211 protein-coding genes, 1 tRNA gene and 2 riboswitches (2 of these 214 only partly in view) are annotated in these 230,686 nt (G+C 51.3%); of the genes, 82 read left to right on the top strand and 130 right to left on the bottom strand.

All coding sequences use genetic code 11. The annotated features are described in order from the left end of the window. The 3 genes in view from hisA to hisIE are tightly spaced (each overlapping or abutting the next) and all read left to right on the top strand, a layout consistent with a single transcriptional unit that may run on beyond the window. Positions 1-707, top strand: partial view of a 1-(5-phosphoribosyl)-5-[(5-phosphoribosylamino)methylideneamino]imidazole-4-carboxamide isomerase gene (hisA, locus tag HV243_RS09325; RefSeq protein WP_046275331.1) — the 3' portion only. 31 nt of this gene lie to the left of the window's left edge; only the last 707 of its 738 coding nucleotides appear in the window; the start codon falls outside the window, past its left edge; the stop codon is at positions 705-707. Then, a complete protein-coding gene (hisF, locus tag HV243_RS09320; RefSeq protein ID WP_053389917.1) occupies positions 689-1,465 on the top strand; it encodes an imidazole glycerol phosphate synthase subunit HisF in 777 nt (258 codons plus the stop codon). Before hisA ends, hisF begins: the two co-directional genes overlap by 19 nt. Then, positions 1,459-2,070 (top strand): bifunctional phosphoribosyl-AMP cyclohydrolase/phosphoribosyl-ATP diphosphatase HisIE, encoded by a 612-nt coding sequence (gene hisIE / locus HV243_RS09315; protein WP_000956425.1) that lies wholly within the window; start codon positions 1,459-1,461, stop codon positions 2,068-2,070. Before hisF ends, hisIE begins: the two co-directional genes overlap by 7 nt. Before the next feature lie 58 nt (positions 2,071-2,128). On the opposite strand, the gene wzzB is transcribed toward hisIE, so the two are convergent. After that, a complete protein-coding gene (gene wzzB, locus HV243_RS09310; protein WP_046275330.1) occupies positions 2,129-3,112 on the bottom strand; it encodes an LPS O-antigen chain length determinant protein WzzB in 984 nt (327 codons plus the stop codon). 394 nt (positions 3,113-3,506) lie between these two features. Between wzzB and HV243_RS09305 the strand changes: the two genes are divergently transcribed. Continuing rightward, positions 3,507-4,511, top strand: a complete 1,005-nt coding sequence (locus HV243_RS09305; protein WP_053389918.1) for an NAD-dependent epimerase — start codon at positions 3,507-3,509, stop codon at positions 4,509-4,511. A 59-nt stretch (positions 4,512-4,570) separates the two neighbouring features. Here HV243_RS09305 and ugd read toward each other — a convergent pair whose 3' ends face one another. The 32 genes from ugd to HV243_RS09145 form a co-directional block, all read right to left on the bottom strand. Further along, entirely contained in the window at positions 4,571-5,737 is a 1,167-nt protein-coding gene (ugd, locus tag HV243_RS09300; protein ID WP_053389919.1) for a UDP-glucose 6-dehydrogenase, read from the bottom strand. 198 nt (positions 5,738-5,935) lie between these two features. Next, positions 5,936-7,342 (bottom strand): NADP-dependent phosphogluconate dehydrogenase, encoded by a 1,407-nt coding sequence (gene gndA, locus HV243_RS09295; RefSeq protein ID WP_035897610.1) that lies wholly within the window; start codon positions 7,340-7,342, stop codon positions 5,936-5,938. A 163-nt stretch (positions 7,343-7,505) separates the two neighbouring features. Beyond that, positions 7,506-8,186 carry a TcdA/TcdB catalytic glycosyltransferase domain-containing protein gene (locus HV243_RS09290; protein WP_053389920.1) on the bottom strand — a complete coding sequence of 227 codons (681 nt, stop codon included), beginning with the start codon at positions 8,184-8,186 and terminating at the stop codon, positions 7,506-7,508. Further along, positions 8,183-9,052: a glycosyltransferase family 2 protein gene (locus tag HV243_RS09285; protein WP_053389921.1), complete on the bottom strand. Its 870-nt coding sequence runs from the start codon at positions 9,050-9,052 to the stop codon at positions 8,183-8,185. Before HV243_RS09285 ends, HV243_RS09290 begins: the two co-directional genes overlap by 4 nt. Next, entirely contained in the window at positions 9,037-10,344 is a 1,308-nt protein-coding gene (locus tag HV243_RS09280) for a flippase (protein WP_131350949.1), read from the bottom strand. The genes HV243_RS09285 and HV243_RS09280 overlap by 16 nt, the downstream gene beginning before the upstream one ends. After that, the gene (locus HV243_RS09275; protein WP_046275999.1) at positions 10,344-11,576 is read right to left on the bottom strand and encodes an EpsG family protein; all 1,233 of its coding nucleotides are present in this window, start codon (positions 11,574-11,576) and stop codon (positions 10,344-10,346) included. The genes HV243_RS09280 and HV243_RS09275 overlap by 1 nt, the downstream gene beginning before the upstream one ends. Beyond that, the gene (locus HV243_RS09270) at positions 11,569-12,384 is read right to left on the bottom strand and encodes a hypothetical protein (protein WP_053390243.1); all 816 of its coding nucleotides are present in this window, start codon (positions 12,382-12,384) and stop codon (positions 11,569-11,571) included. Before HV243_RS09270 ends, HV243_RS09275 begins: the two co-directional genes overlap by 8 nt. Positions 12,385-12,447: 63 nt before the next feature. Further along, a complete protein-coding gene (locus tag HV243_RS09265; protein WP_181603983.1) occupies positions 12,448-13,188 on the bottom strand; it encodes a glycosyltransferase family 2 protein in 741 nt (246 codons plus the stop codon). A 23-nt stretch (positions 13,189-13,211) separates the two neighbouring features. Next, positions 13,212-14,309 (bottom strand): CDP-glycerol glycerophosphotransferase family protein, encoded by a 1,098-nt coding sequence (locus HV243_RS09260; protein ID WP_053388862.1) that lies wholly within the window; start codon positions 14,307-14,309, stop codon positions 13,212-13,214. 15 nt (positions 14,310-14,324) lie between these two features. After that, positions 14,325-14,717, bottom strand: a complete 393-nt coding sequence (locus HV243_RS09255; protein ID WP_046275979.1) for an adenylyltransferase/cytidyltransferase family protein — start codon at positions 14,715-14,717, stop codon at positions 14,325-14,327. Positions 14,718-15,014: 297 nt separating this feature from the next. Next, on the bottom strand, positions 15,015-15,905 hold the full coding sequence (galF, locus tag HV243_RS09250; protein ID WP_053388861.1) for a UTP--glucose-1-phosphate uridylyltransferase GalF: 891 nt from the start codon (positions 15,903-15,905) through the stop codon (positions 15,015-15,017). 236 nt (positions 15,906-16,141) lie between these two features. Further along, positions 16,142-17,137: an SDR family oxidoreductase gene (locus HV243_RS09245; protein WP_053388860.1), complete on the bottom strand. Its 996-nt coding sequence runs from the start codon at positions 17,135-17,137 to the stop codon at positions 16,142-16,144. 148 nt (positions 17,138-17,285) lie between these two features. Next, the gene (wcaM, locus tag HV243_RS09240) at positions 17,286-18,680 is read right to left on the bottom strand and encodes a colanic acid biosynthesis protein WcaM (protein WP_053388859.1); all 1,395 of its coding nucleotides are present in this window, start codon (positions 18,678-18,680) and stop codon (positions 17,286-17,288) included. An 11-nt stretch (positions 18,681-18,691) separates the two neighbouring features. Beyond that, complete coding sequence (gene wcaL / locus HV243_RS09235; protein WP_053388858.1) at positions 18,692-19,912, bottom strand: colanic acid biosynthesis glycosyltransferase WcaL; 1,221 nt, start codon at positions 19,910-19,912, stop codon at positions 18,692-18,694. Beyond that, complete coding sequence (wcaK, locus tag HV243_RS09230) at positions 19,909-21,189, bottom strand: colanic acid biosynthesis pyruvyl transferase WcaK (RefSeq protein WP_053388857.1); 1,281 nt, start codon at positions 21,187-21,189, stop codon at positions 19,909-19,911. The genes wcaL and wcaK overlap by 4 nt, the downstream gene beginning before the upstream one ends. Positions 21,190-21,212: 23 nt before the next feature. Continuing rightward, a complete protein-coding gene (wzxC, locus tag HV243_RS09225; protein WP_053388856.1) occupies positions 21,213-22,691 on the bottom strand; it encodes a colanic acid undecaprenyl disphosphate flippase WzxC in 1,479 nt (492 codons plus the stop codon). Between the two features lies 1 nt (position 22,692). Beyond that, positions 22,693-24,087 (bottom strand): undecaprenyl-phosphate glucose phosphotransferase, encoded by a 1,395-nt coding sequence (wcaJ, locus tag HV243_RS09220; protein WP_016156914.1) that lies wholly within the window; start codon positions 24,085-24,087, stop codon positions 22,693-22,695. A gap of 54 nt (positions 24,088-24,141) precedes the next feature. Further along, a complete protein-coding gene (gene cpsG, locus HV243_RS09215) occupies positions 24,142-25,512 on the bottom strand; it encodes a colanic acid biosynthesis phosphomannomutase CpsG (protein ID WP_019077130.1) in 1,371 nt (456 codons plus the stop codon). A 127-nt stretch (positions 25,513-25,639) separates the two neighbouring features. Beyond that, entirely contained in the window at positions 25,640-27,076 is a 1,437-nt protein-coding gene (gene cpsB, locus HV243_RS09210; protein WP_053388855.1) for a mannose-1-phosphate guanyltransferase, read from the bottom strand. After that, positions 27,076-28,302 carry a colanic acid biosynthesis fucosyltransferase WcaI gene (gene wcaI, locus HV243_RS09205; RefSeq protein WP_053388854.1) on the bottom strand — a complete coding sequence of 409 codons (1,227 nt, stop codon included), beginning with the start codon at positions 28,300-28,302 and terminating at the stop codon, positions 27,076-27,078. Before wcaI ends, cpsB begins: the two co-directional genes overlap by 1 nt. Then, on the bottom strand, positions 28,299-28,778 hold the full coding sequence (locus HV243_RS09200; RefSeq protein WP_047499639.1) for a GDP-mannose mannosyl hydrolase: 480 nt from the start codon (positions 28,776-28,778) through the stop codon (positions 28,299-28,301). Before HV243_RS09200 ends, wcaI begins: the two co-directional genes overlap by 4 nt. Before the next feature lie 2 nt (positions 28,779-28,780). Next, positions 28,781-29,746 carry a GDP-L-fucose synthase gene (locus HV243_RS09195; protein ID WP_016156919.1) on the bottom strand — a complete coding sequence of 322 codons (966 nt, stop codon included), beginning with the start codon at positions 29,744-29,746 and terminating at the stop codon, positions 28,781-28,783. 2 nt (positions 29,747-29,748) lie between these two features. Beyond that, positions 29,749-30,870: a GDP-mannose 4,6-dehydratase gene (gene gmd, locus HV243_RS09190; RefSeq protein WP_016156920.1), complete on the bottom strand. Its 1,122-nt coding sequence runs from the start codon at positions 30,868-30,870 to the stop codon at positions 29,749-29,751. 24 nt (positions 30,871-30,894) lie between these two features. Then, positions 30,895-31,449: a colanic acid biosynthesis acetyltransferase WcaF gene (gene wcaF / locus HV243_RS09185; protein WP_016153587.1), complete on the bottom strand. Its 555-nt coding sequence runs from the start codon at positions 31,447-31,449 to the stop codon at positions 30,895-30,897. A gap of 9 nt (positions 31,450-31,458) precedes the next feature. After that, entirely contained in the window at positions 31,459-32,205 is a 747-nt protein-coding gene (wcaE, locus tag HV243_RS09180) for a colanic acid biosynthesis glycosyltransferase WcaE (RefSeq protein ID WP_019077134.1), read from the bottom strand. Between the two features lie 5 nt (positions 32,206-32,210). Next, on the bottom strand, positions 32,211-33,428 hold the full coding sequence (gene wcaD / locus HV243_RS09175) for a colanic acid polymerase WcaD (RefSeq protein WP_053388853.1): 1,218 nt from the start codon (positions 33,426-33,428) through the stop codon (positions 32,211-32,213). Continuing rightward, positions 33,403-34,620 (bottom strand): colanic acid biosynthesis glycosyltransferase WcaC, encoded by a 1,218-nt coding sequence (gene wcaC / locus HV243_RS09170; RefSeq protein ID WP_053388852.1) that lies wholly within the window; start codon positions 34,618-34,620, stop codon positions 33,403-33,405. Before wcaC ends, wcaD begins: the two co-directional genes overlap by 26 nt. Beyond that, the gene (wcaB, locus tag HV243_RS09165) at positions 34,617-35,105 is read right to left on the bottom strand and encodes a colanic acid biosynthesis acetyltransferase WcaB (RefSeq protein WP_016156923.1); all 489 of its coding nucleotides are present in this window, start codon (positions 35,103-35,105) and stop codon (positions 34,617-34,619) included. Before wcaB ends, wcaC begins: the two co-directional genes overlap by 4 nt. Positions 35,106-35,107: 2 nt before the next feature. Beyond that, positions 35,108-35,950 (bottom strand): colanic acid biosynthesis glycosyltransferase WcaA, encoded by an 843-nt coding sequence (gene wcaA / locus HV243_RS09160; protein WP_016153592.1) that lies wholly within the window; start codon positions 35,948-35,950, stop codon positions 35,108-35,110. Between the two features lie 120 nt (positions 35,951-36,070). Then, positions 36,071-38,233 carry a tyrosine-protein kinase Wzc gene (wzc, locus tag HV243_RS09155; RefSeq protein ID WP_053388851.1) on the bottom strand — a complete coding sequence of 721 codons (2,163 nt, stop codon included), beginning with the start codon at positions 38,231-38,233 and terminating at the stop codon, positions 36,071-36,073. After that, entirely contained in the window at positions 38,230-38,679 is a 450-nt protein-coding gene (gene wzb / locus HV243_RS09150) for a low molecular weight protein-tyrosine-phosphatase Wzb (protein ID WP_016156925.1), read from the bottom strand. Before wzb ends, wzc begins: the two co-directional genes overlap by 4 nt. A 5-nt stretch (positions 38,680-38,684) precedes the next feature. Next, positions 38,685-39,824 (bottom strand): polysaccharide export protein, encoded by a 1,140-nt coding sequence (locus tag HV243_RS09145; RefSeq protein ID WP_047499630.1) that lies wholly within the window; start codon positions 39,822-39,824, stop codon positions 38,685-38,687. A 654-nt stretch (positions 39,825-40,478) separates the two neighbouring features. Here HV243_RS09145 and HV243_RS09140 point away from each other — a divergent pair. Continuing rightward, positions 40,479-42,062: a TerC family protein gene (locus HV243_RS09140; protein WP_019077138.1), complete on the top strand. Its 1,584-nt coding sequence runs from the start codon at positions 40,479-40,481 to the stop codon at positions 42,060-42,062. A 44-nt stretch (positions 42,063-42,106) separates the two neighbouring features. On the opposite strand, the gene asmA is transcribed toward HV243_RS09140, so the two are convergent. The 3 genes from asmA to udk all read right to left on the bottom strand — a co-directional run bounded on the left by asmA (position 42,107) and on the right by udk (position 45,297). Then, the gene (asmA, locus tag HV243_RS09135; protein WP_053388850.1) at positions 42,107-43,957 is read right to left on the bottom strand and encodes an outer membrane assembly protein AsmA; all 1,851 of its coding nucleotides are present in this window, start codon (positions 43,955-43,957) and stop codon (positions 42,107-42,109) included. A gap of 25 nt (positions 43,958-43,982) precedes the next feature. Further along, positions 43,983-44,564 carry a dCTP deaminase gene (dcd, locus tag HV243_RS09130; RefSeq protein ID WP_016153598.1) on the bottom strand — a complete coding sequence of 194 codons (582 nt, stop codon included), beginning with the start codon at positions 44,562-44,564 and terminating at the stop codon, positions 43,983-43,985. Between the two features lie 91 nt (positions 44,565-44,655). Then, complete coding sequence (gene udk, locus HV243_RS09125) at positions 44,656-45,297, bottom strand: uridine kinase (RefSeq protein WP_003036776.1); 642 nt, start codon at positions 45,295-45,297, stop codon at positions 44,656-44,658. Positions 45,298-45,612: 315 nt separating this feature from the next. On the opposite strand from udk, the gene HV243_RS09120 reads away from it, so the two are divergent. Further along, positions 45,613-48,942, top strand: a complete 3,330-nt coding sequence (locus HV243_RS09120; RefSeq protein WP_053388866.1) for a diguanylate cyclase — start codon at positions 45,613-45,615, stop codon at positions 48,940-48,942. On the opposite strand, the gene alkA is transcribed toward HV243_RS09120, so the two are convergent. Further along, positions 48,910-49,779, bottom strand: a complete 870-nt coding sequence (gene alkA / locus HV243_RS09115) for a DNA-3-methyladenine glycosylase 2 (protein WP_053388849.1) — start codon at positions 49,777-49,779, stop codon at positions 48,910-48,912. The two genes, HV243_RS09120 and alkA, sit on opposite strands and share 33 nt — an antisense overlap. Before the next feature lie 136 nt (positions 49,780-49,915). Between alkA and yegD the strand changes: the two genes are divergently transcribed. Next, on the top strand, positions 49,916-51,268 hold the full coding sequence (gene yegD / locus HV243_RS09110) for a molecular chaperone (RefSeq protein WP_053388848.1): 1,353 nt from the start codon (positions 49,916-49,918) through the stop codon (positions 51,266-51,268). 99 nt (positions 51,269-51,367) lie between these two features. Here the strand turns inward: yegD and HV243_RS09105 are convergent, their stop codons facing one another. Then, positions 51,368-51,427, bottom strand: a complete 60-nt coding sequence (locus tag HV243_RS09105; RefSeq protein ID WP_109017525.1) for a type I toxin-antitoxin system Ibs family toxin — start codon at positions 51,425-51,427, stop codon at positions 51,368-51,370. Between the two features lie 279 nt (positions 51,428-51,706). Between HV243_RS09105 and HV243_RS09100 the strand changes: the two genes are divergently transcribed. The 8 genes from HV243_RS09100 to yegQ all read left to right on the top strand — a co-directional run bounded on the left by HV243_RS09100 (position 51,707) and on the right by yegQ (position 64,677). Then, positions 51,707-52,954, top strand: a complete 1,248-nt coding sequence (locus HV243_RS09100; protein ID WP_053388847.1) for an MdtA/MuxA family multidrug efflux RND transporter periplasmic adaptor subunit — start codon at positions 51,707-51,709, stop codon at positions 52,952-52,954. Next, positions 52,954-56,076, top strand: coding sequence for an MdtB/MuxB family multidrug efflux RND transporter permease subunit (locus HV243_RS09095; RefSeq protein ID WP_053388846.1), 3,123 nt, complete (start codon positions 52,954-52,956; stop codon positions 56,074-56,076). Before HV243_RS09100 ends, HV243_RS09095 begins: the two co-directional genes overlap by 1 nt. Next, entirely contained in the window at positions 56,077-59,157 is a 3,081-nt protein-coding gene (mdtC, locus tag HV243_RS09090) for a multidrug efflux RND transporter permease subunit MdtC (RefSeq protein WP_016153604.1), read from the top strand. Continuing rightward, positions 59,154-60,566, top strand: coding sequence for an MFS transporter (locus tag HV243_RS09085; protein WP_016153605.1), 1,413 nt, complete (start codon positions 59,154-59,156; stop codon positions 60,564-60,566). Before mdtC ends, HV243_RS09085 begins: the two co-directional genes overlap by 4 nt. Next, positions 60,566-61,969, top strand: coding sequence for a two-component system sensor histidine kinase BaeS (baeS, locus tag HV243_RS09080; RefSeq protein ID WP_016153606.1), 1,404 nt, complete (start codon positions 60,566-60,568; stop codon positions 61,967-61,969). The genes HV243_RS09085 and baeS overlap by 1 nt, the downstream gene beginning before the upstream one ends. Beyond that, entirely contained in the window at positions 61,966-62,688 is a 723-nt protein-coding gene (gene baeR, locus HV243_RS09075) for a two-component system response regulator BaeR (RefSeq protein WP_019077149.1), read from the top strand. Before baeS ends, baeR begins: the two co-directional genes overlap by 4 nt. 135 nt (positions 62,689-62,823) lie before the next feature. Beyond that, on the top strand, positions 62,824-63,156 hold the full coding sequence (locus HV243_RS09070; RefSeq protein ID WP_016153608.1) for a YegP family protein: 333 nt from the start codon (positions 62,824-62,826) through the stop codon (positions 63,154-63,156). 159 nt (positions 63,157-63,315) lie between these two features. Continuing rightward, positions 63,316-64,677: a tRNA 5-hydroxyuridine modification protein YegQ gene (gene yegQ, locus HV243_RS09065; RefSeq protein WP_006683890.1), complete on the top strand. Its 1,362-nt coding sequence runs from the start codon at positions 63,316-63,318 to the stop codon at positions 64,675-64,677. Positions 64,678-64,947: 270 nt separating this feature from the next. Here yegQ and clpA read toward each other — a convergent pair whose 3' ends face one another. Further along, positions 64,948-67,224, bottom strand: coding sequence for an ATP-dependent Clp protease ATP-binding subunit ClpA (gene clpA / locus HV243_RS09060; RefSeq protein ID WP_016153651.1), 2,277 nt, complete (start codon positions 67,222-67,224; stop codon positions 64,948-64,950). Between the two features lie 30 nt (positions 67,225-67,254). Further along, positions 67,255-67,575 (bottom strand): ATP-dependent Clp protease adapter ClpS, encoded by a 321-nt coding sequence (gene clpS, locus HV243_RS09055; RefSeq protein WP_003036810.1) that lies wholly within the window; start codon positions 67,573-67,575, stop codon positions 67,255-67,257. 323 nt (positions 67,576-67,898) lie between these two features. Here clpS and cspD point away from each other — a divergent pair, with 323 nt between their 5' ends. Then, positions 67,899-68,123, top strand: a complete 225-nt coding sequence (gene cspD, locus HV243_RS09050) for a cold shock-like protein CspD (protein WP_003036813.1) — start codon at positions 67,899-67,901, stop codon at positions 68,121-68,123. Positions 68,124-68,197: 74 nt separating this feature from the next. Here cspD and macB read toward each other — a convergent pair whose 3' ends face one another. Next, positions 68,198-70,144: a macrolide ABC transporter ATP-binding protein/permease MacB gene (gene macB, locus HV243_RS09045; protein WP_053388845.1), complete on the bottom strand. Its 1,947-nt coding sequence runs from the start codon at positions 70,142-70,144 to the stop codon at positions 68,198-68,200. Further along, positions 70,141-71,256 carry a macrolide transporter subunit MacA gene (macA, locus tag HV243_RS09040; protein ID WP_016156938.1) on the bottom strand — a complete coding sequence of 372 codons (1,116 nt, stop codon included), beginning with the start codon at positions 71,254-71,256 and terminating at the stop codon, positions 70,141-70,143. Before macA ends, macB begins: the two co-directional genes overlap by 4 nt. A 160-nt stretch (positions 71,257-71,416) precedes the next feature. Here macA and HV243_RS09035 point away from each other — a divergent pair, with 160 nt between their 5' ends. After that, positions 71,417-72,364, top strand: coding sequence for a VirK/YbjX family protein (locus tag HV243_RS09035; RefSeq protein WP_053388844.1), 948 nt, complete (start codon positions 71,417-71,419; stop codon positions 72,362-72,364). Here the strand turns inward: HV243_RS09035 and HV243_RS09030 are convergent. Continuing rightward, the gene (locus HV243_RS09030) at positions 72,361-74,019 is read right to left on the bottom strand and encodes an ATP-dependent endonuclease (protein WP_016153655.1); all 1,659 of its coding nucleotides are present in this window, start codon (positions 74,017-74,019) and stop codon (positions 72,361-72,363) included. The genes HV243_RS09035 and HV243_RS09030 overlap by 4 nt on opposite strands. A 372-nt stretch (positions 74,020-74,391) precedes the next feature. Between HV243_RS09030 and aqpZ the strand changes: the two genes are divergently transcribed. The 5 genes from aqpZ (at position 74,392) to HV243_RS09005 (ending at position 80,734) form a co-directional block, all read left to right on the top strand. Then, on the top strand, positions 74,392-75,087 hold the full coding sequence (aqpZ, locus tag HV243_RS09025; RefSeq protein WP_003840208.1) for an aquaporin Z: 696 nt from the start codon (positions 74,392-74,394) through the stop codon (positions 75,085-75,087). A gap of 142 nt (positions 75,088-75,229) precedes the next feature. After that, positions 75,230-76,129, top strand: a complete 900-nt coding sequence (locus HV243_RS09020) for a lysine exporter LysO family protein (RefSeq protein ID WP_053388843.1) — start codon at positions 75,230-75,232, stop codon at positions 76,127-76,129. 155 nt (positions 76,130-76,284) lie between these two features. After that, the gene (gene hcp / locus HV243_RS09015) at positions 76,285-77,937 is read left to right on the top strand and encodes a hydroxylamine reductase (protein ID WP_016153657.1); all 1,653 of its coding nucleotides are present in this window, start codon (positions 76,285-76,287) and stop codon (positions 77,935-77,937) included. A 10-nt stretch (positions 77,938-77,947) separates the two neighbouring features. Beyond that, a complete protein-coding gene (gene hcr, locus HV243_RS09010) occupies positions 77,948-78,916 on the top strand; it encodes an NADH oxidoreductase (RefSeq protein ID WP_016153658.1) in 969 nt (322 codons plus the stop codon). Positions 78,917-79,117: 201 nt separating this feature from the next. After that, positions 79,118-80,734 (top strand): FAD-NAD(P)-binding protein, encoded by a 1,617-nt coding sequence (locus tag HV243_RS09005; protein ID WP_053388842.1) that lies wholly within the window; start codon positions 79,118-79,120, stop codon positions 80,732-80,734. A 72-nt stretch (positions 80,735-80,806) separates the two neighbouring features. Here HV243_RS09005 and HV243_RS09000 read toward each other — a convergent pair whose 3' ends face one another. After that, positions 80,807-81,241: a DoxX family membrane protein gene (locus HV243_RS09000; RefSeq protein WP_016156945.1), complete on the bottom strand. Its 435-nt coding sequence runs from the start codon at positions 81,239-81,241 to the stop codon at positions 80,807-80,809. A gap of 152 nt (positions 81,242-81,393) precedes the next feature. Here HV243_RS09000 and poxB point away from each other — a divergent pair, with 152 nt between their 5' ends. The 4 genes from poxB (at position 81,394) to HV243_RS08980 (ending at position 86,702) form a co-directional block, all read left to right on the top strand. Beyond that, complete coding sequence (poxB, locus tag HV243_RS08995; protein WP_049281964.1) at positions 81,394-83,112, top strand: ubiquinone-dependent pyruvate dehydrogenase; 1,719 nt, start codon at positions 81,394-81,396, stop codon at positions 83,110-83,112. Between the two features lie 36 nt (positions 83,113-83,148). Next, positions 83,149-84,150, top strand: coding sequence for a low-specificity L-threonine aldolase (gene ltaE, locus HV243_RS08990; RefSeq protein WP_016153662.1), 1,002 nt, complete (start codon positions 83,149-83,151; stop codon positions 84,148-84,150). 10 nt (positions 84,151-84,160) lie between these two features. Then, on the top strand, positions 84,161-85,594 hold the full coding sequence (locus HV243_RS08985) for an SDR family oxidoreductase (protein WP_053388865.1): 1,434 nt from the start codon (positions 84,161-84,163) through the stop codon (positions 85,592-85,594). Between the two features lie 94 nt (positions 85,595-85,688). After that, positions 85,689-86,702 (top strand): NAD(P)-dependent oxidoreductase, encoded by a 1,014-nt coding sequence (locus HV243_RS08980; RefSeq protein ID WP_016153664.1) that lies wholly within the window; start codon positions 85,689-85,691, stop codon positions 86,700-86,702. Here the strand turns inward: HV243_RS08980 and HV243_RS08975 are convergent. Next, on the bottom strand, positions 86,699-87,529 hold the full coding sequence (locus tag HV243_RS08975; protein ID WP_016156948.1) for an N-acetylmuramoyl-L-alanine amidase: 831 nt from the start codon (positions 87,527-87,529) through the stop codon (positions 86,699-86,701). The two genes, HV243_RS08980 and HV243_RS08975, sit on opposite strands and share 4 nt — an antisense overlap. Continuing rightward, positions 87,526-87,849 (bottom strand): heavy metal-binding domain-containing protein, encoded by a 324-nt coding sequence (locus HV243_RS08970; protein ID WP_001160725.1) that lies wholly within the window; start codon positions 87,847-87,849, stop codon positions 87,526-87,528. Before HV243_RS08970 ends, HV243_RS08975 begins: the two co-directional genes overlap by 4 nt. Positions 87,850-88,100: 251 nt before the next feature. On the opposite strand from HV243_RS08970, the gene HV243_RS08965 reads away from it, so the two are divergent. The 7 genes from HV243_RS08965 to yegS all read left to right on the top strand — a co-directional run bounded on the left by HV243_RS08965 (position 88,101) and on the right by yegS (position 93,718). Next, the gene (locus tag HV243_RS08965) at positions 88,101-88,616 is read left to right on the top strand and encodes a lipoprotein (RefSeq protein ID WP_053388841.1); all 516 of its coding nucleotides are present in this window, start codon (positions 88,101-88,103) and stop codon (positions 88,614-88,616) included. 225 nt (positions 88,617-88,841) lie between these two features. Further along, positions 88,842-89,570: an arginine ABC transporter ATP-binding protein ArtP gene (gene artP / locus HV243_RS08960; protein ID WP_016156950.1), complete on the top strand. Its 729-nt coding sequence runs from the start codon at positions 88,842-88,844 to the stop codon at positions 89,568-89,570. Positions 89,571-89,586: 16 nt separating this feature from the next. Then, on the top strand, positions 89,587-90,318 hold the full coding sequence (gene artI / locus HV243_RS08955; RefSeq protein WP_016156951.1) for an arginine ABC transporter substrate-binding protein ArtI: 732 nt from the start codon (positions 89,587-89,589) through the stop codon (positions 90,316-90,318). 6 nt (positions 90,319-90,324) lie between these two features. After that, complete coding sequence (gene artQ / locus HV243_RS08950) at positions 90,325-91,041, top strand: arginine ABC transporter permease ArtQ (protein ID WP_016153668.1); 717 nt, start codon at positions 90,325-90,327, stop codon at positions 91,039-91,041. Continuing rightward, on the top strand, positions 91,041-91,709 hold the full coding sequence (gene artM / locus HV243_RS08945) for an arginine ABC transporter permease ArtM (RefSeq protein WP_016153669.1): 669 nt from the start codon (positions 91,041-91,043) through the stop codon (positions 91,707-91,709). The genes artQ and artM overlap by 1 nt, the downstream gene beginning before the upstream one ends. 246 nt (positions 91,710-91,955) lie before the next feature. Further along, the gene (gene artJ / locus HV243_RS08940) at positions 91,956-92,687 is read left to right on the top strand and encodes an arginine ABC transporter substrate-binding protein ArtJ (RefSeq protein WP_053388840.1); all 732 of its coding nucleotides are present in this window, start codon (positions 91,956-91,958) and stop codon (positions 92,685-92,687) included. Positions 92,688-92,818: 131 nt separating this feature from the next. Continuing rightward, positions 92,819-93,718: a lipid kinase YegS gene (gene yegS, locus HV243_RS08935; RefSeq protein ID WP_046275436.1), complete on the top strand. Its 900-nt coding sequence runs from the start codon at positions 92,819-92,821 to the stop codon at positions 93,716-93,718. A gap of 22 nt (positions 93,719-93,740) precedes the next feature. On the opposite strand, the gene fbaB is transcribed toward yegS, so the two are convergent. Then, positions 93,741-94,793: a class I fructose-bisphosphate aldolase gene (fbaB, locus tag HV243_RS08930; RefSeq protein ID WP_016153672.1), complete on the bottom strand. Its 1,053-nt coding sequence runs from the start codon at positions 94,791-94,793 to the stop codon at positions 93,741-93,743. Between the two features lie 252 nt (positions 94,794-95,045). Here fbaB and HV243_RS08925 point away from each other — a divergent pair, with 252 nt between their 5' ends. The 3 genes from HV243_RS08925 to HV243_RS08915 are packed head-to-tail and all read left to right on the top strand — an operon-like array spanning position 95,046 to position 98,286. Continuing rightward, a complete protein-coding gene (locus HV243_RS08925; RefSeq protein WP_016153674.1) occupies positions 95,046-96,323 on the top strand; it encodes a nucleoside permease in 1,278 nt (425 codons plus the stop codon). After that, on the top strand, positions 96,320-97,324 hold the full coding sequence (locus HV243_RS08920; RefSeq protein ID WP_053388839.1) for an ADP-ribosylglycohydrolase family protein: 1,005 nt from the start codon (positions 96,320-96,322) through the stop codon (positions 97,322-97,324). The genes HV243_RS08925 and HV243_RS08920 overlap by 4 nt, the downstream gene beginning before the upstream one ends. Next, the gene (locus HV243_RS08915; protein ID WP_053388838.1) at positions 97,321-98,286 is read left to right on the top strand and encodes a PfkB family carbohydrate kinase; all 966 of its coding nucleotides are present in this window, start codon (positions 97,321-97,323) and stop codon (positions 98,284-98,286) included. The genes HV243_RS08920 and HV243_RS08915 overlap by 4 nt, the downstream gene beginning before the upstream one ends. Here the strand turns inward: HV243_RS08915 and HV243_RS08910 are convergent. The 4 genes from HV243_RS08910 to HV243_RS08895 form a co-directional block, all read right to left on the bottom strand. Further along, positions 98,260-99,006, bottom strand: coding sequence for a GntR family transcriptional regulator (locus tag HV243_RS08910; protein WP_053388837.1), 747 nt, complete (start codon positions 99,004-99,006; stop codon positions 98,260-98,262). The genes HV243_RS08915 and HV243_RS08910 overlap by 27 nt on opposite strands. 41 nt (positions 99,007-99,047) lie before the next feature. After that, positions 99,048-99,848, bottom strand: coding sequence for a bifunctional hydroxymethylpyrimidine kinase/phosphomethylpyrimidine kinase (thiD, locus tag HV243_RS08905; protein WP_016156956.1), 801 nt, complete (start codon positions 99,846-99,848; stop codon positions 99,048-99,050). Beyond that, positions 99,845-100,633 carry a hydroxyethylthiazole kinase gene (thiM, locus tag HV243_RS08900; protein ID WP_053388836.1) on the bottom strand — a complete coding sequence of 263 codons (789 nt, stop codon included), beginning with the start codon at positions 100,631-100,633 and terminating at the stop codon, positions 99,845-99,847. Before thiM ends, thiD begins: the two co-directional genes overlap by 4 nt. Positions 100,634-100,664: 31 nt before the next feature. After that, a riboswitch (TPP riboswitch) is annotated at positions 100,665-100,761 on the bottom strand. Further along, complete coding sequence (locus HV243_RS08895; RefSeq protein WP_148721883.1) at positions 100,754-101,050, bottom strand: hypothetical protein; 297 nt, start codon at positions 101,048-101,050, stop codon at positions 100,754-100,756. Its footprint overlaps the riboswitch before it by 8 nt. A gap of 76 nt (positions 101,051-101,126) precedes the next feature. Between HV243_RS08895 and HV243_RS08890 the strand changes: the two genes are divergently transcribed. Next, positions 101,127-101,378 carry a hypothetical protein gene (locus HV243_RS08890; RefSeq protein WP_071603011.1) on the top strand — a complete coding sequence of 84 codons (252 nt, stop codon included), beginning with the start codon at positions 101,127-101,129 and terminating at the stop codon, positions 101,376-101,378. A 22-nt stretch (positions 101,379-101,400) separates the two neighbouring features. On the opposite strand, the gene HV243_RS08885 is transcribed toward HV243_RS08890, so the two are convergent. The 11 genes from HV243_RS08885 to HV243_RS08835 form a co-directional block, all read right to left on the bottom strand. Further along, positions 101,401-101,859, bottom strand: coding sequence for a hypothetical protein (locus HV243_RS08885; RefSeq protein ID WP_064391707.1), 459 nt, complete (start codon positions 101,857-101,859; stop codon positions 101,401-101,403). Between the two features lie 65 nt (positions 101,860-101,924). Beyond that, positions 101,925-103,802 carry a hypothetical protein gene (locus HV243_RS08880; RefSeq protein ID WP_181603982.1) on the bottom strand — a complete coding sequence of 626 codons (1,878 nt, stop codon included), beginning with the start codon at positions 103,800-103,802 and terminating at the stop codon, positions 101,925-101,927. Further along, positions 103,802-103,996, bottom strand: a complete 195-nt coding sequence (locus tag HV243_RS08875) for a hypothetical protein (protein WP_074194250.1) — start codon at positions 103,994-103,996, stop codon at positions 103,802-103,804. The genes HV243_RS08880 and HV243_RS08875 overlap by 1 nt, the downstream gene beginning before the upstream one ends. Before the next feature lie 133 nt (positions 103,997-104,129). Continuing rightward, on the bottom strand, positions 104,130-105,167 hold the full coding sequence (locus tag HV243_RS08870) for a hypothetical protein (protein ID WP_064391703.1): 1,038 nt from the start codon (positions 105,165-105,167) through the stop codon (positions 104,130-104,132). Positions 105,168-105,185: 18 nt separating this feature from the next. Further along, positions 105,186-105,563, bottom strand: coding sequence for a hypothetical protein (locus tag HV243_RS08865; RefSeq protein WP_064391700.1), 378 nt, complete (start codon positions 105,561-105,563; stop codon positions 105,186-105,188). 3 nt (positions 105,564-105,566) lie between these two features. Continuing rightward, a complete protein-coding gene (locus HV243_RS08860; protein WP_136070823.1) occupies positions 105,567-105,791 on the bottom strand; it encodes a hypothetical protein in 225 nt (74 codons plus the stop codon). A gap of 672 nt (positions 105,792-106,463) precedes the next feature. After that, entirely contained in the window at positions 106,464-106,802 is a 339-nt protein-coding gene (locus HV243_RS08855; RefSeq protein WP_181603981.1) for a hypothetical protein, read from the bottom strand. After that, positions 106,795-107,184, bottom strand: coding sequence for a hypothetical protein (locus HV243_RS08850; RefSeq protein ID WP_064391696.1), 390 nt, complete (start codon positions 107,182-107,184; stop codon positions 106,795-106,797). The genes HV243_RS08855 and HV243_RS08850 overlap by 8 nt, the downstream gene beginning before the upstream one ends. Before the next feature lie 120 nt (positions 107,185-107,304). Beyond that, a complete protein-coding gene (locus HV243_RS08845) occupies positions 107,305-107,586 on the bottom strand; it encodes a hypothetical protein (protein ID WP_064391695.1) in 282 nt (93 codons plus the stop codon). A 12-nt stretch (positions 107,587-107,598) separates the two neighbouring features. Beyond that, a complete protein-coding gene (locus tag HV243_RS25515) occupies positions 107,599-108,192 on the bottom strand; it encodes a transcriptional regulator (protein ID WP_223822569.1) in 594 nt (197 codons plus the stop codon). Positions 108,193-108,250: 58 nt separating this feature from the next. Beyond that, positions 108,251-108,418 (bottom strand): hypothetical protein, encoded by a 168-nt coding sequence (locus HV243_RS08835; protein ID WP_168377428.1) that lies wholly within the window; start codon positions 108,416-108,418, stop codon positions 108,251-108,253. A gap of 1,908 nt (positions 108,419-110,326) precedes the next feature. Here HV243_RS08835 and HV243_RS08830 point away from each other — a divergent pair. Both HV243_RS08830 and HV243_RS08825 read left to right on the top strand, forming a co-directional pair. Further along, positions 110,327-110,899, top strand: a complete 573-nt coding sequence (locus HV243_RS08830) for a tyrosine-type recombinase/integrase (RefSeq protein WP_064391692.1) — start codon at positions 110,327-110,329, stop codon at positions 110,897-110,899. A gap of 10 nt (positions 110,900-110,909) precedes the next feature. After that, positions 110,910-111,059, top strand: coding sequence for a hypothetical protein (locus HV243_RS08825; protein WP_170974160.1), 150 nt, complete (start codon positions 110,910-110,912; stop codon positions 111,057-111,059). 62 nt (positions 111,060-111,121) lie between these two features. Here the strand turns inward: HV243_RS08825 and HV243_RS08820 are convergent, their stop codons facing one another. The 4 genes from HV243_RS08820 to HV243_RS08805 all read right to left on the bottom strand — a co-directional run bounded on the left by HV243_RS08820 (position 111,122) and on the right by HV243_RS08805 (position 114,603). Beyond that, entirely contained in the window at positions 111,122-111,541 is a 420-nt protein-coding gene (locus HV243_RS08820; RefSeq protein ID WP_064391691.1) for a hypothetical protein, read from the bottom strand. A gap of 3 nt (positions 111,542-111,544) precedes the next feature. Then, complete coding sequence (locus tag HV243_RS08815) at positions 111,545-112,147, bottom strand: hypothetical protein (protein WP_064391690.1); 603 nt, start codon at positions 112,145-112,147, stop codon at positions 111,545-111,547. A gap of 351 nt (positions 112,148-112,498) precedes the next feature. Continuing rightward, a complete protein-coding gene (locus tag HV243_RS08810; protein WP_150189106.1) occupies positions 112,499-113,218 on the bottom strand; it encodes a hypothetical protein in 720 nt (239 codons plus the stop codon). Positions 113,219-113,301: 83 nt separating this feature from the next. Continuing rightward, complete coding sequence (locus tag HV243_RS08805; RefSeq protein ID WP_150189107.1) at positions 113,302-114,603, bottom strand: tyrosine-type recombinase/integrase; 1,302 nt, start codon at positions 114,601-114,603, stop codon at positions 113,302-113,304. Between the two features lie 67 nt (positions 114,604-114,670). Next, positions 114,671-114,766: riboswitch (TPP riboswitch) on the bottom strand. Positions 114,767-114,987: 221 nt separating this feature from the next. On the opposite strand from HV243_RS08805, the gene HV243_RS08800 reads away from it, so the two are divergent. Beyond that, positions 114,988-115,320: an RcnB family protein gene (locus HV243_RS08800; RefSeq protein WP_019077205.1), complete on the top strand. Its 333-nt coding sequence runs from the start codon at positions 114,988-114,990 to the stop codon at positions 115,318-115,320. Positions 115,321-115,373: 53 nt separating this feature from the next. Here the strand turns inward: HV243_RS08800 and HV243_RS08795 are convergent, their stop codons facing one another. The 6 genes from HV243_RS08795 to apbC all read right to left on the bottom strand — a co-directional run bounded on the left by HV243_RS08795 (position 115,374) and on the right by apbC (position 122,080). Then, positions 115,374-116,357: a fimbrial protein gene (locus tag HV243_RS08795; RefSeq protein ID WP_053388835.1), complete on the bottom strand. Its 984-nt coding sequence runs from the start codon at positions 116,355-116,357 to the stop codon at positions 115,374-115,376. Between the two features lie 11 nt (positions 116,358-116,368). After that, positions 116,369-118,855, bottom strand: coding sequence for a fimbrial biogenesis outer membrane usher protein (locus HV243_RS08790; protein WP_053388834.1), 2,487 nt, complete (start codon positions 118,853-118,855; stop codon positions 116,369-116,371). Between the two features lie 13 nt (positions 118,856-118,868). Continuing rightward, positions 118,869-119,549 (bottom strand): fimbrial assembly chaperone, encoded by a 681-nt coding sequence (locus tag HV243_RS08785; RefSeq protein WP_053388833.1) that lies wholly within the window; start codon positions 119,547-119,549, stop codon positions 118,869-118,871. Positions 119,550-119,612: 63 nt separating this feature from the next. Beyond that, on the bottom strand, positions 119,613-120,152 hold the full coding sequence (gene yehD, locus HV243_RS08780) for a fimbrial protein YehD (protein WP_016156961.1): 540 nt from the start codon (positions 120,150-120,152) through the stop codon (positions 119,613-119,615). A gap of 272 nt (positions 120,153-120,424) precedes the next feature. Continuing rightward, positions 120,425-120,706, bottom strand: a complete 282-nt coding sequence (locus HV243_RS08775; protein ID WP_016156962.1) for a DUF2574 family protein — start codon at positions 120,704-120,706, stop codon at positions 120,425-120,427. A 264-nt stretch (positions 120,707-120,970) separates the two neighbouring features. Further along, entirely contained in the window at positions 120,971-122,080 is a 1,110-nt protein-coding gene (apbC, locus tag HV243_RS08770) for an iron-sulfur cluster carrier protein ApbC (RefSeq protein ID WP_016153686.1), read from the bottom strand. A 164-nt stretch (positions 122,081-122,244) separates the two neighbouring features. Here apbC and metG point away from each other — a divergent pair, with 164 nt between their 5' ends. Together metG and HV243_RS08760 are read left to right on the top strand one after the other, a co-directional pair. Then, positions 122,245-124,278, top strand: coding sequence for a methionine--tRNA ligase (gene metG, locus HV243_RS08765; RefSeq protein WP_016156963.1), 2,034 nt, complete (start codon positions 122,245-122,247; stop codon positions 124,276-124,278). Between the two features lie 207 nt (positions 124,279-124,485). Further along, positions 124,486-124,944 (top strand): YehR family lipoprotein, encoded by a 459-nt coding sequence (locus tag HV243_RS08760; RefSeq protein ID WP_047416218.1) that lies wholly within the window; start codon positions 124,486-124,488, stop codon positions 124,942-124,944. A 42-nt stretch (positions 124,945-124,986) separates the two neighbouring features. On the opposite strand, the gene HV243_RS08755 is transcribed toward HV243_RS08760, so the two are convergent. Genes HV243_RS08755 through HV243_RS08745 form a run of 3 tightly spaced genes read right to left on the bottom strand, consistent with a single transcriptional unit; the run spans position 124,987 to position 127,905 of the window. Further along, positions 124,987-125,457, bottom strand: coding sequence for a DUF1456 family protein (locus HV243_RS08755; protein ID WP_016153689.1), 471 nt, complete (start codon positions 125,455-125,457; stop codon positions 124,987-124,989). A gap of 46 nt (positions 125,458-125,503) precedes the next feature. Then, the gene (gene btsR / locus HV243_RS08750) at positions 125,504-126,223 is read right to left on the bottom strand and encodes a two-component system response regulator BtsR (RefSeq protein WP_016153690.1); all 720 of its coding nucleotides are present in this window, start codon (positions 126,221-126,223) and stop codon (positions 125,504-125,506) included. Next, a complete protein-coding gene (locus tag HV243_RS08745; RefSeq protein ID WP_016153691.1) occupies positions 126,220-127,905 on the bottom strand; it encodes a sensor histidine kinase in 1,686 nt (561 codons plus the stop codon). Before HV243_RS08745 ends, btsR begins: the two co-directional genes overlap by 4 nt. A 225-nt stretch (positions 127,906-128,130) precedes the next feature. On the opposite strand from HV243_RS08745, the gene mlrA reads away from it, so the two are divergent. Then, positions 128,131-128,862 carry an HTH-type transcriptional regulator MlrA gene (gene mlrA / locus HV243_RS08740; protein WP_053388832.1) on the top strand — a complete coding sequence of 244 codons (732 nt, stop codon included), beginning with the start codon at positions 128,131-128,133 and terminating at the stop codon, positions 128,860-128,862. A gap of 74 nt (positions 128,863-128,936) precedes the next feature. Further along, entirely contained in the window at positions 128,937-129,044 is a 108-nt protein-coding gene (locus tag HV243_RS08735) for a protein YohO (RefSeq protein WP_003027354.1), read from the top strand. Here the strand turns inward: HV243_RS08735 and HV243_RS08730 are convergent. The 5 genes from HV243_RS08730 to bglX all read right to left on the bottom strand — a co-directional run bounded on the left by HV243_RS08730 (position 129,025) and on the right by bglX (position 135,295). Next, entirely contained in the window at positions 129,025-129,756 is a 732-nt protein-coding gene (locus tag HV243_RS08730; protein WP_016156966.1) for an ABC transporter permease, read from the bottom strand. The genes HV243_RS08735 and HV243_RS08730 overlap by 20 nt on opposite strands. Continuing rightward, a complete protein-coding gene (locus tag HV243_RS08725) occupies positions 129,740-130,687 on the bottom strand; it encodes an ABC transporter ATP-binding protein (RefSeq protein ID WP_016153694.1) in 948 nt (315 codons plus the stop codon). Before HV243_RS08725 ends, HV243_RS08730 begins: the two co-directional genes overlap by 17 nt. Then, positions 130,680-131,846 (bottom strand): ABC transporter permease, encoded by a 1,167-nt coding sequence (locus HV243_RS08720; protein WP_053388863.1) that lies wholly within the window; start codon positions 131,844-131,846, stop codon positions 130,680-130,682. Before HV243_RS08720 ends, HV243_RS08725 begins: the two co-directional genes overlap by 8 nt. A 15-nt stretch (positions 131,847-131,861) precedes the next feature. Next, positions 131,862-132,779: an ABC transporter substrate-binding protein gene (locus tag HV243_RS08715; RefSeq protein ID WP_047500997.1), complete on the bottom strand. Its 918-nt coding sequence runs from the start codon at positions 132,777-132,779 to the stop codon at positions 131,862-131,864. Between the two features lie 218 nt (positions 132,780-132,997). Beyond that, the gene (gene bglX / locus HV243_RS08710; protein ID WP_049269040.1) at positions 132,998-135,295 is read right to left on the bottom strand and encodes a beta-glucosidase BglX; all 2,298 of its coding nucleotides are present in this window, start codon (positions 135,293-135,295) and stop codon (positions 132,998-133,000) included. Positions 135,296-135,527: 232 nt separating this feature from the next. Between bglX and dld the strand changes: the two genes are divergently transcribed. Then, positions 135,528-137,237, top strand: coding sequence for a D-lactate dehydrogenase (gene dld, locus HV243_RS08705; RefSeq protein ID WP_016153698.1), 1,710 nt, complete (start codon positions 135,528-135,530; stop codon positions 137,235-137,237). Positions 137,238-137,337: 100 nt separating this feature from the next. Here dld and pbpG read toward each other — a convergent pair whose 3' ends face one another. Together pbpG and HV243_RS08695 are read right to left on the bottom strand one after the other, a co-directional pair. Next, positions 137,338-138,285, bottom strand: coding sequence for a D-alanyl-D-alanine endopeptidase (gene pbpG, locus HV243_RS08700; RefSeq protein ID WP_016153699.1), 948 nt, complete (start codon positions 138,283-138,285; stop codon positions 137,338-137,340). 180 nt (positions 138,286-138,465) lie between these two features. Continuing rightward, entirely contained in the window at positions 138,466-139,053 is a 588-nt protein-coding gene (locus tag HV243_RS08695; RefSeq protein WP_016153700.1) for a Yip1 family protein, read from the bottom strand. Between the two features lie 164 nt (positions 139,054-139,217). Between HV243_RS08695 and HV243_RS08690 the strand changes: the two genes are divergently transcribed. Next, positions 139,218-139,790 (top strand): DedA family protein, encoded by a 573-nt coding sequence (locus HV243_RS08690; protein ID WP_016153701.1) that lies wholly within the window; start codon positions 139,218-139,220, stop codon positions 139,788-139,790. 24 nt (positions 139,791-139,814) lie between these two features. Here HV243_RS08690 and mdtQ read toward each other — a convergent pair whose 3' ends face one another. Further along, a complete protein-coding gene (gene mdtQ, locus HV243_RS08685; protein WP_053388831.1) occupies positions 139,815-141,254 on the bottom strand; it encodes a multidrug resistance outer membrane protein MdtQ in 1,440 nt (479 codons plus the stop codon). 169 nt (positions 141,255-141,423) lie between these two features. Between mdtQ and HV243_RS08680 the strand changes: the two genes are divergently transcribed. Beyond that, entirely contained in the window at positions 141,424-142,158 is a 735-nt protein-coding gene (locus HV243_RS08680) for a class I SAM-dependent methyltransferase (RefSeq protein ID WP_053388830.1), read from the top strand. 184 nt (positions 142,159-142,342) lie between these two features. Here the strand turns inward: HV243_RS08680 and dusC are convergent, their stop codons facing one another. The 6 genes from dusC to HV243_RS08650 form a co-directional block, all read right to left on the bottom strand. Further along, positions 142,343-143,293: a tRNA dihydrouridine(16) synthase DusC gene (gene dusC / locus HV243_RS08675; protein WP_019077218.1), complete on the bottom strand. Its 951-nt coding sequence runs from the start codon at positions 143,291-143,293 to the stop codon at positions 142,343-142,345. Between the two features lie 61 nt (positions 143,294-143,354). Then, positions 143,355-144,548: a 3-hydroxybenzoate 6-monooxygenase gene (locus HV243_RS08670; protein WP_053388829.1), complete on the bottom strand. Its 1,194-nt coding sequence runs from the start codon at positions 144,546-144,548 to the stop codon at positions 143,355-143,357. A 14-nt stretch (positions 144,549-144,562) separates the two neighbouring features. Beyond that, positions 144,563-145,207, bottom strand: coding sequence for a maleylacetoacetate isomerase (gene maiA / locus HV243_RS08665; protein ID WP_019077220.1), 645 nt, complete (start codon positions 145,205-145,207; stop codon positions 144,563-144,565). 8 nt (positions 145,208-145,215) lie between these two features. Further along, complete coding sequence (locus HV243_RS08660; RefSeq protein ID WP_016153707.1) at positions 145,216-145,917, bottom strand: fumarylacetoacetate hydrolase family protein; 702 nt, start codon at positions 145,915-145,917, stop codon at positions 145,216-145,218. Positions 145,918-145,932: 15 nt separating this feature from the next. After that, positions 145,933-146,970: a gentisate 1,2-dioxygenase gene (gene gtdA, locus HV243_RS08655; RefSeq protein ID WP_053388828.1), complete on the bottom strand. Its 1,038-nt coding sequence runs from the start codon at positions 146,968-146,970 to the stop codon at positions 145,933-145,935. Positions 146,971-146,981: 11 nt separating this feature from the next. Continuing rightward, positions 146,982-148,340: an aromatic acid/H+ symport family MFS transporter gene (locus HV243_RS08650; RefSeq protein WP_053388827.1), complete on the bottom strand. Its 1,359-nt coding sequence runs from the start codon at positions 148,338-148,340 to the stop codon at positions 146,982-146,984. Between the two features lie 126 nt (positions 148,341-148,466). Between HV243_RS08650 and HV243_RS08645 the strand changes: the two genes are divergently transcribed. The 8 genes from HV243_RS08645 to preA all read left to right on the top strand — a co-directional run bounded on the left by HV243_RS08645 (position 148,467) and on the right by preA (position 155,476). Continuing rightward, complete coding sequence (locus tag HV243_RS08645) at positions 148,467-149,375, top strand: LysR substrate-binding domain-containing protein (protein ID WP_016153710.1); 909 nt, start codon at positions 148,467-148,469, stop codon at positions 149,373-149,375. 131 nt (positions 149,376-149,506) lie between these two features. Continuing rightward, positions 149,507-149,905 (top strand): CidA/LrgA family protein, encoded by a 399-nt coding sequence (locus HV243_RS08640; RefSeq protein ID WP_016153711.1) that lies wholly within the window; start codon positions 149,507-149,509, stop codon positions 149,903-149,905. Continuing rightward, entirely contained in the window at positions 149,902-150,597 is a 696-nt protein-coding gene (locus tag HV243_RS08635; RefSeq protein WP_016153712.1) for a CidB/LrgB family autolysis modulator, read from the top strand. The genes HV243_RS08640 and HV243_RS08635 overlap by 4 nt, the downstream gene beginning before the upstream one ends. Before the next feature lie 148 nt (positions 150,598-150,745). Then, a complete protein-coding gene (cdd, locus tag HV243_RS08630) occupies positions 150,746-151,630 on the top strand; it encodes a cytidine deaminase (RefSeq protein WP_016153713.1) in 885 nt (294 codons plus the stop codon). Positions 151,631-151,811: 181 nt separating this feature from the next. Next, on the top strand, positions 151,812-152,531 hold the full coding sequence (gene sanA, locus HV243_RS08625; protein WP_016153714.1) for an outer membrane permeability protein SanA: 720 nt from the start codon (positions 151,812-151,814) through the stop codon (positions 152,529-152,531). 2 nt (positions 152,532-152,533) lie between these two features. Continuing rightward, positions 152,534-152,773, top strand: coding sequence for a DUF2542 family protein (locus HV243_RS08620; protein ID WP_016153715.1), 240 nt, complete (start codon positions 152,534-152,536; stop codon positions 152,771-152,773). 232 nt (positions 152,774-153,005) lie between these two features. After that, positions 153,006-154,247 carry an NAD(P)-dependent oxidoreductase gene (locus HV243_RS08615; RefSeq protein ID WP_053388826.1) on the top strand — a complete coding sequence of 414 codons (1,242 nt, stop codon included), beginning with the start codon at positions 153,006-153,008 and terminating at the stop codon, positions 154,245-154,247. Next, positions 154,241-155,476, top strand: coding sequence for an NAD-dependent dihydropyrimidine dehydrogenase subunit PreA (gene preA / locus HV243_RS08610; RefSeq protein WP_053388825.1), 1,236 nt, complete (start codon positions 154,241-154,243; stop codon positions 155,474-155,476). Before HV243_RS08615 ends, preA begins: the two co-directional genes overlap by 7 nt. A gap of 57 nt (positions 155,477-155,533) precedes the next feature. Here preA and mglC read toward each other — a convergent pair whose 3' ends face one another. The 6 genes from mglC to folE all read right to left on the bottom strand — a co-directional run bounded on the left by mglC (position 155,534) and on the right by folE (position 162,454). Next, positions 155,534-156,544 carry a galactose/methyl galactoside ABC transporter permease MglC gene (mglC, locus tag HV243_RS08605; RefSeq protein ID WP_003027393.1) on the bottom strand — a complete coding sequence of 337 codons (1,011 nt, stop codon included), beginning with the start codon at positions 156,542-156,544 and terminating at the stop codon, positions 155,534-155,536. A 15-nt stretch (positions 156,545-156,559) separates the two neighbouring features. After that, positions 156,560-158,080 (bottom strand): galactose/methyl galactoside ABC transporter ATP-binding protein MglA, encoded by a 1,521-nt coding sequence (gene mglA, locus HV243_RS08600; protein ID WP_016153718.1) that lies wholly within the window; start codon positions 158,078-158,080, stop codon positions 156,560-156,562. Positions 158,081-158,151: 71 nt separating this feature from the next. Further along, a complete protein-coding gene (mglB, locus tag HV243_RS08595) occupies positions 158,152-159,150 on the bottom strand; it encodes a galactose/glucose ABC transporter substrate-binding protein MglB (RefSeq protein WP_016153719.1) in 999 nt (332 codons plus the stop codon). Between the two features lie 293 nt (positions 159,151-159,443). Further along, complete coding sequence (galS, locus tag HV243_RS08590) at positions 159,444-160,469, bottom strand: HTH-type transcriptional regulator GalS (protein ID WP_016153720.1); 1,026 nt, start codon at positions 160,467-160,469, stop codon at positions 159,444-159,446. Positions 160,470-160,613: 144 nt separating this feature from the next. After that, complete coding sequence (gene yeiB, locus HV243_RS08585) at positions 160,614-161,771, bottom strand: DUF418 domain-containing protein YeiB (RefSeq protein ID WP_053388824.1); 1,158 nt, start codon at positions 161,769-161,771, stop codon at positions 160,614-160,616. Between the two features lie 14 nt (positions 161,772-161,785). After that, positions 161,786-162,454 (bottom strand): GTP cyclohydrolase I FolE, encoded by a 669-nt coding sequence (gene folE, locus HV243_RS08580; protein ID WP_003027410.1) that lies wholly within the window; start codon positions 162,452-162,454, stop codon positions 161,786-161,788. A 321-nt stretch (positions 162,455-162,775) separates the two neighbouring features. Between folE and fghA the strand changes: the two genes are divergently transcribed. Both fghA and HV243_RS08570 read left to right on the top strand, forming a co-directional pair. Further along, a complete protein-coding gene (gene fghA, locus HV243_RS08575) occupies positions 162,776-163,612 on the top strand; it encodes an S-formylglutathione hydrolase (RefSeq protein ID WP_047359174.1) in 837 nt (278 codons plus the stop codon). A gap of 348 nt (positions 163,613-163,960) precedes the next feature. After that, the gene (locus HV243_RS08570) at positions 163,961-165,946 is read left to right on the top strand and encodes a ligand-gated channel protein (protein WP_016156980.1); all 1,986 of its coding nucleotides are present in this window, start codon (positions 163,961-163,963) and stop codon (positions 165,944-165,946) included. Positions 165,947-166,011: 65 nt separating this feature from the next. On the opposite strand, the gene lysP is transcribed toward HV243_RS08570, so the two are convergent. Together lysP and yieE are read right to left on the bottom strand one after the other, a co-directional pair. Further along, positions 166,012-167,481, bottom strand: a complete 1,470-nt coding sequence (lysP, locus tag HV243_RS08565; RefSeq protein WP_016153724.1) for a lysine-specific permease — start codon at positions 167,479-167,481, stop codon at positions 166,012-166,014. A gap of 203 nt (positions 167,482-167,684) precedes the next feature. Then, on the bottom strand, positions 167,685-168,557 hold the full coding sequence (gene yieE / locus HV243_RS08560) for a DNA-binding transcriptional regulator YeiE (RefSeq protein WP_016153725.1): 873 nt from the start codon (positions 168,555-168,557) through the stop codon (positions 167,685-167,687). Positions 168,558-168,801: 244 nt separating this feature from the next. Between yieE and HV243_RS08555 the strand changes: the two genes are divergently transcribed. From HV243_RS08555 to HV243_RS08545, 3 genes are all read left to right on the top strand, one after another. Next, entirely contained in the window at positions 168,802-169,851 is a 1,050-nt protein-coding gene (locus HV243_RS08555; protein ID WP_016153726.1) for a YeiH family protein, read from the top strand. Between the two features lie 71 nt (positions 169,852-169,922). Continuing rightward, positions 169,923-170,780, top strand: a complete 858-nt coding sequence (gene nfo / locus HV243_RS08550) for a deoxyribonuclease IV (RefSeq protein ID WP_053388823.1) — start codon at positions 169,923-169,925, stop codon at positions 170,778-170,780. Between the two features lie 2 nt (positions 170,781-170,782). After that, on the top strand, positions 170,783-171,871 hold the full coding sequence (locus tag HV243_RS08545; RefSeq protein WP_019077230.1) for a sugar kinase: 1,089 nt from the start codon (positions 170,783-170,785) through the stop codon (positions 171,869-171,871). Between the two features lie 43 nt (positions 171,872-171,914). On the opposite strand, the gene HV243_RS08540 is transcribed toward HV243_RS08545, so the two are convergent. From HV243_RS08540 to hypT, 4 genes are all read right to left on the bottom strand, one after another. After that, positions 171,915-173,165 (bottom strand): NupC/NupG family nucleoside CNT transporter, encoded by a 1,251-nt coding sequence (locus tag HV243_RS08540; protein ID WP_003027431.1) that lies wholly within the window; start codon positions 173,163-173,165, stop codon positions 171,915-171,917. Between the two features lie 96 nt (positions 173,166-173,261). Further along, a complete protein-coding gene (locus HV243_RS08535) occupies positions 173,262-174,197 on the bottom strand; it encodes a pseudouridine-5'-phosphate glycosidase (protein WP_053388822.1) in 936 nt (311 codons plus the stop codon). Next, positions 174,185-175,126, bottom strand: a complete 942-nt coding sequence (locus HV243_RS08530; RefSeq protein WP_016153731.1) for a pseudouridine kinase — start codon at positions 175,124-175,126, stop codon at positions 174,185-174,187. The genes HV243_RS08535 and HV243_RS08530 overlap by 13 nt, the downstream gene beginning before the upstream one ends. Positions 175,127-175,429: 303 nt before the next feature. Beyond that, positions 175,430-176,341, bottom strand: coding sequence for a hypochlorite stress DNA-binding transcriptional regulator HypT (gene hypT, locus HV243_RS08525; RefSeq protein WP_019077233.1), 912 nt, complete (start codon positions 176,339-176,341; stop codon positions 175,430-175,432). A 353-nt stretch (positions 176,342-176,694) separates the two neighbouring features. On the opposite strand from hypT, the gene HV243_RS08520 reads away from it, so the two are divergent. Both HV243_RS08520 and HV243_RS08515 read left to right on the top strand, forming a co-directional pair. After that, positions 176,695-177,414 (top strand): amino acid racemase, encoded by a 720-nt coding sequence (locus HV243_RS08520; RefSeq protein WP_016153734.1) that lies wholly within the window; start codon positions 176,695-176,697, stop codon positions 177,412-177,414. A 76-nt stretch (positions 177,415-177,490) separates the two neighbouring features. After that, the gene (locus HV243_RS08515) at positions 177,491-178,789 is read left to right on the top strand and encodes an anaerobic C4-dicarboxylate transporter (protein ID WP_053390083.1); all 1,299 of its coding nucleotides are present in this window, start codon (positions 177,491-177,493) and stop codon (positions 178,787-178,789) included. A 78-nt stretch (positions 178,790-178,867) separates the two neighbouring features. Here the strand turns inward: HV243_RS08515 and fruA are convergent, their stop codons facing one another. From fruA to fruB, 3 genes are read right to left on the bottom strand one after another with little or no spacing between them, the layout of a single operon-like run. Then, positions 178,868-180,556 carry a PTS fructose transporter subunit IIBC gene (gene fruA, locus HV243_RS08510; protein ID WP_016153736.1) on the bottom strand — a complete coding sequence of 563 codons (1,689 nt, stop codon included), beginning with the start codon at positions 180,554-180,556 and terminating at the stop codon, positions 178,868-178,870. A gap of 16 nt (positions 180,557-180,572) precedes the next feature. Continuing rightward, positions 180,573-181,511, bottom strand: a complete 939-nt coding sequence (gene fruK, locus HV243_RS08505; protein ID WP_003834544.1) for a 1-phosphofructokinase — start codon at positions 181,509-181,511, stop codon at positions 180,573-180,575. Next, positions 181,511-182,641, bottom strand: coding sequence for a fused PTS fructose transporter subunit IIA/HPr protein (fruB, locus tag HV243_RS08500; RefSeq protein WP_016156988.1), 1,131 nt, complete (start codon positions 182,639-182,641; stop codon positions 181,511-181,513). Before fruB ends, fruK begins: the two co-directional genes overlap by 1 nt. A gap of 368 nt (positions 182,642-183,009) precedes the next feature. Between fruB and setB the strand changes: the two genes are divergently transcribed. Beyond that, complete coding sequence (setB, locus tag HV243_RS08495; protein ID WP_016153738.1) at positions 183,010-184,191, top strand: sugar efflux transporter SetB; 1,182 nt, start codon at positions 183,010-183,012, stop codon at positions 184,189-184,191. Here the strand turns inward: setB and HV243_RS08490 are convergent. Next, positions 184,188-184,442, bottom strand: a complete 255-nt coding sequence (locus tag HV243_RS08490; RefSeq protein ID WP_016153739.1) for a YkgJ family cysteine cluster protein — start codon at positions 184,440-184,442, stop codon at positions 184,188-184,190. The genes setB and HV243_RS08490 overlap by 4 nt on opposite strands. Positions 184,443-184,599: 157 nt before the next feature. On the opposite strand from HV243_RS08490, the gene yeiP reads away from it, so the two are divergent. Continuing rightward, entirely contained in the window at positions 184,600-185,172 is a 573-nt protein-coding gene (yeiP, locus tag HV243_RS08485) for an elongation factor P-like protein YeiP (protein ID WP_016153740.1), read from the top strand. Positions 185,173-185,228: 56 nt separating this feature from the next. Here the strand turns inward: yeiP and torD are convergent, their stop codons facing one another. From torD to torC, 3 genes are read right to left on the bottom strand one after another with little or no spacing between them, the layout of a single operon-like run. After that, on the bottom strand, positions 185,229-185,861 hold the full coding sequence (gene torD, locus HV243_RS08480; protein ID WP_047359182.1) for a molecular chaperone TorD: 633 nt from the start codon (positions 185,859-185,861) through the stop codon (positions 185,229-185,231). Continuing rightward, complete coding sequence (gene torA / locus HV243_RS08475; protein ID WP_053390084.1) at positions 185,851-188,349, bottom strand: trimethylamine-N-oxide reductase TorA; 2,499 nt, start codon at positions 188,347-188,349, stop codon at positions 185,851-185,853. Before torA ends, torD begins: the two co-directional genes overlap by 11 nt. Positions 188,350-188,352: 3 nt before the next feature. Then, a complete protein-coding gene (gene torC, locus HV243_RS08470) occupies positions 188,353-189,492 on the bottom strand; it encodes a pentaheme c-type cytochrome TorC (protein WP_053390085.1) in 1,140 nt (379 codons plus the stop codon). A gap of 165 nt (positions 189,493-189,657) precedes the next feature. On the opposite strand from torC, the gene HV243_RS08465 reads away from it, so the two are divergent. Beyond that, positions 189,658-191,130 (top strand): PLP-dependent aminotransferase family protein, encoded by a 1,473-nt coding sequence (locus HV243_RS08465; protein ID WP_053390086.1) that lies wholly within the window; start codon positions 189,658-189,660, stop codon positions 191,128-191,130. 45 nt (positions 191,131-191,175) lie between these two features. Here HV243_RS08465 and uxuA read toward each other — a convergent pair whose 3' ends face one another. Next, a complete protein-coding gene (gene uxuA, locus HV243_RS08460) occupies positions 191,176-192,366 on the bottom strand; it encodes a mannonate dehydratase (RefSeq protein WP_016156994.1) in 1,191 nt (396 codons plus the stop codon). A 202-nt stretch (positions 192,367-192,568) separates the two neighbouring features. On the opposite strand from uxuA, the gene HV243_RS08455 reads away from it, so the two are divergent. From HV243_RS08455 to yejF, 9 genes are all read left to right on the top strand, one after another. Then, positions 192,569-194,035 carry a fructuronate reductase gene (locus tag HV243_RS08455; protein WP_046275465.1) on the top strand — a complete coding sequence of 489 codons (1,467 nt, stop codon included), beginning with the start codon at positions 192,569-192,571 and terminating at the stop codon, positions 194,033-194,035. A gap of 119 nt (positions 194,036-194,154) precedes the next feature. Beyond that, on the top strand, positions 194,155-195,141 hold the full coding sequence (locus tag HV243_RS08450; RefSeq protein WP_016153747.1) for a GTP-binding protein: 987 nt from the start codon (positions 194,155-194,157) through the stop codon (positions 195,139-195,141). A 35-nt stretch (positions 195,142-195,176) separates the two neighbouring features. After that, entirely contained in the window at positions 195,177-195,890 is a 714-nt protein-coding gene (locus tag HV243_RS08445) for a phosphatase PAP2 family protein (protein ID WP_046275466.1), read from the top strand. A 413-nt stretch (positions 195,891-196,303) separates the two neighbouring features. After that, on the top strand, positions 196,304-196,873 hold the full coding sequence (gene mepS, locus HV243_RS08440; protein WP_003027474.1) for a bifunctional murein DD-endopeptidase/murein LD-carboxypeptidase: 570 nt from the start codon (positions 196,304-196,306) through the stop codon (positions 196,871-196,873). 172 nt (positions 196,874-197,045) lie between these two features. Further along, entirely contained in the window at positions 197,046-198,605 is a 1,560-nt protein-coding gene (locus HV243_RS08435) for a cyclic di-GMP phosphodiesterase (protein WP_046275467.1), read from the top strand. Positions 198,606-198,704: 99 nt separating this feature from the next. After that, positions 198,705-200,519 carry an extracellular solute-binding protein gene (locus tag HV243_RS08430; RefSeq protein WP_053389537.1) on the top strand — a complete coding sequence of 605 codons (1,815 nt, stop codon included), beginning with the start codon at positions 198,705-198,707 and terminating at the stop codon, positions 200,517-200,519. Next, positions 200,520-201,614, top strand: coding sequence for a microcin C ABC transporter permease YejB (locus HV243_RS08425; RefSeq protein WP_016153751.1), 1,095 nt, complete (start codon positions 200,520-200,522; stop codon positions 201,612-201,614). Beyond that, positions 201,614-202,639 (top strand): ABC transporter permease, encoded by a 1,026-nt coding sequence (locus HV243_RS08420; RefSeq protein WP_053389538.1) that lies wholly within the window; start codon positions 201,614-201,616, stop codon positions 202,637-202,639. The genes HV243_RS08425 and HV243_RS08420 overlap by 1 nt, the downstream gene beginning before the upstream one ends. Position 202,640: 1 nt before the next feature. After that, entirely contained in the window at positions 202,641-204,230 is a 1,590-nt protein-coding gene (yejF, locus tag HV243_RS08415) for a microcin C ABC transporter ATP-binding protein YejF (protein ID WP_053389539.1), read from the top strand. Between the two features lie 3 nt (positions 204,231-204,233). Here yejF and HV243_RS08410 read toward each other — a convergent pair whose 3' ends face one another. The 3 genes from HV243_RS08410 to rsuA all read right to left on the bottom strand — a co-directional run bounded on the left by HV243_RS08410 (position 204,234) and on the right by rsuA (position 206,825). Then, positions 204,234-204,578, bottom strand: a complete 345-nt coding sequence (locus HV243_RS08410) for a YejG family protein (RefSeq protein ID WP_029139605.1) — start codon at positions 204,576-204,578, stop codon at positions 204,234-204,236. A gap of 333 nt (positions 204,579-204,911) precedes the next feature. Beyond that, the gene (locus HV243_RS08405; protein WP_016153755.1) at positions 204,912-206,102 is read right to left on the bottom strand and encodes a Bcr/CflA family multidrug efflux MFS transporter; all 1,191 of its coding nucleotides are present in this window, start codon (positions 206,100-206,102) and stop codon (positions 204,912-204,914) included. Positions 206,103-206,117: 15 nt separating this feature from the next. Beyond that, positions 206,118-206,825, bottom strand: a complete 708-nt coding sequence (rsuA, locus tag HV243_RS08400; protein ID WP_047359190.1) for a 16S rRNA pseudouridine(516) synthase RsuA — start codon at positions 206,823-206,825, stop codon at positions 206,118-206,120. Between the two features lie 150 nt (positions 206,826-206,975). Here rsuA and HV243_RS08395 point away from each other — a divergent pair, with 150 nt between their 5' ends. Then, the gene (locus HV243_RS08395) at positions 206,976-208,736 is read left to right on the top strand and encodes a DEAD/DEAH box helicase (RefSeq protein WP_053389540.1); all 1,761 of its coding nucleotides are present in this window, start codon (positions 206,976-206,978) and stop codon (positions 208,734-208,736) included. Positions 208,737-208,860: 124 nt separating this feature from the next. After that, positions 208,861-209,145 (top strand): 50S ribosomal protein L25, encoded by a 285-nt coding sequence (gene rplY, locus HV243_RS08390; RefSeq protein WP_016153758.1) that lies wholly within the window; start codon positions 208,861-208,863, stop codon positions 209,143-209,145. A 121-nt stretch (positions 209,146-209,266) separates the two neighbouring features. Here rplY and yejK read toward each other — a convergent pair whose 3' ends face one another. Then, positions 209,267-210,274, bottom strand: a complete 1,008-nt coding sequence (gene yejK / locus HV243_RS08385; RefSeq protein WP_053389541.1) for a nucleoid-associated protein YejK — start codon at positions 210,272-210,274, stop codon at positions 209,267-209,269. Positions 210,275-210,408: 134 nt separating this feature from the next. On the opposite strand from yejK, the gene HV243_RS08380 reads away from it, so the two are divergent. The 4 genes from HV243_RS08380 to narP all read left to right on the top strand — a co-directional run bounded on the left by HV243_RS08380 (position 210,409) and on the right by narP (position 213,434). Then, a complete protein-coding gene (locus HV243_RS08380; RefSeq protein ID WP_003027506.1) occupies positions 210,409-210,636 on the top strand; it encodes a YejL family protein in 228 nt (75 codons plus the stop codon). Between the two features lie 31 nt (positions 210,637-210,667). Next, the gene (gene yejM / locus HV243_RS08375) at positions 210,668-212,428 is read left to right on the top strand and encodes an LPS biosynthesis-modulating metalloenzyme YejM (protein ID WP_053389543.1); all 1,761 of its coding nucleotides are present in this window, start codon (positions 210,668-210,670) and stop codon (positions 212,426-212,428) included. A 74-nt stretch (positions 212,429-212,502) separates the two neighbouring features. Beyond that, positions 212,503-212,579 (top strand) — tRNA-Pro (locus tag HV243_RS08370). Positions 212,580-212,786: 207 nt separating this feature from the next. Then, complete coding sequence (gene narP / locus HV243_RS08365; protein ID WP_016153764.1) at positions 212,787-213,434, top strand: nitrate/nitrite response regulator protein NarP; 648 nt, start codon at positions 212,787-212,789, stop codon at positions 213,432-213,434. A 59-nt stretch (positions 213,435-213,493) separates the two neighbouring features. On the opposite strand, the gene HV243_RS08360 is transcribed toward narP, so the two are convergent. The 15 genes from HV243_RS08360 to napF form a co-directional block, all read right to left on the bottom strand. Next, positions 213,494-214,543 carry a cytochrome c-type biogenesis protein CcmH gene (locus tag HV243_RS08360; RefSeq protein ID WP_016153765.1) on the bottom strand — a complete coding sequence of 350 codons (1,050 nt, stop codon included), beginning with the start codon at positions 214,541-214,543 and terminating at the stop codon, positions 213,494-213,496. Further along, positions 214,540-215,097, bottom strand: a complete 558-nt coding sequence (gene dsbE / locus HV243_RS08355) for a thiol:disulfide interchange protein DsbE (protein WP_003834613.1) — start codon at positions 215,095-215,097, stop codon at positions 214,540-214,542. The genes HV243_RS08360 and dsbE overlap by 4 nt, the downstream gene beginning before the upstream one ends. Continuing rightward, positions 215,094-217,049, bottom strand: coding sequence for a heme lyase CcmF/NrfE family subunit (locus HV243_RS08350; RefSeq protein ID WP_016153766.1), 1,956 nt, complete (start codon positions 217,047-217,049; stop codon positions 215,094-215,096). Before HV243_RS08350 ends, dsbE begins: the two co-directional genes overlap by 4 nt. Beyond that, on the bottom strand, positions 217,046-217,525 hold the full coding sequence (gene ccmE, locus HV243_RS08345; RefSeq protein ID WP_016153767.1) for a cytochrome c maturation protein CcmE: 480 nt from the start codon (positions 217,523-217,525) through the stop codon (positions 217,046-217,048). The genes HV243_RS08350 and ccmE overlap by 4 nt, the downstream gene beginning before the upstream one ends. Further along, positions 217,522-217,734 carry a heme exporter protein CcmD gene (ccmD, locus tag HV243_RS08340; RefSeq protein WP_016153768.1) on the bottom strand — a complete coding sequence of 71 codons (213 nt, stop codon included), beginning with the start codon at positions 217,732-217,734 and terminating at the stop codon, positions 217,522-217,524. The genes ccmE and ccmD overlap by 4 nt, the downstream gene beginning before the upstream one ends. Further along, positions 217,731-218,468: a heme ABC transporter permease gene (locus tag HV243_RS08335; RefSeq protein WP_016153769.1), complete on the bottom strand. Its 738-nt coding sequence runs from the start codon at positions 218,466-218,468 to the stop codon at positions 217,731-217,733. The genes ccmD and HV243_RS08335 overlap by 4 nt, the downstream gene beginning before the upstream one ends. Positions 218,469-218,544: 76 nt before the next feature. Continuing rightward, positions 218,545-219,204, bottom strand: coding sequence for a heme exporter protein CcmB (gene ccmB, locus HV243_RS08330; protein ID WP_003027542.1), 660 nt, complete (start codon positions 219,202-219,204; stop codon positions 218,545-218,547). Then, positions 219,201-219,821, bottom strand: coding sequence for a cytochrome c biogenesis heme-transporting ATPase CcmA (ccmA, locus tag HV243_RS08325; protein ID WP_016153771.1), 621 nt, complete (start codon positions 219,819-219,821; stop codon positions 219,201-219,203). Before ccmA ends, ccmB begins: the two co-directional genes overlap by 4 nt. A 20-nt stretch (positions 219,822-219,841) precedes the next feature. Then, positions 219,842-220,444 carry a cytochrome c-type protein NapC gene (gene napC, locus HV243_RS08320; RefSeq protein ID WP_003027548.1) on the bottom strand — a complete coding sequence of 201 codons (603 nt, stop codon included), beginning with the start codon at positions 220,442-220,444 and terminating at the stop codon, positions 219,842-219,844. Positions 220,445-220,453: 9 nt separating this feature from the next. Continuing rightward, complete coding sequence (napB, locus tag HV243_RS08315; protein WP_016153772.1) at positions 220,454-220,903, bottom strand: nitrate reductase cytochrome c-type subunit; 450 nt, start codon at positions 220,901-220,903, stop codon at positions 220,454-220,456. After that, complete coding sequence (gene napH, locus HV243_RS08310; protein WP_016153773.1) at positions 220,900-221,763, bottom strand: quinol dehydrogenase ferredoxin subunit NapH; 864 nt, start codon at positions 221,761-221,763, stop codon at positions 220,900-220,902. The genes napB and napH overlap by 4 nt, the downstream gene beginning before the upstream one ends. After that, positions 221,750-222,445, bottom strand: coding sequence for a ferredoxin-type protein NapG (napG, locus tag HV243_RS08305; RefSeq protein WP_016153774.1), 696 nt, complete (start codon positions 222,443-222,445; stop codon positions 221,750-221,752). The genes napH and napG overlap by 14 nt, the downstream gene beginning before the upstream one ends. Before the next feature lie 6 nt (positions 222,446-222,451). Next, on the bottom strand, positions 222,452-224,938 hold the full coding sequence (gene napA, locus HV243_RS08300) for a nitrate reductase catalytic subunit NapA (protein WP_016153775.1): 2,487 nt from the start codon (positions 224,936-224,938) through the stop codon (positions 222,452-222,454). Beyond that, a complete protein-coding gene (gene napD, locus HV243_RS08295) occupies positions 224,935-225,198 on the bottom strand; it encodes a chaperone NapD (protein ID WP_016153776.1) in 264 nt (87 codons plus the stop codon). Before napD ends, napA begins: the two co-directional genes overlap by 4 nt. Beyond that, positions 225,188-225,679: a ferredoxin-type protein NapF gene (napF, locus tag HV243_RS08290; protein WP_016157008.1), complete on the bottom strand. Its 492-nt coding sequence runs from the start codon at positions 225,677-225,679 to the stop codon at positions 225,188-225,190. The genes napD and napF overlap by 11 nt, the downstream gene beginning before the upstream one ends. A gap of 413 nt (positions 225,680-226,092) precedes the next feature. Here napF and eco point away from each other — a divergent pair, with 413 nt between their 5' ends. After that, the gene (eco, locus tag HV243_RS08285) at positions 226,093-226,590 is read left to right on the top strand and encodes a serine protease inhibitor ecotin (RefSeq protein WP_029139607.1); all 498 of its coding nucleotides are present in this window, start codon (positions 226,093-226,095) and stop codon (positions 226,588-226,590) included. 48 nt (positions 226,591-226,638) lie between these two features. Here eco and mqo read toward each other — a convergent pair whose 3' ends face one another. Continuing rightward, complete coding sequence (gene mqo / locus HV243_RS08280) at positions 226,639-228,300, bottom strand: malate dehydrogenase (quinone) (RefSeq protein ID WP_016153779.1); 1,662 nt, start codon at positions 228,298-228,300, stop codon at positions 226,639-226,641. Positions 228,301-228,577: 277 nt separating this feature from the next. On the opposite strand from mqo, the gene HV243_RS08275 reads away from it, so the two are divergent. Next, positions 228,578-229,825 (top strand): SulP family inorganic anion transporter, encoded by a 1,248-nt coding sequence (locus tag HV243_RS08275; RefSeq protein ID WP_053389545.1) that lies wholly within the window; start codon positions 228,578-228,580, stop codon positions 229,823-229,825. Here the strand turns inward: HV243_RS08275 and mgtE are convergent. Next, on the bottom strand, positions 229,788-230,686 hold the 3' portion of the coding sequence (mgtE, locus tag HV243_RS08270) for a magnesium transporter (RefSeq protein WP_016153782.1). Its footprint extends 538 nt past the window's final position; only the last 899 of its 1,437 coding nucleotides appear in the window; its start codon lies off the right edge, out of view; its stop codon occupies positions 229,788-229,790. The two genes, HV243_RS08275 and mgtE, sit on opposite strands and share 38 nt — an antisense overlap.

Genomic DNA, 230,686 nt, shown 5'->3' with positions numbered 1-230,686 from the left:
GCACGGTGGTGCGTCTTCATCAGGGCGATTACGCAACGCAACGTGATTATGGCAACGATCCTCTCCCCCGTTTACAGGATTACGCAGCTCAGGGTGCCGAGGTACTGCACCTGGTTGATTTAACTGGCGCGAAAGACCCGGCGCAGCGGCAGATCCCGCTGATTAAAACGCTGGTCGCTGGTGTCAATGTTCCGGTACAGGTTGGCGGTGGCGTGCGTACTGAAGCGGACGTTGCGGCGCTGCTTGACGCAGGCGTGGCGCGCGTGGTGGTAGGTTCGACGGCAGTAAAATCCCCCGAGGTAGTCAAGGGCTGGTTTGCCCGTTTTGGCGCCGACGCGCTGGTGCTGGCGCTGGACGTTCGTATTGACGAGCGCGGTAATAAACAGGTAGCGGTTAGCGGCTGGCAGGAAGATTCCGGGGTTTCTCTGGAAGAACTGGTTGAGACCTATTTACCCGTCGGCCTGAAGCACGTGCTGTGCACCGATATCTCCCGCGACGGCACGCTGGCTGGCTCAAACGTCGCGCTTTATGAAGAAGTGTGCGCCAAATATCCGCAGGTAGCATTCCAGTCATCTGGCGGCATTGGCGGGATCGAGGACGTAGCAGCCCTGCGTGGAACCGGCGTACGCGGCGTGATCGTCGGACGCGCCCTGCTGGAAGGTAAGTTCACCGTTGAGGAGGCCATTCAATGCTGGCAAAACGCATAATTCCTTGTCTGGACGTTCGTGATGGACAGGTGGTAAAAGGCGTCCAGTTTCGCAATCACGAGATTATTGGTGACATTGTCCCGCTGGCAAAACGCTATGCCGATGAAGGCGCAGATGAACTGGTGTTCTACGATATCACCGCCTCCAGCGATGGCCGCGTAGTGGATAAAAGCTGGGTATCTCGCGTGGCGGAAGTGATCGATATTCCGTTCTGCGTTGCCGGTGGCATTAAATCCATCGACGATGCGGCGCGCATCCTCTCCTTCGGGGCGGATAAAATCTCTATCAACTCCCCGGCGCTGGCCGAACCGGAGCTTATCACTCGTCTGGCTGACCGCTTTGGCGTGCAGTGTATCGTGGTAGGCATTGATACCTGGTATGACGCCGAAACCGGCAAATATCATGTTAATCAATATACCGGGGATGAAAGCCGTACCCGCGTCACGCAGTGGGAAACGCTGGACTGGGTGCAGGAAGTACAAAAACGCGGCGCAGGCGAAATCGTCCTGAACATGATGAACCAGGACGGCGTACGCAACGGCTACGATCTGGAACAGCTGATAAAAGTGCGCGACGTTTGCCACGTACCGCTGATTGCCTCCGGCGGCGCGGGCACCATGGAACACTTCCTTGAAGCCTTCCGGGATGCCGACGTTGACGGCGCGCTTGCCGCTTCCGTCTTTCACAAGCAAATTATTAATATTGGCGAATTAAAAGCGTACCTGGCAACACAGGGCGTGGAGATCAGGATATGTTAACGAAGCAACAATGCCGCGAGCTGGACTGGGAAAAAACCGACGGACTGATGCCAGTCATCGTGCAGCATGCGGTTTCCGGTGAGGTACTAATGCTGGGTTATATGAACCCGGAAGCACTGGATAAAACGCTTGAAAGCGGCAAAGTGACCTTTTTCTCGCGGACCAAACAGCGCCTGTGGACCAAGGGTGAAACCTCCGGTCACTTCCTGAACGTGGTGAGCATCGCGCCCGACTGCGACAACGACACCCTGCTGGTACTGGTTAACCCGATTGGCCCGACCTGCCATAAAGGCACCTCAAGCTGCTTTGGCGATGCCAGCCACCAGTGGCTGTTCCTGTATCAACTGGAGCAACTACTGGCCGAACGTAAAACCGCTGATCCGGCAAGCTCCTACACTGCGAAGCTGTATGCCAGCGGCACCAAACGCATTGCGCAAAAAGTGGGTGAAGAAGGCGTAGAGACCGCGCTGGCCGCAACCGTGAACGATCGTTTCGAACTGACCAATGAAGCCTCTGATCTGATGTATCACCTGCTGGTTCTGCTGCAGGATCAGGACCTCGACCTGACGACGGTGATTGAGAATTTACGCAAAAGACATCAGTAATCTGTAGACGTAAAAAAAACCGGGCGAGCCCGGTTTTTTTTGTTATTGAGATGAGCGCTTATTCGGCTTTGTCTTTATAGTTGCGCAGCGCATTTCGCCCCAGCACGATCCCGGCACCAATCATCCCGCCGAGCAGAACCGCCAACACCAAAGTTATTGATTTTTTGGGGCTATCACGACGAATCGGTAACGTTGGTTTCATCACATAGCGGTAGGAGTGCAGTTTTGCCTTTTCAAGATTTAACGCCTCAATATCCAGCAGGTTTTGCTTGGTCTGGTAGTAATTACCAGAGAAGATCAAGGGACGAGTCGCTTCGTGTTCAATCATTGATTTCAGTGCATCACTGCCCAGCAATAGCATACTGTCCTGCGTGACATCCTGAGTTTGCTGAATTTGTGGCTTAATTACCCCAGCCTGTTCTGCATAACGCAAAGCTTCCTGAATTTGCCTAATTCGCAGATCTTTTTGTTCCTGAGCAACCGCTTCCTGAGTTTTCAGAGAATCTTGCAGCGTAGCTGTTTGCAACTTGACATTATCAGCAAGATCAAGCTCCAGTTCTTTGGCAACCTTTTCATCTATTTGTTGAATATATTCAGCAAGTTGACGCTGAGCTTCTTCTGGGGAAGCACCAACATAAGAAACCGCTAACGGCAGTTGTTGGCCTTTTACAGACTGCTCAATCGACAGTTTTTCCGGTTTTTCCTGATTATCCAGCGTTTCCGCCAATGCAGAGAAAGAGGTACTGAAACGACCAATAACGTTTGTCTGAAGTTCAGTCACCTTAGGCGCGCTGGCACCATACAACACATTGAGTGCGTTGTTATACGTGGCAATCTGTCCAACATCCGGTTGAGTGATAATCGCTGTAGAGGTCCATTTCTCTTTAGCAACCGCTAAATAACCGACAGCACAGGCAATAGCAATAACGATAGCAACAATAATCGTCAATTTCCCACGCCACAGCTGCATCAATAAATCAATCAGATCAATCTGCTCCGGATCGTTACTGCGCCCGGATACGTTGTTATCACTCACAGACATAGATATCCTAAATGAGGAAAGACTAAAACTGGCATTAGTTTAGTCATAAATATGTTTAATGCCATAGGATTATTGATAAAAAAAACAGATTATTTAAGTGATTTTAATTGGTATTTTAATCACTACTGAAAAAAGAAGTGGTTTACTAAAAGTGTCAATACTCTGGGTTCCGACTCTGAGCAAAATATCGAACGAAAGGTTAAATAGTAGTCAACGGGCATGCCTAACGCTTCCGTACGTTAAATTCACTATGTGAATATATAATAGCTGACCAGTAAAAATGGCAAGCATGAAAAAAGATAACGATTAGCTTTTTTGTCATCTAACGGTATCATTCCATTTTTCGTCGCACCTACTGGTGCCTGGCTCCCCTTTAGCCAAAAGAGGAACGAACATGAAATACCTGGTTACGGGCGCCGCTGGTTTCATCGGCTTCCACGTTAGCAAACGCCTCCTTGAGGCAGGCCATCAAGTCGTCGGTATTGATAATCTGAACGATTACTACGACGTCAGTCTTAAACAGGCTCGTCTGGCGTTACTGGTACATCCCGGTTTCCATTTTCATAAGATTGATTTAGCCGACCGGGAAAGCATGGCTGAGCTCTTCATATCCGGGCATTTCGAACGTGTGATTCATCTTGCCGCCCAGGCTGGCGTACGTTATTCGCTCGAAAATCCACATGCCTACGCAGACTCAAATCTCACAGGTTTTCTGAACATACTGGAAGGGTGTCGCCATAATAAAATTCAACATTTACTCTATGCCTCCTCCAGTTCGGTTTACGGTCTGAATCGCAAAATGCCTTTCTCAACGGATGATTCCGTCGATCACCCCGTATCTCTGTATGCGGCAACCAAAAAAGCCAATGAACTGATGGCCCATACTTATTCCCATCTGTATGGATTGCCCACCACCGGGCTACGTTTCTTTACCGTGTACGGCCCTTGGGGTCGCCCGGATATGGCGCTGTTCAAGTTCACCAAAGCGATACTGGAACGAAAAAGTATTGACGTCTATAACTACGGCAAAATGAAGCGTGACTTTACCTATATTGATGATATCGCCGAAGCAATCATTCGCCTGCAGGATGTCATTCCGCAATCAGACGATCAGTGGACCGTTGAAACAGGAACACCAGCGGCCAGCATTGCGCCGTATCGGGTTTATAATATCGGTAATAGCTCACCAGTTGAGTTAATGGACTACATCCGAGCCCTTGAAGATGCACTGGGCATTGAAGCTACGAAAAATATGCTACCGCTACAGCCTGGCGATGTACTGGAAACCAGCGCAGATACTAAAGCACTGTATGATGTTATTGGTTTTAAACCTCAAACAACGGTTAAAGATGGGGTGAAGAACTTTGTTGACTGGTACCGTGATTTCTACAAAGAATAATTACTGATCGATTTAGAATAAAAAGGCCTTTAATAAGGCCTTTTTTGTGGGGAGGAGGATTAATCGCTACCGAACAGATCGCGTGTATACACTTTTTCTGCAACATCAGCCAACTCTGACGTCATACGATTAGAAATAATAATATCTGCTTCATTTTTGAACGCATTAAGATCACGAACTACCCGAGAGTGGAAAAATTCATCTTCCTCCATCACGGGCTCATAAATAATAACCGGTACGCCTTTAGCTTTAATGCGTTTCATGATTCCCTGAATAGAGGATGCCCTGAAATTATCAGAGCCACTTTTCATGATCAAACGATACACGCCGACCACCTTAGGCTTACGCGCAAGAATAGAATCTGCAATGAAGTCCTTACGCGTACGGTTCGCATCAACGATCGCGCCAATAATGTTATTCGGTACAGACGCGTAGTTAGCCAGCAACTGCTTAGTATCTTTCGGCAGACAGTAGCCACCATAGCCGAATGACGGATTATTGTAGTGATTACCGATACGCGGATCCAGACACACCCCTTCGATAATCTGGCGTGAGTTCAGACCAAGGCTTTCTGCATAGCTATCCAACTCATTAAAATAGGCCACGCGTAACGCCAGATAAGTATTAGCAAAAAGTTTGATGGCTTCTGCTTCAGTCGAGTCAGTAAACAGCGTTGGAATATCTTTCTTCACCGCACCTTCCTGCAGCAACGCAGCAAAGCGCTCCGCGCGCTCAGAACGTTCGCCAATAACAATACGCGACGGATGAAGGTTATCGTACAACGCACGGCCTTCACGCAGGAACTCCGGCGAGAAGAAGATATTGTCGGTACCCAACTGTTCTTTAATGGAGTTCGTAAAACCAACGGGGATGGTGGACTTAATGACCATTACCGCATTTGGATTAATTGCAACCACGTCGCGGATCACAGACTCGACGCTGGAGGTGTTGAAATAGTTGGTCTTCGGATCGTAGTCAGTTGGTGTCGCGATGATAACGTAGTCCGCGTCGCGGTAAGCATCATACTTATCGGTCGTTGCACGGAAATTTAGCTGCTTTGTCGCCAGGTACTCTTCGATTTCTTTATCAACAATCGGCGATTTTTTCTGATTCAGCATCTCGACTTTGGCCTGGACGATATCCAGAGCGACCACTTCATGGTGCTGGGCAATCAGAATACCGTTCGATAGACCTACGTAACCTGTTCCTGAGATAGTTATCTTCATTCGCTCTGTAACTTCTTCCGGTTAAACATTTGAGGGTGAACACACCGCCAGCATTATGGCGTATCGGCTCCGCATAACGTCAGTATATCGTGATTTGCTACAACACCGGCTATCAGACCTGACTGAATCCCATTTTTTGGCAATAAAAAAGCCCGGAGGAGCGCTCCGGGCCTGTATTTACAGTTGGGTTAAATCAGATTAATCCAGCCATTCAGTGTGGAACACACCTTCTTTATCGGTGCGTTTATACGTGTGCGCACCGAAGTAGTCACGCTGGGCCTGAATCAGGTTAGCCGGCAGCACCGCGGAACGGTAGCTGTCGTAGTACGCCACTGCAGCGGAGAAGGTCGGTACAGGAATACCGTTCTGCACAGCGTAAGCCACTACATCACGCAACGCTTGCTGATATTCATCAGCGATATTTTTGAAGTACGGGGCCAACAGCAGGTTCGCGATACCCTTGTTTTCAGCATAGGCGTCGGTGATTTTCTGCAGGAACTGTGCACGAATAATGCAGCCCGCGCGGAAGATCTTGGCGATTTCGCCGTAGTTCAGATCCCAGTTGTATTCATCAGACGCGGCACGCAGTTGAGAGAAGCCCTGCGCGTAGGAGACTATTTTGCCCAGGTACAGTGCGCGACGGACTTTCTCAACGAATTCTGCTTTATCCCCAGCCAGTTTAGCCTGCGGTCCGGAAAGCACTTTGGATGCCGCAACGCGCTGATCTTTCAGAGAAGATATATAGCGAGCGAATACGGATTCGGTGATCAGCGACAGTGGTTCCCCCAGATCCAGTGAACTCTGGCTGGTCCATTTTCCGGTACCTTTGTTCGCTGCTTCATCCAGGATCACATCAACCAGGTATTTACCCTCTTCATCTTTTTTGGTGAAGATATCTTTGGTGATGTCAATCAGGTAGCTGCTCAGCTCGCCTTCGTTCCACTCGGTGAAAGTAGTGGCCAGCTCTTCGTTAGACAGGTTCAGACCGCCTTTTAACAGAGAATAGGCTTCAGCAATCAGCTGCATGTCGCCGTATTCAATACCATTGTGCACCATTTTCACGTAATGACCCGCACCGTCAGCACCGATGTAGGTCACGCACGGTTCGCCATCTTCAGCAACAGCGGCGATTTTAGTTAAAATTGGTGCAACCAGCTCATACGCTTCTTTCTGGCCGCCAGGCATGATAGAAGGACCTTTCAAGGCACCCTCTTCACCGCCGGAAACACCAGTACCGATGAAGTTAAAGCCTTCGGCGGACAGTTCACGGTTACGACGGATAGTGTCCTGGAAGAAGGTGTTACCGCCATCAATGATGATGTCGCCTTTATCAAGATACGGCTTCAGGGAGTCAATAGCAGCATCAGTGCCTGCACCTGCTTTCACCATTAACAGGATACGACGTGGGGTTTCAAGAGACTCGACGAACTCCTTGACCGTGTAGTGAGGAACCAGTTTTTTACCTGGGTTCTCGGCAACAACTTCTTCAGTTTTTTCGCGGGAGCGGTTGAAGATGGAGACGGTATAACCACGGCTTTCGATGTTGAGCGCCAGGTTGCGCCCCATCACTGCCATACCGACGACGCCGATCTGTTGCTTAGACATTACATACTCCTGTCAGGTGTGGTCACCACACGACTTGTGTGCGGCTTGAATGTGGTTTAGATGTTAACTCATAAATTATATCGTCGGGTAGCAGAAGATGCACTTTAACTATAGCCATGCCATTGAAGATAATTATATGAAGTATTTTTGTTACCGCGAAAAACTATTTTATGTAATTTTTAATTTTTTTTATGATTCTCTCCGGCACTGAAAGCTTCCAGCTTTTAGCCCAGTGATGAATAGCATAGCAATCCTGAGTTATATAAATCAAAAGAAGTTGCTCACGTTTATTTTTACCGTAAGGATTAAATGGATAAAAATAATCCGCATTATAAATGGTTACATCTTTAACTGTGCTAAATGGCTGAGCTAAGTCACGCTCGATCCCCTGAGACATTAATAACTTCTTCAATAAAACAGGAATGGTAATAAGTCCCTTAGCCTCTGCCACATGATCTTTTAACTGTTCAAAGAGCCAAAAACCCGGTTCACAGCCCAATATTCCGCAACTGGGTGTTGCAATATCTTCTTCACCCAAGAAAGCAACGTTGTTAACCAATGGAGTTATGTCTTTAATAAGTTCCATATCAGTATCAAGGTAAATACCACCGAACCTTGCAAGTATTTGACAACGAATATAGTCAGTAGCAAAAGCATATTTCTTTTTTTTTAGCATTTCATCAACGTATTTATTCGTGCCAAAAACTTCAAAATATTTTTCTTCATCCCATAAATTAACTTCAAAACCTTTTGCATAAACTGACCATGTGCTCATGCAATCAGAATACATTTTAGGGAGAGGATTCCCTCCCAGCCAAATATAATGGATTATTTTAGGAATCAATTTTTCAATACCTTTAATAAGTTTTTCTTGAAAGAGGAAAACACTAACAACATTCTAAATATATAATATCTAATTAATGAAACCTTACTTTTAATAAAGTTTAAATTTTCACTATTCATCACCGGAGAAAAATGATATATCGCTTGCTTATAAATATTTAAATTGATATTTTTTAATAAAAGATTGGAAGTAACAAAAGCCAAGGTTCCCCGTTTGTTTTTCTTTAAAAGACTGTAGTAATTATGTGTCAAGCCATCTTCTAAATACTCACACAAATAAATAACTTTATTATTTGCAAGAAGATAATGTTCATCTAATATTTTATTCCAGCAATATGCTTCTGTTATAAATTTTTCATTATCAAAAATAGGGAATGGATTTTTTTTCAGCAAATCTCTCTTGAATACTAAAGCTTTATCTCCTTTTACCCCTGAAAAACATTTATAATCAAGGGTATTGCTTCTAAATTTTTCGCCAACAATATTACCAGAATCAGAAAAAGCTTTCAAATAAACCATTCCCGCACAGTACGGGTCAACTGCTTTTATAACATCATGCAATATTACAGAGATAGCATCTTGTGGAATAAAATCGTCACTATCAACAATATAAATCCAATCAAAACTTGCTTCTTTCACTCCTTTATTTACAGCTGAAGGTTTGCCTCCATTTTCTTTTTGGTGAAACTTTATAGTAAAGGGAGATGACAATTGAAATTCATGCATGACATCTTTAATATTATCCGTTGACCCATCATCTATTACGATCCATTCAAAATCATAGATATCTTGCTTGAGCAATGATTGAAATAAGTTGCCAATAAGAGTGGCTCTGTTGTACACAGGAGTGACTATTGAAACAGGCATTTTATTCTCGGATAGTTAGTAATAACTCGCCATGGTGTAAAAATATAGGCCAAGCTTTTTAGTTGCATGAAAAATAATGGCTTTGTTTTTTTTATGAAAAGGAAAAATACAAAGTTAGCTACGCAATAGGAGATCATCGATACAATAGCTGCACCAATCGCCCCATATATAGGAATAAAAATAATATTCAATATCACATTCAAAATCGCAGCTACCACAGTTTTATATATATCCAAATTAATCCAATTCTTGGCATATAACCATTTTGATGAGAACGTACCAAGGAATATAAATAAACTTGTCCATATATGAATAGACAGGATATGAGAGGATAGTAACATTCCCTCGCCATATAAAATTTTCATAATGAACGGTGCGAGAAAAGTTACAACGATTGATGCAATCACAGTTAACAAACTTACCGCACCACAAATCCATTCAAGAAACAGGAACGCGTCATTTTCATTTCTATTAGCCAGTTGAACAATTTTTGGGAAAAAAGCATTCCCTATGATCCCGGCACACATAAACCAAATCGCTGAAATACGCAACGCTGCGCTAAAAGCGCCAGTTTCATTCGTTCCAACCAGGTGCTCAAGAAGTAAAACATCACATTGCGCAAATAATGAAACACTTACAGTTGAGATAATTAATTTCATTCCTAATGAAAAATAAATCTTTACAGTATTTCTGTCTACCCCCCATTTACACCCTGGCTTAAACCAATAAAAATAAATGATTACACTCAATACTCCCTGAAATACATAGAAAAGTAGATAAGCATAAAAAACATACCACTCAAAATATATACACATCCATAAATAAATATATGATAAAGTAATGCTAAAAATAATAGTGAAAGCCCGATACTTTGACTCAACTAAGGCACTGTAATGAAAATAAATAACTTTAGAAAACAAGCTCAATAAATTCGATATCAGGATTATTGACAAAAAGAATATAGCATACTCCATATGTGAATACGCAAAATATACAATTGCAATCATCGACAACATGTAGGCTACAATGCCTAAAAATTGCAGAAAAAGGGCAGAGCCAATTTCATTACCAGCCTTGTTTGGATTCTCAACAATTCGTTTGACAACGATAACATCTATGCCCAATAAGAAAAAAGATAATAATAGTTGAGAAAGATTGGTTATTGTTGCCCACTCCCCCAACGTATCCAGTCCATATAATCTTTTTATTGCGGAAAAAAGTGAAAGCTGAAAAACAAGCATAAACACTCTATCACTTAATAGCCAAAAAAGATTACTAAGATATTTTTTCATTATTCGTTACCCTGATTTATATATTCAAGGCCATTGCTAAATGTGTGCATTAGGTAACTTATTATATTATACACATTTTCATTTAAAGGGCGCGACTCAAGGAATGTGTAAGAATTATTTCCTGCAGTAACATTAAGCATTAAGTACAGGAAAGGGATCAAGTTTATTCCTAACAATAAGCAACCGTAAAAATATTTTTGCTTAAATTTCATACCGGAATTAAACAAGTAATTTTTCAAAAAGAATGGATAAAGTGCAAATAAAATCATGCCTAATCTATTTGACAAGGCAGGGAAAGGTAAAAGTGTATAAAAAAGTACAACTTCTTTAATTAATAGGAATGAAATCAAGCGTTCCTTATTTCCTGACAGAAATCGTAACCGGCATATTATTAATAAATTAACGGTAGTAATTATTATGTAATTTACAGGTAATGTGCTGAATTTGTCATTTGAGGACACATCACTAAATCGCTGTAGAAGAAAATCGAAAAGCGGAGATAAAAAAAGAAATGAAGCTCCTAAAAATGAAAAAACAATAACAATCGGCAACGAAACCTTTTGCTTTCTAGTTAAACGATATGCAATATAGATGAGAATATTAATAGCAGCAGAAATATGAAAGAAAAAGCTAACCAGGAATAATGCCCATCGATATCTGGTCGTAGATTTTATTGCATAAAGAAAAATCAAGGTCGAGATAATCTGACGTAAAAAATATGAAGTAACTTCAATAAATCCCAAATTAAGGAAAAATAGGCCTAACAACATTACTCGGAATTTATTATCGATATCCTTTGTTATCGACGTCAACAACGCAACTATTAAGCAGTAACTTACTAACAATAAAGCCTGTTCATTAGCACCTGTAATATATCCAACAAATTTCATAAAAGCCAAGAACATAAATTCAAGACCTTTACCAAAACGCGGATAGTTGAAAACCTCGACACTTCCATCATATATGCCATTATAAATAGACATATATTCGGCAATATCACTAAACGGTTTCTGCGTTGCAAAAAAGACAATTATTGTTGTGGCAACAAATATCAGGGATAATCTTCGGGCCAGAGGACTTAAAAGTGGAGATAAGAAAACCAAAATTATTACAGATAATAGAGGGTAGTAAAATATTAATAAGGAAAAAAATGCACTTAAAATCACCGGAAGATATTGCGTCATCAAAATGTTTGGGATTTTATTACTCAATCCGCTTGTTCCTTTAAACATTTTTAAAGCACCCTCTTATGAGAATACACAACGCTCTAATTTTTGGTATTTTATTATCAATTTTTTTCTTTTCCAAGATGAACTTTTTAAACCAAAAAGCAGTCACAAAAAGAATTCCTGTGACATTCCCCAGGCATCGTTTAAATATAGCACCTCGAGCTGCTAATGTGTTCTCATCAGTATAAATTCTAATACCTGAACTTTCTAATGGATGTATAGTAACAGTAATTGGCAGAAATCGTATATGATGATTATGACTAAGGGCATCCGATAAGAATATCGGTTCTTCACCAGCAGAATAAACACTGCCCAAACCAAAGCGTTCATCAAACCTTATATTACTTTCTTTAACCAGAAAAATATTTATGCACATTTCAATTGAGGATACGCTAAAGACATCAAGCCTTTTGAGTTCATAACTTTCTGGTTTATATTTCTTACGAAGGTGATTTGCTTCATCACAGCTTTGAAACTGATAGTGAGATGAATGTTCTTCTTTAATCAGGTACTGGCTTAACAGTTCTAAACCATCATTTCTATAGTAAACATCGTCATCACTGATAATTAAATAGTCTATGCCCAACGTTATTGCTTTGTCTAAAAGAACATTCCGACTTTTACTTAAACCTCGTTCATTCTTGGTTATAATATATACATTTGATAGTTGCGTAAGCATTTTATCTATTTTTGTATCAAAATTATCCTGATGTGATATTATAACAACAACATTGGAGCTTATGTTTTTAACTTTGTCATAAAGATCATTTATACTCTTACCAACTGTCGAAATTCCAATTGCTAATTTCATGTTGCATCATTTCCCTGTTTATTTAGAAATTTATTATTTGAGTCACATCATTAACGGTAACATTCATACTCGTTTTGCAAGCCCTAAATAAACATAACAAAGGAAGTAATATATCGACTTTATTACAGGAAGATGTAACACCTTTCGGTAAATAGTCCACTGCCATGTCATTACGATTAATTTATTAGCCGAAACAGAATTTTTAGAAAGTCTATAGTATGCGAGATTCTCCTGAATACAATAAGCCTGCCTACTTTTTGCGAAGATCTCTAGCCACATGACATAATCTTCGTGGCCAATTGTTTTTTGATAAAACTTACCTAATTTCTTCGCATTATATATACCGGTAAGATTACCAATATAATTACTTTTTAACATATCATCGAAATTTATTATTTCCGGAGAAATTCGTTTGTTAACTACATTTGAAATATCATCTTTAAAGGTGGAGTAATTATTTGCAACAACATCCCAGCCTTTATTTAATATACTTAATTGCTTTTCAAGTTTTTGAGGGTGCCATAAATCATCGCTATCTAGAAAGCATATATATATTCCATTACATGCCTCTATCGCTTTATTTCTGGTTTCAGCCACCCCCATGTTAGCTTCATTCTCTAAATATGTGATTCTCTTGTCAGAAAATGACAAGATTATTTCCTTAGTGCGGTCTGTTGAGTAATCATTAACTATATATAATTTAAAGTCACTCTCACTTTGCATTAACACAGAATTGATACTTGCTGCGATAGTTTTCTCTGCATTATATGCAGGCATAATAATTGAAAAAATTTCATCTACCATTTCTAATTCCAACACTATGATATTTAAAGCTTGCAGATTGCAAATTTATTATAAATATTTTCTAGTGCCGAAGTATTGTCTCCACAATAAAATTTGTAATCGATATTTTTACATCTGCCATTACGTGATTCCAGCAGAGTATTTTTCAACATTTGAATATCACGAGGTTGCCCAGAATAAAAATGCTCTACATTAATATAAGCTTCTCGTTTATTAAAATAATCGATTAGATCTGGCACATAAAAAATACATGGTTTTTGCTGTGGGAAAAATTCAAAACACACACTAGAATAATCAGTTATCAAACAATCAAAACCTGATAATAACTTAACAATGTCTTCTGATTGCTCCAGGAGATAAATATTACCATTCACAGGAATTTCTTTTGTTTTGTTATATTTAATGTCTAAAGGATGCAATTTACAGAAAATCTCAATATTATTTTCCTTAAAGAACGCATGTTCACTGATAAAGCTATCAATAATCTCTGAGACTGTACTACTGCCATCTCTCCACGTTGGCATATACAACACTTTGTAGACAGAGCTGGTGCCAGCGGGATTTCCTTTATTTAAGGCATAATATTCGTATGATTTTGCAATAGATGGCGTGCCTAATTTTAGCACTCTTTGCGATGGCAAAGCCATCGACTGAGATAAATGTTTACCAAGCTCACTATCTGAAGTAACAAGATAATTATAAAATAAATTTATTCTAGCTTTGAGTATTTTTTTTAAAAGCACATTTATGAAACAATATTTGCTTTTTTGATAATCACCACGATAATCTAGCAAGATTTTTTTTATTGGTAATCCATGCCATAGCTGTACACGTTGATTAAGAAAAAAAAGAAAAGGAAGCCGACCAACGCCATGCGTGAGGAAAATATAACGTCCTTGGATCAATTTTAATAACGTAGAAAAATATGATTTTTTTAGATGATCATTAGTTATAAATAATACACATTCACCTTTCTTTTCAAAATATTCAAAAACATACCTAACATTGCCTACATAGCCAAGTGGAGAATAAAATATGTAATATTTTTTTGAAATCAAACGATTGAAAGGAAGTAGCACCATAAGAGTTATTAACTCTAGTATAATCCTGATATATTTCATTAATATTTCTCTTTCCTACCTTTTACTACATATCTCAATTATTTCTGTAGTAGAAACTGAAGGTGTCCTTGGTAAATAAATCACTTCACATGCAGGTTTAACCCAATCAAATCGCCCTTCCCAATCATCCCCCATCACCAAAATATCCGCATTATATCTTTTTATATATTCTAGTTTCAGTTCTAATGATTCTTCTATAAATACCTCATTGACCACTCTCAGTGAAGAGATAATTTTCACCCTTTCCTTTTCATTATAGACTGGATATCGTTGTTTTTTAGAGAAATTGAGTTCATCCGAAGATACACCCACAATAAGATAATCACCAAACTCCGCAGCTCTTTCTAAAATATTAATGTGGCCTATATGAAATATATCAAATGTCCCAAAAGTAATAACTTTCTTCATTTTTTAATCCTCTAAAATTGCTACACCACATTTAAACACGCTACCGCCCCAGGCTTAACAGCTACCCGTGCACTATTTGACAAATTATCCACGTCGCCAACTATTCCCTCAACAAAACGAGTGATTCAGGCGCTGTTACTTATCACTACAACAGTCTACCGATAACTTTCAAAGGTTATAACGCCCAAGATTACTGCATTTTCTCACGGGCAAAAACATAAAAGGTAGCATGCACTCCATAAATAGAAGATGTGGAGTACAAGGCTACCGCATTTCAATGAAATGATTAGGTAATACTTAGGAGAGCAAGGATTTGATGCTTTCCCTGAACTTCGCCCCTTCCTTCAAGTTCCGTAGCCCATACTTCACGAACGCCTGCATATAGCCCATTTTTTTACCGCAGTCGTAGCTGTCGCCCGTCATCAACATCGCATCGACAGATTGTTTTTTCGCCAGCTCAGCAATAGCATCCGTCAACTGAATACGCCCCCAGGCACCTGGCTGGGTATGCTCCAGTTCTGCCCAGATATCAGCAGAAAGCACGTAGCGCCCTACAGCCATCAGATCGGAATCCAGAGTCTGCGGCTGGTCTGGTTTTTCAATGAATTCAACAATACGGCTGACTTTGCCTTCATTATCTAAAGGCTCTTTGGTCTGAATAACAGAGTACTCAGACAGATCGCCTTCCATACGTTTAGCCAGCACCTGACTACGCCCTGTCTCATTAAAACGAGCAACCATGGCAGCCAGGTTGTAGCGCAGCGGATCTGCACTTGCAGTATCCAGAACGACGTCTGGTAATACCACAACAAACGGGTTATCCCCGATAATCGGGCGAGCACAAAGAATTGAATGACCCAGCCCCAGCAGCTGAGCCTGACGAACGTTCATGATAGTCACGCCAGGCGGACAGATCGACTGCACCTCAGCTAATAACTGGCGCTTAACACGCTGCTCAAGCAATGACTCGAGTTCATAAGAGGTGTCGAAATGGTTCTCAACCGCGTTCTTAGAAGCGTGAGTCACCAGAACGATTTCTTTGATACCTGCAGCTACAATTTCGTCGACAATGTATTGAATCATCGGCTTGTCAACGATCGGTAGCATCTCTTTCGGGATTGCCTTCGTGGCCGGCAACATGTGCATCCCAAGGCCCGCTACCGGGATAACTGCTTTCAAATTAGTCATTCTCTCTCCTACCTCATAACGGCTGATAAAGTATAGACTTTAGCCGTACGTTAGCCAGTATTGCTGGCTCCATCCTCAACACGAAATAACCGGGTTAAGGTCAACCGAATGCAAACACTACACTTTACCAGCACCGAGATGAACTCAGATTCCTCGGAAACGTACCGATAGAGTCGTATTTTTAACATTCCGAAAAGTCATAGTTAACTGAGCCCCTGATACTCTACAAACAACAATCACTCTGAGACAAATGTGATGTCATCTTTCTTATCGTGTAAAAATTCGTATTTTAAAGTGCGATCCAGTCCCTGGGACAATGTGTAAGGAGCGACAAAACCAGAGGAATGGACTTTTGTTGCATCAAACTGTGTTGTGGCACAGAACTTCTTCACGCGCACAGAGCTGACGGCATATTTTTTGCCTGTCACTTTTCCCAAAATATCAAAGCAATAGCCACCAAACATGCCCAAAGCGTAAGGTAAGTGCGCTGAGGGGATTTTTTTACTTAAGCTCTGTTCCACTTCAGTAACCAGTTGATTCATATTGAGATCAGGTTTATCAACGTAGTTATAAACCTCGTAACCAGCTGTCACATTTTTCAGTTTATACTTGATAAACTCAACAATATTCCCGACATAAGCCATTGATTTATAATTAGTACCAGCCCCAACCATCATAAATTTACCGCCCGCGATCTGCTTCAGCAGGTTATAAACGTTGCCGCGGTTGCGTTCGCCAAAGATAACCGTCGGGCGGATAATGGTCAGCGAACGTTCATTTGGAGCCTTAGCATGCCATTCACGAAGGACCTCTTCCGCTTGCCACTTACTTTTGCCGTAGTGGTTGAAGGGATCGTGAGGATGATTTTCATCAGGGTTGATCTTGTTCAGGCCATAAACCGCGACAGAACTGGTGAAAATGATGTTCTTTACATCATTTTTCTCCATAGCGGCCAATACATTGCGCGTCCCCTGAACATTCACATCATAGTAGAGTGAAGTAGGACTGACATCATCACGGTGTTCAGCCGCTAGCAACACTACTGTGTCATAGCCTGACAGCGCCTGATCCAGGGCTTGTTGGTCGCGAACATCGCCAATCTGCGTAATTTGTGGGTAGAAGTGGCTCTGTTGTTTATCAAGATTCTTGATTTCAAAATCTGTAATTGCCGTTTCCAGGAGTCTGGTACCCACGAATCCGGATGCACCGATGAGCAAAACTTTATCGTTCATAAATCACTTTGTCTGTTCGTAACACAAGAAACATATGATAAAGATGAGCGTCTCCCCTGAGTAGTCAATGCTGCCCAGCCCCAGCTTTAACAGTAATTGAGTGATTATAATCTTTTAGCCAATGATATCCAGTAAGATTATAGTGAGGTTATCCCCCACGTCCCGGGAGTCGAAAATTCACCGCTTCGACATTCACCACCTGATGGTTTACCCGGTCGATGTCAACTGAGCTTTGCCCGGTTTCGTTTACCGCATGGACATTCGCCAGCGAGAGTAATGTGTCCTGTTTTGCCATAAACTTGCCGCGCACATCCTGACGGAGATCGAAGTGCATCTTAAGTGCGGGTCCCGTTACAGATTGCTGCATCACTTTGATGTTACGTAAGAAAAGATGCTGCGGTTGGTTGTGTAACTCGAGCGTGGCACGCTTCATTTCTACATTGGTAATCGCCACAAATGAAGTCGCATTACCCGAGGAGATCTGAATACCGCGCAATTTGTATTCACGTTTCGTATTATCCAGATGGATATTATTTAACTTAAAGTTTTGTGGAATGGATAAATAACGCCCTTTGATTACGCCGTAACCAATGAGCATACCTGCACTATCCTCCATATTGATATTATCAATTACGAAATTATCACATCCGTAAATAGCGACCGTCGCATTATCAATGCCCGCTTTCTTACTATAATCCGGAGTGATATTTCGCGCGGTAATATTACGAATAATAAAGTGTTTGCCGTTCTCCACATGCACTAGCTGTCGACAGTCGCTACCGGTTATGTTCGCTACCACAAAGTTTTTTACCGCCAGTTCATCGGGATAGGTATTGTCATAGGTACTCCCCGCCAGACCGATGCCGATGCCCCAGTTCACGTTGCCGTTGGTACAGTTGATACGTTCAATGACATGGTCAGAAATGAGGATGTTGCTGTCATTTATCGCTACATTCCACTCGATAGCATCACCCTGTAAATCGCTAAAACGGCTGTTCGTGATCTTTACGCCGTCCATTCGATTATGAAAACCCTGACGCAAAATGCCATAGTTAGCGCGCGTGACGGTAATATCATCGATAGTCAGATTACGCATCAGCCTCGAGGTTTTACCGCCGATATAGATTTGCGTCACCGGACCGAAACCGCTCATGGCAATCCCTTTTATCACACAGTCCGACCCCCGCACATCGAGGGTAACGTTCCTCAGGCTCCCGCCCTGCTCGCCCATCACCTTGCATCCATCCTGCAGAACAAAGCGCCCACGGCCATTGCCACTTATTCGCCCTTGCAGGAATAGCGTTTTGCCTGGCGGGATAACGATGGCGGTATTGATATCCTTACATTCCAGCCCTGTTGGTACGACGACCGTTTGTCCTTCTTTGAACGCCTGCCTGAAAGAGGCCACCCAATCCTGTGGGTTGTAATCCTGAATGTTGACGCTGCCCGGTGATTCTAGCGCCCGAACAACGGGAGAATGCAGCACGACAAGCGCAGAGCCTGCCGTCAGAAAAGTACGGCGTGAGAGTTTTTTCTCTGACATACAACCTCGATTTACATCGTTTGCAGCAGACTGGCTAACTGTTTATTGATCGCTAACTGATTAAATTCAGTTGCAATTTTTTCTCGCGCGCACTGCACAATCGGCTGCACCTGCTCACTGTCGAGCAGGCTAAATGCCGCTAATCGCTCTGCCAGCGCCTGCGCATCGTTTTCCGGTGCCAGCCAGCCAGACTTGCCCGACTCGACCAGTTCAGGGATCCCACTATGGACGGTGGAAATCACCGGGATCCCCACTGCCATCGCCTCCATCAGCGCCACCGGGATCCCCTCCATATCGCCATCCCTTCCGGTGATCGACGGCAGCAAAAAGACATCCGCCTGCTCAAGCATTTCCTTCACCTGATGGCTGGGTTTAAAGCCAGGCATCTCAATCACATCATCAAGTTGATATTGCTCAATTAGCGTACGCAGACGACGCTCCCAGGGGCCAATGCCAAGGATGCGATAACGGAATGCAACGCCCTGCTCTTTCAACTGACGACAGGCTTCGATGGCGACGTGCAGTCCTTTTTTCTCAGTTAACCTGGCGACAGAGATAATCTCCAGCGGTGCGGCTGGCGATTTCAACTGGCGGGGCGTAAAGCGCGTCATATCGATTCCCATGCGCGAGACCGCGATTTTCTGCGGCGGGCACCCCATATTTTTTAAACGTCCGGCCCAGAGGTTGCTGATAGGTAACATCAAATCCCCACGTTCAAACAGTTGCTGATATTCAGGGGTGTAGTGGGCAAGCACATCCCGATGCGAAACATCAATGCCGTGAAATACCGTGGCGATTTTGCCGCGAATCATCCCAAGCTCACGCAGTTTGGCGGCCGTTACGCCTGCGGGTCCAAAATGAGCGATAAAGACATCCGCTTCAAACGCCCGCGGGTTCGCGCCACAAATGGCCGCCAAAATCAGATTGCGCGCCTCATCGCCATAGCGTGAAACATTCAGCGCTTTCCAGGTGGCTGCGTGGGTAATACCGCGCAGGGCCGCCACTGCCCTATACTTAAGCTTCGCCAGTTTGCTGTTCGGCTCATTCAGTAACCAGCACGTTTTTTCACCCAGACGGTAGGTATTAAATGAAGCATGGGTATTTTCAAGATCGCCCTTGTGCAACGCGACAATTTCCACGTCGTAGCCCATGTCGATAAATGCGGTAATCTGATTGAGTACAAAGGTCTCGGATGAGAGCGGAAATTTAAGCAGGAAAAAGCCAACCTTCATTTTTCCCCCTCAATACGCGTTAAAACCGATTGCACCATGTTCACCCCACGTTCACGCTCACGCTTAACCGCGTCGCCGAGACGTATGTTCAGCTCAGGTAGCTGTCCGAGAGCATCGGTGACCTTCCCTTCCAGGCTGCCATCGAGCAGATGGCGAATATCGACGGCCATCTCTGCTAACCCCAGTTGTTGCATGATCCCTGCCGATTTATGCTCATAATTAATGGCGATGGCTGGCGTCATAAAATTCATCGAGATGATGGCCGAGTGTAAACGAGTCCCCACAGTCAGATCGCATGCAGCCAAAATTTTCCCCATCTCCAGGTCGTTGAGTTCATCCATCACCACGTGATAACGGCCCGGGTCGTTAATATACTGGCGCAGGTTCAACGCCACCATGCGGTCATCTTTGTTGTAACTATCAATACCGGTACAGGTTGACAGCGCTATCACCTGGTAACCTTCATCAAGGATGCGGTTCACTACCCCGGCAAAGGCTTGCTCATAGGCCTGCTGCGTTGTCCCCAGACGCTTATCAAAAGGAGCCAGCTCACGCAGAGTAATGGCAACGGTCTTCTGTTTTGCCGCCATGTGTAACCAGTGCTGTACGGCATAATCAGGCTCATAATCCTCATCATGGTTGTTTACCAGCCAGGCGGTATCTACTCCGGTTTCGACTTTATCCGTGTTTATTGCACTGCGCTTCATCAGATCCAGACTGACGGATTCACGCAAAATCAATGCATTACAGTGTCCAAAAACGTAGTTCGCCAGTTGATTAAACTGTTCATCCTGGAATGGCCCCACGCTGTGGCCAATCATGTACAGCGGTTTTTTCGCCATAAACGTACACAGGGCATGTTCAAACTGCGGTACGCCATACAGATCGACAAAAAACGATCCGCCGACCTGGATAATGGCGTCGTAGCGCGACAGCAGACGAACAAAATCGGTAAACCCCTGGGCGATCGCGATATTGCGCAGATTACCGGAATCGGTGACACGCGAGAGCAGCACCTGATGCTGATAGCGACGACGCAGCACTTTCTTCACGCGTCCCATAACGCCCGCAGCATTATTGTGTTGCTTCATCTGCGAATACAGCGGATCGCCCATCACCGGGCGGTTCAGCAACCACGAAGAACTCACCGGATAACGGCTCATAACATCCACTTCAGTCTCAGGACGCAACGCGTTAATGGCATCCAGCAAACCGCGCAGTATCGCGCTATCCCCACGGTTCCCACAGGTATGGTTACCTAAAATTAATAGTTTCATTATGACCTCTTAAAGCGTTGTTCTTATCCTGCACGAAGCAAGGTTTTCATTTTTTCACTGCGGCAGAGCTGGCGTTTTATTTCCACCACTAACGGATGGCGCGACACCACAATCATCGCCGCGAACGCCAGCGCTCCTGCCGCTACCTGGATCCCCAGCAACGCGCCTGGCGACAGTTGGCTGCGCAGCATTACGTCCAGCGCATAGCTCACCACAAGGGTAGGTAAAGAGAGATATAACGGCAGCCACAGACTGAGCATGTACTGGCGGTAGCTGGAGCCAAGAACAGGTTTGATCATCACGAAGTAACTGAGGATCGTGTTAATCACCTGGACCAGCAAAAAGCCCAGCGTCACGCCAATCGCCCCGGCCTGATGACCACCGATGAAAATGGCGGGAATAAACAGAAAGGTTTTGAACACATTGAATTTGAAGCTGATGTCGACCCGTGCTTTCGCCATCAGCAGTGAACCGATCGGATTCCCCACAGAGCGCAGCAGTCCAACAATGCACAGCAGTTGCAAGACGGGAATAATACCGTTCCACTTCTCGCCAAATACCAGCGGCACCACATTGTTCGACACCACCATCAATCCCAGGAGTACCGGGAAATTGATGATCCCAACCACCGACAGCAGCTTGTAAAAATTCACCCGTAGCTTTTCACTGTCGTCCTGAATTTTGGCAAACGCCGGAAACAGGACACGGGTAATAATCGGGTTCAGTTTGATCGGGGGAACAACCGCCACGTTCCAGGCGAGATTGAATCCGCCCGCCACACCTGCGCCCAACGTTCTGGCTAAAACCAACGTGGAAAGGTTGGTATTGAGGTAATTGATAATGCTGTCTGCCGTCAGCCACGCACCAAAACGCAGGTTCGACGAAACGGATGCCAGCGAAAAATGCAGCCCCGGACGGTAAATCCGGCGACCAAAATAGCCGAACAGCAGCGTTCGTAGCGTACTGTTCACCAGATACCCGAGAATGGCCGTCAGCGCGAGCGGCCAGAAATGGGCGCTGACCACGGTAAAGGTAAAACCGGCCAACACCGAACTGGTTTCAATCATGCCAATTTTGTTGAAGGCCAGCTCTTTTTGCATCAGCGCGCGAAACTGCTGCCCGTGCGGTATCACCACAAACGCCAGCGATAAGGTTTTGATGAGTGGCGCCAGTTCGGGATTATTGAGCACGCTGGCAATCGTCCCGCTAAGCAGAAACATCGCCACACATACCACCATACCCAGCCCAACGTTGAGCCAGTACAGCGTTGTCAGCTCAAGATAACCGATGTCTTTGCGCTGAATAATTGAATTGGCGATACCGAAATCCGACAGCGTATCGGCCAGCGCAATGATCACCAGCGACACGGTTAACAACCCAAACTGGTGGTTATCAATAATCCGCGCCAGGACGGTCATCTGGATAAGTCCCAGACCAATAATGATCACCGTAGCAATCGCCGACCACTTTGCGCCATTAAGCGTTTTTTCTCGTAAGCTCATGTTAATACGCCGCTTTGTTCACAAAGCCTTTGAATACCGTCAGAAAAACAATTTTGATATCGAACCACACGCTCCACTCGCGAATGTATTCGAGGTCAAACTCCACACGTTTTTCCATTTTTTCCAGCGTATCGGTTTCACCGCGCCAGCCGTTGATTTGCGCCCAGCCGGTAATGCCCGGTTTTACCTTATGGCGTAACATGTACCCCTCGATCAGTTGGCGGTACTGTTCGTTGTGCGCTACCGCATGCGGACGTGGGCCGACGATAGACATCCCCCCGGTCAGGACGTTAATAAACTGCGGCAGTTCATCGAGCGACGTCCGGCGCAGGAAATTTCCCACAGGAGTAACGCGCGGATCGTTTTGCGTCGCCTGCGTTACCACCGCGTCGTTCTCCATCACTTTCATCGAGCGAAACTTCCAGACTTTGATCGGCTTCCCGTCCATGCCATAGCGGGTCTGGCGGAAAATCACCGGACCTTTGGAGGTCAGTTTTACCAGCAGCGCAATACCACACAGCACCGGGGAAATAAGCAGCAGGATCAGTGAAGCCAGCACGATATCTTCCGCGCGCTTTAACAGACGATTAATCCCCGAGAGCGGCGTGTCATACAGCGGCACTACCGGAACGCCGTTCATCTCTTCAATCCGTGAATGCAGGATGTTGAAGGTAAAGACATCAGGAATGAGGATCACCGAGCAGGTGGTGTCGGCCAACTCACGCACCAGTTTTTTTACGCTGGCGCCATCGCTCATCGACATGGCGATATAAACGTTATGAATGCGTGAAGCTTTGGCGTCGTCCACCAGTTGTTGCAGATTACCGGCCCAGTCGCGGGAGTTTTTTCCAGGGATTGGGTCGTGATAGACCCCCGCCACTTCAAATCCCAGCCACGGTTCATGGCGAAAACTGTCCAGCAGCATTTGTCCGGCGGGCAGGTCGCCAGCCACCGCCACCCGGCGGGTGTTGTAACCACGATTACGCAGCCACCCCGCACCGTAGCGAATAAACGAACGACTCAACACCAGGCCGACGCTTGAAAGCAGATACCATGCCAGCCAGACGGCGAGACGGTTATCGAAATCGTTATTAAAGGCGATCAGACCTGCGCTAAAAATCAGACTCAGCGTCCAGTTTTGTAGTAACAGCACCAGCTCAGTGGAAATTTTGACGCCGCGCCAGGAGCGATAAAAATCCGTTATGCCACCGAGCATCTGAAAAACGACCAGCGTGATCAGCGCCACCAGCAGGTGCATATACAGGAAAGGCAAACCGCTTAATTCGCAGATCACCCACAACCCGCCAAACATGATGGTGATATCTGAAAAGCGTTGCACCATCGAAATTAACGACGCATTGGTTTTGGCGCGTTCGCGCTTTTTTAGATGTGTCATCGTGGTTCCTGTTAGTCACCCTTTGCCCATAAGCGGGCAAAGGAAGCACCGGCATTACTGATTCAGTAACGCCAGAAGAGTGCGCGTTCGCGCTTCCATCAACGGAATATCTCCGCGCGATTCCACGTTCAGGCGCACCACCGGTTCGGTATTGGAAGAGCGTAAATTGAAGCGCCAGTCGACAAACGCCATGCTGATACCGTCCGTTCTGTCCACCGTCAGCGCCTCACGGGAAAAGTGCTGCTCCACACGCGCAATCGCTGCCGCCGGCTCTGCCAGCGTGCTGTTGATTTCCCCACTCGCCGGATAGGCCACCATCCGGTCACGGACCAGTTCACCCAGCGACTGTCCTTTCAGACTCAGCAGTTCCGCCACCAGCAGCCACGGGATCATTCCGCTGTCGCAGTAAGCAAAATCACGGAAATAGTGATGCGCGCTCATTTCACCGCCATAAATGGCATCTTCATGGCGCATGCGCTCTTTGATAAACGCGTGCCCGGTTTTTGACATCACCGGTTTACCGCCTGCTGCCGTCACCACGTCCACGGTATTCCAGGACAGGCGCGGGTCGTGGATAATTTTCGCCCCCGGATTCTTCTCCAGAAACGCTTCCGCCAGCAGGCCGACAATGTAATAGCCCTCAATGAACTGACCTTTTTCATCGAACAGGAAGCAGCGGTCAAAATCACCGTCGAAGGCAATCCCCATATCCGCACCGTGTTCAATCACCGCATTGCGCGTGTCGGCCCGGCATTCCGGCAGCAGAGGATTAGGAATACCGTTGGGAAAATTGCCATCCGGCGTATTGTGAATTTTGATGAACTCGACCGGCACCCCCAGCGCCTTAAAACGGGCTTCAATGGCGTCAACCACCGGACCTGCCGCACCGTTGCCGGAGTTAAGCACCAGCTTCATCGGTCTCAGGCTGCCGGGATTGATGTAACCCAGCAGGTGGTCGATGTAGGCATCGCGGGTAGTAATACGCTGGTAGTGGCCACGTTTTGTCACATCAACCGCCGGGAAGTCGTTGGCTTCCGCCAGGCGCTGCACGTCGCGCAGACCGGTATCACCGCTGATGGGCCGCGCCCCTTCCCGCACCAGCTTCATACCGTTGTAATCCATCGGATTATGGCTGGCGGTCACTTCAATACCGCCGTCAATGCCAAGGTGGAAGGTGGCGAAGTAAATCTCTTCGGTGCCCGACATGCCAATATCCAGCACATTTACCCCCGCATCCTGCAGCCCTTTCGCCAGCGCCAGCTTTAGCGTCTCGCTGGTCAGACGCACATCGCCGCCCAGAACGATAGATTTTGGCTTCAGGAACTCGCCGTAAGCGCGGCCAATGCGCCACGCAATCTCTTCATTCAGCTCTTCGCCCAGCCTGCCGCGAATATCGTAGGCTTTGAAACAGGTTAATTTCGTCATGATTTACCCTTCTTCAGGCAACAGTTAGCCCTCTCCTTACTGGAGATATTTTTCACAAAATGACTAGCCGTTAGTTTTTAGGCCGGATAAGGTGTTCACGCCGCCATCCGGCAACGATGATGTTGTGTTACGCGCGCCCGTAGCGATCCGCAAACCGCACCACATCATCCTCATCGAGGTAAGATCCGGAGCGCACTTCAATCAGATCGAGCGGGATTTTCCCGGGGTTCTCCAGACAATGGGTCGCCCCCAGCGGAATATAGACAGACTCGTTTTCAGCAAGCAGTTTGATATCATCATTGATTGTCACCTTCGCGGTACCGGCAACCACAACCCAGTGTTCAGCCCGGTGATGATGCATCTGCACAGACAATCCCTCACCAGGCTTGACGGTAATTCGCTTCACCTGATAACGCTCTCCGGCATCAATTGAGTCGTACTTGCCCCACGGACGATAAACTTCGCGGTGAATATGATGCTCATGACGCCCGTCAGCCTTAATTTGCTCTACCACTTTTTTGACGTCCTGCACCGCATTACGATCGGCTATCAGCACCGCGTCTTTGGTCTGCACCACCACCAGATCTTTCACCCCGACGGTCGTCACCAGGCCGGATTCAGCATACACGTAACTGTTTTCCGTTTTGTGGCTTATGACATCGCCGTGATGCACATTGCCTTCAGCGGTATGGGCACTGATTTCCCACAGCGATGACCAGGAGCCAACATCGCTCCAGCCTGCGTTCATTGGCATCACCACCGCATCGGCGGTACGTTCCATTACCGCATAGTCCACAGACTCTTCCGGGCAGGCGAGAAACGCCTGTTCATCAACGCGGATAAAATCGAGATCGGGGTCGACCGTGCTCATGGCGTTCTCACAGGCTTCAAGAATATCGGGACGATACTTTTTCAGTTCTTCCAGGTAACGTCCGGCCCGGAACAAGAACATGCCGCTGTTCCAGTAGTAGTCGCCGCTCGTCACGTAAGCCTGCGCGGTTTCCAGATTGGGCTTTTCAACAAACTGTGCCACTTCAAAAGCCACAGCGTCGGTATTCGTCGGCGAGACTTCCCCCCGGCGGATATAGCCATAGCCGGTTTCCGGCTGGTCCGGCACGATACCGAACGTCACCAGCTTACCCGCTCCGGCATAGGGCATCGCATTGCGAACCGCCTCGCGGAATGCCTCTTCGTTGGCAATCATGTGATCGGCCGCCAAGACCAGCAGCAGCGGATCCTCACCCGGACTTTGACGTTTTGCCGCCAGCGCGGCCAGCGCTATCGCCGGTGCCGTGTTACGCCCGGCAGGTTCGAGAATGATGTTCTCAGTCAGCTTGTGCAGCTGTCGTAACTGTTCCGCTACGATAAAACGGTGTTGTTCATTACAGATAACCACCGGGCTTTCGCACTCCACGCCGTTCAGACGGCAAATCGTCGTCTGCAGCATGGTGAGATCGCCTTTCAGGCACAGGAACTGCTTTGGGTACAGCACGCGGGACAGTGGCCATAAACGGCTACCCGAGCCACCGGCCATCACCACCGGAAAGAGTTTGCTTTGACTCATCATGTACCCCGTATATCTGCAAGAAATTGACTCAGCACGTTTTCTTTATCCAGCGTGCGTTCGGCATAATCACGTGCCACCGTGTTTACTTTTGGCATCATCAATGCCCGTTTAATACCGCAAACCAGCGCGTTTACCGACTCCGGCTCCACGCACACCGCAATGCCAGGGTGAGCGTCACAAAGCTGACCCAGCTCGGTTTCAGGTTCGGCAGTAATAACTGCGTTACCACCAACAGCGAGGATATTGGTCAATTTGGAGGGCAGTACGGCATCAGCCGCACCACGCTTTTGCACGACCAGATGACAATCCGCAATCTTGAGCAACGCTGGCAGCGCGTCATATGATTGCAGCGGAAAGAACATCACGTTATTCAGGCCGCGCTCGCAGGCCATGCTCTCCAGCCGCGCTTTACCACCGCCCTGCCCGACAATCACAAACAGCCAGGGGTGTTCGCTCAACTCGACCGCTGCGTCTATCACGCTCTCCAGCCCCTGCTTTTCACCGATATTGCCTGAGTAAAGAACGATCTTTTGATCGGCAGGCAATCCCAGTTGCTGGGACAACGCCAGGGCATCGGCGTCGCTCACATCACGAAAGCGCGTCACTTCCGACCAGTTCGGAAAGAAAATAACCTTGTGCGGCGCAACGCCTTTTTCCATGGCTTTGTGCATCATGGAACGGGAAATCGTCGAAATATGGTCCATATTCAACAGCCCACTGCGCTCAAAGGCGCTGGCCAGTTTTGCCACCATACCGCGCGTGCCTTTGCCCGCCATTCCTAGCCCCAACATGGCATCGACTTCGTAATCCTGAACGTGCAATAGCGTACGTGCGCCACAAAGCTTTGCCAGCAGGCGCATGCCCGGCGTGCAAAACAGCGTCGGCACTACGCCGATAATGCGATCCGGCTTCCAGCGACGTTGCGCCAGTAGCGGGAAAAAACTGCTCAGGGCGAAACTGCCCAAATGCAGCAGGCGCTTGAGCGTTGAGGGTTGCTCAGGCACATACAGCGGACAACGCCAGACGAGGGCGTCGCCCTCTTCGCGACGGTAGCGCCAGGATGAATAACTGCCGTTTACCTTCCACTGGGGATAATAAGGCGGCGCGGTGATCACCCGAACGTCATGCCCCTGCTGCGCCATCCACTCCACCATTTCACCGGTGTATTTGCCGATACCGGTCAACTCCGGCGAATAGTTGATGCCATACACGAGGATCTTCATAGCCCGGGTACTCCGGCCTGACTTGTTTTACAGAAGTAAGCCCGACTGTTGTCGTGCACGTGGTCACTGGCCAGAATCTGTGTAGACGCCATCCATCGGTACGCATCATGTTGGACATTGGGCAGTTGCAAGTCGTTTTCCGACACCCGCAGACGAAATCCCAGCACGATGTAATGCGTTGAGAAATCATCCCCAGAAAAGTTGTCGTCATAGAAGTGCTGCCAGACACCGTAAAACTCCGCAGCGGACAGCGGTAAACGTAACCCCAGCTCCGCTTCAGTAAGCCGCTCAAAGGCCACGTGCAGCGGTTCATCTTTTTGCACCCGACCGCCGGGCACGAACCAGTAACCCTGCGCCGGACGATTGAGACGCTTACCGAGCAGAAATTCACCGTGGGTGTTTTCCACGATCAAATCGATGGAAATCAGCGGAGTTGAACGTACTACGGTGGCAAAATCCTCATGACGTAAAAACATGCTTACCCCCGGTAGCGCTGCTGGTTTTCAAGGAACCACTGCCAGGTACTGGCAAGCCCCGCTTCCAGTGATATCTCGTGATACCAGCCCAACTGATGCAGACGCGTAACATCGAGCAATTTGCGCGGCGTTCCATCCGGTTTGCTGGCGTCGAACACCACGCGCCCCTTGTAACCCACGACCTGCGCGATGGTTTGCGCCAGTTCGCGGATAGTGCAGTCCACGCCGGTCCCCACATTGATATGCGACAGCATCGGCTGGGTATATTCCTGCAAGACTTCCTGAGCCAGCTCCATCACGTGGATACTGGCCGCTGCCATATCGTCAACATGCAGAAATTCACGCATTGGCGTCCCGCTTCCCCACACCACCACATCCGGCGTATTGTGCTCGCGAGCGTCATGAAAGCGGCGCAGCAGCGCCGGGATCACATGCGAATTACTCGGGTGGAAGTTGTCATGCGGCCCATACAGATTGGTTGGCATCACCGAGCGATAATCGCGGCCATACTGGCGGTTATACGATTCGCACAGCTTGATCCCGGCAATTTTGGCAATCGCATACGGCTCATTGGTCGGTTCCAGCTGCCCCTGCAACAGCTCGCTTTCGGCTATTGGCTGGGTGGCTTGCTTTGGATAAATACAGGATGATCCGAGGAACAGCAGTTTATTCACGTTATGCAAATGCGCAGCATGAATAATGTTGCTCTCAATCATCATGTTTTCATAAATAAAATCAGCAGGATAAGTATTATTCGCCACGATCCCGCCAACTTTAGCCGCCGCCAGATAAACCTGGTCAATACGTTCAGTGGCAAAGAACGCCTGCACCGCACTGGCGTCCAGCAGGTTAAGTTGGTCGCGGGTACGCAGCACCAGCTCGACATTATCTCGCTGCGACAATTGTCTGACGATGGCGGACCCCACCATCCCGCGATGGCCCGCCACAAAAATACGTTGTGTCTTCATCCTCAGTACTCCAGCGCGATGGCGACCTCGTAACCGTGCGACTTCAGCAGGGAATGCTTCTTCGCTGCTTCCAGATCGTTGGCAACCATTTCCGAGATCATCTGGCGCAACGTGATTTCCGGCTTCCAGCCCAGTTTTTCATGTGCTTTGGCCGGATCGCCCAGCAGCGTTTCCACCTCTGCCGGACGGAAATAGCGCGGATCGACGGCAATCATGACATCCCCAGGTTTCACACCCGGCGCGTCGTGTCCGGTTACGGAAACCACAATGCCTTTCTCATTCACGCCCTCGCCTTCAAAGCGCAATTTAATCCCCAACTGAGCGGCGGCCATTTCCACAAACTGGCGCACGGAATACTGCACGCCGGTGGCAATCACGAAATCTTCCGGCTTGTCCTGCTGCAGCATCATCCACTGCATCCTGACGTAATCTTTGGCATGCCCCCAGTCACGCAGCGAATCCATATTGCCCAGGTACAGGCAAGACTCCAGCCCCTGCGCGATGTTGGCGATCGCACGCGTAATTTTGCGCGTGACAAAGGTTTCGCCGCGGCGCGGAGATTCGTGGTTAAACAGAATGCCGTTACAGGCATACATACCGTAAGATTCGCGGTAGTTGACGGTTATCCAGTAGGCGTACAGCTTGGCAACGGCATACGGCGAGCGCGGGTAGAACGGCGTGCTCTCTTTCTGCGGGATTTCCTGTACCAGGCCGTAAAGTTCAGAGGTGGAAGCCTGATAAAAACGGGTCTTCTTTTCCAGCCCGAGGAAGCGGATAGCTTCCAGCAAACGCAAGGTGCCGATAGCATCGACATCCGCGGTGTATTCCGGTGAATCAAACGACACCGCGACATGACTCATGGCGCCCAGGTTATAGACCTCATCCGGTTGCACTTCCTGTAAAATACGGGTCAGGTTGGAGGAGTCCGTCAAATCGCCATAGTGCAGATGGAATTTGGGATTGCCCGAATGCGGATCCTGATAGATGTGGTCCACTCGTTCGGTGTTGAATGATGAAGCGCGGCGCTTAATACCGTGCACTTCATACCCTTTTTCCAGCAGGAACTCTGCCAGGTAAGAACCATCCTGCCCGGTTACGCCAGTGATGAGAGCGACTTTTGACATGTTATTACCTCTTAAATGATCCCCTCAGGGAGTAACTTTCTCGACGCGTTCGCGTGTGACTATTGCGGGATTTCCCCGACAAACGACATTGGCTGGCAGCGATTTAAATACACTGCTGCGTGCTCCGACGACGGTGCCATCGCCAATCGTCACGCCAGGCGCGACAAAGACATCTGTCGCCAGCCAGCATTTATCACCAACTACAATTGGTGTGGCGTTAATATCAAAATGTTGACTGGCATAATCATGACTCCCGGTGCATAAATAACTTTTTTGCGAAATAACCGCGTGCGCACCAATCGTAATATCACCCAGCGTATATAAAACCGCGTCATCACCCACCCAGGAATAATCTCCCAGGGTTAATTTCCATGGATAAGTAATTTTTACTGAAGGTCGAATAACTACGTTTTTTCCTATTTTTGCGCCAAACATTCGCAATAAAAACGCACGCCAGCGATACATTACCTGTGGGGACCAGCGAAATAATGTGGCTTGCACTGCCCACCATAATTGCACTTTAATGGCACCGCCGCCGCGAAAACCTCCCGGCACGTTGAAGCCGCTTAAATCCTGCATAATGTACCCTTACGCTTTTCCATATAAGGTTTTTGTTTTACCGGTTGTGCGCAGACGTAAATATTCTGACAACCCGGTCCAAAAACCTGGCATGTGTAATATCTGGCGCTGTACCTTTTTTGCATCCCGGCACAATTCCAGATTATTCGTCGTTGACACCCCACCCATGGAAAACTCTGACACCAGCCCGCTCAGCTTTTTAAACGCGTAACCTGACTTGTATAATTTGGCTGCCAGCGCGTAATCAGACGATATCTTATATTGCAAATCATAGCGCCAGACATTCAGTCCAGAGAGAGGAAAGAAGATTGCCTGATGGCTGGCGGGAAGGCTGTGATAAATATACCAACCCGGCTTGGCCCGCCGCTTAATTTTGTTACCATTACCGAAATCCAGCAACGCATCGCCAATGACCATCGCTTTATCGCTCTGCGTTTTTAGCTGGCGGATAAAATGAGCCGCATCTGCATGCAGAATATCCCCGGAGTTGAGGAACAGCGCAAACCGCCCGCGCGCCATAGCGATACCTTTGTTCATTGCATCATAGATGCCCTTATCCGGCTCGCTGACAAACCGTAACCGGTGCTCTCCACTGAGCCCTTCAAGAAAGGCCGAGGTACCGTCAGAGGAGCCGCCATCAACAACAATCCACTCAAAACTGATATCACCCGCCTGAGCCAGATGAGCTAACGACGCGTGAGTTTTGACGATCCCTTCCAGATTACGAAAGGCGACGGTAATAATACTGAGCAGCATGCGTTCTACCTCGCTATATTCAGCGCCTTGCGCAAAATAAACGGACATACAATTAAAAATGCGTATTCCGGACTAAATACTGAACCTGTAAAAAACAGCGACAGCGGCGTAAAAAGATAAAGCTGCACCCGATAATTCTGATTATCACCAAACGCATTTATCATCATCTTCATGACTTTCCCCATGTACCACAGGGCTAATATCACCGCGAACCATGAGAAATAAATAATCAGCAGATACAAGCCATTGTCTATCGTTTTACCAACATCTGCACCGTTAAAAATTCCGAATGACGCAACATATTCATAAAGTGAGCCGAATCTCACTACCCCATCAACGTTAAGTAACGAATAACCGACCATTACTAATGGTCCCACGATACGATAATACGATGATGAGCCTTCAGTTCCTAAATCTCCAAGCCGTGTCGCGATGTACGGAAACGCAAATATCACACCAACAACAAACACGCTTAATGAGATTATCGCCAGCGGCAACTTCTTTTTTATCGCATCTTTATTCAGATACTGGAACGCCCACTCCAGGAGGTAAAACAAAATAAATGTCATTACCCCTGAAAACGATCCTGATAATATTATCCCTGCCAGAATCATAGCATCGGACTTAGGCGTTTTGATACCAAACTGTTTGATACTGAGCCAAATTGAGATTAACGCCAGAGCGAAGAATGCCGGTTCGAAATAGAGTGCAGTGGTACGCTTCCCGCCAAACTTAATAAAGTTCAGAACATAGCTATTGCTGTAAATAAGATATTTCGAAATAACTTCCATTAAACTGCTGCCGCCACTAAGAATTATCTGCGCCATTTCCATCGCAGCTAACCCCACTACCAGGCCCACAACCAGCCAGAAAAAACGCAAGATCTTAATGTAGTTATGCGGCGAAATGGTTTTGAAGCGAATACTCCACACCATACCGATAATCACCACGGTATAGACAAACAGCATTGCGGACGTCACGTACTTGCTAGCATCCAGTGATTGTCCGAACAGATAGTTAAACGCCGTCAGTCCGCCCCCCACGCCCAGCGCAATCATTAATTTTTTAATATTGATGCGCTCGACAAACAGCAACAGCAGAACGGGCAAAAACGTGACGATAGTTATCGGGAAGCTCTCGCCAAGCTGGGCGAGTTTGACGTTAACCAGCAGATAAAGCAGCGGTAGCACCAGATAGCTACAGATTCTGATAGAACGAGACATACTCCTCCAGCATCTGTTGTCCACTGTATGCCACCCGGCTGCGCTGGCTGAACGCGGCAAGCGACGTGTCAAATACCGCCTGCGCAATGTCTGATCTTTTCAGTTGCACCAGGTGCAAAACGTCCGCTTCGCTGAACGTTTTGCCGCCCGATTTCGCCAGCACTTCCTGCGCGGCATCGCTATGCGTAGCAATAACCGGTACGCCGATGGAAAGCGCTTCACACAGAATCAGCGGGTAGTTATCAACGCGCGAGCTGAACACCAGCCCATCCATCTCGTTAAGCGCGCTCATCAACGTGCGCTTATCGCTCTCAAACCCGTGATTGATGACGTTATCCCCGACAAACGGGGAAAATTTGCCGAAGGTATGCAGCTCAATTTTGTCTCCGAGCGCAATCATCGCTCGCACCAGTTGCTGACTGGTTTTACCGTCATAGCGCAGGTCATGGGCCACCACGGCGATTTTCGGTCTGCCGCTTTCCTCATGCTTAGCGGGAAGTTCGGCAAGTATGGCTTCCGTTGCCACATCGATGCCGTTGTTAATAATGCGGCAACGACCGGCGCCATACAGACTGTTGAATGCATCGGCCACATGCTGACTGGGCGAGATGAACTGGCAGCCCAGTGCCAGCATGGCGCGAAACATCTGCCGTTTACCAGGCAACTGTTGATGGGCTTTATCGATTTTTACCGGCGGATAGTTACTAAGCGTTGGACATTTCTGACAGCCCGTTTTCCAGCTTTCGCAGCCATCGGTAAAGGCACAGCGCCCGGTCACGCTCCAGTGATCGTGCAGCGTCCAGACGAAGGTGATATCCGGTTTATGCGCCTTCACTTTTTGGCAAAAGGTGACCACCTCTTCCAGATTCAACCAGTAGCTGTGCAACACATGAAAATGCAGTACCAGCGGGCCGGAAGTGCGGGTTACCGTACGGTACAACTTGTCGAGATTGCCAAACATGTCGCGGTTCGCGAAACGAAACAGCGCAATGTTCGCCGCCGACGTCAGACGCGGCGTATGTTTGATAACCTGCGGGTAATTCTCGTGGCTGACGCTTTTCTTACCGCCTTTGCCATAGCCGTAGACAAAACGCGATGACAGCCCTTTCTCCAGCGCCCTCAGATGCAAATCTAACGCCACGCCTGCCGCCCCGCCTTCTGCGAGTCGCACATTAAACTGTAATATCTTCATTTTATTACCTTCACCCGTGCCTTCTCGCCCACGACCAACGTATTGTCCGGGATGCTATCCACGACGACGCTCCCGGCGCCAATCGTCACGTTATCGCCAATGGCAACGCCGCCAAGCAGAGTGACATTGGCCCCCAGCTCAACGCCGTTACCGATGACCGGACAGGACAGATCGTTGCCGCCAAGATTGCCGATGGTGACGCCGTGGCGCAGGGTGAAATCATCCCCCGCCACCACGTGTTTATTGATCACCACCCCATAGCCATGATGGATGGTGAAACGACGACCAATAGATGCAGCGGCCTGGATTTCATAGCCAAACACGCATTCAGTGATAAGGCGATACATCACCAGCACCGGCGCCGCCCACAGGTTGTTCAAGACATTTTTTTTACGCCAGACGGAGCAAAAATGGGCAATCCGATAGGCCACCACCATGCAGCAGGGTCGCAGACTCCAGCCGTTCGCGCGTAAATCTTCCAGCATACTTAGCGTCCTCGCAGTCCGTCGGCCAGGCGCTTACTATTGCGAACAGAAAGCAGCGTCAGCAACGTGCGCCAGTTCATCCGTTTATTGCGGATTTGGTAGAGGGTAAACAGCTGATATTTCTTGCTGGCCCGGTCAAATTTGCCTTTGTGCTTACGGTAGAACTGAAAGTAGCCGGAGAATTTATGCGGGGATGAGGTAATACGCATTTCACCGTGATTCACATGCAGGATCTGCGTTGCCTCTTTTACCTTCCACGGTTTGCCATACGCCACCACCATGCGCAGGAAAATGTCATAATCCTGCGCCGCTTTCAGCGTGGTATCGAACAGGCATGCTTTAAACCGCCAGGCCCAGGTAAACACCTGATTACCAATAATATTGCGCTTATAAAATTTACGGCGTGAATAAACGGCCTTCGGATAGAGCGGCAAACTGGTCGGCTGCGAATATACTTCGCCTTCGCAGACATAGTCATTGGCATACAGAAACGCCCGCGTCACCAGATGATGGCGATAATTGAGAAATACGCTCAGGCGGTTCGGCGTCCATTCATCATCATCATCAATACCCGTAATATATTGCCCACTGGCCTGCATGATGGCCTGATTACGCACCGCACAGGCTCCGGAGTTAGTGGGATTACGCGTATACGACACACGCGGATCGTTAAGTTCTTCAACAAATTGCTGCAGTTGCTCATACGAGGAAGAGCAATCATCCACAATGATCATCTCCCAGTGAGGATAGTCCTGGCGCAGTACCGATTTAATCGCCCGGATGGCCAGTTGCTGACGGTTCCAGGTGGGCATGTAAATTGAAATTAGCGGGTTGTCTGTCGTCATTTTCGTTTCCCAGATATCCCCGTCATACTTCAAGTTGCATCTGCGTTGGCTTTCCTGCAACTCGAGTTATTTAGGGTATAAATATGTTTTTGTGGGCCGCTATCCGGCAATGTTCGTTACCTATTTCGAATCCGAGGTGTACTCGTATTCGTAGTACCCGTAATCCTGATACCCGCTGGCGCGGCGGAAGATCGAGTTCAGGATCACCCCTTTCACCTGAATGCCGTTTTGCTCAAAGCGACTCAGGCTGGTTTCCACCTCTTTCAGCGTGTTGACCGCGTAACGCGCCACCATCAGCGTGGTTCCAGCGTGACGACCCACGATAGCCGCGTCGGTCACCGCCAGTATTGGCGGGGTATCGATCAGCACCAGGTCATAGTGCGAGCTGGCCCATGCAATCAGTTCGCCAAAGCGTTCACTCATCAGCAGCTCGGAGGGGTTGGGGGGAATTTGTCCGCGAGGGATCAGATCGAAATGTGGAATCGATGTCGGTTTCGCGCTGGATGAGATATCCCCCTTGCCGATGAGGATCTCAGACAGACCGTTAACGTTATTGGTCCCCAGCAGCTCGTGGGTATAACCTTTGCGCATGTCGCAGTCGATCAACAGCACGCGTTTGTTGGTCTGACTAACGACCGCCGCCAGGTTGGCGCAGACAAACGTTTTACCAATTGACGGGCTGACGCCGGTCAGCATCAAGACGTTGTTGCGCGCCTGCATCATGGCAAAGTGCAGGCTGGTACGCAGGCTGCGGACCGCTTCTATCGCAAGATCCGTCGGATTCCCCACTGCCAGCAACTGGCTTTGCTTGTAGCGTTTCACGCCTTTAATGGTCTGCACGTTATCGCGTGCTTTTTGCCATTCTGATAGCGGAATGCTGGCATACACGCTGATGCCATGCTCTTCCAGCGCCTGTGGACTTTCAATGCCGCGATTAAACAGGGAACGCAGCAGTACGCCCACCACTGAAAGCATCAAACCAAGAATGATGCTGCCGAGAATAATCAGCGTCGTTTTCGGCTTCAGTACGCCTGGCTGGGCAATCGCGGGATCGACGATGCGCACATCTCCGACCGTACTGGCCTCGGTAATCTTCAGCTCCTGTTGCTTGTTCAGCAGCTGCATATAGACCTGCTGGCCGGACTCCACGTCACGCGTCAGACGGACAATTTCCTGCTGCGTTTTCGGCATCGCCGTTACGCGCCCGTTCAGCTTGCTTTTCTCATCTTCCAGCGCCTGGCGTTTTTCCAACAAGGTGCGGTACGCAGGGTGCGCTTTGGTGAACAGCTTGGAAATCTCCGCTTCTTTGAAGGTCAGCTCATTAAGCTGCGCATCAATATTCACCATGGAATCCAGCACCGCTTTGGCTTCCAGCGGCAAATCCACGGAGTCTTTGTCCTGACGAAAGGCATTCAGCTTGTTTTCGGCAACGTCCAGCCGGTTACGTACCTCGGGCAACTGCTTTGCCAGAAACGCCAGACTTTTGGCGGCCTCTTCAGATTTACGCTCCACGTTTTGTTGCAGATAGTTGCGGGTAATACTGTCAAGGATCTGGCGGATTTGCTCACGGTCTTCGCCGGTAAAGGTCAGGCTCAGTACGCCAGTGTCTTTGCCGGTTTCCGTCACCATCAGATTATTTTGCAGGGTGTTGATCATGCCCAGCGTGGAGAATTTGCTGACGGTAAATTGGCTCTCAGGGCTGGCATGTGTCGCCTCGACCAGCATCGTCACGCCGTCATGTTTCAGCACCTGCCCAACCTGCCCCTGGGCGCTAAAACCTCCGTCACTCACCAACTGATAGCTTTTGTCATTCAGCACGCTTAGCGTGAAGGTCTGTTCATTCATTGCCTTTGGCAGCGTGAAAGTCGTCACGTTAACCGTTTCGTTCTGGCGACCCATCAACCGATCCCACCCCGCGCCAAAAATGGGGAACGTATCTTTGGTAACCGCGATATCCAGATTGAGATCGTCTACCGTTTTCCCCAATACCAGCCGTGACTGGATGAGCTGAATTTCCGCTTCAGAGGCCGGAGGTTTGTTCGACAACGCCGAGCCAATATCCTGCACCAGTGAATTTCCGGTATTTTGCTCAATTTGCACCAGCGCGTCCGCACTGTAGATGGGAGTGGCAAATAGCGTGTAGACCGCTGCGCATAATGCAAATGCCGCAGTAATACCAAGCACCCACCAGCGGGCTTCCACCACCGTTGCCACCAGACGACCAATATCGATTTCATCATTGCCCGTTACCGGCGCAGCAGACTGTTTTACTTTTTCTGTCATTGTTTTCCCTGCTCTGCGTTCAGTGCCTGAGCCCATTGGCGGGCAGACCGTTCAAGTAATGCGTACACCGCGTCAAACGCATCACGGCTTTTACGATACGGATCGGGAATTTCGCGCTCGCTGTCCCAGTGACCAAACAGCATCACTTTGCCGCGCATCTCCGGCACCATTTCACACAGGGCAGAGATATGGCGTTTTTCCATGGTCAGGATCAGGTCATACTCCCGGCACATTCGTCCCGAGATCTGCCGGGCACAATGATTCTCCAGTGACAGGTTGTGCGCCTGCGCCACGCTGATGGCGCACGGGTCCGCGCCTTTGCCTACCAACGCCCCGAGACCGGCAGAAGAGACCGTCAGCGCCGGGTGAAATTGCCTTAACAAGCGCTCTGCCGTCGGAGAGCGGCAAATGTTCCCCACACAGACAACTAAGATTTTGTTAAACATGACGATTACCAGTTGTGAAGGTCGCTGGCCGTGTCCGTCATATAGCGAACACCGCTAATAGTCGGCAGCAACTGATTGATCAAACGGTTCCAGCGAGCAACCGGCGCGGTAGTGACGTACACCACATCGTATGGCTGGAGTCGGAATGACGTCGCCATCACCAGCGATGTCGCATCGGACATATCAAGCTGATAGATATTGGCAATCTTGCCGTTGTTCCCGCCCTCGCCTTTCAATGGACGAATAACGAAAATGCCGCTGGCGTTGGAGGTGGTCAGGTCGATACCTTCCGCGTTGCCGAGTGCTTCGGTGAGCGTCATGCCGCTGAAGTCCATTTTGAGGGTGCTCTGTTTTTTCACTTCCCCCATCACGAAGACTTTCAAATCGTCATTACGCGGAACAAACAGGATGTCGCCAGGATAGAGCAGACGGTTCTGGCTCAGGTCGCCATTTTGCATTAGCGCTTGCAGTGAAATGCGTTGCTCCTGCCCTTTATGAGTCAGTACAACGTTGCGCCAGTCTGCCGCCTCGGTGAGACCGCCTGCGGCGTTAATGGCATCGAGAATGGTAAGCGGCACGTTGGTGATGGCCTGCTGGCCGGATTTGTTCACCTGCCCGGAGACATAGGCCTTCTGCGAACGGAAAGCGGCGATATTAACGTCCACCTGCGGGTCAGCAATGTACTTCGCTAAGCGCCCGGTAATATCACTACGAATTTCGGCCAACGTTTTCCCTGACACGCTAACTTTGCCGATGTAGGGGTAAAACATGGTGCCATCAGGCTGCACCCAGTTGCCGGCATCACTTGAGCTACGATACTGCCCGGCCGGCGTGGTGAGTTCAGGATGATCCCAGACGGTGACATTCAGGACATCGCCCGGGCCGACCCGGTACTGATACCCGGAAATCTCCTGGTCGAGAGACATATTAGGCTGCGCAACATTTGGTCGGGGACGTAATTGTTCGACCAGCCGTGGGGTGAGTGGATAAACATTCACCATGCGATCGATATCAAAATCAGCGTCCTGCTGTTTAATCACATCTTTGCCCATCGTAGACATATTGCTGCCCGGAAGCACGGTACAACCGTTTATCAAGATTACCGATACCAATACAGGCATCAATTTAAGTTTGGATTTCATCATTGATTATTTATCACTTTGGCAGAGTAATTATCACGTGCGATCTAAATAGCGACTTCGCCTGTACGCATTTACCTTGCCGTTAATTGAAAAGGAATTTAACTGGCATCTGTCCTAAAAAAAATGAATTCATCTGCGGTCTCTTGACAGAATAATTTAGGCTCGTCTCAGGCGACCAGACACGCTACCGCCCCTGGCTTCATTAGCTACCAATGCACTGATTAATTTAAATTTTTATCTTCCCCTTTATTTTCATCACATTCACAGCGGGAACGCATCAGGAATAGCGCCGCTGGTTGATAAGGAAATATTTATCTTTTGATTATTACCGGAGGAATTGTTGCAGCTAAGCGAATATCAGGCAAGGTAACAAGTTACCGACAACTTGCTTTTAAGATTAATATTAAGCATTGAATTTGTATATTTTTAGGATTTTATTGATATTGACAAAGTCAATATAGAAATACTCCACCTGCGATATTTCTTAAATAGCTTTGGATTAATAATATTATTTCCTGTAGTTACATTAAGGCTAATATCTCGTACCGGGTTGTAATAGGCTACAGAGAAATCCCTCCTCGCCATTGCATTTTTCGCCAGTTTTACCCATGATCGAATTGTGACAATTGTCATACAACTATGGGTATAGCATTTACTATGGAATGGATTGCCGATCCGTCAATCTGGGCCGGACTCGTCACGCTAATCGTGATCGAACTTGTTCTTGGCATTGATAATCTTGTTTTTATTGCCATCCTCGCGGAGAAACTGCCTCCTGCCCAGCGGGATAAGGCGCGTATTACCGGGCTACTGCTGGCGATGGTCATGCGCCTGCTGCTGTTGGCATCAATATCATGGCTGGTAACGCTGACCACGCCGCTGTTCAGCATTCGCGGCCTGAGCTTCAGCGCGCGCGATCTGATCATGCTGTTCGGCGGTTTCTTCCTGCTGTTTAAAGCCACCATGGAGCTAAACGAACGGCTGGAAGGCAAAGACAGCGAGAACCCGACCCAGCGTAAAGGCGCTAAGTTTTGGGGCGTCGTCGCGCAAATAGTCGTGCTGGACGCTATCTTCTCCCTGGATTCCGTCATTACCGCCGTAGGGATGGTCGATCACCTGGCAGTAATGATGGCTGCGGTGATTATTGCCATCAGCCTGATGGTGCTTGCCAGCAAGTCGCTGACGCGCTTTGTCAACAGCCATCCAACTATCGTCATTCTGTGCCTGAGCTTCTTGCTGATGATTGGTTTCAGCCTGGTTGCCGATGGGTTTGGTTTCCATATTCCGAAAGGTTACCTGTACGCCGCCATCGGCTTCTCGGTCATGATAGAAGCATTGAACCAGTTAGCTATCTTTAACCGCCGTCGCTTCCTGTCAGCCAACCATACCCTGCGCCAGCGCACCGCCGAGGCGGTAATGCGACTGCTGAGCGGGCAAAAAGAAGACGCCGAACTGGATGCCGAAACCGCGGCCATGCTGGCAGACCATCATGAAGGACAAATTTTTGCCCCTCAGGAACGGCGGATGATTGAACGTGTGCTGAACCTTAATCAGCGTACGGTCAGCAGTATCATGACCTCGCGCCATGATATTGAACACATCGACCTCAATGCGCCGGAAACAGAAATCCGCGCTTTGCTGGAAAAAAACCAGCATACGCGTCTGGTGGTCACCGGCGAAGATGAGCAGGAAGACCTGCTGGGCGTGGTGCATGTCATCGACCTGCTGCAGCAATCTCTTCGCGGCGAGCCGCTCGACTTACGCGTCTTGATTCGCCAGCCGTTGGTGTTCCCGGAAACTCTGCCGCTGCTTCCGGCGCTTGAGCAGTTCCGTAACGCCCGGACGCACTTCGCTTTTGTGGCGGATGAATTTGGGTCAGTTGAAGGGATTGTTACGCTCAGTGACGTGATGGAAACCATCGCCGGTAACCTGCCAAATGAGGTAGAGGAGATTGACGCCCGCCATGACATTCAGAAAAACGCGGATGGTTCATGGACCGCAAACGGACACATGCCGCTGGAAGATCTGGTGCAGTATGTGCCTATCCCGTTAGATGATAAGCGTGAATATCACACCATTGCCGGACTGTTAATGGAGTATTTGCAGCGCATCCCGAAAACCGGGGAGGAAGTTCAGGTCGGCGACTATCGACTAAAAACCCTGCAGGTGGAAAATCATCGCGTGCAAAAAGTCCAACTGATACCGCTGCACAGTGAAGAAGAGATGGATTACGAGGTGTAAATCACGAGCCGGAGGCGGCATCAACCGCCATCCGGCAATATGAATCAGAGTTTATCCAGCAACTTTTTAACATCTTTACCGTTGCGGGAGTCTTTATTGCGATCGGCCCAGTCGTTAAGGCGACGTTTCGCTTCATCCTGCAAATGCTTACGCAAAATCTGATCGACCTGCAGACTGTAGTTTAGCGCCTGCCACTGACCGTAGACTCTGAGAGGAACCGGGGTAGCCTTCAGGAAGTTAATCAGCTTACTTTCGCCATCCCAGCCGCCCAGCACGCGAATGTTAAACAGCGTGTCGCAATTCAGCTTCACCAGATCCAGCGTTCCCTTGCCGGTCAGCGCCAGCATCGCCGACTCACCCGCCATGTTATCCAGCGTAACCTCGCCGTTATCCAGCGTCATATCGGTTACAAAATGATCCAACCGGGTCACGTTATCCAGGTTTTGCTGAGCTTTAACATCCCCACCGCTACGTTCGACGGCCTGTTGTATCATCTGCTGGAAGTTCATTCCTTCCATTCGCGTATCGCTCATTTCGACATGGGCCTGCCCTTGCCAGCTATGACGAAACGCCTGGGCATCAATATCTGAGCCAGAGAAATCCCCTGCCAGTGACAGCTTACCGGTGAGGGCGATGGGGTAGTCGAAGGCTTTCAGGATAGTACCAATTTCTACGCCTTCCAGGCGCGGATGGAAGACCGCTCGCGGCTGTCCTTTTCTGGCATCCAGCATACCAGGAAGCGACACCAGCCCACCGTCACTTTTCCCCTGCAACTGCGTAACATTCAACAAGCCGAACTGGTTGTCAATTTTTGCCGAGACATTGTCAAACGCCATTTTCCGCCACAGCACTTTGTCAGCTTGCAAAGCGATGTCTGCCGAAAATCCCTTCAGTCCCTGATACGAAACGGCATCAACTTGAGAAGCAATAACGGGGCGCGCCAGCGTTGACTGACTCTGACCTTGCTGAACCTCACCGTTCGTCGTCACAGCCTCACGCTGTACGAGCAGATTGTCCAGATTGAGCTGACCAAACTTCAGGTCGACGGCCCATTCTGGTTTATCCAACAATGTCACATGAGCTTGCCCGGCGAGAGAGCTGTCGTTAGCGGTCAAATGAATCTGGCTAAACGCGAGCTGTTTTTTCTCTTCCAGCCACTGCGCCTGAAACTGTCCCTGACCTTTGATCCCCTGCGCCGGTAGATCGGCCCCCTGCAATTGCCAGCTTAGCTGCTCAATATTCGCGGATAAGTTATGCGGATAGTCGGAGGCATCAACGCTGCCGTTGAAGGATAATGCGAGGTCACGCTGATCGCGGTTAACGCGCCCGGAGAAATCAAACGTGCCGCGGTGCTGGTTATCCTGTTCCATCTCCAGACGAATATCGCGAACCGTGATCTGTTCATCGTCTTCATGCTGGAATACCAGAACGCTATCGGCAACACGCAGGCGGGCAATATCAAACGACCATCCTCTGTCTTCAGCCAGGTCGGGCAACGTATTGTCTTTTGGGGCAACGGGCGCATCTTCGCCGCGCACCGCTTCAGTTTGCGGGGTCAGTTGAATCACCGCGCCTTTGAGCATCACCTGCTTCACGCTGAGCTGGTGACTCAACAGCGGCCACAACGCGACGTCAAGACGCATATTGTCGGCACGAATCAGGGGTTCGCTGGCGCCTTCAGCCGTTAACACCATGCGCCCCGAGAGGATACTCAGCTGTGGCCATACGTGCCAACGCAGCGGGCCATCCAACTGCAGCTGATATCCGCTACGCGCAGCAACCTGCTTGACCATATATGCGCGGAAATCATTCGGATTAACCAACAGTACTAACGCAGAAAAACCGGCCACCAGCACGACCAGTAGAATCATCAGCGTCGTCAGAAATCGTCTCATGCTATCCCCAATGGACTGAAAATACTCAGTCTTTATCGATCCGGCTGGCAACGGCGCCCTGCTGATCGCGATACTTTGCATCCTGACGACGGTTGTAAGGTCGCGCCGCCGGACCGGAAAGCGGTTCGAAGCTTAATGCGCCAATCGGCATGCCAGGACGCAGGGCCAGCGGTAGTTTTCCGGAGTTGTAAAACTCCAGTACGATGCAGCCAGACCAGCCCGGATCGATACGGTGTGCGGTGACGTGTACCATCAGTCCCAGACGCGCCAGCGAAGAGCGGCCATCTAACCAACCCACAAGATCGGAAGGCAGCGTCACGGATTCGAACGTCACTGCCAGCGCCAGTTCGCCCGGATGCAGGAAAAATGCCTCGCCGTCTTTGAGGACGATTTCATCACTCATCACGCGATCCAGCGCGGCGCTGACTTCATCTTTCGGTCCGCTCAGATCGATATACGCCGCCGTATGCCCGCGGAACGTACGGAATTTGTTGCCAAGGCGCACATCTACCGTGGCGCCGTTGATTCGCTCGACAGGAGGGCGTGGATTGATCGACAGACGACCTTGATCCAACCAGGCTTCAATATCTCGGTCACATAAACGCATGGCACTTTCTCCTTTCGTGCTTCAACCCCTTAATGCCAGGTGCATTAAGGGTGAACCAGGTTATCACTGAACGGTACACAATTCGCTGAACTTATTCAAAGAACTGACTGATTTTAGCCTTCAGAATATCGATGGCGATGCGGTTTTTACCCCCGCGCGGCACAATGATGTCGGCGTATTGTTTTGAAGGCTCAATAAATTGCAGGAACATTGGACGGACGGTTTTCTGATATTGCGCCATCACTGAATCCATTGAACGACCACGTTCGTTCACATCGCGCTTGATACGGCGCATCAGGCAAATATCCAGCGGGGTATCAACAAAAATAGAGAAGTTCATCTCATCACGCAAACGCGCATCCGTCAGCAGCAAAATGCCTTCCAGGATGATGACTTTCTTGGGTTCGATATGAATAGTGTCTTGCGTGCGCGTGTGCTCAACGTAGCTGTACACCGGCAGCTCAATGGCACTACCGCGTTTCAGCGTTTGCAGATGTTGGAACAGCAGGCTGTGATCCATCGCGTTCGGATGGTCGTAGTTGGTTTTTACACGCTCTTCCATCGATAGATGGCTTTGATCTTTGTAATAGCTGTCTTCGGGAATAACGCCAATATGTTCGTCACCGACTTGTTCACGCAATTCGCGATAAAGAGTACTGGCAATAAGACTCTTGCCGGAAGCCGATGCGCCGGCAATGCCGATAATGACGCACTGATGGGACTGATCAGTCATAAATTTAGCGACCTGATTAACCTGGATGTTAGGAAGGGCGGCGCCGAAACGCCAAACGCGGCAATTATAGGGATTTCAGCGGCGCGACGCCAGCCCAGGCTGCACCAATGCCTTCCCTGTCGCAAATTAAAACGGTCATATTTAAAGCATGCGCTACATTTATTCGCCAGCCTTAGTAATTAATAGCTTGAGAGTGTTAATTTATGAGCAGCTGGCGTATAAATTGTAAATTATTTGTACTAGCATAAACCCAGATTAAATGTGATGCGTCCGGCATCTCTACTGGGCGACAACGGCTATTTGGGTAGAGTGGTAATGAGTAAACAATCCCAACATGTTTTAGTTACCTTACCTCATCCTCTACTGCGCCTGGCCAGTTTAGGTCTGGTGGCTTTCATCTTTACGCTGTTCTCGCTGGAACTGTCTCGTTTCGGGGCGCAGCTGGCGCCGCTGTGGTTTCCGACCTCAATCATGATGGTGGCTTTTTACCGTCATGCGGGAAAAATGTGGCCGGGGATCGCGCTGGCGTGCTCATTGGGTAACATCGCGGGTTCTTTGCTCTTCTTCCCCGGCGAGTCGCTTAGCTTTACCTACACGGCCATCAACATTATTGAGGCTGTCGTGGGGGCAATGTTATTGCGCAAACTGCTGCCCTGGTACAATCCTTTACAAAATCTCAACGACTGGGCGCGCCTGGCATTCGGCAGCGCAGTGGTCCCTCCGCTGCTGGGCGGCGTATTACTCTGGTTATTATTACCGCAAGAAACGTCGTTAAATACCTTCCTCATTTGGGTGCTGTCAGAATCCATCGGCGCGCTGGCGCTGGTACCATTAGGTTTACTGTTTAAGCCACATTATCTGCTGCGCCACCGCAATCCGCGATTACTGCTTGAAACTCTGATTACGCTTCTGGTGACGTTAACTTTCAGTTGGCTGTCGATGATGTTCATTCCATGGCCGTTTACCTGCGTTATTGTCCTGTTGATGTGGAGCGCTGTCCGTCTGCCGCGTATGGAGGCGTTTTTAATTTTCCTCAGCACCGTGATGATGGTTTCGCTGATGTTGGCCGCTGACCCTTCGCTGCTCTACACCCCCAAACAGAACATGATGACCAGCATACCGTGGCTGCCGTTTTTGATGATCCTGTTGCCAGCCAATATGATGACCATGGTGATGTACGCGTTTCGGGCTGAACGCAAGCACATCTCAGAAAGCGAAGCGCGCTTTCGCAATGCTATGGAGTATTCCGCAATTGGCATGGCGCTGGTCGGGACCGAGGGGCAATGGCTACAGGCCAATAAAGCCTTGTGCCAGTTTCTGGGCTATAGCCAGGAGGAGCTACGTTCGCTCACCTTCCAGCAATTAACCTGGCCGGAAGATTTGAACAATGACCTCGAACAGTTAAACATGCTGGCGCGCGGGGAAATTAACAGCTATTCCATGGAGAAACGCTATTACACGCGCGCAGGCGAGGTGGTATGGGCTTTGCTGGCCGTTTCGCTGGTGCGCCATAGCGACAACACCCCACTCTACTTTATTGCGCAGATTGAGGACATTAACGATCTGAAGCACACCGAGTGGATGAACAAACGGCTGATGGAGCGCATTACGCTCGCTAATGAAGCCGGGGGGATCGGCATTTGGGAATGGGAACTGCAGCCTGATGTGATCAGTTGGGATAAGCGTATGTTCGATCTCTACGAAGTCCCGGCACATATCAAGCCCAGCTGGCAAGTCTGGTATGAATGCGTTGTGCCTGAAGATCGCGAACACGCCGAAAATGTGATTCGCGATTCGCTGGCCGCACGAGCCCCGTTTAAGCTTGAGTTTCGTATCGCAGTAAAAGGTGGCATACGGCATATCCGCTCGTTGGCCAACCGGGTACTGAATAAAGACGGTGAAGTTGAACGCTTACTTGGCATCAATATGGATATGACCGAGGTGAAGCTGCTCAACGAAGCGCTGTTCCAAGAAAAAGAGCGTTTGCATATTACGCTGGACTCCATCGGCGAGGCGGTGATTTGTATTGATGTCGACATGAATGTGACCTTTATGAATCCGGTCGCTGAGAAAATGAGCGGCTGGCAGCAGGAAAACGCAATTGGCATTCCGCTCCTGACGGTACTGCGTATTACTTTCGGCGATAACGGTCCGCTGATGGAAAATATCTACAGTGCCGACATGTCGCGTAAGGCAATGGAACAAGAAGTCGTCCTGCATTGTCGCAACGGCAACAGTTATGACATTCAGTACAGCATCACGCCCCTCAGCACCCTTGATGGCGGCAGCATTGGCTCGGTGCTGGTTATTCAGGATGTCACCGAGTCACGTAAGATGCTGCGCCAGCTTAGCTACAGCGCTTCGCATGACGACCTGACGCAGTTGGCCAATCGGGTCAGCTTTGAAAACCATCTCAAACAGTTGCTGCATACGGTACACGACGCGCACCAGAGTCATGTGCTGGTTTTTATCGATCTTGATCGTTTTAAAGCGGTGAACGATAGCGCAGGGCATGCCGCTGGCGATGCCCTGCTGCGCGAACTCTCTTCACTGATGCTAAGCATGCTGCGGTCCAGCGATATGCTGGCGCGCCTTGGCGGCGACGAGTTTGGTCTGTTGCTGCCGGATTGTAATATCGAAAGCGCCCGCTTCATCTCAGGTCGCATCATCAGTGCTATTAACGATTACCACTTCATGTGGGATGGCCGCTTGCACCGCATTGGCGCCAGTGCGGGAATTACGCTGATTGATGACAAAAACCATATCGCGACTGACGTCATGTCTCAGGCGGATATCGCCTGCTACGCGGCGAAAAACAGCGGACGTGGGCGTGTCTGCGTCTATGAACCCCAGCAAAGCCAGGCGCATGCCGCGCGTAGCCAACTGTCATTGGACGAACAAAAGCATACCATTACGCACAGCCCCATGCTGATGATCGCCAGAGGCGTGGCTTCTCCACGTATACCTGAGACGTTTAGCTTCTGGCTTATATCGCTACGCTTAGGGACCGCTGAAGGCGAAGTGATTGAAGAGCAAACATTCCGTACCGGGCTGGTCGATCCCACATTGAATCAAGCGCTCGACCGTCGGGTATTCAGCGAATTCTTCCAGAATGCTGCCCCGGCAGTCGCCAGCAAGGGCCTCAGTGTTGCGCTCCCCCTTTCCGCCGCCGGGCTGCTCAATTCAGAACTTGTTGATGAGCTGCTGGAACAATTGCAACATAGCCCGTTACCGCCACGCCTGCTGCACCTGACCGTTCCGGCCAGCGTCATCAAAACGAATCCAACGCAGGCGATATCCGCCCTGCATCGGCTACGTCAGTTCGGTTGTCGAATTGTGTTAAGTCAGGTCGGTCGTGATTTAGAGCTTTTTGACAATCTGAAATACCACATTGTCGATTACCTGTTGCTTGACAGCGAGCTAAGCGCCAGCGCTCACGGAGACCTGATTGACGAGATGTGGGTGTCCATTATCCAGGGCCATGCTCAGCGTCTGGACATTAAAAGCATCGCCGGTCCGGTGCAGTTGCCGCTTATTATGGATGCGCTTTCCGGCATCGGTATTGACATGATTTATGGCGACATTATTGCCAACGCCCAACCGTTGGATCTGCTACTGAATACCAGTAATTTCGCCATCAACTGACGGTTGCCAGCCATCCGTGTACCAGATATGCAAGAGTGCATAGGAGCGCCAGGGTTTCCAACGCTCTGCATACCGCCGGATCTGGGCTGGCGTCATGCCGGGAAAACGCTGTTTAATCAGATAATCATCCGGCAGAAAAACATCCTTCGCCTGCCAACCACGCAGCGCAAAATAGTTGGCGGTCCAGCGCCCTATTCCGGGAAACGTTTGTAGTTGCTTAACGCCTTGCTCAATATCGTCAGGCGCTTCTGTCGCAAGCGTTCCTTCAAGCGTTGCACGCGCCAGGTGAATCAACGCTTCAGCGCGTTTGAGCGGCATCCCTAACGCTTTCAGGTGCAGAGGTTCGGCGTCAGCAAGCGCTTCAGGCGTGGGAAAAGAAACATACCCTGGCGCATCCCCCAGCGTGTCGCCATAAGCATGCGCGACTTTCGCCGTCAGTTTTGCCGCCATAGCCACGCTGACTAACTGCCCTAAAATCGCCCGTACCCCTTGCTCAAAAGCATCGACACATCCCGGCAGGCGCAGTCCCGGACGCGCCGCACCAAGGCTTCCCAGCGCGCTGACAATTTGCTGCGGGCAGCAGGTAAGATCAAACAAACGGGTTATTTTCGCCAGGCACTCGGGGGCGGCGAGTTGTAATCCCGAACTTAACGTCACCTGTAGCACATTGGCGTGCAAATCCGGTACGACGCGCACCAGACCCCGATGCTCCCCTACGGACAGGCTTCTGGTATAACTCAGTTCCTCCACCGTTTCGACACCGTCAACCGCACGGGCGGCAAGAAATCCCAGCATCCAGGGCCAGTCATAAGGCGGTTGCCAGCTCAGCGTGAACATTCAGTTTTCCTTTTTATGCAAACCTACAGCATAAACGGTATTCAATCGATGCGCCTTGCTTTCATATTCCAGTTGTCGGAGCGTCAACATTTCGTTAAAGTCACGCCCCTTCTTCACTGGCATGGGGATTTTTACGGTGTTTATTGGTTTTGACTACGGTACGGCAAACTGTTCAGTGGCCGTTATGCGTGACGGGCAGCCCCACCTGCTCAAAATGGAAAATAACAGCACGCTTCTGCCTTCAATGCTGTGCGCGCCAACGCGCGAAGCGGTCAGCGAGTGGCTGTATCGCCATCACGACATCCCAACCACGGACGACGAAACGCAGGCGCTGCTTCGCCGCGCGATGCGCTATAACCGCGAAGAAGACATCGACGTTAACGCCAACAGCGTGCAGTTCGGTCTGGCATCGCTGGGTCAATATATTGAAGACCCGGAAGAGGTGTACTTTGTTAAATCGCCAAAATCATTTTTGGGTGCCAGCGGTCTGAAGCCGCAGCAGGTTGCGCTGTTTGAAGATCTGGTCTGCGCGATGATGCTGCACATACGCAACCAGGCACAAAATCAGTTGCCGGAAGCCATCAGCCAGGCCGTTATTGGTCGTCCCATTAACTTCCAGGGGTTAGGGGGCGATGACGCCAACGCCCAGGCGCAGGGTATTCTTGAACGTGCGGCCAAACGCGCCGGTTTTCAGGATGTCGTCTTCCAGTACGAGCCGGTAGCGGCGGGTCTGGATTACGAAGCCACGCTGCAGGAAGAAAAACGCGTGCTGGTGGTGGATATTGGCGGGGGTACAACCGACTGTTCACTGCTGCTGATGGGGCCGCAATGGCATCAGCGCGCCGATCGCGAAAACAGCCTGCTGGGGCACAGCGGCTGCCGCGTTGGCGGGAACGATCTGGATATTGCGCTGGCGTTTAAACATCTGATGCCGCTGCTCGGTATGGGGGGAGAAACGGAAAAAGGGATCGCCTTACCTATTCTGCCCTGGTGGAACGCGGTCGCGATCAACGATGTTCCCGCGCAAAGTGACTTCTACAGTAGCGCCAACGGTCGCTTGCTCAACGATCTTGTCCGCGACGCGAAAGAAGCCGATAAAGTCGCCCTACTGCTTAAAGTCTGGCGCGAGCGTCTGAGCTATCGCCTGGTGCGCAGCGCAGAAGAGAGCAAAATCGCGCTTTCCGATCAGACCATTGTGACGGCGGCGATACCGTTTATCAGCGACACGCTGGCAACCGATATCAGTCAACACGGGCTGGAAGCTGCGCTCAATCAGCCCCTGGCGCGCATTCTGGAGCAGGTTCAACTGGCGCTGGAAAACGCGCAGGAAAAACCGGACGTGATTTACCTGACCGGCGGTAGCGCGCGTTCGCCGCTGATTAAAAAAGCCCTCGCCCAGCAACTTCCCGGGATTCCGATCGCGGGGGGCGATGATTTCGGTTCCGTTACTGCCGGACTGGCCCGCTGGGCTGACGTTGTTTTCCGCTAAGCGGCTCGCATGCTGAAAAGTACGCGTATTGACATCACCATTGCTGTGGCTTATTTTCAGGAGTGAGGGTTAGGGAGGGCTTCCCCTCCCCCTGGTGTCTTAGTAAGCCGGTAAGCTAATCACTAAGAGTATCACCAGTATGATGACCTGCTTCATCATAACCCTTTCCTTATTTTGGCCCCTTCCTCGGGAGGGGCTTTCCCGTTCCAGCGTCCCGCTGAAATCTCTGGCTCTCCTCCTTTTTGCCTTATCAGCACTCTAACGCACAATCACGTATTCGCTATCTTCACCACCGATTGTTGCGTAACGCTTCGCAAAGCCGCATTAGCATTCAGACGAATCCCGACAGTGTTTCATAATTCCTCCATTTTTCTCCCTTGTTCGCTGGCTAAACTAGTATCATTCCGCGAATCGTTTCAGGATGAGAAACTTATAACAATGAAAGGCAGTAAAAAATCCCGCTGGGTGATAGCAATCGCGATCGTTGTGGCCACCGTCGCCGCCATCTGGTTCTGGCAAAGCCGTAACGACGCCCAGGAAAACGCACCGGGCGCTACCAAACCAGCACAGCACACGCCAGGTTCGGGACGGCGTGGAATGCGCTCCGGGCCGTTGGCTCCCGTTCAGGCTGCCACCGCCGCCATGGAAGCCGTTCCGCGTTACCTGACAGGACTGGGTACCATTACTGCCGCAAATACCGCCACGGTACGTAGCCGGGTGGATGGTCAGCTCATTGCCTTACACTTCGAGGAAGGACAGCAGGTAAAAGCCGGCGACCTGCTGGCAGAGATAGATCCCAGCCAGTTCAAAGTTGCTCTGGCTCAGGCGCAAGGCCAGCTGGCAAAAGATAAAGCCACGCTGGCAAATGCCCGTCGCGACCTTGCCCGCTATCAACAGTTGGTGAAAACTAATCTGGTCTCCCGCCAGGAGCTGGATGCCCAGCAGGCGCTGGTAAATGAAACGTTAGGGACAATCAAAGCCGATGAAGCCAGCGTCGCCAGCGCCCAATTGCAGCTTGACTGGAGCCGGATAACCGCGCCTGTAGAGGGGCGTGTCGGTCTGAAGCAGGTCGACGTCGGTAACCAAATTTCCAGCGGCGATACCACCGGAATCGTCGTCATTACGCAAACCCATCCTATCGACCTGATATTCACCTTGCCTGAAAACGACATTGCCACCGTGTTGCGGGCGCAAAAATCGGGGACTCCGTTAAAGGTCGAAGCCTGGGACCGAACCAATTCGCAAAAACTGAGCGAAGGCGTCCTGCTCAGTCTCGACAATCAGATTGATGCCACGACCGGAACCATCAAAGTTAAAGCCCGTTTTAACAATCAGGATGATGCTTTATTCCCTAACCAGTTCGTTAACGCCCGCATGCTGGTCGACACGGAACAAAACGCCGTGGTGATCCCAACGGCCGCCCTGCAAATGGGCAATGAGGGCCATTTTGTCTGGGTGCTGAACAGCGATAATAAAGTGAGCAAACATCTGGTTAAACCAGGTATTCAGGATAGCCAAAAAGTAGTGATCGCCGCCGGGTTGTCCGCAGGTGATCGGGTCGTAACCGACGGTATTGACCGCCTGACAGAAGGCGCAAAAGTAGAAGTTGTAGAGGCGCATGACGCCTCAGCTCAGGACCAGAAAACTGCGCCCCGCGGATACGGCAAAAAAGGAGCTAACTCCTGATGCAGGTGTTACCTCCGCACAACACAGGCGGGCCATCACGCCTGTTTATTCTGCGACCTGTCGCCACCACGCTGCTGATGGTCGCGATTTTGCTTGCCGGTATTATCGGTTATCGTTTCCTACCGATCGCCGCCTTACCGGAAGTCGATTACCCCACGATTCAGGTCGTTACGCTGTACCCTGGCGCCAGCCCGGACGTCATGACCTCGGCGGTAACCGCGCCGCTTGAGCGTCAGTTCGGACAGATGTCCGGCTTAAAACAGATGTCCTCGCAAAGTTCCGGCGGCGCATCGGTCGTCACGTTGCAGTTTCAACTGACACTCCCGCTGGATGTTGCCGAGCAGGAAGTTCAGGCTGCGATTAACGCCGCCACCAATTTATTACCGGGCGATCTGCCCAACCCGCCGGTCTACAGCAAGGTAAACCCGGCAGATCCACCGATCATGACGCTGGCGGTCACGTCCAGCGCCATGCCTATGACGCAGGTGGAAGATATGGTCGAAACCCGCGTCGCGCAGAAAATCTCTCAGGTTTCCGGTGTCGGTCTGGTAACACTTTCCGGCGGGCAACGACCGGCGGTCCGCGTGAAGCTTAACGCACAGGCTATTGCCGCACTCGGTCTGACCAGCGAAACCATCCGTACAGCCATTACCGGGGCTAACGTCAATTCGGCAAAAGGGAGTCTTGATGGCCCAACGCGTGCTGTCACCCTTTCCGCCAACGACCAGATGCAGTCCGCAGACGAATATCGCCAGCTCATCGTGGCCTATAAAAACGGTGCGCCGGTTCGTCTGGGCGATGTCGCCACCGTCGAACAAGGGGCAGAAAATAGCTGGCTGGGCGCATGGGCCAATAAGCAACAAGCCATTGTGATGAATGTTCAGCGCCAGCCTGGGGCGAACATCATCTCCACGGCAGACAGTATCCGTCAAATGCTGCCGCAGCTCACCGAAAGCCTGCCCAAATCAGTTAAGGTCAGCGTGCTTTCGGATCGTACGACCAATATTCGTGCCTCCGTTGCAGACACCCAGTTTGAGCTAATGCTGGCGATTGCGCTGGTGGTGATGATCATCTACCTGTTCCTGCGCAATATTCCGGCGACGATTATTCCTGCGGTCGCCGTTCCGCTGTCGCTCATCGGCACCTTCGCGGTGATGGTATTTCTTGATTTCTCCATCAATAACCTGACCCTAATGGCGCTAACCATCGCGACAGGATTCGTAGTGGATGACGCTATCGTGGTTATCGAGAATATTTCTCGCTATATCGAAAAAGGCGAAAAACCGCTGACTGCCGCCCTGAAGGGGGCTGGTGAGATTGGTTTTACCATCATCTCTCTGACATTTTCGCTAATCGCCGTGCTGATCCCGCTGTTGTTTATGGGTGATATCGTTGGCCGATTATTCCGCGAGTTTGCCGTTACGCTGGCCGTGGCAATTCTGATTTCCGCCGTCGTCTCGCTCACCCTCACGCCGATGATGTGCGCGCGCATGCTTAATCAGGCCTCGTTGCGTAAGCAAAACCGCTTCTCCCGCGCCTCGGAGCGTATGTTCGATCGCGTCATTGCCGGGTACGGTCACTGGCTGGCAAAAGTGCTGAACCATCCGTGGCTCACGCTGGGCGTGGCGTTCGGCACGCTGGCACTGAGCGTTATGTTATGGGTCTTTATCCCCAAAGGGTTCTTCCCAATCCAGGACAACGGCATCATCCAGGGTACGCTGCAGGCGCCGCAGTCCAGTTCATTTGCCAGCATGGCCCAGCGCCAGCGCCAGGTTTCCGATGTCATCCTTCAAGATCCGGCGGTCGAGAGCCTGACAGCTTTTGTCGGCGTGGATGGTACTAATCCGGCATTGAACAGCGCGCGTCTGCAAATCAACCTTAAGCCGCTGGACGATCGCGACGATCGCGTGCAGAAAGTGATCGCACGCCTACAGGACGCGGTTGACAGAGTACCCGGCGTTGATCTCTATCTTCAGCCCACCCAGGACCTGACGATTGATACCCAGGTCAGCCGGACGCAATATCAGTTTACGCTGCAAGCAACGTCCCTTGACGCCCTCAGCACCTGGGTTCCACAGCTGTTAGAAAAACTTCACCAGCTACCGCAACTGTCCGATGTCAGTAGCGACTGGCAGGACAAAGGGCTGGTGGCGTATGTGAACGTCAATCGCGATAGCGCCAGCCGTTTAGGCATCAGCATGGCGGATGTCGATAACGCCCTGTACAACGCCTTCGGCCAGCGACTGATTTCAACCATCTACACCCAGGCCAACCAGTATCGCGTCGTATTGGAACATGACACCAACAGTACGCCGGGGCTTGCTGCACTGGACACTATCCGTCTGACCAGCAGCGACGGCGGCGTGGTTCCACTTAGCGCAATCGCCAGCATTGAACAGCGTTTCGCTCCGCTGTCGATTAACCACCTCGATCAGTTCCCGGTCACCACCATCTCGTTCAACGTACCGGACGGTCATTCGCTGGGCGATGCGGTGCAGGCAATTCTGGATGCCGAAAAAACGCTCAATCTGCCAGCAAATATTACCACCCAGTTCCAGGGCAGTACGCTCGCTTTCCAGGCCGCGCTGGGTAATACCATCTGGTTGATTGTGGCTGCGGTTGTCGCGATGTATATCGTTCTCGGCGTGCTGTATGAGAGCTTTATTCACCCGATTACCATTCTCTCCACGCTACCCACGGCGGGCGTTGGCGCCCTCCTGGCGTTAATGATTGCCGGCAGTGAACTGGACGTCATCGCGATTATCGGCATTATTTTGCTCATCGGTATCGTCAAGAAAAACGCCATCATGATGATCGACTTCGCCCTTGCCGCGGAGCGCGAACAGGGCATGACCCCACGCGACGCTATTTTCCAGGCCTGTCTGCTGCGTTTTCGCCCGATTCTGATGACTACGCTGGCAGCACTGCTCGGCGCGTTGCCGCTGATGTTAAGTACCGGCGTGGGGGCCGAATTACGTCGTCCATTAGGAATTGGTATGGTCGGCGGTCTGCTGGTAAGCCAGGTATTAACCCTGTTTACCACCCCGGTGATTTATCTGCTGTTTGACCGTCTGTCGCTGTACGTGAAAAGCCGCTTCCCGCGCCAGGAAGAGGAAGCGTAAATGAAATTTTTCGCGCTTTTCATTCATCGTCCGGTGGCGACCATTCTCATTTCGGTGGCCATCACCCTGTGCGGGATACTGGGCTTTCGTCTGCTGCCGGTAGCTCCGCTGCCGCAGGTGGATTTCCCGGTGATCATGGTCAGCGCATCATTACCCGGCGCTTCCCCTGAAACGATGGCGTCTTCGGTAGCCACCCCGCTGGAGCGCTCACTGGGGCGCATCGCGGGCGTGAACGAAATGACCTCGAGCAGTTCCCTTGGCAGTACGCGCATTATTCTTGAATTCAAATTCGACCGTGACATCAATGGCGCGGCGCGGGATGTTCAGGCCGCGATTAACGCAGCGCAAAGCCTGCTACCCAGCGGTATGCCAAGCCGTCCCACGTACCGCAAAGCCAACCCTTCCGATGCGCCAATCATGATCCTGACGCTCACGTCGGACACTTACTCGCAGGGTGAGCTGTACGATTTCGCATCAACCCAATTAGCACAGACCATCGCGCAAATCGACGGCGTGGGTGACGTCGACGTTGGGGGCAGCTCTCTGCCTGCCGTGCGCGTAGGGCTTAATCCGCAAGCGCTGTTTAATCAGGGCGTGTCGCTGGACGACGTGCGTAGCGCGATTGCTAACGCCAATGTGCGTAAGCCGCAGGGAGCTATCGAGAATGATACCCACCGCTGGCAGGTACAAACCAACGATGAGCTGAAAACCGCCGCCGAGTACCAGCCGATTATCATCCACTACAATAACGGCGCTGCGGTGCGGCTGGGCGATGTTGCGTCTGTGAGCGACTCAGTGCAGGACGTACGTAACGCGGGGATGACCAACGCTAAACCGGCTATCCTGCTGATGATCCGCAAGCTGCCAGAAGCCAATATTATTCAGACGGTAGACAGCATTCGGGCCAAATTACCGGAGTTACAAACGCTGGTCCCGGCCGCCATCGATCTACAAATTGCCCAGGATCGTTCACCGACCATTCGCGCCTCGCTGGAGGAAGTCGAACAGACGCTGATTATCTCCGTTGCGCTGGTTATTCTGGTGGTCTTTGTTTTCCTGCGCTCCGGGCGCGCGACCCTGATCCCTGCGGTAGCGGTTCCGGTCTCGCTGATCGGTACCTTTGCCGCCATGTATCTGTGCGGATTCAGCCTGAACAACCTGTCATTAATGGCGTTGACCATTGCCACGGGATTTGTCGTTGATGACGCGATCGTGGTGCTGGAAAATATTGCCCGCCACCTGGAAGCGGGAATGAAGCCACTGCAGGCGGCGCTACAAGGTACGCGCGAAGTGGGATTCACGGTGCTCTCAATGAGCCTGTCGCTGGTAGCGGTGTTCCTCCCGCTGCTGTTAATGGGCGGATTGCCTGGGCGCTTGCTGCGCGAATTTGCCGTCACGCTGTCAGTTGCTATCGGTATCTCGCTGCTGGTGTCGCTGACATTAACGCCAATGATGTGTGGCTGGATGCTCAAATCCAGCGCCCCGCGTGAACAGTCTCGTAAACGAGGTTTTGGTCGTGTGCTGGTGGCACTGCAACAGAGTTACGGCACTTCGCTTAAATGGGTGCTGCGCCATACGCGACTGGTAGGCGTGGTGTTACTTGGCACCATTGCGCTGAATATCTGGCTTTATATTTCCATCCCCAAAACCTTCTTCCCGGAGCAGGATACGGGCGTGTTGATGGGGGGGATTCAGGCCGACCAGAGCATCTCTTTCCAGGCGATGCGCGGCAAACTGCAGGACTTTATGAAGATCATCCGCGACGACCCGGCGGTGAATAACGTCACCGGTTTTACCGGCGGTTCCCGGGTTAACAGCGGGATGATGTTTATCACCCTCAAGCCACGCGATGAGCGCGGTGAAACCGCTCAGCAGGTGATCGACCGCCTGCGCGTCGCGCTTGCAAAAGAGCCTGGCGCGAATCTGTTTCTGATGGCGGTGCAGGATATTCGCGTCGGCGGCCGCCAGGCCAATGCCAGCTATCAATACACATTGCTTTCCGACGATCTGGCGGCGCTGCGCGAGTGGGAACCGAAGATCCGTAAAGCGCTTGCCGCCCTGCCCCAACTGGCGGATGTCAACTCAGATCAGCAGGACAATGGCGCGGAAATGAACCTGGTCTACGATCGCGACACCATGTCTCGTCTGGGGATCGACGTTGCAGCCGCTAACAGCCTGTTGAACAACGCTTTTGGACAACGGCAAATTTCAACTATTTATCAACCGATGAACCAGTACAAAGTGGTGATGGAGGTCGATCGACGTTACACCCAGGATATCAGTGCGCTGGATAAAATGTTCGTCATCAACAATGACGGTAAGGCAATCCCGCTATCGTACTTTGCCAAATGGCAACCGGCGAATGCCCCGCTGTCGGTAAACCATCAGGGCTTGTCCGCTGCCTCAACCGTGTCGTTTAACCTGCCAACAGGTTCTTCACTGTCTGAGGCGACAGAGGCTATCAACAGAACCATGACCCAGCTCGGCGTGCCCTCCACGGTTCGCGGTAGCTTTGCCGGCACGGCACAGGTATTTCAGGACACCATGAACTCACAGGTGATCCTGATTATCGCCGCCATCGCCACGGTCTACATCGTTCTGGGTATGCTGTATGAAAGCTATGTTCATCCCCTGACCATTCTCTCCACGCTACCTTCAGCTGGCGTCGGGGCTTTGCTGGCGCTGGAGCTGTTCAATGCCCCGTTCAGCCTAATCGCCCTGATAGGGATAATGCTATTAATTGGCATTGTGAAGAAAAATGCCATCATGATGGTCGATTTTGCGCTGGAAGCACAGAGAAACGGCAAGCTGCAGCCAGAAGAAGCCATTTTCCAGGCCTGCCTGCTGCGCTTTCGCCCAATCATGATGACCACGCTGGCGGCGTTGTTTGGCGCGCTGCCGCTGGTGTTATCCGCCGGGGATGGCTCCGAACTACGTCAACCTTTGGGGATAACCATTGTCGGCGGGCTGGTCGTGAGTCAACTCCTGACGCTGTACACCACGCCTGTGGTCTATCTCTTTTTCGACCGTCTGCGTCTGCGTTTTTCGCGTAAAAACAGCAAACCGGTAGCAGAGTTATGACAGAACTTCCCGACAGCACCCGCTGGCAGCTTTGGATTGTGGCATTCGGCTTTTTTATGCAGTCGCTGGATACCACCATCGTGAATACTGCGCTTCCCTCGATGGCGGCAAGCCTCGGGGAAAGCCCGTTACACATGCATATGGTCATTGTGTCATATGTTTTAACCGTTGCCGTGATGCTGCCCGCCAGCGGATGGCTGGCGGACAAAGTTGGCGTGCGTAATATCTTCTTCACCGCCATCATCCTGTTTACGCTTGGCTCGCTGTTTTGCGCCGGGTCCAGCACACTCAACGAGCTGGTGATGGCGCGCGTCTTACAAGGCGTTGGCGGTGCGATGATGGTGCCGGTCGGCAGGCTAACGGTGATGAAAATCGTCCCGCGTGAGCAATATATGGCGGCGATGACCTTTGTCACATTGCCCGGTCAGATTGGCCCGCTACTGGGACCGGCATTAGGCGGTATTCTGGTTGAGTACGCCTCCTGGCACTGGATATTTTTGATTAACATTCCGGTTGGTATTGTCGGCGCGATAGCGACGTTAATGCTGATGCCCAACTACACCATGCAAACCCGACGCTTCGATCTCTCCGGATTTGCGATGCTGGCAGTCGGCATGGCAGTACTGACGCTGGCGCTTGATGGCAGTAAAGGAACCGGCATCTCCAGTATCTCGCTGGCAGCGTTGGTTATCTGCGGAGTGCTGGCTATTGCGCTGTATCTGAAACACGCCCATCGTAATCCACGCGCGCTGTTCAGCCTGAATCTGTTTCGCACACCGACCTTCTCGCTGGGTCTTTTCGGCAGTTTTGCCGGACGCATCGGTAGCGGTATGCTGCCGTTTATGACGCCGGTGTTTTTACAAATAGGCCTCGGTTTTTCCCCCTTTCATGCCGGGCTGATGATGATCCCGATGGTGCTCGGCAGTATGGGCATGAAGCGCATTGTGGTGCAGGTCGTTAACCGCTTTGGCTACCGTCGCGTACTGGTCGCTACAACGCTTGGCCTGTCGCTGGTCAGTCTGCTGCTGATGACCACCGCGCTGCTCGGCTGGTATTACGCCCTGCCCTTCGTACTGTTCTTACAGGGAATGGTCAACTCAACGCGCTTTTCATCCATGAACACCCTGACGTTAAAAGACCTGCCTGACGATCTCGCCAGCAGTGGTAACAGCCTGCTGTCAATGATCATGCAGCTGTCGATGAGTATCGGGGTGACCATCGCGGGGCTGCTGCTAGGTATGTTCGGTCAGCAGCATAGCGTCATCGACAGCGGAAGTACGCATACCGTCTTTATGTATACCTGGCTGTGCATCGCATTCATTATCGCGCTGCCCGCCATTATTTTTGCCCGCGTGCCGAACGACACGCAAACCAACGCGGTGATTTCACGGCGCAAGAGGAGCACCTGATGAAGTTCTGGCGGCCCGGTATCACCGGCAAACTGTTTCTGGCGATTTTCGCCACCTGCATCGTATTGCTGATCAGCATGCACTGGGCCGTACGCATAAGCTTCGAACGCGGTTTTATTGACTATATCAAGCACGGTAACGAACAGCGGCTGCAAATGCTCAGCGACGCATTAAGCGAGCAGTATGAGCAGCACGGCAACTGGCGATTCTTACGCAATAACGATCGGTTTGTTTTTCAGATCCTGCGCTCTTTTGAACACGACAACGACGATGATAAACCCGGCCCCGGCATGCCGCCGCACGGCTGGCGTACGCAGTTTTGGGTTGTCGACCAAAATGCCCGCGTGCTGGTCGGTCCGCGTGCTCCGGTCCCCCGTGACGGTATGCGCCATCCGATCCGCGTCAACGGTAGCGAAGTCGGTGCCGTGATTGCCTCTCCCGTGGAACGCTTAACGCGCAATACGGATATCAATTTCGACATGCAGCAAAGACGTTCCAGTTGGCTCATCGTCGCGCTCTCCACGATCCTGGCGGCGCTGGCAACGTTTACGCTGGCGCGCAGCCTGCTGGCCCCGGTCAAGCGGTTAGTGGAAGGCACGCACAAACTGGCGGCTGGCGATTTCACCACTCGCGTTGCGCCGACTAGTACGGATGAGCTGGGCAAGCTGGCGCAGGACTTCAACCAGCTTGCCAGTACGCTGGAAAAAAACCAGCAGATGCGTCGTGACTTTATGGCCGATATTTCTCACGAACTGCGTACGCCGTTAGCGGTGTTGCGCGGTGAACTGGAGGCCATTCAGGATGGCGTACGCCAGTTCACCCCTGACTCCGTTGCCTCTTTGCAAGCTGAAGTGGGTACGCTCACCAAGCTGGTGGACGATCTGCATCAGCTCTCCATGTCCGATGAAGGCGCGCTGGCCTACCAGAAAACATCGCTGGATCTCATCCCGCTGTTGGAAGTGGCAAGTGGCGCATTTCGTGAACGCTTTGCCAGCCGCGGACTGACGATACAACTTTCACTCCCGGACAGCATGACGGTATTTGGCGACAGGGATCGTCTGATGCAGTTGTTCAACAATCTGCTGGAAAACAGTCTGCGCTACACCGACAGCGGCGGCGGGCTGCACATCAGCGCCGAACAACGCGAGCGTATGGTTTTATTAACCTTCGCTGATTCCGCTCCCGGCGTAAGTGACGACCAGTTACAGAAGCTGTTTGAACGCTTTTATCGCACCGAAGGCTCGCGTAACCGTGCCAGCGGTGGTTCCGGGCTGGGGCTGGCAATTTGCGTCAATATCGTACAGGCGCATAATGGTCTGATCCGCGCCGCCCATTCGCCTTTTGGCGGGGTTAGCATTACAGTAACATTACCGCTGGAACGCGATTTACAGAGAGATGTATGACTGAGTTACCCATTGATGAAAACACGCCGCGTATTCTGATCGTAGAAGACGAGCCCAAACTGGGGCAACTGCTTATCGACTATCTGCGCGCGGCAAGCTATGCTCCTACGCTCATCAGCCACGGCGATCTGGTTCTTCCTTACGTGCGTCAGACGCCGCCCGACCTGATCTTGTTGGACCTGATGCTGCCTGGTACCGACGGCCTGACTCTGTGCCGGGAAATCCGCCGATTCTCTGAAGTCCCCATCATGATGGTAACCGCCAAGATAGAAGAAATTGATCGCCTGCTGGGGCTGGAGATCGGTGCGGATGATTATATTTGCAAACCCTACAGCCCGCGTGAAGTTGTTGCTCGCGTGAAGACGATTCTGCGCCGTTGCAAGCCGCAGCGCGAACTGCAACAGATGGATGCTGACAGCCCGTTGATCGTCGATGAAGGTCGTTTTCAGGCGTCCTGGCGTGGGAAAATGCTCGACTTAACGCCTGCTGAATTTCGCTTACTCAAAACGCTGTCGCATGAACCGGGAAAAGTGTTCTCCCGTGAACAGTTGCTCAATCATCTCTATGACGATTACCGTGTCGTTACCGACCGAACCATCGACAGCCATATTAAGAACCTGCGACGCAAGCTGGAATCGCTGGATGCGGAGCAGTCGTTTATCCGCGCGGTCTATGGCGTAGGGTATCGCTGGGAAGCCGACGCCTGTCGGATTGCGTAAACACTCCCGTCCTGCAGGACTCCGCGGCTTCGTGGAGTTCTGTTGACTAGCAACTCTCCAAATATCGCTCATACTCTTTGTGGCAACACTGTCGTCAATAACTGTTTGATATAAAACTTTAATCAAGGAGTTCATATGGCTGGTTGGTTTGAATTAAGCAAGAGTAGCGATGATCAGTACCGCTTTGTTCTTAAGGCTGGAAACGGGGAAACTATCCTTACCAGTGAGCTTTACACGACAAAAGGCGCGGCAGAAAAAGGGATCGCATCTGTCCAGGCTAACAGCCCTCTGGCCGAGCGTTACGAGAAAAAAACGGCAGCTAATGGCAAATTGCATTTCAATCTGAAAGCAGCAAACCACCAGATTATTGGTAGCAGTCAACTGTATGCGAATGAACAGTCGCGCGAGACCGGTATTGCTTCAGTTAAGACCAATGGTGTAAGTCAGACGATAAAAGATAAAACCTGATAATGACTCGCTCAGCCGGGTAACGCCACGCTGTCGCCCGGCGTTTTTCTTTACCTGTCTTCCCCACAGCGCTACAATGCCCGCCCTTAATATGGGGGCACTCCCCTAACCGCCTCATTGAGTGAGGCGAGTCTGACCTGTCATCAGAACGAGAAAATTATGTTTAAACCGGAACTCCTTTCCCCGGCGGGAACGCTGAAAAACATGCGTTACGCTTTCGCCTATGGCGCAGACGCTGTATATGCGGGCCAACCGCGTTACTCACTGCGCGTACGCAACAACGAATTCAATCACGAAAACCTGCAGCTAGGCATTAATGAAGCCCATGAACTGGGTAAAAAATTCTATGTGGTGGTTAATATTGCCCCGCATAACGCCAAGCTGAAGACCTTCATTCGTGACCTGAAACCGGTGGTGGAAATGGGACCGGATGCACTGATCATGTCCGACCCCGGTCTGATTATGCTGGTGCGCGAAAACTTCCCTGACATGGACATTCACCTTTCAGTACAGGCTAACGCCGTAAACTGGGCAACGGTGAAATTCTGGAAGCAGATGGGATTGACCCGTGTGATCCTGTCCCGCGAACTGTCGTTGGAAGAAATTGAAGAGATCCGCACCCAGGTGCCGGATATGGAAATTGAGATCTTTGTTCACGGCGCGCTGTGCATGGCTTACTCCGGCCGCTGCCTGCTCTCTGGCTACATCAACAAGCGTGACCCAAATCAGGGTACCTGTACCAATGCCTGCCGCTGGGAATACAACGTGCAGGAAGGCAAAGAAGACGTGGTGGGCAATATCGTGCATAAGTACGAGCCTATCCCGGTACAAAATGTTGAGCCGACGCTGGGTATTGGCGCGCCGACTGACAAAGTCTTTATGATCGAAGAAGCCCAGCGTCCGGGTGAGTACATGACCGCGTTTGAAGACGAACACGGCACTTACATCATGAACTCGAAGGATTTACGTGCCATTGCCCACGTTGAGCGCCTGACTCAGATGGGCGTGCATTCGCTGAAAATTGAAGGCCGTACTAAATCATACTATTACTGTGCACGTACCGCGCAGGTTTATCGCAAGGCCATTGATGATGCCGCTGCCGGTAAACCGTTCGACCCGCAACTGCTGGAAACGCTGGAAGGTCTGGCGCATCGCGGTTACACCGAGGGGTTCCTGCGCCGCCATACGCATGACGACTATCAGAACTACGAATACGGCTTCTCTGTTTCCGAGCGTCAGCAGTTTGTCGGCGAATTCACTGGCGAACGTAAAGGTGAACTGGCGGCTGTGCTGGTGAAAAATAAATTCACCGTCGGCGACAGCCTGGAGCTGATGACCCCACAGGGCAACATCAACTTTACCCTCGAACAGATGGAAAACGCGAAAGGCGAAGCGATGCCGGTTGCGCCGGGCGATGGTTACACCGTGTGGATGCCTGTACCGGAGGATATCGATCTGAATTATGCATTGTTGATGCGTAATTTTGCCGGTGAGTCCACGCGCAACCCACATGCTAAGTAGTTAATTACGGTTATTTTTCAGCGTTCGGAAGATTCTTAGAAATCGATCACATACCGCTTCGTTCATTAAGGGTATTATCCCATCCGCTGAAAAACATAACCCATAAATGCTAGCTGTACCAGGAACCACCTCCTTAGCCTGCGTAATCTCCCTTACGCAGGCTTATTTTTTGCCTGCCGTTTAAACTCTGCGAATCCCCCCTATTCAAATCACGACTTTCAGGCGAAAAAAAAACCGGGCATTACGCCCGGTTCATTAGGTGATTAGATATTAATGTGCTGCTTCTGGCTTGTGCTTTTGCGCACTCTGGAAACCATAAGTCAGCTCGTTTTTCTCTTTATCCAGCGCAACGGTCACCTGACCGCCATCCACAAGCGAGCCGAACAGCAGTTCGTTAGCCAATGGTTTTTTCAGGTTATCCTGGACAACGCGCGTCATCGGGCGTGCGCCCATTGCGCGGTCATAGCCCTTCTCAGCCAGCCAGTCGCGGGCTTCCTGACTCACTTCCAGAGAGACACCTTTCTGATCCAACTGAACCTGAAGTTCGACGATAAACTTATCAACAACCTGATGAATCACCTCAGTAGAGAGATGATCGAACCAGATAATGTTGTCGAGACGGTTACGGAATTCCGGCGTAAACACTTTTTTGATTTCGCCCATCGCATCAGTACTGTTGTCCTGATGAATCAGCCCAATCGATTTACGCTCGGTTTCACGCACGCCGGCGTTAGTGGTCATGACCAGCACCACGTTGCGGAAATCCGCTTTACGCCCGTTATTGTCGGTCAGCGTACCGTTATCCATCACCTGCAGCAGCAGGTTAAAGACGTCCGGATGCGCTTTTTCGATTTCATCCAGCAGCAGTACCGCATGCGGATGCTTAATGACAGCATCCGTCAGCAAACCGCCCTGGTCGAAACCGACATATCCCGGAGGCGCACCAATCAGGCGGCTGACGGTGTGACGTTCCATATACTCGGACATGTCAAACCGCAGCAGCTCAATACCCAGTGCTTTGGACAACTGCACCGTGACTTCGGTCTTACCGACGCCAGTCGGTCCGGCAAACAGGAACGAACCGACAGGTTTATGCTCGTGTCCCAGACCAGCACGGCTCATTTTGATCGCTTCAGTCAGCGCCTCAATGGCTTTATCCTGTCCGAATACCAGCATTTTCAGACGGTTGCCCAGGTTTTTCAGCGTATCGCGATCGCTCTGCGAAACGCTCTTCTCCGGGATCCGCGCAATGCGGGCCACGACGGACTCGATATCCGCCACGTTGACGGTTTTCTTGCGCTTGCTGACCGGCATCAGACGCGCCCGCGCGCCCGCCTCATCGATCACGTCAATCGCTTTGTCCGGCAGATGACGATCGTTAATGTATTTCACCGCCAGTTCGACCGCTGCACGCACCGCTTTGGCGGTGTAGCGAACGTCATGGTGCGCTTCGTATTTCGGCTTCAGACCGTTGATGATCTGCACGGTCTCTTCTACCGACGGCTCAGTGATATCGATTTTCTGGAAACGGCGTGCTAGCGCGCGGTCCTTTTCAAAGATATTGCTGAATTCCTGATAGGTTGTGGAGCCTATCACACGGATTTTACCGCTGGAGAGCAACGGTTTGATCAGGTTAGCCGCATCCACCTGGCCGCCCGATGCCGCACCCGCGCCGATAATGGTGTGGATCTCATCGATAAACAGAATGCTGTTAGTATCCTGTTCCAGTTGTTTCAGCAGCGCCTTAAAGCGTTTTTCAAAATCGCCACGGTATTTGGTACCCGCCAGCAGCGAGCCGATATCCAGAGAGTAAAGGGTACAATCAGCCATCACTTCCGGCACGTCGCCCTGGACGATACGCCAGGCGAGGCCTTCCGCAATAGCGGTTTTCCCGACGCCAGACTCACCCACCAGCAGCGGGTTATTTTTTCGACGACGGCACAGTACCTGAATGGCGCGTTCCAGCTCTTTGTCCCGGCCAATGAGCGGATCAATTCCGCCCACACGGGCAAGCTGGTTAAGGTTAGTCGTGAAGTTCTCCATACGGTCCTCCCCGCCAGCTTGCTCTTCGTTATTCGGCTGATTACCAGAGTCAGAGGACTGACTTGGTTCGTCTTTGCGCGTGCCATGAGAAATAAAATTCACCACATCAAGGCGACTCACTTCATGCTTACGCAGCAGATAAGCCGCCTGAGATTCCTGCTCGCTGAAGATGGCGACCAGCACATTAGCACCGGTAACTTCATTGCGCCCGGAGGACTGAACATGAAAGACCGCGCGTTGCAACACACGCTGAAAACTCAACGTGGGCTGCGTGTCGCGCTCTTCTTCACTGGCAGGCAATACGGGTGTGGTTTGTTCAATGAAGGCTTCGAGTTCCTGACGCAGCGCCACCAGATCCACAGAACACGCTTCCAGCGCTTCGCGGGCCGATGGGTTACTGAGCAATGCCAGTAGCAAGTGCTCGACGGTCATAAACTCATGTCGGTGCTCGCGCGCTCTGGCGAAAGCCATGTTTAAACTGAGCTCCAGTTCTTGATTGAGCATAGGCACCTCCCCCAATATTTATGCCTGCATTTAGGCTTTTTCTAGCGTACACAGCAACGGATGCTCGTTCTCCCTCGCATACTTGTTCACCATCGCAACTTTGGTTTCAGCCACTTCGGCAGTGAATACGCCGCAAATCGCTTTACCTTGATAGTGAACGGCAAGCATCAGTTGCGTTGCACGTTCTACATCATAAGAAAAGAATTTTTGTAACACGTCAATAACAAACTCCATCGGAGTGTAATCATCATTGACTAATATCACTTTATACATAGATGGCGGTTTTAGCGCGTCGCGCAATTTATCTTCCGCCAGCAGATCGAAATCCAGCCAGTCGTTAGTCTTACCCATTGTCAGTCGTCATCTTCAGTTACGGTTTCCGGCAGAAAATCTTGCCGCTGACAAGCAGCCTATGCGCACAATCAATCTACCTCAAGTATTAGATAACTATCATCTATTAGTGCCATCCGCGACATCTGTCACATAACCGACAATAGCGTTAACTGCTTCAAATTTTGATGCATTTTTACCCTATTCCGTCAGCCTGGCGCTTGACGCCTCGCCTGATTTCTCTAAATTGTAGTTTCGAGAGTTGGCGAGGTTTTGAACAGCCCCCACTCCGCCACCGGTTCATTCCATCTTACTTATATAAGATTTACGAAGGATGTCGAAGCATGGAAACGGGTACTGTTAAGTGGTTCAACAACGCCAAAGGGTTTGGTTTCATCTGCCCCGAAGGCGGCGGCGAAGATATTTTCGCCCATTACTCCACCATTCAGATGGATGGTTACAGAACGCTAAAAGCCGGGCAGTCTGTCCAGTTTGATGTCCACCAGGGGCCAAAAGGCAATCATGCCAGCGTCATCGTGCCTGTCATTGAAGCAGAAGCTGTCGCATAGCTCTTCTGTTTCATTGTGTACATCCCGCAGTCAAAATGCCAGCCTTTGCGGCTGGCATTTTTATCTCGATAGTATTATTCCCGCGCCAGAGCATCTACCGGATCCAGCCGCGCCGCATTTCGCGCCGGTAGCCAGCCAAACAAAATCCCGGTCGCAGTCGAACACAGAAACGCCGTCAATAAGGCTACGGGTGAGAAACCTATTTCCCAGCCAGGCAGGAATAGCTGAAGCGTAAAGGCGATCAGCATCGACAAGCTAATGCCCAACGCGCCGCCAACCAGACACACCAGCACCGCTTCGATTAAGAACTGCTGCAGTACGTCACTGGCGCGGGCGCCAACCGCCATACGAATGCCAATCTCGCGCGTTCGTTCGGTTACCGAAACCAGCATAATATTCATCACACCAATTCCACCGACCACCAGCGAAATCACGGCCACCAGCGTCAGGAAGAGTTGTAATGTACGTGTGGTCTTTTCGGCGGTTTTCAAGACACCGTCCATATTCCAGGTGAAGAAATCCTTCTTACCGTGGCGTAACGTCAGTAGTCGAGTGAGCTGCTGCTCAGCCTGGGCACTATCAAAACCGTCTTTCACCCGCACGGTGATCGAGTTCAGCCACGACTGCCCCATAATTCGCCCGGACATGGTGCTGTAAGGCAGCCAGACCCGCAGGATCTTGCTACTGCCAAACATCGACTGTTTCTCTTCTGCAACACCAATCACCGTGGCAGGCATATTCCCCACCAGCACGACTTCGCCGACAACTTTCGCTTTGTTGGGGAACAATTGACGCCGGGTATTGCTGTCGAGCACCACCACCTGAGCGCGACCCGCCAGTTGTTCAGCGTTAAAAGTGGTCCCTTCGCTAAACGTCATGCCATAGACGTTGAAATAGTCGCCGCTAACGCCATTAGCACTGGCTGCCACGTCGATATTGCCATAGCGTAGCCGCAGGTTTTTCGACACCGCAGGCGTCACCGAACTGACCCAGGGCTGCTTCTGTAACGCCGTTAAATCGTCATACTTCAGCGCCTGTTGATATTGTGGGTCGTCGTCGCCGAAATCTTTGCCAGGATAGATATCGATGGTATTGGTGCCGATAGCGCGAATATCTGCCAGCACCAGCTGTTTAGCCGCATCGCCTACCACCACAATCGACACCACCGAAGCAATACCGATGATGATCCCAAGCATGGTCAGTAGCGTTCGCATTTTATTCGCAGCCATTGCCAGCCAGGCCATGGTGAGCGCTTCGCGAAAACCGCTGGCAAACTGCCCCCAGCCGGACGCCGTTTTCACCGTCGGCTCCACGATATCGCGCCCGGTAGAGGGTTTATGCGACGGCGGATTGCGCACAATCTCGCCGTCACGAATTTCAATGACGCGTTCGGCCTGTGCGGCGACCTGGCTGTCGTGAGTGACGATAATCACCGTATGCCCGCGATCGCGCAGCTGATGCAAAATCGCCATCACCTCTTCGCCTGAATGGCTGTCCAGCGCGCCGGTGGGTTCGTCGGCGAGGATAACCTGTCCCCCGTTCATCAGCGCACGCGCAATACTGACCCGCTGCTGCTGACCACCGGAAAGCTGGGAAGGCTGATAGTCGACTCTGTCGCCTAGACCCAGTCGCTGCAGGAGTTCTTGGGCACGGGCCAGGCGCTGCTTACGTTCGGTGCCAGCGTAGACCGCAGGCATCTCAACGTTTTGCGCGGCGGTTAAATGCGACAACAAATGATAACGCTGGAAGATAAAACCGAAATGTTCGCGACGCAGCTGGGCTAACGCATCGCTATCCAGCGTGGAGACATCGCGCCCGGCAACCCGATACGTACCGCTGGTGGGTTTGTCCAGACAGCCGAGAATATTCATCAGCGTCGATTTACCCGAGCCAGACGCCCCGACAATCGCTACCATTTCCCCGGCCTGAATGCTCAAGGATACGTCCTTCAATACCTCGACCTGACCTTCGCCTGACGGATAGCTGCGGCGGATATTGCTCAGTTCAAGCAATGCCGTCATTTTGGCGCTCCAGCGTTGCCCTCACCGGTGATGACTTCATCCCCCTCTTCCAGCCCTTTAACGATTTCCACATCGGTGTCATTACGCGCGCCGATAACCACTTCACGTTCACGGGTTTCACCGTTACGCAGCAGCCTGACGTTATAACGATTGTTGCCAATAGGATCGCCCAGCGCCGACAGCGGGATCGTCAGGACATTTTTCACATCGGTGAGCTGGATATGGACCTGCGCGGTCATATCCAGACGCAGGATCCCTTTCGGGTTGGGAACTTCGAAGCGAGCATAGTAGAAAATCGCATCATTCACTTTCTCTGGCGTCGGAAGAACATCTTTGAGCTTACCTTCGTAGCGCGTCTGAGGATCGCCCAGTACGGTAAACCAGGCCTTTTGCCCGGGATGCAGGTGAATCACATCCGCCTCGGAAACCTGCGCTTTCACCAGCATGGTGCTCATATCTGCCAATGTCAGAATGTTAGGTGCCTGCTGGGCAGCAATAACGGTTTGCCCCTGAAGGGTAGTAATTTGCGTGACTTCGCCTGCCATTGGCGCGACGATGCGGGTGTAATCAAGGTTGGTTTTTGCCGTATCGAGAGAGGCCTGATTACGCTTAATTTGCGCATCAATTGTGCCGATTTGCGCCTGTTTGACCGCCATCTGAGTAGCCGCCGTGTCGAGATCCTGCTGCGAGACAGCCTGGGTTTTCGCCAGCTGTTGCTGACGGGAAAGCGTTACCCGCGCCAGTTTCCACTCGGCTTCAGCCTGTAAACGCTGAGCGCGTAATTCCATCAGCGTCGCTTCAACCTCTTTAATCTGGTTTTGCGCCTGTTCAGGATCGATAACGCCAAGCAGTTGATCTTTTTTTACTTTGTCGCCAATCGCGACCGACAGCGTTTTTAACTGCCCGCTTACCTGCGCCCCGACGTCAACTTTCCGCAACGCATCCAGTTTGCCGGTTGCCAGTACGCTTTGCTGCAGATCGCCCGGACGCACAATTAACGTTTGATACTGAGGTAAAGGCGCATTAAGCGTTCGCCAAAGTGCAATTATCGCCACAATAATGATGATGGCGAAGAGAAAATAGCGCTTTTTGATTTTTCCCTTGAGCTTCATAAATGTCCCAATTTCCCCCAATACGTCCACCAGAGTGGAGTGGTAAACATCAACGTTAAATAAATAGCCGTTGAAAAACGCAAGAATAACAGAGTTATTGATGAATGGTTAAGATCCGCTGTGTTGAAATTAGTACCAGAGTATCAATCGGATTTAAATTATGAGTCAACTAACTGAAAGCACTTTTCTTTCCACTAAACCCATTACCAGCTTTGGCCTTTTTTACGGCCTGAGCAGCGGTCATATACGACCCGCACATTGCTGGGATAAACGGAGCTTTCGTCGTAAGTTTATCTGGCGCTCACTGTTGATACCCCGTCTGACTCAGGAATGGATGAGTGAACTCGCCCAATGGCCGGACCTTGAAAGCCTGCTCTCCCGCCAACCCCGGCTGCCGGTGCGTATGCACCGTCCTTACCTCGCGGCAAATTTCACTCGTAAAATGCGTTTAGACGCGGTGCGTTTTCATTACCATGTTATCCGCCACGCATTCTTACCCGCAGAGTTTAACGCCTTATTAACCAATGACGGTTTACAGCTGGCGCAAATTGAAGGCAAAGATGGCGATATATTTACCGTAACCATGATGATGTTCCCGGTACTGGATAAAGAGGGAGAAAGTACCATTCAGGTGCAAAATGGCGACGGGGACGTGCTGACCAAAATGACGTTTACGTTCTGCGAATATAATGGGAAAAGTACATTATTCATTGGCGGCGTACAGGGCAATTCGCAACTTCCACATGAAGCAATACAAAAAGCGACGAAGTCCTGCCACGGTATTTTCCCAAAACGTATAATTATGGAAGCCATTTGCCGTTTAGCAGAACAGTTGAATATCGAAAAGGTCATGGCGGTCAGCAATGAACAGCATATCTTTCGCAGCCCGCGTTACCACGATAAAAACAAGGTGATACTTTCCGACTACAACGCATTTTGGGAGTCGGTTGGCGGTGAGTGCGACAGTCACGGCTATTACCATATCCCACGCACAATGGCGCGAAAAAGCGAAGCGGACATTGCCAGCAAAAAACGCGCGGAATACCGCCGTCGCTACCAGTTACTGGACAGCATCCACTCGCAGCTGTCGTCGATGTTTCGCCGCTAATCCGCTCTGCCGCGTGCCAACCACAGCACGCGGGAAAACATTTTTCGCAGCAGCGTTGGCACCGCGTCAACGCCGCGCCGCCCGGCTTCCATCGCCACCTCAATGGCTAAATCTGGTTTTGACGACCGGTGAATCGCCTTCGAGATAATTTTGCGCATATTCATGGGCACGTTTTCGGGGATTTGCGCCACCCTGTGAAAAACGTCAGCGAACCCCTGGCGATACATAAAGTGTTCCATGTCCAGCGCGGGAAGCATGGTTAAATGATCGCGCTCTTCTTCTCTGTCGTTATTCAACAAACTCCGCACCGTAGCGGCATACTTTTTCCCGGCTTCATCACCATCAACCAGCACATGCCACTCGATACCCATCCGGCGGGCGAACTTAACCAGCGGCTTAAGGCCGGACTGGGCAAATTCAATGACTTTGATACCTTCCGCATCAAAGTGGTGCCCACACTGGCGGGCCAGTTCGTTAATGACCCAGGTTTCCGTTTCGCCTTCCACCAGCAGCCAACAGCGGGCAAACAACGACGATGCACGGTTAAAACGAATATGAAAGGCAATACGCCGACCATCTTCTGCGCTGATCCCACCTGGCCCAAGCCGCCAGGCGGCGACGCGGGAAGACTCACGCACCAGGCGGACAACGTGTTCCACGGGGGTGAGGGACAGTAACTCACCTGAGTTGGTGGTCGCCACCCGTTGCAGTGGAAGCAAATTCAGCAGGTGCCAGGCAACCGACAGCATAATCGGATGTAAACGCGTTTCAGGATCTTCTACCAACAGTAACGGCCGGGCGTCTTTATCCAGCCTCAGCGTACCTTTGGCCTGTAACAGCGTCGAAAACAATCCCAACAAGATCACGCGGTGCGTGCGTCCGCCCGGTCTATCAATCATACGGTTGATAATATCCAGATAGCGCCAGCTACGTTGTTCGTTATTGGAACGTCGACGCATCAGACGATAGCGGGACTGACTGGAACCCTGCTCAGAAAAATAGTGTTCCAATAGCTGTACCATGGCCGATAACCCCTGACGTATCTGCCCATCTGTCAGGTTTTGCGGTCGGGTAGCCAGTTCACGTGCCAGAAAATCCAGTTGCCGCGCGGTCACTTCGACATCCGCCGAATCCGGCACCGTACCGTTACGGATCCGTCGCATAAAACGCGCGTCGCGCAGGCGCAGTACTGGCATCAAACGCACGAGGTGCCGCGCCTGATCGTTAATGTCGTCGAGGGGAAGCTGATGGCCCTCGCCATCCAGAAAACTGCGTAACGTCAGAACGCTACCGTCGTCCGCACATTCACCTTCCAGCCGATAGAAAATGCGGTGATAGCCATCCTGACACAGCGTCCAGCTGGCTTCCAGAGGACGATACCTGCGCACGCGGTGGCGACCTGGTTGAGACTCACGAAACGTCAGGATGATATGCAGATGATGTTCCCGGCCTTGTATATCACCCGGCGGGAACCAGAAATCTTCGCGGTCAAAGTGGTACAAATCAGTTTCCGGCGACAGCAACAGGGTTAAAGCATCCAGCAGACTGGACTTACCCCACGCGTTCTCCCCAATCAGCACGTTGCTTTGCTCCAGCATCAACGACAGACGGTTAATACCACGAAATCCAACAATCTCAACGCGTTCGAGAATCATATAGCCTCCGGAAATGCTAACTTTTTCCTTCAAGTTATCAGGAGTATAACGGCAAGCGGGCGCTCAAGACACCCGATATGATCAGGAGGTTAGTCGCAGAAATCAAAAAATATAAGAATATTCTTCTTATGTTTTCCCTGGAATATTATTTCAGAACTCAATCATCGCCGTTTTGCTAATTGAACTATGCTTCATTCATCCAATATTCAAAAAGGAATCACAACATATTGCCTTAAATCAAATTTTTTCATCAATTTAACTGGCGAAGGGATGATGTTTTTTTCTAAAATACCGGCTCTTTCATCATCGTCCCTTTTAGCGATGAATTACCGGGTAAGGAACACGAACCCGGAACTTTTAATTGAGGTGGTTATGTTCAGGAAATTAGCAGCCGAATTCTTCGGTACGTTTTGGCTCGTCTTTGGTGGGTGCGGTAGCGCAGTTCTGGCCGCAGCATTCCCGGAGTTGGGTATTGGATTTGCCGGTGTCGCGCTGGCGTTTGGTTTGACCGTATTAACCATGGCATTCGCCGTAGGTCATATTTCCGGCGGACACTTTAACCCGGCGGTGACCTTCGGTTTATGGGCGGGCGGTCGCTTCCCGGCAAAAGACGTTATTGGTTATGTTATCGCTCAGGTTGTGGGCGGTATTGTTGCAGCAGCGGCACTGTATCTTATTGCCAGCGGTAAAGCTGGTTTTGACGCAACTGCCAGTGGTTTTGCCTCGAACGGCTTTGGTGAACATTCACCTGGCGGCTATTCAATGCTGTCTGCCGTCGTAATTGAAATTATTTTGACCGCTGGTTTCTTATTAGTGATCCACGGTGCGACCGATAAACATGCTCCGGCAGGTTTTGCACCTATTGCGATTGGTCTGGCGTTAACCCTGATCCACTTGATCAGTATTCCGGTTACCAACACCTCCGTTAACCCGGCACGTAGTACCGCCGTAGCCATCTTCCAGGGCGGCTGGGCATTGCAACAATTGTGGTTCTTCTGGGTTATGCCGATTATCGGTGGGGTCCTCGGCGGTCTTATTTACCGCACTCTGCTGGAAAAACGCGATTAATCGATAACAAAAAAGGCCTGGCGCAAGTCAGGTCTTTTTTTTCCCGCTATATTTCCTTTTATTTGCAACTTTACTCCCTTCTTTGCATTGAGTAGTGTGTGCTGGCGCATTTCGTCTTACTCTCAGCAAGGATCTGGTTTTCATGTTTTCAGGGCTGTTAATCATTCTGGTTCCCCTTATTGTGGGCTACCTTATTCCGCTTCGGTACAGGGCTGCATTAAAACTCATCAATCGCCTGTTGAGCTGGATCGTCTACCTTATTCTCTTTTTTATGGGTATCAGCCTGGCGTTTCTGGATAATCTCGCCAGCAACCTGTTAGCCATTCTTCATTATTCTGCGGTCAGCGTGACGGTCATTTTGTTGTGTAATATTGCGGCGCTGTTCTGGCTGGAGCGTTCACTGCCCTGGCGACATAACCACAAGCAAGAAAAGCTACCCTCGCGAATTGCGATGGCACTTGAGTCGCTTCAGCTTTGTGGCGTCGTCGTCGTGGGTTTTCTGCTCGGCCTCACCGGTCTTCCTATTCTGCAGCACGCCACCGAAGCCAGCGAATATACGTTAATCTTTTTACTGTTCCTGGTCGGGATTCAACTGCGCAACAGCGGTATGACCTTAAAGCAAATTGTGCTGAATCGCCGGGGGATGATTGTTGCGGTGGTCGTCGTCGCCAGTTCGATGCTGGCGGGGGTTATCAATGCGTTGATCCTCGGCCTGCCGCTGAAAACCGCGCTGGCGATGGCGTCTGGTTTTGGCTGGTACTCCCTGTCCGGTATTCTGTTAACCGAATCGTTCGGGCCGGTGATTGGTAGCGCCGCCTTCTTTAATGACCTGGCCCGCGAATTGATTGCCATTATGTTGATTCCTGGAATGGTGGGCCGCAGCCGCTCAACCGCGCTGGGGCTATGTGGCGCGACATCAATGGATTTCACCTTACCGGTGCTACAACGCAGCGGCGGTCTGGAGATGGTTCCGGCAGCCATCGTCCACGGCTTTATTCTGAGTCTGTTAGTGCCTTTGCTGATGGCGTTTTTCTCCGCCTGACATCAGGACAAATACCTCTCTGGCGGTAGTCATCTACCGCCAAAATTGCGCTAAATCAATCTCCCTGCAAGTTGTAGCAGAAATCCCTTTTATCCCTTCGCGCACAGGCATAACCTTAAACATGTATATTAAATATAACTTTAAAAGGTGTGACCATGTTTTGTGTGCAATGTGAACAAACCATCCGTACTCCGGCAGGAAACGGCTGCTCTTACGCGCAGGGTATGTGCGGTAAAACGGCTGAAACCTCCGATTTGCAGGATCTGCTGATTGCTTCCCTACAAGGTCTGTCTGCATGGGCTGTTAAGGCACGTGAATACGGCATCATCGACCATGAGGTTGATAACTTTGCGCCGCGTGCATTCTTCTCCACGCTGACCAACGTTAACTTCGATTCCCCGCGTATTGTTGGCTATGCCCGTGAAGCTATCGCCATGCGCGACGCCCTGAAAGCGCAATGCCTGAACATCGACGCGAACGCAGCGGTCGCTAACCCGATGGCCGATCTGCAACTGGTCAGCGACGATCTGGGCGACCTGCAACGTCAGGCCGCTGAATTTACCCCGAACAAAGACAAAGCAGCCATCGGCGAGAACATTCTCGGCCTGCGTCTGCTGTGCCTGTACGGCCTGAAAGGTGCGGCAGCTTACATGGAGCACGCGCACGTTCTCGGTCAGTACGACAACGACATCTACGCTCAGTACCACAAAATCATGGCATGGCTGGGAACCTGGCCTTCCGATATGAACGCTCTGCTGGAGTGCTCAATGGAAATCGGCCAGATGAACTTCAAAGTGATGAGCATTCTGGATGCTGGCGAAACCACTAAATACGGCCACCCGACGCCAACTCAGGTCAACGTCAAAGCAACCGAAGGTAAGTGCATCCTGATCTCCGGTCACGACCTGAAAGATCTGTACAACCTGCTGGAGCAGACCGAAGGTACCGGCGTTAACGTCTATACCCACGGTGAAATGCTGCCGGCGCACGGCTACCCGGAACTGCGTAAGTTCAAACACCTGATCGGTAACTACGGCAGCGGCTGGCAGAATCAGCAGGTTGAATTTGCCCGCTTCCCGGGCCCAATCGTAATGACCTCTAACTGCATCATCGACCCAACCGTTGGTGCCTACGATGACCGTATCTGGACTCGTAGCATCGTCGGTTGGCCGGGTGTAAGCCACCTCGAAGGCGACAACTTCGCTCCGGTAATTGCTCAGGCTCAGCAGATGGCGGGCTTCCCGTACAGCGAAATTCCGCACCTGATCACCGTTGGTTTCGGTCGTCAGACTCTACTGGGCGCTGCTGATACCCTGATCGACCTGGTAAGCCGCGAAAAACTGCGTCACATCTTCCTGGTTGGCGGTTGTGATGGCGCGCGTGGCGAACGTAACTACTTCACCGACTTCGCCACCAGCGTGCCGGACGACTGCCTGATCCTGACTCTGGCGTGCGGTAAATACCGTTTCAACAAACTGGAGTTCGGCGATATCGAAGGTCTGCCGCGTCTGGTCGATGCAGGTCAGTGTAACGATGCATACTCTGCCATCATCCTGGCGGTAACCCTGGCTGAGAAACTGGGCTGTGGCGTGAACGATCTGCCGCTGTCTCTGGTGCTCTCCTGGTTCGAACAGAAAGCGATTGTCATTCTGCTGACCCTGCTGTCTCTGGGTGTGAAAAACATCGTCACTGGCCCGACTGCGCCTGGCTTCTTCACGCCGGACCTGCTGGCAGTTCTCAACGAGAAGTTCGGTCTGCGTTCCGTGACCACCGTTGAAGAAGACATGAAGCAACTGCTGAGCGCGTAAGGAGTAAAGAATGACAATGCCAACTCATCAGTGCCCATGGCGGATGCAGGTTCATCACATCCATCAGGAAACGCCGGATGTATGGACAATTTCGTTGCTGTGCCACGACTATTATCCGTACCGCGCCGGGCAGTATGCACTGGTCAGCGTGCGTAATTCAGCGGACACGCTGCGTGCTTACACCCTCTCTTCAACGCCTGGCGTTAGCGAATACATCACGCTGACCATCCGCCGCATTGACGATGGCGCAGGCTCACAGTGGTTAACCCGCGACGTGAAGCGCGGCGACTATATCTGGCTGTCCGATGCAATGGGTGAATTCACCTGTGAAGATAAAGCGGAAGACAGGTTCCTGATGCTGGCCGCTGGCTGTGGCGTCACGCCAATCATGTCAATGCGTCGCTGGTTGGCAAAATACCGCCCACAGGCAGATGTGCAGGTGATCTTTAACGTCCGTTCACCGCAAGATGTCATTTTTGCCGACGAATGGCGCGAGTATCCGGTGACCTTAGTTGCTGAAAACAATGCCACTGACGGTTTTGTTTCCGGCCGACTGACCACCGAACTGCTGCAAAGCGTACCGGACCTGGCTTCGCGCACCGTGATGACCTGCGGCCCGGCGCCGTATATGGATCTGGTCGAGAAAGAAGTCAACGCGCTGGGCGTGACACGCTTCTTTAAAGAGCAGTTCTTCACCCCAGTAGCTGAAGCCGCCACCAGCGGTCTGAAGTTCACCAAACTGCAGCCGGCAAAAGAGTTTTATGCGCCGGTAGGCAGTACGCTGCTGGAAGCGCTGGAAAGCAATAAAGTGCCGGTTGTCGCCGCATGCCGTGCGGGCGTTTGCGGCTGCTGCAAAACCAAAGTGGTTGACGGTAACTACACGGTCAGCAGCACCATGACGCTGACCGACGCAGAAATTGCTGAAGGTTATGTGCTGGCTTGCTCCTGTCATCCGCAGGGTGATTTAGTGCTGGCGTAATTGGCCGATATCTGATGTACAAAAGGCTACCCGGTTATATCGGGTGGCCTTTTTTTATGCTGTCAGACGCTGCAAAATTCCTATTTTTTCCCCCTCCCAGGCAAAATACCGTCTTCCTCTCGCGAATTATCGACCACACTTACCTGGCACAGGTTAAGCAAAACCCCGACTACCACGTCGAACTTTCTACAAAGGATCCCCATGAAAAAAGTGGCCATCGTCGGCGTAGGTCCCACCGGAATTTATACGTTTCATGCCCTCGTTGAGCGCGGTGAACCGCTGGAGATACAGCTTTATGAGCAAGCTGAGGAAGCTGGCGTAGGCATGCCTTATAACAGCGACAACAACGCAGACCACATGCTGGCCAATATAGCCAGCATTGAGATCCCGCCGATTTATATCAGTTATCTGACGTGGCTACAGAATCAAAGCGATGAATACCTGGCGCAGTTTCGGCTTGAACGTACATCGTTGCATGAGCGGCAATTTTTGCCCCGCGTGATCCTCGGCGACTATTATCGCGATCGTTTTTTAGCCATTGTCGATAAAGCGCAAAGATCCGGGTTCACAATTCGCGTATTTGAATCAAGTAAAGTCACCGACCTGCAAGCAAACCCGACTGGGGTCTCCCTGTGGATCAATCACGCGTCACAGCCCGTCGAAGTGGATTTCGCCGCTATCGCCAGCGGTCATCTGTGGCCAGAAACTGATGCTCAAGCACGCAAGTTTTTCCCCAGTCCGTGGACCGGCCTGATGGAGGCGCAGATTAGCGCTTGCAGGGTGGGTATTCTGGGCACCTCGCTAAGCGCTATCGACGCGGCGATGGCCGTGGTCAGTCAGCATGGTACCTTCACCACCAATACCGACCGTTCACTGCAGTTCACGCGTAAACCCGACAGCCAAAACCTGAAGCTGACCCTGATGTCGCGCAGCGGTGTGCTGCCTGAAGCGGATTTTTACTGCCCTCTTCCCTATGAACCGCTGAATATCGCGACGCAAGAAGCGATTGAAAACGCCATTGCCGAGGGCCAAAACGGATTACTGGACCGCATCTTCCGGCTTATTGTGCAACAACTGCAAGACGCGGCCCCTGGGTGGTGCCAACAGGTTGCACTTGCAACGCTTAACGCTGACACATTCCCCGAGGTCTATTTTGCCGACAGGCTCAAGCATGACCCTTTTGACTGGGCGAGGCGTAACCTGGTGGAGGTTGAACGCAACAAGCAGGAACAACATACCGTCGCCTGGCGCTATACCTTATTGCGCCTACACGAGATTATTGAAGAGATCGTTCCTCATCTTGATGCTCGCGACGAAAAACGTTTCAGGCACGGACTGGCGCGCGTCTTTATTGATAACTATGCGGCAATCCCGTCTGAATCTATCCGCCGATTGCTGGCTCTGCACGATGCCGGACTGATTGAGATCCTCGCACTCGGCAAAGATTATGAGCGTACGAATGAGCAGGAAAGGACGGTCATTTACCACCACGGTCAGCGCAGTGAATTTGATGTATTTATTGACGCCCGAGGACAACGGGCATTGCAGAGCAAAGATATTCCGTTCCCAACGCTACGCGATCAACTGCTGGCCTGTGGCGATGAGATCCCGGATATCGGCGAAGATTACACGCTGCAAGCGCCGGAAAACGCCCGCAACCGCATCGCCTTTGGCGGATTGCCGTGGTTGATGCACGACCGTCCCTTTATTCAGGGGCTGGTGGTTAGCGCTGAAATAGGCGCCGCGATGGCAAAGGCATTGACGCAACGAGCACTGAAACGTCGGCACAAACTGTGGAGCAGTGACGAGATGGATTAGCGGCCAGACTTAATGGCGAGGCGGAGATAGGTTATCGCGTCCCCGCCTCTGTCTTGATTCTCGGATGGCAAACTATCGCCAGGCCGAGTTTCCGGCAACGGAGAAACGCCCCGCGCCCAAAAATGCCACGGCCAGAGCGCCGATGAAGAAATACACCAGACTTTCAATTGCCCATGCGCCGGTTTTATCCAGTGACCAGGTTTCACCCATCCCGACCATCAGCCATGCCACCACCATCGTAAACGCCAGCCCCAACGCCGCCGGACGCGTCAGGATCCCAAGAATAATCAGGCACGGTGCCACAACCTCTCCCAGCAGAACGCCATACGCAATAAAGCCAGGGAAACCTTTCGCTATCAGCATGCCACTGATGCCATCAATACCCGCGAACAGTTTATGCAGCCCATGAAACAGCATTAATCCCCCCACGGCAATACGTAACAAAAACTTGCCAAAATCTTCATGAGTCAGTACCCGGTTAACTGTATTTAATAGTTTTATAACCATTTGAATTTATTCCTTGTTTCACCATGTCCAATAACAAACTACGCTTAATACAGGCTTAATGAAACCTGCCGGAAATAAGAGGTAATGATAAGCATAACTATTATCTTCATCTAAACTTGTAACCGGTATCACATTAAAGGAGAAGGAAAACCATGAAACAAACGGTTGCCGCTTTTATTGCTAAAACACTCGAACAAGCTGGCGTTAAACGCATTTGGGGTGTGACGGGTGACTCGCTAAATGGCCTTAGTGACAGTCTGAATCGTATGGGAACGATTGACTGGATGCCAACCCGTCATGAAGAGGTTGCGGCCTTCGCCGCGGGCGCTGAAGCGCAGTTGACGGGAGAACTGGCCGTCTGCGCAGGCTCGTGTGGACCAGGCAACCTGCACCTGATTAACGGCCTGTTTGATTGCCACCGCAACCACGTCCCGGTGCTGGCAATTGCTGCACACATTCCATCCAGTGAGATAGGCAGCGGTTATTTTCAGGAGACCCACCCGCAAGAGTTGTTTCGCGAATGTAGCCACTATTGCGAGCTGGTTTCCAGCCCTGAACAGATCCCACAGGTGCTGGCAATTGCCATGCGTAAAGCGGTGCTCAACCGCGGCGTCTCCGTGGTGGTATTACCCGGCGACGTTGCGCTGAAGCCAGCACCTGAAAGCGCCAGCACTCACTGGTATCATGCGCCGCTCCCGGTGGTCACTCCGGAAGAAGAAGAGCTCAGAAAACTAGCGCAACTGCTACGCTACTCCAGCAATATCGCCCTGATGTGTGGCAGTGGCTGCGCCGGTGCGCATAAAGAACTGGTTGAGTTTGCTGCTAAAATAAAAGCGCCGATTGTGCACGCCCTGCGTGGTAAAGAGCATGTGGAGTACGACAACCCTTACGACGTGGGCATGACCGGGCTGATCGGCTTTTCATCCGGCTTCCATACCATGATGAATGCCGACACGCTGATCCTGCTCGGTACCCAATTCCCCTATCGCCCGTTCTACCCCACCGACGCCAAGATTATTCAGATTGATATCAATCCGGCGAGCATTGGCGCGCACAGTAAAGTTGATATGGCGCTGGTAGGCGATATTAAATCCACACTCCGCGCCCTGCTGCCGCTGGTGGAAGAAAAAACCGATCGGCAGTTCCTGGATAAAGCGCTGGAACACTATCGTGAGGCGCGTAAAGGGCTGGATGATTTAGCCAAACCCAGCGATAAAGCCATTCATCCGCAGTATCTGGCGCAGCAGATCAGCCATTTTGCCGCTGACGACGCCATCTTCACCTGCGACGTTGGCACACCAACGGTGTGGGCGGCACGTTATCTGAAAATGAACGGTAAACGCCGTCTGATCGGTTCGTTTAACCACGGGTCGATGGCCAATGCCATGCCGCAGGCGCTCGGCGCACAAGCAACCGAACCGGGACGCCAGGTTGTCGCAATGTGCGGTGACGGCGGTTTTAGCATGCTGATGGGCGACTTTCTGTCGGTCGTGCAAATGAAGCTGCCGGTGAAGATTATTGTCTTCAACAACAGCGTGTTGGGGTTTGTGGCGATGGAGATGAAAGCTGGCGGTTATCTGACCGACGGCACCGAACTGCACGATACAAATTTCGCACGGATTGCCGAGGCTTGCGGCATCACGGGCATTCGCGTGGAGAAATCCTCAGAGGTTGATGAAGCGCTGCAAAGGGCGATGTCGATTGACGGTCCGGTGCTGGTCGATGTGGTCGTCGCGAAAGAAGAACTGGCGATCCCGCCGCAGATCAAACTCGAACAAGCTAAAGGTTTTAGCCTGTATATGCTGCGCGCAATCATCAGCGGGCGCGGTGATGAAGTGATCGAACTGGCGAAAACTAACTGGCTCAGGTAAAACAGAGGGCATTACCTCACTTAAAAAGGAATGCCCGTGATTGATTTACGCAGTGATACCGTCACCCGACCAAGTCGCGCCATGCTCGAAGAGATGATGGCCGCCCCGGTCGGGGACGACGTCTACGGTGATGACCCTACCGTTAACGCCCTCCAGCAATACGCAGCCGAGCTTGCTGGCAAAGAAGCCGCAATTTTCTTACCCACAGGCACTCAGGCGAACCTGGTGGCTCTCCTCAGCCATTGTCAGCGCGGCGAAGAGTATATCGCCGGTCAGGGCGCGCATAACTATCTCTACGAAGCGGGTGGCGCAGCGGTACTCGGCAGCATTCAACCGCAACCTATCGACGCCATGCCGGATGGCTCTTTGCCGCTGGACAAAGTGGCGGCAAAAATCAAAGCGGACGATATCCATTTTGCCCGCACGCGTCTGCTCAGCCTGGAAAACACCCACAACGGCAAAGTGCTACCACGCGAGTATCTGAAAGAGGCCTGGGAATTCACCCGTGAGCGCAATCTTGCGCTGCATGTCGACGGCGCGCGTATTTTTAACGCCATCGTCGCCTATGGCTGTGAGTTAAAAGATGTCACGCAATACTGCGATTCGTTCACCATTTGTCTTTCCAAAGGTTTAGGAACGCCGGTAGGCTCACTGCTGGTCGGCAGCCACGAGTACATCAAGCGCGCCATTCGCTGGCGTAAAATGACCGGTGGCGGAATGCGTCAGGCCGGTATTCTGGCGGCGGCTGGACTGTATGCGCTGAAAAATAACGTGTCGCGCTTACAAGAAGACCATGACAACGCCGCCTGGATGGCGGAACAACTGCGCGAAGCAGGAGCGGACGTCATGCGCCACGACACCAACATGCTGTTTGTCCGCGTTGGCGAAGAACACGCTGCGGCACTGGGCGAGTACATGAAAGCGCAAGGCGTGCTGATTAACGCCTCGCCGATTGTGCGTCTGGTGATGCATCTGGACGTATCGCGTGAACAGCTTGCTGAAGTCGTCGCCCACTGGCGCGCTTTTTTAACCCGCTAAGGAGATGGGCGTGCCGCAACGGATTTTGGTTCTTGGCGCCAGTGGCTACATTGGTCAGCATCTGGTACAGGCGCTCAGTCAGCAAGGGCATCAGGTGCTGGCTGCGGCACGCCGCATCGAGCGGCTGGAAAAGCAGCAGTTGGCCAACGTCAGTTGCCATAAGGTCGATTTGAATTGGCCAGATAACCTAACGCCGCTGCTGACCGGCGTTGATACGGTCTATTACCTGGTCCATGGCATGGGAGAAGGCGGTGATTTTATCGCCCATGAGCGCCAGGTAGCAATGAACGTGCGCGATGCGCTACGTGATACGCCAGTCAAACAGCTTATTTTCCTGAGCTCATTACAGGCTCCCCGGCATGAACAATCCGATCATCTGCGTGCGCGACAGATAACCGCGGACACCCTGCGCGAATCAGGCGTGCCGATGACCGAATTGCGCGCTGGTATTATCGTAGGGGCAGGTTCTGCCGCCTTTGAAGTGATGCGCGACATGGTCTACAACCTGCCGGTACTCACCCCTCCGCGCTGGGTGCGCTCGCGTACCACGCCTATCGCGCTGGAGAATTTAATGTACTACCTGGTGGCGTTGTTGGATCATCCTACACGCCAACACCGCGTACTCGAAGCCGCCGGGCCGCAGGTATTGAGCTATCAGGAGCAGTTCGAGCATTTTATGGCGGTCAGCGGTAAACATCGCCTGCTCATCCCTGTCCCCTTTCCTACCCGCTGGATTTCGGTCTGGTTTTTGAACGTCATAACGTCAGTGCCGCCGACCACGGCAAAAGCGCTGATACAGGGGTTAAAACACGACCTGCTGGCCGATGACACTGAATTACGCACGCTGATCCCGCAAAAGCTGATTGCCTTTGATGACGCGGTGCGCAGCACGTTGAAAGAAGAAGAGAAGCTGGTTAATTCCAGCGACTGGGGTTACGACGCGCAGGCATTTGCCCGCTGGCACCCCGAATATGGCTATTTCGCTAAACAAGCTGGCTTTAGCGTTGAAACCTCCGCCAGTCGGCAGGCGCTGTGGCAAGTGGTGAATCGCCTCGGCGGCAAAGAAGGCTATTTCTTTGGCAATATTTTATGGAAAACGCGCGCGGCGTTGGACCTGCTGGTCGGCCATAAGCTGGCGAAAGGCAGACCGCAACACTCTCTGTTGCAGGTTGGCGATACCGTTGATAGCTGGAAAGTTATCATCGTTGAGCCAGAAAAACAGCTGACGCTGCTGTTTGGGATGAAAGCGCCAGGATTGGGTCGTCTGAGCTTCACGTTGGAAGATAAAGGCGACCACCGACGCATTGATGTCCGCGCCTGGTGGCATCCGCATGGCATGCCAGGCCTCTTCTATTGGCTGCTGATGATCCCGGCGCATCTGTTCATTTTCAGAGGGATGGCGAAGCGTATTGCTAAACTTGCAGAACAAATCACAGACTCATGATAAAAAGAGCCTGTATTCTTTCATGTTTCCCATTGCATACAGACGAAATTCACGGAAGAATGCGCACGACGTTTTTTAAACACAGTGGATTGATATGAAGGTACTGGTTACCGGAGCCACCAGCGGCTTAGGCCGAAACGCGGTTGAGTTTTTATGCAGCAAAGGCGTCAGCGTCAGAGCTACCGGTCGCAACGAAGCGATGGGCAAGCTGCTGGAGAAAATGGGCGCAGAGTTTGTGCATGCCGATTTGACCGAGCTGGTCTCTTCGCAGGCAAAAGTGATGCTCGCCGGTATCGATACGCTGTGGCACTGCTCCAGTTTTACCTCACCATGGGGAACTCAGGAAGCCTTCGATCTGGCCAACGTTCGCGCAACCCGCCGTCTGGGCGAGTGGGCCGTGGCCTGGGGCGTTCGTAACTTCATTCATATCTCATCACCGTCGCTCTATTTTGATTATCACCACCATCGCGATATCAAAGAGGACTTCCGCCCCCAACGCTTCGCCAATGAATTCGCCCGCAGTAAAGCGGCTGGCGAAGATGTGATTGCGTTGCTGACACAGGCCAACCCGCAGACCCGTTTTACGGTATTGCGTCCGCAAAGCTTGTTCGGACCACACGATAAAGTTTTTATCCCGCGCCTGGCCCATATGATGTACCACTACGGCAGCATTCTGTTGCCGCACGGCGGAAGTGCGCTGGTGGATATGACCTACTACGAGAATGCGGTGCACGCGATGTGGCTGGCAAGTCAGCAAGCCTGCGATAATCTGCCGTCGGGTCGTGCGTACAACATTACCAACGGCGAGCATCGCACCCTGCGCAGTATTGTGCAGAAACTCATCGACGAGCTAAATATTGATTGTCGTATCCGATCCGTGCCCTACCCGATGCTGGATATGATTGCCCGCAGCATGGAGCGGTTAGGCAATAAATCGGCGAAAGAGCCAAAGCTTACGCATTACGGCGTCTCGAAGCTGAATTTTGACTTTACGCTGGATACCACCCGCGCTCAGGAAGAATTAGGTTATCAGCCCGTTGTGACGCTGGATGAAGGGATTGAGCGTACCGCGGCCTGGCTGCGTGACCACGGCAAGCTGCCGCGTTAACCCTGCCCGTATTTCTCCAGTAACGCTTCGGCAATCGCCTGAGTTTCTGCATCCGCCACGCCGTTCCACAACGTCGGGCGGAAGTGCATCTGGAAGGCCATAATCACCCGCCGCTGTTCACGCGGCGTCATTTCAGGTTTTACCTCATAACCATAGCGCGACAGCAGATCGAGCAATGATGAGGTTTCTACCGGTGTATCGGGCGCTCGCCCGGCAAGATAAAACGCCACCCGCTGAGCATCCGGCCACGCGCCAATTCCCTGAGCGGCCAGTTCTTCCCATGGAAACAGCGGACCTGGATCGTCCTTGCGCTGCGGTGCGACATCCGCATGGGCCACCACGTTCTGTGGTTTTATGTCATAACGGGCAATAATATCTTTCGCCAAGGGGATTAACGCCTGAATTTGCGCGGGTTCAAACGGCGCAAAATACTTGCTGCCCGCCGATTTTTGCCAGCCGCGGTTTTCCAGCTCAATGCCGATCGAGGTATCGTTAATTCGCGTAGCGCCGCGCCAGAAGCTAATCCCCGCATGCCAGGCCAGATCTTTTTCCGGCACCAGTTGCCAGATACGCGGTTTGCCGTGGTAGAGCGGCGGCACTGCCGGGATCAGATAGTGCGAGCTGACGTTTTTATCGGTCAGCGTAGCCAGAGAAGAGTCGAAATCATCGGCCGTGTAATGGATAACCAGCACTTTAATGCGCGGGTAAGCAGCCTGCGCCTGACGACGGGTATCTAACTGATACCCATCTTTGTCGACAATCCCTTTTTCGCCAGCACATCCTACCAGCAGCAGCGTTAATGCCAGGAGAGACAGCAGACGCTTCATCGGCGAGTTTTCACCGCGGTGCCGCTGACGCTCACCATCAGCATGCTACCGTCTTTGCCTACGGTTTCGTAATCGATATCGATACCGACAACCGCATCAGCACCGAGCGCTTTTGCCTGTTCACCAAGCTCCTGAAAAGCAATCTCACGCGCTTTACGCAGTTCTTTTTCATACGCGCCGGAGCGACCGCCGACGATATCGCGAATGCCGGCGAAGAAATCGCGGAAGATATTCGCGCCTAAAATGGCTTCGCCAGTCACAACACCGCAGTATTCCACGATGCTCTGCCCTTCCAGCGTAGGGGTAGTCGAAAACTGCATGGTAAATCTCCTTTTTGCGCTAAGAGCACGATCTCAAAAGCATTATCGAACCGATCCACTATCATTGAAAGGATATATTCTTTACACAAAATAATTCGAGTTGCAGGAAGGCGGCAAGAGAGTGAATCCCCAGGAGCATAGATAACTATGTGACTGGGGTGAACGCACGTAGCCAACGCACAAGCAACTTGAAGTATGACATGTAAATCAACGTAGAACACTAATAGTAGAAAGCTAATAAGGAAATCATTATGCGCTACTCGAAACTCTCTCTGCTGGTTCCATGTGCACTACTTCTCAGCGCCTGTACTACCGTAACGCCGGCCTACAAAGATAACGGCACGCGTAGCGGCTCATGCGTAGAAGGCGGGCCAGACAGCGTGGCTCAACAATTCTATGATTACCGTATTCAGCACCGAAACAATGACATTACCCCCCTTCGTCCGTACCTCAGCGACAACCTGGCGAAACTGCTGAACGATGCCAGCCGTGATAACGCGTATCGCGATCTGTTTAACAGCGATCCGTTCTCTAGTCGCGCTACGTTACCGGACAGTGCCAGCGTCGCCAGCGCATCGACCATTCCGAATAGTGATGCACGCAACATTCCGCTGCGCGTAGAGCTTAAACAGGGTGACCAAAGCTGGCGTGATGAAGTGCTGATGATCCGCGAAGGCCAGTGCTGGGTAGTTGACGATGTCCGCTATCTGGGCGGCAGCGTACACGCGCCAGCCGGGACGCTGCGCCAGTCTGTCGAAAACCGCTAACCGCCCCATTCACCCGCCTGAATCATAACCCCCATAAATTGTCTGGCATTCTGCATAGAATGCCGACAATTATTCTTGCCCACTGGTGGCCCCGCTATTTTGTGCTATGTTTAGATAAGAATGCGGTTTGCATTTAACTTTTAACGCATAAATATTGCATAACTATTCTGTCAAAGGTAGTATCTGCGGCTTCAATAGCTATCAGACTGCCAGTATCGAGTGTCAATGAGTATTCAATTAAACGGCATTAACTGCTTCTACGGCGCACATCAGGCGCTGTTCGATATCACGCTGGATTGCCCTCAGGGTGAAACACTGGTGTTACTTGGCCCAAGTGGAGCCGGGAAAAGCTCGCTGCTGCGCGTACTCAACCTGCTTGAGATGCCGCGCTCGGGCACACTCTCTATTGCGGGTAACCGTTTCGACTTCACGAAGACCCCGTCAGACAAAGCCATTCGGGAGCTGCGTCAGAACGTGGGCATGGTCTTCCAGCAATACAACCTTTGGCCGCATCTCACGGTTGTGCAGAATCTGATTGAAGCGCCCTGCCGCGTACTGGGTCTGACAAAAGATCAAGCGCTGGCGCGTGCCGAAAAATTGCTGGAACGTCTGCGCCTGAAGCCGTACAGCGATCGCTACCCACTGCATCTCTCCGGTGGCCAGCAACAGCGTGTGGCCATTGCCCGCGCGTTGATGATGGAGCCGCAGGTGCTGCTGTTTGATGAACCTACCGCAGCGCTTGATCCGGAAATTACTGCCCAAATCGTCAGCATCATTCGTGAACTGGCGGAAACCAACATTACTCAGGTGATCGTCACCCACGAAGTGGAAGTTGCACGTAAAACGGCCAGCCGTGTGGTGTATATGGAAAACGGTCATATCGTCGAGTTTGGGGATGCGAGCTGCTTTGCCAACCCGCAAACCGAAGCGTTTAAAAACTATCTCTCTCACTAAGATTCGGGACAATACAATGAAAAAAGTTCTGATTGCCGCGCTAATCGCAGGTTTTAGCCTTTCCGCTACCGCAGCCCAAACCATTCGTTTCGCCACCGAAGCGTCTTATCCTCCGTTTGAATCTATTGATGCGAATAACAAAATCGTAGGGTTTGACGTTGATCTGGCGAATGCGCTGTGTAAAGAGATTGACGCGACCTGTACCTTCACCAATCAGGCCTTCGACAGCCTGATCCCGAGCCTGAAATTCCGTCGTTTTGACGCGGTGATGGCCGGTATGGACATCACGCCAGAGCGTGAAAAACAGGTTCTGTTCACCACCCCGTATTACGACAACTCTGCCCTGTTTGTTGGCCAACAGGGTAAATACACCGGCATTGACCAGCTGAAAGGCAAAAAAGTCGGTGTACAAAACGGTACTACGCACCAGAAATTCATCATGGATAAACATCCGGAAGTGACCACCGTACCGTATGACAGCTACCAGAATGCCAAACTCGATCTGCAAAATGGTCGTATTGACGGCGTATTTGGTGATACCGCAGTGGTGACCGAATGGCTGAAAGACAATCCAAAGCTGGCCGCAGTTGGCGACAAAGTGACGGATAAAGATTACTTCGGTACGGGTCTGGGCATCGCTGTGCGCCAGGGCAATACCGAGCTGCAGCAGAAATTTAACGCTGCGCTGGAAAAAGTGAAGAAAGATGGGACTTACGAGACCATCTACAACAAATGGTTCCAGAAGTAATACTTGATGAATGAATTTTTTCCTTTAGCAAGCGCCGCCGGGATGACCGTCGGCCTTGCCGTTTGTGCGCTGATTATTGGCCTCGCGCTCGCCATGTTTTTTGCCGTCTGGGAGTCAGTAAAATGGCGTCCAGTGGCATGGACGGGTTCAGCCCTGGTCACCATCCTGCGTGGTCTGCCGGAAATTCTGGTGGTTCTGTTCATCTATTTCGGCTCTTCACAGCTGCTGCTGACGCTGGCCGATGGCTTTACGATCAATCTCGGGTTTGTACAAATCCCGGTTCAGATGCAGATCGAAAACTTCGACGTCAGCCCGTTCCTGTGCGGTGTAATTGCGCTGTCATTGCTGTATGCGGCTTACGCGTCGCAAACGCTGCGTGGCGCGCTGAAGGCCGTACCACTCGGACAATGGGAATCAGGTCAGGCGTTGGGTTTGTCTAAAGCCGCGATCTTCTTTCGCCTGGTGATGCCGCAGATGTGGCGTCACGCTCTGCCGGGACTGGGTAACCAGTGGCTGGTATTGCTGAAAGATACCGCGCTGGTCAGCCTTATCAGCGTGAACGATCTGATGCTGCAAACCAAGAGCATTGCCACCCGTACCCAGGAGCCGTTTACCTGGTACATTGTGGCGGCGGCTATTTACCTGGTGATTACGCTGGTGAGTCAGTACATTCTCAAACGCATTGACCTGCGCGCGACACGATTTGAGCGGAGACCAGGCTGATGCTTGAGTATTTACCTGAATTGTTAAAAGGGCTGCATACCAGCCTGACGCTGACGGTCGCCTCCATCGTGGTTGCTCTGGTGCTGGCGCTGGTTTTCACCGTCATCCTGACGCTAAAAACGCCGATTGTGGTCTGGTTGGTTCGCGCCTATATCACGTTGTTTACCGGTACTCCGCTGCTGGTGCAAATCTTCCTGATCTACTACGGGCCAGGGCAGTTCCCGACGCTACAGGAGTATCCGGTACTGTGGCACCTGCTCTCTGAACCGTGGCTGTGCGCCTTAATTGCGCTATCGTTAAACAGTGCGGCTTATACCACTCAACTGTTCTACGGTGCTATCCGCGCAATCCCGGAAGGCCAGTGGCAGTCCTGTGGAGCGTTGGGGATGAGTAAGAAGGATACGCTGGCGATTCTGTTGCCGTACGCCTTTAAACGCGCCCTCTCCTCGTATTCCAACGAAGTGGTGCTGGTGTTTAAAAGTACCTCACTGGCATACACCATCACGCTGATGGAAGTCATGGGCTATAGTCAGCTGCTGTACGGTCGCACTTATGACGTCATGGTTTTCGGCGCGGCGGGTGTGATTTACCTGATCGTCAACGGTTTGCTGACGCTGATGATGCGCTTGATCGAACGTAAAGCGCTGGCGTTTGAACACCGGAATTAAATCGGTTTTTATGTCTGATGGCGCTACGCTTATCAGGCTACGATTCATCTTCCGTTGTACACTCTCCGGTGAATATGCATAAAGCCAAAATAAAAAAGACGGACAACAACCTAAATTGTCCGTCTTTTTTTATATCAGAAAAAATAGTTAATCATTTTTATTGCATATAAATTCATTAAATGGCATTGTTAATTCACGCCGCAGACACGGTAAATAATCATAAGATTGACAGACGGGAGTTCCACCATGAAAAAGTTAGTACTGGCCGCATTACTTGCTACTTTCGCCGCAGGCACCTCAGCTGCTGATAAAATTAGTTTCGGTGTATCAGCGACTTATCCGCCATTTGAGTCACTGGATGCAAGCAATAAAATTGTCGGTTTTGACATCGACCTGGCAACGGCACTGTGCAAACAAATGCAGGCTGACTGTACTTTCACCAATCATGCTTTTGATAGCTTGATTCCCGCGCTGAAATTCAAAAAATATGATGCGGTGATTTCCGGAATGGACATCACGCCTGAGCGTAGCAAGCAGGTGGCATTTACTCAGCCTTACTATGCAAACTCCGCGCTGGTGATTGCGAAAAAAGACACCTATAAAACCTTTGCCGACCTAAAAGGGAAACGCATTGGCATGGAAAACGGTACCACGCACCAGAAATACCTGCAGGACAAACACCCTGAAGTGAAAACCGTGGCCTACGACAGCTATCAGAATGCGATTATCGACCTGAAAAATGGTCGTATTGATGGCGTATTTGGCGATACCGCCGTGGTTAACGAGTGGCTGAAAACCAACCCACAGTTAGGTGTAGCCACTGACAAAGTGACCGACCCACAATACTTCGGTACTGGTCTTGGCATTGCGGTTCGCCCGGATAACAAAGCCCTGCTGGAAAAACTGAATAGCGCGCTGGCCGCAATCAAAGCTGACGGCACGTACCAAAAAATCAGCGATCAGTGGTTCCCACAGTAACGTCCACCCAATCTGAAAAGCCGCATCCTGCGGCTTTTTTTATCTCTTCGCCTTCGCTTTCAGTCAGTTCTTACGCCATAAACCCATTCCTGGCGTACACTTGTTAAAACGAAAAAAAGTGAGGCAAACGGATGATAGCGTTCCCTGCCAGTTTACTGATCCTCAACGGAAAAAGTGCTGATAATCTCCCCCTGCGTGATGTCATTGCAGAGCTACGCGATGAAGGCGTGGAAATCCATGTTCGCGTTACCTGGGAAAAAGGCGACGCACAACGCTACGTTGATGAAGCTCGCCAGTTAGGTGTTGCAACGGTGATTGCCGGCGGCGGCGACGGCACAATTAACGAAGTCTCGACGGCGCTGATCCAGTCGCAGGGCGGCAATATCCCGGCGCTAGGTATTTTACCGTTGGGAACGGCGAATGATTTTGCAACCAGCGTAGGCATACCCGACGCCCTTGATAAGGCGTTAAAACTGGCTATCGCCGGAAATGCGACTGATATCGATATGGTTCAGGTCAATGATAAAACCTGTTTTATCAATATGGCGACCGGCGGCTTCGGTACACGCATCACCAGCGAGACGCCAGAAAAACTCAAGGCCGCATTAGGTGGCGTATCGTACTTTATTCACGGATTAATGCGCATGGATACGCTCAAACCCGACATCTGCGACATTCGTGGGGAAGATTTTCACTGGCAGGGTAAGGCGCTGGTCATTGGTATCGGTAATGGTCGTCAGGCCGGTGGTGGGCAACAGCTTTGCCCGACGGCGCTGATCAACGATGGTCTGCTGCAACTGCGTATTTTTACCGGCGAAGAGCTGCTGCCAGGGCTGCTTTCGGCGTTAACGCAATCCGAAGACAACCCTAACATCATCGAAGGCGCATCATCGTGGTTTGATATCCGCGCCCCGCACGAAATTACGTTTAATCTCGATGGCGAACCGCTTAGCGGACAAGAATTTCATATTGAAATCCTGCCCGCAGCGCTACGTTGCAGACTGCCGCCGGGTTGTCCACTACTGCGTTAACACGACGACACCCCAACTGGAATCAGGCAATGGTGACTTTGCTGTCCAGATAAACATCCTGCACGGCGTTAATCAGCTTAACGCCGTCAGCCATGGTTTTCTTGAATGCTTTTCGTCCAAGAATCAGCCCCATGCCGCCAGCACGTTTGTTAATCACCGCCGTACGTACCGCATCGCTCAGATCGGTTTCGCCGCCAGCCGCACCGCCAGAGTTAATTAATCCGGCGCGCCCCATATAGCAGTTCGCCAGTTGATAACGCACCAGGTCAATTGGGTTGTCGCTGGTCAGCTTGCTGTAAACGCGATCGTCGGTGTAGCCAAAGTTGACTGCTTTATACCCGCCGTTATTTTCCGCCATTTTCTGCTTAACGATATCCGCCCCGATAGTGGCTGCCAGATGGTTAGCCTGCCCGGTGAGATCGGCGGAAACATGGTAATCCACGCCATCTTTTTTAAACGCGGAGTTACGCAGATACGCCCACAGCACGGTGACCATGCCCAGTTCATGAGCACGCTCGAACGCCGCAGAAATCTCTTCAATCTGGCGACGGGACTCCTCTGAACCGAAATAGATGGTTGCCCCTACCGCAACCGCGCCCATATTGAATGCCTGTTCTACGCTGGCATACAGCGTCTGGTCAAACGTATTGGGGTAGCTCAGCGTTTCGTTGTGGTTAATTTTTACAAGAAACGGAATGCGGTGCGCGTAGCGACGGGAGACGGAAGCCAGCACGCCATAGGTCGATGCCACGCAGTTACACCCTGCTTCGATAGCCAGTTCCACAATATTCTTCGGATCAAAGTACAGCGGGTTAGCCGCGAACGATGCCCCCGCGGAGTGTTCCACGCCCTGATCCACCGGTAGAATCGACAGATAACCTGTCCCGGCCAGTCGGCCCGTGTTATACAGCGTTTGCATATTACGCAGCACCGCTGGCGGACGGTTGTTATCCACCATCACGCGATCGACGTAATCATGTCCAGGCAGGTAAAGTTGGTCAGAAGGAATGGTCATACAACGATGCTGTAAAAGGTTGTCGGCATCTTTGCCAAGCAACTGCGCAATATCAGTCATAGCTATGCTCCCGTAAGTTCCGATTTGAAACCGGAATGTGGATTGTCCTGACCCGCTTTGTTGCGGGCAGCAATAAGCCTGGTACCGACTGCGTTTTTTTTCCATCTTTAGCGCACTTTTCAGCAACTTCTGCTGGCTCGATTCAGGAAGAAATAATGTTAAGGCGGTCAAATTTAGACCTCAAAGGTATTTTAAAGGTATTATCGAATGGTACTATCAGTGCGTACCTTACCTGTCATGAAGGATTTAAAGATGAAAACTACAGTTAAGCTGTCGTTCATGATGTTTGTAGAGTGGTTTATCTGGGGCGCCTGGTTTGTACCGCTGTGGCTGTGGCTGAGTAAAAGTGGCTTTAGCGCCGGGGAGATCGGCTGGTCCTACGCCTGTACCGCGATTGCTGCGATCCTGTCGCCCATCCTGGTCGGTTCTGTCACTGACCGTTTTTTCTCCGCGCAAAAAGTGCTGGCGGTGCTGATGTTCGTCGGCGCTATTTTGATGTACTTCGCCGCCCAGCAAACCACCTTCAGCGGATTTTTCCCGCTGTTACTGGCCTATTCGTTGACCTATATGCCGACGATTGCGCTGACCAACAGTATCGCTTTTGCCAACGTCAGTGACGTTGAACGTGATTTCCCGCGCATCCGTGTGATGGGGACCATTGGCTGGATCGCCTCTGGTTTGGCCTGCGGTTTCTTACCGCAAATGCTTGGCTATAGTGACATCTCCCCTACCAATATTCCTCTGCTTATCACTGCCGGAAGCTCCGCTCTGTTAGGCGTCTTTGCGTTCTTTTTACCGGATACGCCGCCGAAAAGTACCGGCAAAATGGATTTCAAGGTCATGCTGGGTCTGGATGCGCTGATCCTGCTGCGGGATAAGAACTTCCTCGTCTTTTTCTTTTGCTCTTTTCTGTTCGCGATGCCGCTGGCGTTCTATTACATCTTCGCCAACGGTTATCTGACAGAAGTCGGGATGAAAAACGCCACCGGCTGGATGACGCTGGGCCAGTTCTCTGAAATCTTCTTTATGCTGGCGCTACCGTTTTTCACCAAACGCTTTGGCATTAAAAAGGTATTGCTGCTTGGTCTTATTACTGCGGCTATCCGCTACGGATTTTTTGTTTACGGCGGCGCGGAAGAATATTTCACTTACGCCCTGCTGTTTCTCGGCATTCTGCTGCACGGCGTCAGTTACGACTTCTACTACGTCACAGCCTACATTTATGTCGATAAAAAAGCGCCCGTACATATGCGCACCGCGGCGCAAGGGCTTATCACCCTCTGCTGTCAGGGATTCGGTAGCCTGCTCGGTTATCGTCTGGGCGGCGTGATGATGGAAAAAATGTTTGCTTATCAGGAACCGGTGAATGGTCTTACCTTTAACTGGGCTGGCATGTGGGGATTTGGCGCGGTCATGATCGCCGTCATTGCCGTAATGTTTATGATTTTCTTTCGCGAGTCAGATAAAGAAATCACCGCCATTAAGGTGGACGATCGCGATGTAGCGTTGAAACAAGGGGAAGTAAAATGAAAGCAGAACGTATTCTCGGTGCTCTTTATGGGCAGGCGTTAGGGGATGCGATGGGTATGCCGTCGGAACTGTGGCCAAGAACCCGGGTTAAAGCCCATTTCGGTTGGATCGACCGTTTTTTACCCGGCCCTGCGGAGAATAATGCCGCCTGCTATTTTAACCAGGCGGAGTTCACTGATGACACCTCCATGGCGCTGTGTCTGGCTGATGCCCTGCTTGAGTGCGACGGAGAGATTGTACCCGACGTTATTGGCCGCAATATTCTGGCCTGGGCCGAACGTTTTGATGCTTTTAATAAAAACGTGCTCGGCCCGACCTCAAAAATTGCCCTAAAAGCCATTCGCGACGGCAAACCTGTCGCCGAACTGGAAAATAGCGGCGTTACCAACGGAGCGGCAATGCGCGTTTCACCGCTGGGATGTCTGCTCCCCGCGCGCGATCTCGATGCCTTTATCGATGATGTGGCATTAGCCTCCAGCCCGACGCATAAATCGGATTTGGCTATCGCTGGCGCAGTGGTGGTCGCATGGGCGGTATCACGCGCTATCGACGGCGGAAAATGGTCAGAGATTGTCGACGCGCTGCCAGCCATTGCCCGGCATGCGCAGCAAAAAAGGATCACTACCTTTAGCGCATCGCTCTCTGCACGCCTTGAACTGGCGCTGAAAATTGTCCGTAACGCTGACGGCATTGAGTCTGCCTGCGAGCAGTTGTATCAGGTTGTAGGGGCCGGAACCAGCACCATTGAATCCGTGCCTTGCGCCATCGCTATGGTTGAGCTGGCGCAGACCGATCCTAACCGCTGCGCCATTCTGTGTGCGAACCTCGGGGGCGATACCGACACCATCGGGGCGATGGCAACCGCCATTTGTGGCGCGCTCCACGGCGTAAGTGCGATTAATCCGGCATTGAAACATGAGCTCGATGCGGTAAATCAGCTGGACTTTATCCGCTACGCCAGTGGATTGATGCGACTGCGCGAGCAGCGGGAGGCACTATGAGCACCACGCGTCTGCAACAACTTCTCCCGCAGTTACGCACACAGCGACCCGTTACGGTGGTGGGTGCGGCGGTGATTGATGTCATTGCCGATGCGTATGCCCTTCCCTGGCGCGGATGTGACATTGAACTCAAACAGCAAGGGGTGAACGTTGGCGGCTGCGCGCTCAATATTGCCGTAGCACTCAAGCGGTTAGGTATCGACGCCAGTAATGCTTTACCGCTGGGTCAGGGGGTGTGGGCCGATATTATCCGCAACCGGATGGCAAAAGAGGGACTGCACAGCCTGATCGATAACGCCGCAGGCGATAACGGCTGGTGCCTGGCTCTGGTCGAGCCGGATGGCGAACGTACCTTTATGTCCTTTAGTGGCGTCGAAAATCAGTGGAACGCTGACTGGCTGGCACAGCTGGAGATCCCACGTCACAGCCTGGTTTATCTCTCGGGCTATCAGTTAGCCTCTCCGTGTGGTGAGTTGCTGGTGCATTGGCTGGAAGAGCTGGAGGAAGTGACGCCGTTTATCGATTTTGGCCCACGCATCGGCGACATTCCCGAGCCCTTACTGGCAAGAATTATGGCCTGCCGTCCACTGGTATCGCTCAATCGGCAGGAGGCGGAAATTGCCGCCGAGCGGTTTGCATTAAGCCAGGATATAGAAGGTTTTGGCGCACAATGGGTGCAACGTTTTGCCACACCGGTGGTGGTACGCCACGATAAAGACGGTGCGTGGTATTTCAGCACGCAAACTTCCGGTTGCATACCGGCATTTGCGACAGCGGTCGTTGATACCATTGGCGCTGGTGACAGCCACGCTGGCGGCATGCTGGCGGGACTGGCGTCTGGCTGGTCGCTGGCTGACGCGGTACTGCTTGGAAACGCCGTGGCGTCCTGGGTGGTAGGGCATCGCGGGGGCGATTGCGCCCCTACGCGCGAGGCGTTACTCCTCGCACACAAACACGTATAGATCGCTTCGACAATAGCTGATGCTGTATTCAATAGGCCGTTGCTGCTGGTCAAGCGCTACCTGCTTGATCACCAGCACCGGCACTTTGCTGTCCATTTGAATGTGCGCCTGGAATTCTGCGTCAGGCATTCGGGCACTGACACGTGAGCGCGTGCGCTGCGGGAAAATATACTGGCTGCGAAAATAGTCATACAGTGAAACGCCGATGGCATCCACGTCATGGATTAGATGGGCAGGAACCCATGACTCTTCAATAGAAACCGCATCTTCATCTACGTAGCGAATGCGCTTGAGCAAGAAGACGTCACTCCCCGTGGCAACAGCCAGCTGCTGCGCTACCTCTTCCGGGCAAGGCACAATCCGCTTGTTAACCCACAGCGTATCTGGTTTTTTACCGCGCAACACCACCTGCTGTGAAAAACCACGCGCTTCTTTTAGCGAATACTCGAAGATGTTATTGATCTGCGTCCCGTAACCGCGGGCGCGCGTCACGACGCCTTCTTCTTCCAGGGCCTGCATCGCCTTACGAACCGTAATTCGCGAAACGCCAGTCAACTGGCTGAGATCGCGCTCGCCGGGCAGGATGTTTCCATGCTCCAGAATCCCGCTACGCACAGCGTTTTTCACCGTTTGCGCAAATTTCATATACAGCGGCGTGTTATCTGCCGCGGAAATACGTTCATTCAGTTGCGCGATAAGCTGGGTATGCGCTTGTTCCATTTATCTTTTTCCTGCAGCCGTTTCTGCAGCCAGTATACTCATTACCACCACGCGTGGAAATGATGCACCGGACCAATTCCCTCACCGACTTCCAGGGTGTCGGCCTGCGCCAATGCCGCTGAAAGCCACAACTTAGCTTCCTGCACTGTCTGTGCCCAGTTGTCATGGCGCGGACGCAGCGCCGCCAGTGCCGCCGATAGCGTACAGCCAGTACCGTGGGTATTTTTGGTCATCACCCTTGGCGCGGTAAAACGCTGCTCGCCATCACGGGTAAAGAGCCAGTCGGGGCTTTGCGCATCCTCCAGATGACCGCCTTTCATCAACACCGCCTCGCAACCCAGCGCCCGCAGCGCCCTTCCCTGCTCTAACATCTCCTGCTCAGTCTGCGCATGGGGAGCCCCGAGCAGCGCCGCAGCTTCGGGTAAATTTGGGGTGATAATCGAAACCTGCGGCAGCAAATGGGTACGCAGAGTTTCAACCGCCGAAGGAGACAGCAACGGATCGCCGCTTTTCGCCAGCATCACGGTATCCAGCACGACATTTTGCACCCGATGGCGACGCAAACGTTCGGCGACCGCTTCAACAATATCCGTTTCCGCCAGCATACCGATTTTAGTGGTGTCGATACGCACATCACTGAACACCGAATCCAGCTGCGCGGCGACAAAGTCAGGTTCAATGCGATACACCGACTGCACCCCGCGCGTATTTTGCGCCACCAACGCCGTGATAACCGAGCAGCCATAAGCGCCAAGCGCCGAGAACGTTTTTAAATCGGCCTGAATACCTGCGCCACCGCTTGGATCGGTTCCGGCAATCGTTAATGCGTTAATCCGTTTCATAGTTGCTCCTGCGCGTTCAGGTTATAGAGGGCGTCGATAAATGCCGGGACAAAACTGCCCGGTCCGGTTGATTGTTGAGTGGCTATTTGTCCAGCCTGTTTCATCCAGCTACAGGCGGAGGCGACGTTATCAAGCCGGTCACCGTGCAGGGCGCAACTGGCTGCAACGACTGCCGACAGCGCGCATCCGGTGCCCACCGCGCGCGTCATCAACGGGTCACCCCCGTTCACGCAGACGGTACGCTGACCATCGGTGATATAGTCAATTTCGCCGGTAACCACGACAATGGTCCCAACCTGACGAGCCAGTGCCTGCGCTGCGGGAAGCGCAGCGGCTGCCGTATCGGTCGTATCCACGCCGCGTCCCCCGCCGTTAATACCCGCCAGAGCCAGTATTTCCGAAGCGTTGCCGCGGATAGCTGCAGGCTGTAGCGCCAACAAATCCAGACAGAAGCGACGACGAAACTCCAGCGCCCCCACGGCAACGGGATCGAGCGTCCACGGGGTTTTAGCAAGTTGTGCCCGCTCAACTGCGGCGCGCATCGCCGTAGCCCGTTCCCGGGTTAAGGTGCCGACGTTAACCAGTAATGCACTGGCAATAGCCGCGAACTGACTGGCTTCCTCGGGCTCGATTACCATTGCAGGTGATGCGCCCAGCGCCAGCAGCGTATTGGCCGTAAAGCTTTGCACGACCTCGTTGGTCATGCAGTGTGTGAGAGGGGAAAGCGTTCTAAATTGGTGTAAGGTGTGAGCCGCGAGTGTGCGGCTGTGCAGGTCAGGCTGCATGGTTCAGCTCCTGCCCGCGCGAAGAAGGGACACGAGCAGTGTCAGACTTCCCTACGCTGGCATTATCCAGATCAGGTGGTACGGGTATTTCTCAGCCCATCAGCGATGGGGCACCCCGAGTCATGTAGATTGAATCTCTATACTTTTTGCCAGCTTAGGGGAAGTGGCTTGCTGTTGCAAGCTCGCCCTTCCGGTTATCGCCTCTTCGCGCTGTACCCCACCTTGTACCTCAGTTTGTACCCCACTAAATTCACAACCATTGATCAAATGCCGACCAACAAAACCAGTGTTATCACCTATGAATCCCGTAAAAGAAGTCACTTGAGCAGCATAAAATACCGCACAATTTACCAACTGTGAATTTAACCAGTAAACTGCGTTTTCATTGTTGCAAAGCGAAGCGGTGAGAATTACCATTAACACTACATGTTGTGTTTATTCATAAATCAGATACAACATGTGTAAAAATTCACTTCCTGAATAGGTGTTGAGAATGGCTAATAATTCAAAGCAAACATCAAGCAAAGTCGCATCAGTAGCAGCACAAACCTTGAACAACCCTAACGCATCTGGAATCCAAAAGAGCCTTGCTGGTTCAGCACTGTCTCAAAAGGGTTCTTCGAACCAAACAAGCGGTGCAATGGAACACAAAGCATCTGCTGCCCTCAACAACCCTCGCTCAAGTGAATTGACCAAAGAACTTGCCGCCTCTGTTCTGGCTCAGTCCAACAAAGGGCGTAAATGAAAAAAGGGGCTTGCGCCCCTTTTTAATCTTCTTGTTTGTCGAGGAGATGTATTGCTTTCCAACATAAAAACATTGTGGCAATACTTGCCCCCTCGCCAATACTTTTTCCACATGCCACAGCAAATGCTTTATTCTGGATTTCTTCCCAATCAAATTTGAAAGCATTCAATTCTTCAAGAGTGACCTTGTAATCATGCTTATGCGCATAGTTATTTCTAACTTTGTTAATCGCTTTGAATGCAGAATAGTATTTATTATTGAGCAAGCCCATAGCAAAGGCCAAATCTACTTTTAAATCATAAGAACGGGTAGACCTGAAAAATGCCTTAGGCTCAACAAGGTTTCTTGAAATTAATGTTTCAAGAACTTTCTCAATAAATAGATGCCCCTTTAAGATGGGAGATAATTCCTCTTCTTCAAATACGAGGCGATCCATAACATGCTGATCAAGTTCTTCGGAAGACAAATCATCAAAGTTCAATTTAGATTCCTTCAATTTAAATTCAGCACGGGCATTTTAGCATAGCCTCCATGCTATAACACAAGTTAGCCACCCGTTGATGATTGACCGCTTAACGCTGACAACGTGAGCGATTGCATGAAGCTGGCTTGTGAGGCTCTCGCCTGGAAATCGACATAATCAGCAAGGCGCGAAGCGTCACTCTGAATTGTTAGCGGTACTTGTGGCGCTACTGTCAGATTAAACACTGGTGCAAGGTTGTACGCTGGCGCGTTACCGCTGGTTAGTGACATTGCAGAACCACGAAGAGAATCACCATTTAGGCTGTATTGATTTGCCGCTGTTCCAGCGTTAGCACCACCAACGCCTAACCAATCCATGATAGCTGGCCCCACTGAGCGAGTATCAAAGCCTGTCTTATTCTGAATCCAATCTGCTGTAGCATCCGCAGAACCACCCACAGCACCATCGTAGAGAGCCTGGGCCGCTGGCTTATCGCTATCAGTGAACCACTGAGGGAAACGAGAACGAAGCCCTGCATTCAGATCAGACACTACGCCGGAAATCTCACCAACAAAGCCCGTCACCTGTTTAGCCAGATCTCCTAAGCCCTCTCCAAGCATTCCAGCCGATTCAGTGATAACTTGAGTGTTTTTGACAAGCTCGTCGCCACCGTCAGCGAAGCCTTTCATAAAGCCAGTGAATAGACTGTTATCAACACCATTCATCAGATTACCCATTGCAACGGTGAGATCGCCGTAAGCGTAGGCTTGTTTGATCTGCTCGTCGTTCAGCGTCTGACCGGAATCAACCAGCTTTTTCAGAGTCGAAATAAATTGTTCACCGTTATTTTTGAAAAGATCGAGGTAGTGCATCCCATCATCAAAAGTATTTTCGAGAAGATGCCCGATCTCACCGTCTTTCATCCCACGACGCTGGCCTTCATTGACTATTGCTTGTAGGTAATCAAGCGGATTATCTTCATACTGTGATAGCTGCGATTTGTTCCAACCAAACTTATTTAACACTTCGTCAACGGCGCTATTTCCACCAGACCATTTACCGCCTTTGAACTGGCTGTTTAATACCGTTTCGCTGATTCTCTCGCGGGTATCTTTACCGAAGCCATCCGTTACTTTGTCCACAGATGTGGAATCAACACCGTGTTGCTGTCCCCAAGTGACTATCGCCTTAACAGCGTTGGGATTCAGTTTGGTACGTTCGGACATTCGGACAAGCTCCAGATTTTCATCTCCTTGCTGCTTGATACGAGACAAGACTCCTGCCCCACCCGCTAATGCAGCAGTAGCACCAATAAAACCAGCACCGCCGCCGATCACATTCAGCCCCTTCTCTTTGATACCAGCCGCCGCGCCTTTATAATCCATTCTCTTCGCTTGACGCTGTGCAATCGCTTGTTGCTGTGTGCTGGCAGTGATACGGGCTTGTAATGCAGCCTCACGGCGTAAATCGGTGATACGTTCACGAATGGTAAAGTTCATTCGTTGGCTTGAAATTAGCCCATTTTTAAAGGCTTCTGTTTGTTCCTGTACGAATTTAAGAGCCTCGTATTGTTTTGCAGGGTCTACGCCGTATTTCCCAGCAATGCCGCGAAGCTGTAAGCCCGCACTTTTAAATTTAAGATCAGCCGTTTCCTCTCTACGTTGCACTTGTTGACGTAGTTTAAGATTGGCTTTTTCTTCCCTGGCTTTCTGCTTCTCTGCTGCACGTTGGGCTTTCATTTCCTTAGTGTCACGAGGGTTATCGTTAAAACGTGCATCATCGGCTTGTTTACGGGCTTTCTGTCTGTTTTTCTTTTGTGTCTGAAAACGAATCTTTGGATCAGCAATCGATTGAAAATACTTCTGTAAATCCTTCCCCGCTTTCTTAGCCTCTCTAAGACTATTCTGATCAACCGTAAATGAAACCACGTTGTTTATACGTGAGGTTTGAATTTCTAACATTATTCACACCCTCTCTGATCTAAATAGTGGTGGAGGGCTTGCTCTACCGTTTCACCACGAAAAATACGTTGTCTCACGCCGTTATAGTCAACATCTAATAATCTGCACATTGCAGCAACATTCAATAGCCCTTCGGCATCAGAGGCCGATAATTGAACATGCAGCCCTCTGTTAGATTTTAAAATTAATAACATACTCTTTCCTCATGCTAAAAATAAAAAAGGGGCAAGGGCTGGCGCATTTGCTTTGCGTGTTCCAGTTCCCTACGCCCCCTGATTAAAAGCTCTTCTTTATTTCCAGACGGGAAGAACTACCGTCTATCGCTCGTTATTCCGAGACAGTACCGAAAATGATCGCTTGAGGCACATTAACAATCGGCAGATAGCTACACTCTGTAGCCACTTCTGGGAAGCCCCAACGCTGATCAACAATTACATACTGGTGATACAATTCCGCGCCTTTTCCTTGTGTGGCGTGGCGAACACCAACACCGCTATGAAGCACGTAGGCATTAGACTGTTCAGACATAACAGGAATGCTAACAAAGCCATCAACACCGATTTTGTCAGTGATGAGGCTATAGCCTGTCACGTCGATCACGGTTACACCGTTTAGCGTCCAGGTTTCGAAAGCAGGGTTTGCACCTTTTGTGCGGGTGTAGAAGTTATCACCAGATTCCAGCGGCAGCGTATACACCATGAAGTCTTTCACGGACGGGTGATAGCGTAACGCTACGGCTGCTTTGCCGGATGCCAAGATCACCGCCCCTTGTTTAGCCTGTGCCAACCCTGATCCAAGTTTCACATTCTGAATGCGTCCGATCTCGCTAAGTTGCTGGAACACGTTTGCGTCTGCGCTAATGTCCATCGTGTATGTGGTTTTGCTACCGCCAGCAAGGAAATCAAGATCGCCCTGTCCGGCGAATTGAGAATTAACACGAAGCCCTAACAGCGCCTCAACAAGGTCAACCTCTACCGTGTTACTCACCTGTGCATACTGTGCATCGCTGAAATCGTTGATAGCGAGGGTAATTTGGTCAGCAGTGTCAACCGTTCCACGCGCTTTATACTGCTCAAGGTCACGAGAGGTGACGGAGTTAAGGGAGTTAGTGTATTTAAGCTGATACAGCACATTGCTGAATTCTGGACGTTCTGCACTGTTCCAATCGCTTTGAGCGTAGGGCATTTTCTCTGGTGCAACGAGATTTTTCACATCGGTGATTTTCTCAAGAGCGATAGAGTTTACATCGTGATGTTCAACACGGAATAACCCAAGATTAGTTACAATCTGGTTTAGTTGAGTAGAGAATGTAAACGGGCTGGCAAAATCGTACATGTTGCCAGAAAATAGATCTGAATAAGCCATTCTTATTATTATCCTTGATTAGGTTGTGCGTAGGGCTACGGTGTCGTAGTCAGTGAAAGTAAAGCCAAGAGTCGCTAATTGCGCTTGAGCCAGAGATTTATTCAGGCTTCCAAATTCAACGCCAACCAGGGCTAAAATAGTATGCTCTGGAGAAGCTACAATAAACGCCTTATCACCAGCGCTTGCAGGTTCTACGACAACATACGCAATGTCACCAGGGGCGGCAGCTTTCGCGCCTGTAGCGTCTACAAGGTCGCCAACAATAAGATCGGCAGGAATACCGGATTCCAGACGGATTAGCTTATCCTGCATAATTGCATCAGAAGCATGGGCGATAATTTTATAACGGGCGTGGCTGTTATTCCCGTTCAGAGTTTGAAATGTTCCAAATTGCATTGGTTATTTTCCTTTTGCTAATAGTTTTAATCGTTCCTCAAGCCCTGATGATGGGTGAGGGGTATGTGATTTTGTGATCGTGGCTGTAGGCCAGAATTTTTCTGTAACCTCTCGAATCTCTCCAACACTTACGCCTAATACATGCGCCACCTGTTTCATCATCTTTTCAGTGAGTACAAGTGAAGAGGATTTGTGTGTGATCACACGGTCATAGTTCATCAAGAACATTAGGTGTCCTTATTTAACTTTTTTGTTTACAGCTGATAAAGAAAAGGCGACCGAAGTCGCCAAGAGAGAATGCCCCTTGCTAAAGAAAGCATTGTTTAACGTCATAGAAGAGGCCATGAAGTTAAAGAGTGATTTCTTAAATAAATGAAGGGCGCAATGTAAATACAGATGTAAACACAAAGTAGGGTCGCCCGTCATTGCTCCTCATTTAAAAGCGTGTTGCAGCGCCCTGGAATAAATGAGGCTTTCATTATCTATTAGCTGACACTTTCGGGAGTGTAATTAATAGAAGATTTGCCAGCCTTAACGTAATTCCTGAATCTCTCACAATTCAAGGTAGTTAAGTCTGACTACATTCATCCTAACGGAATGAATGAGGGATAAAGAGCGAATGCTCTTTTTGAAAAGGTCGGAGATGCGCGGGTGATTGCATGTAATGCCAACACAACGAGACATTACATCCCGCGCATTCCTTCGGAACTAAACAAAAAAGAAGAAAGAAGAAAGAAGAAAGAAGAAAGAACCAACACTTTCAAAAAAAGCATTCAAAAGAGAGTGCCGCTATGGGAAACGGCATTCAGGAGGGAGAAGTGATTCGAATACTCAGCCCTTATCTTATAGTAACATTTTCGTTACGAACTGTCAAGCTATTTATTCACTTTAACTGCATTTTTATTCAATTTCACTGGCGACGTGTTTGTCTGAAATGGCTAAGGCAAGCTCTCCCAGCTCAAGCGTGATGTACTGGAGGCTGCAAGCAAGCTCCTCAAGGTCATTCGCTGCTCTCCAGGCTTCCTCTGCTGTTATGGTGCTACCGTCACGCTCTATCAAACGAGCTACAGAGGTTTGAAGATGCTCAAGGGCTGTGATGGCTTGCTCTGTATGTTTAACAGCGTTCAGGAGGCTCTCAGGCGTTGCTGTGATGTATGTTTTATTCACTTCCTGTAGTAGCGGGAGATGATAATTATCTTCGAAACTAAGGAGTAGAGATTGTATTGTGTCGTTAGTCATTATAATTTTCCTTGTCGTCATTAAATAAAAAATCCAAATCGGCAGTGTGACCGCCCAAGCCGTTAGTCTGGGAATAGCCTATGAAATCGGCGTATTGCTCAAACCCGATAATTTGCCAGGGTTTAAGCTGGCTGCTGTCAATAATGTATTCTTTTCTACGTCGCGGTTTGTAATAAACGTTGTCCGTTGACGATAGAACATCCTGCAATAGTTCAAACTCTGATCCGGTTGGAACCGTTGGAGGGTGTTCTATAATCGTAGTTACCATCTCGCCAGGAATAGATTCTCTTGAATAATCTTTTAGCTTATGGCTGTATTTACGTTTTGTTGCTTTCACTGCCTTTTCAATTCTGACAATGTTACTACGTTCTTTTCGTCCCATTAATTCCTCGTAAAGGGAAACTTCCGTATTTCCTCGTTATGCTCCATACTGCGTAAAATGCAAATAGCCAATAGATAGCGATGATCATAAAGTTTCCTGATTGTTTGTTAGTGTTGCTTATCAGTGGGGTGTAGTGATAAAACTCACCGCATCATTGACGGTAATGTCGTAATACTTGCCGTGACGCTCCATAGTAATAACGGCTGCATCGTGCATTAATAACATCCAATACCGCGCCCCGCTTTCACTTATTCCAACCCCATCAGCAATGTGTTTCACGGTGGTTTTTATTGCTCCGCTTTCACGTTTGAGAGATGCAAGGTGAAAATAAAGACGTTGGCAAACGGTGTTACATTCGATTTGATGGTTTGTGCATTCATTCAATAGGTATAATTTGTTCATTGTTCCTCTTGGTTAAAATGGTGTTCCGAATCGTTCATGAAAGTGTGGATAACGATTTTCAAATCTCATCTCTAACTCTTCTTCGAATCTGGAAGGTAGTTTCTTATGATTACTTTGCATTACACGACGAGCATAATTTATAAATGTATCTCCCCTGTTTTGCTGTCGTAAACTATCAGGCTTTGACAGCAGTTCGCACACTGAATCAATAATCACATCATCATCCGGCTTTTCCTCTGCGGTCTTTATTGGTTCAGGGGCTGGCGTAGTTGCTGGAGCACTTTCATGAACTTCAAGGGGAGTAGGCTGTATTTCTGGAGATTCTTCTCGTGGAATTTCTAATACTTGATAAAGGTTAGAAGTCCCAGGGCGCAGATCTTTAATAATCAATCCCATTTCAAGCAGTTTCTTAACTCGTTCCTCTGCGGCTCTTGGCGTTATTCCAAACACATCACCTATTTTTGCGTAAGAAGGAAATGCACGGTCAAATCCCCTTAAATAGCAATAGAGATTTTTAGAACCATCAGTAAATTTATGCCCGTTGACGTGGCTTATTTTCAGAATCCACATAGGAACCCTGACAAATTGATCATCATTTGTTGTCATTTGAAATTTTATCCTTAATTGTAATCGCGCTCACGGCGCTACTATGGTGATAATGGGATCACTTGCCCTTGTTAAGATTGGTTGCCTCTTTATTCAGAACATTGAGGATGTATTCTGTAACTGTCACTCTTTGATTTCTCGCCTCCTTAAATAAGGCCTGGAACGTTTCATCAGGAATGTGTAAGCAAGTGCGCGGTTCTTTCTTCGAATTTATAATGTCGCTCATGTGGTTTTCTCCTTCTGGCTTAATTGTTGGTAGTGGTTTCAGCCTGTTCAGCTTTCCACTGATCGTAAAGTTCGATTCCTTTGCGTAATCGTTCAGCGTGTTCGAAATAACCTTGACGCTTTGCTGCTGCTCGCTGGCTGTTAATTGCCTTACGTGTTTGGCTTCCGGCTTTTAAAGCCTCGAAGACAACTTCTGGACTAAAATACTTAATGTGGGTTCTCCTTGCGTGAGATACACGGAAACACCATCCAGGGGAGAACGTTAATAACGTTGCCTGATAGTGCGGTGTAATTTGGATTTTGTGGTTAGGCAGAATGCCTAAGAAGATGACAGGATGAATGCTTTCATCACCCTACTTAGTTACTTTAACATGAAATGATTTCAAAGTCAATAGATTTTTGATATAATTCCCCATTAAAGATAATAGCATACCCACCAATTGTGATCAATCTCTATCAATCATCACAAAACGCTCTGTATCGCGTTACAGGAGGTTTGCATACACATGCACTACATCGGTATTCCCTGCCCTTTTTAAAGCGCTCTATGAGGCTCCTGTGAAGCCTAACGGCATACGGGCGCACCTCTGGCACTTACTCCCGAAACCAATAGCACATCTACAGAGGGATAACGGTAGTTATCAGGATGGTAGTTAGTTGGTATTGGATTGAGGCTTAGTGAATTTGCACGAGGTACGAGGGTAAGTGAACTTTAGCCACTGGCGAAGCACACGACTATTCCGCGCACAGCGCAACGGTACTTTGCCTACGGCATAAAATCATTCGTGCCTGACGTTCGTCAGAAACGAAGTTTGCACGAGTCAAGAAGGTACAGAGTTACGCTTGTGCTTGTTCCTGAGCGGTACGGGGTCGAACCGTCAGCCCGTCAAGGGTGGCGTAGGTGAGATTTCCCGTAGAGTACCGACCAGGGACAGCGTAAAAAGATAATAAGTTCTGATCTAATAAAGTAATTTAATAAGTGATCTAATAGCTAACAGAATTCTGTTACCCCCTCCCCCAAAATTCTGTGGGGGTGTCTAACAGTTTTCTGTGGGGGTAGGGTCACAGTATTTTGTAGGGGTACTGGTGCATAGAAAGTCCAAAGGGTAACAGAATTCTGTAGGGGTGCTCGTTTCTCACTTTACCCAACGGTAGATCGTCGCCCTGCTCACTACGAATCGCCCATGCAACAACCCTAAGAACAGCCAGAGGAAAATCTTAGATTATCCCTATCAAACCCCTGCATTAATAACGTCAAAACCTATGTTAAATGACAGGTAAAGAATTGGTGTAGATGTAGGTCAAAGGAGATTGTTCACTTTCATTGTCAGAATGATCAGTTTAGCTAAACCGTTGTGTAGTGCGTGATCAGTGCTGTTTGTCATGAAAACCACTTTGCACTTGTGCCGGATTTGCTTAACGACTTTTCGTTATGAAGTAACAACTCTGTTTTTTCATGCTAAAACCCGCCAATTAGTTAGGATTCTAATCATTCCACTTTGCGATCAGTTTCAAGTGAATAAACTCTGCATACTCCGTGCATACTGGCAGGTTAGCGCCACCCTCGCCTAATACCCTCACATTTTCCAACATAAAATCAATGAAATAGACAACAACCACACACAACCATCTGTAGTGTGACGTTCCGGTGTTACCGCTGTTCTTCTTGCCGATCTGATGATTTGGCAACGTCCAAACACATGTTTATAAATGACAATAAATTGATTTTGTTGAAGATATTTTGAAATTGTGCAGATTTCGATCTGGGTGTGCCTGATCTTCGCGTTCAGCACTGGACACAACCGCGCCATTTACCACACACATCACAGATCAATCTTTGATCATTTTTCTTGCAACCAACTGAAAATGATCATAATGTTTATTTCATCAGTTTAGATGTGTGTCCTTAATGGAGGATAAATTGAACAGAGCAGTGGTGTTAGACGAACAGCAAGCTAAAGCGATCAGGGAATGGCTAAACGCTCATAACAAGAGCCTGATAGCTGACGTTACGTTAATGATGCAAGCCGCCGTATTGCGTGTGGGGGATGCCGTAGCGTTACGCTTTGACGACGTGATCAACGGTGAGATTGACATAGAAGAACAGAAGACAGGGAAGCGTAAAGCCCTCACCCTTCCGGCTCCAGTGGTGCAGATGATCACACGTCGCCGCGCTGAGTTTCCCAATGATGTGCATGTGTTCAGAAGCCAGCGTAACCGATCAATGAACAAGCAAGCGCCTGTACGACGCGAGGAAGTGAGCAAGCAGATCGCAGAAGCCGCTAAAGCTATCGGGATTCATGGCACTGTATCGGCGCACAGCTTCCGCAAAGCTGGCGGGAATGCCATCTACAAACGTTCTGCAAACAACATCGCGTTAGCTATGACCGTGCTTAATCACAGCAACATCACCGACACCAGGCGCTATCTGGATTTAGATAAAGAAGCCGTTAGTCGTGTGATCAATGAGATGGACTTATAAGGGGGTACACATGAAAAACAGTTTACTGGTGCTGACACTGGCGTTACTGCCAGCCCTGGCAAATGCCGGACAAATTACGATGACCCACCCACAGGAGGAACAGACGAAGAGCGGGAAAACGCTACGCACGTATCAGAACAGCAATTACCTGTTCACTTAGGTAACTAAGGGGAAATGTCCGTATGCAAAGACATTTGACACTTCCGCCAAAGAATGACGATTTTAGCGGGATTTTGGATAAATGCTGTTTCTGCAATTATTGCAATACCAACTTGCGGAGTATTGACCAACGGCACGCGAAAAAATCATGTGTGTTTGCACCTTATCAACTTCAAAGCATTTGGGACAATAGGCTGTTTCATCGCCTTCTTTCCAGTAAAGTCCATCATTGAAAATGAAGGTGTGCTTATCCTTAAGCTGCTCTTCAAGCTGTTTGTTTTTTTGTTCAGCCTCGAAAAGAAGAGCTTGGGTTGTGATCACTTCCATCTTAACGCTGGCAAGCTCTGTCATGAGGTTAGCAAGCTCAAGTTTAAGCGTGGCCTTATCAAGCTCACCGCCATCATCCGCAAGTTTCTTTGCGATGCCGACAGCCTTATCAATGATCCCTACAGCCGCCGCTGTACTTGCAAGCATTCCAGACATTAATCATTCCTCTCGAATAAATAATCTATCGTAATCTTTATCGTTGTTAATTTTATTTTTATTAAGTGTATCTATGATGATTGAATCCTCAGGGAGCGGTAGTCCTGCCAACGTCCGTAAGCTGAATGATACGTTATAAAAATAAATCGCGAGGTCTGTCAATTCCTTGGCGCGTTTTGTTGTAGGATAATCATCGTTTAAATGATCATCAAATTCGTTCCATTCCTTGACGAATCGCTGCTTTGCATTGTCAACTTTTGTAGGAAGTGTAAAAATTTCGTGCATTAAATTCACAGGTAACAACTTCCAATCGATATCTTCGAATTTTCCCAGCTTAAAATCAGGAAATTCAATGACATAACCTCTAAACACCGATCCAGAGCATCTACCTTCATCTTCATAATAATACTCGCGCCCATCATCTTCTGAACACTCAAGGCACAGTGCAACATACCGATCTAGTTTATAAGTCAGTTTTAGGGCTAACACTTCTAAATCTTTTTCATTCTTCGAACGGTTCTTACGCCAATCAGTAAACCAGGCGAAGCCTCCTGTAATGATTGCACCCACAACTGTCCCAATAAGACCAGCATAATTATCTGACATACACGCTCCTGTTTTCTCCCATAGTACATCATGAACCCGTTGGTGGTAAGGCAACAAGCGGGGCCGTTAGGCGACAGCATCAGGGTATGTCAGACAGTGAAGTTTATCAGAATGACCGTACACCCGAGGGGCGAGTCTAGAACGTTGACAGAGCCTGCTCTTTTATCTACAGCTTTAATAATGTCAATCAGATCATAGATAGAATTATCTTTTTTTTGCATTAGATAACTACCTTTCTCTGACATCACCCTAACTAATTTGCAATGTAGCAGGAATAAAGATCTTAACCCTATGACCGCTAATGTTTTTCAAAACCTTCCATTTATTCTTCACTTCTGAATTAGCCATTCATTACTCTTCCTCAGGAGTAATGAATTCAATCTGATAATACATGCTAATAATGTTTGTAATAATAAAAATCAATTTCACGGCATCAACTCGAGTTGCATAGTATTGCTGTCTCCCATGAGCAAATGCGTGTCTATTCAACGAATCAAAACTTTCAAAATCAATCTTCGTAAAATACTTATCTAAGAATTGTTTAATTAAATAGCAACTCTGCACAAACTGATAAGGAATTTCACCATCAGTTTCAATAAATTGACCGTTCTTATCTTTTTCAATCCAAACTTTTCGAGCCAAACCCATACCATACTTCACATTACTTAAGTCACCATCATTTGAAAGATCAGCCAAATACCTTTCAAGTATTGCAAACAATGAAGGAATACAGATTTGATAAAATCCTTGCCTGTATGCTTGAATTACCTCTAATAACATCTTGTGGATAAAAGGATTTTGTTCCTCTTCAAGATTTATTATTTTTAAAAATACGCTTTCAAAATTAAGTTCAAAAAAATTCATGAACCCTAATTCAATTTCTTTATCTGATAATTCTGATGACGGGCATTGAAAGTAGTCATAACAATCAAAAGCTAATGGGGGAACCCATCCATTTTTAGATAACCGATTGATAAAATCCCATGAGAGATAGTCATCTTTCTCTAATCGGTCAAGAATACTTTCCATTATCGAATGGAATTTTTCAACAGTTAATTTATTTAGTAACACCTCAAACCTCATAAATTAGAAGTCTACAGATAAATCATCATCCATGAAAAAACAAATAAATACAAGAACATAACCAAAATTTATCATTCCCAATTTAAACCATCGATCACATAGCAAATGCTTTGCAGTGGGAATGTATGTAAATAGCGTTTAGTAATCCCGCCACTTTTCTCGTGACCAACCGTTTGTTGTAGATGCAGAATGTTCTTTACCCATCCAGCCATCGCAGTAGAGCAAACAGAATGACGAATACTGTGCAAAAGCCGTCTTTGCCCGTAATCATCGAGATACGCAATACCAAGCTGATCACGGAGATCTGAAAACATTTTTCCTATCTTCGTCATGTTCGTTCCTGCAACTTCTGAGAAAATCCGCTCCTTCCATTGGCGATCAACGTAGTCCATAAATCCCCATTCGATCAATTTCGAGTGGATCACTACTTGTCTGGTAGCATTTTCAGTTTTCCCCTGCCCTCCCTCTGCAATAAGGAAGTAATGCCGTTGGCTGTCTTCATCGAATTTTATCTGTGACTTCTCCAGTTTGGCAATCTCGCCTCTTCTGGCTCCGGTGTATGCCAGCAGCAATGTGATCCACTTTTGCCAGTTGTCAGGCTGTTTTAGCGCCCACCCCACAAACTTTTTCATCTCTGCTGTGCTGTAAGCACCGAACCTCGCTTTTGAAGGTGCTGCCACTACTCCATCAGTTGGGGACTTCTGCAAAACGTCTTTGCTTTCAGTGAGAAAAGTTTTAAACAAGGATTTGTAGATTTTGAGGTGCTTATGAATAGCTTCAACACCCACGAGATCATCCGGTGGCACATCATCACATTCTATCAGTTGCTGGATGGTCATTGATCGATAAGGCTGTACAACGCGCTTAGGGAGGTTCTCAACAACTTCCATCACCTGCTTAATGTCCTGCTTTGTGATCATCGTTACATCAGTTTCGCCTCCCAAGACAGTTAGCAACACTTCCATGTAACGCTCATTTGCCATTGAGATCGATTTCGTCCAGTTGCGCCCTTTTTCATCTTTGTACATCGCCCATGTATCGGAAAGGGTTAGCACCCTTTCCGATACAACTTGTGCCACTGGCTCAACGATTTCAGTAGGTACAACAATCGGCTGACTGAGTAACTGCGGAACTTTCACTGTCTTACGTTCTGACACAATCAGGTTTGATACAAAAGCATCAAACATCGGGATCGGTGTAGCTAATGATTTAACAAAAGGAATGTGCGGAATAATACCAACCATCAAAGCAGATGCTTCACGATAACTATCAGTGAGAAGGGATTTTTTATACATCCTGCCATTTGAAAGCCGGATTTGCAGATAGTAATTGCCGTTTCGTTGAAACGTGTATGGAAGAGTTCTGTACCTCATGATTAAGCCCTTTTTGTACCTCAAGTGCATTCAGCACGGACAAAAAGAGATGCAATCTCATGATAAGTAGGCCAAATTTTGGCCCCCTACGCTGGCATTATCCAGATCAGGTGGTACGGGTATTTCTCAGCCTTCACCAGGAAGGGCACCCCGAGTCGTTGAAACACAAGTTTCGGTAACAGAATACTGCCTACGCTTGATGATGTAAATTAGCGCAGCACCATGGCCCTCCACGAAATTACGGGGTAAGGTTGCAGCTATTCTGTACATTCATTTACACTTTTTACGAAATGACTGGCGTGATAACAAAAAAGTTCTTGTCAGATGCCCTATAAGCCAGGAATGATACACGACTGATGTTGATGACCCGAACAGGTAAAGAGGATGGGTATGAAGAATAAAATGTTGCTGGGTGCACTCCTGCTTGCAAGCAGCGTCGTCTGGGCCGCGCCGGCCGCAACAGCTGCTCCCACCGGAATTGATAAGTATGAGTTGAGCGGTTTCATTGCCGATTTTACCCATTTTAAACCTGGTGACACGGTCCCACCGCTGTACCGTACTGACGAATATGCGATTAAGCAATGGAACCAACGCAACCTGCCAGCACCTACCGCCGGTACCCACTGGACCTACATGGGTGGTGCGTACGTGCTGATCAACGATGCTGACGGTAAGATCATTAAAGCCTACGACGGCGAGATTTTTTATCATCGTTAATAGAAAAAACACGTACTTTCAGCAAGAAAGTACGTGAAATACCCGCAAATCAATTAGTCATAAGATACTGCAAATATCACTTTACTTTGTATTTCACCAGGCAGTAATGATTCCCCTGTCACGCGAACATATTTCGCAGTGATAGGGAAAGTGTACTGATTACTGATTGCTTCCAGTTTGGTCATTCTGTTCATCAGATTATCCCCCTGTTTTAGAGGAGAAGTCGCGGTGCCATTATATATCTGGAACCCCACCCCTTTGGCGCCATTCGCTATCGTGTTTTTTAGTATTTTCCCGCTTTCATCCCAGTCACCGCGCACCACTTTAAAAGTGACGGGATTGGTAGTAACGTTATATATACTTTCGCAATTCAATACCAGATTTGTGGAACCCGATTTGGTATTATTAACCGTGAGCATTTCATTTAATGTGGTATCTGGCATTTTAATTTCGTATCGAGGTAATGAAAACTGACACGTGGTGGGTTTATGCGTTACTGTAAAGCTTAAATTCTGTGTAAAAGCTGAATTACTCGATAAACGTCCGGTAACCCAGCAATAAAGATAAGCTAACCAGTTTGAAGTACAAGAATTATCAGAGGTAATACTTACTGCCGGGTCGCTCAGACTAAACGCATCACCGGATACTGTCTGCTTAATAGTCCCTGAATTTACATATCTTGCTGAGATGGTGAAACTTTTGGTATCCAGCACTTCGCCGGCACTAACCGTTTTCTTACCAACACTTACTGGAAAATCATTGCTGGTCAGATTGATATTAATTAAAACCTTCTTGCCGCTGCCCCCCTGAATTGCAACAATGTAATCCTTAAGCGGTGTTGTATAATATAAGCTATCACTGTTGGCTGTACACACTATGTTACCACTGGAACTGAGATTAATTTGATTTATTGCCGTTCCAGATGTCATATCCAGATTAATTGTCGCTAACCCGCCATTTTTCGTCTGAAATGTACACCCGGCATCAGCGCCAAAGGATGACAGCAGCAAAAATATCAAAAATACGTATCCTTTCATATCTTGCATCCTTATCGGCAAATATAGACTTTATTCTCATCAATCGCCCTATCGAAGGTAATTGTACAGAACTGTCCCTGCTGTTTATTAACTGCAACACGTACCGACGCGGGAATGTCGTTGGTGCGAATAAATAACCGACTACCCTGCCCCACCAGACCAACATTATTACCGATATCATCTTCCACTTCATAACCGAAAGATAACGGAGAGCCGTCCGGACGCTCGGCCAGGAAGTACCAGGGTTTGCGCCGATCGGTTTCAAACTCCGTCATCACGACCGCACCGCGATAGGGTACTGTACCTTTTCGATTGCCCATTAATGCCACATCGCTATTAGTGTCGGAAAGATCCAGCATCAGCATATTTTCACGGTACGGCGTCAGACTGTCGTAAACCGCGTAACCTTTACTGTTGGTCGTTAGGTAACGATGCCCTTGCACAGCCGCACCCTGTAACCCAGGCGCTTTAACAATGGCGAATGTATCTGAAAGCCGGGGAGTCAAAGCGACGCCCTCAGACCACACCACGATCCCCCCCTGAATATTGCCGCTGGCCTGTTGATACTTATTCGATTGGCTGTAACTACTGCCTACAGTCGCCACTGGCGCGCGCCAGACCATACTAACGCCCGCCGTTGTCTCGTTCCCCTGTCGTTGCTGACTGATGTTGGCACCATAGCTGAATTGATCGCGATGACCCGTCACCCCGCTTAAGCTGGTGTTATTCGACTGAAAGCCGTCATTATCAAACGTCGTGGAATTAGAGACGAACAGATCGCGTCGAGGAGTGGAAATACCGTCCCCCCACGAGAACGGGATGGAGATATACAGGTTAAAACGCTTATCCTCGTGGTTGTCCTCATCGTACGTTTGACTCACGGCAACGGTATAGCTAACTCGCTGCCAGGCGTTAGAGTAGCTAAGCTGATAATCTTTGCCGTTTCCACTGCGTTGCCAATAGTCGCGCCACAGGCCACTGACCGCCAGGGATCCCCAGTTTTCGGGTAACGCTTGATTTATATTCAGTGAAAAACTGTTCTTGCGGCCAAAGTCGTTTTGATAGTAGTCCGCAATGTCATAAACATCGTTTTTATCGCGATTATAGTTATTTTTATTATTCGCCCACACGTAGTCATTAAAGGTACGATAATCCCGCGAGGAATAACGATAAGCTGCCAGTGCAAACTGCGTACCGGTCTGCGTGACATATTTGTTCCATGCAACCTGATAGCTCTGACCATCAAAAACATCACCATTATCCTGCTCGCTATGCGATCGCGTGGCGTCTACCGATACTGCGCCAATGGGGGTATTCCAGCCAGTCCCAAGCACAAATGAAGAATAGTTTTGCGACAGCATTGTACCGCCATAGACTGTTAGCAGATTGTTCAGACCATACTGATAACTCCCTTGCAGGAAATCATACTGATTGCCAGCCCCTTCAATATGGCTACGCCCTGCAGCGAAATCATATTTCGATACGCCAGACTGCAGCATATTTGGCACAGATGAAAAAGGCACCAGATAATGAGATATCGAACCGTTAGCCTCTTTCACACTGACATCTAAATCCGAACCGCCACCAGCGAGTTGTAGATCATCAATAGCAAATGGGCCTGGTGGCACTTCTTTCTGGTAAATAACAAAACCATTTTGTTCGATGGTTACCAGGGCGTTGCTCTGAGCAATCCCACGAACTACAGGGGTAAAATTCTGTTTTGAGTTTGGTAACATTTGCATATCGCGCCAGATACGCACACCACGAAAACGTACGGCATCAAAAATATCTGCCCCGGTATACATGTCACCAGCGCGCAATGTACCAAGAATCGACGGCACACCACGTTCCACATATAACGTGTTGCTCTTCCATTTGCCGTTGCCCTCGTTACCTTTCGTATAGTTGTCACTTGAATGCAACTGCCACCCCAGCAGGTTCAACCCGCTATTCAGGTTCACATAGCTGCTTTTATCATCACCACCGTGTTTATAATTACTGTAATACTGGCTGGCGTAATAAGAGGTATAAAAAGCGTTTACCCCACGGTCCCAGGTTTCAGGCGGCATATATCCTGGTTCATATTCAACCACATACGCCTGAGGTACGCTTAAATTTAGAATAAACTCCCCAATGTCATAACTAACACTGCCGCCCTGCACTGCTGCACGCAGCGGCACGCAGCCTTCTTGTTTATCCGTTTTAATATTCCCGGTGCGAATACCAATTTGCTGCAATTGTGCCCAGGACAGACATGTCAGTTCGGGATCGTCTTTAATATCAATATCGTACCGACCACGCCACTTATTATTAAGATAAACATCCATTTCATATATACCGGGCATTGGCTTATCGCCATCAATTTGATAGCGAGAGATTTTCTCACCATTCAAACCGCCGATCATAAAGTGGGTATCAAACGTGTCTTCTTCAGCCCATGTGGATGAAGCGGCCAACACCGACAGGATTGACAGTGTAATAGAATTTATCTTTGACATAATCAATCCTTGACTATCTTTCCGTCTTTATTTTTTCAGTTAAGTAGTTTCCGTGATCATCAATAAGAGTAACCTTGTAATGATTAACGACAGCAGTGGTGACGACCTTTTTATCTGACCACGGAGCAAGTAACACTGTCTCGCTGTTTATTTTTGAATTACCCACTAGTTCAGGAATAGTAATCCAGTTAGCAGAATTATTTTTGATATTAATGCCACCGCTGATATCTCTGACGCTTAAGCGAGAAAAGCTTTTTTCATCTACACCGGCGATACCCTGCGGGCGATATATAAATTTGATGCGATTCTGCATAGCAAATTTAATCATGTTCTTGCCTTCTGATTCCGCAGAATTAGGAGGAATATCTAACACATTCAGGAAAAAAAGACTTTCACGATCTTCCGGTAGCGTATTTGCCAATTGCTTAATTTTCAGTTGTTGACCAGAGCCTCCGCTGACCTTTGCCACCGGAGGGCTCATTACAAATGGCACGTGGATTTTTTCGGGTGGCAGACTGGTATCTCCGTCATCTATCCAGGATTGAACCAGCGAGCTGCGACTGCCTTCATTCATTAATTGCACGGTAATTTCTTTTTTCTGTGCCGGATAAATGACACGGGTGCCGTAAATGTATATGCCGCCCCACGCAGGCATTACTGTACCGGCCAGTAAAAACACGAGTATTTTTTTCATTATAATTATCCTTACTGCGGAAATAATCGGCGGCCGGAGCCGCCGACAAACAGGATAGTCATCTTAATCAGTAACAACAGTCATCGTCAGCGAAGAGGCCACATCACCAGCGGAGACATCGGCAGAACCAATTTTCGCGTAGCGTGCGCTAAAGTTCAGAGTATATTTATTGTCCGCAGTTTTAGTTAACTCAATACCTGTATCGGGGTTAACCTGTTTAGTAAAATCATCACCATAGTAAACGGTGAAGCCAGCACCATTATTTGCTGCGGTATTTCGTGTAATATATTTATTATTGCTGTCAAATTGAGAACTGGAGAAAGTAATTTTTGGTGCTTTACTTCCTGTACATTCAACCGTCAATGGCACGGTGGTTTTATTTGAGTATCCTTCATAAACACCACCAGCACTTAAGGCATTTAATCTGTCAGCACCAATTTGGTTCATACCAATGGTCGCAGTGGTATCCCCTGTAAATTTACAGGTGGTCCCTACTACTTTACCAGTAATAATCAGTTCACCCTGATCAGAATCAGCAGCAAAAGCCCCAGCGCTCATAACTACAGCGGACAGAACAGCAGCGGAAATAATTGAACGTTTCATCGTATATTCCTTAATAAATTAACTTCTATTGGTTAAGAGGACTTAACCTGTGAAATTAAATTCGCACACCAGAAACGTTACCGCAATGTAAACGCGTTGTTTTATTGATTTAAAACAAATTGCAAAGCGCAATATAATAGAAACAAATCAGTCGATTTTTTTATTCTTTTAAATTAATAAATTTACGAGATTAACTGTCGGAATGAAATTCTTCAGAGAAATGGTCAGCCACTTATTATTCACAATAATAATGCATGGCTGATAAAAGACGTTTAATCGTAACGCGTCATCACAATTTGTCGTGTAGCGTCACCGGTGATAGTAACAATTTCAGTTACCGCACCTTTTGTTGGATTGTAAACACCCGCTCTGACGTTTGAAAAGGAAATGGCATTGCCACAGCGTTGCTGCACTTCGTTATTTACAACATCAGCGCTACAGGTGGGTTCAGTTACCCGACCATTGATATTCAGGGTGGCAGTATCTGTGGCGAAAGCAGAAGCGCTCATTCCATAAGCCAAAGTAATAACTCCCAAGAATAAATTTTTTTTCATTACGTTCATTATTCCTGTATCGGTTGGGAAACAGCACACAAGCCGTCTTTCCAGTAGATTATGGATTAACTGCCTCGCTAAGACTAATTGAGATTGTAGATTAATTCGACCAATTTGATCAATTTAAATGATGCATTGAGGGTGTTTATTCAGAAAAAGACATGAATTATACAGTCCGGATAAATAATTGAGTGCGATTTTTCATCCAATATATTCACTGCATCAATGAATTATTGATACAGTGAATATTTGTAACGCTATTAATTACACCGCGCGGAAGGCAATTTCACCTGGGATCACTTCCCCTTGCCAGTAGAGCTGGGCAGCGACACGTCCTGCAAGGTCGCGGTAAATGGCGGTAAATTCGCTGTCAGGACGGCTGATGACCGTCGGCGTACCACGATCCAGGTCTTCACGCAGAGAAATATGCAGCGGCATCTGTCCCAGCAGTTGGGTGTGATACTGCTCAGCCAGTTTCTGCGCGCCACCGGTGCCGAAGATTGGCTCGTGATGACCGCAGTTGCTGCAAATATGCATACTCATATTCTCAACAATACCCAGCACTGGCACTTCGACTTTTTCGAACATCACGATGCCTTTTTTCGCATCGATCAGCGCGATGTCCTGCGGAGTGGTCACCACAACAGCACCCGTGACCGGAATGTTTTGCGCCAGCGTCAACTGGATATCACCCGTACCCGGCGGCATATCCAGTACCAGGTAATCAAGATCCGGCCATAAGGTTTCTTGCAGCATCTGCAGCAGGGCTTTGCTGGCCATCGGGCCACGCCACACCATCGCATTATCGTCAGTAACCAGATAACCAATAGAGTTTGTCGCCAGGCCGTGAGACATGATCGGCGCCATATGGGTACCGTCTGGAGAGGTTGGACGCTGGTTTTCCGCACCGAGCATCGTCGGGATTGACGGGCCATAAATATCGGCGTCCAGTATCCCTACCTTCGCCCCTTCCGCAGCCAGCGCCAGCGCCAGGTTCACGGCAGTAGAGGATTTACCTACGCCACCTTTACCCGAACTGACGGCGATGATGTTTTTTACACCATTAATGCCCGGCTGGTTTTTCACGCGTTTCAGCGTCGCAATGTTATGCGACAGTTTCCAGTCGATCGCTTTCGCACCAGTAATACGCAGCAGATCGGCGCTACATTGCTCTTTTAAGTCCTCAAACGCGCTCTGCCAGACAAACGGCATGACCAGCTCAACGTGCAACGTGTCATCCATCCAGGCGACGTGATGCAACGCTTTAAGCGTCGTCAGATTATGCTTCAGGGTTGAATGCTGAAAATTCGCCAGCGTCCCGGCAACCATCGCGCGCAGGGTCTCTGGTGATTTGGCCTGGGATTGTGCGTTCATCCCGACTCCTTTTTGTTGTTCTGAAAATACAATAGTCACCAGGTAGTTTACTCCAACCGCAACAATTATTCATTTACGGATAAATGCCCTTATCGCTTGGCGCAGTAATTACCATTTTGGTACTATCAAAGCCCTTTTCACTACAAAAGAAGTAATTGCCCACTATGACTCAAGTCGCGAAGAAAATTCTGGTAACGTGCGCGCTGCCGTACGCCAACGGCTCTATCCACCTCGGCCATATGCTGGAGCACATCCAGGCTGATGTCTGGGTCCGTTACCAGCGAATGCGCGGCCACCAGGTTAACTTCATCTGCGCGGACGACGCACACGGTACGCCAATCATGCTGAAAGCACAGCAGCTTGGGATCACGCCAGAGCAGATGATCGGTGAAATGAGTCAGGAGCATCAGACTGATTTTGCGGGTTTTGACATCAGCTATGACAACTACCACTCTACGCACAGCGAAGAGAACCGTGAGCTGTCTGAGCTGATTTATACGCGCCTGAAGGAGAACGGTTTTATTAAGAACCGTACTATCTCCCAGCTTTACGATCCGGAAAAAGGCATGTTCCTGCCGGACCGTTTCGTTAAAGGCACCTGCCCGAAATGTAAATCTCCGGATCAGTATGGCGATAACTGTGAAGTCTGCGGCGCAACCTACAGCCCGACCGAACTTATCGAGCCGAAATCCGTCGTTTCTGGCGCGACGCCGGTAATGCGCGACTCCGAACACTTCTTCTTTGACCTGCCGTCATTCAGCGAGATGCTGCAGGCCTGGACACGCAGCGGCGCGTTGCAGGAGCAGGTCGCCAACAAAATGCAGGAATGGTTCGAATCCGGCCTGCAGCAGTGGGATATTTCCCGCGATGCCCCATACTTCGGTTTTGAAATCCCGGATGCGCCAGGCAAGTACTTCTATGTCTGGCTGGATGCACCAATTGGCTATATGGGTTCGTTCAAAAACCTGTGCGATAAGCGCGGCGACACGACCAGTTTTGATGAGTATTGGAAGAAAGATTCCGACGCCGAGCTGTATCACTTCATCGGTAAAGACATCGTCTACTTCCATAGCCTGTTCTGGCCGGCGATGCTGGAAGGCAGCAACTTCCGTAAGCCGACCAACCTGTTCGTACACGGTTATGTGACTGTAAACGGTGCGAAGATGTCCAAATCTCGCGGTACCTTCATTAAGGCCAGCACCTGGCTGAAGCACTTTGACGCCGACAGCCTGCGTTACTACTACACAGCGAAGCTTTCTTCACGCATTGATGATATCGACCTGAACCTGGAAGACTTCGTTCAGCGTGTAAACGCCGATATCGTCAACAAAGTAGTCAACCTGGCATCACGTAACGCAGGCTTTATCAGCAAGCGTTTTGACGGCGTACTGGCGGCTGAACTGGCCGACCCGGCGTTGTATAAAACCTTCACTGACGCTGCTGCGGTGATTGGCGAAGCATGGGAAAGCCGTGAATTTGGTAAAGCTATCCGTGAAATCATGGCGCTGGCCGATGTGGCAAACCGCTACGTTGACGAACAGGCTCCGTGGGTCGTTGCTAAACAGGAAGGCCGTGATGCCGACCTGCAAGCGATCTGCTCCATGGGTATCAACCTGTTCCGCGTCCTGATGACTTACCTGAAACCGGTTCTGCCAACGCTTGCTGAACGTGTAGAAGCTTTCCTGAACAGCGAGCTGAGCTGGGATGCCATTAAGCAACCGCTGCTCGGTCACAAGGTCAACACCTTTAAGGCGCTCTACAATCGCATCGACATGAAACAAGTTGAAGCGCTGGTGGAAGCGTCGAAAGAAGAAGTGAAGGCCGCTGCCGCACCGGTAACCGGCCCGCTGGCGGATGACCCGATTCAGGAAACCATTACCTTTGACGATTTCGCCAAAGTTGACCTGCGCGTGGCATTGATTGAAAACGCCGAGTTTGTGGAAGGTTCTGACAAACTGCTGCGTCTGACGCTGGATCTCGGTGGCGAGAAGCGTAACGTCTTCTCTGGTATTCGTTCTGCCTATCCGGATCCGCAGACCCTGGTTGGACGTCAGACAATTATGGTTGCTAACCTGGCACCTCGTAAGATGCGCTTCGGCATTTCTGAAGGGATGGTCATGGCGGCAGGTCCTGGCGGGAAAGATATCTTCCTGTTAAGCCCGGACGAAGGCGCAAAACCTGGCCAACAGGTGAAATAAATCAGACATCTCGAGCGCTGCAACTGCAGCGCTTTTTTTGCTGAGTGATTTACCTTTAATCTTAAACACACTCCCCCACTCCATTTTCGGACTGCTTAGCCATCGCTATTAGATTTATTCTATACTGCTCTGCTATTAAGGCCGCCCGGCCCTCATATTCATTGGCGTTATTATTTAGCATTCGATATTCATAAAATGGAGTTTTACATGACAGCGTTACAAAAATTAGTTTCTCTCGCCGTGGCATCGGTTGTGGTTTTTTCTCTGGCGGGTTGTGGTGATAAAGAAGAGACGAAAACATTCAATGCCAATCTTAACGGTTCGGATATCACCGTCTCTTACACCTATAAAGGTGACAAAGTTCTGAAACAAAGCTCCGAAAGTAAAATCAGCTATGCCTCTATCGGTGCCAGCAATAAAGAGGAAGCCGCAAAAGTATTCGATGCGTTAAGCGCCAAATATCAAAATATTGCAGGCGTAGAAGAAAAGCTCACCTATACAGATACCTACGCGCAGGAAAATGTCACTATCGATATGGAAAAAGTCGATATAAAAGCGTTGCAGGCAATTTCCGGGATGAAGCTTTCTGAGAAAGCCGATAAAAATATCAGCATGAAGCAAATGCAAACGGTAATGGAATCGGCGGGTTTTAAAGAGGTGAAATAACATCCTGGCGACCCGATATTCATCGTGGTCGCCAGCGTCGTTTTACGCTTTCGTTTTGTGCACTCGCGACGTCAAACCCCGCAGGAAATAACGCAGAAACTGATCGCCGCATTCGCGATAGTTCTTATGGTCCGGCGCGCGCATCATGGCGGTAATTTCCGGCATCGACACACGAAACTTCTGCTCGGTCATAATGGCCAGAATATCATCGGTTTTCAGCGAAAAGGCGATACGCAGCTTTTTCAGCACCGTATTGTTGTTAACACGACGCTCAAGCGCCAGTTCCGGCGCAGAATCGTCTTTTCCACGCAGATGATAAATCAGACCGTTTAAAAATCCGGAGAGAATGATATCCGGGCAGCGAATAAACCCGGCTTCATCTTCTTTTGTCATCCAGGTATCAAAACCTGCGGAGGTGGATTCCATGTCAGCAAGCGCAAGAATACGCACCATGTCGTTATTGTTCGCTTTCAGGGTGTAGCGCAGGCTACGAAGAATATCGTTACTTAGCATAGAGCCTTCAACTGTCGGTGATGCAATGGCGCGCAGTGTATCAGTTTTACAGTCCAATCGCCTCTTTTAGACTTTTAAGATAGCGGCGACTTACCGGAACTGTCAGCCCGTTGCGTAAAATCAGTTCGGCCTGACCGTTTTCTTCCAGACGGATCTCCCGCAATTGCGCCATATTCACCAGATACTGCCGATGGCAGCGCAGCAAAGGTGTACGGCTTTCCAGCGTTCTGAGCGTCAGTTCGGTGAAACCTTCTTTACCATCGCTGCTGGTCACATACACGCCGCTCATGCGGCTGCTGATAAACGCCACGTCATCCATTTGCAGCAGATAGATTCGGCTGTGGCCGCTGCACGGAATAAACTTCAGCGCCTGCTGATTCTCCGGCAGTAGCGATACATCCTGCTTCGTGCGCTCCTGACGCAAACGGCTCAGCGTTTTTTCCAGTCGCGCCTCTTCAATCGGTTTGAGAAGATAATCAAACGCGTGTTCTTCAAAAGCTTTCACCGCATATTCATCAAACGCAGTAAGGAAAACAATATACGGACGATGCTCAGGATCAAGCATGCCAACCATTTCCAGACCGCTGATACGCGGCATCTGAATATCAAGGAACAGGACATCCGGACGCAGTTTATGTACCGCGCCGATGGCTTCCACCGCATTCGAACATTCGCCGACGATCTCGATGTCGCTTTGCGCCTGCAACAGGATCCGCAGATTCTCCCGCGCTAACGGTTCGTCATCGACAATCAGCACTTTGATCATGCCAGTTCCTCCAGAGGAAGTCGTAAAGTGATTCGGGTAAAGCGGTCAGGTTCACACGCTACGCTGATGCCAAAATCGTCGCCAAACCGCTCGCGCAGTCGTTTATCAACCAGATTCATACCCAATCCGCTGGCCTCAGACGTTGGCTGATACAACCCGGCGTTATCTTCAATATCCAGCATCAGATACTGCCCTTCACGGCGGGCGGTAATCGACACTTCGCCGGTATCCAGTAGCTGAGAGGTACCGTGCTTAATGGCATTCTCCACAATAGGTTGTAGGGTAAAGGCAGGTAATTGCTGATACGAAAGCGCATCTGGCACCGTCAAAGTCACCTGCAGGCGCGACTGAAATCGCGCCTTTTCAATTTGCAGATAGGCATTAACGTGCTCAATTTCATCAGCCAGCGTCACAATCTCCGACGGACGTTTTAAGTTTTTGCGAAAGAACGTCGACAGATACTGCACCAGTTGGCTGGCCTGCTCGCTATCACGTCGGATCACGGCTTTGATGGTGTTGAGCGCATTAAACAAAAAATGGGGGTTCACCTGTGCATGCAGGAGTTTGATTTCCGACTGCGTGAGCATCGCTTTTTGCCGCTCATACTGCCCGGCCAGAATCTGCGCCGAAAGCAGTTGAGCGATCCCTTCCCCCAGCGTGCGGTTGATCGAGCTAAAGAGGCGGTTTTTGGCTTCATACAGTTTGATGGTCCCCATCACTCGCTGGTTTTCACCCCGCAAAGGGATCACCAGCGTCGAGCCTAATTTGCATTGCGGGTGCAAAGAGCAGCGGTAAGGGACTTCATTCCCATCGGCATACACCACCTCTCCGGTTTCTATCGCCCGTTGGGTGTACGACGACGAAATAGGTTTTCCGGGTAGATGGTGATCGTCACCAATGCCGGTAAATGCCAGCAGCTTCTCACGGTCGGTAATTGCCACAGCACCGATATCCAGCTCTTCATACAGCACCTGAGCGACCTTCATGCTGTTAACCTCGTTGAATCCCTGGCGCAAAATACCCTCTGTTGAGGCGGCAACTTTGAGCGCAGTGGCGGAAAAAGCAGAGGTATATTTTTCAAACATCGCCCGTTTATCGAGCAAAATACGCATAAATAAGGCTGCACCCACGGTATTCGTCACCATCATCGGCGCGGCGATATTACTGACCAGCCGAAACGCATCGTCAAACGGCCGGGCGATTAACAAGATGATCAGCATCTGCACCAGTTCGGCGACAAAAGTAATGGCACCCGCGGTCAGTGGACTAAAGACTTTATCGGTACGGCCACGACGGGTGAGCACGCTGTGCACCAGCCCGCCGAGCAAACCTTCGACAATGGTCGAAATCATGCAACTGAGCGCCGTCATTCCGCCCATTGAATAACGATGTAAGCCACCGGTTAGGCCGACCAAACCGCCGACCACCGGGCCGCCAAGCAGCCCGCCCATCACCGCGCCGATAGCACGGGTATTAGCAATAGAATCATCAATGTGCAGCCCGAAATAGGTGCCCAAAATGCAGAAAATGGAAAAGGTAACGTAGCAAAGCAGCTTGTGCGGGAGCCGGATCGTGACCTGCATCAGCGGGATAAACAAACGCGTTTTGCTCATGAGCCACGCGATAACGAGAAACACACACATCTGCTGAAGCAGCAGCAACACCAGATTAAACTCGTACATACCTGCCAACCACACATCACTTAAAAGCGCGTAACATACATGGGCTGCGCGTAACTTTCTTTGAAGTGTTGCAAAAAAAAAGGAATTTGTGAGAACGATCACTCGAAAGCGCGAGCATGACTACAAATTCACCCATTTGTTGATCAAAAAACAGACAAAACTACCTGGTTCGCAAAAGAGCGTCTAAAGTAAAACTGGGACCTCGCGAGCATAAGTGAGACGACGATGGCGCTTTACACAATAGGTGAAGTGGCTTTGCTTTGTGATATCAACCCTGTCACTTTACGCGCGTGGCAGAGGCGTTACGGATTACTGAAACCGCAGCGAACAGACGGCGGGCATCGCCTGTTTAACGACGCGGATATCGACCGGATCCGTGAGATAAAACGCTGGATAAATAACGGCGTTCAGGTCAGTAAGGTAAAAATGTTGCTCAGCAATGAGAACATTGATGTGCATAACGGCTGGCGCGAACAGCAAGAGACGCTGTTGAGCTATTTGCAAAGTAATAATCTGCATAGCCTCAGGATGTGGATCAAAGAGCGCGGTCAGGATTATCCCGCACAAACGCTCAACACCCATTTGTTCATTCCGTTACGCCGCCGCCTGCAATGTCAGCAGCCGATCCTGCAGGCGTTACTGGGGATCCTCGACGGTGTCCTCATCAACTACATCGCGATTTGTCTGGCCTCGGCGCGCAAGAAACAGGGTAAAGATGCCCTGGTTGTCGGCTGGAACATTCATGATACCACTCGCTTATGGCTGGAGGGTTGGGTAGCCAGCCAGCAGGGATGGCGCGTTGACGTCCTCGCCCACTCGCTAAACCAATTGCGACCGGAACTGTTTGAAGGGCGAACCTTACTGGTCTGGTGCGGCGAAAGCCAAACGCCCACTCAGCAGCAACAACTGAACGAATGGCGCGCGTTAGGTCACGATATTTATCCACTCGGTATTTAAAGCCAACCAGGATCGGCTCTTAATATTCTGTTAACAAACGTGTACAATCCTTAGATTCACATAAGGAGTGCATAATGAGCGCAGCTAAAATCGGTGTCATCACCCTCTTCCTGCTGATGGCCATCGGCGGTATCGGCGGCGTCATGCTGGCAGGCTACACATTCATTTTACGTGCCGGGTAAGGTGGCTCGCTAATCGCTCAAACCCGCGGTCAACTATCACCGCAGCCAGCGCGACCAGCAGCGCCCCCTGAATCACATAGGCGGTATTGAACCCGCTCAGCCCGATGATAATCGGCGTGCCCAACGTGTTCGCCCCGACGGTTGAGGCTATCGTAGCGGTGCCGATATTAATAATCACCGACGTGCGAATTCCCGCCAGAATAACCGGTGCCGCCAGCGGCAACTCCACTTTCCGCAGCCGCTGGCCCTGACTCATGCCCATTCCGCTGGCAATATCCATCACGCTGGGAGAAATTCCGCCGAGTCCTGCCAGAGTTGCCTGCAAGATTGGTAACACGCCATACAAAATCAGCGCGATAATCGCGGGTTCAAGCCCAAACCCCATCACCGGTACGGCGATCGCCAGCACGGCGACCGGAGGAAATGTCTGCCCCACGGCGGCAATCGTTTCCACCATCGGCCTGAATTCCGCGCCCCAGGGCCGGGTTACCGCTATTCCCGCTCCGGTGCCAATGATGACGGCAATAAGGCTTGAAATCCCCACCAACGCAAAATGACTCAACGCCAGCGCCGTAAAACTTTCCTGCTGATACACGGGACGCGGCAGCGCCGGAAATAGCGAGCTAAACAGGGCCTGACTGTGGGGCAATCCCACCAACAGGATCAGAAACAGCGCAACAAGCCATAGCAATGGATCAGCAAGACGTTTCACGGGTCGGCGTCTCCGAAAGCAAATCGCGAAAATGAAGCGTCCCGCAGGGCAACCCCTGCGGCGTCACGACCGGCAAGACGTCGCAGCCACGCGCCACGAACACCGACAATGCATCACGTAGCGTCATCTCATCCACCAGCGGCTCGCCGTCTGAGTGTTCGCCGCGACGGATAAAATCCCCTACCGTACGCAGCGACAACAGCCTTACGCCCAGTTCACTGCGGCCAAAAAAAGTTTGCACGAAATCATTCGCTGGCGCAGTGAGCATCGACAACGGCGTGCCTTGCTTCACAACTTTTCCCGCATCCATCAAAATCAGATGCTCCGCCAGTCTCAGCGCCTCGTCGATATCATGCGTCACCAGCACAATGGTACGTCCCAACAAGCGGTGGATACGCGTCATCTCCTGCTGCAGCGCGCCGCGGGTGACCGGGTCCAGCGCGCCAAAAGGCTCATCCATCAGTAGCACCTGCGGATCTGCCGCCAACGCTCGCGCAACCCCAACCCGCTGCTGTTGTCCACCGGAAAGCTGATGCGGATAACGGTGACGCAAACTCGCCTCGAGGCCCAGCAGCGCCATTAGTTCATCTGTTCGGTCATCAATACGTGAACGTGACCACTTTTGCAGCTGCGGTACGGTGGCAATATTCTGCGCGACAGTCCAGTGGGGAAATAAACCAATAGACTGAATCGCGTACCCCATGCGCCGTCGTAACTCCAGCACCGGCAGGCTGCGGATCTCCTCCCCGGCGAAACGGATCTGCCCGCTGTCATGTTCAACCAGCCGGTTGATCATCTTTAGCGTGGTAGACTTGCCCGAACCTGACGTGCCAATTAATACCGAAAAGCTGCCCTCTCCTAACTGGAGGTTCAGGTCATCGACGGCTTTTTGCTGGCCATAGGTTTTACTGACATGGCGAAATTCAATCATTATTCGATACCTTTAGCAGCGCGATCCCTAAATCAAACAGCGCATCAATCAACACAGCCAGCACAACGACCGGGATCACACCCAACAGCACTAAATCAACGGCGCTACTGAGCAATCCCTGAAAGACCAGCGCGCCAAATCCCCCTGCACCAATCAGCGCGGCTATCACCGCCATTCCCACCGTCTGGACCATCACCACTCGCAAACTGCGCAAGAAGACCGGCAACGCCAGTGGAAACTGCACCGAGATAAATCGCTGACGCGCGCTCATCCCCATCGCCCGGGCGCTTTCAAGTACATCGCGTGGAACCTGATTCAATCCAGCCACTACGCCGCGAACCAGCGGTAAGAGCGCATACAGCACTAACGCAATAAGCGCAGGCGTCAGACCGGTTCCCGCTACGCCAAGCGAACCCAGCAAGGGAAAGTGCTTCACCAGTCCGGCAAGCGGCGCAATTAACAGGCCAAACAGCGCGACGGAGGGAATAGTCTGGATAATGTTCAGTACCGCGAATACTGGCCCCTGACGGGAGACAGAAAAAGTACACCAGACACCCAGCGGCACGCTAATGAGCAGCGCGGGCACCACGGTAGCGAACAGAATCGTCAGATGCTGCGCCAGAGCGTCGTTAAAGACATCCTGGCGATTGGCATATTCTTTAAGCAGAGAAAGATCGTTAAACGTACCGGAGAGCAGTAACACCAGCGGCAAAATGAATATTTGTGCGTGCAATAACCAACGCCACGACGCCCGTTCGGTGATGCGACGAATGGCGTCACTGGCTGCCAGCAGCATCAATCCCAGCCCTAACCAGAACCCGCTGCCCAGGCTGGTTCTGGCCAGCGGGCTACCCGTCTGAGCCAGATACGTTGCCGTTGTGCCGGCGATGACCAGCGCCGCAATCACCAACAGTTGGCTAACGATAAGCGTCAATATATTGCCGGATTTTCCCGGTACAAAGCACAGAAGAAACAGCAGCACACAGGCCGCCGCTAATCCCCACGCCATGTCGGGTTGGATATCCCAGAGTTGACGCCCTTCACCGGAAACCAGGCGATTGGGAGCATAGCTAATGAAAGGAAGCGCTGCCGCCGCGATGGTAAGAAACACCAGCAGCAACAGCACCCGATTTACTGAAATATTCGACAAAACACCCACCTGCTGCAAACTCCGTTACTTCACCCATCCTTTTTGCTTCAGGTAGTCTGCTGCGACTTTTTTCGCATCCAGCCCCTCCACGGCGATACTGGCATTCAGCCGTTGCAGCGTTTTTTCATCCAGGCTGGCAAATACCGGTTGTAGCCATTCTGCCATTTGCGGGTAGTCCTGCAGCACCGATTCACGCACAACGGGCGCTGGCGCATAAATGGGCTGTACGCCTTGCGGATCGCTTAATGTTTGCAGACCGAGCGCCGCAACCGGACCATCGGTACCGTAGGCCATCGCTGCATTGACCCCTGAGGTCTGCTGCGCCGCCGCTTTAATCGTCACCGCGGTATCCCCCCCCGCCAGCGACAACAGCTGATTCTGATTCAGTTTGAAACCATAGGTTTTTTCAAAGGCAGGCAGCGCGTCAGCCCGTTCGATAAATTCCGCAGAGGCGGCAAGTTTGAACGTCCCCCCGTCTTTCAGGTAACGGCCTAAATCGGCAAGGGACTCAAGCTTATTCTTTTGCGCGACATCCTGGCGAACCGCAATGGTCCAGGTGTTGTTGGCGGGCGCAGGCGTTAGCCAGATCAGCTTATTTTGCTCTGCGTCCAGCTTTTTCACTTTGTCATAACCGGCCTGCGCATTTTTCCATGCAGGATCATTCTCATCTTTAAAAAAGAATGCGCCATTGCCGGTATATTCCGGATAAATATCCAGTTCACCAGAGGTGATTGCCCCACGCACCACCGGAGTGGTACCCAGCTGTACTTTATTAACGGTTTTCACGCCGTGACTTTCGAGCACCTGCAAAATAATGTTGCCGAGCAGCGCCCCTTCGGTATCTATTTTTGAACCGACCGTGACGGGTGACGCGGCCTGTAAGGGCAAGCTGATCGCGGCTAATAACGCCAGCGAACCCACCCAAACTTTTGAAATTATCATGCTGCACTCCTCATTCTTTTACGGCCCTTTTCAGAGACTTGAGGAAAAAGCATAGTCGAAAAATCAAGCCTTAACCTGGCAATTGGGTAGTAACACTGAGAGTTACTCGCGGTAAGGCGATAATACAATAAAAAAAATCCGGCAAACCCAAAGTGAGTTTACCGGATGGTACGATTTCGCGGGCCTGATAAGCGTCACGCTATCAGGCATGATATCAATTACAGCAGTTCAAATTCGCCCTGCTTCACTCTGGCAGAATCCACGCCGATAAAGACGTTGAATTTGCCCGGTTCGGCATCGTATTGCATACGCTGGTTCCAGAATTTCAGCGCTTCAACATCAATTGGGAAGCTAACGGTTTGGGTTTCACCCGGCTTAAGATTCACCTTCTCAAAACCTTTCAGCTGCTTTACCGGACGACTCATTGAAGCGGTAACATCCTGCAAATACAGCTGAATCACCGTCGCACCTTCGCGTTTGCCGGTATTGGTCACCTGCACGCTGGCCGTCACGGTCCCGTCACGCTTCATCGTCGGAGAAGAGAGTTTCACATCAGAAACCGTGAATGTGGTGTAGCTCAGGCCATAGCCAAAGGGATACAACGGACCGTTCGCTTCGTCAAAGTAGCGCGACGTGTACTTATTCGGCTTATCGGCATTATACGGGCGACCGGTATTAAGATGGCTGTAATAGACCGGGATCTGTCCGACAGAGCGCGGGAAAGACATCGGCAACTTGCCTGACGGGTTGTAATCGCCAAACAGCACGTCGGCGATGGCGTTACCGCCTTCCGTCCCGGCAAACCAGGTTTCGAGGATCGCATCGGCCTGTTGATCTTCCTTAACCAGAGCCAGCGGACGACCGTTCATCAGTACCAGAACCAGCGGTTTACCCGTGGCTTTCAGCGCGGTAATCAGGTCACGCTGACTCTGCGGAATGGTGATATCGGTGCGGCTGGAGGCTTCATGCGCCATTCCCTGCGCTTCACCAACTACCGCGACGACCACGTCAGACTGCTTCGCGGCGTTAACGGCTTCATCAATCATCGCCTGCGGCGAACGCGGGTCAACCTTCACCGCCTCTTCATACTGGTTGAGGAAGTCGACAATGCCTTTGTCGTTGGTGATGTTCGCCCCTTTGGCGTATACCACTTTGCCCTGCTCGCCGATGGCATTTTTAATCCCCGTCAGCACCGTTACTGACTGATCGGCAACCCCGGCAGCAGACCAACTGCCCATCACATCACGCTTGCTGTCGGCCAGCGGGCCGACAACCGCTACGGTAGCGGATTTTTTCAGCGGCAATGTTTCCAGACGGTTTTTCAGCAGCACCAGGCTTTCACGTGCCACTTCACGCGCCTCTTTGCGGTGCAAACGGCTTTCCGCGTTGGTGTCCTGCGGGTCAGATTCTTTGGCCCCCAGATGGCTGTACGGATCGTTAAACAGCCCCATATCATATTTCACGTTCAGCACATGACGCGCAGCGTCGTCCAGCTCCGCCATCGTCACCTTACCTGACTTAATCAACCCCGGCAGGTATTTGCTGTAATACTCATCGCTCATGCTCATGTTGATGCCGGACTTGATCGCCACACGCACCGCATCTTCAGGATCGGCGGCGGTACCGTGCTTAATCAGTTCCTTAATCGCGCCGTGATCGGAAACGGTAATGCCCTTAAAGCCCCACTCATCGCGCAGCACGTCTTTTAACAGCCATGCATCCGAAGTCGCCGGCGTGCCGTTCAGCGAATTAAGCCCCACCATCACCGCACCGCTACCGGCGTCCAGTCCGGCTTTGTACGGTGGCATATAGTCGTTGAACAAACGCTGCGGGCTCATATCGACAGTGTTGTATTCCTTGCCGCCTTCAACCGCGCCATAGGCGGCATAGTGCTTGACGCTGGTCATCACCGAATAGCGATCGGCCGGGCTTTTACCCTGCATCGCTTCCACCATGGTTTTGCCCATCGTGGCGGTCAAATACGTATCTTCGCCAAACCCTTCCGAGGCGCGGCCCCAGCGCGGATCGCGCGAGACATCGACCATCGGTGCCCAGGTCATATTCAGACCATCATCGGCAGCTTCATACGCAGACACTCGACCAACGGTTCTGACCGCATCAAGATTAAAGGAGGACGCCAGACCGAGGCTTATCGGGAATACGGTACGCTGACCGTGCAATACGTCGTAGGCAAAAAAGAGAGGGATTTTCAGGCGGCTGAGATCCATCACCTGATCCTGCATTTTGCGGATATCCTGGCGCGTGACGGTGTTAAAAATTGCCCCAACCTGCCCGTCTTTGATCATCTCGCGGATGGCTTCTTTCGGGTTATCAGGCCCGACGCTTATCAAACGCAGTTGCCCAATCTTCTCATCTACGGTCATCTGCTTGAGTAAATCGGTAACGAAGGCATCCCGCGCCTCTGGCGTCAGTGGATGGTTACCAAACAGAGTGTCCGCCAACGCTGGTTGCAATGCCAGACTCACCGCGACACCTACAGAACATAGCCATTTCATGTTGATTCTCTCTTTATTTTTTCCCGACGAGGCAGCGAAAATATAACAAAAACCGCAGTTTGCCGTAAGACTAAACGGGAGCGATAAAGAAAGCTAAGGTTATTCTCCTAATTTTCGAAACCAGCGCGAATCAGTAAAAGACGAACCAGAGACAATATGAATGAGAAAGCGTATTGTCATACAAAGCGCTATGCTTGTTCCTGATATTGAGTCCCACCACAAGGAGTGGAGAATGTCTTCCATTACAACAGATAATAAAGCTTTCCTGAATGAACTGACCCGTCTGGTGGGTCATTCACACCTGCTGACAGAACCTGCTAAAACCGCCCGCTATCGCAAGGGATTCCGCTCCGGCCAGGGCGATGCGCTTGCCGTCGTGTTCCCCGGGTCGCTTTTAGAACTGTGGCGCGTTTTGAGCGCCTGCGTCGCCGCGGATAAAATTATCCTGATGCAGGCCGCTAACACCGGCTTGACCGAAGGGTCTACGCCGAGCGGTAATGATTACGACCGCGAGATTGTCATTATCAGCACCCTGCGTCTTGATAAGCTGCACGTCATCGGCAAAGGTGAACAGGTGCTGGCCTATCCAGGAACCACGCTCTATTCGCTGGAAAAAGCGCTCAAACCGTTTGGCCGTGAACCGCATTCGGTAATCGGATCTTCCTGTATCGGCGCTTCGGTTATCGGTGGCATTTGCAACAACTCCGGCGGCTCGCTGGTACAGCGCGGCCCGGCATACACGGAGATGTCGCTGTTTGCGCGTATTGATGAACAGGGAAAATTACAGCTGGTTAACCATCTGGGTATCGAGCTGGGCCAGACCCCGGAGCAGATCCTGAGCAAACTGGATGACGAGCGTATTAGAGATGACGATGTTCGCCACGACGGACGTCACGCGCACGATCATGACTACGTTACCCGCGTCAGAGATATCGACGCGGACACGCCCGCACGCTATAACGCCGACCCGGATCGCTTGTTTGAATCGTCCGGTTGTGCAGGCAAGCTCGCGGTCTTTGCCGTGCGTCTGGACACCTTCGAAGCCGAAAAAAACCAGCAGGTCTTTTACATCGGCACCAACCAGCCAGAGGTGCTGACGGAGATCCGCCGTCATATTCTGGCAAAATTCGAGCATCTGCCGGTCGCCGGTGAATATATGCACCGCGATATTTACGATATCGCTGAGCAATACGGCAAAGATACGTTTCTGATGATCGACAAGCTCGGCACCGACAAAATGCCGTTCTTCTTCACCCTGAAAGGCCGCACCGATGCGATGCTGGAAAAAGTGAAAATTTTCCGTCCTCACTTCACCGACCGGGCAATGCAGAAATTTGGTCATTTGTTCCCCAGCCACTTACCGGCGCGCATGAAAAGCTGGCGCGATAAATACGAGCATCACCTGCTGTTAAAAATGGCCGGTGGCGGCGTGGCTGAAGCCCAAAACTGGCTAAGCGAGTATTTCAAAACCGCTGAAGGCGACTTCTTTGCCTGTACGGCGGAAGAAGGCAGCAAGGCGTTCTTGCATCGCTTTGCGGCGGCTGGCGCGGCTATTCGTTATCAGGCCGTGCATGCGGATGAGGTGGAAGATATTCTGGCGCTGGATATCGCGCTGCGCCGTAACGACACCGAATGGTACGAGCATCTGCCTCCAGAGATCGACAGTCAACTGGTGCACAAACTCTATTACGGTCACTTTATGTGTTACGTTTTCCATCAGGATTACATCGTGAAAAAAGGCGTGGATGCGCATGCGCTCAAAGAGCAGATGCTGGAACTCCTGCGCGAGCGTGGGGCGCAGTATCCGGCAGAGCATAACGTCGGGCATCTGTATCAGGCGCCGGAAACCTTGACCCGTTTTTACCGTGAGAATGACCCCACCAACAGTATGAATCCGGGTATTGGGAAAACGAGTAAGCAGAAGTTCTGGAAAGAATCGTAAACCTGAAAAAGATAAGCGCTACCGGGCATGTTGCCGGGGCGCTTCGCTTGCCCGGCCTACTGCTACATTCGCTATGCGTAGGCCGGATAAGACATCTTATTTAATCGTTCTGTGCGGTTTGCTCGCCCTTCGCCGAACCTGCCGCCGCCATCTGCGCAGCTTTTTGCTTTTTATAGCTCAGCGCCGCCGCCGGAACCGGCATCACCTTGCCCGTTTCAATCCAGGTACGTAAACGGCTGGCATCGGCAAAGTGAGTATATTTGCCAAAGGCATCCATCACCACCAGCGCCACCGGTTTGTTGTTAATCACCGTGCGCATCACCAGACAGTGGCCTGCCGCATTGGTAAACCCGGTTTTCGTTAACTGAATATTCCAGTTATCGCGGTATACCAGATGGTTGGTGTTACGAAACGGCAGCGTATACGCAGGGTTGGCAAACGTCGCCATATCTTCACGCGTAGTACTTAACTGGCCGATCAGCGGATACTGTTTGCTGGCGATCAGCAGCTTGGTTAAGTCACGGGCGGTCGAGACATTGTGAATCGACAAGCCAGTGGGTTCCACAAAGCGTGTCTGAGTCATGCCGAGCGCTTTCGCTTTGGCATTCATGGCTTTGATAAACGCGTTGTATCCGCCCGGGTAATGATGCGCCAGGCTCGCCGCCGCGCGGTTTTCTGATGACATCAGCGCCAACAGTAACATGTCTTTACGGCTGATTTCGCTGTTCAGTCGTACGCGAGAGTAAATGCCTTTCATCTCCGGCGTCTGGCTAATATCGACTTTCAGCTTTTCATTCAGCGGCAGTCGTGCATCAAGCACCACCATCGCCGTCATTAATTTGGTAATCGACGCAATCGGACGCACAAGGTCCGGGTGGTTCGAATAGATAACTTTGTTGGTATTCAGATCAACGATCATCGCGCTACCGGACGCTATCTCAGGTTGAGAAGCCGCTGCGGTAGTTGCCGTTTTCGCCACGGCTTGGGGTGCAAAAGGAACGGCCAGCACCAGGGCAAGGCTTAATAATGAAACTCGGAATTTCAGCATGATGAGATTTCTGATAATGGTTCACGCACGTCACAACGCACACCGCCAGAGATTAAGTATTATCTCAAGCTAGCTCAGGCATCATAGCGATCCGGCAGGTTTGCTGCCACAGGAGAATCGTCTCGAAATGCTGCGTTGCTGACTTTTACGTCAACAACGCAGCGTAGACAGGTTTATCCGTCAGAATAACCGATAGCCGTAACCCCACAGGATTACCGTAATAGCCAGCAGAACCTCCAGTACCAGCACACCGATTGCCAGCGTCGAACTGGAAAAACTCAACCCTTCCTCACGAGTGATATTCAGGAACGTCGGAATACCGAGATAAAGTAAATAACCGGTGTAAAACAGCGCGAGAGTCCCGACTAATGCGCACAGCCAGACCAGCGGATAAAGTGCGACCAGCCCGCTTAAAAACAGCGGCGTCGCGACATATCCGGCAAAGACCATACAATGCGCCAGCGACGGACGCTGCGGGTAGTTACGCGCCATCCACCAGATAACCCGGCCCATGACGGCAACGCCCGCCAGCATCACCCCGTAAAACAGAATCGCCATTGCAAATCCAGTCAACAGGGATAATTTCAGGATATTGCCATCGCCAAAATCCCAGCCGATTTGTGTGGTACCGATGAACGCACAAACAACCGGGATTGCCGCCATCAGCAGTACATGGTGGGTATAGTGATGCGAAACGCTTTCGTTTTCGCTGTTGATCACATGCATTTCACGATCGGGATGGGAAAACAGCCCCCAGACATGGTTCATACCGCCCCCTTCTTGTCAGCTCCGGACCTCAACAGTTCAAGTATAATTCAGCTTTGGATTAATTTTTGTACAACAACAAAAATGACGAACCGCTAATTCAGCGCTTTTAAACCCCACGATGATTCACAGGGTGTATGCTTAACGTGGGGAGGTCATCCAGACATATGGATATAAACAGTCTTATTGCACATTACGGTTACGCCGCATTGGTCATTGGCAGTTTGGCCGAAGGTGAAACCATTACCCTGCTGGGCGGCGTGGCGGCACATCAGGGATTACTTAAATTTCCTCTGGTGGTTATCTCTGTGGCCCTGGGCGGGATGATTGGCGATCAATTGCTGTATCTGCTTGGGCGTCGTTACGGTGGAAAAATTTTGCGTCGTTTCTCAAAACATCGCGACAAAATCCGCCGGGCGCAGAAAATGATCCAGCGCCGTCCTTATCTGTTCGTGATTGGCACCCGTTTTATGTATGGTTTTCGCGTGATCGGCCCGTTGCTGATTGGCGCAAGCCATTTGCCGCCTAAAATTTTCCTGCCGTTGAATATTCTGGGGGCGCTGGCGTGGGCGCTGATATTTACCACTCTGGGTTACGTGGGGGGAGAAGTCATTGCGCCGTGGCTACACAATCTCGACCAGCATATTAAGCACTGGATATGGCTGGCTCTGGTGATTGTGCTGGTGCCAGGCGTTCGGTGGTGGTTAAAAAAACGTAGCAGCAAAAGTACGGCCCGGTAGCGCGATGTCTACCGGGCGGGTGCGTTACGAAGCGCGGTAGCCGCCCCCCAGCGCACGGTTCAACTGGATTGAGGCATCCAGCCATTGTCCTTGTAAAAGCAGAGCGTTGCACCGTTCACGTAATGCCGGGATCTTTGCCTCACTGACCCGGGAGCCCGCAATAATTCCGGCATTGAAGCGCGCCTGCGCCAGACCCACTACGCGCAGTGCATCATGCTCAATCTGCTGCTGATGCTGATTCTTCTGCGCCAGGGTTTCTACCTGCGATGCTGCACGCGCCACGTCATTCACCGCATCCACCACGGCTTTGTTGTAATTCGCCACCGTCAGGTTGCTTTGCGCTTGAGTAATGTCGAGATTCGCGTTCAGCCTGCCGCTATCAAAGATAGGTAGCGTCAGCCCGGCCGTTACGCCCATTTGCTGCGCGGAATGGCGAAACAAGTCGCTCAGATGTAACGCATCCTGTTGTAAAAATGCCATCAGATTTACATCGGGATAAAACGCCGCTTTCGCCGCATCAATACTGCTCAGCGATGACTCAATGTACCAGTGCGCCGCCTGCAAATCCGGTCGGCGGGCCAGCAGCGAATAACCTAGCTGGGACGGGAGCTGGCTTTCCACCGCGGGCAGCGGGGTCGAATGGAGTTTCAGGGCTGTGGACTGCGAGTTGGTCAGCGCGCTCAACCGCGCTTCAATTACCTTCATTTTACCGCTGACATCGTTCAACTGCTGCTCTGTTTTGCTGGAATCGATATCGGTTTCAACGCCTTCCACCGAAGAAGTAAGACCATTTTGATATAGTTGACGATCAACGTTAATGACGTTCTGCTGCTCGGTTTCGATTTGCGTCAACACGGTTTTCAGCCCGGCCTGCGTTTGCCATTCCCAGTATAGACGAGCCACACCACTCGCCAGCACCTGTCGCGTTTGCTCGCGCTCGGCTTCACGCGCCTTAACGGCCCCAATACGTGCCGTCACTTCGGCCCGATTTTTACCCCACAGATCCAGATTCCAGCCAGCAGTTAAACCAAAGGTGCCGTTGGTGTACCACGGCCCGGTCGTCCCGGCGGCCGGATCGGTAATGGCAAACGGACCCATCAGCCCTTCGGCTGACATTCTCTGACGCTCCACATCTGCTGAGAAATCGATCTCAGGGCCATCCTGCGCCTCCACAGCCTTAGCCTGCGCCTCCGCCAGTTGAATGCGCTGTTCCGCGACCTGCATATCAGGGGAGTTTCGTAACGTGCTGTCAATCAGCGCATTAAGCTGGGGGTCATGGTATGCCTTCCACCATTGGCTGTCCGGCCAGCCATTTTTTAACGCCGCAGGCAATGTGGTATCGACATTCGCAGCGGGGGTCTGCTGTGACAGAGACTGGCGGTCATCATGCATCGGCGCGCAACCTGACATCAAAATAAAAAGCGGCAACAATGCCGTCGTGACAAAAGCAGAATTACGATTCATGGAGAGACACAGGTAAGAAAAGATGTGCTGAGATTACGACTTGTCGCGTTTCCTTTTTTAGTTACGCGTGGCAATACACCTTTGGCAATAAAAATATATAATCGGAAAAATATACACCCAACAAATAATTTAGATTAATTAATTTTAATAATTTATGGATGGAGATATTATGTCACAGAATATCTATGACGATCCCGAGTTCTTTGCCGGATATGCCACACTGGACCGTTCAGTAAAAGGGCTCGACGGTGCGCCAGAATGGCCGACAATTCAAGCGATGCTCCCCGCTCTACAGGGAAAAAATATCCTCGATTTGGGTTGCGGATATGGCTGGTTTTGCCGCTACGCGCGCGATAACCAGGCGGCCAGCGTAGTGGGACTGGATATTTCACAAAAGATGTTAACTCAGGCGCACAGCATGACGCAGGGTAATGGCATCGTTTATCTCCGTGAAGATCTCGAAACGCTTTCCCTGTCGCCAAATTCCTTTGACCTGGTTTACAGCTCACTTGCCCTGCACTATTTGCGCGATATCGCGCGATTATTCGTAACGATTTACCAGTCGTTAACACCGGGAGGCATGTTGGTATTCTCTGCCGAGCATCCCATTTATACTGCACCGCTTAACCAGGGTTGGATAAAAGATAAAACCGGGCAACAGTCCTGGCCGGTCAATCATTATCAGCAGGAAGGCACACGCATCAGTAACTGGTTCGCGGAGGGTGTCAAAAAACAGCACCGTAAGCTGGCGACCTGGATTAATGCGCTGATAGCCGCCGGATTCGAAATCGTTTGTGTCGATGAATGGGGACCGTCCGCTGAACAGATTGCTGAAAACCCGGCGCTGGATGAAGAAAAAGAGCGGCCAATGGTGTTTCTGCTCAGCGCACGTAAACCGGAGTAAGGTCATTACAGGAAGATTTTCAGAGGCTTTCCTATACTTAACCTGAACTCACCAAAAAAGGAACGCTGATGAAAATCTTACTGTGGATTATTTTAGTTATTTTTCTGATTGGGTTATTGGTGGTGACTGGCGTGTTTAAGATGATTTTTTGAAAAAAAGGCCACTCCGGTGGCCGATTAATGTGTTAATGCAATTTAGCGATATCAATGGCCTGAATCGCGCGCGCGATATCCGGTGAATTGTTTAATGCGCGGATTTCCTGAAACAGCGCGGTTGCCTCTGAGTATTCTTTACGCAAATACCCTAACCATTGTTTAATCCGCGCCACGTGATACAGCCCGGTATCACCCTGCTTTTCAAGACGGGTATATTTTTGCAATAGCATCACGACATCAGGCCACGGCATACGTGGCTCGTTGTACTTCACCACACGACTCAGGTTCGGAATATTTAATGCCCCACGGCCAATCATCACCGCATCGCATCCGCTGATAGCCATACAATCCTGGGCGCTTTGCCAGTCCCAGATTTCGCCATTTGCGATAACCGGAATGGTAAGCCGCTGGCGGATCTCACCGATCGCCTGCCAGTTGATATGCTCGGCCTTATAGCCCTGCTCCTTGGTTCGGCCATGCACCGCCAGCTCGCTGGCGCCAGCCTGCTGAACGGCATCAGCAATTTCAAACTGCCTGTCGCTGTTGTCCCAGCCCAGACGCACTTTCACCGTCACGGGCAGATGCGCAGGCACCGCCTCGCGCATGGCTTTTGCGCCCCGGTAGATGAGTTCAGGATCTTTTAATAACGTTGCGCCACCGCCGCTGCCGTTGACCAGCTTCGACGGGCAGCCACAGTTCAGATCGACACCAAACGAGCCCAGTTCTACCGCGCGCGCCGCGTTCTCCGCCAGCCACTGCGGATACTGCCCCAGCAACTGTATGCGCACCCGCGTGCCGGATGGCGTCCGGCTATTGTTATGCAGTTCCGGGCAGAGCCGATGGAATACTTTTGCCGGCAGGAGCTGATCCACCACGCGCACAAACTCGGTGATGCACAGATCGTAATCATTCACTTCAGTCAGCAGCTCGCGCACCAGTGAGTCGAGCACGCCTTCCATCGGCGCCAGTAAAACACGCATATCGTCACCCGCAAAAAAAGAGGCGCTATGGTAGCGCCTCCGTTCGGGAGATTAAAGAGGCTCAGCGCGGCAACAGGCAGTTATCTTCTTTCCAGCCGTACAGCCATTCCATACCACGATAAAATTCCGCCTGAGATTTGCCTTTCCACAGCAGATTACGCACCTGGCGCTCGACGCCTGCGGCGTGGTACACACGTCCCATTTCGCGCGTCGACCAGACGATGCGCGCAGTACGCGGAATACGCACCGACTCATACAAGGCAAAGGCATCAGCCGCATCGCCGTCACACTGCTGTAACGCCTTACCGAGAGTGACGGCATCTTCAAGCGCCATACAGGCGCCCTGCGCCATATATTGTGCCACCGGATGCGCAGCATCACCCACCAGCGTAATGCGGTCGGTCCCCCATTTCTCTACCGGTTCGCGGTCAGCGGTGGACCAGCGACGCCATGAGGTCGGCTTATCCAGCATCTGACGCGGACGCGCATGAATACCGGCAAAATAGGAGAGCACTTCCTCTTTACTGCCATCCTTCACCCCCCACTCCTCCTGCTGACGACTGTGGAAGGTCACCACCAGGTTATACTGCTTGCCGCCGCGCAGTGGATAGTGCACCAGGTGGCAGTGCGGTCCGGCCCATAGCACCGGCGCGTTAATGCGCAAATCTTCCGGCATATCATCGCAATCAATCACCGCGCGATAGACCACGTGCCCGGTCACGCGTGGCGCATCGCCAATCAGAGACTGACGCACAACCGACTTCACACCGTCACAGCCCACCAAAATATCCGCTGTCCAGCTGTTACCGTGCTCATCAAATACCGTCACATCATCTTCTGTCTGGCGAATATCAACCACGTTAGTTGAAGTGCGATACTCAACGTTGGGATGAACCAGTGCCGCTTCCCAGACAGAAGCATGAATATCAACCCGATGGATAACCGCATAAGGACCGCCAAAGTGATCGCGGAACGCCTGCCCGGTTTCAATGCGTATAACCTCTTTCGCGTTTACCGCATCCATCATGGTGATGTGATCGGTAAAAACGGCGCGCTTGCGAGCGACGTCACCCACGCCAAGGCTGTCCAGAGCAGAAAACGCGTTCGGCCCGAGCTGAATGCCCGCACCAATCTCACCAATCTCGTGCGCTTTCTCCAGCAACATCACTTTAATGCCTTGACGGGCCAGCGACAGCGCGGTCGCCGCGCCGCCAATCCCGCCACCCACGATAATTGCGCGTGTCACTTTAGCCATTGTCGTTCTCCTTATCAGGCTGGAATTTTGTCTTGTTGATTCTCGGGCGCGGCGGCGATAAACGCCGGAAGCTGGGTACAGGCATCGTATACCGCCTTACAGCGCGGATACCCGCTCAGATCACAGCCCATACGTAACGCGTTCGCCCACTGCGGGATCAGACAGCAATCCGCCAGCGTCGGCGCATCCCCCACGCAGAACGTCCCCGAGTGACTCTGGCGCAGCATCTGTTCAACCGCGCTTAACCCTTGCTGGATCCAGTGCGCATACCAGCGTTTTTTATCCTCTTCACTGACCTTTAGCTCTTCGCTCAGGTAGCGCAGTACCCGCATGTTATTCACGGGATGGATATCACAAGCGATGGCATAAACAATTTCCAGCACCCGGCTGCGCGTCGGGAAGTCGGCTGGCAGCAGCGGCGACTGCGGAAAGTGACCATCCAGCCAGTCGGTTATCGCCAGCGACTGCCCGAGTGATTCTCCCTCATCAGTGACCAGCGTCGGTACAAGCCCTACCGGGTTCATCCGCCGGTAGGCCAGCTCGTTCTGCTGACCGATGCGAATGTTGACACCCACCGTCTGGTAATCAAGCCCCTTCAGCGCCAGCGCAATACGTACGCGATATGACGCGGAGCTGTTAAAGAAACTGTACAGCTTCATCATCCACCTCAGACAATCTTCACAGCGATGGGGGTTAAACCGTCTACATTGCCGGTGATCACATCTCCTTTCACCACTGCGCCCACGCCCTCTGGCGTGCCTGTGTAGATCAAATCACCCGGCTGTAGTTCGAAAAAGCCGGACAGATAGCTAATCGTTTCATTAACGGACCAGATGAGGTGGCGAATATCGCTACGCTGATGATCGTCGCCGTTGACCTGCAACCAGATAGGCGCGTTGTTAACATCCGCACTTTCGCTGGCTTTATGCAGCGGCGCGATGGGGGCTGAGAGATCAAATGCTTTGCCGATTTCCCACGGACGCCCCATCTGGCGCATCTCCATCTGCCTGTCGCGGCGGGTCATATCCAGACCAGTGGCATAGCCCCAGATATATTCGTGCGCTTTTTCCAGCGGTATATCGCTGCCCTTTTTACCGATCGCCACCACCAGCTCTATCTCATAGTGATAGTTATCGGTCTGCGACGGGTATGGCAGCTCGAGGGTTTGACCGGCCGCCACCGGAACCACCGCATCGGCAGGTTTACAGAAGAAGAACGGCGGTTCGCGATCCGGATCAAAACCCATTTCACGCGCATGAGCGGCATAGTTGCGGCCCACGCAGTAAACGCGACGCACGGGAAACTGTTCATTACTGCCAACGACCGGAACGGTAACAGGCGCTTGTGGTTCGAATACGTATTGCGTCATTTTCTCTCTCCCAAATTAATAACGTGCTTCACGGAACAACCCCAGCGCTTCCTGAACCGGTCTGTCCGAAAAACTAAATAAGACGGCATCTTCGTGGGCCTGGAATGACACGCCGTGCCAGGTTGGCACCACGAAGATATCTTTTGGCGAAAAATTGAAGATCTCGGTGCCGATGGTGACCTGCCCGCTTCCTTCCACCACGTGATAGATAGTGCTGTCGGTGGTACGCGCCATCCGCGAGGAAAAGCCCTTCGGCAACAGTTGTAAAAAGGTCCCCATTGAAGGCATGGGATAACCACCGGTTACCGGGTTGACGTAACGCATCTTGTAACCGTCCCACTCATCGGCGTCACCCATGCGGGTCAGGTCATGCAGCGCTTCACGGCTGCGATCGTAGCGATAGTTGAAAATTGGCGATGAGTTACCCTTCTGATGACGCAGCGGCAGCATATTGGCCGCGTAGCGTGGTAAGTAATCCCCTTCCTTGCGCGTGACTGGTTGCTGATCCTCCGGGTAATCTTCCGCAAAGCCGCAACCCAGCAGATTCACCAGTGGCAGATCCAGACCGTCCAGCCACACCACCGGTTCACTGCCTGGGTTGCAGTGGTCGTGCCAGCGCCACTGTGGCGTCAGAATAAAATCGCCTTCATGCATTTGGGTGCGCTCGCCATCCACCGCAGTAAATGCCCCTTTCCCTTCGACAATAAAGCGCAGCGCAGACTGATTATGCCGGTGACTCGGGGCAACCTCGCCCGGCATGATTAACTGCAATCCGGCGTACAGCGTTGGGGTGATTGAAGACTGTCCGCGCAGCATGGGGTTTTCCAGCACCAGTACGCGACGAATCGCCTCTTTCGCGCCAATCAGATCGCCGCTTTCCAGCAGCAACGGGCGGATCTCCTGATAGTTCCAGTACGCAGGAGCACAATGTGCGTTCGGCGTTGGCGGTACCAGGCGGTGCAGCGACTCCCACAGCGGGGTCAGATTCTGCCCGGAAATATGCTGGTAAAACTGCTGACGGCTGTTCTTAACATCCTGATTAAGTTCTGACATAGAGATTCTCCTTATTTGTTCACGATGCCTACGCGTGACAACGCGTCAGGGACAGAGGCCGACTGGCGGATAACAACCGTCAGCAGCATAAGCATCACCGCGCTGATGGCCGCCGGAACGGCAATAATGAAAAACAGGTTATCGAATGAGAAATTCATCGCCATCATCACGCCGCCGGAGAGCGAGCCGACAATCGCGCCGCAGCGGCCAATCGCATTAGACCAGCTGACGCCCGTGGCCCGGCTCTGCGTCGGATAAAGCGTGGCGGTTAAGGCATTCAGGCCCACCTGCGAACCGCTGATGCCGATGCCGGTGCCAAAAATGGCCAGCGCCATCAGCCACAGGCCGTTCTCGCTCAGGCCAATCATGACAATACACACCGCACCCAGCGCATAGCTCACTGCCAGCACGCGGAAAGGGTTGTATTTATCCATCAGCACTCCCAGCACCAGCGCACCGAGCGTACCGCCAATCTGAAAGGCGGCGGTCACCCATGAGGCATGCTGCAGGTCAATTCCACGATGGTTAAGCAGCGTTGGCATCCAGCTTGAGAGCAGATAAATAATCAGCAGGCTCATAAAGAACACCACCCATAACATCAGGGTAATGGGCAACTGTTGCCCGACGAACAGCTGGCGAATGCTGCCTTTGGCAATCGCGGTGCCCTCGTTGAGATAAAATTGGGTATTGTCATAACGTTCCCGGGTGATGGCGCTGACGGTTCTGGCAATCACGTTTTGCGGCAACTGACGACGAACCTGCCAGCGCGGGGATTCCGGCAGCGCAAAAAGCAGAGCCACAAACAGCATCAGCGGTAGCACGCCTCCCAGCACCAGGATGCCGTGCCAGCCAATAACCGGCACCAGCTGTGCGCTGACAATCCCGCCCATCGCCGAGCCCAGGGTAAAACCGCAGAACATCATGGTGACCAGTGCACCACGCCGACGCGCTGGCAGGTATTCTGAGGTCATAGTGATAGTATTTGGCATCGCGCCGCCCAGGCCTAACCCGGTAAGGAAGCGCAAAAAAACTAGCGTTTGCAGATCGGGGGAAAAAGCCGAAATCAGGCTCAGTGCGCCGAACAGCGCCACGCAGAGTTCAATCACCCGTTTGCGGCCAAAACGATCCGATAGCGGACCGCAGAGCAGTGCGCCAGCGGTCAGACCCAGCAGGCCTGCGCCAAACAACGGCGCCAGATCTCCGGCCGTCAGTTGCCAGTGGGTGCGAATATCAGGCGCGATAAAACCAATAGCTGCGGTATCAAAACCGTCGAGCATGACGACCAAAAAACAGCAAATGATAACGCGCCACTGGGTCTTACCGACGGGGGCGGAATCGATCAGTGCTTGTAGATCACGTTGTTGAGTCATAGTGAATGCCTCAGTGCAGGTAGAGTAGATGTCTGTTTTGTTTTAGGTATGTTGCGACTTTGTATGTTTGGAGATGAAATGTACAATGGCTTTTCATGCAGAGGCATAACCTGGAGGTTATAGCAAATGGCTAACTGGGCGCAGAAACTTAAGTTACACCACCTGCAAACGCTTATTGCGCTGGGCGAACAGGGGAATTTGACTCACGTCGCCCGAATGATGAATATCACCCAGCCAGCGTTGTCAAAATGGTTATCACAGCTCGAAGATGAGATGGGTATCACACTCTTTGAACGTCATAGCAAAGGCTTACGCCCTTCAGAAGGCGGCAAGCTGCTACTGCAGCATGCCCAACGCCTGATCAATGATATGGAACGTTCACAGTATGAAATCGCCCGTTTTAAGCAGGGCGGCCTGGTAGGGAGTCTGAAGATTGGCTGCTCGCCGGTGGCGACGGACTGCGTTTCACAGGCGATACTGGGTTTGCTCACAGAGCTGCCGACCTTGCATCTTAATATTGAAGAGAAGGTGATGACCCCGCTGCTGCACGATCTGCTCGCGGGTTCGGTGGATGTGGTGGTCGGACGCGTCGGTGGCCGGGCGCTTCAGTTGCCGCTCAATTACCAGGTGCTGTATACCGAGCCGGTCTGTTTCGTCGCGCGCCCCGACCATCCACTGGCAAAATATCCCCTGCTCACCTGGCATGATCTGGCTAACTGGCGCTGGATTGTCTGGCCGACGGGAACGCCCATCCGGATAAGCATTGACAACGCGCTGGTAGATAACGGCGTCATGCTACCGGAAAACATCATTGAGTCGGCGTCGATAAACGTCAGCACCAACCTGCTGCAAAGTAGCGACATGATCTCTATTCTTTCTCTACGCCTGGCGCAGCGTTATGCCGCCCAGGGACAGCTGGCTATCCTGAATCTGCCGAAGATTGAACAAAAAGGCAGCGTAGGCGTGTTCTGGCGCAACAATGAAACGCCCACGACCGCCCTGAATCGTTTTCTGTATTACCTGGCACAGGTTTAACGTGAACAGTTAGGGCCATCGCCCAATGTTCCAGATATCTATTTCTTCTATGCTTAGAATTCATGATGTGATCGGTAGCACGTTTTGAAGTTTAATTGTATGATGAATCAGTCTCGTCAAGGGTTTCAACTATGAGCAAAGCACTGAACATTATCTGGCAATATTTGCGCGCATTCGTCCTGATTTATGCCTGCCTCTATGCAGGTATTTTTCTTGCATCGCTACTCCCCATCACCATTCCGGGCAGCATTATCGGCATGCTGATTCTGTTTGTCTTACTGGCTTTGCAGGTGTTACCGGCAAAATGGGTTAACCCCGGCTGCTATGTGCTGATTCGCTATATGGCCCTGCTGTTTGTCCCGATTGGCGTGGGGATCATGCAGTACTTTGATCTGCTCCGTGCGCAATTTGGTCCGGTGGTGGTGTCCTGTACCATCAGTACGCTGGTCGTTTTCCTGGTGGTGAGCTGGAGTTCTCACATTGTGCACGGTGAGCGCAAAATCGTTGGGCAAAAAGGGTCTAAAGAATGATGTCGTATATCTGGTGGTCGTTACCCCTTACGCTAGCGGTATTTTTTGGCGCACGTAAGCTGGCTGCACGATTTAAAATGCCGCTATTGAACCCGCTACTGGTCGCCATGGTGGTGATCATTCCCATTCTGATGCTGACCGGAATTCCCTACGATCACTATTTCAAAGGCAGTGAGGTGCTGAACGATTTGCTGCAACCTGCCGTGGTCGCGCTGGCCTATCCGTTATACGAACAGCTGCACCAGATTCGCGCTCGCTGGAAATCAATTATTGCCATCTGCTTTGCGGGGAGCGTTGTGGCGATGGTTACAGGTACAACAATCGCCTTGTTGATGGGCGCATCGCCGCAAATTGCTGCGTCAATCATGCCGAAATCGGTAACCACGCCTATCGCTATGGCAGTGGGAGGCAGTATTGGTGGTATTCCGGCCATCAGCGCCGTGTGCGTCATTTTTGTTGGTATCCTCGGGGCTGTGTTTGGTCATACTTTGCTCAATGCGATGCGTATTCGCACCAAAGCCGCACGTGGACTGGCCATGGGTACCGCTTCGCACGCCCTGGGTACCGCACGCTGTGCAGAGCTGGACTATCAGGAAGGCGCGTTTAGCTCTCTGGCGCTGGTTATTTGCGGCATTATCACCTCGTTGGTCGCCCCATTCCTGTTCCCGATTATTCTGGCCCTGGTCGGTTAACCTTCAATTTTTGGCTAATTATTTGCGATGCGTTGCACATTTTTAATTTAAGTTTCATAAGTTGCATACACAATGAGATTTGGATCACATATAAAGCCGTAGCAGGCCCGTAAACTACGATTCCATTACATTGTTATGAGGCATCGCCATGCATCCACGTTTTCAAACTGCTTTTGCCCAACTCGCGGATAACTTGCAATCAGCCCTGGCGCCTGTTCTGGCGGATGCGCATTTCCCCGCCATGCTGACTGCTGAGCAGGTCTCTTTGCTGAAACGCGAATCGGGACTGGACGAAGACGCGCTGGCATTCGCTCTATTGCCGCTGGCTGCGGCCTGCGCGCGTACTCCGCTGTCCAACTTCAACGTTGGGGCAATTTCTCGCGGCATCAGCGGCACCTGGTACTTCGGTGGGAACATGGAGTTCCTGGGGGCGACCATGCAGCAAACCGTTCATGCCGAGCAAAGCGCCATTAGCCATGCCTGGCTGCGCGGTGAAAAAGGGCTCGCCGCCATCACCGTCAACTACACGCCGTGCGGCCACTGTCGCCAGTTTATGAACGAACTGAACAGCGGACTGGATTTACGTATTCATCTGCCGGGACGTGCGCCACACGTGCTGCGCGATTACCTGCCAGATGCCTTCGGACCGAAAGATCTGGAGATTAAAACACTGCTGATGGACGATCAGGATCACGGCTTCGCGCTGCAGGGCGATGCGTTGACCCAAGCGGCTATCACCGCCGCCAACAGATGTCATATGCCGTACAGCAACTCCCCAAGCGGCGTGGCGCTGGAATGTAAAGATGGTCGAATTTTTAGCGGTAGCTATGCGGAAAATGCCGCCTTCAACCCGACCCTGCCGCCGCTGCAAGGCGCGTTAAACCTGTTGAACCTTAACGGTTATGACTACCCGGATATCCAGCGTGCTGTGCTGGCTGAAAAAGCCGATGCGCCGTTGATTCAGTGGGATGCGACCTCCGCTACCCTGAAAGCGCTGGGCTGCAATAATATTGAGCGCGTGCTGCTCGGTTAATTGCCTGGCGCTACACTTATCTGGCCTGCAATCGCTCCAGGTTGTCGGCCAGGTTTGCTGTTGCTACCATCCAACAGGGCCGTTTTGCTGAAAATCCCCTCAATCAGATTGCTGTTTCTTGCGCTACGTCTTCCGGTACAGTAGCCTGATTGAAATTCCATCCAAATAACGAGTTTTCTGCATGTTAAAGCGCGTGTTTTACAGCCTGTTAGTCCTGGTAGGCTTGCTGCTTTTGACTGTGCTTGGGCTCGACAGGTGGATGAGCTGGAAGACCGCTCCCTACATCTACGACGAATTGCAGGATTTACCCTACCGCCAGGTCGGTGTGGTCCTGGGCACGGCGAAATACTATCGCACCGGCGTCATCAACCAGTATTACCGCTACCGCATTCAGGGCGCATTGAACGCCTACAACAGCGGAAAGGTAAACTATCTGCTGCTGAGCGGCGACAACGCACAACAAAGCTACAACGAACCCATGACAATGCGTAAAGATCTGATTGCCGCCGGTGTCGATCCCGCTGACATCGTGCTTGATTACGCCGGGTTCCGGACGCTCGATTCAATTGTACGAACCCGCAAGGTGTTCGATACCAACGATTTCATCATTATTACTCAGCGATTCCACTGTGAGCGCGCCTTGTTTATTGCGCTGCATATGGGCATCCAGGCCCAGTGCTATGCGGTGCCCTCACCAAAAGATATGCTCACCGTGCGGGTACGTGAATTTGGCGCCCGCTTTGGCGCACTGGCCGATCTCTATATTTTCAAACGTGAACCCCGATTTTTAGGCCCGCTGGTGCCCATCCCTACCATGCATCAGGTACCGGACGATGCACAGGGATATCCGGCGGTCACGCCTGAACAACTACTCGAATTACAAAAGAAACAAGGAAAATAAGCATGGATGTACAAACCCTTTTCGTCGTGTTGGCCTTTCTGCTCATTCCCGTATTTTGTTTTCGCGAAGCATGGAAAGGCTGGCGTTCTGGGGCCGTAGATAAAATTAAAAAGAATGCGCGCGAACCGGTTTACGCTTATCGCAATCAAGAGCCCCTGCAATTTTGGTCTTATGTGCTGGTTTATGCCGGGTGCGGATGTTTATCCTTCGGGATGGTTATTTACTTAGTCTTTTATCGCTAAAGAATTTTCCTTTATATTAGCATTTGAGAATAGCTAATATTTTGATAATAGTTACCATTTCAATGTAAGGGATTAATGCTGCCCGCCAGCATTTCCCTCAGACTATCTTCTATTTGTGAATCCTTTCACAGAATACTCTTCCTGCAGTGCTTAGCCTTAAGAATAGCCTTCACTTTTTATATTTTGTTATTAACGGTTTGCCTTAATTTACTCAAGCATTAAGGAAGAAAATATGCCACAACAAAATTATCTGGATGAGCTCACGCCTGCTTTTACCCCATTATTAGCAATAAAAGAGGCTTCCCGCTGTTTATTATGTCACGACGCCCCCTGTAGTCATGATTGCCCGGCGCAAACAGACCCAGGGAAATTTATTCGCTCTATTTATTTTCGTAATTTTAAAGGCGCTGCCGAAACTATCCGCGAAAATAATGCGCTCGGTGCGGTGTGCGCCCGGGTTTGCCCAACCGAAAAATTATGCCAGCGCGGATGTACGCGCTCAGGAATTGATAAACCTATCGATATTGCACGTCTGCAACGCTTTATTACCGATTTTGAACAGCAGACCGCAATGAAAATCTATCAGCCGGCAACAAAAACGCTCGGCAAGGTAGCTATCATCGGGGCGGGTCCGGCAGGATTACAGGCCAGCGTAACGCTAAGTAATCTTGGTTATGATGTGACAATCTTCGAAAAACAGGCCCAGCCAGGTGGCTGGTTGCGTTATGGCATTCCAGAGTTTCGTCTGCCGCAAGCAGTTTTGGATCTTGAAATTGCCCGTATCGTTGAAATGGGCGTGACCATCAAGTGCAATTGTGAAGTCGGCAATGCCCTTTCCGTTGAGCAACTCAAAGCAGAATACCGCGCCGTACTGGTTACCGTTGGGATGTCTTACGGCTCAACATTACCTCTGTTTGAGAGGGCGAATCACGTCGAAATCGCCGTCGATTTTCTGCAACGAACCCGGCAATCCAACGGCGATATTACCGTCGCACAAAGTGCATTAATCATCGGCGGTGGCGACGTGGCGATGGATGTCGCCAGTACGTTGAAGCTGCTGGGCTGCCCGTCAGTCACCTGTGTCGCGCGTGAAGAACTCGCCGACTTCCCGGCCAGCGACAAAGAATTCAGCAGCACACAGGCTTTAGGGGTGTCGATAATTGACGGCTTCACGCCCGTGGCGGTTAGCGGAAATCGAATCACCTTTAAGCACGTACGTCAGCCTGGAGAACTCACGCTTGAAGCTGAACAGATTATTCTCGCCGTCGGCCAACATGCTCAACTTGATAATTTCGTCGCGTTAAAGCCACAGCGCAATCTTATCGATACGCACAATTATCAAACCGCCGATCCGGCTCTGTTTGCTGCGGGCGATATTGTTAAAGGCGATAAAACCGTTGTTTACGCCGTGAAAACGGGAAAAGAAGCCGCTCAGGCCATTCATCACTATTTAGAGGGAGCTTGCTCATGTTAACGAAAGATCTTTCTATTACTTTTTGCGGCGTCAAATTCCCCAACCCGTTCTGCCTCTCTTCCTCTCCGGTGGGCAACTGCTATGAAATGTGCGCCAAAGCCTATGATAGCGGCTGGGGTGGCATTGTTTTTAAAACGATCGGGTTCTTTATTGCTAATGAAGTCTCCCCACGCTTTGACCATCTCACCAAAGAAGATACCGGCTTTATTGGCTTCAAAAACATGGAACAAATTGCCGAGCATCCGCTGGAGGAGAATCTGGCCGCAATTCGTCGACTGAAACAGGACTACCCGGACAAAGTCCTGATTGCGTCGATTATGGGGGAAAATGAGCAGCAATGGCAGGAACTGGCCCGCCTGGTTGAAGACGCGGGTGCCGACATGATCGAGTGTAACTTCTCGTGCCCGCAAATGACCTCACATGCCATGGGTAGCGATGTCGGGCAAAGCCCTGAGCTGGTTGAAAAGTATTGTCGGGCCGTTAAACGCGGCTCGTCCCTGCCGATGCTGGCGAAAATGACACCGAACATTGGTGATATGTGTGAGGTGGCTCTGGCAGCAAAACACGGAGGTGCCGACGGTATCGCGACCATCAATACGGTTAAATCCATCACGAATATCGATCTGAACCGAAAAATCGGGATGCCGATCGTCAACGGTAAATCCAGTATTTCCGGCTACTCCGGCAAGGCCGTTAAACCTATTGCTTTGCGATTTATCCAACAACTGCGCATGCACCCTGACCTGCGCGATTTCCCGATTAGCGGCATCGGGGGAATTGAGACCTGGGAAGATGCCGCCGAGTTTTTACTGTTAGGCGCGGCCACGCTGCAGGTGACCACCGGGATCATGCAGTATGGCTACCGGATTGTGGAGGACATGACCAGCGGGCTGTCACATTACCTCGCCGATCAAGGGTTTGACTCACTGGAGGAGATGGTTGGTCTTGCCAATGCCAATATCATCCCCGCGGAGGATCTTGACCGAAGCTACATCGTCTACCCGAACATCCATCTTGATAAATGCGTTGGCTGTGGCCGCTGCTACATCTCCTGTTATGACGGTGGACATCAGGCGATGGAATGGAATGAGGAAACCCGCACACCGTACTGCAACACAGAAAAATGTGTGGGATGCCTGCTGTGTGGTCACGTTTGCCCGGTAGCCTGTATTGAGCTGGGTGAGGTGAAATTTAAATCTGGTGAGAAAGAGCATGCGTTAACGTTGTAACGCTGACAAAAAAGCCCGGTACAGATTACGCTGCACCGGGCTTTTTGCAGTATACGATTACTTCTTACGCGCGTACTTCAGTGAGTCCAGCGCGACCGCGAAGATGATAATGCCGCCCTTGATAATGTACTGCCAGTAAGGGTTCACGCCAATGTAGGTCAGACCGTAGTTGATGACGGTGAAGATAATCACACCGGTCACCACGCCAAACACGGTCCCTACCCCGCCGCTGAACGACACGCCGCCAACCACGCACGCCGCAATCGCATCCAGCTCATACATAAAGCCGAGGTTGTTAGTCGCCGAGCCGATACGCCCGGCTTCGAGCAAACCACCGAAGGCATAAAACACGCCAGACAACGCATAGATGATCAGCAGGTTCAGCGCAACGTTGACCCCGGACACTTTCGCGGCTTCAGGGTTTCCGCCGATGGCGAAAATGTTTTTACCGAAGCGGGTCTTGTTCCACAGCACCCAGACAAACGCCACCGCAATCAGCGCATAGAAGGTGATGTAGGAGAGGCGGAAACTACCCAGCGCAATAAAGCCCTGCGCGAAGGTGGAGAATCCGCTGTCAAAGCCAGAAATTGGCGATGCGCCGACAAAGTCGTAGTACAGGGAGTTGATCCCGTAAACGATGATCATCGTACCCAGGGTAGTAATAAACGGCGTCACATTCAGATAAGCAATGATAATACCGTTCACCAGACCGATAATGGCGCCAATCACGCAAACAATCAGCACGACTACGATGATTGGCATTGTAGCCATTTCCGGGAACACCTTGTTGGCGTTCTCCATCGACTGTAGCAAGGTTGCCGCCACGACTGCCGCCAGGCCAACCTGACGTCCCGCCGACAGGTCTGTCCCTTGGGTAACAATCAGCCCGGCCACACCCAATGCGATAATAATACGCACCGAGGATTGCGTCAGAATATTACTCAGGTTCAGTAAGCTTAAGAAAGTGGGATCCTGGAAAATAATAATCGCCAGCAAAACCAAAAGAACAACGTAAATTCCGCCTTCTTTCAGATAAGTAAGAAAACTTTTCTTATTTAACGCACTCATGAGGAGCCCCTAATCTTAAAGGTGCAAAGACGCAAGACGGAGGATTTCGTTTTGCGTTGTTGTTTTAGTGTCAACAATTCCGGCAACGAGACCATTGCTCATCACCAGAATACGATCGGTAATACCTAGCAGCTCCGGCATTTCAGAGGAAATAATAATAATCCCCTTATCCTTTTTCGCGAGTTCGGCAATCAGCTGATAAATTTCAAATTTCGCGCCAACATCGATACCACGCGTGGGTTCATCTAACATCAGGATTTCTGGCTGCGTTAATAACCAGCGACCAATAACCACCTTTTGCTGATTACCACCGGACAGTGAACCGATTTGTGTACGATGGCCCGGCGTTTTCACCCTCATTGAGTCAATTACCCACTGGGTATCACTCTTCATGCGGGAATTATCCAGCAGACCAACTTTATTTTTATAGTTTTGGATATTGGAGATTAACGAGTTAAAACCAATATCCAGATACGCGTAAATACCGGTTGAGCGGCGCTCTTCCGTGACCAGCGCAAAACCATGGTTAATGGCCTCATTTGCGCTATGGTTATTAATCTTTTTGCCGTGTAGCGTAATCGTACCCGATGACTTCTCACGAATACCAAAAAGCGTTTCAACGATATCAGTACGTTTTGCGCCGACCAGACCGGCAATCCCGAGAATTTCCCCTTTGTGCAAATCAAACGAGATATCACGAATCGATGGCTGACGCAGCGAGGTCAGGTTACGCACTTGCAGAATGACTTCACCGGGTTTGTTTTCTTTATCCGGAAAACGTTGGTTCAGTGAACGGCCGACCATCATGGAGATGATCTTATCCATATCCAGCCCTTCCAGCGGCTGGGTCGCAATCCACTGGCCATCGCGCAGCACGGTAATTTCATCGCATAGCTGGAAGATTTCTTCCATCTTGTGAGAAATATAAACAATACCGCATCCACGCTCTTTCAGCTTACGGATAATGGTAAACAGATGATTAACTTCTTTCTCGGTTAACGATGACGTTGGCTCATCCATGATGACGATTTTTGCGTCATAGGAGAACGCTTTCGCAATTTCAATCATCTGCATTTGCGAAACGGATAATGTACCAACGCGCGCACGCGGATCGATATCAATATCCAGCTCATCAAATATCGCTTTGGTATCGCGGTACATTTTGTCCTGATCAACAAACATGCCTTTGGTGGGATAGCGTCCCAGCCACATGTTATCCATCACAGAACGTTGTAATACCAGGTTTAATTCCTGGTGTACCATCGAAATACCATTTTCAAGCGCTTCTTTAGCAGAATGAAAATCGATTTCTTTACCCTGAAATAAAATACTACCGGAATCTTTTTGATAGATACCGAAAAGACATTTCAATAATGTTGATTTCCCCGCGCCATTCTCCCCCATTAAGGCATGAATGGAATGTGGGCGGACTTTTAAATTGACATTATCAAGAGCCTTAACGCCGGGGAAGGACTTGTTGATGCCGGTCATTTCCAACAAGTATTCGCCTGACGACTGAGTATGTGTGCTGACCATAATTATACCTTGTTGGCCTTGCAGAGTGCGTTATTAAGGGCGCAATGACATTGCGCCCAAAGACGGAATATTTACTTATTGGTAAACTCTGCCAGATTATCTTTATCGACACCTACGTACGGAACGCGAACAATTTTGTTCTCAATTTTCCAGTTAGTGCCATCTGCCGCACCTTTACCGTCAGCCAGGTTTTTCGCCAGATCGAAGGTGGCTTTCGCCTGGTTGTTGGCGTCGTTCAGCACGGTACCAGCCATTGCGCCAGATTTCACCAGAGCCAGCGCTTCAGGCAGCGCATCCACACCAAATACCGGTACGCTGGTTTTGTTGTGCGCTTTCAGTGCTTCAACTGCGCCCATTGCCATCGCATCGTTGTTTGCGATAACCACTTCGATTTTGTTGGCGTTCGGACCGGACATCCACGCATCCATTTTATCTTTTGCCTGAGCGGTATCCCACATTGCAGTATCTAACTGCAGTTGCTCAGTTTTAATGCCTTTATCGTTCAGCTCTTTAATCACGTAAGTGGTACGTGCTTCAGCGTCCGGGTGTCCCGGTTCACCTTTCAGCAGAACAAACTGAATTTTGCCGTCTTTGTTCAGGTCCCAGTTAGGGTTCGCTGCCCAGTGTTTGGCGATCAAATCACCCTGAATAATACCGGACTCTTTAGAGTCGGTACCGACGTAAAACGCTTTGTCATAGCTGTCCAGCGCCTTACGAGAAGGTTCTTTGTTAAAGAACACGATCGGTACGTTCTGCCCGCGTGCCTTTTCAATGACCGTGCCTGCCGCTGCCGGGTCAACCAGGTTAATCGCCAGTGCCTTAACGCCTTTTGCCAGCAGCACGTCGATCTGGTCGTTTTGTTTGGACTGGTCGTTCTGCGAGTCATTCATCAGCAGCTGTACATCTGGCGCCGCTTTGGCATCTTTTTCAATAGCCTTACGTACTACAGACATAAAGTTATCGTCATACTTATAGATAGTCACACCAATGCGGGTATCAGCAGCGTGCGCAGCCGCGCCGAATAACATGCTTGCCATTACAGCAGACAGGGTCAACACCTTCTTATTCATGGTATCTCCGGTTTTATTATGCAGGGTAGTACTTGAGATAAATGCTCGGCAGGCAGAACGTTACTGAAGTGTTACTGAACGCCGAAGCTCACTTTTAAAAAATATTTCTTCCGTGTCTGGCAACGCTCCAAAAACAGGCTTTAATTTTTGTTTAAGGCACCTATACCTCGGTGAAAGTGATTATTCACCGTTACATAGTAGTTACAGCGCAACAAACAGTGTCATCATAGCTATCGCATTGTTAATATACTGTGAATTTACTCACATATTGAAAGCGGTTACATCGCGCAACGTTATGAGTTAGTGATCGGTGCCGCATTCTGCCGAAGCGCCACAGAATGGCGACGCACCAGCGTCGGCATAAAGCAATGCGTCGCCTCCGGGTCTAACGTGCCTGCAGCCCCCTGTAGCGCAAGCTCCGTCGCCATTTTTGCCATGGAGGCAATGGGATAGCGTACGGTGGTCAGTTGCGGATCGGTGTAACGCGCGATAGGAATATCATCAAAGCCAATGATAGAAAGGTGTAATGGAATAGCGATGCCGTTGTCTTTTAGCGCGGTCAGCGCGCCGGCAGCCATATTGTCGTTATAGGCGAAAACCGCCGTCAGTTGTAAGTTACGTCCCAGCAGTTCTACCATCGCAGACTCTCCGCCTTGCATATCGGGCGAACCGGTGCCGACCCAACTTTCTGCCGCAACAATCCCCTGCTCTTTCAGGGCTGTTAACCACCCTTCTTTGCGCATGGTGTCATCTTCAATGCGATGGCTTGACGCCAGATAACCGATGCGTTGATGACCATTATTCAGCAGCATTCGGGTCGCCATTTTGGCACCGCTGATGTTATCCAGGCAGACGCAGCGGTGGGCGTAACCCGGCACCAGACGGTTGATCAGCACCATGCCGGGGATCTGATCCATAAACTCGGCGAGTTCCCGATCGCTCAGTGCTTTAGAGTGTACAATCAGTGCGTTACAGCGCTGACGAATCAACACCTCAATGGCATGACGTTCTTTTTCAGCCTCATGATAGCTGTTGCCAATCAGGACATACTTCTGATGCTGCTGGGCAACCATATCCACGGCTTTTACCAGCGCGCCAAAAAAGGCGTCTGATACATCCATGACCACAACACCAATCGTGTCGCTCACCTGCGTCGCCAGCGCTTGCGCGTTGGCATTAGGTCGATAGCCCAGCAGAGTAACTGCCTTCATTACCGCTTCACGCGTATCGGGACTCACCAGCGCACTGTTGTTCAGTACGCGGGAAACGGTCGCTACAGAAACGCCAGACTGTCGTGCCACATCACGTATGGTGATCATATTCACTGCCCTGTTTTAGATTGCGGTTGCCCGCAGACACCCCAGGCTGGGTATTTTGTCAGCACAATGAAACGCACTGCGTGAGAGATGTCACAGGAATGAAAGCGCTTACATCCGTTTTGTTAATGAATGTGATCCAGATCGTTATCTGGATGTACGCGGCAATGATGTCCCCGCAGCACGCAGGGTTAATTGACGCCACAGCCATTCCACCGGGCCCTGGCGGTAAAAACGTAGCCATATGACGGAGAAAAGTAGGTTAACGGCCCAAACCGGAATGACGAAATACAGCAGCTCCAGTCGGTCAAATTTCATAAATAAGCCGACCTGGTAAAACAGCGTGGTGCAGATTAAGGTTTGTAACAGATAGTTAGTTAATGCCATGCGCCCCACACAGGCGATGGCAATGACCCATTTTAAGCGGCTAAGCTGCGGCCAGAAGCCGAACATCAGCGCGGCATAACCGATGGTTTGCAACGGCGCGCCCAGCTCTCGCGGGGCTTGTAGCAAGAAGGCACACCAGCGATATGCCCAGCCCAGATGCCACTGAGCGACGATAGCAGGCAGGTTAATCGCCATCCCGAGAATGACCAGCAGTACACCGGTGCGTCGGTAATGCTGTAAGCTGTACTGCCCTTTTAACCAACCGCTGCGCATCAATGCCGCGCCGAGCAGCATCATCCCCGCCAGTTGCCAGCCGTACTGTGCGCCCAGCGCCAGCAAGCTATTGGACATCATATCCACGCGATTGCTGACGGCTTCCATTCCACCGTTTATTTTCCAGTATTTTTCATACAGCAACGCTGAGGCATCCGGCGTCCAGGCACGACTGGTCTCACTCCCGGAGATTACCCCCAGCAGCAGCAATACGCCAACGCCCACCAGATAAAGCAGTACGCCGGTGTTAAATAAGCTTTTTACCGACGGCGCATCACGGATCAACCGCCAACAAATCAGGCCGATTAAGCCATATGCCAGCAGGATATCGCCATCCCAGAAGAGTAAACCGTGAATAAAACCCAATAGAACCAGCAGCGTAAGCCGCGACTGGATCCAGCGTTTACCGCGCGGGAGCAGCATTTGCAGACCGGCACCGAACAGCAGCGCAAACAGCGTGAGGAATTTTACCTGCGCAAAGAGATCGAGCAGCGCCCAGGTCCAGGCGTCGGATAAGGTGATGTTGCCATACCACGCGGGATTGAGGTATGCCGCCTTTGGCAAGCCAAAGGCGCTAATATTGAGAAGCAGGATACCAAGAATGGCGACGCCACGAATAAAATCCAGCGTGACATTACGCTCCATGGTCCCTGCCCTAATCAGTTGTGATGACGTACTGCGCGCAGGAATTCCTGACGCGTATTCTGGCTGGACTTAAACAATCCGCCAAGAGAAGTGGTCGTGGTCGCACTGGTCGCATCGCGAATGCCGCGCGCTTTCACACAGTAATGTACCGCATCAATCGACACAGCCACATTATTCGTCCCGAGCAGAGTTTGCAGCGCGGTGAGAATTTGCTGGGTGAGACGTTCCTGAACCTGCGGACGCTGTGCGAAAAACTGCACAATGCGGTTAATCTTCGACAGACCAATGACCGAATCTTTTGGGATATACGCCACCGTCGCTTTGCCATCGATAGTAACAAAGTGGTGTTCGCAGGTGCTGGTCAGCGTGATATCGCGAACCGTGACCATCTCGTCCACCTTCATTTTGTTTTCAATGACGGTAATTTTCGGGAAGTTGGCGTAGTCGAGGCCGGAGAAAATCTCATCGACATACATTTTCGCAATGCGATGCGGAGTTTCCATCAAACTGTCATCGCTCAAATCGAGATTGAGCAACTGCATAATCTCGGTCATATGGCCCGAAATAAGACGTTTGCGCGTTTCGTTATCCATCTCTTGCACGGGCGGGCGTAGTGGCGTTTCAAGACCACGCGCGACCAGCGCTTCATGAACCAGGGCCGCTTCTTTACTGAGTGATGACATTTCTTCTTCTCCTGCAGGTGGGGCGCCTCTGCCCTGCATGGGGCAAAGTTTTTAGGCTGTGTCACAGCCAGAACATTGTGCGTGAGGCGGCGCACATAATCCAGTATTCACCGCGATAATTATTGAAATTGGCACAGCCTTTCAGCGTAGCGATTTCACTTGTCGTTCTACCCGGTGGCGTCGAGTGTTAACGTAAAGTTATATAGATGATGAAGTATGTTTGCTCAATGCGGAAGTGAAAGTTGCTCACAGTGCCATGAATAATCTGTATTATGGTGAGTTCGCAAACATATTCAGGTTCAACACAACAAGGAGCCCCGCATGGAAATGCTTGAAGAGCACCGCTGTTTTGAAGGCTGGCAGCAACGCTGGCGTCACGACTCCGCCACGTTAAATTGCACCATGACCTTCAGTATTTTTCTTCCTCCCCCGCGCGATAACACCCCGCCTCCGGTGCTGTACTGGCTGTCGGGTCTGACATGCAATGATGAAAACTTCACGACTAAAGCCGGCGCACAACGCATCGCGGCTGAGCTGGGCATTGTACTGGTGATGCCGGACACCAGTCCGCGCGGCGAGCAGGTTGCCAATGATGATGGCTACGATTTAGGCCAGGGGGCGGCATTTTACCTCAATGCCACCCAACAGCCGTGGGCAACGCATTTTCGCATGTATGACTATCTGCGTGATGAGCTGCCGGCACTGATTCAATCGCAGTTTAACGTCAGCGATCGCTGCGCCATCAGTGGACACTCCATGGGCGGTCACGGCGCATTGATTATGGCGCTGAAAAATCCCGGGAAATACACCAGCATTTCCGCCTTTGCGCCGATCGTAAATCCTTGCCGCGTTCCGTGGGGGGAGAAGGCTTTTAGCGCGTATCTGGGTGAAGATAAATCACAGTGGGCCGAGTGGGACAGCTGCGAGTTAATGTTGGCCAGCAAGCCCGCAGACGCGATTCCGACGCTTATTGATCAGGGAGACAGCGATCAGTTTCTCGCCGATCAGCTGCAACCCGCGGTGCTGGCCGAAACGGCCCGTCAAACCGCATGGCCAATGACGCTACGCATCCAGCCCGGTTACGACCATAGCTATTATTTTATTGCGTCGTTTATTGAGGATCATCTGCGCTTCCACGCCCAGTATTTGTTGAAGTAACGCCTGAGTGAGGGCGACAGCCCTCTTCATTTCTCCATCATTCCTTCACTTTTTCTCCTTTTTTCTTTTTCCACTATCCTATTGATTTAAAAAGCATTACCCTCAAAACAAGATCAAACACAAATGATTCCGATTATCATTTGTGTTTACAAACATTCATACTTTTGTACAATCCATTCGCTTCTTTACTGAAAAGAGTCCTTAAAAGACAAATACATACAATTGTCATGGCCTTTCACATGACGCGCTGATCGTTACCCTAAATAATTCGAGTTGTATGAACGCGCGTAGCCACGCATCTGCAACTTGAAGTATGCCGGGTAAATTCATTTAAATGGAATGATACAAATGACTATACCTCACGTTAAGGCTGTAGCTGCCGCAGTATGCGTCGCCAGTCTCCCATCACTCGGGCATGCCGCTGAACAAGACACCGTGGTGGTTACCGCCACCGGCTTCGAACAGAAAATTCAGGACGCCCCCGCTTCGATATCTGTTATTACCAAGCAGCAGATTGAGGACAAAGCCTATCGCGATGTTACCGATGCGCTAAAAGATGTCCCTGGCGTCGTCGTCACCGGCGGGGGTAGCAGCAGCGATATCAGTATTCGTGGTATGGCTTCGCAATACACGCTCTTCCTGGTCAACGGTAAACGCATCAGCACACGCGGCACACGTCCTAACAGCGACAACTCAGGTATTGAGCAAGGTTGGCTGCCGCCACTGGAATCCATCGAGCGTATCGAGGTAATCCGTGGCCCAATGTCATCTCTGTACGGCTCCGATGCGATGGGCGGCGTCATTAACGTCATCACCAAGAAAGTGTCGAATACCAAAGCCTGGACCGGCTCTCTGCACGGCGATGCCACTTTCCAGGAAGACAGAGACTCCGGCGATATTTATCAGACCAACGCCTATGCGTCTGGGCCACTGATTGACGGATTACTCGGCGCAAAAGTGACCGGATTATTCTCTCATCGGGCAGAGGACAAAATCCTCAATGGCTACAATGAACAGCGTATGCGTAACGGGGGCTTAACCCTGAACTTTACGCCAGATGATAAAAATGATATCGACTTCGATTACGCACGTGAACTGCAGGATCGCGACAGTACGCCAGGCAAATCCATGGCCGAGGAAAGCTGCCGCAACGGAAGCTGCAAGCCCAACAGTAAAAGCGAAAACAAGTATGTGCACACAACGTATTCACTAACCCACAGCGGTTATTACGACGACTTCAACTCCACCAGCTATGTCCAGCAGGAAGAGACCGAAAACCCAGGTCGCCAGATGAAGTCCTACAACACGATTTTCAATAACCAGAACCAGGTCTTCCTTGGTGCGCACACCCTGACGTTGGGCGGGCAATACCGTTATGAAAAACTGAGTGATAACGGCAACCAGCTGCAAGCTGCTGATGGACTGAACAAACTGACCCGCTGGAGCTGGGCGCTGTTTGCTGAAGATGAGTGGGCCGTTACCGATACCTTCACGCTGACTGGCGGTCTGCGTATGGATAAAGATGAAAACTACGGCGACAACTGGACACCGCGCGGTTATGGCGTATGGCATCTGAGCGATCAATGGACCTTAAAAGGCGGCGTTTCAGCGGGCTATCGCGCACCGGATCTGCGCCAGTCGTCTGCCAGTTGGGGACAGGTCACCGGCGGCGGTAGACTGAACGGCATCATTGTCGGCAACCCGGACCTGAAGCCGGAGAAAAGCCTCAGCGAAGAGATCGGTTTACTGTGGGATAACGGCAACGATCTCAACGCGGGCGTCACGCTGTTCAATACTGACTTCAAAGACAAAATCACCGAAGTGCGCCGCTGTAACAGCAGCTCCGATCCGGCCTGTACCATCGGCAATACCCACTATGACTTCGTCAGCGATCGCGTTAACGTCGATAAAGCCAATATGCGCGGCGTAGAATCCACTTTCGGCTGGAAGATGACTTCCGACATCAACTGGACGGCGAACTACACTTACACGGAATCTGAACAGAAAAGCGGTCAGTTCTCCGGTCAGCCATTGAACAAAATGCCAAAGCATATGTTCAACACCACGCTGGACTGGCAGGCCACGCAGGATCTCGGTTTCTGGAGCCGTCTGAATCTGCGCGGGAAAACGTCTGAATACCTGAGCCGTACCTCCATGGCGCAGGGCACCCCGTCCTATACTCAGGTCGATGTTGGTTTACGCTATTATGCTAACAAAGATCTGCTGATGACCGCTGGCGTGTATAACGTGCTGGATAAGCAAATCGATTACGATACCTACGACACTGTTCTCGATGGTCGTCGTTACACGGTTGGCCTGACTTACAGCTTCTAAGTCTGGCGCAATAAAAAAACCCCGGCACTCATCATGCCGGGGTTTTTGTTATGCTTTTTATACTGTTATTTCTTCACGCGATCCGGGAATTTCATTTCGCTGTAGCGAACAAAATGAGTTCCTTTCGCCAGCTTATAGCCAAACCAGATAATCAGGAACAGCGGGATACCGATATAGGTTGCCATCACGCCGCCCCAGTCAATGCTATCTTTCAGGAACGCTTCGTAGTTCTGGCCCAGAGTGATAATCAGGCACAGCACAAAGGCGAAGATCGGACCCAGCGGGAAGAAGCCAGAACGGTACGGCAGATCCTTCACATCGTGACCCTGCAACACATAACCGCGACGGAAACGATAGTGGCTAATAGCGATCCCCAGCCAGGCGATAAAGCCCGTCATCCCGGAGGTGTTCAGCAGCCAGAGGTACACGGTCTGGTTACCAAACATCGAGGTCAGGAAACACAGCCCCGCCACCACGGTCGTCGCATACAGCGCGTTACGCGGTACGCCGCCACGAGACAGTTTGCCGAAAATACGCGGCGCTTTACCGTCGCATGCCAGGGTGTAAAGCATACGCGTGGAGGCATACATCCCGGAGTTACCCGCTGACAGTACCGCCGTCAGGATAACCGCGTTCATTACTGCTGCGGCTGACAGCAGACCCGCATGCTGGAATACCAACGTGAACGGGCTAACGCTGATGTCTTTCACATCGTTGCGCAGCAGGCTCGGATCGGTGTACGGGATAATCAGGCTGATAATCAAAATCGCGAACACATAGAACAGCAGGATTCGCCAGAACACCTGACGCACCGCACGTGGAATGTTCTTTTCAGGATCTTCAGATTCGCCTGCCGCGATACCAATCAGCTCAGTTCCCTGGAAGGAGAAGCCGACGATCATCGCCACGCCAATCATAGCGGCAAAACCCCCGGCAAACGGTGCATCACCGGTCGTCCAGTTGCTCCAGCCCACCGGCTGAGTACCTTTGAAGATACCGAAAATCATCATCACGCCAACCACGATGAAGATAATTACAGTGGTGACTTTGATCAGCGAGAACCAGTATTCCGCTTCACCAAATCCGCGAACGGAAATGTAGTTCAGCAGGAAGATAACGCCGAGGAACAGTGCGCTCCAGATCCAGCCCGGCGTGTCCGGGAACCACCAGCTCATCACCAACTGTGCGGCCACCAGGTCAACGGCAATCGTTACCGCCCAGTTGTACCAGTAGTTCCAGCCCAGCGCGAAGCCAAAGCCTTCTTCTACGTAGTTTTGACCGTAAGTGGAGAACGAGCCGGAAACCGGCATATAGGCAGCCAGTTCACCGAGGCTGGTCATCAGGAAGTACACCATCAGACCGATCAGGATATAAGAGAACAACGCGCCGCCAGGACCCGCCGCAGAAATAGTTGCACCAGATGCAACGAAAAGACCTGTACCGATGGAGCCTCCAATGGCAATCATCGTCAGGTGACGCGCCTTCAGTTCACGACGTAGCGTGGGCGCTTCTGTGGTTTTAGTTTCGGAAACCATGTGAAAATGCTATCCATCCAAAAAATGAGGCGCGATTGTAGCAGACGAAATGGCATTCTTCCGGCACAAATGCGCTGTTATAAGAGACCTTCATGACTGGCCGCGGATTATAAGTAAAGCAGAAAACGGGCGGCACAAGGCGGTTAAGACGTAACAGCCATTATGGATAGGGTGGCCTGACGAGAGTTAGCGCGCTATTCGCCCTACTCAACCTGGTCGCTGTAATATAAAAAACGCGTAATGGCATTGGAGATATGTTTTTGCCGGTGATGAACGCGCCAGAGAGTGCGCACTAAACGCGGCAGTGGCACGGTAACTTCGCTCAGCGTCCCTGCCTGTAACTGCTCCGCAATGACCCGACGCGACAAACAGCTGATCCCGAGACCATGGCGCACCGCATGCTTAATGGCCTCGGAGTTCCCCAACTCCATCGCCATCTGAAATCTTGGCAGATGAGACAACAGCAGGTAATCCACCAGTTCACGCGTACCCGATCCTCGCTCACGCAGGATCCACGGCGAAGCAGCCAGCTGTTCCAGCGTAACGGGCCCCTTTGTGAGCGGTGACGACGGTGCGGCAAACACCACCAGTTCGTCCTCCAGCCACGGTTCAGAGATGATTTCCGTACTGTGACACGGCCCTTCAATCAGCCCGATGTCTACCCGAAAATCCAGCACCGCATTGATCACGTCCTGGCTGTTGCCCACGCTAAGTTCCAGCGGCAAATCGGGGAAGTCCTGGCGATAACGGGCGATCATGGCGGGCAGAATATAATTACCGATGGTGCTACTGGCATAGACCCGAATGGCGCCATTATCTTTGCGAAAAAGCTGTTCGATTTCGGTCGTTTGCTCAAGTAACGCCAGCGCGCGCGGATAAAGCAAGCGTCCGTGTTCGTTAACCACCAGCCGTTTGCCGACACGGTCAAACAGTTGCACGCCAAGTTGCCCTTCCAGATCGGTAAGCGCCGCACTCACCGCCGACTGCGACAATGCCAGCATGACAGATGCCTGGGTTGTTGAGCCGCTTTTTAGTACCTCAGCAAACACTTCAAGTTGTCGCAGGGTGATATGCATAGTCGTTTTCCACCGGATAGCCGTTACTTATACCCTAAATAATTCGAGTTGCAGGAAGGCGGCAAGAGAGAGCATCCCCCGGAGCGTACTTAAGTACGTGACTGGGGTGAACGAGCGCAGCCAACGCACATGCAACTTGAAGTATGACGGGTATACCACTTATATAGATTAATTATAAATATATAATCAATTTTATTTTTAAACCACTTCGCCTTACTCTTTTACCCAGATAAAGGAGAAGGATATGACAGAACTCACCTTACAGACTCATCGTCGTACAGCGTGGCATTTTATTCCGGGGCTTGCCCTGAGTGCAGTTATCACTGGGGTCGCCTTATGGGGAGGATCCATTCCCGCCGTCGCAGGTGCCGGGTTCAGCGCCCTCACCTTAGCCATCTTATTGGGGATGATTCTCGGCAACACCGTCTATCCGCACATCTGGAAAAGCTGTGACGGCGGCGTGCTGTTCGCGAAACAACATTTATTACGTCTGGGGATTATCCTCTACGGTTTCCGCCTCACCTTCGCGCAAATTGCTGACGTCGGCGTCAGCGGTATCGTGATTGATGTGTTAACGCTAAGCAGTACCTTTATGATTGCCTGTTTCCTGGGGCAGAAAGTATTTGGTCTGGACCGTCACACCAGCTGGCTGATTGGCGCGGGTAGCAGCATTTGTGGTGCCGCCGCCGTGCTGGCAACCGAACCAGTGGTGAAAGCAGAAGCCAGTAAAGTGACCGTCGCTGTCGCCACCGTGGTTATCTTCGGTACTATCGCTATCTTCCTGTATCCGGCGATGTATCCGTTGCTTTCACACTGGTTTAGCCCAGAAACCTACGGCATTTACATTGGCTCCACCATGCATGAAGTTGCACAGGTTGTGGCTGCCGGGCACGCCATTAGCCCGGATGCGGAAAACGCCGCGGTTATTGCCAAAATGCTGCGCGTCATGATGCTGGCACCGTTCCTTATCCTCCTGGCCGCACGCGTTAAACAACTGTCTCCGGCCACGGGCGGTGAGAAGAGCAAAATAACCATTCCATGGTTTGCCATCCTGTTCATTGTGGTCGCAATTTTTAACTCGTTCCACCTGCTGCCACAGTCAGTAGTGAACATGCTGGTAACGCTGGATACCATTTTGCTGGCAATGGCGATGGCGGCCCTGGGGTTGACCACGCACGTTAGCGCGCTGAAAAAAGCTGGTGCCAAACCGTTACTGATGGCCCTGCTGCTGTTTGTCTGGCTGATTGTGGGTGGCGGTGCGATTAACGTCGCTATCCACGCGCTGATGGCATAAACGATCACGACTCACCTCTATTAACCCGCTATACTCTCCCTTTTTGTATTTGAGTATGGCGGATTAAATTTATGAAATATATCGGAGCGCACGTAAGCGCCGCTGGCGGTCTGGCTAACGCCGCTATTCGAGCCGCAGAAATCGAAGCGACCGCATTCGCCCTGTTCACCAAAAATCAGCGCCAGTGGCGTGCCGCGCCGCTGACCACCGAAATCATTGATGATTTTAAATCTGCCTGCGAGAAGTATCATTATACTGCCGCCCAGATCCTGCCTCACGACAGTTACCTGATTAACCTCGGTCATCCGGTTAGCGATGCGCTGGAAAAATCACGTGATGCGTTTATAGATGAAATGCAGCGCTGTGAACTGCTGGGCTTATCCTTGCTGAACTTTCACCCGGGCAGCCATTTGATGCAGATCCCGGAAGATGAGTGTCTGGCGCGCATTGCCGAATCCATCAACATCGCCCTTGCTCAGACCCAGGGCGTTACGGCAGTTATCGAAAATACCGCCGGACAAGGCAGCAACCTTGGATTTAAGTTTGAGCACCTTGCCGCAATTATCGACGGCGTCGAAGATAAGTCCCGCGTCGGCGTCTGTATTGATACCTGCCATGCCTTCGCGGCCGGTTACGATTTGCGCTCCGTCGAGGAATGCGAAAAGACGTTTGCGGAATTTGAGCGTATTGTCGGCTTCAGGTACCTACGCGGTATGCACCTGAACGACGCCAAGAGCGCATTTGGCAGTCGCGTTGACCGTCACCACAGCTTAGGTGAAGGCAATATTGGCCACGAAGCCTTCCGTTGGATCATGCAGGACAATCGTTTTGACGGCATTCCGCTGGTGCTCGAAACGATTAATCCGGATATCTGGGCAGAAGAGATTGCCTGGCTGAAAGCCCAGCAAACAGAAAAAGCGGTGGCATAATCATGAACGACAGGGAAAAGCAGATCCTTAAGATCCTGCGTCGCAATCCGTTGATTCAGCAGAATGAAATCGCCGATATTTTGCAGATCAGCCGTTCGCGCGTCGCTGCGCATATTATGGATTTGATGCGTAAAGGCATGATCAAAGGTAAAGGTTATATCCTTACCGAACAGGATTATTGCGTGGTTGTCGGGGCGATCAATATGGATATTCGTGGTGTTGCTGACATCCACTATCCTCAGGCTGCCTCTAACCCTGGTAACATTCACTGCTCGGCAGGCGGCGTGGGACGCAACATCGCCCACAACCTGGCGCTGCTGGGCCGTGACGTCCACTTAATTTCCGCTGTTGGCAGTGATTTCTATGGCGAAACATTGCTGGAACAAACGCGTCAGGCCGGTGTTAACGTTTCCAGTTGCATACGCCTGCATGGACATAACACCTCAACTTACCTGTCGATCGCTAATCAGCAGGAAGAGACCGTACTGGCAATTAACGATACCCATATCCTGCAACAATTGACGCCGCAGTTACTGAACAGTTCGCGAGATTTGATCCGCCATTCCGGTGTCGTACTGGCAGATTGCAATCTGACTGCCGAAGCCATTGAGTGGGTCTTTACTATTGCTGATGATATTCCGGTATTCATTGACACCGTTTCAGAGTTCAAAGCGGCAAAAATGAAGACCTGGTTTACGCGTATTCATACGCTAAAACCAACGCAGAAAGAGCTGGCGATTTTGTGGGGTCAACCTATTCATTCAGATGCCGATCGCGTACTGGCCGTTAATAGTCTCCATCAGCAAGGGGTAAAACGAATCTTTGTTTGCCTGGAAGATGAATCCGTTTTTTGCAGCGAAAAGGACGGAGAACAGTTTTTACTGACGCCTCCTGAGCATACGGTTGTAGACAGTTTTGGCGCCGACGATGCTTTTATGGCGGGATTGCTGTACAGCTTTCTGGAAGGTAGTGAATTTCATGAAAGCGCTCACTTTGCCATGGCCTGCGCGGCATTATCGCGAGCCAGCGTCAGCATCAACAACCCAACCCTCTCAGCAGATAACGCCTTGTATTTGCTGCAAACTGCTTAAATGTAATGCCGGATGGCGCTACGCGTATCCGGCATTATTTTCGCTATGCCAGCCCAATAAAGAAACCGGCTATAGTGGCGCTCATCAGGTTTGACAGCGTTGCTGCTGCCAGCGCGCGCATGCCAAGCTGCGCGATTTCCGGGGCACGCTGTGGCGCTATCGCCGAAAATGCCCCGACGACAACGCCAATCGAACCAAAGTTAGCGAAACCGCACAGCGCAAACGAGATAATCGCAATGGTCTTCACATCCAGCGTTCCACCCGTTTGCAGATATGGCGAGAAGTTGAGATAAGCGACAAACTCATTAATCGCCAGCTTCTGTCCGATCAAGCTGCCTGCCAGCGTCGCATCGCTCCAGTCCACACCCATAATCCACGCCAGCGGGGCTAGCGCATAGCCAAAGATCCCTTCCAGAGTGGCGTGACCAAAGCCAAACCACCCACCAATTCCGCCAATAATGCCGTTAATCAGCGCGATAATGGCGACAAATGCCATTACGACTGTCGCCACGCCAGCAGCAATTTTCAGCCCGGTCATCGCTCCGCTCGCCGCTGCTTCGATGATGCTTTTCGGTGGCGTTTCAGTAAATGACAGGTTCTCAAAGGTGACGCGAGATTCTTCAGTTGCCGGACTCAGCATACGCGCGAACAAAATACCGCCAGGGATTGCCATCAACGATGCCGCCAGCAAATAGTCAATCGGAACGCCCATTCCGGCGTAACCAATCATCATTGAGCCAGCAATCGAGGCCATCCCGCTACAAATAGCGGTAAACAGCTCATTGCGATTCAGGCGGTCAATAAACGGCTTCACGATCGCCGGGATCTCGTTTTGCCCGAGGAAAATCGTCGTTACGGCGACAAATGACTCGATCTTACTGATGTTCAGCGCTTTCTGGAAAATACCGCCGAGGATGCGGATCAACAGCCCCATCACGCCAATGTAGTAGAGAAGACTGATCAGTGCGGTCACAAAAATGATGGCCGGTAGCACCCGAAAAGCGAAGATAAACCCGGCTCCGTCAAACAGCACATCCATTTTTGGCCCAACCAGGGAGCCAAAGATAAATGCGCTTCCCGCGTCACTATATGACATCACCTTGTGGACACCGAGCGCAGCCTGTTCAACCAGCCATTTTCCCGGCGGGAAGTACAGCATAATGCCGCCGATTGCGATTTGCAGTACCAGTGCAGCCCCGACCGTGCGCAGACTTATACGTTTTTTATTTACTGACAGCAGAAACGCGATGGCCAGTAATACCACCATACCCACAACACTTCTCATTATATCCATAATGAAATTCCCTTCATGCCAGGAAACCCGGCGTTATCGCCAGGTTTTGGTAGGTTTGATATTCGCGGGCGACCGCATTCTGCCCGGGAAATTCTGTCAGACGAGGCGCTGATACTCCTTCGCAATTTCACAGGCCAGTACCGCATTGTTGAACACCAGCTGAATATTTGATTTCAGGCTGTCACCACCGGTCAGCTCTGCAACCCGCGCTAACAGGAACGGCGTACTCTCTTTGCCCACGATGCCCTGATCTTCCGCTTCTTTTACCGCCCGATCGATTGCCGCATTAATTTTCTCTTCGGCCATCGCAAACTGCTCTGGGATGGGGTTCGCAACAACCAGACCGCCGTCGAGACCCGTTTGCCATTTCACCGCCATGGCACGGGCAATCTCTTTCGCACTGTCCAGACGGATGCTGACCTCAAACGGACTGGTACGGCAGAAAAATGCTGGCAACGCGTTGGTTTGATAACCAATTAACGGCACACCAAAGGTTTCTAAATATTCAGTAGTTAAGCCGAGATCAAGAATAGATTTCGCCCCGGCACAAATTACCGTGACATTGGTATGCGCCAGTTCTTGCAGATCCGCGGAAATATCAAAGGTATGTTCAGCACCACGATGAACCCCACCTATTCCCCCTGTCGCAAATACTTTAATTCCCGCCAGTGCGGCAATAATCATGGTTGAGGCAACAGTCGTTGCACCATTTTTTCCTGCCGCGACCACAAACGGCAAATCACGACGACTTACTTTCGTAACGCTATGACCTTCTCGCCCAAGCAGCTCAATTTCATCTTTGCTTAAACCAACTTTCATTATTCCGCCAATAATGGCAATGGTCGCAGGAACCGCACCGTGTTTACGAATAGTTTCTTCTACTTCAATCGCTGTCTGGGCATTCTGCGGAAATGGCATACCATGAGAAATAATGGTTGATTCAAGTGCAACAATCGGCTTCTTACTGTTTAATGCTTCCTGTACTTCTGGAGATATTTGTAATAATTCAGAGGAAAGAGTTAATTCAGACATTCTGTGTTCTCCACTAATGAGCTTACATTCGCAACAGACAAATCAGGGTTATTGGTATATTCACAGGCTAACGCCATTGATGAACAACCCTGCGCAAATCGAACCGAATCAATAAAGGGCATGCCGTCTACCCAGCAGGAAGCCAGTCCAGCCATCATTGCATCGCCAGCCCCGGTAACATTAATGACGTGAGTTTTAATCGGCAGCGACCAACCACGACTCCCCGCAATATCACTGTAATAAACACCGTCACCGCCCATGCTGAGCACCAGCCTATTTAAGCCGCGATCATGAAACCAGGCGGCGACTTTACCCACGTCATCACGCCCGGAAAGCGCAATACCGCTTAGCGTTTCGGCTTCAAGCCGGTTGGGTTTAAGAGTGTGAATTTGTCCAAGCCGCTCGCGAATTTTGACGCATTTCCATGCCGATACCGGGTCAACAAACACCGGAACCTCTCCGGCATTTTCCAGCACCCATGCCAGGGCATCTTCGCTGATATTACAATCGGCGACGATGACTTTCGCCTGCCGAATAAAATCATGATGCTGTGATAAAAAATCTGCTGAAATATGTTCGGTAATGCTCATATCATTAATGGCAACCAACATTTCACCGGTGTTATCAAGCAATGATAAATAACTGGACGTATTCTCTCCGGGAACGATAAGACACTTATCAACATGAACTCCGGATTGATTGGTTTGCGCCAATAACGATTGTCCATAAAAATCATTACCAACCGCCGTCAGTAACCATGAATTTTTCCCCAGCAGCGCGAGATTATGTGCAATGTTACGTCCAACTCCGCCGGGGGTGAATTTTATCTTTCCTGGATTCGAATCCGCATAATTTAGAGAAGCATGCGAATACCCAGCAACATCCATATTGGCCGAGCCAATAGTTACTATGTATTCCTTTTCACGCATAGCACGTCCCCTGGCAATTAACTTGCCACAAATGAGTTCGTTAAAAATAACCAACGCCACACATCAGGTTATTAGAGCACATGTTCACTATCAAACACATGTTCATAGTAAGCGTGTTTTTGACAAAGTAAATCCATATTCAAGATCTAAACTCAATAGATATGAACAGAATCACAATTTTTTATAGATACAGTCTGTAAAGGAAAGAGAAAATGAGAGGTAGTACACAATTCAAGCAGTCTAAAGAGTTTAACTCCGGCATAACCGGAGATTTTTCAGATGCGCCAGACGATCCGGTTCGTATCAACTGAGCGAAACAAGGTCCTCTGGCATATGGTTGTACAAAATCCGCCAGAAGTGCTCAGCCGTTTTATTCAACCGGGTATCCATTCGGTAAATATAAGCCTGAATAGGCACCATCAGTTCCGGCGTCTGCAGACAAACCAGCCGCTTTTCGCGCAGTTCGTTTACGATAGTCCACGCCGGCAGCCAGGCGATACCATGCCCATCCAATGCCATATTTTTTAATAACTCACTCATCGAAGACATAAACAGCGTTCGGGCTGAAATGCCGCCTACTTCCGCCAGATGACGGTTTACCAATCTTCCCATGTAGGATGTGCTGGTATAGTTCAGAATCGGTGCCTGCGACTGATAGATATCAAACAACGCCTTACCCTGCGCATCAGCAGCACACACGGGGTACAGTTCAGACTCAAAAACCTTCAAGCCGCAGAAAGGTGACTGCATTAAATCTTCATCCCGAAAGGAGATAATAAAATCGCTTTTCCCCTCGCGCAGAGTATTCACCGCCTGAACAACATCAATAGCTTCAACATGATAGACAAACTCCTCACCCCAGGCCGCCATTGAGTGCACCAATCTGGGCAACATCGTCAGCGACAGAGAATGTGCCGCCGCTATTTTGATATTGGGTACACCCAGTAAATTGTGGCCGCTTAGCTCATCCAGATTACATTCCAGCTGTTGCAACAAACTACGGGTTTGCGAATGAAATAGCTTGCCCTCCTCCGTGAGTTGCAGTGGGCTCGTTGTGCGATCAAAAAGCAGCACACCCACGGCTGATTCGAGCGCCTTGATCCGCCGGCTAAATGCCGGTTGGGATATGTTGCGCTCCTCAGCCGCCTGGGAAAAATGACGGCATGCCTCCAACGTCAGAAAGTCATATAACCATTTTGTCTCAATATTTTTCATGCTTATCACGCGGATATTTAAATATGCCTATTAGCCTTAAAGCATCATGCCTGAATAGTTCCGAAGATGACATTCATCATTAGCGCCTGGTGATTCGTTTTTTGCATCAAGGCTTCATCTTTAACATTAACATACTTCTCTCCCTATCGGTTACGACCGCTTGTCCGCCGTGTAACGCGGAGTCTCTGGCCGAATACCGGCCTGCTGAGGTTACACAATAAACCACAGTCATGCGGTTTTTGCATTGAACCATACATTATTGCATTTCTCCTCAAGTCTCACTGCTGTTAAACATTATCAGCAGACACACCCCGGCTCTGAATATTAATTATCGGTGAATTGAGGTATATATCGTGAAAGGTTTAATTGGCGTGCTTGGTGGTATGGGACCTGCTGCAACGGTCGATCTGTTTAATAAATTCGTCACTTTTACCGCTGCGCAACGTGACCAGGAACATATCCCCTTAATTATTTCATCTATTCCTGACATTCCTGACAGAACCGACGCGTTAATGCATCATGGCCATTCCCCACTTCCGGCAATGCGCGATTATATGCATAAACTCGAAGATGCTGGCGCCGAGTGTATTGTGATCCCCTGTAACACCGCCCACTTTTGGTTTAATGAATTAAAAGCGTGCTGCCATACAGAGCTGCTCAGTATCGTTGAAACGACCATCAATGAGGTTAAAAACTGCGGGAAATCGCAAATCGGATTACTCGCCACCAACGCCACTTTATACATGGGCCTCTATCAAAAAGGCATAGAATCTCTTGGGTTAACCTGCATCAGCCCTGACTCATCCAGTCAGGAAAAAGTGATGGAAAGCATCTATTGCTTAAAAGCTGGTGATGCTAAGCGGGCGCAAACGCTGATGAATGAACAAGCTGAAGCACTCTTCTCACGCGGGGCACAAGTCATCGTGCTCGGATGTACTGAAGTTCCTGTCATTCTTGCCGAAGCAGTCAACAAGTCACCTGAGAAATATATTGATTCAACCGGTTCGTTGGTTCGTGCCGGTATTAAATGGTACGAGAAACGCGTGGGTAAAAATCACCTTTTGGCACAATGAATGTCCATACCTGTTTAATTGTTGCATTAAATAAAAATCCATTTTAATTACAAATTACTCTCTGGCGGAGGCCATTATGATTTGGCTAGAAATTATCGTAGTGTTGGGCGCAATATTTTTCGGTATCCGCCTTGGCGGAATTGGTATTGGTTTATGCGGCGGGCTGGGGCTGGCTATTTTAACGCTGGGGTTTGGGCTGCAAATTGGTTCACCACCCGTTGACGTTATTCTTATTATTATGACGGTGGTGGTGGCGGCATCGGCGCTACAGGCCGCCGGAGGCATGGATTATCTGGTTCGCATTGCCGGTAATTTTATGCGCCGTAACCCTAAATATATCAATATTATTGCGCCGATTATCACCTGGTCGATGACGATTATGGCGGGAACAGGGTTCATCGTCTTTTCTACTCTGCCGGTGATTGCCGAAGTTGCCAAAGAGTCAGGTATTCGCCCTTCCCGTACGCTCGCAGGGTCCGTAGTCGCTTCTCAGGTGGCGATATCCGGTTCACCGATCAGTGCCGCAATGGCCGCTATGCTGACTATTATGGAAGGCAACGGTATCAGCTTTATTCAGGTTATGGCGGTATGTCTGCCTGCCTCATTTGTCGCTGCGATGGTCGCTGCTTTTATCGCCTCACGTCAGGGATGTGAGCTACAGGATGATGAAGTCTATCTGGAACGCCTGCAAAAAGGACTGGTGCGTAAATATACAGGGCAAAACAGCACAACGCCAGGTGCCAGACTGTCAGTCGCCCTGTTTATGCTGGCAACGGTGGTCATCGTTATTCTTGCCGCATGCCCTCAATTGCGCCCTGGATTCGATGCAGGTAACGCAATGAATACCCGGGATATTATCATTATCTGCATGCTAGCTGCCGCGTGTCTGATGGTGGTGCTATGCAAAACATCAACAGACGCGATTGTCCTGACATCCACGTTTCGCGCGGGTATGAGTTCGTTGGCTGTGATTCTGGGGATTGTTACGCTGGGCACAACCTTCATTGATGCCCACTTAACGGGGATAAAGGATATCGCGGGCGATATTCTACGGGCTTATCCGATGCTGTTGGCGCTGGTGCTGTTTGGTACCTGCGCGCTTCTCTATTCGCAGGGAGCCACCACGCCGCTGATTATCCCTCTTGCCGTCGCGCTCGGCGTACCTACATGGGCCATTCTGGCTTCCTATGTCGCAGTGACCGGCGTGTTTGTTCTGCCAACTTATCCGACTTCGCTGGCGGCAATGGAGTTCGACACCACCGGGACAACGCGCGTGGGTAAGTATGTCTTAAACCATCCGTTTATGTTGCCAGGGCTTGGCGGGATCATTGCTGGCGTTGCCTTTGGTTTTATCATCGCGCCAATGATTGCCTGAACCGGTTAACACTACCGGGCAGATTTAATGGATAAAAAAAGGGGCAGAGAAATCTCTGCCCCGGATGTCAGCGTTAAATCAGGCCGCCTTTGCCACAACCTCTGCTTCCGGGCGTTTCAGCACCGCGTAGGAGAGACCGGCTACCAGCGTACCGGCAATAATGGCCAGCAGGTATCCAACCACCGGAGTGATTGCGCCAGGGATTAACAGCACGAACAGACCGCCGTGCGGCGCCATCAGCTTAGCCCCCACCGCCATCGAGATAGCCCCGGTAATCGCGCCGCCAACGATACAGCAAGGCAGAACGCGCATCGGGTCACGGGCAGCGAATGGGATAGCCCCTTCGGTAATAAAGCACAGGCCCAATACCAGCGCAGCTTTACCGCCTTCCTGCTGCGCTTTGTCGAACTTACGACGCGCCACCAGCGTTGCCAGGCCCAGGGCCAGCGGAGGCACCATACCCGCCGCCATAATCGCCGCCATCGGCGCATAGGTTTGCGTACTAAGCAGCCCCACACCGAAAGCATACGCCGCTTTGTTAACCGGACCGCCCATATCGGTACACATCATGCCGCCCAGAATCGCTCCAAGCAGCACCGCGTTCGCGGTTCCCATGGTTTGCAGCCAGTGGGTCAGACCTTCCAGAATGCCCGCCACTGGTTTACCGATCAGGTAGATCATGGCCAGACCAACCACCAGGCTTGAGAGCAGCGGAATGATCAGGATCGGTTTCAGCGCTTCCATACTCTGCGGGAGTTTCAGCTTCGTGCTGATGAGCTTCGCCACATAACCGGCAAGGAAACCGGCAATAATCCCGCCAATAAAGCCGGAACCGGTGCTCACCGCCAGCATACCGCCGATAAGACCAGGCGTCAGACCCGGACGGTCAGCGATGGAAAACGCGATGTAGCCCGCCAGAACCGGCACCATCAGCGCGAAAGCTGAACCACCGCCAATCTGCATCAGCGCCGCCGCCAGCGTACCCTGCTCCTTGAACGCTTCGATACCAAAAGCGAATGAGAGTGCAATACACAGACCGCCAGCAACCACCATCGGCAGCATGTAGGATACGCCCGTCAGCAGGTGACGATACGCGCCAGCGCTCTCTTTCTTACCTTCAGTGGTTGCAGACTGCGCTTTGCCGGCTGGCTGGTACGGCGTTGCTTCTTCCAGCGCTTTGTCCAGTTCCTGCTTCGTTTTCTTCAGCGCAAGGCCAGTAGAAGTACGGTACATTGGTTTTCCGGCAAACTTCGCCAGATCAACTTCAATGTCAGCCGCCACAATCACCAGATCCGCCTGAGCCACCTCTTCCGGCGTAATGGCATTGCCTGCGCCAACAGAACCACGGGTTTCAACCTTCACCCACCAGCCACGTTTTTTCGCTTCCGTTTCAATAGCTTCAGCGGCCATAAACGTATGGGCTACGCCAGTTGGACAAGCCGTCACCGCCACCACGCGTTTTGGACCACTACTGGCCACGGACGCTGTCGCAACCGGAGCGCTATAAGGTTTTGCGTGGCCTTTCGCTTCACTGAGGAAAAGTTCAGGATGCGCAACCGCACGACCAATATCGCCCAGCCAGACTTTTTTGCCGTTCAGCGAACTGTCGGCAGGAAGCGTGTCGCCCAGAACAATTGCCAGTTCGGCATCATTAGGATTATCAATAATTTCCAGATGTGCTTTCTGCGCCGCCGCTCCAAGCAGGGTTTTCGCCATATAAGCGCGAGCCTGGCCGAGATTAGCGTCAATAATCAGCAGCGTTTTCATTATGCCTCTCCTGCTGTCAGTTAAACGGTTTTAAGTCGACACGCGCCATCATTGCGGCCAACTGAGGACGATCGGTAATGCCCACATTGCTTTGGCTTACCGCCAGGGCGGCAACAGCGGTTGCCAGACGCAGGGTGTGTTCACTGGATTCACGCATCAGCAGGCCGTAAATCAGGCCGCCAACCATTGAATCACCCGCGCCTACGGTGCTTACCACCTCGACTGACGGCGGTTTAGCAATCCACTCACCCGAAGCGTTAACCCACAGCGCACCTTCCGCGCCAAGTGAAATCACCACGTGAGCAATACCCTGCTCGCGCAACGCATGTGCAGCTTCAATCACATCTTTCATTTCTGGCAGCTTACGGCCTGCCCAGATTTCCAGTTCACGACGGTTTGGTTTCACCAGCCATGGTGCCGCTTTCAGACCGGCGACCAGTGCTTCACGACTACTATCAAAGATAATGCAAGGACACTGACTGCGCAGGCGCGTCATCCAGTCGGTGAATGCTTCCGGGCTAACGCCGGTCGGCAAACTGCCGCTGACGCACACCATGTCGAACTGGCCCAGCCAGCTCAGCGAGTCATTCACAAAGCGTTCCCAGTCAGCCGGGGTGACTTCAAAGCCGGAGAAATTGAAATCGGACACTTCGCCGTCTTTTTCGGTCAGCTTGACGTTGATACGCGTACGCCCCTGTACAACCTGAAAACGGTTGGCGATACCCAGCTCGCTGAACAACTGCTGAAAACCATCCTGGTTGTCTTTACCGAGGAAACCGCCCACCGTTACATCGATACCTAAATCTTTCAAAACCTTAGCGACGTTAATCCCTTTACCTGCCGCGTGCAGACCGGTCGTTTTAACCAGGTTCACTTCACCGCGTTCAATTTCCGGGCAGAAACCTACCAGATCGTAGGCTGGGTTAAGGGTGATAGTAGCAACACGTCTGCTCATTACGCGCCCTCCCCAAGACCCGCCGCGATGGCTTCGCCAATCGCTTTCAGCGCCTGTTCAGCATCTTCACCCTGGGCGGTAAAGCGCAGGTGATGTCCTTTCTTCACGCCTAATGCCACAACTTTCATCAGACTGCGTCCATTCGCCGGCTTGCCGGTTCCATCAAGATTTGTCACGGTAATTTCACTGTTAAATTGTTTAATCGTATTCACCAGCATGGTGCCCGGGCGGGCGTGTAAACCATGCTCATTGCGCACAATAAATTCGGCGCTCAATACATCATCAGTTAAGGCATCATCGCTGGTCAGCAGCGCCAGCACCGTTGCCGCATCGGCTTTCAACAAACGGTCAGCTTTATTATTCAGCAGCAGATCGCCAAGGCGCTTCAGCACCGCAACCGGTTGTTCGTCATTCATGGCGACGGTCACCAGCAGGGCTGCCGCTTCACCTTGTACATCGAACGCTGTTGCTGCGCGGCTGACCGCAACGGCGCTGCGCACATTGCCTTCAGCACAGTCATTCAGCCAGATCCCCTGACCGAGATTCATCGGTTGCTCATTAATGGCTCTGGCCACAAAGGTGGCGTCAACCGCGCCGACCTCTTTCAGCCGTGCGGCGTTGAGCGCCTGCAGCGTGACCAGCGAGTTGGCAACGACGTCCAGCGACAGCGTTTCGTTATCAAGCTTCAGCTGTTCGCTTTGCTTTTCCCCCATCAGCAACGCGCGCAACTCTTCCGCCGTGGTCGCAGATTTCAGCTGTTCAGCGACGGAGTCATCGCTCAGCACGTGCGTCAGCTGACGCAATAAACCGAGGTGCTCATCAGAGCTGGCGGCGATGCCGATTGCCACATAAGCAACCTGCCCTTCACCCCAGATCACACCCTGCGGAAACTGAAACACCTGCACGCCGGTTTTCAGCACCCGATCGCGGGTGTCCGTCGTACCGTGAGGAATAGCAATACCGTTGCCGAGGAACGTGGACGTCTGTTGTTCACGCGCCAGCATGCCATCGACGTAGCCTTCCGCTACGTTACCTGCCAGCACTAAGGCAGCGGCAACCTGGCGAATAGCCTCTTCTTTATTCCCGGCCTGTTCGCCCGGGTGAATATCCTGAACAGATAACTGGAACATGGTTCTCCTCTCCCGCTGATTTGAAACGATTCAGCTAACATGAGAAAAAAGGCGTCACCTGACTCCATCAGTTATGGCAAGATGACGCTGAAACGTTTCAAGAAGTCTTGCTCTTTTTTCTTCAGCACACAAGTAAAGTTGACAAATTACTTGCTGAATTTAGAGATAACGCACATTTTCTCCGCGGAGGAGAAAAAATTGCTGACGCAAAAACGGCGTCAGCTTGTCAGATTCAGCAGCGTCAGCAAGCAGCATTCTCTGACTGAAATGCTATTTTGATTTTTGATGCCGATTTTGATTTGGCTCCCTGTTTATTTTCTGACAAGCAGCGTAAACTCCGCGTCTCTTCACATTATTGATATCAAAACATGCACAACACCCCCGTAGCCGCCACACCCAAGGCGTTTGATTTAACGTCTTCGGCGTTCCTGCTTGTCGCATTTCTGACGGGTATCGCCGGTGCGTTGCAGACGCCAACGCTCAGCCTTTTTCTGACGGATGAAGTCCATGCCCGTCCCGGCATGGTCGGGTTCTTTTTTACCGGTAGCGCCGTAATCGGCATTTTGGTGAGTCAGTTTCTGGCCGGACGTTCGGATAAAAAAGGCGATCGCAAAAACCTGATTGTGTTTTGCTGCGTGCTGGGGATGTTGGCCTGCGTGCTGTTCGCCTGGAACCGTAACTATTTTATTCTGCTGTTTGTCGGGGTATTCCTCAGCAGTTTTGGTTCGACCGCCAACCCGCAAATGTTTGCTCTCGCCCGCGAGCACGCCGACCGTACGGGTCGGGAAGCCGTCATGTTCAGTTCAATATTACGTGCGCAGGTTTCGCTGGCTTGGGTGATTGGCCCGCCGCTGGCCTACGCGCTGGCCATGGGGTTTAGCTTTACGGTGATGTACCTCAGCGCGGCGGTGGCGTTTGTTGTCTGCGGCGTAATGGTCTGGCTGTTCTTACCCTCGATGAGTAAAAATGTGCCTCTCGCGACAGGCGCGGTAGAAGCCCCGCGCCGCAATCGACGCGACACGCTGCTGCTGTTTGTTATCTGCACATTAATGTGGGGGACTAACAGTCTCTATATCATTAATATGCCGTTGTTTATTATCAACGAACTGCATCTGCCGGAAAAGCTGGCGGGCATCATGATGGGAACTGCCGCGGGGTTGGAAATCCCAACCATGTTGATTGCCGGATACTTCGCGAAGCGTCTGGGCAAACGCCTGTTGATGAGAATCGCCGTTGTCGCCGGATTTTTCTTTTATGCCGGCATGCTGTTGGCCCACTCTCCGGCGATATTGCTTGGCTTACAGCTGCTGAACGCGATTTACATCGGCATCCTCGGCGGGATTGGCATGCTCTATTTCCAGGATCTGATGCCGGGACAAGCGGGTTCAGCCACAACTCTCTATACAAATACCATTCGCGTGGGCTGGATTATTGCCGGATCGTTGGCGGGTATTGCCGCTGAAATCTGGAACTATCACGCGGTATTCTGGTTTGCGTTGGTGATGATCGTCGCCACCGTCGCGTGTCTGACGCGCATCAAAGACGTTTAAGGTGCGGTCAGCGCCTCGAGCTCGATGAGATAGACCATGGCCTGGTGCGTCGTCTGTCCGCACATTTCCGCACTGGGCTGTAAACCGGCGCACACTTTTGGCCGCAGAGGCGAAGCAAAAATTTTACAGCGCAGGGATTCATCCAGTTGAACGCATGGTGTGTTAGCGGGCTTGCCATCAGGCATGCCGGGGATGGGACTGGAAATTGAAGGCGCGGTGCAACATGCACCACAATCCGGACGGCATTCCATACAGTACTCTCTTTATCGTAAACCATCGGATTGTGCAGGAAGCGCACAGTAACACCTTTTGGGCACCAGCAAAAGCATCAATTCCGCTTGCCTGAATGCCCCGGCGCGAGTAGTTTTACGCGATATTTTAGACACTCCTCATTACAGGATTTTTTCGATGCCAAGAGCGAACGAAATTAAAAAAGGTATGGTACTGAATTACAACGGCAAACTGCTGATTGTAAAAGATATTGATATTCAATCACCAACCGCACGTGGCGCCGCCACGCTGTACAAAATGCGTTTTTCTGATGTTCGTACCGGTCTGAAAGTTGAAGAGCGCTTCAAAGGTGATGACATCGTTGATACCGTCACCCTGAGCCGTCGTGGCGTTGATTTCTCCTATGTCGATGGCAACGAATACGTCTTCATGGATAAAGAAGACTATACCCCGTATACCTTCACCAAAGACCAGATCGAAGAAGAATTGCTGTTCATCCCGGAAGGCGGAATGCCGGATATGCAGGTACTGACCTGGGACGGCCAGCTGCTGGCGCTTGAACTGCCGCAAACGGTAGACCTGGAAATCGTTGAAACGGCTCCGGGCATTAAAGGCGCGTCAGCAAGTGCACGTAACAAACCAGCGACCATGAGCACCGGTCTGGTTATCCTGGTTCCTGAATATCTGAGTGCAGGTGAAAAAATCCGTATTCATATCGAAGAACGTCGCTACATGGGCCGCGCAGACTAACTTTTCTGCTGCGACAGCGGTGAAAAGGGACAGCATTTGCTGTCCCTTTGTTCTTTTCAGCCCTGGCTGCTGAGGTAAAAATCATCCACCAACAGAGATTCCAGATACAGCTCATCCTCACGCATAAAATGCGTTATGACGTTAACCGCCTGAGGATAAACCCCCTCTTCGTCCCGGTGTAAACAACTTTCCCGTAGCAGGGGTGCCCAGCACATAATGTGATGATGCAAAAAGTAATATTGCGCCGATAACGTCTCCTTTTTGGTAACCATTCTCGCCATCAGTGCCAGCTGTACAGCAATATGGTCGGCAGGCTCGTTGTCCTGCGGTGTCAGCCCATACTCGACTAACAGCACATTCATTTCCTTGCGTTCTTCAGGCGCGGTCGTATGCGGATAATGCCCCGCATAGGGAGAAACGCCGCCGGGAGGTGCCAGTAAAAACAACGAGGCATAGTCCGCCGCCAGCTCCAGCTGTCGGCTTTCCCGGCGCAGCGCCCGAACGAGACTACGTTCCAGGTTTTTAACATCAACGGATAACCCAGGGATAGCCGTCAACGACGCCAGCCACTTTCGGCTTTCCCCACTTTCCAGACGGATGAGTTGCTCCTCGTCCAGCTCGCGGAACAGCAGTTGCGAAAACCACTGGTACACCGCCGCCCGCTGTCGATGAATGTGATTATGCTGCACTTGCCCCCTCCTCTTTCACAACCTCCGGCCCGCCAAAGCCCGTGACCTGCGGGGCATTCTCCTGGTACCGCTCCACCTCGACCAGCACCGTATGCGCCGAAGGCCCCTGCGCCAGTTGTGATGTACCGATATCCGCACTCAGCACATTCGGATCGCCATAAGTGCATAGTGTGCCCGCTTTCCCACCTTCCTGCGGCGAATACCACGCGCCTTCGTGAATCCGGACGACGCCAGGCGCGTAATCCGGACTGATCACCACCCCGGCCAGTACCTGGCCTCTGGCGTTAAACACGCGCGCAATATCCCCGGCTTTCAGGCCACGTGCGCGGGCATCCGACTGGCTCATGTACAGCGGCTCTCTTCCTGCCACCGCATAGGTGTTGCGAAACGCCTCGCTTGAGCACAGCTGAGAGTGCAGACGTTTATCCGGATGGCAGGACTGCAGATGCAGCGGATATTTATCTGTTTTGCTGCCATGGGTACGCTCAAAAGGTTCCATCCACACCGGATGCCCCGGGCAGTCATCGTAGGCAAAGCCCGCGATGGTTTTGCTGTAAATTTCAATCAGACCAGAGGGTGTTCCTAACGGGTTGATATCCGGCTGTTCGCGAAATTCTCCATGACGCACCCACGGCTTCCCGGCAGGATATTCAATGTATCCTTCGCCCTGCCAGAAGCTCTCGAAGTTCGGCATACTCACGCCAAGGGACGCTCCCGTTTTCGCGCCCTCATCATAAATGGCTTTTATCCACTGCATTTCATCCCGCTTTTCGCGGTATGTCTCTTCCTGACCAAAGCGTTTGCACAGACCGGCAAAGACATCAAAGTCATGTCGCGCTTCAAACTGCGGTTTAACCACCTGATGTATCGCCATCAGCCCTTTATTCGAGTGTGTACCGAACTGCTCAATGTCATTACGCTCATAGCGCGTGGTCACAGGCAGGACGATATCGGCAAAACGACAGGATGCTGTCCACTGATGATCCAGAACGACCACGGTTTCCAGCTTCTTCCACGCTTCGATCATGCGGTTACGATCCTGCTGCGCATGGAACGGATTGGCAGCGCTGAAAATCGCCATTTTGATATCAGGGAAAGTTAATGTTTCACCGTTGAAAGCGATCTTTTTGCCTGGCGCCAGCAGACAATCGATCATTCGCGAGGTAGGAATATGCTCTGAAGCGCCGCGGAAATCCGCTTTGTATTTCGCGGCCGGGGGATTATTGATGCTCCCGAGGCCGGACAGGACAGGACCGGCAGAAGTGACCGTCCCGCCGCCGTTATAGTGCCAGCCAAACCCTACTCCGCCGCCCGGCAAGCCAATTTGTCCAACCATGCTGGCCAGCACCACCAGCATCCACGGATACTGCTCGCCATGGTGCATACGCTGCACGCACCAGCCGCCCATAAACTGTGTCCGGCCTTTGACCAGCAGGCGGGCGAAGTCGCGGATCTGCTCCGCCGTCAGGCCGCATATTTCCGCCGCCCATTCGGCGTTTTTCGGCTGCTTGTCGCTTTCCCCAAGCAGATACGGCAAGAACTGTTCAAAGCCCACGGTATAATCGTTAATGAACGCCACGTCATACAGTTTTTCTTCGTACAGGGTATGCGCCAGCGCCAGCAATAACGCGACATCCGTTTGCGGTCGTAGCGCCAACTGCTCACAGCCTAGATAGTTTTGCGACTTGCTACGCACCGGATCAACGCTGATAACGCGCATCTTACCCTGCGCAACCGCTTCTTTAATCTGCTGCCAATAGCCAAACGCATCGTGATCGGGAACCAGGAACTCGATCTGCAGATTCTTGATAGGATCGCAGCCCCACAGCACGATGGTTTGGGTATTTTCGATAACCATCGGGAGTGACGTTTGCTGCTCATAAACTTCCAGCGAACCAATCACATGCGGCAAAATCACCTGCGCTGCGGCTGCCGAGTAGTCGCCGACGGTCGTTACATAGCTACCGTGCAAGCCGAGTCCCCGATCCATCGCGCCGCCGGCCTTATGAAATTTGCCAACAATTTGCCAGTCCGCCAGCCCGGTAAAGACACCAGAAGATCCGTAGGTCTTTTGTACTCGTTCAAGCTCTTCATAGAACAGATCCAACGCCTGATCCCAGCTCACACGGACAAAGCGATTATCGCCGCGCTGGTTGCGATCTGACTTTTCACGCTTGCGCAGCCAGTCCAGCCGCACCATCGGGTAGCGCACACGCGATGGGTTGTAGACCACTTCACGCACCGCATTCAGCATATCGCAGGGGTATTTGTCATGTTTGAAGGGGCGGGTATCGACCCATTCACCGTTCACGACTTTGGCTTCAAAAGCGCCAAAGTGCGAGCCAGACTGGATCCATTGCTCCGGGTTTTCACCCGCTGCCCAGACCTTTGAGATCAGTGGATTTGGCCCTAAAGCGCTGACGGCACCGACTGCCAGCATTCCACTTAAAAACCGTCGACGTGACGGATTAAAATCATGAATATCCATAAATTATCCTTTTGAATTGTTAGGTTGAGGTATATCGCTGGCGTGAGTCTGGAGATATTTCAACAACGTACGGTCTTCCACCGGATTAAGCCGGTAGTAGGTGGACATGGATTTCAGTCCGGCGATCCAGCCATTCGCGGAATAACGGGTCGGCGGCGGCGTGCTGTGGCAAGCGCTACAGGTGGATTGCAACATCTGATCGGCGTATTGCCAGAGGGGGTCAATATTGTCGGTAAAACCCTCCGCCGAACTCCAGGCCATCACGCTTACCTGCTGCCACTCCTGATGTGACTCCGGCTCAACCTGTGTTTGCTCAACCTTCACATTGCTCATCAGCGAGGCATCTAATACGGCAGCAAAAACGCGTTTACCCATATACTGGGTAATCACCCGTCCCCGTCCTTTGCTTTCCCGCCAGCCGGTCAGCTCTATCTGAACGTTTTTCCCTTCTCTTTTCAGCACACGCACTTGCGTTGCCGGGTACAGCATGGCTTTACCTGCCGGACTCTCTGCTGTCGCAGTCAGTGATTTTTCGCCTAACGAATACAGCTTCGTCGCCGTGGGTAACTGCTCTCCCTGACGCTGCAGCTGCTTGTAACGATCGCGAAAACCGCTGCTCATATCGGGTTTGTGATGGGCAATGCCTTTGTGACAATCGATACAGTTACTGTCTTTTGCCGCCGCCGCGGTCATTTGCGCCGCTGCATTTGCCGATTGCTTGCCGTGATCCATCGCCTCATAGCTATGGCAGGATTTACACGCCGCTGAATTATTCGCGCTCATGCGCGCCCATTCTCGCTGGGCCAACTCCGCCCGCTTTGCGGCAAATTTTTCCGGGGTATCGATCGAAGGAGAGATAAAGGTGTGGTAGAGGTCGTTTAAGGCTTGCGTTTTACGAACCAGCGTTGGGACGATGCCTGGCGGAATATGACAATCCTTACACTCCGCACGCACACCTGAAGCATTACGAAAATGCACGCTGGTTTTATACTCCTCGCCAGATGTGCGCATCGAGTGACACGATAAACAAAACTCGGTAGAACTGGTGTAATGAACGCCTTGCCACGTTCCCCAAATAGCCAGGGCCATTGCTACCGCCCCGGCGAATGCGCACCATAGTGCGTTTTTTCTTATCCACGACATGCTTGCCTCCATTTTTTTAATAGCGACACGCTAAGGGATAATAAAAATCAAAAATAGAGACAGCGAAGGCAGATTATAGGAACAGCATCCACTCTATGAGGTTCGTCAAATAGTAAAGAGCAGAAGTCCGTAATATAATTACCATCTATAAATAAGGAATTTCTCATGCTCAAACTGACTCTCGATAGAGAAAGCCGGACTCCGCTGCAGTTGCAGATATTTCAATTTTATTTACAGGCCATTCAGCGGGGTGATTTGCTGTGTGGAGATAAACTCCCCTCTATTCGCGAGCAGGCTCAGGCATTGAACATTGCCAAAATAACGGTGGTGATGGCCTATGATAAGCTGGTGGCGGCTGGATTAATTAAGAGCCGACACGGCATTGGCTATGAGGTGATATTCACCACGCCTGTACGTGTAACCCCAGCGCATGTGTCCGTACCCCAGGGCTCTCCGCCAGTAACACCAAAAGCGGCCGGGGTCTCTACCGATGTTTACGCAGAGCCTGGGCGGGAGTGCTACTGCCGGATGGGCGTCCCCGATCCCAATGCTTTTCCCTGGGCAAGCTGGCGAAAATGGAATAACGCGCCAAGCGTACTTAAAGAGCAATTGTTTACCCGATATCATTCATCAAATGGATTATTTTCACTGCGTGAGCAACTAGCCAGGTACCTTAATTTATCTCGCGGCATTAATACCCGGGCGGAGAACATCATCATTACCAATGGGATTCAGGAAGGATTGTCGCTGCTCAGTCAAATATTTATTGTTCATCATGCCGTCAGTCAGCAAAAAAGGTGCCACGTTGTGGCCGAATCCCCTTGCTATTCTGGCGCATGGCATCTGTTTAATTATTACGGTGCAGACATTACGTCAATTGCTGTAGATAACCACGGGCTGCAAACAGATAAATTACCCGAATATGAAACCCAGCTTTGCTATGTGACTCCGGCTCACCAGTATCCAATGGGAAGCGTCCTTTCGCTGGAGCGCCGTCAGTCATTATTGACGTGGGCGCAGCGCGTCGGCGCTTATATCCTTGAAGACGACTACGATGCTGTTTTTACCTATGGCGAGAACCCCCTTCCTGCACTGAAAGCTATGGATTATCACAACCGGGTTATCTACATGGGGACATTTTCCAAAACGCTGGGGCCGGGAACGCGTCTTGGCTATCTCATTTGTCCTGATGAACTGCTCCCGGCAGTAAAGAATATGAAAGCGCTCAACAACAACGGCAGTCAGTGGCTATTGCAGCAATTTTTAGCCGAATTAATGCAAAATCAGGTGTTTTACTCGCACATCAGCAAGCTGGCCTGCAACTATGCGGCGCGCCTCAATCTGTTACGCGATGGCCTTTCTGTTCTGTTTCCGTCAGGGAAAATCGCTGGCGCAACGGCGGGTCTGCACCTCTCGTTACGCGTTGACAGACACCCAGATATGATAGCCAGGCTGCAACAGCGCTGCCTGCTGGCAGGGATCCGCTTTGACACTCTGCCAGATATAGAAAATGGCTCAGGTGCCGCATGGCGTAGGGAGAATAGCGATGCTGTTATGTTTTTCGGGTTTGGCGGATTGCAGATACAGCAGATCAAAAAGGTGCTGTCGGTACTGGAGCAGGCGCTAGCGCAGCCTTGATGAATTTCAGGGATCGCGCCTGCGGCACAATCCCTGTTGTTAACCTTACAGCAGATCGCGGAACTGCGTTTGTTTTAACGCCAGCTCAACGCCGCGAACTTCCGCCAGCCCTTTCAGGCGACCAATCGCGGAGTAGCCTGGGTTGGTTTTCTTGTGCAGGTCGTCAAGCATCTGGTGTCCGTGATCCGGACGCATCGGGATAGGACGCAAATCGCCCGCCTTTTTACGGCGCTGTTCTTCGCTCAGGATGGCAGCAACCACCGATACCATATCCACATCGCCTTGCAGGTGCGCACCTTCGTGGAAGGTTTTCGGGTTATCTTCACGGCAGGTGGAGCGCAGATGCGTGAAGTGGATTCGATCGCCAAAGGTTTCGATCATTTTCACCAGATCGTTATCGGCGCGCACGCCGTAGGAACCGGTGCACATGGTGAAACCGTTATTGATGCTGTCGACGGTTTCTTTCAGCCACTGCATATCTTCGATAGTCGAAACAATGCGCGGCAGGCCGAGGATCGGACGCGGCGGATCGTCAGGGTGGACAGCCAGACGCACGCCGACTTCTTCCGCCACAGGCACAATCGCCCGCAGGAATACCGCCATATTATCGCGCAGATCGTCTTTGCTGATGCCGTCATATTCAGCGAGGCGCGCACGGAACTGATCCAGCGTATAGCCCTCTTCCGCACCGGGCAGGCCGGCAATGATATTGCGGGTCAGCTTTTCGATATCGGCATCGCTCATAGCATTGAAGTAATTCAGCGCCTGCCGTTGTTCTTCTGCGGTGTAATCCGCTGCGGCGCCTGGGCGCTGAAGAATATGCAGTTCGAAGGCCGCAAAAGCAATCTGGTCAAAACGTAGCGCTTTGGAACCGTCCGGCAGCTGATATTCGAGATCGGTACGTGTCCAGTCGAGGATCGGCATGAAGTTATAGCACACGGTATCGATGCCGCAGGTCGCCAGATTACGGATACTCTGCTGATAATTGGCAATCCACGTTTGGTACTGGCCTGAACGCGTTTTGATATCTTCGTGGACAGGAATACTTTCCACCACCGACCAGGTCAGCCCTTTTTCAGCCAGAATAGCCTGACGCTGTTGAATCTCTTCTACCGGCCACACTTCACCGTTGGGAATGTGGTGCAAGGCGGTCACAACACCCGTTGCGCCAGCCTGACGCACATCATCAAGCGATACCGGATCGTTAGGTCCGTACCAACGCCAGGTTTGTTCCATTGTTTCACCCCACAAGTTGTTATACCAAATTAAACTATCTGAATGACGACTACCATACAGCCATCCCGGAGATGTTCAACAGATGGCCTATCATTGATTGATCCAGCTCACATTCCCCGGATAAATGAGGCACACCAATTCAATTTGCTGTCATATAACTTTATACTGCCATTGTTAATTAATGGTTAATCAGGTGTATTTAATGAAAACTATTGCCTCAGCGCCACTGGCGGAAAATGTCATGATGCCGCAGTACGACCGCCAACAATTAAAAACGCGGATTGTACATTTTGGTTTCGGTGCTTTTCACCGCGCCCATCAGGCGTTATTAACCGACAGGGTGCTGAACGCGCAGGGCGGAGACTGGGGGATTTGCGAGATTAGCCTGTTCAGTGGCGATCGGCTGATGCGTCAGCTTCGCGAACAGGATCATTTATTTACCGTGTTAGAAAAAGGGGCTAACGGCAACCAGCCTATTGTTATCGGTGCCGTTAACGAATGCCTGAACGCCACGCTGGATTCGCTGGCGGCCATTATTGAAAAATTCTGCGAGCCTCAGGTCGCGATTGTCTCGTTAACCATCACGGAAAAAGGCTACTGCATCGATCCGGCGACGGGTTCGTTAGATCTCTCTAATGCGCGTATTATTCACGATCTGCAGACACCGGCTGAACCGCACTCCGCCCCCGGTATAATCGTAGAAGCGCTGCACCGCCGACGTGAACGTGGACTGCAGCCGTTTACCGTCCTTTCCTGCGATAACATCCCGGACAATGGTCATGTGGTAAAAAATGCCGTATTGGGGATGGCGGAAAAACGCTCTCCTGAGCTGGCGCACTGGATCCAGGAACACGTCAGTTTCCCGGGTACTATGGTGGATCGGATTGTTCCCGCCGCCACCGAAGAGTCGCTGGCTGAAATCGCCCACGAGCTTGGCGTTGCCGATCCTTGCGCAATCAGCTGCGAGCCGTTTATTCAGTGGGTGATTGAAGACAACTTTGTCTGTGGTCGTCCGCAATGGGAAACCGCGGGTGTCCAGATGGTTGAAAACGTCTTGCCGTGGGAACAAATGAAACTGCGGATGCTGAACGGCAGCCATTCGTTTCTCGCTTATCTCGGCTATCTGGCCGGATTCCAGCACATCAGCGACTGTATGCAGGATAGCGCATTTCGTGAAGCCGCTTACCGGCTAATGCTCACCGAACAGGCCCCCACGCTGCAAATTACCGATGTTGATTTAAACCAGTATGCCTTAAGCCTGCTGGACCGCTTTGCCAACCCGGCGCTGAAACACAAAACCTGGCAAATCGCGATGGATGGTAGCCAGAAATTACCCCAGCGAATGCTGGAAGGGATCCGCGTGCATTTAGCACGTCAAAGCGAGTGGCCGCTGTTGGCGCTCGGCATCGCAGGCTGGATGCGCTACGTGAGCGGTGTGGATGATTCAGGCGCTACGATTGATATTCGTGACCCGCTCAGTGAGAAAATTGCCGCTCTGGTGGCACAGAGCACTGAATCAGAACGCGTCAGCGCCCTGCTTTCGCTGCATGAGATTTTCTCCGCCGATCTCGTACAGAATCCGCAGTTTGTCGCGGTCATTCAGCAGGCCTGGCAACGTATTGCCCAATACGGTGCACATCAGGCTGTCATTGAAACGTTAAAAAATTAACGATTTCTGCCATTAAACAGGACGAAGCACGTCTTCGTCCCCTCACCCCTTCTCTTTTTCCCCATTTTTCGCCAGGATTGTTAAATGCCATTACGGTAATTTATGATTCTGGAGTAATTGTGACTAAAACCAATCTCATCACTGGTTTTCTCGGCAGTGGCAAAACCACCTCTATTCTTCATCTATTGGCGAACAAGGATCCCGCAGAGAAGTGGGCCGTGCTGGTCAATGAGTTTGGTGAAGTAGGTATTGATGGCGCCCTGTTAGCCGACAGCGGCGCATTACTAAAAGAGATCCCCGGCGGCTGTATGTGCTGCGTTAACGGTCTACCGATGCAGGTTGGCCTCAATACGCTGCTGCGTCAGGGAAAACCCGATCGATTGCTGATTGAACCCACCGGCCTCGGACACCCCAAACAAATTCTGGATTTACTCACCGCACCGGTTTACGAACCGTGGATCGATCTGCGCGCGACCCTCTGTATTCTTGACCCCCGGCTGTTACTGGATGAAAAAAGCGTCGCCAATGACAATTTCCGCGATCAGCTGGCCGCCGCAGATATCATTGTTGCCAATAAAGCCGACCGCGCCACAGCGGAAAGCGAAAACGCCTTGCAAACATGGTGGCAACACTACGGCGGTAATCGCCAGTTGGTTCATGCCGACCATGGGCAAATTGACGGGCAGTTACTGGATTTACCCCGACTAAACCTGGCAGAGCTTCCTGCAAGCGCAGAGCACGCCCATAGCCATGCAGACAAAAAGGGACTGGCGGCATTGAGTCTGCCGTCACAGCAGCGCTGGCGGCGCAGCCTGAACAGCGGCCAGGGCCATCAGGCCTGCGGTTGGATTTTTGACGCCGATACGGTGTTCGATACCATCGGTCTGCTGGAATGGTCTCGTCTTGCCCCCGTGGGGCGCGTGAAAGGTGTCATGCGTATAAAGGAAGGGCTGGTGCGCATTAACCGCCAGGGAGACGACTGGCATATTGAGACGCAAAACGTCGCGCCACCGGATAGCCGTATTGAACTCATCGCCGATACTGAGACCGACTGGAATACGCTACAGAGTGCATTGTTGAGACTTCGTTTAGACGCTAACGCGTAAGGTTGCCTTCGTTTTTATAGCAATGGTAAACGATGATGAAAACCCGATACCCTCTTATTCTCCTACTCAATATTGCGGGACTGGCGCTGTTTCTGTCCTGGTATCTTCCTGCCGGACATGGGATCTGGTCTTCATTGGATACGGGCGTTTTCCGCTTCTTTAACCAGAAACTGGTGGAAAGCCCGCTGTTCTTGTGGATTGTTGCTATCACCAATAACCGGGCATTTGATGGTTGCTCATTGCTGGCAATGGGCGCCTTGATGCTGCATTTTTGGCTGAAAGAAACGTCGGAAGGTCGCCGACGCATTGTCGCTATTGGCCTGGTTATGCTGCTCACCGCAGTGGTATTAAATCAGTTAGGCCAGGCGCTTATTCCCGTTAAACGCGCCAGCCCTACTCTGATGCTGGATAATATTTATCGCGTCAGCGAACTGCTGCATATTCCGACTAAAGATGCGTCCAGAGACAGTTTCCCCGGCGATCACGGTATGATGCTGCTTATTTTTTCCGCATTTATGCTGCGTTATTTCGGAAAAGTAGCCGGAATAATCGGCCTTATTATCGCTGTGGTTTTTGCCTTTCCACGCATAATGATTGGCGCTCACTGGCTCACCGATATCGTGATCGGTTCCATGACTGTCGTCTTGATTGGTCTGCCCTGGTGGCTAATGACACCGTTAAGCGACCGATTAGTCACTCTGTTTGCGAATTATCTGCCCGGTAAAAATAAACATTTTTTAAACAAATAACGCACAGTAATTAACATCATCAGGGAAAACTCTGATTCCCTGATGATGCTTGTCGATATTTCATCATTCTGGCTGTCATTCTCCCGTCATCTTATTCATCTTTAAAATGATTGGGTTGCGTCTTTTTTATCCCGATTGTTCTTAATTTAGGCAATGCCGGTTATTCACTTTCTGTATCAATTTTTCTTATAAGAAATCACGTAAATTCACTCGCAATGACCGGACCGATCGGGTAATCTCGAACTCGTTTTGCCTCGCGGGATAATTATTCTCTTCAGGAATAAATTTGTGCGTTCTGCCACAGATTTGACCTTAAAGAATTGTCTCATCGTGCGATGGTAATTAGTCTCGTCACGTTTGGCATTTTTTATAACGATATTTATCGTTAAGGACTTCAAGGGAAAACAAACAAAATGGTCAAATCTCAACCGATTTTGAGATATATCTTGCGGGGCATACCCGCGATAGCAGTTGCGGTTCTGCTTTCTGCATGTAGCACAACGAACACCGCCAGGAATATGCATTCTGAGACGCATGCTGTGGGCAATGGAGATAACTCTTCACTGCAAGCCTCTCAGGATGAATTTGAAAATATGGTCCGTAATATCGATGTTAAATCACGTATTATGGACCAGTATGCTGACTGGAAAGGCGTGCGTTACCGCCTTGGCGGCAGCACCAAAAAAGGTATTGATTGTTCAAGCTTCGTACAACGTACGTTCCGCGAGCAATTTGGTTTAGAGCTTCCTCGCTCAACCTACGAACAACAGGAAACGGGTAAATCCGTTTCGCGCACTAACCTGCGCACAGGCGATCTGGTTCTGTTCCGTGCTGGCTCCACTGGCCGTCACGTCGGTATTTATATCGGCAACAACCAGTTTGTACACGCCTCGACCAGCAGCGGCGTTATCATTTCCAGCATGAACGAACCTTACTGGAAAAAACGTTACAACGAAGCTCGCCGGGTCCTGAGCCGCAGTTAATTTCGTTTGGCAGCTATCCCTTGGCTATCCTGATGAGACATTTTGAAAAGCACTGCTTCGGCGGTGCTTTTTTTTTGCTTTGTCTTGTGACTAAGAAAAATCTCACAAGGTGAGTCATTTCAGGTTATATTCATACAGAATAAGCGGTTAACTCAGGTAAACATAAGGAACTATGTTTAAACGCTCCTCTTCATCCAATCAGAAAATCCTGCTTTCCTGTATGTTAACGGGGCTTATCGTCGCGCTCCTGGTGAGTACCCTGCAATTTTTCGTGACCTGGCATAAACGAGACATTAAGTACGACACGCTCCTTTCCGATATCCAGAATTATGTCAGCAGCTACTTCGCCGATCTCAAATCCACCACAGATGACCTTCAACCACTGGTCGCCAACAGTTGCCAACAAGTCGCTGCTCAACTGACCTCCAGCGCGGCCTTTAGCCTCAACGTTCGCGCATTTTTACTGGTCAAAAACGGCATTGCTTTCTGCTCCTCCGCAACGGGCGCAATGTTCACCCCGATTTTAGATCTGGTCCCAAGCCTCGATATCAGCAGAAATATTGATGTGGAATTACTCCCCGGTACGCCCATGATGCCGAACAAGCCGGCGATAATGATTTGGCACCGGAACCCATCGTTCACTGATAGCGGCGTGTTTACCTCACTGAATATTAATCTGGCCCCTTATCTGCTTTACACCGCCCGACAGGATGATTTTAACGGTATTGCCATAGTCGTCGGTGATAACGCGATTTCAACATTTTCATCACGGATTATTGATGCCTCCGCTCTGCCCCACTCTCACTGGCGGCAGGCGACCGTGGAAGGTATTCCGCTACAGATTCGTTTATATGCCGATGAGTGGACCTATACCGATGTCTGGTATTCGATTATGTTGGGATGCATGGCAGGGATTATTGCTGCGCTTCTTCTCTGGTACTACATCTACACCATCCGTTTACGTCCGGGCAAAGATATCCTCAACGCTATCAAACATAACCAGTTTTATGTGGTGTACCAGCCCGTCGTAGAGGTGCAGACACTGGAGGTGAAAGGTGTAGAGGTGTTATTACGCTGGAATCATCCAACAACGGGTGAGATCCCTCCGGATGCTTTTATTCACTACGCCGAATCCCAGAAAATGATTGTCCCGCTGACCCAGCATCTCTTTAAGTTGATAGCCCAGGACGCACCGATGCTGCAAAAAGTGTTACCCGCTGGAGCAAAATTGGGGATCAATATCGCGCCAACGCATCTGCACGGCGAGACGTTTAAAGACGACATTCATCACCTGCAGGCCTCGCTTCCCGCAAACCATTTCCAGATGGTGCTGGAAATCACCGAACGGGATATGCTTAATCAACACGAGGCCACAAAGCTTTTTGAATGGCTTCATTCCGCAGGTTTTGAAATTGCCATTGATGATTTTGGCACCGGTCATAGCGCGCTGATTTATCTGGAACGCTTTACCGTTGACTACCTGAAAATCGATCGCGGCTTTATTAACGCCATTGGAACAGAGACCCTGACCTCTCCGGTTCTGGACGCCGTGTTGACACTCTCTAAGCGTCTTAATATGCTGACGGTGGCTGAAGGGGTTGAAACGCCTGAGCAAGCCCGTTGGCTGCGCGATCGTGGGGTGCATTTTTTCCAGGGATACTGGATTAGCCGACCATTAAAACTTGCTGATTTCGTGCGTTGGATGGCGCAGCCCAATAAGCCGACGTGGTGATCGCAGTATGCGAATCATATACTCTCACTCGCCGCCACATCCCTTATCTTTCAGGCATGATGCCCGTCGGGTTGTGGCAGGAAAAGGAAATCGCTTTTAATGATCCCTCGCGTATTGCTGCTGTTTATCGCCCTCATCGGGTTTAGCGCCGAGGCGCAGTCCATCAAAGAAAGCTATGCTTTTGCCGTACTGGGCGAACCAAAGTACGCGTTTAACTTTAATCACTTTGATTACGTCAACCCTGCGGCCCCCAAAGGCGGGCAAATCACCCTCTCCGCCATCGGCACATTCGATAACTTCAACCGCTATGCGATGCGCGGTAATCCCGGAGCACGTACCGAAACGCTTTACGATACGCTGTTTACTACCTCTGACGATGAACCTGGCAGCTATTATCCGCTCATCGCCGACAGCGCACGCTATGCTGATGACTATTCCTGGGTAGAAATCGCCATCAATCCGCGAGCGCGTTTTCACGATGGCTCCCCCATTACCGCCAGCGATGTCGCATTCACCTTCCACAAATTTATGACTGAAGGCGTGCCGCAATTTCGCCTGGTCTACAAGGGAACAACGGTAAAAGCGATCGCGCCATTAACTGTACGTATTGAATTAGCCAAACCGGGTAAAGAGGACATGCTCAGCCTGTTTTCATTACCCGTGATGCCAGAGAAGTACTGGAAAGATCATAAGCTCAGCGCTCCCTTATCATCGCCTCCGCTCGCCAGCGGTCCTTATCGCATCACGAAATGGAAGATGGGTCAGTACATTGTCTATTCTCGCGTCAAAGATTATTGGGCCGCTAATCTGCCCGTCAACCGTGGCCGCTGGAACTTTGATACCATCCGCTACGACTACTATCTGGATGACAACGTCGCCTTTGAAGCGTTTAAGGCCGGAGCGTTTGACCTGCGTCTTGAAAACGATGCCAAAAACTGGGCGACACGTTATACCGGTAAAAATTTTGCGAATCATTACATCATCAAAGATGAGCAAAAAAACGAATCCGCCCAGGATACGCGTTGGCTGGCGTTTAATATTCAGCGCCCGGTGTTCAGCGACCGACGGGTGCGAGAAGCCATCACCCTGGCCTTTGATTTTGAATGGATGAATAAAGCTCTGTTCTATAACGCCTGGAGCCGGACCAACAGCTATTTTCAGAATACCGAGTATGCCGCTAAAAATTACCCCGATGCGGATGAACTGGTGATACTTGCGCCCTTAAAAAAAGATCTCCCTCCTGAGGTCTTCAGCCAAATTTATCAGCCGCCGAAATCAAAAGGCGATGGCTACGATCGTGACAACCTGTTGAAAGCCGATGCCTTACTGGAGCAGGCCGGATGGGTACTTAAGGGACAACAGCGCGTAAACAGCGCCAACGGTAACCCCCTGAGCTTTGAACTGTTGCTCCCGGCGGGCAGTAACAGCCAGTGGGTGCTGCCGTTCCAGCACAACCTGCAGCGCTTAGGCATTACAATGAACATCCGCCAGGTTGATAACTCACAAATCACAAACCGGCTGCGCAGTCGTGACTATGACATGATGCCGAGATTGTATCGCGCAATGCCGTGGCCAAGTTCGGACCTGCAAATTCTCTGGGCCTCTGAATATATTGACTCCAGCTATAACGCCCCGGGCGTGCAAAGCCCGGTGATTGATAAACTGATCAACCAAATCATCGCGGCGCAGGGTGATAAAGCCAAACTAATCCCACTCGGTCGGGCACTGGACAGGGTATTAACCTGGAACTACTACATGTTGCCGATGTGGTTTATGGCAGAGGATCGCATCGCCTGGTGGGATAAGTTTTCGCATCCAGCTATTCGCCCCATTTATACCATTGGTCTCGACAACTGGTGGTACGACGTTAACAAAGCGGCGAAACTGCCAGCAGCCAGACGGCAGGGAGACTAAATGGGCGCTTATCTGATTCGACGTCTGCTACTGGTGATCCCAACGCTTTGGGCCATCATCACCATCAACTTTTTTATCGTGCAGATTGCCCCCGGTGGTCCGGTTGAGCAGGCCGTCGCCGCTATTGAGTTCGGACAAAGCGGGGCATTACCCGGCGCGGGTAGTGAAGGCATTCGCGCCAGCCACGCGCAAACCGGCGTCGGCAATATCAGCGACAGTAATTACCGAGGCGGCCGTGGTCTTGACCCGGAAGTGATCGCCGAAATCACTCGCCGTTACGGGTTCGATAAGCCCATTCATGAGCGTTATTTCAAAATGCTCTGGGACTATATTCGTTTCGATTTCGGCGACAGTCTGTTTCGTAGCGCCTCAGTGCTGACGCTTATCAAAGATAGCCTGCCTGTTTCCGTCACGCTGGGGCTATGGAGTACGCTCATTATCTATCTGGTGTCGATACCGCTTGGGATCCGCAAAGCCGTTCACAACGGCAGCCGATTTGATGTCTGGAGCAGCGCATTCATTATTATTGGCTATGCCATACCGGCCTTTTTGTTTGCGATTTTACTGATCGTCTTTTTTGCCGGGGGCAGCTATTACGACCTGTTCCCACTTCGCGGACTGGTTTCCGCCAATTTTGATTCCCTGCCCTGGTATCAGAAAGTGACCGACTACCTTTGGCATATTACCCTGCCAGTGCTGGCGACGGTGGTTGGGGGTTTTGCCGCGCTAACCATGCTGACCAAAAACTCATTTCTGGATGAGGTACGCAAACAGTATGTCGTCACCGCGCGCGCCAAAGGGGTCAGCGAGAAAAACATTCTGTGGAAACATGTGTTTCGCAATGCCATGTTGCTGGTAATCGCTGGCTTCCCGGCAACGTTTATCAGCATGTTTTTTACCGGTTCGCTGCTGATTGAAGTGATGTTTTCACTTAACGGTCTGGGACTACTGGGTTATGAATCCACCGTATCACGTGACTACCCGGTAATGTTTGGCACGCTCTATATCTTCACCCTGATCGGTCTGCTGCTGAATATCCTCAGCGACATCAGCTACACGCTGGTCGATCCCCGTATTGATTTTGAGGGACGCTAATGTCGCGATTAAGCCCCGTCAATCAGGCCCGCTGGGCGCGTTTTCGCCATAACCGTCGCGGCTATTGGTCGCTGTGGATTTTTCTACTGCTCTTCGGCCTTAGCCTGTGTTCAGAACTGATTGCCAATGATAAGCCGCTACTGGTGCGCTACGACAATAGCTGGTATTTCCCCCTGTTCAAAAACTACAGTGAAAGCGACTTCGGCGGACCATTGGCAACCCAGGCTGATTATCAGGATCCGTGGTTACAGCAGCGCCTGGAAAACCGGGGCTGGATCCTGTGGGCGCCGATACGCTTTGGAGCCACCAGCATTAACTTTGCCACCGATAAGCCCTTCCCTTCCCCGCCTTCTGCACAAAACTGGCTGGGAACGGACGCCAACGGTGGTGATGTGCTGGCACGGATCCTCTACGGCACACGTATTTCTGTCCTGTTCGGATTAATGCTAACCCTGTGCTCCAGCGTGATGGGGATCATGGCTGGCGCAATCCAGGGCTATTATGGCGGTAAGGTGGATCTGTGGGGGCAACGATTCATTGAGGTTTGGTCAGGTATGCCAACGCTGTTTTTGATCATACTGCTGTCGAGCGTGGTCCAGCCAAACTTCTGGTGGCTACTGGGCATTACCGTGCTGTTTGGCTGGATGAGCCTGGTTGGCGTGGTACGCGCGGAATTTTTACGTACCCGAAACTTTGATTACATTCGTGCCGCTCAGGCGCTCGGCGTGAGCGATCGCAGTATTATTCTGCGCCATATGCTGCCCAATGCGATGGTCGCCGCCCTGACCTTTTTACCGTTTATATTATGCGCCTCGATCACCACTCTGACCTCGCTGGATTTTCTTGGCTTCGGCTTACCGCTTGGATCGCCATCGCTGGGAGAACTCCTGTTACAGGGTAAAAACAACCTGCAGGCACCGTGGCTTGGCATCACCGCGTTCATCTCCGTTGCCCTGCTATTATCGCTACTGATATTTATTGGTGAAGCGGTACGCGACGCGTTCGATCCCAACAAGGCGATTTAAGATGACACAACCGCTGTTAGCTATTGAAAATTTATCGGTAGGTTTTCGCCAACAGGAGACCGTGCGCACCGTGGTCAATACCCTCTCACTGAGGGTTGATGCCGGGCAAACTCTGGCGCTGGTGGGCGAGTCCGGTTCAGGTAAAAGCGTGACCGCGCTTTCTATTCTACGGTTATTACCGACCCCACCCGCAGTCTACCTTTCCGGCGACATCCGTTTTCATGGCGAATCATTGCTTCATGCCGACGAACAGACGCTTCGCGGCGTTCGTGGGAATAAAATCGCCATGATTTTCCAGGAACCAATGGTGTCGCTAAACCCGCTTCACAACCTTGAAACACAGCTGTATGAAGTGCTGTCGCTGCATCGGGGAATGCGTCGGGAGGCTGCGCGGGCAGAAATACTGACCTGCCTGGATCGGGTCGGCATCCGTCAGGCGGCCAAACGTCTCGCAGACTATCCGCACCAGCTATCCGGCGGTGAACGCCAGCGCGTGATGATCGCCATGGCGCTGCTTACGCGACCGGAGCTGCTTATTGCCGATGAACCGACCACCGCGCTGGATGTCTCCGTACAGGCGCAAATCCTGCAGCTGCTGCGGGAGTTACAGCGCGAGCTGAACATGGGATTACTGTTTATCACCCACAACCTCAGCATTGTGAAAAAACTGGCCGATACTGTTGCGGTGATGCAAAACGGCCAGTGCGTTGAGCAAAATCGAGCAGCGCAGCTGCTCACTGCGCCAACGCATCCCTACACGCAGAAATTGTTAAACAGCGAACCTTCCGGCGATCCGGTGCCTGTACCTGCCGGGCAAGCGCCATTGCTGGAAGTGGAAAAACTCTGCGTTGCCTTCCCCATCCGTAAAGGTATCCTGAAGCGCGTGGTGGACCATAACGTTGTGGTTAACAACGTCAGTTTTTCCCTCCGGCCCGGTGAAACGCTGGGGCTGGTCGGGGAGTCAGGATCGGGGAAAAGCACTACCGGGCTGGCGCTACTGAGGTTAATCACCTCGCAGGGAAGCATTGTGTTCGATGGCCTGGCGCTGCATACCTTAAATCGCCGCCAGCTGTTACCGGTACGTCACCGCATTCAGGTTGTTTTTCAGGATCCCAACTCCTCGCTGAACCCGCGCCTGAGCGTGCTACAGATTATTGAGGAGGGACTGCGCGTTCATCAGCCAACCCTGTCAGCCGAACAGCGCGAAGCGCAGGTGAAAGCGGTAATGGCGGAAGTGGGACTGGATAGCGAAACGCGGCATCGTTACCCGGCGGAGTTTTCCGGCGGTCAACGTCAACGCATAGCCATTGCCAGAGCCTTGATTCTCAAGCCTTCCCTGATCATTCTGGATGAACCAACATCGTCGCTCGACAGAACCGTACAGGCGCAAATCCTGACGTTATTAAAGTCTTTACAGGAAAAGCATCGCCTGACTTATATCTTTATCAGCCATGATTTGCACGTAGTACGCGCGTTATGCCATCAGGTTATTGTGCTAAGGCAGGGAGAGGTCGTGGAGCAAGGACAATGCGAGCACGTATTTAACGCGCCACAGCAGGCATATACGCGTCAGCTGCTCGCGCTAAGCTGACGCTCAAAACGGATTGTTATTTGAAAACGGCTCTGCGATGGCCACGCCGAAATTTTTCAGTCTGCAGGTCGCGGCAAATTCATCCTGGCGATTAACAAACAGGCACGGCTCTCCTTCGCATTCCAACACGGAACAAGGTACCTCAATGTCGCTGAGGGCCTGGCTGAGTTTATGCATGACTGACCACGCGCTGTCACCATCAGGGCTAAGCAATTTGAGCGCCACCAGGCTGTTCTCATTGCTCTGACCGTTTTGCGGAATCGGTTCAACCTTTGAACCTGCGAAACCCACCGACCAACGATAGCACTGTGGCAGACGATGAACGATTGAGAGTTGTAATGTCATCACTTTCTTTCCCTGGAAGTACAATCACTTCACAATTATTTTACATCAATATTAACACATCATTGACAATACGTCTTTAAACAGTTCGTAAACGTTTACACCCTGACTTTATGCCACTTTCCGAACCAAATATTTAAATTTATTCAACGGTTCTGGCATATTTCCGCGCTATATGTACTCGTTTCTGCGATCTAACTCAACCTTTTTAACTACAATGATGTGACTTTTTACATAAATTGATTTTACATAAAATAAACATAAGCGGGGAAATTGATAGATTTGCGGTTGATGTACATCAACTCTGGAGGCCATATCGCCCCCAGGTTGTGTAATAGATCACCGTTTTTTGGCGCGACTGGCGTAGAGATAGAAGAGAATTGAGCAGGTAGCGCAAAACGCTATCGACCAGATCATCGGCCAGGCCGAGTTAAAGGTCGCCAGTGACAGCAGCGCCCCAACGATGGCGCCAATGCCAAAACGGAACGTCCCTGCCAGCGATGACGCCGTTCCCGCCATATGCGGAAATTCATCCAGAATGACTGCCATGGCGTTGGAAGACACCATCGACACGCAGCCAACAAACGCCGCAACGCCCACCACCAGCGCCCAGAAACCAACCCCGAACAGCGCGCTAAAGACCATCCAGCCCGCCATCACGAATTGGATCCACAGGCCAGTACGGAACATATTCAATGCCCCAACCCGACGAACAAAGCGGCTGTTGATGATGGTCATCACGAACAGGAAAACAATGTTCAGCGCGAAGTAATAGCCGAAATGCTGCGGTGAAACGTGGTTGATCTCAATGTAAACAAAAGGTCCGGCGCTCAGGAACGAGAACATCCCGGCAAAACTAAACCCACTGGCCAGCATATAGCTCAGTACACGCTTGTGGCGAAACAGCGAGGCAAAGTTGCCGAGAGTAGTACGCAAGCGAAACGGCTGACGGCGCTCAACTGGCAAGGTCTCTTTGATCAGCGTAAAGATCATCACCGACGCCAGAATAGCCGCCACAGCGAGGATCCAAAAGATGTAGTGCCAGCTCAGCCATACCAATACCCAGCCGCCCACGATGGGTGCCAGTAAGGGTGCAATTGTCGTGACCAGCATGACAAAGGACATCATGCGCGAAAACTCTTCCTTCGGATAGATATCGCGCATCAGGGCGTTGATAACCACGCTCGCCGCAGCCGCAGCCAGACCATGGAAGAAACGCATCACGATCAGTTGATCGATAGTTTGTGCCAGCGCACAGGCAACTGCCGCCGCCGCAAACACCAGCGTCCCGCCCAGAATCACCGGCTTGCGCCCAATGCTGTCAGCCATTGGACCATAGAGTAACTGCCCCACCGCGAACCCAAGAATATAGGTACTGAGGGTCATCTGCGCGCTACCTGCAGGCACACCAAACTGTTCAGAGATAACAGGTAGTGCCGGAAGATACATATCAATCGACAACGGCATCAGCATGGCTAACAAGCCAAGGATAAAGACAATGGCAATTGACGAGTTCTGCCGGGTGGTCACATTTAGCTCCTGAAATTAACGCGGGGTTAAGTTAACGCTGGCGATTTCTTCTTCGGTCAATGGACGGTATTCACCCGGCTCCAGATCCTCATCAAGCTTGATGTCACCAATCCGTTCACGGTGCAGTTCCACAACGTGGTTACCGACGGCGGCAAACATACGTTTAACCTGATGATAGCGCCCTTCGCTGATGGTCAATCGCACCTGAGTTGGCGTAATGACGTCCAGCACGGCCGGTTTGGTCAGGTCTTTCTCATTATGCAGTTGTACGCCATGGGCAAACTGTTCGGCGGTGTCATCTGCCACCGGCGACTCCAGCGTTACCAGATAGGTTTTCTCACAATGGTGACGTGGCGAAGTGATGCGATGCGACCACTGTCCGTCATCGGTCATCAGCACCAGTCCGGTGGTGTCGATATCCAGGCGCCCTGCCGCATGCAGTTTGTAGGCAACCGGCTCATCAAGGAAATAGAGCACTGTCGGGTGATCCGGGTCATCCGTTGAGCAAACATAGCCCTGAGGTTTATTCAGCATAAAATAGCGCGGGCCATTTTGTTGAATCAGGGAATTGCCGTCATATTCTACGTCGTGTTCTGGCAGCAGCTTAAAGGCACTGTTTTTGACGATTTCACCGTCGACGGTAACGCGGTTAGCACGGATCTCACGCCCGGCAATAGCGCGGCTGACGCCGAGTTGCTGAGCGATAAATTTATCAAGTCGCATGAGTGTGATTTTTGCCTGTAAAAAACAAGAAGCGGGATTGCGCCCGAAAAGTGGGACGATTATCCGCCCAGTATAGCGGCGTTACACCATCCCTCAAGGGAAATGATTCATGGCATACTATACATTGTTGCTGCTTACCTTAATGAGCCCATGATTTTTACTCTTCGCCCGTACCAAAAAGAAGCCGTGGATGCCACGCTCAACCATTTCCGCCACCACCGCACGCCAGCGGTTATCGTCCTGCCAACCGGTGCAGGAAAAAGCCTGGTGATTGCTGAACTGGCCCGCGTGGCGCGTGGTCGCGTGCTGATACTGGCGCACGTTAAAGAACTGGTCGCGCAAAACCATGCCAAATATCGCGCGTTGGGGCTGGAAGCCGATATTTTTGCCGCAGGACTGAAGCGTAAAGAGAGCCACGGGAAAGTGGTATTTGGCAGCGTACAGTCGGTGGCGCGTAATCTTGACGCCTTTCAGGGAGAATTCTCGCTGCTTATCGTCGATGAATGTCACCGTATTGGTGATGACGACGAGAGTCAATATCAGCAAATCCTCACTCACCTGACCAAAGTAAATCCCCACTTACGCCTGCTCGGGCTTACTGCCACTCCTTTTCGTTTGGGCAAAGGCTGGATTTATCACTTTCATTATCACGGTATGGTGCGCGGCGATGAAAAAGCGCTGTTTCGTGACTGCATTTATGAATTACCGTTGCGTTACATGATTAAACACGGCTACCTGACGCCGCCAGAACGCCTCGACATGCCGGTAGTGCAGTATGACTTCAGCCGCCTGCAGGCGCAGAGTAACGGCCTGTTTAGCGAAACGGATCTGAATCAGGAACTGAAAAAGCAGCAGCGAATAACGCCGCATATCATCAGCCAGATTGTCGAGTTTGCCCAGACGCGCAAAGGGGTGATGATTTTCGCCGCCACAGTGGAGCACGCCAAAGAAATTCTGGGCCTGCTGCCTGCTGACGATGCCGCGCTAATCACCGGAGACACGCCTGGCGCAGAGCGTGATATGCTGATTGAAGAGTTCAAAGCCCAGCGCTTTCGCTATCTGGTGAATGTGTCGGTCCTGACCACTGGCTTCGATGCCCCGCACGTCGACCTTATCGCCATTCTGCGCCCGACGGAGTCAGTTAGCCTTTACCAACAAATTGTCGGTCGCGGCCTGCGCCTGGCACCGGGTAAAACCGACTGTCTGATCCTCGATTATGCCGGTAACCCGCACGATCTTTACGCGCCGGAAGTGGGGGCGCCGAAAGGGAAAAGCGATAACGTTCCGGTGCAGGTGTTCTGTCCCACCTGCGGGTTTGCAAACACCTTCTGGGGCAAAACAACGGCAGACGGCACGCTGATTGAACACTTTGGCCGCCGCTGTCAGGGGTGGTTTGAAGATGATGACGGCCATCGCGAACAGTGCGATTTTCGTTTTCGTTTTAAAAACTGCCCACAATGCAACGCGGAAAATGATATCGCCGCCCGCCGTTGTCGGGAGTGCGACACGGTGCTGGTTGATCCAGATGACATGCTGAAAGCCGCGCTCAGGCTCAAAGATGCGCTGGTCCTGCGCTGTAGCGGCATGGTGTTACAAAACGGCCAGGATGAAAAAGGCGAATGGCTAAAAATCACCTATTACGATGAAGATGGTGCCGACGTTAGCGAACGCTTTCGCCTGCATACTCCCGCGCAACGTACGGCTTTCGAGCAACTGTTTATTCGCCCGCACACCCGAACGCCCGGCATTCCCTTACGCTGGATAACCGCCGCCGATATCCTCGCCCAGCAGGCGCTGTTACGTCATCCTGATTTCGTGGTGGCGCGTATGAAAGGTCAGTACTGGCAGGTCCGTGAAAAGGTCTTCGATTATGAAGGACGCTATCGTCGGGCACATGAATTACGCGGTTAATCGTACTTTTGATTGATGTACCAGCCGTTTAAGTATAGAATCTCGCCCGCTTTTGCATACGCAAAGCAGATCACTTACCTGTTGCTGGGTCGCCTGTAGCAGGAATTATTAAAGAGAGATTTAAATGTTTACTATCAACGCTGAAGTACGTAAAGAGCAGGGTAAGGGTGCGAGCCGCCGCCTGCGTGCCGCTAACAAGTTCCCGGCAATCATCTATGGTGGCGCAGAAGCCCCGGTTGCTATCGAACTGGATCACGATGCAGTTATGAACATGCAAGCTAAAGCTGAATTCTACAGCGAAGTTCTGACCATCGTTGTTGACGGTAAAGAAGTGAAAGTTAAAGCTCAGGCAGTACAGCGTCACCCGTTCAAGCCGAAGCTGGCACACATCGACTTCGTTCGCGCGTAATCGCTTACAAGTTGAAGAAAAACCCCGCCTCGGCGGGGTTTTTTTATGGGATTTTGTTGGCGGTAAAGATGAATCACACAGGCCGGATGGGGGCGTTAACGCCCCCATCCGGCAAACGGTTTTATTTCCCGCCCGAAGTACGACGCTGTAGCTGATCTCGCAGGTTCGGCGGCGTACCTTTGATGGTCAAAGTATCTGTGGCTGGATCCCAGAAAATACGCTCACCCAGTAACATGGCGTCGAAGTTGATGGTTAACCCGCCGCCGCTTCCGGCAAATTTGGTTAACTGACGCAGCGTGCTGCGATCCGCCGGGAAGCTCTCTTCCAGCTCGTAGCCTTTATCAGCGGTAAATTCGCTGAAGCTGACTTCACTGACGCCGGAAAGCTCTTTGGACAGCGACTCCAACTCGATCTCTTCACCGGCCTGCAGTTGCTCGTTACAGTAGCTGTACACCTGCTGACGCACGTTCTGGCGTTCTGCTTTATCGAGTTGCGCCTCGGCGGTAAAGTCATCGACCGCCTGCAACAGGCCGCGGTTTTGCGCTTTGGCGTTAAGCCCCTCGCTGGCACCCAGGAAGTCCATAAAGAAATCGGCGACTTTGCGCCCTACCCGCCCTTTCAGGAACGTCAGATAGCGCGTGGACTCCGGGTTGGTTTCCCACTCGGTTAAATCAATACGCGCCACGATATCCGCATGATTGATATCCAGATAGTGCGTCGGGTTGATATCCAGATGTTCATTGACGCGCATACTGCTTAAATTGTTCAGCACGGCGACCAGCAGATACTCTACCGCCAGATAGCGGTAATGGCAGAACAGGACAATGCCGCCATCAGCAAAAGGATATTTCGCCAGTTCGTCTCGCAAGCGCCCAGTCGCTGCACGACTAAAGGCCAGAAAATCCTCTTCGCCCTGACGCTGTAAACGCAGCGTTTGCGCCAGTTCACTCTCTGCGCTAAACAGGCCATAAGCTTTATTCTTGGCGCTGTACACCCGATGCAACTCAGCCATCATATCGACAACGGTCGCTGTCGGTTCCAGTAATGAATCGCGCAAGACCAGCTCAAGGTTCTGCTCGTCACGTTTGATAAGCTGGTGCAGGGCAATCTGGTTGATATCCAGACTCATGATAAACTCTCCTTTTAGACCGGGCGGTATTCAACCACCTGCCGGGCAGTGACGCAATAGAAGATAAAAAAGCAGAAAAAAAACTGTCTGTACGGTAATATGTTGCCCTTTCATGAACAGACTGATTTCGATTTATGCCACAAATTTCCCGCTATAGTGACGAACACGTTGAACAACTGCTGAATGAGATGCTCAACGTACTGGAAAAACATAAGGCGCCGACCGACCTTTCCCTGATGGTACTGGGAAATATGGTGACTAACCTTATCAATACAAGCATCGCACCGGCCCAGCGCCAGGCGATTGCCAATTCTTTTGCCCGCGCATTGCAGTCTTCGGTAAACGACGACCAAGCGCATTAAGAGCCTGCTCCGGGGAAACGAACAACAGTTTATGGTAACTCATCGTCAACGCTACCGTGAGAAAGTCTCCCAGATGGTTAGCTGGGGGCACTGGTTTGCCTTGTTCAACATTCTGTTGGCCATGGTGCTCGGTAGCCGTTACCTGTTTGTCGCCGACTGGCCGACAACCCTTGCAGGTCGTGTTTATTCCTACCTGAGCGTTGTCGGGCATTTTAGCTTTCTGGTGTTCGCCACCTATCTGCTGATCCTGTTTCCCCTGACGTTTATCGTCATGTCCCAGAGGCTGATGCGATTCTTATCAGCTATTCTGGCGACGGCTGGCATGACGCTGTTGCTAATCGACAGCGAAGTTTTTACCCGCTTCCACCTGCATCTCAATCCGATCGTCTGGGAACTGGTCATCAACCCAGACCAGAATGAAGCGGCGCGTGACTGGCAGCTGATGTTTATCAGCGTACCGGTTATTCTGTTAATTGAAATGCTGTTTGCGACCTGGAGCTGGCAAAAGCTGCGCAGCCTGACGCGTCGTCGCCATTTTGCCAAACCGTTAGCAGCATTCTTCTTCGTTTCCTTTATCGCCTCGCACGTGGTGTATATCTGGGCGGATGCCAATTTTTATCGCCCGATTACCATGCAGCGTGCGAATCTGCCGCTCTCCTACCCGATGACGGCACGTAAATTCCTGGAAAAACATGGCCTGCTGGATGCGCAAGAGTATCAGCGACGCCTGATCGAACAGGGCAATCCGGAAGCGGTTTCCGTGCAGTACCCGCTCAGCGAACTGCGCTATCGCGATATGGGCACCGGTCAGAACGTGCTGCTGATTACCGTCGACGGTCTGAACTACTCACGCTTTGAAAAACAGATGCCTGCGCTGGCTGAATTCGCCGGGCAGAATATCTCGTTTACGCGTCACATGAGCTCAGGCAACACCACGGATAACGGGGTCTTTGGCCTGTTCTATGGTGTCTCGCCAAGCTACATGGACGGCATTTTGTCGACCCGTACGCCTGCGGCGCTGATTACTGCACTGAACCAGCAGGGTTACCAGTTAGGGCTATTCTCCTCGGATGGCTTTACCAGCCCGCTGTATCGCCAGGCGCTGCTGTCAGACTTCTCCATGCCAAGCGTACAAACGCAATCTGACGAACAAACCGCAAGCCAGTGGATTAACTGGCTGGGACGCTACGCGCAGGAAGATAACCGCTGGTTCTCGTGGGTCTCCTTTAACGGGACGAACCTTGATAACAGCAACCAGAAGAACTTTGCCAAACGCTATGCCAGCGCCGCTCAGGATGTGGATGCCAATATTAACCGTGTTCTTAGTGCCCTGCGCGACTCCGGTAAACTGAACAACACGGTGGTGATTATTACCGCAGGTCGGGGCGTGCCGCTGACTCAAGAAGAGAACAATTTTGCCTGGTCGCGCGGTCATCTGCAGGTTCCGCTGGTTATTCACTGGCCGGGAACGCCTGCCCAACGCATCAATAGCCTGACCGATCATACAGACCTGATGACAACGCTCATGCAGCGCCTGCTGCACGTCAGCACGCCTGCTAACGAATACTCGCAGGGGCAGGATCTGTTCAATGCAAACCGCCGCCATTACTGGGTTACCGCCGCCGACGGCAGCACGATGGCAGTTACGACGCCAGAGATGACGCTGGTGCTGAACAACAACGGTAATTATCAGACCTATGATTTACGCGGCGAAAAAATAAAAGATCAGAAACCGCAGCTAAGCCTGCTGCTACAGGTTCTGACGGATGAGAAACGATTTATTGCTAACTGATTAATTATAAATCACTTAGCGATGCTTCCCCTTGCATTCGCAGCGGAAAGCAGTAGTATTAGCAGCCATAGCGTCGGCACGTAGCGCAGCCTGGTAGCGCACCGTCATGGGGTGTCGGGGGTCGGAGGTTCAAATCCTCTCGTGCCGACCAAAAATCCCAGAAAAACCAACCTTCATGGTTGGTTTTTTTATTCCCGCGATTCCACGTTCCTTATTATTACCCCGGCCTTTAGCACAGGTTTTACTACTTACCCATGCACAAATTGGGGTAAAATTTACCCTCTCATCAGCGCGATGAAACTAGACGAGTGATGCGCTGAAAACAATAATGATACTAATAAAAACTCAGGAGAATAGTATGCCTGAAGCAACGCCTTTTCGGGTGCTGATTGTCGACGACCACCCACTAATGCGGCGAGGAATTAGTCAATTATTGCAACTGGATCCCGCATTTAACGTAGTCGCGGAAGCAGGTGACGGTGCCAGCGCTATCGATCTGGCTAACCGTCTGGACCTGGATGTGATCCTGCTGGATCTCAATATGAAAGGCATGAGCGGACTGGACACCCTGAATGCGCTGCGCCGGGATGGCGTCACCGCGCAAATTATTATTCTTACCGTCTCGGATGCCGCCAGCGATGTGTACGCCTTAATTGATGCCGGCGCGGATGGTTATTTACTCAAAGACAGCGATCCTGAAGTCTTGCTGGAGGCCATTCGCAGTGGCGCCAAAGGCGGTAAAGCTTTTAGCACACGCGTCAGCGAATATCTGCGCGAACGCGATCTGTTCGGCGCACAAGAAGATCCCTTCAGCATTCTCACCGAACGTGAACTGGATGTATTGCATGAACTGGCTCAGGGGCTGTCGAACAAACAGATTGCGTCAGTGCTGAATATTTCCGAACAGACCGTGAAAGTGCATATTCGCAACCTGCTGCGCAAACTCAATGTGCGCTCTCGCGTTGCTGCCACTATCCTGTTTTTACAAACGCGTGGAATGCAGTAATCCATGAAGAGGCCGGATAGCCCCGATATGCGAAGCGCTATCGGGGCTATTCTGGATACTTATTTCTCCTGCGGCGTTAGCTGCTCCATCGCCTGCTTAATACTCCGTTCTATTACCGCCCGACGGGTATCGTTGGCAGGTAATAGTTTCAGCATCATCTCCCACGCCGCAACCGCCTCGCCGAAGCGCTGCTGTTCAAAGGCGTTGAAAGCGTACATGCTGAGAACTCGCACGTTGGCATGTTCGCCACGCACCAGTTGGCGTAACAGCTCCCCTCCCCGACGGTTATCATCAGGATCGGAAGAACGGGTCAGCGCTTCCGCATAGCCCAGCGCCGCATCGCTGTTTTTAGGATCCAGTCGATAGGCATTGGCATAGGCTTCAGTGGCCGTACTGGCGTTACCGAGAACCATGCCAATGCGTCCAAGCATGATCCAGCCTTCAACATTTGCGGGATCGGCTTGTAAACGTGTGCGCAGCCCCAGCGCCAGACGCGCCATATCTTCTTCATTGAGCGGTTCCGCTTTCGGATCCAATGCCCGCTCCAGCAACGCCGGAGCCTGAGCAGTGGCCTGCTGCCAGACCTGAACCTGCTTATAGCTGCCGGTTTGGTAATAGCTTACTGCGCCAACCACCAGCGCCACCACGATACCAGGCACAAACAACCCGAATCCACCGCGCTTGCCATTCGGAATAACATCGTCAGGAAACGCTTCCTGTTTCACACGGACGCGTCGGCGAGTACGGGCGAAAATAATCCAGCCCCCCAGACCAATCGCTACCACCGGCATCACCCACAGCAGCACGGTAAGCGGCGTTAACGGCGGATCGTACGTGACGAAGTTGCCGTAGCGCGCCACCATGTAATCGACAATTTCTTTCTGGCTTTTTCCTTCCTGCATCAGTTCGTACACTTTCTGACGCAGGTCGGTGGCAATCATCGAGTTAGAATCGGCAATGCTGTTGTTCTGGCATTTAGGACAACGCAGTTGTTCAGTAAGCTGGCGGAACTGCTGCTCCTGCGCTTCGTCCTTAAACTGCATCACGTCGATAGTCGCAAGCGCGGATCCCGAGATAACCAGCATTAGCAGGCCCAGTAAAAATCTCATTGCGCAGCCTCCTTACTGTACTTGTCCCATAACGGTTTGATCTCGCTCTCCCACACCCGGGCGTTCAGATCGCCGGCATGGCGATAGCGAATAATGCCTTTGCCGTCGATCAGGAACGTCTCCGGAGCACCGTACACGCCAAGATCCAGACCGAGCATACCGTCGCCGTCAAACAGACTTAATGAGTAAGGATTACCCAGCTCTTTCAGCCAGACAATGGCTTTCTGACGATCATCTTTATAGTTCAGACCCACTACCCGCACGCCTTGCGCAGACAGCTGATTCAGATACTGATGCTCGGCGCGACAGGTCGGGCACCAGGTCGCCCAGACGTTCAGCAATACCGGTTTGCCCTGCGTCAGCACATCGGCCTGATAGTGCTGACCCGGATTTTCCAGTGACTCCAGGCGGAATGTCGGAACAGGTTTGCCGATCAGCGCCGATTCCAGATTAGTGGGATCGTCGCCCTGAGCGTTACGCGCGAGCTGCCACAACAGCGCCGCCGCAATGATGAGAAAAATAATAAACGGAATTAACAGTGCGTTGCGCTTCATACAGCCTCCGACGCATTTTTTTGCACCGCGGCGCGAGGTCGCGTCCGCTGGCGATAGCGTGGATCAAACAGGCAGAACAACCCGCCCAGCGCCATCAGCAATCCTCCGGCCCAAATCCAGCGAATAAACGGTTTGTAGTACAGGCGTACAGCCCATGCGCCATTATCCAGTTCTTCACCCAGCGCAGCGTACAGATCGCGCGTGAATCCACCGTCAATTGCCGCTTCGGTCATCATCGAACTGGTGCTGTTATAGAAGCGTTTTTCCGCATGCAGCGTGGCTTCCGGCTTACCGTCTCGGGTAACGCCAATAATGGCAACGCCGCCCCGGTAGTTTGGCCCGGTAATATCTTTCACTTCGCGGAAAGTGAACTGATAGTTATGGATACTAACGCTATCACCCGCTTTCATGCGCACATCGCGTTCAACGCTGTAGTTCTGGCTAAAGGCAATACCAACAATGGTAATCGCCAGCCCAACGTGACCCGATACCATGCCCCAGTAGCTTGGCGTCAGCTTTGTCCCACGGGAAATACGCAGGAACGCTTCGGACATCGCCAGTACGAATATCCAGCACGCCATCGCCAGCCCCACCACTGTCATGGCGGCAATGCGATCCTCAAGCAGCCACGGCAGCAGCAGCGACAGAACAAGGGTGGTGACAAACGCGATAAGCAATAACGTTTTCAGTTTACGCGGTCGGTCACGGCCCCAGCGCACTAATGGCCCAATCCCCAACAACAGTGCGAACGGCGCCATCAGCCAGGTGAACATGGTGTTGAAAAACGGCTCGCCAATCGAAATGCTGCCCAGTCCCAGCTGTTTGTGCACCAGCGGCAGCAGCGTGCCCAGTAGCACCACCAGCATGGCGGCAATCAGCAGGACGTTATTCCCCAGCAGCAGCGATTCACGCGACCACAGCGCGTTGTTTACCCGTGAGCGAACCTTGTGACCGCGCACTGCAAACAGCAGCAGGGAGCCGCCAATTACCAGCACCATAAAGGCCAGAATAAACATCCCGCGCGACGGATCGGAGGCGAAAGCATGTACCGACACCAGTACGCCGGAGCGCACCAGGAAAGTACCTAACAGACAAAGTGAGAATGCGCAGATTGACAGCAACAGCGTCCAGGCTTTAAAGCTGGCGCGCTGTTCGGTTACCGACAACGAGTGCATCAGCGCCGTTCCCACCAGCCATGGCATAAACGAGGCGTTTTCAACCGGATCCCAGAACCACCAGCCGCCCCAGCCCAGCTCGTAATAGGCCCAGGCCGAACCGAGCACAATGCCCAGCGTCAGAAACACCCACGCCGCCAGCGTCCACGGACGCGAAAAACGGGCGAATGTGCTGTCCAGTCGACCGCTCATCAGCGCAGCAATCGCAAATGCAAAGGCGACCGAGAAGCCGACATACCCCATGTACAGCAGCGGCGGATGGAAAATCAGCCCCGGATCCTGCAACAGCGGGTTCAGGTCACGTCCTTCAATCGGGAAGTTCGGCAACGTGCGGGCAAACGGGTTGGAGGTAAACAGAATAAATAGCAGGAAACCGACGCTGACCATTCCCATGACTGCCAGCACGCGGGCGACGATATCCAGCGGCATGCGCTGGCTGAACGCCGCAACGGCGAACGTCCAGCCGCTCATCAGCAGCACCCACAGCAGCAACGAGCCTTCATGCGCCCCCCACGTCGCCGCCACCCGATACCAGACCGGAAGCTGGGTGTTGGAGTTGCTGGCGACGTAGGTCACGGTAAAGTCATTAACCACGAAGGCGTTGACCAGAATCAGGAACGCCCCCATCACACAGATAAACAGTACCCAGGCAAAGGGACGCGCGGAGGCCATCATCCGCACGTCGCCGCGCGCTACGCCCCACAGCGGATAGACCGACAGCAGTAATGCAACGCCAAGCGCAAGGCACAACAGCGCATTGCCAATTTCAGGCATCATGACGTTTTATCCTTATAAACACTTTCCGGGCGACGGTGGTTTTCCTGCATCGCTTTTTCGACTTCCGGCGGGGTGTAATTTTCATCATGTTTAGCAAGCACTTCTTTGGCCTGCACATGATTTCCCCCGTCCAGTTCGCCCTGAACGACGACGCCCTGCCCTTCGCGGAACAGATCCGGCAGAATGCCTTCATAGGTGACATCCACCACACCTTCGGCGTCATAGATGCTGAAATTCACCTTCAGCGACTGCGGATCGCGCTTTACGCTGCCAGGCATAACCATACCGCCCACGCGCAGGCGCTGGCCGACTTCAGGCATTTGCTGCGTTTCGCGCTTACCGTAGAGTATTTCTCCCGGCGTATAGAACAGGTCGATATTGGAACGCAGCGCGTAGAGCACCAGCGAAATGGTTAAAGCCAGACCTGCCAGGACCGCGCAGGCTATCCATAACCGATTTTTACGTCGAATATTCACGCCGCCTCCCGTTGCACTTGCGCCGCGCGCATGCGCGCTTCTCTCGCCCGCTGCTGCGCGACACCGCGTAAGATTGCACGATGCTGTAACGCAGAATGCAGCACCAGCGCCACCAGCGGGACAATGCTCATCGCCACAGCCAGCCAGACATACAAGGCGTAACCGCCCATCGCGAAAAAATCACTCCATGATGCAAATGCAGGGGTCATTGGCGGCCTCTTTTTAAGATCAGTTCGCTCACCCACGGGCGGCGTTTTTCCATCATCAAAATCAGGTTACGCATGCGCATCAGCGCCAGCGTGACAAACAGTAACAGGTAGCCGACGATCGCCAGACGCAGCGGCGCGCGCATTGCCGGATCGATACTCTGCTGCATACGGGTCGACCCCTGATGCAGCGTATTCCACCACTCGACCGAGTAGTGAATAATCGGCAAGTTGACCACGCCAATCAGCACCAGAATGCCGGCAGCGCGACCAGCCAGACGGCGGTCGTCAAAGGCATGCCACAGCGCAATGGCGCCAACGTAGAGAAACAGCAGCACCAGTTCAGAGGTGAGTCGGGCATCCCAGACCCACCAGGTGCCCCACATCGGTTTGCCCCATGCAGAGCCCGTCACCAGCGCAATAAAGGTAAACACGGCACCAATGGGCGCCATCGCGGCCAGCGCCAGATTGGCCATTTTCATCTGCCAGACCAGGCCAATAAACGCGGCAACGGCCATCGATGCATAAATACCCATCGACCAGATTGCTGCCGGAACGTGCAGATAAATAATGCGATAGCTCTGCCCCTGCTGATAATCCGCAGGCGCGAAGCCAAAGCCCCAGATCAATCCGGTTATCAGTACCACCGCGCTGGCAATCGCCAGCCACGGGATAAACCAGCCGCAGATCTGATAGAGCCGAGGAGGCATCGCCAATTGATGAAGTGTTTTCCACATAGTTCAGTCACCAGACTCCGTAAATTAATATCCATTGTGCCGGAGCACCTTGCCCGGCCTGCATATCTCAACTGCGCTACTGCACGCTTATCCGTAACGCCGCAGCTGTGGCAAACGGGCTTAGCGTGGCGCTGCCGACCAGCAACGCACCCAGAATCGCCATGTACCCTTCAACCGGTAAGTGCATGGAAGCCGCATCCATCGCCGCGGTCGCAAAAATCAGTAAGGGTATGGTGAGCGGGAGTACCAGCACGCTTAACAGTACGCCGCCGCGCTTTAAGCCCACCGTCAACCCCACGCCCGGCGCGCCGAGGAAGCCCAGCGTCGGCGTCCCGAGTAACAAGGTCAGCGCCATAATTTTCCAGCCGTACATATCCATGCCCAGCAGCAACGCCACCAGCGGCGAGAGGATCAGCAGCGGCAGGCCGGTTACGACCCAGTGCGCCATCACTTTCGCCAGCACCACTGCCGGCAGCGGCAACGGCAGCAGCATCAGTTGCTCAAGGCTGCCGTCCTGCAGATCATCACGAAACAGGCGCTCCAGCGCCAGCAACGACGCCAGCAGCGCCGCAACCCAGATGATGCCCGGTGCAATACGTGCCAGCAGTTGCGGCTCCGGCCCAATGCTCAGCGGGAACAGCGTAATAACAATCAGGAAGAACCATAAAGGATTGGCGATTTCCGCACTATGACGAAACGCAACTCGTAGTTCTAAACGGAAGATTCGCCACATCATTGCGTTGCCCTCTCGCTGGTCAGCGCAATACGTCGCACTTTATCGGTCTCGACATTGAGCGGTTGGTGGGTGGTGAGAATAACAATACCGCCCTGCTCCGTATGCTGCGCCATACGCTGAGTCAGTCGCTCAACGCCGTTCACATCAATGGCGGTAAAGGGTTCGTCGAGGATCCACAGCCGGGCGCGGGTCAGCCACAAACGGGCCAGCGCCACGCGCCGCTGTTGTCCGGCGGAGAGTTGATTCACCGGGATGTCTTCATATCCGGCAAGCCCCGCCTGCGCCAGCGCAGCCAGACACTGTGCGACGTCGCCGTCATGGTGGAAGAAACGCAGGTTTTCCAACGCCGAAAGCCGGGTTTTTATCCCCGGCTGATGTCCGATCCACAGCAGTTGTTGATGGTAGCTGTCCCGCACGTGATGCAGCGGTTGCTCTTGCCAGCAAACCTCCCCTGCGTCGGGACGCGCCAGCCCGGTAAGTAACCGCAGCAAAGTGGTTTTCCCTGCGCCGTTGCTGCCGGTAATTTGTACCCATTCCCCTGCGTTGACGCGAAATGACAAATCGCTGAACAGTATTCTGTCATCCCGCTCGCAAAGTAATTCTCTGGCTTCAAGCATACCTGGTTATCTACATCCTGTTAAAATCCCGGTTTGACTTCGCGCATATCAGGCAGTTTGTGCGCTATCCCTTTATGACAGTCAATACAGGTTTGCCCGTCTTTCACGGCCTGGTCGTGCATTTTGGCCGCAACGCCTTTCTGGGCGGTTAAATCCATAAACTCGAAGTTGTGACAGTTTCGACACTCTTGCGAATTGTTATCTTTCATACGCCGCCACTCATTTTGCGCCATCGTTAAACGATGGTCTTCAAATTTCTGCGGTGTATCTATCAGCCCCAGTGCTTTCGCGTACAGCTCTTTACTGGCCTTGATCTTACGAATCATTTTCGGACCCCACTCATGTGGGACGTGGCAATCAGGGCAAGTCGCTCGCACACCACTACGGTTGTTGTAGTGTACGGTTTCCATGTATTCCTGGTACACCGTATTGCGCATTTCGTGACAGCTAATGCAGAACTCTTCTGTATTGGCCTTTTCCATACCGGTATTAAAGCCGCCCCAGAAAATAATGCCGCCCACAAAGCCGATTAACAACAGCGTGCCGAGCGCCAGACGGCTGGGGCGACGCCACCATTGCCAGACGCGCTTAATCCAGCCTGGTTTACGGTTAGAATTTTCCATAATGACCTCTTATTTCCCGTAACCTTTCGAGGGGGTGAAGGTATTTTCAACAATCGGCGCGGCGTCAGCCTGCGGCACGTGACATTGCAGGCAGAAATAACGACGCGGCGCGACTTCAGCCAATACCTTACCGTCGCTGTCCATAAAGTGCGTCGGACTGATACGTGGCGCACCGGTGGTGCGATAGCTTTCCACACCGTGACATTGCAGGCAGCGGTTAGTGTTAGTCGTCACCTGATACCCTTCAACGCTGTGCGGAACCATCGGCGGCTGATTCACATAGTTCAGCGGCATACGCACTTGCTCTTTCGGCATGCGAATCGCCCCTTCTTGTGTTCCTGAGACTTCCGGTGACTGGCTCAGATCCACTCCGTTTGCAGCCCAAACGGCCCCACTGACTACCAGGGCCAGCGCAGCCGTCCATTGACTCAGCGCTTTAATCAGGTCATGGCTTTTCATGATTTCGCTCCCGAACTCCATCGTGTTGTTATTGTAAAAACATCCTCAGAACAGACATCCACACAGCGACCGCAGGCCATGCAATCGCGGCTGGTTACCTGCACCGGACTTTGCTCATCCAGCACCGGCGCACGTAGCACATGCGGTTCCGGGCAAACATGAAAACAATCCATACAGCGGTTACATCTGTTACGTTCTTTTGCCGAAACGGTTAATGCACCTTTACTCCCCACCACGCTATACAGCGCACCCAGTGGGCAAAGATGCCCGCACCAGCCATGCTCAACGACCAGTAGATCAAATAAAAACAGCGCGAGGATCAGCAGCGCCCCGCTGCCAAATCCCATGACCAGACTCCGTCCGAGCAGGGAGACTGGGTTTATCCACTCCCACAGCAGCGTACCGGTCACGGCGGAACCGACCAGGATAACCACCAGCAGGACGTACCGTATATGGCGCGGCAGGGTTGCAGACTGATTCAGGTCAAACCTTCTGCGCAACCAGCTGGCTAAATCGGTGACAGGGTTCATGGGACAAACCCAACTGCAAAACAGTCGCTTACCCGCCAGGGCATACAGCACCGTGATGATGACCGCCCCCGTTAACGCAACCGTCGCCGGCAGGTGTCCGCTGGCCAGGCTTTGCAGGGTAATCAGCGGATCGGTGAACGGGATGGAGTCCAGCAACAGGCTGCTACTGTAATTGCCATGCAGGATCCAGACGCCAAGCCACGGGCCGCTAAGGAACATCGCCAGTATCAGAAACTGGCTCAGACGACGCAGCACCAGCCAGCGATGACTCTTCCACCATCCTTTTTTTGCCTGCGCTTCACGCCCGGCGTCACGTTTACGATTTGCCATTGTTCCCCTCCAGCCAACCGAAGCGGTAATGGTGTCCTAACTCCCCTTTCGCCAGCGACAGGGGCAGCACTTTTATTGCTGGCTGCTCCAGGACGCACACTTTTTCGCATTTCCCGCAGCCGGTACAGGCGTCGCTGTGTACGGTCGGAATAAACCGCGCATGCTTGCCGGTACGCATGTTGCGGTCCAGCTCCAGGGTGATAGCCTCATCGATTTTCGGGCATTCGCGATAGCAAACGTCGCAGCGTAATCCCTGATAGTTGAGGCAGTTTTCGTGATCCAGCAGTACCGCCAGCCCCATGCGTGAATCGTCAATAGATTCAATGTCCCTGTCCAACGCACCGCTGGGGCAAACTTTGGCGCACGGAATGTCTTCACACATTTCGCAGGGAATATCACGCGCGACAAAATACGGCGTACCAGCAGCCAGCCCTGAGGCAAGCGTCGCCAGCTTCAGCGTGTCATACGGGCAGGCCTGAACGCACTGACCACAGCGCACGCAGGCACTGGCGAATGCCTCCTCACTCAGTGCGCCTGGCGGGCGTAGCCGCACGCCGGTTGCACGTGCGGTTTGCTGTTGCAACCCCAGCGCCACGCCAACGACGGCCAGTCCGCCCGCTGCGCGAACCATATCGCGCAGAAAGCGGCGGCGGCCATTTTGGGGTTTTGCTGACCGGGACATAACGCGTTACACCTTCGCCAGTTTCACAGCGCACTTCTTGAAATCCGTCTCTTTGGAGAGCGGATCCGTCGCATCCAGCGTCAGGTTGTTCACCAGCTGTGCGGCGTCGAAGAACGGCATGTAGACCAGCCCCTGCGGTGGACGGTTACGCCCGCGCGTTTCAACTATCGAGATAACTTCACCACGACGGGAAACCACTTTGACTTTGTCGCCACGGCGCAGATCGCGTGCTTTTGCATCCAGCGGATGGATAAACAGCACAGCTTCCGGGAAAGCACGGTGCAGCTCAGGTACGCGACGCGTCATGCTGCCGGTATGCCAGTGCTCCAGCACACGTCCGGTAGACAGCCACAGGTCGTACTCTTTATCCGGCGCTTCTGCGGCAGGTTCAAATGGCAGCGCGAAGATGACCGCTTTGCCGTCCGGCTTACCGTAGAACTTGTAGCTTTCACCCGCTTTCACGTAAGGGTCGTTGCCTTCGCTGTAGCGCCACTGGGTCTCTTTGCCCTCAACGACCGGCCAGCGTAAACCGCGCGCTTTGTGGTAATCGTCAAATGGCGCAAGGTCATGCCCGTGACCGCGGCCAAACCAGGCGTACTCTTCGAACAGTCCTTTTTGCAGATAGAAGCCCAGCTCGCGGGATTCATCGTTCAGCTGATCTTCAGCCAGTTCAGCCACCGGGAATTTCGTCACTGCAGGCGTGGCAAACAGTACGTCATACAGCGTTTTTCCGCGCAGTTCCGGTTTCTGTGCCAACAGCGCTTCCGGCCACACTTCTTCTGTTTTGAAGCGACGAGAGAACTGCACCAGTTGCCACAGATCCGATTTCGATTCACCCGGCGCTTTAATCTGCTGACGCCAGAACTGTGTACGGCGTTCCGCGTTACCGTAAGCACCTTCTTTCTCTACCCACATCGCGGTCGGCAGGATCAGGTCGGCCGACAGAGCGCTGACCGTCGGGTACGGATCGGAGACGATGATGAAGTTGCGCGGATCGCGCCAGCCCGGCATACGCTCTTCGTTGATGTTCGGACCGGCCTGCATGTTGTTGGTACACATCGCCCAGTAGACATTGAGCTTGCCATCTTTCAGCGCACGGTCTTGCGCCACGGCATGCAGACCGATTTTTGCCGGAATGGTCCCCGCCGGAATATTCCAGTGCTTCTCGCAGATATCGCGGTGTTTTTCGTTCGTAACCACCATGTCCGCAGGCAGACGATGGGAGAACGTACCGACTTCACGCGCGGTACCGCAGGCGGAAGGCTGACCGGTCAAAGAGAACGGACCGCAGCCTGGCTGGGAGATTTTACCGGTCAACAGGTGCAGGTTATAGACCAGGTTGTTGGCCCACACGCCGCGGGTATGCTGGTTGAAGCCCATCGTCCAGTAGGAGATGACTTTTTTCTTCGGATCGGCATACAGCTGCGCCAGCTGTTCCAGCTGATCTTTCGGTACGCCGGTCATTTCGGCGGTTTTATCCAGCGTGTACTCGGCAACAAAGGCTTTGTAGTCCTCAAAGCTCATCGGCTCAGAGGCATCGGATCCCGGGTTTTTCGCCGCTTTTTCCAGCGGATGGGTTGGACGCAGACCGTAGCCGATGTCCGTCACGCCTTTACGCAGATTAACGTGCTTGCTAAAGAAATCCTGGTTGATCGCATTGTTTTGAATGATGTAGTTAGCGATGTAGTTGAGGATCACCAGATCGGTTTGCGGCGTAAAGACCATGCCGTTATCCGCCAGCTCAAAGCTGCGGTGCTGGAAGGTGGAGAGCACTGCGACATTAACATTGGGATCGGACAGACGACGGTTGGTGATGCGCGACCACAGGATCGGGTGCATCTCCGCCATATTCGCGCCCCACAGGACGAAAGCATCTGCATGCTCGATATCGTCATAGCAGCCCATCGGTTCATCCATACCGAAGGTACGCATAAAGCCGACTACCGCTGACGCCATGCAGTGACGCGCGTTCGGGTCGATGTTATTCGAACGGAAACCCGCTTTAAACAATTTGGCAGCGGCATAACCTTCCCAAATCGTCCACTGACCCGAGCCGAACATACCGATAGACTCCGGGCCTTTCTCTTTCAGGGACGTTTTGAATTTCTCTTCCATCACGTCAAAGGCCTGATCCCAGCTAATCGGGGTGAACTCGCCTTCTTTGTGATACTTACCGTCCTTCATGCGCAGCATCGGCTGCGTTAAACGGTCTTTTCCGTACATGATTTTCGGCAGGAAGTAACCTTTGATGCAGTTAAGCCCACGGTTAACCGGCGCATCCGGATCGCCCTGGCATGCCACAACACGCCCTTGCTGCGTCCCGACCAATACGCCACAGCCCGTCCCGCAAAAACGGCACGGGGCTTTGTCCCATTTGATGGCTTCTTGCTGACCGACTACCGCACGGGCTACGCCCGGCACGCTTAACCCGGCAGCCGCCGCAGCGGCCGCAACGGCGTTAGCTTTCATAAAGCTACGACGACTGAGTTTCATGGTGTTTCCTCACCTTGCTCATCCTGCTGGTGATAAACCAGCGACACCGCCAGCACGCCCGCAACGTTGCGCACTGACTCAATAGTTTTCATTAACGTTTCGCTGTGCTCAGCTTCCACCACCACGATCAGTTGACCGCTTTCCACATCGCTGAGTGCAACTTCGCAACCTGGGAATGAACGCAACTGCGTGGCGATATCATTGATATGCTGACTTTTGGCCTGAACGACCAGGCTGCAGACCTGCCAGTTATTGTCCATGGTTGTACTCCGCGTTAATGGCTGATACCGGGCAGATAGCGACACATGCGCCACATCCGTTACAGTCCTGATTGTCGAGCTGCGGCTGATAAATGCCGGACAGCGTGGGACGAAAGGTTATAGCCATGGGTTCACAGCTATCCTGACAGCGATGGCATTCAACGGACTGATGTGCGAGACAGTTTTCCCCAATCGTAAAATTCAGATCCCATGCCCTGGTGTGGCGCGGAAGAAAAAGGGATTCAGAACAGGCCTCTGCGCAGGCATAGCAAAAGCTACACTCGCCGTGTTTGAAATTTACGCTAGGGTAACCGCCCTGGCCTCGCTGCAGGATGTCGGTTTCACACGCCTGGATGCAGGCGTCACAACGAAGGCAATGGGCCAGAAAGTGAGAGTCTTCCTTGCTCCAGGGCGGACGGATCCCTGAGTTGGCGTTTCGCCAACTGCCTGTCAACATGCCTCGACGGGATAAATCAACCATGACATTGTCCTTCCATAATGACGCCCTTCCCTGGCGGGTTGAACGACATAAAAAACTGCACTATTTATGAGTAGTTATTTTTAGTCGTAAGATATTTCAGGATGTGTTAGAGGTGCATACCCCAATCGGGGTAAATGCTGTTGCCGGATCAAAGGAGTGTTGAGTTGGCGGGAAAAAATGCGCTTTTGCTCACATTTCAATGAGTTATATAAAACCGTATATAACGAACCACTCAAAAAGAGAATGATTTTATAATTAAGATTATTCTTAGAATATATCGCTAGTCTGAAAGCAGACATATACCAAATACACTTAAAATATAAGTAAATCCAGCTTAATCGATTATGTAAATATGTTAACCTGCCCCAGACTCGTTCATAAGACAGAAGAAAGGAAACACTGTGAACAATAAGATGAAAACAATTGTCCCTGCCGTACTTTTCGCCGCCTTTGCCAGCGCCTCTGCATGGGCTGCCAGTAACGATGCCGGCGCTCAGCCGCTGGAAAAAGTCGCCCCTTATCCTAAGGCGGAAAAGGGTATGAAGCGCCAGGTTATCCAGCTTACTCCTGAGAAAGATGAATCTACTCTGAAAGTAGAACTGCTAATCGGACAAACGCTGGAAGTTGACTGCAACCAACACCGCCTGGGCGGAGAACTGGACAGCAAAACGCTGGAAGGTTGGGGATATGACTACTATGTCTTCGACAAAGTGACGTCTCCGGTTTCAACCATGATGGCCTGCCCGGACGGTAAGAAAGAGAAGAAATTTATTACCGCGTATCTGGGTGATGACGGCATGCTGCGCTACAACAGCAAGTTACCGATTGTGGTCTATACGCCGGAGAACGTGGAAGTGAAATACCGTATCTGGAAAGCGGAAGAGAAGATTCAGGACGCAGTCGCGCGATAAGTAAGAATGTGCCGGAGGGCGGCGTACCGCCTTATCCGGCATTTTATTTTACAGTGCGATATCCGCTACAGCTTTCTGCTCAGGCTGCGGTTGCGCCTGAGGTTTCAGCTGAGGTTTCGGCGCTTCATCAGCAGCCTGCGGCTTGTCATATTTCAGCCCCAGAACGTCACTGGTGTATTGCAGCTCTTGTTCCGTAGCCTCAACGTTACCGTTCAGCTTGGTACCATAAGACGGAATAATGGTTTTCAGTTTCGCCTGCCATTCAGGGCTGGCCACTTTATCTTTAAACACTTTTTCCATCAGATGCAGCATAATCGGCGCCGCGGTTGATGCACCCGGAGAAGCGCCCAGCAGCGCGGCAATGGTGCCCTCTTTATCGCTGACGACTTCGGTACCCAGACGCAACACACCGCCCTTCTCCGCATCACTTTTAATGATCTGCACACGCTGGCCCGCCTGCCATAAACGCCAGTCTTCTTTTTTCGCCTGCGGATAGTACTCTTGCAGCGCGGCAAAACGGTCGTCATCGCTGAGCATCACCTGGCTTACCAGATATTTCACCAGATCGAAGTTATCCAGACCCACGTTGACCATCGGCATAAAGTTCGAGGTGGTGGTCGAGCTGAGCAGATCCCACAATGAACCGTTTTTCAGGAACTTGGTGGAGAATGTCGCGAATGGCCCAAACAGTACGACGCGTTTGCCATCAAGGATACGGGTATCGATGTGCGGCACGGACATCGGCGGCGCGCCAACGGAGGCCTGACCGTACACTTTCGCCAGGTGGCGATTCACCACGTCCGGATTATCCGCAACCAGGAACTGCCCGCCAACCGGGAATCCGGCATAACCTTTCGCTTCCGGAATGTCGGTTTCCTGCAACAGCTTCAGCGCAGCGCCACCGGCACCGATAAAGACAAACTTCGCCTTGATATCGTGTTCCGCTTCGTTATTTTTCAGATCGGCGACCGTGACGGTCCAGCTATTGTCGGCATTGCGTTTAAAGCCACGCACTTCGGTACTCAGTTGCAGCGCAAAGTTGGGCTTTTTCTGCAACGAGGCAATCAGCTGGCGCGTGATTTCGCCGTAGTTTACGTCAGTACCAATCTCGGTACGCGTTGCCGCGACTTTCTGCTTCGGATCGCGGCCTTCCATGACCAGCGGCGCCCACTCTTTAATCTGCGCGTGATCTTCGGAATAACGCATGCCACGGAATAACGTGCTCTGCTGCAGTGCGGTGTAACGGGCACGCAGGAAGTTCACGTTCTCGTCACCCCAGACAAAACTCATGTGCGGAACGGTGGTGATAAATGAGCGTGGTTCATGCATTACGCCATTATTGACCTGATAGGCCCAAAACTGGCGGGAGATCTGGAAGGCTTCGTTGATTTCGACTGCCTTTTCAATGCTGATGCTACCGTCGGCCTTTTTAGGCGTGTAGTTCAGCTCCATCAGTGCGGAGTGGCCTGTTCCGGCGTTATTCCAGCCGTTTGAGCTTTCCTGCGCTACACCATCCAGTCGCTCAACCATGGTCATTGACCATTGCGGTTCCAGCTCCTGTAAATAGGTTCCCAGCGTGGCGCTCATGATGCCGCCGCCAATCAACAGTACATCCGTTTCCTGCTCTTCCGCCGCTTTCGCTTTTGCCGCCATCGAGACAACATTCAGCCCAACGGCCATGGTGAAGAGCATGGCAGTCACTTTTTTCATAATGTTAATGCCTTACTTTTAGTATCGCTTTTTGCTTTTAATACAGGTGAAAATCGAGCGGTATCAACGGTAACACTTAAGTAAAAATATTTAAATATTGTTTATAAATTATATTTAATTTTTAAAAATGTTATTAATACGTTGATAATTTATACGGTTATTGACAATCATTTCTGGAAACCGATCCGTCAGACAGGTACTATGCTGCGCTTTGCTATTCACCGCACGGATGCCTGTCGGTCTGCTGTATCGGGCCATTTTTGACCTAAGAGTAACGATGTCTGCAACTCAACCCACCTCTGTCGCAGTAGCGGAGCACGCGACGCGCGCAGTGCTGCGCCAACCCCGTTTACTGGTTCGCGAAACGCTGGCCGGTGTGGTAACCGCCCTGGCGCTGATCCCGGAAGTGATCTCTTTTTCCGTTATCGCCGGCGTCGATCCTAAAGTCAGCCTGATAGCCTCAGTCGTACTGTGCCTGGCAATGTCATTTTTAGGTGGCCGTCCGGCAATGGTTACCGCAGCGGCAGGATCGGTCGCGCTGGTGATTGGCCCGATGGTGCATCAACACGGCGTCCAGTACATCCTGCCTGCGGTGGTGCTGGCCGGGATTATTCAGATCATGTTTGGCGTATTGGGGATGGCGCGTCTGATGCGATTCATTCCTACAGCCGTCATGACCGGTTTTGTGAACGCGCTGGGTATTTTGATTTTCTTTGCCCAGGTCCCGCATTTCTGGGGAAAAAGCCCGCTAATCTGGGGGCTGTTTGTCCTGACCCTGCTGATTGTGCTGTGGGTTCCGCGGTTTATTAAAGCGATCCCCGCGCCGCTTATCGCCATCGTGCTGCTGACGGTGTTCACTGTCACCAGCGGACAACTATTACCGACCGTCGGTGACGAAGGTTCAATGCGCGGCGGCCTGCCGGGATTCACGCAGTTATTGGTACCGCTCAACCTGCAAACGCTGGCGATTATCTGGCCCTGCGCGCTGAGCATCGCTTTTGTCGGATTAATGGAGTCGTTGTTAACCGCCCGTCTGGTGGATGACCTGACGGTTACGCCGTCGAATAAGAATCGCGAGAGCGCCGGGCTGGGGATAGCCAATATTCTGGCCGGTTTTTATGGCGGAATCGCCGGGTGTGCGATGATTGGTCAAACCATCGTTAACGTCGAGATGGGCAAAGGACGCAGCCGCATCTCGACGGTCGCCGCCGGGCTGGTGCTGTTGTTGCTGGTCACTGGGTTAAGCGAAGTAATGGCGAAAATCCCCATGTCGGTGCTGGCGGGAATTATGGTGATTGTGGCGGTGAAAACCTTCAGTTGGCACAGCATCCAGCCCGCTACGCTGCGGCAACTCCCCGTTACTGAAACGCTGGTGATGCTGATGACCGTCGCGGCAACGGTGTCAACCGGCAACCTGGCGCTTGGCGTGGTTGCCGGGGTGATGACGATGCTCATTCTGCCGCGTATCGTCAGAGGCAAACGTGCGGCTACATCAGAAACAGCGTTGCCAGACCGAGAAAAATAAAGAAACCACCGGTATCGGTGATTGCCGTAATCATGACGCTCGAGCCGACCGCCGGGTCGCGCCCGAGCTTCACCATCGTCATCGGAATAATAACGCCCATCAACGCCGCCATCAGCAAATTGAGCATCATCGCCAGGGTCATCACGCCGCCGAGCGCCATGTCATCGTACAGCCACCAGGTAATGCCGCCCATAATTCCGCCCCACACGAGGCCATTAATCAACGCCACGCCCATTTCGCGCAGGATCAAAAACGTCAGGTTTCCCGGCTGAATATTTTGTAGCGCCAGCGCGCGAACAATCATGGTGATGGTTTGATTCCCGGTGTTGCCGCCGATCCCCGCCACAATCGGCATCAGCGAGGCCAGCGCGACCAGTTGCGAAATTGTATGTTCAAAGCCGTCGATCACTCGCGAAGCGATAAAGGCGGTACAAAGGTTAACGGCCAACCACGCCCAGCGGGTTTTTACCGCTTTCGTGACGGGGGCAAACACATCCTCTCCGGCGCTTAAGCCGCCCATTCGACGCAGATCGGTATCGGTTTCTTCATAGACCACATCGACGATCTCATCGATGGTTAAACGGCCCATCAGTTTACCTGAAGAGTCAACGACCGCGGCACTGACCAGGTCGTCACGTTCAAAGGTTCGCGCGGCGTGTTCGGCGATATCTTCCGGAGAAAAGGTGAGCGGATCATCTTCCATCACCTCGCTGACTTTTCGCTGCACGTCATTGAGCAGAATACAGGTGAGCGTCAGTTCCCCGACCAGCACTTTATTGCGGTCGGTCACGAAGAGTTTATCGGTGTTCTCCGGCATTTTTCCCAGCCGCCGCAGGTAGCGTTGCACCACTTCCAGCGTCA

The sequence above is a fragment of the Citrobacter sp. RHBSTW-00599 genome (assembly GCF_013784065.1).
Classification (GTDB): domain Bacteria; phylum Pseudomonadota; class Gammaproteobacteria; order Enterobacterales; family Enterobacteriaceae; genus Citrobacter; species Citrobacter braakii.
This window is presented reverse-complemented; position numbering and strand designations above follow the sequence as displayed.

What these genes read in the sequence shown, in the direction of transcription:
- artP (WP_016156950.1), top strand. Translation starts at nt 88,842, where the DNA reads ATGAGTATTCAATTAAACGGCATTAACTGCTTCTACGGCGCACATCAG.
- HV243_RS08350 (WP_016153766.1), bottom strand. Translation starts at nt 217,049, where the DNA reads ATGATGCCTGAAATTGGCAATGCGCTGTTGTGCCTTGCGCTTGGCGTT.
- wzb (WP_016156925.1), bottom strand. Translation starts at nt 38,679, where the DNA reads ATGTTTAACAAAATCTTAGTTGTCTGTGTGGGGAACATTTGCCGCTCT.
- HV243_RS08395 (WP_053389540.1), top strand. Translation starts at nt 206,976, where the DNA reads ATGATTTTTACTCTTCGCCCGTACCAAAAAGAAGCCGTGGATGCCACG.
- HV243_RS08445 (WP_046275466.1), top strand. Translation starts at nt 195,177, where the DNA reads ATGAAAACCCGATACCCTCTTATTCTCCTACTCAATATTGCGGGACTG.
- wzxC (WP_053388856.1), bottom strand. Translation starts at nt 22,691, where the DNA reads ATGAGCTTACGAGAAAAAACGCTTAATGGCGCAAAGTGGTCGGCGATT.
- yejM (WP_053389543.1), top strand. Translation starts at nt 210,668, where the DNA reads ATGGTAACTCATCGTCAACGCTACCGTGAGAAAGTCTCCCAGATGGTT.
- wzzB (WP_046275330.1), bottom strand. Translation starts at nt 3,112, where the DNA reads ATGTCTGTGAGTGATAACAACGTATCCGGGCGCAGTAACGATCCGGAG.
- HV243_RS08880 (WP_181603982.1), bottom strand. Translation starts at nt 103,802, where the DNA reads ATGTTAGAAATTCAAACCTCACGTATAAACAACGTGGTTTCATTTACG.
- HV243_RS08760 (WP_047416218.1), top strand. Translation starts at nt 124,486, where the DNA reads ATGACAGCGTTACAAAAATTAGTTTCTCTCGCCGTGGCATCGGTTGTG.
- HV243_RS08465 (WP_053390086.1), top strand. Translation starts at nt 189,658, where the DNA reads ATGCTCAAACTGACTCTCGATAGAGAAAGCCGGACTCCGCTGCAGTTG.
- HV243_RS08795 (WP_053388835.1), bottom strand. Translation starts at nt 116,357, where the DNA reads ATGAAAGGATACGTATTTTTGATATTTTTGCTGCTGTCATCCTTTGGC.
- HV243_RS09035 (WP_053388844.1), top strand. Translation starts at nt 71,417, where the DNA reads ATGAGTCAACTAACTGAAAGCACTTTTCTTTCCACTAAACCCATTACC.
- hisF (WP_053389917.1), top strand. Translation starts at nt 689, where the DNA reads ATGCTGGCAAAACGCATAATTCCTTGTCTGGACGTTCGTGATGGACAG.
- HV243_RS08815 (WP_064391690.1), bottom strand. Translation starts at nt 112,147, where the DNA reads ATGTCAGATAATTATGCTGGTCTTATTGGGACAGTTGTGGGTGCAATC.
- ccmA (WP_016153771.1), bottom strand. Translation starts at nt 219,821, where the DNA reads ATGCTTGAAGCCAGAGAATTACTTTGCGAGCGGGATGACAGAATACTG.
- fruB (WP_016156988.1), bottom strand. Translation starts at nt 182,641, where the DNA reads ATGTTCCAGTTATCTGTTCAGGATATTCACCCGGGCGAACAGGCCGGG.
- aqpZ (WP_003840208.1), top strand. Translation starts at nt 74,392, where the DNA reads ATGTTCAGGAAATTAGCAGCCGAATTCTTCGGTACGTTTTGGCTCGTC.
- HV243_RS08830 (WP_064391692.1), top strand. Translation starts at nt 110,327, where the DNA reads ATGGAGGATAAATTGAACAGAGCAGTGGTGTTAGACGAACAGCAAGCT.
- HV243_RS08455 (WP_046275465.1), top strand. Translation starts at nt 192,569, where the DNA reads ATGAAAACTATTGCCTCAGCGCCACTGGCGGAAAATGTCATGATGCCG.
- HV243_RS08755 (WP_016153689.1), bottom strand. Translation starts at nt 125,457, where the DNA reads ATGCTAAGTAACGATATTCTTCGTAGCCTGCGCTACACCCTGAAAGCG.
- hcr (WP_016153658.1), top strand. Translation starts at nt 77,948, where the DNA reads ATGACAATGCCAACTCATCAGTGCCCATGGCGGATGCAGGTTCATCAC.
- HV243_RS08360 (WP_016153765.1), bottom strand. Translation starts at nt 214,543, where the DNA reads ATGAGATTTTTACTGGGCCTGCTAATGCTGGTTATCTCGGGATCCGCG.
- HV243_RS08970 (WP_001160725.1), bottom strand. Translation starts at nt 87,849, where the DNA reads ATGCAGTTTTCGACTACCCCTACGCTGGAAGGGCAGAGCATCGTGGAA.
- galS (WP_016153720.1), bottom strand. Translation starts at nt 160,469, where the DNA reads ATGATCACCATACGTGATGTGGCACGACAGTCTGGCGTTTCTGTAGCG.
- HV243_RS09285 (WP_053389921.1), bottom strand. Translation starts at nt 9,052, where the DNA reads ATGCCTGTTTCAATAGTCACTCCTGTGTACAACAGAGCCACTCTTATT.
- HV243_RS08380 (WP_003027506.1), top strand. Translation starts at nt 210,409, where the DNA reads ATGCCACAAATTTCCCGCTATAGTGACGAACACGTTGAACAACTGCTG.
- lysP (WP_016153724.1), bottom strand. Translation starts at nt 167,481, where the DNA reads ATGGTTTCCGAAACTAAAACCACAGAAGCGCCCACGCTACGTCGTGAA.
- napG (WP_016153774.1), bottom strand. Translation starts at nt 222,445, where the DNA reads ATGTCCCGGTCAGCAAAACCCCAAAATGGCCGCCGCCGCTTTCTGCGC.
- HV243_RS09200 (WP_047499639.1), bottom strand. Translation starts at nt 28,778, where the DNA reads ATGTTTTTACGTCATGAGGATTTTGCCACCGTAGTACGTTCAACTCCG.
- macB (WP_053388845.1), bottom strand. Translation starts at nt 70,144, where the DNA reads ATGACGGCATTGCTTGAACTGAGCAATATCCGCCGCAGCTATCCGTCA.
- folE (WP_003027410.1), bottom strand. Translation starts at nt 162,454, where the DNA reads ATGTCATCACTCAGTAAAGAAGCGGCCCTGGTTCATGAAGCGCTGGTC.
- HV243_RS08420 (WP_053389538.1), top strand. Translation starts at nt 201,614, where the DNA reads ATGTCGCGATTAAGCCCCGTCAATCAGGCCCGCTGGGCGCGTTTTCGC.
- mglB (WP_016153719.1), bottom strand. Translation starts at nt 159,150, where the DNA reads ATGAATAAGAAGGTGTTGACCCTGTCTGCTGTAATGGCAAGCATGTTA.
- artJ (WP_053388840.1), top strand. Translation starts at nt 91,956, where the DNA reads ATGAAAAAGTTAGTACTGGCCGCATTACTTGCTACTTTCGCCGCAGGC.
- HV243_RS08435 (WP_046275467.1), top strand. Translation starts at nt 197,046, where the DNA reads ATGTTTAAACGCTCCTCTTCATCCAATCAGAAAATCCTGCTTTCCTGT.
- HV243_RS09145 (WP_047499630.1), bottom strand. Translation starts at nt 39,824, where the DNA reads ATGATGAAATCCAAACTTAAATTGATGCCTGTATTGGTATCGGTAATC.
- dcd (WP_016153598.1), bottom strand. Translation starts at nt 44,564, where the DNA reads ATGCGTTTATGTGACCGAGATATTGAAGCCTGGTTGGATCAAGGTCGT.
- HV243_RS08490 (WP_016153739.1), bottom strand. Translation starts at nt 184,442, where the DNA reads ATGGAATGCCGTCCGGATTGTGGTGCATGTTGCACCGCGCCTTCAATT.
- preA (WP_053388825.1), top strand. Translation starts at nt 154,241, where the DNA reads ATGTTAACGAAAGATCTTTCTATTACTTTTTGCGGCGTCAAATTCCCC.
- napB (WP_016153772.1), bottom strand. Translation starts at nt 220,903, where the DNA reads ATGAAAAGCCATGACCTGATTAAAGCGCTGAGTCAATGGACGGCTGCG.
- HV243_RS09275 (WP_046275999.1), bottom strand. Translation starts at nt 11,576, where the DNA reads ATGTTTAAAGGAACAAGCGGATTGAGTAATAAAATCCCAAACATTTTG.
- HV243_RS09000 (WP_016156945.1), bottom strand. Translation starts at nt 81,241, where the DNA reads ATGGTTATAAAACTATTAAATACAGTTAACCGGGTACTGACTCATGAA.
- yejK (WP_053389541.1), bottom strand. Translation starts at nt 210,274, where the DNA reads ATGAGTCTGGATATCAACCAGATTGCCCTGCACCAGCTTATCAAACGT.
- HV243_RS08915 (WP_053388838.1), top strand. Translation starts at nt 97,321, where the DNA reads ATGAGCACCACGCGTCTGCAACAACTTCTCCCGCAGTTACGCACACAG.
- clpA (WP_016153651.1), bottom strand. Translation starts at nt 67,224, where the DNA reads ATGCTCAATCAAGAACTGGAGCTCAGTTTAAACATGGCTTTCGCCAGA.
- HV243_RS08725 (WP_016153694.1), bottom strand. Translation starts at nt 130,687, where the DNA reads ATGATTGAATTTCGCCATGTCAGTAAAACCTATGGCCAGCAAAAAGCC.
- wcaA (WP_016153592.1), bottom strand. Translation starts at nt 35,950, where the DNA reads ATGACGACAGACAACCCGCTAATTTCAATTTACATGCCCACCTGGAAC.
- nfo (WP_053388823.1), top strand. Translation starts at nt 169,923, where the DNA reads ATGAAATATATCGGAGCGCACGTAAGCGCCGCTGGCGGTCTGGCTAAC.
- apbC (WP_016153686.1), bottom strand. Translation starts at nt 122,080, where the DNA reads ATGAACGCACAATCCCAGGCCAAATCACCAGAGACCCTGCGCGCGATG.
- wcaJ (WP_016156914.1), bottom strand. Translation starts at nt 24,087, where the DNA reads ATGACACATCTAAAAAAGCGCGAACGCGCCAAAACCAATGCGTCGTTA.
- asmA (WP_053388850.1), bottom strand. Translation starts at nt 43,957, where the DNA reads ATGAGACGATTTCTGACGACGCTGATGATTCTACTGGTCGTGCTGGTG.
- torC (WP_053390085.1), bottom strand. Translation starts at nt 189,492, where the DNA reads ATGTCGTGGATAAGAAAAAACGCACTATGGTGCGCATTCGCCGGGGCG.
- dusC (WP_019077218.1), bottom strand. Translation starts at nt 143,293, where the DNA reads ATGCGTGTTTTACTGGCGCCGATGGAAGGCGTGCTCGACTCACTGGTG.
- wcaE (WP_019077134.1), bottom strand. Translation starts at nt 32,205, where the DNA reads ATGCTGCTCAGTATTATTACCGTCGCCTTTCGTAATCTGGAAGGGATC.
- HV243_RS09020 (WP_053388843.1), top strand. Translation starts at nt 75,230, where the DNA reads ATGTTTTCAGGGCTGTTAATCATTCTGGTTCCCCTTATTGTGGGCTAC.
- yegS (WP_046275436.1), top strand. Translation starts at nt 92,819, where the DNA reads ATGATAGCGTTCCCTGCCAGTTTACTGATCCTCAACGGAAAAAGTGCT.
- hcp (WP_016153657.1), top strand. Translation starts at nt 76,285, where the DNA reads ATGTTTTGTGTGCAATGTGAACAAACCATCCGTACTCCGGCAGGAAAC.
- eco (WP_029139607.1), top strand. Translation starts at nt 226,093, where the DNA reads ATGAAAACAATTGTCCCTGCCGTACTTTTCGCCGCCTTTGCCAGCGCC.
- HV243_RS08425 (WP_016153751.1), top strand. Translation starts at nt 200,520, where the DNA reads ATGGGCGCTTATCTGATTCGACGTCTGCTACTGGTGATCCCAACGCTT.
- cspD (WP_003036813.1), top strand. Translation starts at nt 67,899, where the DNA reads ATGGAAACGGGTACTGTTAAGTGGTTCAACAACGCCAAAGGGTTTGGT.
- HV243_RS08660 (WP_016153707.1), bottom strand. Translation starts at nt 145,917, where the DNA reads ATGACGCAATACGTATTCGAACCACAAGCGCCTGTTACCGTTCCGGTC.
- thiM (WP_053388836.1), bottom strand. Translation starts at nt 100,633, where the DNA reads ATGCAGCCTGACCTGCACAGCCGCACACTCGCGGCTCACACCTTACAC.
- ugd (WP_053389919.1), bottom strand. Translation starts at nt 5,737, where the DNA reads ATGAAGATAACTATCTCAGGAACAGGTTACGTAGGTCTATCGAACGGT.
- cpsB (WP_053388855.1), bottom strand. Translation starts at nt 27,076, where the DNA reads ATGAGTCAAAGCAAACTCTTTCCGGTGGTGATGGCCGGTGGCTCGGGT.
- HV243_RS08615 (WP_053388826.1), top strand. Translation starts at nt 153,006, where the DNA reads ATGCCACAACAAAATTATCTGGATGAGCTCACGCCTGCTTTTACCCCA.
- sanA (WP_016153714.1), top strand. Translation starts at nt 151,812, where the DNA reads ATGTTAAAGCGCGTGTTTTACAGCCTGTTAGTCCTGGTAGGCTTGCTG.
- mepS (WP_003027474.1), top strand. Translation starts at nt 196,304, where the DNA reads ATGGTCAAATCTCAACCGATTTTGAGATATATCTTGCGGGGCATACCC.
- HV243_RS08690 (WP_016153701.1), top strand. Translation starts at nt 139,218, where the DNA reads ATGGATATAAACAGTCTTATTGCACATTACGGTTACGCCGCATTGGTC.
- gndA (WP_035897610.1), bottom strand. Translation starts at nt 7,342, where the DNA reads ATGTCTAAGCAACAGATCGGCGTCGTCGGTATGGCAGTGATGGGGCGC.
- maiA (WP_019077220.1), bottom strand. Translation starts at nt 145,207, where the DNA reads ATGAAGCTGTACAGTTTCTTTAACAGCTCCGCGTCATATCGCGTACGT.
- HV243_RS09245 (WP_053388860.1), bottom strand. Translation starts at nt 17,137, where the DNA reads ATGAACGATAAAGTTTTGCTCATCGGTGCATCCGGATTCGTGGGTACC.
- torA (WP_053390084.1), bottom strand. Translation starts at nt 188,349, where the DNA reads ATGGATATTCATGATTTTAATCCGTCACGTCGACGGTTTTTAAGTGGA.
- HV243_RS08910 (WP_053388837.1), bottom strand. Translation starts at nt 99,006, where the DNA reads ATGGAACAAGCGCATACCCAGCTTATCGCGCAACTGAATGAACGTATT.
- fghA (WP_047359174.1), top strand. Translation starts at nt 162,776, where the DNA reads ATGGAAATGCTTGAAGAGCACCGCTGTTTTGAAGGCTGGCAGCAACGC.
- HV243_RS08925 (WP_016153674.1), top strand. Translation starts at nt 95,046, where the DNA reads ATGAAAACTACAGTTAAGCTGTCGTTCATGATGTTTGTAGAGTGGTTT.
- HV243_RS09005 (WP_053388842.1), top strand. Translation starts at nt 79,118, where the DNA reads ATGAAAAAAGTGGCCATCGTCGGCGTAGGTCCCACCGGAATTTATACG.
- yehD (WP_016156961.1), bottom strand. Translation starts at nt 120,152, where the DNA reads ATGAAACGTTCAATTATTTCCGCTGCTGTTCTGTCCGCTGTAGTTATG.
- HV243_RS09030 (WP_016153655.1), bottom strand. Translation starts at nt 74,019, where the DNA reads ATGATTCTCGAACGCGTTGAGATTGTTGGATTTCGTGGTATTAACCGT.
- napD (WP_016153776.1), bottom strand. Translation starts at nt 225,198, where the DNA reads ATGGACAATAACTGGCAGGTCTGCAGCCTGGTCGTTCAGGCCAAAAGT.
- HV243_RS08825 (WP_170974160.1), top strand. Translation starts at nt 110,910, where the DNA reads ATGAAAAACAGTTTACTGGTGCTGACACTGGCGTTACTGCCAGCCCTG.
- alkA (WP_053388849.1), bottom strand. Translation starts at nt 49,779, where the DNA reads ATGTTCACGCTGAGCTGGCAACCGCCTTATGACTGGCCCTGGATGCTG.
- wcaM (WP_053388859.1), bottom strand. Translation starts at nt 18,680, where the DNA reads ATGTCAGAGAAAAAACTCTCACGCCGTACTTTTCTGACGGCAGGCTCT.
- yejF (WP_053389539.1), top strand. Translation starts at nt 202,641, where the DNA reads ATGACACAACCGCTGTTAGCTATTGAAAATTTATCGGTAGGTTTTCGC.
- yeiB (WP_053388824.1), bottom strand. Translation starts at nt 161,771, where the DNA reads ATGGAGCGTAATGTCACGCTGGATTTTATTCGTGGCGTCGCCATTCTT.
- HV243_RS08800 (WP_019077205.1), top strand. Translation starts at nt 114,988, where the DNA reads ATGGGTATGAAGAATAAAATGTTGCTGGGTGCACTCCTGCTTGCAAGC.
- HV243_RS08635 (WP_016153712.1), top strand. Translation starts at nt 149,902, where the DNA reads ATGATGTCGTATATCTGGTGGTCGTTACCCCTTACGCTAGCGGTATTT.
- clpS (WP_003036810.1), bottom strand. Translation starts at nt 67,575, where the DNA reads ATGGGTAAGACTAACGACTGGCTGGATTTCGATCTGCTGGCGGAAGAT.
- HV243_RS08555 (WP_016153726.1), top strand. Translation starts at nt 168,802, where the DNA reads ATGACAGAACTCACCTTACAGACTCATCGTCGTACAGCGTGGCATTTT.
- HV243_RS08965 (WP_053388841.1), top strand. Translation starts at nt 88,101, where the DNA reads ATGCGCTACTCGAAACTCTCTCTGCTGGTTCCATGTGCACTACTTCTC.
- HV243_RS09100 (WP_053388847.1), top strand. Translation starts at nt 51,707, where the DNA reads ATGAAAGGCAGTAAAAAATCCCGCTGGGTGATAGCAATCGCGATCGTT.
- HV243_RS08545 (WP_019077230.1), top strand. Translation starts at nt 170,783, where the DNA reads ATGAACGACAGGGAAAAGCAGATCCTTAAGATCCTGCGTCGCAATCCG.
- metG (WP_016156963.1), top strand. Translation starts at nt 122,245, where the DNA reads ATGACTCAAGTCGCGAAGAAAATTCTGGTAACGTGCGCGCTGCCGTAC.
- ccmB (WP_003027542.1), bottom strand. Translation starts at nt 219,204, where the DNA reads ATGATGTGGCGAATCTTCCGTTTAGAACTACGAGTTGCGTTTCGTCAT.
- HV243_RS08640 (WP_016153711.1), top strand. Translation starts at nt 149,507, where the DNA reads ATGAGCAAAGCACTGAACATTATCTGGCAATATTTGCGCGCATTCGTC.
- dld (WP_016153698.1), top strand. Translation starts at nt 135,528, where the DNA reads ATGTCTTCCATTACAACAGATAATAAAGCTTTCCTGAATGAACTGACC.
- HV243_RS08775 (WP_016156962.1), bottom strand. Translation starts at nt 120,706, where the DNA reads ATGAAAAAAAATTTATTCTTGGGAGTTATTACTTTGGCTTATGGAATG.
- narP (WP_016153764.1), top strand. Translation starts at nt 212,787, where the DNA reads ATGCCTGAAGCAACGCCTTTTCGGGTGCTGATTGTCGACGACCACCCA.
- HV243_RS08335 (WP_016153769.1), bottom strand. Translation starts at nt 218,468, where the DNA reads ATGTGGAAAACACTTCATCAATTGGCGATGCCTCCTCGGCTCTATCAG.
- HV243_RS09260 (WP_053388862.1), bottom strand. Translation starts at nt 14,309, where the DNA reads ATGAAATATATCAGGATTATACTAGAGTTAATAACTCTTATGGTGCTA.
- HV243_RS08870 (WP_064391703.1), bottom strand. Translation starts at nt 105,167, where the DNA reads ATGGCTTATTCAGATCTATTTTCTGGCAACATGTACGATTTTGCCAGC.
- HV243_RS08430 (WP_053389537.1), top strand. Translation starts at nt 198,705, where the DNA reads ATGATCCCTCGCGTATTGCTGCTGTTTATCGCCCTCATCGGGTTTAGC.
- HV243_RS09085 (WP_016153605.1), top strand. Translation starts at nt 59,154, where the DNA reads ATGACAGAACTTCCCGACAGCACCCGCTGGCAGCTTTGGATTGTGGCA.
- fruK (WP_003834544.1), bottom strand. Translation starts at nt 181,511, where the DNA reads ATGAGCAGACGTGTTGCTACTATCACCCTTAACCCAGCCTACGATCTG.
- HV243_RS08570 (WP_016156980.1), top strand. Translation starts at nt 163,961, where the DNA reads ATGACTATACCTCACGTTAAGGCTGTAGCTGCCGCAGTATGCGTCGCC.
- poxB (WP_049281964.1), top strand. Translation starts at nt 81,394, where the DNA reads ATGAAACAAACGGTTGCCGCTTTTATTGCTAAAACACTCGAACAAGCT.
- hisIE (WP_000956425.1), top strand. Translation starts at nt 1,459, where the DNA reads ATGTTAACGAAGCAACAATGCCGCGAGCTGGACTGGGAAAAAACCGAC.
- HV243_RS08820 (WP_064391691.1), bottom strand. Translation starts at nt 111,541, where the DNA reads ATGTCTGGAATGCTTGCAAGTACAGCGGCGGCTGTAGGGATCATTGAT.
- mlrA (WP_053388832.1), top strand. Translation starts at nt 128,131, where the DNA reads ATGGCGCTTTACACAATAGGTGAAGTGGCTTTGCTTTGTGATATCAAC.
- HV243_RS08275 (WP_053389545.1), top strand. Translation starts at nt 228,578, where the DNA reads ATGTCTGCAACTCAACCCACCTCTGTCGCAGTAGCGGAGCACGCGACG.
- HV243_RS08805 (WP_150189107.1), bottom strand. Translation starts at nt 114,603, where the DNA reads ATGAGGTACAGAACTCTTCCATACACGTTTCAACGAAACGGCAATTAC.
- rplY (WP_016153758.1), top strand. Translation starts at nt 208,861, where the DNA reads ATGTTTACTATCAACGCTGAAGTACGTAAAGAGCAGGGTAAGGGTGCG.
- HV243_RS08895 (WP_148721883.1), bottom strand. Translation starts at nt 101,050, where the DNA reads ATGGTAATTCTCACCGCTTCGCTTTGCAACAATGAAAACGCAGTTTAC.
- HV243_RS09095 (WP_053388846.1), top strand. Translation starts at nt 52,954, where the DNA reads ATGCAGGTGTTACCTCCGCACAACACAGGCGGGCCATCACGCCTGTTT.
- wcaC (WP_053388852.1), bottom strand. Translation starts at nt 34,620, where the DNA reads ATGAAGATATTACAGTTTAATGTGCGACTCGCAGAAGGCGGGGCGGCA.
- HV243_RS08670 (WP_053388829.1), bottom strand. Translation starts at nt 144,548, where the DNA reads ATGGCTAAAGTGACACGCGCAATTATCGTGGGTGGCGGGATTGGCGGC.
- HV243_RS09305 (WP_053389918.1), top strand. Translation starts at nt 3,507, where the DNA reads ATGAAATACCTGGTTACGGGCGCCGCTGGTTTCATCGGCTTCCACGTT.
- baeR (WP_019077149.1), top strand. Translation starts at nt 61,966, where the DNA reads ATGACTGAGTTACCCATTGATGAAAACACGCCGCGTATTCTGATCGTA.
- HV243_RS08835 (WP_168377428.1), bottom strand. Translation starts at nt 108,418, where the DNA reads ATGAGCGACATTATAAATTCGAAGAAAGAACCGCGCACTTGCTTACAC.
- HV243_RS09140 (WP_019077138.1), top strand. Translation starts at nt 40,479, where the DNA reads ATGGAATGGATTGCCGATCCGTCAATCTGGGCCGGACTCGTCACGCTA.
- HV243_RS08975 (WP_016156948.1), bottom strand. Translation starts at nt 87,529, where the DNA reads ATGAAGCGTCTGCTGTCTCTCCTGGCATTAACGCTGCTGCTGGTAGGA.
- mdtC (WP_016153604.1), top strand. Translation starts at nt 56,077, where the DNA reads ATGAAATTTTTCGCGCTTTTCATTCATCGTCCGGTGGCGACCATTCTC.
- gtdA (WP_053388828.1), bottom strand. Translation starts at nt 146,970, where the DNA reads ATGTCAGAACTTAATCAGGATGTTAAGAACAGCCGTCAGCAGTTTTAC.
- mdtQ (WP_053388831.1), bottom strand. Translation starts at nt 141,254, where the DNA reads ATGAATCGTAATTCTGCTTTTGTCACGACGGCATTGTTGCCGCTTTTT.
- fbaB (WP_016153672.1), bottom strand. Translation starts at nt 94,793, where the DNA reads ATGACTGATATTGCGCAGTTGCTTGGCAAAGATGCCGACAACCTTTTA.
- HV243_RS08650 (WP_053388827.1), bottom strand. Translation starts at nt 148,340, where the DNA reads ATGACTCAACAACGTGATCTACAAGCACTGATCGATTCCGCCCCCGTC.
- wcaI (WP_053388854.1), bottom strand. Translation starts at nt 28,302, where the DNA reads ATGAAGATCCTCGTGTATGGCATCAACTATTCGCCGGAGTTGACCGGT.
- HV243_RS08920 (WP_053388839.1), top strand. Translation starts at nt 96,320, where the DNA reads ATGAAAGCAGAACGTATTCTCGGTGCTCTTTATGGGCAGGCGTTAGGG.
- napH (WP_016153773.1), bottom strand. Translation starts at nt 221,763, where the DNA reads ATGGCAAATCGTAAACGTGACGCCGGGCGTGAAGCGCAGGCAAAAAAA.
- HV243_RS09195 (WP_016156919.1), bottom strand. Translation starts at nt 29,746, where the DNA reads ATGAAGACACAACGTATTTTTGTGGCGGGCCATCGCGGGATGGTGGGG.
- thiD (WP_016156956.1), bottom strand. Translation starts at nt 99,848, where the DNA reads ATGAAACGGATTAACGCATTAACGATTGCCGGAACCGATCCAAGCGGT.
- napC (WP_003027548.1), bottom strand. Translation starts at nt 220,444, where the DNA reads ATGGAAAATTCTAACCGTAAACCAGGCTGGATTAAGCGCGTCTGGCAA.
- HV243_RS08535 (WP_053388822.1), bottom strand. Translation starts at nt 174,197, where the DNA reads ATGTCTGAATTAACTCTTTCCTCTGAATTATTACAAATATCTCCAGAA.
- hypT (WP_019077233.1), bottom strand. Translation starts at nt 176,341, where the DNA reads ATGAAAAATATTGAGACAAAATGGTTATATGACTTTCTGACGTTGGAG.
- udk (WP_003036776.1), bottom strand. Translation starts at nt 45,297, where the DNA reads ATGACTGATCAGTCCCATCAGTGCGTCATTATCGGCATTGCCGGCGCA.
- btsR (WP_016153690.1), bottom strand. Translation starts at nt 126,223, where the DNA reads ATGATCAAAGTGCTGATTGTCGATGACGAACCGTTAGCGCGGGAGAAT.
- HV243_RS08890 (WP_071603011.1), top strand. Translation starts at nt 101,127, where the DNA reads ATGGCTAATAATTCAAAGCAAACATCAAGCAAAGTCGCATCAGTAGCA.
- uxuA (WP_016156994.1), bottom strand. Translation starts at nt 192,366, where the DNA reads ATGGAACAAACCTGGCGTTGGTACGGACCTAACGATCCGGTATCGCTT.
- HV243_RS09070 (WP_016153608.1), top strand. Translation starts at nt 62,824, where the DNA reads ATGGCTGGTTGGTTTGAATTAAGCAAGAGTAGCGATGATCAGTACCGC.
- artM (WP_016153669.1), top strand. Translation starts at nt 91,041, where the DNA reads ATGCTTGAGTATTTACCTGAATTGTTAAAAGGGCTGCATACCAGCCTG.
- napA (WP_016153775.1), bottom strand. Translation starts at nt 224,938, where the DNA reads ATGAAACTCAGTCGTCGTAGCTTTATGAAAGCTAACGCCGTTGCGGCC.
- wzc (WP_053388851.1), bottom strand. Translation starts at nt 38,233, where the DNA reads ATGACAGAAAAAGTAAAACAGTCTGCTGCGCCGGTAACGGGCAATGAT.
- napF (WP_016157008.1), bottom strand. Translation starts at nt 225,679, where the DNA reads ATGGTTGATTTATCCCGTCGAGGCATGTTGACAGGCAGTTGGCGAAAC.
- ccmD (WP_016153768.1), bottom strand. Translation starts at nt 217,734, where the DNA reads ATGACCCCTGCATTTGCATCATGGAGTGATTTTTTCGCGATGGGCGGT.
- HV243_RS08865 (WP_064391700.1), bottom strand. Translation starts at nt 105,563, where the DNA reads ATGCAATTTGGAACATTTCAAACTCTGAACGGGAATAACAGCCACGCC.
- HV243_RS08515 (WP_053390083.1), top strand. Translation starts at nt 177,491, where the DNA reads ATGATTTGGCTAGAAATTATCGTAGTGTTGGGCGCAATATTTTTCGGT.
- bglX (WP_049269040.1), bottom strand. Translation starts at nt 135,295, where the DNA reads ATGAAATGGCTATGTTCTGTAGGTGTCGCGGTGAGTCTGGCATTGCAA.
- HV243_RS09270 (WP_053390243.1), bottom strand. Translation starts at nt 12,384, where the DNA reads ATGAAATTAGCAATTGGAATTTCGACAGTTGGTAAGAGTATAAATGAT.
- artI (WP_016156951.1), top strand. Translation starts at nt 89,587, where the DNA reads ATGAAAAAAGTTCTGATTGCCGCGCTAATCGCAGGTTTTAGCCTTTCC.
- fruA (WP_016153736.1), bottom strand. Translation starts at nt 180,556, where the DNA reads ATGAAAACGCTGCTGATTATTGACGCTAATCTCGGCCAGGCTCGCGCT.
- HV243_RS08745 (WP_016153691.1), bottom strand. Translation starts at nt 127,905, where the DNA reads ATGTACGAGTTTAATCTGGTGTTGCTGCTGCTTCAGCAGATGTGTGTG.
- HV243_RS08860 (WP_136070823.1), bottom strand. Translation starts at nt 105,791, where the DNA reads ATGTTCTTGATGAACTATGACCGTGTGATCACACACAAATCCTCTTCA.
- mglA (WP_016153718.1), bottom strand. Translation starts at nt 158,080, where the DNA reads ATGGTCAGCACACATACTCAGTCGTCAGGCGAATACTTGTTGGAAATG.
- HV243_RS08680 (WP_053388830.1), top strand. Translation starts at nt 141,424, where the DNA reads ATGTCACAGAATATCTATGACGATCCCGAGTTCTTTGCCGGATATGCC.
- HV243_RS08735 (WP_003027354.1), top strand. Translation starts at nt 128,937, where the DNA reads ATGAGCGCAGCTAAAATCGGTGTCATCACCCTCTTCCTGCTGATGGCC.
- baeS (WP_016153606.1), top strand. Translation starts at nt 60,566, where the DNA reads ATGAAGTTCTGGCGGCCCGGTATCACCGGCAAACTGTTTCTGGCGATT.
- gmd (WP_016156920.1), bottom strand. Translation starts at nt 30,870, where the DNA reads ATGTCAAAAGTCGCTCTCATCACTGGCGTAACCGGGCAGGATGGTTCT.
- wcaL (WP_053388858.1), bottom strand. Translation starts at nt 19,912, where the DNA reads ATGAAGGTTGGCTTTTTCCTGCTTAAATTTCCGCTCTCATCCGAGACC.
- HV243_RS09255 (WP_046275979.1), bottom strand. Translation starts at nt 14,717, where the DNA reads ATGAAGAAAGTTATTACTTTTGGGACATTTGATATATTTCATATAGGC.
- wcaK (WP_053388857.1), bottom strand. Translation starts at nt 21,189, where the DNA reads ATGAAACTATTAATTTTAGGTAACCATACCTGTGGGAACCGTGGGGAT.
- HV243_RS08530 (WP_016153731.1), bottom strand. Translation starts at nt 175,126, where the DNA reads ATGCGTGAAAAGGAATACATAGTAACTATTGGCTCGGCCAATATGGAT.
- HV243_RS08785 (WP_053388833.1), bottom strand. Translation starts at nt 119,549, where the DNA reads ATGAAAAAAATACTCGTGTTTTTACTGGCCGGTACAGTAATGCCTGCG.
- mqo (WP_016153779.1), bottom strand. Translation starts at nt 228,300, where the DNA reads ATGAAAAAAGTGACTGCCATGCTCTTCACCATGGCCGTTGGGCTGAAT.
- HV243_RS09120 (WP_053388866.1), top strand. Translation starts at nt 45,613, where the DNA reads ATGAGTAAACAATCCCAACATGTTTTAGTTACCTTACCTCATCCTCTA.
- rsuA (WP_047359190.1), bottom strand. Translation starts at nt 206,825, where the DNA reads ATGCGACTTGATAAATTTATCGCTCAGCAACTCGGCGTCAGCCGCGCT.
- HV243_RS08845 (WP_064391695.1), bottom strand. Translation starts at nt 107,586, where the DNA reads ATGAACAAATTATACCTATTGAATGAATGCACAAACCATCAAATCGAA.
- wcaF (WP_016153587.1), bottom strand. Translation starts at nt 31,449, where the DNA reads ATGCAGGATTTAAGCGGCTTCAACGTGCCGGGAGGTTTTCGCGGCGGC.
- HV243_RS09280 (WP_131350949.1), bottom strand. Translation starts at nt 10,344, where the DNA reads ATGAAAAAATATCTTAGTAATCTTTTTTGGCTATTAAGTGATAGAGTG.
- yeiP (WP_016153740.1), top strand. Translation starts at nt 184,600, where the DNA reads ATGCCAAGAGCGAACGAAATTAAAAAAGGTATGGTACTGAATTACAAC.
- HV243_RS25515 (WP_223822569.1), bottom strand. Translation starts at nt 108,192, where the DNA reads ATGACAACAAATGATGATCAATTTGTCAGGGTTCCTATGTGGATTCTG.
- HV243_RS08620 (WP_016153715.1), top strand. Translation starts at nt 152,534, where the DNA reads ATGGATGTACAAACCCTTTTCGTCGTGTTGGCCTTTCTGCTCATTCCC.
- wcaB (WP_016156923.1), bottom strand. Translation starts at nt 35,105, where the DNA reads ATGCTGGAAGATTTACGCGCGAACGGCTGGAGTCTGCGACCCTGCTGC.
- yieE (WP_016153725.1), bottom strand. Translation starts at nt 168,557, where the DNA reads ATGCATATCACCCTGCGACAACTTGAAGTGTTTGCTGAGGTACTAAAA.
- HV243_RS09265 (WP_181603983.1), bottom strand. Translation starts at nt 13,188, where the DNA reads ATGGTAGATGAAATTTTTTCAATTATTATGCCTGCATATAATGCAGAG.
- HV243_RS08850 (WP_064391696.1), bottom strand. Translation starts at nt 107,184, where the DNA reads ATGGGACGAAAAGAACGTAGTAACATTGTCAGAATTGAAAAGGCAGTG.
- HV243_RS08715 (WP_047500997.1), bottom strand. Translation starts at nt 132,779, where the DNA reads ATGATAATTTCAAAAGTTTGGGTGGGTTCGCTGGCGTTATTAGCCGCG.
- HV243_RS08540 (WP_003027431.1), bottom strand. Translation starts at nt 173,165, where the DNA reads ATGGATATAATGAGAAGTGTTGTGGGTATGGTGGTATTACTGGCCATC.
- HV243_RS08645 (WP_016153710.1), top strand. Translation starts at nt 148,467, where the DNA reads ATGGCTAACTGGGCGCAGAAACTTAAGTTACACCACCTGCAAACGCTT.
- HV243_RS08855 (WP_181603981.1), bottom strand. Translation starts at nt 106,802, where the DNA reads ATGACTAACGACACAATACAATCTCTACTCCTTAGTTTCGAAGATAAT.
- HV243_RS08695 (WP_016153700.1), bottom strand. Translation starts at nt 139,053, where the DNA reads ATGAACCATGTCTGGGGGCTGTTTTCCCATCCCGATCGTGAAATGCAT.
- cdd (WP_016153713.1), top strand. Translation starts at nt 150,746, where the DNA reads ATGCATCCACGTTTTCAAACTGCTTTTGCCCAACTCGCGGATAACTTG.
- yegQ (WP_006683890.1), top strand. Translation starts at nt 63,316, where the DNA reads ATGTTTAAACCGGAACTCCTTTCCCCGGCGGGAACGCTGAAAAACATG.
- HV243_RS08980 (WP_016153664.1), top strand. Translation starts at nt 85,689, where the DNA reads ATGAAGGTACTGGTTACCGGAGCCACCAGCGGCTTAGGCCGAAACGCG.
- artQ (WP_016153668.1), top strand. Translation starts at nt 90,325, where the DNA reads ATGAATGAATTTTTTCCTTTAGCAAGCGCCGCCGGGATGACCGTCGGC.
- pbpG (WP_016153699.1), bottom strand. Translation starts at nt 138,285, where the DNA reads ATGCTGAAATTCCGAGTTTCATTATTAAGCCTTGCCCTGGTGCTGGCC.
- dsbE (WP_003834613.1), bottom strand. Translation starts at nt 215,097, where the DNA reads ATGAAGCGCAACGCACTGTTAATTCCGTTTATTATTTTTCTCATCATT.
- setB (WP_016153738.1), top strand. Translation starts at nt 183,010, where the DNA reads ATGCACAACACCCCCGTAGCCGCCACACCCAAGGCGTTTGATTTAACG.
- wcaD (WP_053388853.1), bottom strand. Translation starts at nt 33,428, where the DNA reads ATGTCTCGTTCTATCAGAATCTGTAGCTATCTGGTGCTACCGCTGCTT.
- mglC (WP_003027393.1), bottom strand. Translation starts at nt 156,544, where the DNA reads ATGAGTGCGTTAAATAAGAAAAGTTTTCTTACTTATCTGAAAGAAGGC.
- HV243_RS08790 (WP_053388834.1), bottom strand. Translation starts at nt 118,855, where the DNA reads ATGTCAAAGATAAATTCTATTACACTGTCAATCCTGTCGGTGTTGGCC.
- cpsG (WP_019077130.1), bottom strand. Translation starts at nt 25,512, where the DNA reads ATGACGAAATTAACCTGTTTCAAAGCCTACGATATTCGCGGCAGGCTG.
- HV243_RS08875 (WP_074194250.1), bottom strand. Translation starts at nt 103,996, where the DNA reads ATGTTATTAATTTTAAAATCTAACAGAGGGCTGCATGTTCAATTATCG.
- galF (WP_053388861.1), bottom strand. Translation starts at nt 15,905, where the DNA reads ATGACTAATTTGAAAGCAGTTATCCCGGTAGCGGGCCTTGGGATGCAC.
- macA (WP_016156938.1), bottom strand. Translation starts at nt 71,256, where the DNA reads ATGAAGCTCAAGGGAAAAATCAAAAAGCGCTATTTTCTCTTCGCCATC.